General features: G+C 73.5%; 216 protein-coding genes, 1 tRNA gene, 1 pseudogene and 1 riboswitch (2 of these 219 running past the window's edge). Of the genes and pseudogenes, 98 read left to right on the forward strand and 120 right to left on the reverse strand.

All coding sequences use genetic code 11. The annotated features are described in order from the left end of the window. Nucleotides 1–375 carry the 3' portion of a DinB family protein gene (locus E4623_RS07620; RefSeq protein ID WP_134765921.1) on the forward strand. The gene continues 222 nt to the left of window position 1, outside the view, so the window shows 375 of its 597 coding nt (coding positions 223–597); the start codon falls outside the window, past its left edge; the stop codon is at nt 373–375. A 28-nt stretch (nt 376–403) separates the two neighbouring features. Here the strand turns inward: E4623_RS07620 and E4623_RS23315 are convergent, their stop codons facing one another. The 3 genes from E4623_RS23315 to map all read right to left on the reverse strand — a co-directional run bounded on the left by E4623_RS23315 (nt 404) and on the right by map (nt 1,799). Then, nucleotides 404–529 carry a hypothetical protein gene (locus E4623_RS23315; RefSeq protein ID WP_280633642.1) on the reverse strand — a complete coding sequence of 42 codons (126 nt, stop codon included), beginning with the start codon at nt 527–529 and terminating at the stop codon, nt 404–406. A gap of 80 nt (nt 530–609) precedes the next feature. Next, nucleotides 610–954, reverse strand: coding sequence for a hypothetical protein (locus E4623_RS07625; RefSeq protein ID WP_134766429.1), 345 nt, complete (start codon nt 952–954; stop codon nt 610–612). Between the two features lie 77 nt (nt 955–1,031). After that, complete coding sequence (map, locus tag E4623_RS07630; RefSeq protein WP_134765922.1) at nt 1,032–1,799, reverse strand: type I methionyl aminopeptidase; 768 nt, start codon at nt 1,797–1,799, stop codon at nt 1,032–1,034. Nucleotides 1,800–1,900: 101 nt separating this feature from the next. Between map and E4623_RS07635 the strand changes: the two genes are divergently transcribed. The 3 genes from E4623_RS07635 to E4623_RS07645 are packed head-to-tail and all read left to right on the forward strand — an operon-like array spanning nt 1,901 to nt 3,911. Then, the gene (locus E4623_RS07635) at nt 1,901–2,506 is read left to right on the forward strand and encodes an ATP-dependent Clp protease proteolytic subunit (RefSeq protein ID WP_134765923.1); all 606 of its coding nucleotides are present in this window, start codon (nt 1,901–1,903) and stop codon (nt 2,504–2,506) included. Next, nucleotides 2,503–3,135, forward strand: a complete 633-nt coding sequence (locus E4623_RS07640) for an ATP-dependent Clp protease proteolytic subunit (protein WP_134765924.1) — start codon at nt 2,503–2,505, stop codon at nt 3,133–3,135. The genes E4623_RS07635 and E4623_RS07640 overlap by 4 nt, the downstream gene beginning before the upstream one ends. Then, complete coding sequence (locus E4623_RS07645; RefSeq protein WP_134765925.1) at nt 3,132–3,911, forward strand: maleylpyruvate isomerase family mycothiol-dependent enzyme; 780 nt, start codon at nt 3,132–3,134, stop codon at nt 3,909–3,911. Before E4623_RS07640 ends, E4623_RS07645 begins: the two co-directional genes overlap by 4 nt. A gap of 4 nt (nt 3,912–3,915) precedes the next feature. Here the strand turns inward: E4623_RS07645 and E4623_RS07650 are convergent, their stop codons facing one another. Then, on the reverse strand, nt 3,916–4,239 hold the full coding sequence (locus tag E4623_RS07650) for a helix-turn-helix transcriptional regulator (RefSeq protein ID WP_134765926.1): 324 nt from the start codon (nt 4,237–4,239) through the stop codon (nt 3,916–3,918). 75 nt (nt 4,240–4,314) lie between these two features. On the opposite strand from E4623_RS07650, the gene E4623_RS07655 reads away from it, so the two are divergent. The 3 genes from E4623_RS07655 to E4623_RS23320 all read left to right on the forward strand — a co-directional run bounded on the left by E4623_RS07655 (nt 4,315) and on the right by E4623_RS23320 (nt 6,098). Next, nucleotides 4,315–4,722: a VOC family protein gene (locus E4623_RS07655; protein ID WP_134765927.1), complete on the forward strand. Its 408-nt coding sequence runs from the start codon at nt 4,315–4,317 to the stop codon at nt 4,720–4,722. A 36-nt stretch (nt 4,723–4,758) separates the two neighbouring features. Continuing rightward, complete coding sequence (locus E4623_RS07660; protein WP_134765928.1) at nt 4,759–5,802, forward strand: LLM class F420-dependent oxidoreductase; 1,044 nt, start codon at nt 4,759–4,761, stop codon at nt 5,800–5,802. Between the two features lie 164 nt (nt 5,803–5,966). Beyond that, the gene (locus tag E4623_RS23320) at nt 5,967–6,098 is read left to right on the forward strand and encodes a hypothetical protein (protein ID WP_280633643.1); all 132 of its coding nucleotides are present in this window, start codon (nt 5,967–5,969) and stop codon (nt 6,096–6,098) included. A 7-nt stretch (nt 6,099–6,105) separates the two neighbouring features. Here E4623_RS23320 and E4623_RS07665 read toward each other — a convergent pair whose 3' ends face one another. From E4623_RS07665 to E4623_RS07680, 4 genes are all read right to left on the reverse strand, one after another. Further along, nucleotides 6,106–6,843: a BTAD domain-containing putative transcriptional regulator gene (locus E4623_RS07665; protein ID WP_134765929.1), complete on the reverse strand. Its 738-nt coding sequence runs from the start codon at nt 6,841–6,843 to the stop codon at nt 6,106–6,108. 319 nt (nt 6,844–7,162) lie between these two features. Continuing rightward, nucleotides 7,163–7,858 (reverse strand): response regulator transcription factor, encoded by a 696-nt coding sequence (locus E4623_RS07670; protein WP_134765930.1) that lies wholly within the window; start codon nt 7,856–7,858, stop codon nt 7,163–7,165. Beyond that, nucleotides 7,837–8,877: a HAMP domain-containing sensor histidine kinase gene (locus E4623_RS07675; RefSeq protein WP_134765931.1), complete on the reverse strand. Its 1,041-nt coding sequence runs from the start codon at nt 8,875–8,877 to the stop codon at nt 7,837–7,839. Before E4623_RS07675 ends, E4623_RS07670 begins: the two co-directional genes overlap by 22 nt. Before the next feature lie 104 nt (nt 8,878–8,981). Then, nucleotides 8,982–9,650, reverse strand: coding sequence for an acyltransferase (locus E4623_RS07680; RefSeq protein ID WP_134765932.1), 669 nt, complete (start codon nt 9,648–9,650; stop codon nt 8,982–8,984). 165 nt (nt 9,651–9,815) lie between these two features. Between E4623_RS07680 and E4623_RS07685 the strand changes: the two genes are divergently transcribed. The 10 genes from E4623_RS07685 to E4623_RS07730 are packed head-to-tail and all read left to right on the forward strand — an operon-like array spanning nt 9,816 to nt 26,471. Beyond that, nucleotides 9,816–10,706, forward strand: a complete 891-nt coding sequence (locus tag E4623_RS07685; protein WP_134765933.1) for a glycosyltransferase — start codon at nt 9,816–9,818, stop codon at nt 10,704–10,706. Continuing rightward, the gene (locus tag E4623_RS07690; protein ID WP_245154961.1) at nt 10,699–15,726 is read left to right on the forward strand and encodes a DUF4082 domain-containing protein; all 5,028 of its coding nucleotides are present in this window, start codon (nt 10,699–10,701) and stop codon (nt 15,724–15,726) included. Before E4623_RS07685 ends, E4623_RS07690 begins: the two co-directional genes overlap by 8 nt. Then, the gene (locus E4623_RS07695; protein ID WP_245154962.1) at nt 15,611–16,636 is read left to right on the forward strand and encodes a Gfo/Idh/MocA family oxidoreductase; all 1,026 of its coding nucleotides are present in this window, start codon (nt 15,611–15,613) and stop codon (nt 16,634–16,636) included. Before E4623_RS07690 ends, E4623_RS07695 begins: the two co-directional genes overlap by 116 nt. Further along, nucleotides 16,633–17,649 (forward strand): NAD-dependent epimerase/dehydratase family protein, encoded by a 1,017-nt coding sequence (locus tag E4623_RS07700; RefSeq protein WP_134765935.1) that lies wholly within the window; start codon nt 16,633–16,635, stop codon nt 17,647–17,649. The genes E4623_RS07695 and E4623_RS07700 overlap by 4 nt, the downstream gene beginning before the upstream one ends. After that, on the forward strand, nt 17,646–18,824 hold the full coding sequence (locus tag E4623_RS07705; RefSeq protein WP_245154963.1) for a DegT/DnrJ/EryC1/StrS family aminotransferase: 1,179 nt from the start codon (nt 17,646–17,648) through the stop codon (nt 18,822–18,824). The genes E4623_RS07700 and E4623_RS07705 overlap by 4 nt, the downstream gene beginning before the upstream one ends. Continuing rightward, on the forward strand, nt 18,821–19,498 hold the full coding sequence (locus tag E4623_RS07710; protein ID WP_134765936.1) for an acetyltransferase: 678 nt from the start codon (nt 18,821–18,823) through the stop codon (nt 19,496–19,498). The genes E4623_RS07705 and E4623_RS07710 overlap by 4 nt, the downstream gene beginning before the upstream one ends. Beyond that, entirely contained in the window at nt 19,495–20,637 is a 1,143-nt protein-coding gene (locus tag E4623_RS07715) for a DegT/DnrJ/EryC1/StrS family aminotransferase (RefSeq protein WP_134765937.1), read from the forward strand. Before E4623_RS07710 ends, E4623_RS07715 begins: the two co-directional genes overlap by 4 nt. Then, the gene (locus E4623_RS07720; protein ID WP_209020566.1) at nt 20,634–22,154 is read left to right on the forward strand and encodes a lipopolysaccharide biosynthesis protein; all 1,521 of its coding nucleotides are present in this window, start codon (nt 20,634–20,636) and stop codon (nt 22,152–22,154) included. The genes E4623_RS07715 and E4623_RS07720 overlap by 4 nt, the downstream gene beginning before the upstream one ends. A gap of 1 nt (nt 22,155) precedes the next feature. Continuing rightward, the gene (locus E4623_RS07725) at nt 22,156–24,576 is read left to right on the forward strand and encodes a glycosyltransferase (RefSeq protein WP_134765938.1); all 2,421 of its coding nucleotides are present in this window, start codon (nt 22,156–22,158) and stop codon (nt 24,574–24,576) included. Continuing rightward, nucleotides 24,573–26,471 carry an asparagine synthase-related protein gene (locus tag E4623_RS07730; protein ID WP_134765939.1) on the forward strand — a complete coding sequence of 633 codons (1,899 nt, stop codon included), beginning with the start codon at nt 24,573–24,575 and terminating at the stop codon, nt 26,469–26,471. The genes E4623_RS07725 and E4623_RS07730 overlap by 4 nt, the downstream gene beginning before the upstream one ends. On the opposite strand, the gene E4623_RS07735 is transcribed toward E4623_RS07730, so the two are convergent. Next, nucleotides 26,384–27,283, reverse strand: a complete 900-nt coding sequence (locus E4623_RS07735; protein WP_134765940.1) for a glycosyltransferase family 2 protein — start codon at nt 27,281–27,283, stop codon at nt 26,384–26,386. The two genes, E4623_RS07730 and E4623_RS07735, sit on opposite strands and share 88 nt — an antisense overlap. A 74-nt stretch (nt 27,284–27,357) precedes the next feature. Between E4623_RS07735 and E4623_RS07740 the strand changes: the two genes are divergently transcribed. The 5 genes from E4623_RS07740 to E4623_RS07760 all read left to right on the forward strand — a co-directional run bounded on the left by E4623_RS07740 (nt 27,358) and on the right by E4623_RS07760 (nt 32,530). After that, nucleotides 27,358–28,581 (forward strand): glycosyltransferase family 4 protein, encoded by a 1,224-nt coding sequence (locus E4623_RS07740; protein WP_134765941.1) that lies wholly within the window; start codon nt 27,358–27,360, stop codon nt 28,579–28,581. Further along, a complete protein-coding gene (locus E4623_RS07745) occupies nt 28,568–29,368 on the forward strand; it encodes a hypothetical protein (RefSeq protein ID WP_134765942.1) in 801 nt (266 codons plus the stop codon). The genes E4623_RS07740 and E4623_RS07745 overlap by 14 nt, the downstream gene beginning before the upstream one ends. Then, nucleotides 29,365–30,675 carry an O-antigen ligase family protein gene (locus E4623_RS07750; protein ID WP_134765943.1) on the forward strand — a complete coding sequence of 437 codons (1,311 nt, stop codon included), beginning with the start codon at nt 29,365–29,367 and terminating at the stop codon, nt 30,673–30,675. Before E4623_RS07745 ends, E4623_RS07750 begins: the two co-directional genes overlap by 4 nt. Nucleotides 30,676–30,770: 95 nt before the next feature. Then, nucleotides 30,771–31,769, forward strand: coding sequence for a hypothetical protein (locus E4623_RS07755; RefSeq protein WP_134765944.1), 999 nt, complete (start codon nt 30,771–30,773; stop codon nt 31,767–31,769). A gap of 11 nt (nt 31,770–31,780) precedes the next feature. Beyond that, nucleotides 31,781–32,530 (forward strand): hypothetical protein, encoded by a 750-nt coding sequence (locus E4623_RS07760; RefSeq protein ID WP_134765945.1) that lies wholly within the window; start codon nt 31,781–31,783, stop codon nt 32,528–32,530. A 42-nt stretch (nt 32,531–32,572) separates the two neighbouring features. Here E4623_RS07760 and wecB read toward each other — a convergent pair whose 3' ends face one another. The 8 genes from wecB to E4623_RS07795 all read right to left on the reverse strand — a co-directional run bounded on the left by wecB (nt 32,573) and on the right by E4623_RS07795 (nt 41,521). Continuing rightward, the gene (gene wecB, locus E4623_RS07765) at nt 32,573–33,850 is read right to left on the reverse strand and encodes a UDP-N-acetylglucosamine 2-epimerase (non-hydrolyzing) (RefSeq protein WP_280633644.1); all 1,278 of its coding nucleotides are present in this window, start codon (nt 33,848–33,850) and stop codon (nt 32,573–32,575) included. After that, nucleotides 33,847–35,103 carry a UDP-N-acetyl-D-mannosamine dehydrogenase gene (wecC, locus tag E4623_RS07770; protein ID WP_134765946.1) on the reverse strand — a complete coding sequence of 419 codons (1,257 nt, stop codon included), beginning with the start codon at nt 35,101–35,103 and terminating at the stop codon, nt 33,847–33,849. Before wecC ends, wecB begins: the two co-directional genes overlap by 4 nt. Continuing rightward, nucleotides 35,096–36,025 carry a WecB/TagA/CpsF family glycosyltransferase gene (locus tag E4623_RS07775; RefSeq protein ID WP_209020567.1) on the reverse strand — a complete coding sequence of 310 codons (930 nt, stop codon included), beginning with the start codon at nt 36,023–36,025 and terminating at the stop codon, nt 35,096–35,098. The genes wecC and E4623_RS07775 overlap by 8 nt, the downstream gene beginning before the upstream one ends. Then, entirely contained in the window at nt 36,022–37,179 is a 1,158-nt protein-coding gene (locus E4623_RS07780) for a hypothetical protein (protein WP_134765947.1), read from the reverse strand. Before E4623_RS07780 ends, E4623_RS07775 begins: the two co-directional genes overlap by 4 nt. After that, nucleotides 37,176–38,204: a hypothetical protein gene (locus tag E4623_RS07785; protein ID WP_134765948.1), complete on the reverse strand. Its 1,029-nt coding sequence runs from the start codon at nt 38,202–38,204 to the stop codon at nt 37,176–37,178. Before E4623_RS07785 ends, E4623_RS07780 begins: the two co-directional genes overlap by 4 nt. Beyond that, a complete protein-coding gene (locus E4623_RS07790) occupies nt 38,201–39,514 on the reverse strand; it encodes an MFS transporter (RefSeq protein WP_245154964.1) in 1,314 nt (437 codons plus the stop codon). The genes E4623_RS07785 and E4623_RS07790 overlap by 4 nt, the downstream gene beginning before the upstream one ends. A gap of 195 nt (nt 39,515–39,709) precedes the next feature. Continuing rightward, complete coding sequence (locus E4623_RS22540) at nt 39,710–39,850, reverse strand: hypothetical protein (protein WP_167736523.1); 141 nt, start codon at nt 39,848–39,850, stop codon at nt 39,710–39,712. Nucleotides 39,851–39,883: 33 nt separating this feature from the next. Continuing rightward, nucleotides 39,884–41,521 carry an ABC-F family ATP-binding cassette domain-containing protein gene (locus tag E4623_RS07795; RefSeq protein WP_134765949.1) on the reverse strand — a complete coding sequence of 546 codons (1,638 nt, stop codon included), beginning with the start codon at nt 41,519–41,521 and terminating at the stop codon, nt 39,884–39,886. A gap of 41 nt (nt 41,522–41,562) precedes the next feature. Between E4623_RS07795 and E4623_RS07800 the strand changes: the two genes are divergently transcribed. Continuing rightward, nucleotides 41,563–42,384 carry a CPBP family intramembrane glutamic endopeptidase gene (locus tag E4623_RS07800; RefSeq protein WP_209020568.1) on the forward strand — a complete coding sequence of 274 codons (822 nt, stop codon included), beginning with the start codon at nt 41,563–41,565 and terminating at the stop codon, nt 42,382–42,384. A gap of 7 nt (nt 42,385–42,391) precedes the next feature. Here E4623_RS07800 and E4623_RS07805 read toward each other — a convergent pair whose 3' ends face one another. The 4 genes from E4623_RS07805 to E4623_RS07820 all read right to left on the reverse strand — a co-directional run bounded on the left by E4623_RS07805 (nt 42,392) and on the right by E4623_RS07820 (nt 47,250). Continuing rightward, nucleotides 42,392–44,068, reverse strand: a complete 1,677-nt coding sequence (locus E4623_RS07805) for a hypothetical protein (RefSeq protein ID WP_134765950.1) — start codon at nt 44,066–44,068, stop codon at nt 42,392–42,394. Between the two features lie 67 nt (nt 44,069–44,135). Next, complete coding sequence (locus tag E4623_RS07810) at nt 44,136–46,064, reverse strand: N-acetylmuramoyl-L-alanine amidase (protein ID WP_134765951.1); 1,929 nt, start codon at nt 46,062–46,064, stop codon at nt 44,136–44,138. A 110-nt stretch (nt 46,065–46,174) separates the two neighbouring features. Then, the gene (locus E4623_RS07815; protein ID WP_134765952.1) at nt 46,175–46,939 is read right to left on the reverse strand and encodes an enoyl-CoA hydratase; all 765 of its coding nucleotides are present in this window, start codon (nt 46,937–46,939) and stop codon (nt 46,175–46,177) included. Next, on the reverse strand, nt 46,936–47,250 hold the full coding sequence (locus tag E4623_RS07820; RefSeq protein ID WP_134765953.1) for a DUF1330 domain-containing protein: 315 nt from the start codon (nt 47,248–47,250) through the stop codon (nt 46,936–46,938). Before E4623_RS07820 ends, E4623_RS07815 begins: the two co-directional genes overlap by 4 nt. 39 nt (nt 47,251–47,289) lie before the next feature. Between E4623_RS07820 and E4623_RS07825 the strand changes: the two genes are divergently transcribed. Continuing rightward, nucleotides 47,290–48,060 carry a fused MFS/spermidine synthase gene (locus tag E4623_RS07825; protein ID WP_134765954.1) on the forward strand — a complete coding sequence of 257 codons (771 nt, stop codon included), beginning with the start codon at nt 47,290–47,292 and terminating at the stop codon, nt 48,058–48,060. On the opposite strand, the gene E4623_RS22545 is transcribed toward E4623_RS07825, so the two are convergent. Continuing rightward, complete coding sequence (locus E4623_RS22545) at nt 48,041–48,193, reverse strand: hypothetical protein (RefSeq protein ID WP_167736524.1); 153 nt, start codon at nt 48,191–48,193, stop codon at nt 48,041–48,043. The two genes, E4623_RS07825 and E4623_RS22545, sit on opposite strands and share 20 nt — an antisense overlap. Before the next feature lie 203 nt (nt 48,194–48,396). Between E4623_RS22545 and E4623_RS07830 the strand changes: the two genes are divergently transcribed. The 14 genes from E4623_RS07830 (at nt 48,397) to E4623_RS07895 (ending at nt 62,922) form a co-directional block, all read left to right on the forward strand. Beyond that, on the forward strand, nt 48,397–49,812 hold the full coding sequence (locus E4623_RS07830; protein WP_134765955.1) for a hemolysin family protein: 1,416 nt from the start codon (nt 48,397–48,399) through the stop codon (nt 49,810–49,812). Then, a complete protein-coding gene (locus E4623_RS07835) occupies nt 49,809–50,858 on the forward strand; it encodes a hemolysin family protein (protein ID WP_134765956.1) in 1,050 nt (349 codons plus the stop codon). The genes E4623_RS07830 and E4623_RS07835 overlap by 4 nt, the downstream gene beginning before the upstream one ends. Before the next feature lie 35 nt (nt 50,859–50,893). Next, nucleotides 50,894–51,511, forward strand: a complete 618-nt coding sequence (locus tag E4623_RS07840) for a CDP-alcohol phosphatidyltransferase family protein (protein WP_167736525.1) — start codon at nt 50,894–50,896, stop codon at nt 51,509–51,511. After that, complete coding sequence (locus E4623_RS07845) at nt 51,504–52,436, forward strand: DUF881 domain-containing protein (RefSeq protein ID WP_134765957.1); 933 nt, start codon at nt 51,504–51,506, stop codon at nt 52,434–52,436. Before E4623_RS07840 ends, E4623_RS07845 begins: the two co-directional genes overlap by 8 nt. Then, nucleotides 52,433–52,765, forward strand: coding sequence for a small basic family protein (locus E4623_RS07850; RefSeq protein ID WP_134765958.1), 333 nt, complete (start codon nt 52,433–52,435; stop codon nt 52,763–52,765). The genes E4623_RS07845 and E4623_RS07850 overlap by 4 nt, the downstream gene beginning before the upstream one ends. 5 nt (nt 52,766–52,770) lie before the next feature. After that, nucleotides 52,771–53,565: a DUF881 domain-containing protein gene (locus E4623_RS07855; protein WP_245155003.1), complete on the forward strand. Its 795-nt coding sequence runs from the start codon at nt 52,771–52,773 to the stop codon at nt 53,563–53,565. Between the two features lie 71 nt (nt 53,566–53,636). Further along, nucleotides 53,637–54,023, forward strand: coding sequence for a glycine cleavage system protein GcvH (gcvH, locus tag E4623_RS07860; RefSeq protein ID WP_134765959.1), 387 nt, complete (start codon nt 53,637–53,639; stop codon nt 54,021–54,023). Nucleotides 54,024–54,141: 118 nt separating this feature from the next. After that, the gene (locus E4623_RS07865) at nt 54,142–54,678 is read left to right on the forward strand and encodes an FHA domain-containing protein (RefSeq protein WP_134765960.1); all 537 of its coding nucleotides are present in this window, start codon (nt 54,142–54,144) and stop codon (nt 54,676–54,678) included. A gap of 7 nt (nt 54,679–54,685) precedes the next feature. Beyond that, entirely contained in the window at nt 54,686–55,453 is a 768-nt protein-coding gene (locus E4623_RS07870) for a MerR family transcriptional regulator (protein WP_167736526.1), read from the forward strand. A 77-nt stretch (nt 55,454–55,530) separates the two neighbouring features. After that, a complete protein-coding gene (locus tag E4623_RS07875; protein WP_134765961.1) occupies nt 55,531–56,001 on the forward strand; it encodes a bifunctional nuclease family protein in 471 nt (156 codons plus the stop codon). 239 nt (nt 56,002–56,240) lie between these two features. Beyond that, entirely contained in the window at nt 56,241–56,798 is a 558-nt protein-coding gene (locus E4623_RS07880; RefSeq protein WP_280633648.1) for a MerR family transcriptional regulator, read from the forward strand. 190 nt (nt 56,799–56,988) lie between these two features. Then, a riboswitch (glycine riboswitch) is annotated at nt 56,989–57,096 on the forward strand. Between the two features lie 79 nt (nt 57,097–57,175). Then, nucleotides 57,176–60,100: an aminomethyl-transferring glycine dehydrogenase gene (gene gcvP / locus E4623_RS07885; protein ID WP_134765963.1), complete on the forward strand. Its 2,925-nt coding sequence runs from the start codon at nt 57,176–57,178 to the stop codon at nt 60,098–60,100. Next, entirely contained in the window at nt 60,097–61,356 is a 1,260-nt protein-coding gene (locus tag E4623_RS07890) for a serine hydrolase domain-containing protein (protein WP_134765964.1), read from the forward strand. The genes gcvP and E4623_RS07890 overlap by 4 nt, the downstream gene beginning before the upstream one ends. Nucleotides 61,357–61,392: 36 nt before the next feature. After that, nucleotides 61,393–62,922 carry a CYTH and CHAD domain-containing protein gene (locus tag E4623_RS07895; protein ID WP_134765965.1) on the forward strand — a complete coding sequence of 510 codons (1,530 nt, stop codon included), beginning with the start codon at nt 61,393–61,395 and terminating at the stop codon, nt 62,920–62,922. Nucleotides 62,923–62,949: 27 nt separating this feature from the next. On the opposite strand, the gene E4623_RS07900 is transcribed toward E4623_RS07895, so the two are convergent. The 3 genes from E4623_RS07900 to E4623_RS07910 are packed head-to-tail and all read right to left on the reverse strand — an operon-like array spanning nt 62,950 to nt 66,646. Beyond that, on the reverse strand, nt 62,950–63,663 hold the full coding sequence (locus E4623_RS07900; protein WP_134765966.1) for an Ig-like domain-containing protein: 714 nt from the start codon (nt 63,661–63,663) through the stop codon (nt 62,950–62,952). Between the two features lie 47 nt (nt 63,664–63,710). Next, a complete protein-coding gene (locus tag E4623_RS07905) occupies nt 63,711–65,105 on the reverse strand; it encodes a metallopeptidase TldD-related protein (RefSeq protein WP_134765967.1) in 1,395 nt (464 codons plus the stop codon). Beyond that, nucleotides 65,105–66,646 carry a TldD/PmbA family protein gene (locus E4623_RS07910; RefSeq protein WP_134765968.1) on the reverse strand — a complete coding sequence of 514 codons (1,542 nt, stop codon included), beginning with the start codon at nt 66,644–66,646 and terminating at the stop codon, nt 65,105–65,107. The genes E4623_RS07905 and E4623_RS07910 overlap by 1 nt, the downstream gene beginning before the upstream one ends. A 37-nt stretch (nt 66,647–66,683) precedes the next feature. On the opposite strand from E4623_RS07910, the gene E4623_RS07915 reads away from it, so the two are divergent. Both E4623_RS07915 and E4623_RS07920 read left to right on the forward strand, forming a co-directional pair. Continuing rightward, nucleotides 66,684–67,376 carry a sulfotransferase gene (locus tag E4623_RS07915; RefSeq protein WP_167736527.1) on the forward strand — a complete coding sequence of 231 codons (693 nt, stop codon included), beginning with the start codon at nt 66,684–66,686 and terminating at the stop codon, nt 67,374–67,376. Nucleotides 67,377–67,524: 148 nt separating this feature from the next. Next, nucleotides 67,525–68,082 carry a type 1 glutamine amidotransferase domain-containing protein gene (locus E4623_RS07920; RefSeq protein ID WP_134765970.1) on the forward strand — a complete coding sequence of 186 codons (558 nt, stop codon included), beginning with the start codon at nt 67,525–67,527 and terminating at the stop codon, nt 68,080–68,082. 32 nt (nt 68,083–68,114) lie between these two features. Here E4623_RS07920 and E4623_RS07925 read toward each other — a convergent pair whose 3' ends face one another. The 5 genes from E4623_RS07925 to E4623_RS07945 all read right to left on the reverse strand — a co-directional run bounded on the left by E4623_RS07925 (nt 68,115) and on the right by E4623_RS07945 (nt 76,288). Continuing rightward, nucleotides 68,115–71,096, reverse strand: a complete 2,982-nt coding sequence (locus E4623_RS07925; RefSeq protein ID WP_134765971.1) for an SMC family ATPase — start codon at nt 71,094–71,096, stop codon at nt 68,115–68,117. Continuing rightward, a complete protein-coding gene (locus E4623_RS07930; protein WP_134765972.1) occupies nt 71,093–72,268 on the reverse strand; it encodes an exonuclease SbcCD subunit D in 1,176 nt (391 codons plus the stop codon). Before E4623_RS07930 ends, E4623_RS07925 begins: the two co-directional genes overlap by 4 nt. Before the next feature lie 89 nt (nt 72,269–72,357). Beyond that, the gene (locus E4623_RS07935) at nt 72,358–73,179 is read right to left on the reverse strand and encodes a formate dehydrogenase accessory sulfurtransferase FdhD (RefSeq protein ID WP_134765973.1); all 822 of its coding nucleotides are present in this window, start codon (nt 73,177–73,179) and stop codon (nt 72,358–72,360) included. Nucleotides 73,180–73,189: 10 nt separating this feature from the next. After that, nucleotides 73,190–75,658 carry an aminopeptidase N gene (gene pepN / locus E4623_RS07940; RefSeq protein WP_134765974.1) on the reverse strand — a complete coding sequence of 823 codons (2,469 nt, stop codon included), beginning with the start codon at nt 75,656–75,658 and terminating at the stop codon, nt 73,190–73,192. Nucleotides 75,659–75,685: 27 nt separating this feature from the next. After that, nucleotides 75,686–76,288 (reverse strand): CAP domain-containing protein, encoded by a 603-nt coding sequence (locus E4623_RS07945; RefSeq protein WP_134765975.1) that lies wholly within the window; start codon nt 76,286–76,288, stop codon nt 75,686–75,688. Nucleotides 76,289–76,445: 157 nt separating this feature from the next. Here E4623_RS07945 and E4623_RS07950 point away from each other — a divergent pair, with 157 nt between their 5' ends. After that, nucleotides 76,446–76,886, forward strand: coding sequence for an OsmC family protein (locus E4623_RS07950; protein WP_134765976.1), 441 nt, complete (start codon nt 76,446–76,448; stop codon nt 76,884–76,886). Nucleotides 76,887–76,891: 5 nt separating this feature from the next. On the opposite strand, the gene E4623_RS23325 is transcribed toward E4623_RS07950, so the two are convergent. After that, the gene (locus tag E4623_RS23325) at nt 76,892–78,217 is read right to left on the reverse strand and encodes a peptidylprolyl isomerase (RefSeq protein WP_167736528.1); all 1,326 of its coding nucleotides are present in this window, start codon (nt 78,215–78,217) and stop codon (nt 76,892–76,894) included. Nucleotides 78,218–78,248: 31 nt separating this feature from the next. Further along, nucleotides 78,249–78,704 carry a hypothetical protein gene (locus E4623_RS07960; protein WP_134765977.1) on the reverse strand — a complete coding sequence of 152 codons (456 nt, stop codon included), beginning with the start codon at nt 78,702–78,704 and terminating at the stop codon, nt 78,249–78,251. A gap of 47 nt (nt 78,705–78,751) precedes the next feature. On the opposite strand from E4623_RS07960, the gene E4623_RS07965 reads away from it, so the two are divergent. Together E4623_RS07965 and E4623_RS23120 are read left to right on the forward strand one after the other, a co-directional pair. Then, nucleotides 78,752–79,621 carry an LLM class F420-dependent oxidoreductase gene (locus E4623_RS07965; protein ID WP_134765978.1) on the forward strand — a complete coding sequence of 290 codons (870 nt, stop codon included), beginning with the start codon at nt 78,752–78,754 and terminating at the stop codon, nt 79,619–79,621. After that, complete coding sequence (locus E4623_RS23120) at nt 79,608–80,402, forward strand: sortase (RefSeq protein ID WP_245154965.1); 795 nt, start codon at nt 79,608–79,610, stop codon at nt 80,400–80,402. Before E4623_RS07965 ends, E4623_RS23120 begins: the two co-directional genes overlap by 14 nt. Nucleotides 80,403–80,411: 9 nt before the next feature. Here E4623_RS23120 and E4623_RS07980 read toward each other — a convergent pair whose 3' ends face one another. Then, entirely contained in the window at nt 80,412–82,214 is a 1,803-nt protein-coding gene (locus E4623_RS07980; protein WP_134765980.1) for a CocE/NonD family hydrolase, read from the reverse strand. A 132-nt stretch (nt 82,215–82,346) separates the two neighbouring features. Here E4623_RS07980 and E4623_RS07985 point away from each other — a divergent pair, with 132 nt between their 5' ends. Further along, entirely contained in the window at nt 82,347–82,553 is a 207-nt protein-coding gene (locus tag E4623_RS07985; RefSeq protein WP_134765981.1) for a hypothetical protein, read from the forward strand. Nucleotides 82,554–82,630: 77 nt separating this feature from the next. After that, on the forward strand, nt 82,631–82,837 hold the full coding sequence (locus E4623_RS07990) for a hypothetical protein (protein ID WP_134765982.1): 207 nt from the start codon (nt 82,631–82,633) through the stop codon (nt 82,835–82,837). 144 nt (nt 82,838–82,981) lie between these two features. On the opposite strand, the gene E4623_RS07995 is transcribed toward E4623_RS07990, so the two are convergent. The 3 genes from E4623_RS07995 to E4623_RS08005 all read right to left on the reverse strand — a co-directional run bounded on the left by E4623_RS07995 (nt 82,982) and on the right by E4623_RS08005 (nt 85,844). Next, a complete protein-coding gene (locus tag E4623_RS07995; RefSeq protein ID WP_167736529.1) occupies nt 82,982–84,238 on the reverse strand; it encodes a M1 family metallopeptidase in 1,257 nt (418 codons plus the stop codon). A gap of 320 nt (nt 84,239–84,558) precedes the next feature. Then, nucleotides 84,559–85,368 (reverse strand): hypothetical protein, encoded by an 810-nt coding sequence (locus tag E4623_RS08000; RefSeq protein ID WP_134765984.1) that lies wholly within the window; start codon nt 85,366–85,368, stop codon nt 84,559–84,561. Next, nucleotides 85,365–85,844, reverse strand: a complete 480-nt coding sequence (locus E4623_RS08005; RefSeq protein WP_209020569.1) for a sigma-70 family RNA polymerase sigma factor — start codon at nt 85,842–85,844, stop codon at nt 85,365–85,367. The genes E4623_RS08000 and E4623_RS08005 overlap by 4 nt, the downstream gene beginning before the upstream one ends. Before the next feature lie 456 nt (nt 85,845–86,300). On the opposite strand from E4623_RS08005, the gene E4623_RS08010 reads away from it, so the two are divergent. Together E4623_RS08010 and E4623_RS08015 are read left to right on the forward strand one after the other, a co-directional pair. Then, on the forward strand, nt 86,301–86,909 hold the full coding sequence (locus E4623_RS08010) for a hypothetical protein (protein ID WP_134765986.1): 609 nt from the start codon (nt 86,301–86,303) through the stop codon (nt 86,907–86,909). 58 nt (nt 86,910–86,967) lie between these two features. Further along, nucleotides 86,968–88,491 carry a LamG-like jellyroll fold domain-containing protein gene (locus E4623_RS08015; protein WP_134765987.1) on the forward strand — a complete coding sequence of 508 codons (1,524 nt, stop codon included), beginning with the start codon at nt 86,968–86,970 and terminating at the stop codon, nt 88,489–88,491. Nucleotides 88,492–88,584: 93 nt separating this feature from the next. Here the strand turns inward: E4623_RS08015 and E4623_RS08020 are convergent, their stop codons facing one another. From E4623_RS08020 to E4623_RS08040, 4 genes and pseudogenes are all read right to left on the reverse strand, one after another. Next, nucleotides 88,585–91,332, reverse strand: a complete 2,748-nt coding sequence (locus E4623_RS08020; RefSeq protein ID WP_134765988.1) for a hypothetical protein — start codon at nt 91,330–91,332, stop codon at nt 88,585–88,587. A 394-nt stretch (nt 91,333–91,726) separates the two neighbouring features. After that, nucleotides 91,727–91,858: pseudogene (locus E4623_RS23125) on the reverse strand (ClpX C4-type zinc finger protein); the annotation flags it as partial. Nucleotides 91,859–92,131: 273 nt separating this feature from the next. Then, nucleotides 92,132–92,845 (reverse strand): hypothetical protein, encoded by a 714-nt coding sequence (locus E4623_RS08035; protein WP_134765990.1) that lies wholly within the window; start codon nt 92,843–92,845, stop codon nt 92,132–92,134. Continuing rightward, nucleotides 92,842–93,408 carry a SigE family RNA polymerase sigma factor gene (locus tag E4623_RS08040; protein WP_134765991.1) on the reverse strand — a complete coding sequence of 189 codons (567 nt, stop codon included), beginning with the start codon at nt 93,406–93,408 and terminating at the stop codon, nt 92,842–92,844. Before E4623_RS08040 ends, E4623_RS08035 begins: the two co-directional genes overlap by 4 nt. Nucleotides 93,409–93,671: 263 nt before the next feature. Between E4623_RS08040 and E4623_RS08045 the strand changes: the two genes are divergently transcribed. Together E4623_RS08045 and E4623_RS08050 are read left to right on the forward strand one after the other, a co-directional pair. Continuing rightward, nucleotides 93,672–94,067 carry a hypothetical protein gene (locus E4623_RS08045; protein WP_134765992.1) on the forward strand — a complete coding sequence of 132 codons (396 nt, stop codon included), beginning with the start codon at nt 93,672–93,674 and terminating at the stop codon, nt 94,065–94,067. 268 nt (nt 94,068–94,335) lie between these two features. Beyond that, entirely contained in the window at nt 94,336–94,590 is a 255-nt protein-coding gene (locus tag E4623_RS08050; RefSeq protein WP_134765993.1) for a hypothetical protein, read from the forward strand. 135 nt (nt 94,591–94,725) lie between these two features. Here E4623_RS08050 and E4623_RS08055 read toward each other — a convergent pair whose 3' ends face one another. The 3 genes from E4623_RS08055 to E4623_RS08065 all read right to left on the reverse strand — a co-directional run bounded on the left by E4623_RS08055 (nt 94,726) and on the right by E4623_RS08065 (nt 98,109). After that, a complete protein-coding gene (locus tag E4623_RS08055) occupies nt 94,726–95,289 on the reverse strand; it encodes a dihydrofolate reductase family protein (RefSeq protein ID WP_134765994.1) in 564 nt (187 codons plus the stop codon). A gap of 147 nt (nt 95,290–95,436) precedes the next feature. Then, complete coding sequence (locus tag E4623_RS08060; protein WP_209020570.1) at nt 95,437–95,913, reverse strand: group II truncated hemoglobin; 477 nt, start codon at nt 95,911–95,913, stop codon at nt 95,437–95,439. A 258-nt stretch (nt 95,914–96,171) separates the two neighbouring features. Further along, on the reverse strand, nt 96,172–98,109 hold the full coding sequence (locus E4623_RS08065; protein WP_134765995.1) for a hypothetical protein: 1,938 nt from the start codon (nt 98,107–98,109) through the stop codon (nt 96,172–96,174). Between the two features lie 183 nt (nt 98,110–98,292). Between E4623_RS08065 and E4623_RS08070 the strand changes: the two genes are divergently transcribed. Beyond that, on the forward strand, nt 98,293–99,282 hold the full coding sequence (locus E4623_RS08070; protein ID WP_134765996.1) for a phosphotransferase: 990 nt from the start codon (nt 98,293–98,295) through the stop codon (nt 99,280–99,282). A gap of 56 nt (nt 99,283–99,338) precedes the next feature. On the opposite strand, the gene E4623_RS08075 is transcribed toward E4623_RS08070, so the two are convergent. Genes E4623_RS08075 through E4623_RS08085 form a run of 3 tightly spaced genes read right to left on the reverse strand, consistent with a single transcriptional unit; the run spans nt 99,339 to nt 102,590 of the window. Then, a complete protein-coding gene (locus tag E4623_RS08075) occupies nt 99,339–99,833 on the reverse strand; it encodes a GNAT family N-acetyltransferase (RefSeq protein WP_167736530.1) in 495 nt (164 codons plus the stop codon). A 10-nt stretch (nt 99,834–99,843) separates the two neighbouring features. Further along, nucleotides 99,844–100,497 (reverse strand): hypothetical protein, encoded by a 654-nt coding sequence (locus E4623_RS08080; RefSeq protein ID WP_134765998.1) that lies wholly within the window; start codon nt 100,495–100,497, stop codon nt 99,844–99,846. An 11-nt stretch (nt 100,498–100,508) separates the two neighbouring features. Beyond that, nucleotides 100,509–102,590 carry an AAA family ATPase gene (locus tag E4623_RS08085; protein WP_245154966.1) on the reverse strand — a complete coding sequence of 694 codons (2,082 nt, stop codon included), beginning with the start codon at nt 102,588–102,590 and terminating at the stop codon, nt 100,509–100,511. Between the two features lie 103 nt (nt 102,591–102,693). Here E4623_RS08085 and E4623_RS08090 point away from each other — a divergent pair, with 103 nt between their 5' ends. Further along, on the forward strand, nt 102,694–103,419 hold the full coding sequence (locus E4623_RS08090) for a VOC family protein (protein ID WP_134765999.1): 726 nt from the start codon (nt 102,694–102,696) through the stop codon (nt 103,417–103,419). 12 nt (nt 103,420–103,431) lie between these two features. On the opposite strand, the gene E4623_RS08095 is transcribed toward E4623_RS08090, so the two are convergent. The 3 genes from E4623_RS08095 to E4623_RS08105 form a co-directional block, all read right to left on the reverse strand. Further along, the gene (locus E4623_RS08095; RefSeq protein ID WP_209020571.1) at nt 103,432–104,061 is read right to left on the reverse strand and encodes a GrpB family protein; all 630 of its coding nucleotides are present in this window, start codon (nt 104,059–104,061) and stop codon (nt 103,432–103,434) included. Between the two features lie 37 nt (nt 104,062–104,098). Further along, on the reverse strand, nt 104,099–104,905 hold the full coding sequence (locus tag E4623_RS08100; RefSeq protein WP_134766000.1) for an alpha/beta fold hydrolase: 807 nt from the start codon (nt 104,903–104,905) through the stop codon (nt 104,099–104,101). 64 nt (nt 104,906–104,969) lie between these two features. Further along, nucleotides 104,970–106,001, reverse strand: coding sequence for an ABC transporter substrate-binding protein (locus E4623_RS08105; protein WP_134766001.1), 1,032 nt, complete (start codon nt 105,999–106,001; stop codon nt 104,970–104,972). Between the two features lie 74 nt (nt 106,002–106,075). Here E4623_RS08105 and E4623_RS08110 point away from each other — a divergent pair, with 74 nt between their 5' ends. The 4 genes from E4623_RS08110 to E4623_RS08125 are packed head-to-tail and all read left to right on the forward strand — an operon-like array spanning nt 106,076 to nt 110,121. Beyond that, nucleotides 106,076–107,167, forward strand: a complete 1,092-nt coding sequence (locus tag E4623_RS08110; protein ID WP_134766002.1) for an iron chelate uptake ABC transporter family permease subunit — start codon at nt 106,076–106,078, stop codon at nt 107,165–107,167. Then, nucleotides 107,164–108,222: an iron chelate uptake ABC transporter family permease subunit gene (locus E4623_RS08115; protein ID WP_134766003.1), complete on the forward strand. Its 1,059-nt coding sequence runs from the start codon at nt 107,164–107,166 to the stop codon at nt 108,220–108,222. The genes E4623_RS08110 and E4623_RS08115 overlap by 4 nt, the downstream gene beginning before the upstream one ends. Next, nucleotides 108,219–109,058, forward strand: coding sequence for an ABC transporter ATP-binding protein (locus E4623_RS08120; protein WP_134766004.1), 840 nt, complete (start codon nt 108,219–108,221; stop codon nt 109,056–109,058). Before E4623_RS08115 ends, E4623_RS08120 begins: the two co-directional genes overlap by 4 nt. Nucleotides 109,059–109,113: 55 nt before the next feature. After that, nucleotides 109,114–110,121 (forward strand): hypothetical protein, encoded by a 1,008-nt coding sequence (locus E4623_RS08125; RefSeq protein WP_134766005.1) that lies wholly within the window; start codon nt 109,114–109,116, stop codon nt 110,119–110,121. A 7-nt stretch (nt 110,122–110,128) separates the two neighbouring features. Here the strand turns inward: E4623_RS08125 and E4623_RS08130 are convergent, their stop codons facing one another. Then, the gene (locus E4623_RS08130) at nt 110,129–111,103 is read right to left on the reverse strand and encodes a WYL domain-containing protein (RefSeq protein WP_245154967.1); all 975 of its coding nucleotides are present in this window, start codon (nt 111,101–111,103) and stop codon (nt 110,129–110,131) included. 166 nt (nt 111,104–111,269) lie between these two features. On the opposite strand from E4623_RS08130, the gene E4623_RS22555 reads away from it, so the two are divergent. Then, nucleotides 111,270–111,416 (forward strand): hypothetical protein, encoded by a 147-nt coding sequence (locus E4623_RS22555; RefSeq protein WP_167736531.1) that lies wholly within the window; start codon nt 111,270–111,272, stop codon nt 111,414–111,416. A gap of 45 nt (nt 111,417–111,461) precedes the next feature. Here the strand turns inward: E4623_RS22555 and E4623_RS08135 are convergent, their stop codons facing one another. Continuing rightward, nucleotides 111,462–112,478 carry a zinc-dependent alcohol dehydrogenase family protein gene (locus tag E4623_RS08135; RefSeq protein WP_134766006.1) on the reverse strand — a complete coding sequence of 339 codons (1,017 nt, stop codon included), beginning with the start codon at nt 112,476–112,478 and terminating at the stop codon, nt 111,462–111,464. A 100-nt stretch (nt 112,479–112,578) separates the two neighbouring features. Here E4623_RS08135 and E4623_RS08140 point away from each other — a divergent pair, with 100 nt between their 5' ends. The 4 genes from E4623_RS08140 to E4623_RS08155 all read left to right on the forward strand — a co-directional run bounded on the left by E4623_RS08140 (nt 112,579) and on the right by E4623_RS08155 (nt 116,926). Further along, entirely contained in the window at nt 112,579–114,099 is a 1,521-nt protein-coding gene (locus E4623_RS08140; protein WP_134766007.1) for a UDP-N-acetylglucosamine 1-carboxyvinyltransferase, read from the forward strand. Nucleotides 114,100–114,198: 99 nt separating this feature from the next. Continuing rightward, complete coding sequence (locus tag E4623_RS08145) at nt 114,199–115,002, forward strand: glycerophosphodiester phosphodiesterase (RefSeq protein WP_134766008.1); 804 nt, start codon at nt 114,199–114,201, stop codon at nt 115,000–115,002. Beyond that, nucleotides 114,999–116,375, forward strand: a complete 1,377-nt coding sequence (locus E4623_RS08150; RefSeq protein ID WP_134766009.1) for an MFS transporter — start codon at nt 114,999–115,001, stop codon at nt 116,373–116,375. The genes E4623_RS08145 and E4623_RS08150 overlap by 4 nt, the downstream gene beginning before the upstream one ends. Before the next feature lie 164 nt (nt 116,376–116,539). After that, nucleotides 116,540–116,926: an RNA polymerase-binding protein RbpA gene (locus tag E4623_RS08155; RefSeq protein ID WP_134766010.1), complete on the forward strand. Its 387-nt coding sequence runs from the start codon at nt 116,540–116,542 to the stop codon at nt 116,924–116,926. Nucleotides 116,927–116,956: 30 nt separating this feature from the next. On the opposite strand, the gene E4623_RS08160 is transcribed toward E4623_RS08155, so the two are convergent. The 8 genes from E4623_RS08160 to E4623_RS08195 form a co-directional block, all read right to left on the reverse strand. Then, nucleotides 116,957–117,436 carry an FxsA family protein gene (locus tag E4623_RS08160; protein ID WP_134766011.1) on the reverse strand — a complete coding sequence of 160 codons (480 nt, stop codon included), beginning with the start codon at nt 117,434–117,436 and terminating at the stop codon, nt 116,957–116,959. Between the two features lie 50 nt (nt 117,437–117,486). Continuing rightward, nucleotides 117,487–118,236 (reverse strand): polyprenol monophosphomannose synthase, encoded by a 750-nt coding sequence (locus tag E4623_RS08165; RefSeq protein WP_209020572.1) that lies wholly within the window; start codon nt 118,234–118,236, stop codon nt 117,487–117,489. Between the two features lies 1 nt (nt 118,237). Beyond that, entirely contained in the window at nt 118,238–119,791 is a 1,554-nt protein-coding gene (lnt, locus tag E4623_RS08170; RefSeq protein ID WP_245154968.1) for an apolipoprotein N-acyltransferase, read from the reverse strand. Between the two features lie 413 nt (nt 119,792–120,204). After that, complete coding sequence (locus E4623_RS08175) at nt 120,205–120,666, reverse strand: hotdog domain-containing protein (protein WP_134766013.1); 462 nt, start codon at nt 120,664–120,666, stop codon at nt 120,205–120,207. Then, nucleotides 120,666–121,418, reverse strand: a complete 753-nt coding sequence (locus E4623_RS08180) for an OAM dimerization domain-containing protein (RefSeq protein ID WP_245154969.1) — start codon at nt 121,416–121,418, stop codon at nt 120,666–120,668. The genes E4623_RS08175 and E4623_RS08180 overlap by 1 nt, the downstream gene beginning before the upstream one ends. Then, complete coding sequence (locus tag E4623_RS08185) at nt 121,415–123,007, reverse strand: lysine 5,6-aminomutase subunit alpha (protein ID WP_134766014.1); 1,593 nt, start codon at nt 123,005–123,007, stop codon at nt 121,415–121,417. The genes E4623_RS08180 and E4623_RS08185 overlap by 4 nt, the downstream gene beginning before the upstream one ends. After that, nucleotides 123,007–124,428, reverse strand: coding sequence for an amidohydrolase family protein (locus tag E4623_RS08190; protein WP_134766015.1), 1,422 nt, complete (start codon nt 124,426–124,428; stop codon nt 123,007–123,009). The genes E4623_RS08185 and E4623_RS08190 overlap by 1 nt, the downstream gene beginning before the upstream one ends. Then, nucleotides 124,421–125,509, reverse strand: a complete 1,089-nt coding sequence (locus E4623_RS08195) for an L-erythro-3,5-diaminohexanoate dehydrogenase (RefSeq protein ID WP_134766016.1) — start codon at nt 125,507–125,509, stop codon at nt 124,421–124,423. Before E4623_RS08195 ends, E4623_RS08190 begins: the two co-directional genes overlap by 8 nt. A 157-nt stretch (nt 125,510–125,666) precedes the next feature. Between E4623_RS08195 and E4623_RS08200 the strand changes: the two genes are divergently transcribed. Continuing rightward, nucleotides 125,667–127,130 (forward strand): lysine 2,3-aminomutase, encoded by a 1,464-nt coding sequence (locus E4623_RS08200; protein WP_134766017.1) that lies wholly within the window; start codon nt 125,667–125,669, stop codon nt 127,128–127,130. Between the two features lie 222 nt (nt 127,131–127,352). Beyond that, the gene (locus E4623_RS08205; RefSeq protein WP_134766018.1) at nt 127,353–128,303 is read left to right on the forward strand and encodes a type IV toxin-antitoxin system AbiEi family antitoxin domain-containing protein; all 951 of its coding nucleotides are present in this window, start codon (nt 127,353–127,355) and stop codon (nt 128,301–128,303) included. 124 nt (nt 128,304–128,427) lie between these two features. On the opposite strand, the gene E4623_RS08210 is transcribed toward E4623_RS08205, so the two are convergent. Continuing rightward, nucleotides 128,428–128,883, reverse strand: coding sequence for an Lrp/AsnC family transcriptional regulator (locus tag E4623_RS08210; RefSeq protein ID WP_167736532.1), 456 nt, complete (start codon nt 128,881–128,883; stop codon nt 128,428–128,430). 111 nt (nt 128,884–128,994) lie between these two features. Between E4623_RS08210 and E4623_RS08215 the strand changes: the two genes are divergently transcribed. After that, nucleotides 128,995–129,927, forward strand: a complete 933-nt coding sequence (locus E4623_RS08215; RefSeq protein WP_245154970.1) for a 5'-3' exonuclease — start codon at nt 128,995–128,997, stop codon at nt 129,925–129,927. Nucleotides 129,928–129,934: 7 nt separating this feature from the next. Further along, nucleotides 129,935–131,137, forward strand: coding sequence for an NAD(P)H-binding protein (locus E4623_RS08220; protein ID WP_134766019.1), 1,203 nt, complete (start codon nt 129,935–129,937; stop codon nt 131,135–131,137). Between the two features lie 60 nt (nt 131,138–131,197). On the opposite strand, the gene E4623_RS08225 is transcribed toward E4623_RS08220, so the two are convergent. From E4623_RS08225 to E4623_RS08290, 14 genes are all read right to left on the reverse strand, one after another. Further along, nucleotides 131,198–134,044, reverse strand: coding sequence for a DEAD/DEAH box helicase (locus E4623_RS08225; protein ID WP_134766020.1), 2,847 nt, complete (start codon nt 134,042–134,044; stop codon nt 131,198–131,200). Then, entirely contained in the window at nt 134,044–134,934 is an 891-nt protein-coding gene (locus E4623_RS08230; protein WP_134766021.1) for a YegS/Rv2252/BmrU family lipid kinase, read from the reverse strand. Before E4623_RS08230 ends, E4623_RS08225 begins: the two co-directional genes overlap by 1 nt. 71 nt (nt 134,935–135,005) lie before the next feature. After that, complete coding sequence (locus tag E4623_RS08235) at nt 135,006–135,404, reverse strand: hypothetical protein (protein ID WP_134766022.1); 399 nt, start codon at nt 135,402–135,404, stop codon at nt 135,006–135,008. 4 nt (nt 135,405–135,408) lie between these two features. After that, nucleotides 135,409–136,257, reverse strand: coding sequence for a twin-arginine translocase subunit TatC (tatC, locus tag E4623_RS08240; RefSeq protein WP_134766023.1), 849 nt, complete (start codon nt 136,255–136,257; stop codon nt 135,409–135,411). A 26-nt stretch (nt 136,258–136,283) separates the two neighbouring features. Further along, entirely contained in the window at nt 136,284–136,559 is a 276-nt protein-coding gene (gene tatA, locus E4623_RS08245) for a twin-arginine translocase TatA/TatE family subunit (protein WP_134766024.1), read from the reverse strand. Nucleotides 136,560–136,610: 51 nt separating this feature from the next. Next, a complete protein-coding gene (locus tag E4623_RS08250; RefSeq protein ID WP_134766025.1) occupies nt 136,611–137,636 on the reverse strand; it encodes a WYL domain-containing protein in 1,026 nt (341 codons plus the stop codon). Next, complete coding sequence (locus E4623_RS08255) at nt 137,633–138,598, reverse strand: WYL domain-containing protein (protein WP_134766026.1); 966 nt, start codon at nt 138,596–138,598, stop codon at nt 137,633–137,635. The genes E4623_RS08250 and E4623_RS08255 overlap by 4 nt, the downstream gene beginning before the upstream one ends. Nucleotides 138,599–138,656: 58 nt before the next feature. After that, nucleotides 138,657–139,625: an FKBP-type peptidyl-prolyl cis-trans isomerase gene (locus E4623_RS08260; protein ID WP_134766027.1), complete on the reverse strand. Its 969-nt coding sequence runs from the start codon at nt 139,623–139,625 to the stop codon at nt 138,657–138,659. Nucleotides 139,626–139,741: 116 nt separating this feature from the next. Further along, on the reverse strand, nt 139,742–141,103 hold the full coding sequence (gene pafA, locus E4623_RS08265) for a Pup--protein ligase (protein WP_134766028.1): 1,362 nt from the start codon (nt 141,101–141,103) through the stop codon (nt 139,742–139,744). Between the two features lie 85 nt (nt 141,104–141,188). Next, nucleotides 141,189–142,073 carry a proteasome subunit alpha gene (gene prcA, locus E4623_RS08270; RefSeq protein ID WP_134766029.1) on the reverse strand — a complete coding sequence of 295 codons (885 nt, stop codon included), beginning with the start codon at nt 142,071–142,073 and terminating at the stop codon, nt 141,189–141,191. Continuing rightward, the gene (gene prcB / locus E4623_RS08275; RefSeq protein ID WP_134766030.1) at nt 142,070–142,927 is read right to left on the reverse strand and encodes a proteasome subunit beta; all 858 of its coding nucleotides are present in this window, start codon (nt 142,925–142,927) and stop codon (nt 142,070–142,072) included. The genes prcA and prcB overlap by 4 nt, the downstream gene beginning before the upstream one ends. 7 nt (nt 142,928–142,934) lie before the next feature. Then, nucleotides 142,935–143,132 (reverse strand): ubiquitin-like protein Pup, encoded by a 198-nt coding sequence (locus tag E4623_RS08280; protein ID WP_134766031.1) that lies wholly within the window; start codon nt 143,130–143,132, stop codon nt 142,935–142,937. A 97-nt stretch (nt 143,133–143,229) separates the two neighbouring features. After that, a complete protein-coding gene (dop, locus tag E4623_RS08285) occupies nt 143,230–144,741 on the reverse strand; it encodes a depupylase/deamidase Dop (RefSeq protein ID WP_134766032.1) in 1,512 nt (503 codons plus the stop codon). A 10-nt stretch (nt 144,742–144,751) separates the two neighbouring features. Further along, nucleotides 144,752–145,339: a 1-acyl-sn-glycerol-3-phosphate acyltransferase gene (locus tag E4623_RS08290; protein ID WP_134766033.1), complete on the reverse strand. Its 588-nt coding sequence runs from the start codon at nt 145,337–145,339 to the stop codon at nt 144,752–144,754. Between the two features lie 57 nt (nt 145,340–145,396). Here E4623_RS08290 and E4623_RS08295 point away from each other — a divergent pair, with 57 nt between their 5' ends. Next, nucleotides 145,397–146,011, forward strand: a complete 615-nt coding sequence (locus E4623_RS08295) for a class I SAM-dependent methyltransferase (protein ID WP_134766034.1) — start codon at nt 145,397–145,399, stop codon at nt 146,009–146,011. 7 nt (nt 146,012–146,018) lie between these two features. On the opposite strand, the gene arc is transcribed toward E4623_RS08295, so the two are convergent. The 4 genes from arc to E4623_RS08315 form a co-directional block, all read right to left on the reverse strand. Continuing rightward, a complete protein-coding gene (gene arc, locus E4623_RS08300; protein ID WP_245155005.1) occupies nt 146,019–147,770 on the reverse strand; it encodes a proteasome ATPase in 1,752 nt (583 codons plus the stop codon). Between the two features lie 148 nt (nt 147,771–147,918). Beyond that, nucleotides 147,919–148,647 (reverse strand): glutamine amidotransferase, encoded by a 729-nt coding sequence (locus E4623_RS08305; RefSeq protein WP_134766036.1) that lies wholly within the window; start codon nt 148,645–148,647, stop codon nt 147,919–147,921. Then, entirely contained in the window at nt 148,644–149,648 is a 1,005-nt protein-coding gene (locus E4623_RS08310; protein WP_134766037.1) for a tRNA (adenine-N1)-methyltransferase, read from the reverse strand. The genes E4623_RS08305 and E4623_RS08310 overlap by 4 nt, the downstream gene beginning before the upstream one ends. Before the next feature lie 72 nt (nt 149,649–149,720). Further along, the gene (locus E4623_RS08315) at nt 149,721–150,881 is read right to left on the reverse strand and encodes a site-2 protease family protein (protein WP_134766038.1); all 1,161 of its coding nucleotides are present in this window, start codon (nt 150,879–150,881) and stop codon (nt 149,721–149,723) included. Nucleotides 150,882–151,913: 1,032 nt separating this feature from the next. Between E4623_RS08315 and E4623_RS08320 the strand changes: the two genes are divergently transcribed. Next, nucleotides 151,914–152,858: a PD-(D/E)XK nuclease family protein gene (locus tag E4623_RS08320; protein WP_134766039.1), complete on the forward strand. Its 945-nt coding sequence runs from the start codon at nt 151,914–151,916 to the stop codon at nt 152,856–152,858. On the opposite strand, the gene E4623_RS08325 is transcribed toward E4623_RS08320, so the two are convergent. The 7 genes from E4623_RS08325 to metH form a co-directional block, all read right to left on the reverse strand. After that, on the reverse strand, nt 152,816–154,168 hold the full coding sequence (locus tag E4623_RS08325) for an ABC transporter ATP-binding protein (protein WP_134766040.1): 1,353 nt from the start codon (nt 154,166–154,168) through the stop codon (nt 152,816–152,818). The genes E4623_RS08320 and E4623_RS08325 overlap by 43 nt on opposite strands. Next, nucleotides 154,152–155,219, reverse strand: coding sequence for an ABC transporter ATP-binding protein (locus tag E4623_RS08330; RefSeq protein ID WP_134766041.1), 1,068 nt, complete (start codon nt 155,217–155,219; stop codon nt 154,152–154,154). The genes E4623_RS08325 and E4623_RS08330 overlap by 17 nt, the downstream gene beginning before the upstream one ends. Next, nucleotides 155,216–156,157: an ABC transporter permease gene (locus tag E4623_RS08335; RefSeq protein WP_134766042.1), complete on the reverse strand. Its 942-nt coding sequence runs from the start codon at nt 156,155–156,157 to the stop codon at nt 155,216–155,218. Before E4623_RS08335 ends, E4623_RS08330 begins: the two co-directional genes overlap by 4 nt. Next, on the reverse strand, nt 156,157–157,185 hold the full coding sequence (locus E4623_RS08340; RefSeq protein ID WP_134766043.1) for an ABC transporter permease: 1,029 nt from the start codon (nt 157,183–157,185) through the stop codon (nt 156,157–156,159). Before E4623_RS08340 ends, E4623_RS08335 begins: the two co-directional genes overlap by 1 nt. A gap of 133 nt (nt 157,186–157,318) precedes the next feature. After that, nucleotides 157,319–158,980, reverse strand: a complete 1,662-nt coding sequence (locus tag E4623_RS08345; RefSeq protein WP_134766044.1) for an ABC transporter substrate-binding protein — start codon at nt 158,978–158,980, stop codon at nt 157,319–157,321. A gap of 157 nt (nt 158,981–159,137) precedes the next feature. Beyond that, nucleotides 159,138–159,797: an HAD family phosphatase gene (locus E4623_RS08350; RefSeq protein WP_245154971.1), complete on the reverse strand. Its 660-nt coding sequence runs from the start codon at nt 159,795–159,797 to the stop codon at nt 159,138–159,140. Nucleotides 159,798–159,799: 2 nt separating this feature from the next. Continuing rightward, nucleotides 159,800–163,546: a methionine synthase gene (gene metH / locus E4623_RS08355; RefSeq protein ID WP_134766045.1), complete on the reverse strand. Its 3,747-nt coding sequence runs from the start codon at nt 163,544–163,546 to the stop codon at nt 159,800–159,802. A 163-nt stretch (nt 163,547–163,709) separates the two neighbouring features. On the opposite strand from metH, the gene E4623_RS08360 reads away from it, so the two are divergent. Next, entirely contained in the window at nt 163,710–164,579 is an 870-nt protein-coding gene (locus tag E4623_RS08360; protein WP_134766046.1) for a PAC2 family protein, read from the forward strand. A 167-nt stretch (nt 164,580–164,746) separates the two neighbouring features. On the opposite strand, the gene mshC is transcribed toward E4623_RS08360, so the two are convergent. From mshC to E4623_RS08380, 4 genes are all read right to left on the reverse strand, one after another. Next, a complete protein-coding gene (gene mshC, locus E4623_RS08365) occupies nt 164,747–165,991 on the reverse strand; it encodes a cysteine--1-D-myo-inosityl 2-amino-2-deoxy-alpha-D-glucopyranoside ligase (protein ID WP_134766047.1) in 1,245 nt (414 codons plus the stop codon). A 156-nt stretch (nt 165,992–166,147) separates the two neighbouring features. Then, on the reverse strand, nt 166,148–166,891 hold the full coding sequence (locus E4623_RS08370) for an SCO1664 family protein (RefSeq protein WP_245154972.1): 744 nt from the start codon (nt 166,889–166,891) through the stop codon (nt 166,148–166,150). Nucleotides 166,892–166,908: 17 nt separating this feature from the next. Next, entirely contained in the window at nt 166,909–167,490 is a 582-nt protein-coding gene (locus tag E4623_RS08375) for a DUF3090 domain-containing protein (RefSeq protein WP_134766048.1), read from the reverse strand. A 10-nt stretch (nt 167,491–167,500) separates the two neighbouring features. Continuing rightward, the gene (locus tag E4623_RS08380; RefSeq protein WP_134766049.1) at nt 167,501–168,232 is read right to left on the reverse strand and encodes a histidine phosphatase family protein; all 732 of its coding nucleotides are present in this window, start codon (nt 168,230–168,232) and stop codon (nt 167,501–167,503) included. Between the two features lie 32 nt (nt 168,233–168,264). Here E4623_RS08380 and corA point away from each other — a divergent pair, with 32 nt between their 5' ends. Then, complete coding sequence (corA, locus tag E4623_RS08385; RefSeq protein WP_134766050.1) at nt 168,265–169,248, forward strand: magnesium/cobalt transporter CorA; 984 nt, start codon at nt 168,265–168,267, stop codon at nt 169,246–169,248. 17 nt (nt 169,249–169,265) lie between these two features. Here corA and E4623_RS08390 read toward each other — a convergent pair whose 3' ends face one another. Then, nucleotides 169,266–170,090 carry an undecaprenyl-diphosphate phosphatase gene (locus E4623_RS08390; protein ID WP_134766051.1) on the reverse strand — a complete coding sequence of 275 codons (825 nt, stop codon included), beginning with the start codon at nt 170,088–170,090 and terminating at the stop codon, nt 169,266–169,268. Nucleotides 170,091–170,162: 72 nt separating this feature from the next. Between E4623_RS08390 and E4623_RS08395 the strand changes: the two genes are divergently transcribed. Both E4623_RS08395 and E4623_RS08400 read left to right on the forward strand, forming a co-directional pair. After that, complete coding sequence (locus E4623_RS08395) at nt 170,163–171,119, forward strand: aldo/keto reductase (RefSeq protein ID WP_134766052.1); 957 nt, start codon at nt 170,163–170,165, stop codon at nt 171,117–171,119. Further along, on the forward strand, nt 171,116–171,334 hold the full coding sequence (locus tag E4623_RS08400; protein ID WP_134766053.1) for a DUF5703 family protein: 219 nt from the start codon (nt 171,116–171,118) through the stop codon (nt 171,332–171,334). The genes E4623_RS08395 and E4623_RS08400 overlap by 4 nt, the downstream gene beginning before the upstream one ends. Nucleotides 171,335–171,400: 66 nt before the next feature. Here the strand turns inward: E4623_RS08400 and E4623_RS08405 are convergent, their stop codons facing one another. Beyond that, entirely contained in the window at nt 171,401–172,750 is a 1,350-nt protein-coding gene (locus E4623_RS08405; protein WP_134766054.1) for a M20/M25/M40 family metallo-hydrolase, read from the reverse strand. 89 nt (nt 172,751–172,839) lie between these two features. On the opposite strand from E4623_RS08405, the gene E4623_RS08410 reads away from it, so the two are divergent. From E4623_RS08410 to katG, 4 genes are all read left to right on the forward strand, one after another. Further along, nucleotides 172,840–172,925: transfer RNA gene (locus E4623_RS08410), tRNA-Leu, on the forward strand. Nucleotides 172,926–173,043: 118 nt separating this feature from the next. Then, entirely contained in the window at nt 173,044–175,392 is a 2,349-nt protein-coding gene (locus E4623_RS08415; RefSeq protein WP_134766055.1) for a PQQ-binding-like beta-propeller repeat protein, read from the forward strand. Nucleotides 175,393–175,458: 66 nt separating this feature from the next. Then, on the forward strand, nt 175,459–175,902 hold the full coding sequence (locus tag E4623_RS08420) for a Fur family transcriptional regulator (protein WP_134766056.1): 444 nt from the start codon (nt 175,459–175,461) through the stop codon (nt 175,900–175,902). Between the two features lie 24 nt (nt 175,903–175,926). After that, on the forward strand, nt 175,927–178,170 hold the full coding sequence (katG, locus tag E4623_RS08425; RefSeq protein WP_209020573.1) for a catalase/peroxidase HPI: 2,244 nt from the start codon (nt 175,927–175,929) through the stop codon (nt 178,168–178,170). 129 nt (nt 178,171–178,299) lie between these two features. On the opposite strand, the gene E4623_RS22560 is transcribed toward katG, so the two are convergent. After that, the gene (locus E4623_RS22560) at nt 178,300–179,001 is read right to left on the reverse strand and encodes a hypothetical protein (RefSeq protein ID WP_167736534.1); all 702 of its coding nucleotides are present in this window, start codon (nt 178,999–179,001) and stop codon (nt 178,300–178,302) included. Between the two features lie 125 nt (nt 179,002–179,126). Here E4623_RS22560 and E4623_RS22565 point away from each other — a divergent pair, with 125 nt between their 5' ends. After that, the gene (locus E4623_RS22565) at nt 179,127–179,270 is read left to right on the forward strand and encodes a hypothetical protein (protein ID WP_167736535.1); all 144 of its coding nucleotides are present in this window, start codon (nt 179,127–179,129) and stop codon (nt 179,268–179,270) included. Nucleotide 179,271: 1 nt separating this feature from the next. Here E4623_RS22565 and E4623_RS08430 read toward each other — a convergent pair whose 3' ends face one another. Further along, nucleotides 179,272–180,660, reverse strand: coding sequence for a tetratricopeptide repeat protein (locus E4623_RS08430; RefSeq protein ID WP_167736536.1), 1,389 nt, complete (start codon nt 180,658–180,660; stop codon nt 179,272–179,274). Nucleotides 180,661–180,806: 146 nt separating this feature from the next. After that, nucleotides 180,807–181,781 carry an NAD(P)H-binding protein gene (locus E4623_RS08435; protein WP_134766058.1) on the reverse strand — a complete coding sequence of 325 codons (975 nt, stop codon included), beginning with the start codon at nt 181,779–181,781 and terminating at the stop codon, nt 180,807–180,809. Nucleotides 181,782–181,808: 27 nt separating this feature from the next. On the opposite strand from E4623_RS08435, the gene E4623_RS08440 reads away from it, so the two are divergent. After that, on the forward strand, nt 181,809–182,411 hold the full coding sequence (locus E4623_RS08440) for a LysR family substrate-binding domain-containing protein (RefSeq protein WP_134766059.1): 603 nt from the start codon (nt 181,809–181,811) through the stop codon (nt 182,409–182,411). Between the two features lie 17 nt (nt 182,412–182,428). On the opposite strand, the gene E4623_RS08445 is transcribed toward E4623_RS08440, so the two are convergent. Together E4623_RS08445 and E4623_RS08450 are read right to left on the reverse strand one after the other, a co-directional pair. Further along, the gene (locus E4623_RS08445; protein WP_134766060.1) at nt 182,429–183,865 is read right to left on the reverse strand and encodes a GuaB1 family IMP dehydrogenase-related protein; all 1,437 of its coding nucleotides are present in this window, start codon (nt 183,863–183,865) and stop codon (nt 182,429–182,431) included. A gap of 19 nt (nt 183,866–183,884) precedes the next feature. Further along, a complete protein-coding gene (locus E4623_RS08450) occupies nt 183,885–184,250 on the reverse strand; it encodes an ankyrin repeat domain-containing protein (RefSeq protein ID WP_134766061.1) in 366 nt (121 codons plus the stop codon). 18 nt (nt 184,251–184,268) lie between these two features. Between E4623_RS08450 and galK the strand changes: the two genes are divergently transcribed. Next, nucleotides 184,269–185,387, forward strand: a complete 1,119-nt coding sequence (galK, locus tag E4623_RS08455) for a galactokinase (protein WP_245154973.1) — start codon at nt 184,269–184,271, stop codon at nt 185,385–185,387. Between the two features lie 65 nt (nt 185,388–185,452). Here the strand turns inward: galK and E4623_RS08460 are convergent, their stop codons facing one another. Continuing rightward, nucleotides 185,453–186,808, reverse strand: coding sequence for a DUF2252 domain-containing protein (locus E4623_RS08460; protein WP_134766062.1), 1,356 nt, complete (start codon nt 186,806–186,808; stop codon nt 185,453–185,455). Nucleotides 186,809–186,914: 106 nt separating this feature from the next. Here E4623_RS08460 and E4623_RS08465 point away from each other — a divergent pair, with 106 nt between their 5' ends. The 3 genes from E4623_RS08465 to E4623_RS08475 all read left to right on the forward strand — a co-directional run bounded on the left by E4623_RS08465 (nt 186,915) and on the right by E4623_RS08475 (nt 188,261). Continuing rightward, nucleotides 186,915–187,202 carry a YiaA/YiaB family inner membrane protein gene (locus tag E4623_RS08465; protein ID WP_134766063.1) on the forward strand — a complete coding sequence of 96 codons (288 nt, stop codon included), beginning with the start codon at nt 186,915–186,917 and terminating at the stop codon, nt 187,200–187,202. A gap of 111 nt (nt 187,203–187,313) precedes the next feature. Next, nucleotides 187,314–187,712, forward strand: coding sequence for a hypothetical protein (locus E4623_RS08470; protein WP_134766064.1), 399 nt, complete (start codon nt 187,314–187,316; stop codon nt 187,710–187,712). A gap of 66 nt (nt 187,713–187,778) precedes the next feature. Further along, nucleotides 187,779–188,261: a hypothetical protein gene (locus E4623_RS08475; protein ID WP_134766065.1), complete on the forward strand. Its 483-nt coding sequence runs from the start codon at nt 187,779–187,781 to the stop codon at nt 188,259–188,261. Between the two features lies 1 nt (nt 188,262). On the opposite strand, the gene E4623_RS08480 is transcribed toward E4623_RS08475, so the two are convergent. Beyond that, entirely contained in the window at nt 188,263–189,480 is a 1,218-nt protein-coding gene (locus E4623_RS08480) for an acyl-CoA dehydrogenase family protein (RefSeq protein ID WP_209020574.1), read from the reverse strand. Next, nucleotides 189,480–190,841: an acyl-CoA dehydrogenase family protein gene (locus E4623_RS08485; protein ID WP_134766066.1), complete on the reverse strand. Its 1,362-nt coding sequence runs from the start codon at nt 190,839–190,841 to the stop codon at nt 189,480–189,482. Before E4623_RS08485 ends, E4623_RS08480 begins: the two co-directional genes overlap by 1 nt. Before the next feature lie 86 nt (nt 190,842–190,927). Here E4623_RS08485 and def point away from each other — a divergent pair, with 86 nt between their 5' ends. Further along, entirely contained in the window at nt 190,928–191,521 is a 594-nt protein-coding gene (gene def, locus E4623_RS08490; protein ID WP_134766067.1) for a peptide deformylase, read from the forward strand. 22 nt (nt 191,522–191,543) lie between these two features. Here the strand turns inward: def and E4623_RS08495 are convergent, their stop codons facing one another. Further along, complete coding sequence (locus E4623_RS08495) at nt 191,544–192,347, reverse strand: RNA methyltransferase (RefSeq protein ID WP_134766068.1); 804 nt, start codon at nt 192,345–192,347, stop codon at nt 191,544–191,546. Beyond that, entirely contained in the window at nt 192,340–193,590 is a 1,251-nt protein-coding gene (gene cobA / locus E4623_RS08500) for a uroporphyrinogen-III C-methyltransferase (protein ID WP_134766069.1), read from the reverse strand. Before cobA ends, E4623_RS08495 begins: the two co-directional genes overlap by 8 nt. Before the next feature lie 28 nt (nt 193,591–193,618). On the opposite strand from cobA, the gene E4623_RS08505 reads away from it, so the two are divergent. Next, nucleotides 193,619–194,143 (forward strand): YbhB/YbcL family Raf kinase inhibitor-like protein, encoded by a 525-nt coding sequence (locus E4623_RS08505; RefSeq protein WP_134766070.1) that lies wholly within the window; start codon nt 193,619–193,621, stop codon nt 194,141–194,143. A 94-nt stretch (nt 194,144–194,237) separates the two neighbouring features. Here E4623_RS08505 and E4623_RS08510 read toward each other — a convergent pair whose 3' ends face one another. From E4623_RS08510 to E4623_RS08520, 3 genes are all read right to left on the reverse strand, one after another. Further along, entirely contained in the window at nt 194,238–194,843 is a 606-nt protein-coding gene (locus tag E4623_RS08510; protein ID WP_134766071.1) for a CE1759 family FMN reductase, read from the reverse strand. Continuing rightward, nucleotides 194,840–195,949: an LLM class flavin-dependent oxidoreductase gene (locus E4623_RS08515; RefSeq protein ID WP_134766072.1), complete on the reverse strand. Its 1,110-nt coding sequence runs from the start codon at nt 195,947–195,949 to the stop codon at nt 194,840–194,842. Before E4623_RS08515 ends, E4623_RS08510 begins: the two co-directional genes overlap by 4 nt. Nucleotides 195,950–196,056: 107 nt before the next feature. Next, the gene (locus E4623_RS08520; protein ID WP_134766073.1) at nt 196,057–197,136 is read right to left on the reverse strand and encodes a PP2C family protein-serine/threonine phosphatase; all 1,080 of its coding nucleotides are present in this window, start codon (nt 197,134–197,136) and stop codon (nt 196,057–196,059) included. 118 nt (nt 197,137–197,254) lie between these two features. On the opposite strand from E4623_RS08520, the gene E4623_RS08525 reads away from it, so the two are divergent. After that, a complete protein-coding gene (locus E4623_RS08525) occupies nt 197,255–198,769 on the forward strand; it encodes a catalase (protein ID WP_134766074.1) in 1,515 nt (504 codons plus the stop codon). Between the two features lie 86 nt (nt 198,770–198,855). Here the strand turns inward: E4623_RS08525 and E4623_RS08530 are convergent, their stop codons facing one another. From E4623_RS08530 to E4623_RS08540, 3 genes are read right to left on the reverse strand one after another with little or no spacing between them, the layout of a single operon-like run. Next, nucleotides 198,856–201,267 carry an FAD-dependent oxidoreductase gene (locus E4623_RS08530; RefSeq protein ID WP_134766075.1) on the reverse strand — a complete coding sequence of 804 codons (2,412 nt, stop codon included), beginning with the start codon at nt 201,265–201,267 and terminating at the stop codon, nt 198,856–198,858. Continuing rightward, the gene (locus E4623_RS08535; RefSeq protein WP_134766076.1) at nt 201,260–202,192 is read right to left on the reverse strand and encodes a phosphotransferase; all 933 of its coding nucleotides are present in this window, start codon (nt 202,190–202,192) and stop codon (nt 201,260–201,262) included. Before E4623_RS08535 ends, E4623_RS08530 begins: the two co-directional genes overlap by 8 nt. Then, nucleotides 202,193–203,749, reverse strand: a complete 1,557-nt coding sequence (locus tag E4623_RS08540; protein WP_134766077.1) for an amino acid permease — start codon at nt 203,747–203,749, stop codon at nt 202,193–202,195. It lies immediately after the preceding gene. Nucleotides 203,750–203,887: 138 nt separating this feature from the next. Between E4623_RS08540 and E4623_RS08545 the strand changes: the two genes are divergently transcribed. The 5 genes from E4623_RS08545 to E4623_RS08565 all read left to right on the forward strand — a co-directional run bounded on the left by E4623_RS08545 (nt 203,888) and on the right by E4623_RS08565 (nt 208,968). After that, nucleotides 203,888–204,637, forward strand: a complete 750-nt coding sequence (locus E4623_RS08545) for an FCD domain-containing protein (RefSeq protein WP_134766078.1) — start codon at nt 203,888–203,890, stop codon at nt 204,635–204,637. An 8-nt stretch (nt 204,638–204,645) separates the two neighbouring features. Continuing rightward, entirely contained in the window at nt 204,646–206,013 is a 1,368-nt protein-coding gene (locus E4623_RS08550; protein ID WP_134766079.1) for a glutamine synthetase family protein, read from the forward strand. After that, a complete protein-coding gene (locus E4623_RS08555; protein ID WP_134766080.1) occupies nt 206,013–207,371 on the forward strand; it encodes an aldehyde dehydrogenase family protein in 1,359 nt (452 codons plus the stop codon). The genes E4623_RS08550 and E4623_RS08555 overlap by 1 nt, the downstream gene beginning before the upstream one ends. 86 nt (nt 207,372–207,457) lie before the next feature. Then, nucleotides 207,458–208,237, forward strand: coding sequence for a 3-oxoacyl-ACP reductase (locus E4623_RS08560; protein WP_134766081.1), 780 nt, complete (start codon nt 207,458–207,460; stop codon nt 208,235–208,237). A gap of 17 nt (nt 208,238–208,254) precedes the next feature. Then, complete coding sequence (locus tag E4623_RS08565) at nt 208,255–208,968, forward strand: gamma-glutamyl-gamma-aminobutyrate hydrolase family protein (RefSeq protein WP_245154974.1); 714 nt, start codon at nt 208,255–208,257, stop codon at nt 208,966–208,968. A 46-nt stretch (nt 208,969–209,014) separates the two neighbouring features. Here the strand turns inward: E4623_RS08565 and E4623_RS08570 are convergent, their stop codons facing one another. Further along, entirely contained in the window at nt 209,015–209,494 is a 480-nt protein-coding gene (locus E4623_RS08570; protein WP_134766083.1) for an NUDIX domain-containing protein, read from the reverse strand. 38 nt (nt 209,495–209,532) lie between these two features. Between E4623_RS08570 and E4623_RS08575 the strand changes: the two genes are divergently transcribed. Further along, nucleotides 209,533–210,489 (forward strand): alpha/beta hydrolase, encoded by a 957-nt coding sequence (locus tag E4623_RS08575; RefSeq protein WP_134766084.1) that lies wholly within the window; start codon nt 209,533–209,535, stop codon nt 210,487–210,489. A 51-nt stretch (nt 210,490–210,540) separates the two neighbouring features. On the opposite strand, the gene E4623_RS08580 is transcribed toward E4623_RS08575, so the two are convergent. Continuing rightward, nucleotides 210,541–211,203, reverse strand: coding sequence for a nitroreductase family protein (locus E4623_RS08580; protein ID WP_209020575.1), 663 nt, complete (start codon nt 211,201–211,203; stop codon nt 210,541–210,543). Nucleotides 211,204–211,265: 62 nt separating this feature from the next. Here E4623_RS08580 and E4623_RS08585 point away from each other — a divergent pair, with 62 nt between their 5' ends. Together E4623_RS08585 and E4623_RS08590 are read left to right on the forward strand one after the other, a co-directional pair. Next, the gene (locus E4623_RS08585; RefSeq protein ID WP_134766085.1) at nt 211,266–211,910 is read left to right on the forward strand and encodes a hypothetical protein; all 645 of its coding nucleotides are present in this window, start codon (nt 211,266–211,268) and stop codon (nt 211,908–211,910) included. A 10-nt stretch (nt 211,911–211,920) separates the two neighbouring features. Beyond that, nucleotides 211,921–212,304, forward strand: a complete 384-nt coding sequence (locus E4623_RS08590; RefSeq protein ID WP_134766086.1) for a DUF4267 domain-containing protein — start codon at nt 211,921–211,923, stop codon at nt 212,302–212,304. A gap of 155 nt (nt 212,305–212,459) precedes the next feature. Here E4623_RS08590 and E4623_RS08595 read toward each other — a convergent pair whose 3' ends face one another. From E4623_RS08595 to E4623_RS08610, 4 genes are read right to left on the reverse strand one after another with little or no spacing between them, the layout of a single operon-like run. Continuing rightward, nucleotides 212,460–213,224 (reverse strand): sulfite exporter TauE/SafE family protein, encoded by a 765-nt coding sequence (locus E4623_RS08595; RefSeq protein WP_134766087.1) that lies wholly within the window; start codon nt 213,222–213,224, stop codon nt 212,460–212,462. Next, nucleotides 213,221–214,378 (reverse strand): SPFH domain-containing protein, encoded by a 1,158-nt coding sequence (locus tag E4623_RS08600; protein WP_134766088.1) that lies wholly within the window; start codon nt 214,376–214,378, stop codon nt 213,221–213,223. Before E4623_RS08600 ends, E4623_RS08595 begins: the two co-directional genes overlap by 4 nt. Before the next feature lies 1 nt (nt 214,379). Continuing rightward, nucleotides 214,380–214,847, reverse strand: a complete 468-nt coding sequence (locus E4623_RS08605; RefSeq protein ID WP_134766089.1) for an NfeD family protein — start codon at nt 214,845–214,847, stop codon at nt 214,380–214,382. A gap of 30 nt (nt 214,848–214,877) precedes the next feature. Beyond that, on the reverse strand, nt 214,878–215,672 hold the full coding sequence (locus E4623_RS08610; protein WP_134766090.1) for an ABC transporter ATP-binding protein: 795 nt from the start codon (nt 215,670–215,672) through the stop codon (nt 214,878–214,880). Nucleotides 215,673–215,717: 45 nt separating this feature from the next. Between E4623_RS08610 and E4623_RS08615 the strand changes: the two genes are divergently transcribed. Beyond that, nucleotides 215,718–216,455, forward strand: a complete 738-nt coding sequence (locus tag E4623_RS08615; RefSeq protein WP_134766091.1) for a hypothetical protein — start codon at nt 215,718–215,720, stop codon at nt 216,453–216,455. A gap of 34 nt (nt 216,456–216,489) precedes the next feature. Here the strand turns inward: E4623_RS08615 and E4623_RS08620 are convergent, their stop codons facing one another. Next, on the reverse strand, nt 216,490–216,849 hold the full coding sequence (locus E4623_RS08620) for a VOC family protein (RefSeq protein WP_134766092.1): 360 nt from the start codon (nt 216,847–216,849) through the stop codon (nt 216,490–216,492). Then, on the reverse strand, nt 216,849–217,253 hold the full coding sequence (locus tag E4623_RS08625) for a nuclear transport factor 2 family protein (RefSeq protein WP_134766093.1): 405 nt from the start codon (nt 217,251–217,253) through the stop codon (nt 216,849–216,851). The genes E4623_RS08620 and E4623_RS08625 overlap by 1 nt, the downstream gene beginning before the upstream one ends. An 84-nt stretch (nt 217,254–217,337) precedes the next feature. Here E4623_RS08625 and serB point away from each other — a divergent pair, with 84 nt between their 5' ends. Then, the gene (gene serB, locus E4623_RS08630; protein ID WP_134766094.1) at nt 217,338–218,558 is read left to right on the forward strand and encodes a phosphoserine phosphatase SerB; all 1,221 of its coding nucleotides are present in this window, start codon (nt 217,338–217,340) and stop codon (nt 218,556–218,558) included. On the opposite strand, the gene E4623_RS08635 is transcribed toward serB, so the two are convergent. Genes E4623_RS08635 through E4623_RS08645 form a run of 3 tightly spaced genes read right to left on the reverse strand, consistent with a single transcriptional unit; the run spans nt 218,536 to nt 222,031 of the window. Beyond that, a complete protein-coding gene (locus tag E4623_RS08635; RefSeq protein WP_134766095.1) occupies nt 218,536–219,162 on the reverse strand; it encodes a VTT domain-containing protein in 627 nt (208 codons plus the stop codon). The genes serB and E4623_RS08635 overlap by 23 nt on opposite strands. After that, nucleotides 219,159–219,953: an MBL fold metallo-hydrolase gene (locus E4623_RS08640; protein ID WP_348537285.1), complete on the reverse strand. Its 795-nt coding sequence runs from the start codon at nt 219,951–219,953 to the stop codon at nt 219,159–219,161. Before E4623_RS08640 ends, E4623_RS08635 begins: the two co-directional genes overlap by 4 nt. Next, a complete protein-coding gene (locus E4623_RS08645) occupies nt 219,950–222,031 on the reverse strand; it encodes an alkaline phosphatase family protein (protein WP_134766097.1) in 2,082 nt (693 codons plus the stop codon). The genes E4623_RS08640 and E4623_RS08645 overlap by 4 nt, the downstream gene beginning before the upstream one ends. Nucleotides 222,032–222,083: 52 nt before the next feature. On the opposite strand from E4623_RS08645, the gene E4623_RS08650 reads away from it, so the two are divergent. Then, nucleotides 222,084–222,878, forward strand: a complete 795-nt coding sequence (locus tag E4623_RS08650) for an SDR family oxidoreductase (protein WP_134766098.1) — start codon at nt 222,084–222,086, stop codon at nt 222,876–222,878. Nucleotides 222,879–222,903: 25 nt separating this feature from the next. On the opposite strand, the gene E4623_RS08655 is transcribed toward E4623_RS08650, so the two are convergent. Then, nucleotides 222,904–223,422 carry a histidine phosphatase family protein gene (locus tag E4623_RS08655; RefSeq protein WP_134766099.1) on the reverse strand — a complete coding sequence of 173 codons (519 nt, stop codon included), beginning with the start codon at nt 223,420–223,422 and terminating at the stop codon, nt 222,904–222,906. Nucleotides 223,423–223,466: 44 nt separating this feature from the next. Here E4623_RS08655 and E4623_RS08660 point away from each other — a divergent pair, with 44 nt between their 5' ends. The 4 genes from E4623_RS08660 to E4623_RS08675 are packed head-to-tail and all read left to right on the forward strand — an operon-like array spanning nt 223,467 to nt 228,420. Next, nucleotides 223,467–224,546 (forward strand): cyanophycinase, encoded by a 1,080-nt coding sequence (locus tag E4623_RS08660; RefSeq protein WP_134766100.1) that lies wholly within the window; start codon nt 223,467–223,469, stop codon nt 224,544–224,546. Then, complete coding sequence (gene cphA / locus E4623_RS08665) at nt 224,543–227,314, forward strand: cyanophycin synthetase (protein WP_134766101.1); 2,772 nt, start codon at nt 224,543–224,545, stop codon at nt 227,312–227,314. The genes E4623_RS08660 and cphA overlap by 4 nt, the downstream gene beginning before the upstream one ends. A 10-nt stretch (nt 227,315–227,324) precedes the next feature. Continuing rightward, nucleotides 227,325–227,690 carry a cupin domain-containing protein gene (locus E4623_RS08670; protein WP_167736538.1) on the forward strand — a complete coding sequence of 122 codons (366 nt, stop codon included), beginning with the start codon at nt 227,325–227,327 and terminating at the stop codon, nt 227,688–227,690. A 22-nt stretch (nt 227,691–227,712) separates the two neighbouring features. After that, on the forward strand, nt 227,713–228,420 hold the full coding sequence (locus E4623_RS08675) for a TIGR02206 family membrane protein (protein WP_209020576.1): 708 nt from the start codon (nt 227,713–227,715) through the stop codon (nt 228,418–228,420). A 76-nt stretch (nt 228,421–228,496) separates the two neighbouring features. On the opposite strand, the gene E4623_RS08680 is transcribed toward E4623_RS08675, so the two are convergent. Continuing rightward, nucleotides 228,497–228,509 carry the end of a Mur ligase family protein gene (locus E4623_RS08680; RefSeq protein WP_134766103.1) on the reverse strand. 1,721 nt of this gene lie beyond the right edge of the window, so 13 of the gene's 1,734 nt are visible here — the last part of the coding sequence; its start codon lies off the right edge, out of view; the stop codon is at nt 228,497–228,499.

Consider the following 228,509-nt stretch of genomic DNA (forward strand, 5'->3'; position numbering starts at 1 on the left):
GCCGACGACGCCGACCCGAACGAGGACCTCTGGGTCCCCGCCTCGGAGTCCCGGGACTTCGTCGTCGGGCTCTACCGCACGGCCTGGGCGCACGCCGCCGAGACGTTCGCGAGCCACGACCTCGCGTCGGTGGGGCGGGTGCCGTGGTGGCCGGCCGAGGACGCCGCCGTCACGCTGCACCAGGTGCTGGTGCACACGACGACCGAGACCTACCGTCATGCCGGGCACGCCGACATCCTGCGCGAGCTCATCGACGGCAGTGCCGGGCGGCGGGCCGGCGACCCCAACCTGGACGACGGGTACGACTGGCCCGGCCACGTCGCCCGGGTGGCGGCGGCGGCCCGGGACGCAGCAGACCCGCAGCTGCGGCACTGAGGCCGCCCACGGGTCGGGGCGCGCGGCGTCAGACGACGCGCGTGCGCGTCGGGCTGGCGACGCTCCCGACGGGGTAGTCGTCGAGCTCGGCGGCGGCCGTGCCGATCCCGTCGGAGTGGTCGTTTGGGGCCTGGGCGTCGTCGGTGCCGATCATGGCTCCAGCCTAGGCAGCCGCGGCGGGCGCGGGCGCGAGATCGGCGATCTGGCCGTGTCTCGTCAGTCACACGCCGTCCTTCAGCGCAGGACGACGACCAGCCCGACGACCGTGGGCACGAACCCGAGCAGCAGCCACGGGCTGAGCACCGGCCGGCGGTGGATGACGAAGGCGGCCGCGAAGGCCACCACGCCGAAGCCGCCGCCGAGGATGCACAGGCCGACCTGCGCGACCCGCTCGGAGTCGTCGATGAAGACCGCCGCGAGCACCAGCCCGATCGCGAGGTGGAAGATCGTCGTCCCGACCAGGACCGACAGCACCGTCCGCTGCACCCGCTCCAGCCGCGCCACCTCCTCCGGCGTCGCCCGCTTGCGGGGCACCGACGGGTCGATGAGGTGCTTCGACCGTCGCTCGGGCTGCTGCATGCTCACGGCACGAGCCTAGAGGCCGGGCCTCGAGGGCGGGCCCGGAGGCCGGGCCGTGGAGGTCGGACCCGCCCGGGTCAGCCGCGGGCGGTGAGGACCAGCGGCCCGTCGGCGGTGATCGCCACCGTGTGCTCCATGTGGGCGCCTCGCGAGCCGTCGGCGCTGCGGAGGGTCCAGCCGTCGGGGTCGGTGTAGATCGCGTCGGTGGTGTGCATGAACCAGGGCTCGATCGCGATGACCAGGCCCTCCTTGAGCTTGAACCCGCGGCCGGGCCGGCCGTCGTTGGCCACGTGCGGGTCGCCGTGCATCGTGCGCCCGACGCCGTGCCCGCCGAACTGCAGGTTGACGCCGAGTCCGGCGGCGCGCGCGACCTCGCCGATGGCGTGCGAGATGTCACCCATCCGGGCGCCGGGGCGGGCCCACTCGATGCCGGCGTCCAGGGCGCGGCCGGTGACCTCGATCAGTCGGAGGTCCTCCTCGCGCGGCGTGCCCACGACGACGGAGACGGCGGAGTCGGAGACCCAGCCGTCGACGGAGGCGGCGAAGTCGACGGAGAGCAGGTCGCCGTCCTTCAGGACGTAGTCGTGGGGGAGCCCGTGCAGGACGGCGTCGTTGACCGAGGTGCACAGCACCTTGCCGAACGGGGAGGCGCCGAAGCTGGGGTGGTAGTCGATGTAGCAGGACTCGGCGCCGGCCTCACGGATCATCTCGTGTGCGATCGCGTCGAGCTCGAGGAGGTTCATGCCGACGTCGGCCCGCTCCGCGAGCGCGGAGATCACCGAGGCGACGAAGCGGCCGGCGGGGCGCATCTCCTCGATCTGGGCAGGGGTCCTGAGCTCGATCACGCGGCTACGGTAGTCGGTCGGCCGGCGGGGTTCCGCCGCGGGCGGATCCGCTCCGAGCAGATTCCCTGGGCGGGGCGACCCACGGCTCGCAGGCTGGAGCCATGACCACCACCGCGACCGGCCTCAGCGCCGCCGACCGACTGCTGCACCAGCGGATCATCGTCCTCGGCCAGGAGGTCGACGACGAGATCGCCAACAAGATCTGCGCCGAGCTGCTGCTGCTCTCCGCGGAGGACCCGCACCGCGACATCAGCCTCTACGTGAACTCGCCGGGCGGCTCGGTCTCGGCCGGCCTGGCCGTCTACGACACGATGCGGCTGATCCCGAACGACGTCGCGACCCTGGCGATGGGCCTGGCCGCGAGCATGGGGCAGTTCCTCCTCACCGCCGGCACTCCGGGCAAGAGGTTCGCGCTCCCGAACAGCCGGATCCTCCTGCACCAGGGCTCGGCCGGGATCGGCGGCACCGCCGTCGACATCGAGATCCAGGCCGAGAACCTCGAGCACATGAAGAACGTGATGATGGCGATCACCGCCGAGCACACCGGCCAGCCGGTCGAGAGGGTGGAGCGCGACGCGCTGCGCGACCGCTGGTTCACCGCCGAGGAGGCGCGCGACTACGGGTTCGTCGACCACGTGCTCACCGAGGTCGCCTCGGTGGTGCCGTCGCGGGCGGGCATCGCGTTCGGGATGGAGCGCTCGGCATGAGCAGCTACACCATTCCCAGCGTCGTCGAGCGGACGGTGCGCGGCGAGCGCGCCGTCGACGTCTACAGCCGCCTCCTGGGTGACCGGATCGTCTACCTCGGCACCGAGGTCGACGACGGCGTCGCGAACGTCGTCATCGCCCAGCTGCTGCACCTGGAGTCCGAGAGCCCCGACCAGCCGATCAGCCTGTACCTCAACTCGCCGGGCGGCAGCGTCACCGCGGTGCTGGCGATCTACGACACCCTGCAGTTCATCCGGTCCCCGGTGGCGACCACGTGCGTGGGCCAGGTCGGGTCGTCGTCCGCCCTGCTGCTCGCGGCGGGGGAGCCGGGACGGCGCACGCTGCTGCCGCACGCGCGCGTCGTGCTCGACCAGCCGGCCGGCGGCGGGCGCGGCACGCTGCCCGACCTCGCCGTGCAGGCCAAGGAGATCGTCCGGCTGCGCGGGGAGATGGAGGGCCTGCTGAGCCGGCACACCGGCGTCGACGTCGGCCGGCTGCGTCTCGACACCGACCGCGACCTGGTGCTGACCGCACCGGCCGCCGTCGCGTACGGGATGGCGGACGCCGTCCTCGACAGCCGCAAGGGCGCGCCGTCGGTTGCCGCCCGCTCGCTACCCTCGCCAGCATGACCCTCGCCGATCGCGTCATCAGCTCGCTCCGCTCGCGCCACGACGACCTCGCCGGCCTGGTGGCGACCCTCGACGACGCGGCGCTCACCGCCCCGAGCGGCGCGTCGGAGTGGCGGGTCTGCGACGTGCTGTCCCACCTCGGCAGCGGCGCCGAGATCACCCTGCGGCCCGTGGCCATGGCTGCGACGGGCGCCGAGGTGCCCTCGGACGGACCGCAGGCCGTGTGGGACCGCTGGAACGCGCTGTCGCCGCGTGAGCAGGCGACGGGGTTCATCGAGCACGACGAGGTGCTGGTCGCGACGCTCGAGGGCCTCGACGACGAGCAGCGCCGGTTGCTGCAGGTCGACCTGGGCTTCCTGCCGGCCCCGGTGCCACTGGTGCTGGCGGCCGGGATGCGGCTCAGCGAGGTGGCGCACCACGACTGGGACGTCCGTGTCGGGTTCGACCCGGAGGCCGGCCTCGACGAGGAGGCGGCAGGGACGCTGCTCGAGCTGCACGCCGGACCGATGGCGATGATGCTCGGCTTCTCGAGCCGCCCGGACGCCGTCGCCGAGCCGGTGGTCCTCGCGGTGGCCGGGCACGGCCTGTCGATCGGCGACGGCGTCGAGCTGGTCGCGGAGCCCCCGGTCGCGCCGACGGCGACCTTCAACGGACCGGTGGAGGCGTTCGTCCGGCTGCTGGCCGGCCGACTCGGTCCGGAGCACACGCCCGGCGACGTCGAGGTGGCGGGCAACGTCACCCTCGACGGGCTCCGCGCCGTCTTCCCGGGGTACTGACCGGTCAGGCCGCGAGGGCGACCGGGCCGGTGGGCCCGAGGGCCCGGCTGACCCGGCTGGTGAGCTCGACGAGCCGCAGCCCGAGCGCACCGTGCACGGCACCGAGGATCTCCGAGCTCGGCTCCTTCAGCCCGCGCTCGACCTCGGAGAGGTACTGCACCGAGATGCCCGCCTCGCCGGCGACGTCGGCGAGCGTGCGGTCCTGGCGCCGGCGCTCGGCCCGCAGCTCGTGGCCGACGACCTCGCGCCAGAGGGGCTCGGGCTGCCGGCGCCCGGGCTCGTGGTGCGGGGGGTGCGGGGGGTGCGGAAGTGCGAGGAGGTCACCCATGTCCGGAGGCTAGGCGCCCGGGCGCCGGGCCGGAAGGTCTGTTCGCGACGGGTGAACGCGCACTAGGTTCGCGACGTGCGAGGACGCGACGCGGGCGAGGAGAGCACCGAGCGGTGGGAGCGCACGGACTGGTGGGGCGTGCAGGTCGAGGCGCCGGACCCGCGGGCGGTCGGCCGCTTCTACAGCGAGCTGCTGGGCTGGCGGATCCACCACGAGGACGACGACGAGGTGGTCCTCGACGCCGGTCAGGGCGTCGCCTACCTGGGGTTCCAGCGGGCCGGGGCCGCCTACGAGCCGCCGGTGTGGCCCGCGGAGCCGGGGCGCCCGCGACAGATGCTGCACCTCGACTTCGAGGTGGGCGACCTGGACGCCGCCGTCCAGCACGCCGTCGAGCTCGGTGGCCGGCTCGTCGAGCACCAGCCGCAGGACGACGTGCGGGTGCTCCTCGACCCGGCCGGCCACCCGTTCTGCCTGTACACGTGAGCGGCGACCCGCGCCGCGTCGTGCCAGAGTGAGCCCATGAAGCTGGGACTGCAGCTGGGGTACTGGGGCGCGCGACCGCCCGAGGGCGTCGCCGAGCTCGTCGCCGCCGCGGAGGAGTCGGGGTTCGACGCGATCTTCACCGCCGAGGCCTGGGGCTCGGACGCGTTCACGCCGCTGGCGTGGTGGGGCCGGGAGACCACGCGGGTCCGGCTGGGCACCTCGATCGTGCAGATGTCGGGGCGGGCACCGACCTCGATCGCCATGCACGCCCTGACGCTCGACCACCTCAGCGGCGGTCGGGTGGTGCTGGGCATGGGCGTGAGCGGGCCGCAGGTCGTCGAGGGCTGGTACGGCGAGCCGTTCGCCAAGCCGCTGGCCCGCACCCGTGAGGTCGTCGACATCGTCCGCCTGGTGCTGGCGAGGGAGGCACCGGTCACCAGCCCCGGGCCGCACCACCCGCTGCCGTACGCCGGCCCCGGCGCCGTCGGCCTGGGGCGCGCGCTGAAGCCGATCGTGCACCCGCTGCGTCCCGACATCCCGATCTGGCTGGGCGCCGAGGGGCCGAGGAACGTCGCCCAGACCGCCGAGATCGCCGACGGCTGGATCCCGCTGTTCTACACACCCGGCTCGGCCCACCTGTACCAGCCGTGGCTCGACGAGGGGTTCGCGCGGCCGGGCGCCCGGCGCACGCGGGAGACCTTCGAGATCGCCGCGACCTGCCACCTCCAGGTGGTCGACTCGGCTGCGGGCAAGCAGCAGGTGCTCGACTCCCTCAAGCCGATGGTCGCGCTCTACATGGGCGGGATGGGCGCCGCCGAGGCGAACTTCCACAACCAGGTCTTCGTGCGGATGGGCTACGAGAGCCTGGCCGCCGAGGTCCAGACCCACTACCTCGCCGGGCGCCGCGACGAGGCGACCGCGCTGATCCCCGACGAGCTCGTCGACGACATGCACATCGTCGGCACGCCGTCCGAGGTCGTCGAGCGGGTCGCGCACTGGGAGTCGACCGGTGTCACGACGCTGCTGCTCAGCATCACCGACCCCGCCGAGGTGCGCCGGGTGGCCGAGCTGCTGGCCTGAGGTCGTCGGCACGAGCCGCGACCCGACCCGCGCTCGACCAGCGGGACGACGCACCGGGCCCCGCTCGCCGCGGGCGGACAACCCGGCGGGAGGTGGTGCCGCAGGCGCGGAGCACCTGTACTGGGGGCACGCCTACGGAACGGAGGAGCGAGATGTCGGGACGCATGATTGCCGGAGGAGTGCTGGTGCTGGTCGTGGTGGTCGGGGCCATCCTGGTCCTGGTCGGCAGCCGCGCGGGCGGCGACGCCGAGACGCGGGGCGCGGACCGGCCCGTGGTGCAGCTGCGCGCCGTCTGAGGCGGCGTCAGCCGGTCCGGCCACGCAGCAGGCTCAGGTGCAACGCACGGGTCTGCTCCGACGGGTCGGCGCCGAGCTCGTCGGCGAGGTGCCGCCGGAAGGTCTCGAAGACCCGGAGGGCGGCGCCGATCTCGCCGAGGTCGGCGTGGGCCCGCATCAGGGCCCGGTGCGCGGTCTCCGAGGACGGGGCGACCCGGGCCGCCGTGCTCGCGAACTCCAGGGCGTCACGGGGTCGCTCGAGGGCGAGGGCGGCGTCGGCGGCGTCGCACAACATCTCGTGCCGGCGCAGCGCCAGCCGCTCACGCTCGGCGACCGCCCACGCCGCGTGGTCGTCGTGGGCGTGGAAGTCGCCGCGGTAGTGCCGTTCCGCGATCCGGGTCAGGGCCATCACCCGCTCCACGTCGCCGGCACGGGACGCCGCCGCGGCGTCGGCGCCGTTGCGGTGGTAGTGCCCGACGTCGACCCAGGCGCCCTGCAGCACCAGCGAGTCCGGCTGGCGGACGACGCAGTGCGTGCCGATCACCCGCCGGATCTGGCTGCTGGCCGTGCGCAGGCTGCCCTGGGCCCGCGCGACCGGAGCGTCGGGCCACAGCGTCGCCAGCAGGCTGTCGACCCGGACCGGCCGGTCGTTCTCGAGCGCGAGCAGCCGCAGGAGGTCCGCGGTCTTGCCCGTGCGCCACGCTCGCGGCTCGACCAGCGTGCCGTCGGGGCGCAGCACCTCGAGACCACCGAGCATGCGGATCATGATCAGGTGCACGATGCCTTTCCCCGGCCGTTGCCGCCCGCGCGGCCCCGTTCCGACGGCCTGCCGATCGTAGACGACGGGGGCGCCGCGGTGGCGTCGAAAGTCGGCAAGGGGCCCCGGAGGTCTGGACCGGGGGCCTGCCGTCCCGCCGCCGTGGGTGACTTCGGAGAGGCAGGCCCCGGCGCACCACGGACGAAGGCCGGTTCCTGGGGGATCGGACCGACCACCGCGTGCATGCTCCACGCTGGCGGGTCGGGACCGGCCGGCGCATCCCCAAACCGAGTGACACCGGGGCCGGCGCCGCGGGCGCGGTGCGGCCTCACAGCCGGTCACGCATGGCCGGGGGCCGCCACCGCGCCTTCATCGCGGCGCCGACGGCGGCGATCTGCGACGACACCTCGAGCTTCGACAGGATCGACTTCACCTGGGTCCGGACCGTCGCCTCGGAGACGAACGACTCCCGGGCGATCTCGCGCACCGTCCGTCCGGCCATCAGCCGCGCGAGCACCTCGCGCTCGCGGGTCGTGAGCGACTCGAGGCGCTCCCGGGTGTGCTGCAGCCAGCGGTTCTCGTCGTGGAAGGCCGCGACGAGGAGGTCGCGCTCCTCGCGCGGCATCACCCGCTGACCCTCGCCGATGCGCCGGATCGTCGCGAGGATCGTGTTCAACGGCGTCGACTTGGGGAGCACGGTGCGGGCGCCCTGCCGCACGCAGTCGCCCCAGCGTGCGCGGTCGGTCGACGCGGTGACCACGACGACCGCCACGGAGGCGTCGACGAGCGGCGTGATCAGCCGGACGCCGTCGCCGGCCGGGCCGAGGTCGAGGTCGAGGAGGGCGATCCGTGGCCGGCTCCGGAGCGCAGCGGTGACCAGGTGCGCGGTCGTCATCGGCGCCGACGTCGGGGACACGCGGTGCACCTGGTGGCCCTCGAGCGTGAGCGCCACGTCGAGCGCCTCGGCGAACAGCGCGTGGTCCTCGATGAGGACGATGCGGGTCAGGCCGAGAGAGCGGGGCACAGGCTGGTCCGGTCGTCGGCCACGAGGTCGATCACGAAGGTCGCCCCGGAACCCGGCGGGGTCGGCTCGAGGGACAGGCGGCCGCCGGCCTCGGCGGCGAGCCGGTGCGCGATGTGCAGTCCGAGACCGTGACCTCGGGAGCGCTCTCCGCGGGCGCCACGCTCGAAGAGGTGTCCGGCGAGCGCGGGCGGCACGCCGGGGCCACGGTCGCTCACGACGATGCGGACCAGCTCGGGGCCGCCGGCGTCCGCACGGTGCCCTGCGCCGCCGTCGGCGACGACCTCGACGCCGACCTCCCGGCCGGCGCCGTGCGCCACGGCGTTCTCGAGGAGCACGTGCACCATCTCGGCGACGTCGTCGGCGCGGGCGAGGACCCGCCGCGTCGTCCCGGCCCAGCGGACCGCGTGACCGCGGACCTCCAGGCTGGTCACGAGCGGGTCGATGACGTCGTGCAGGTCGACGGTGGTCACCTCGCCCTCCTCACGAGCCGGGGAGACGAGCCGCTCGAGGCGACCGATCTCGCTGTCGTACATCCGGGCGAGCCGGGCCTGGATCCCGGCCGGGAGCGCGATGGCGCCGTCGTGCAGCAGCCGGTGCGAGAGCGCGATCCCCGTGACGGTCGCGCGGAGCTCGTGCAGCCGCTCCTGCTCACGACCGAGGGCGGCCTCGGCGGCCAGCACCCGACGCGCGGCGTCACCGAGGTCGTCGAGGTCGCCCACGTCGTCGAGGTCGCCCACGTCGTCGAGGTCGCCCGGGTCGCCCCCGCCGCCGTCGGGCTCGCCGTCGCTGCGGCGCCGGCGCAGGCGCAGGACCAGCAGGACGGCGGCGCCGAGCAGCAGCTCGGTCTGGCCCCAGCGCACCAGCAGCTCGGAGCCGGCGCTCGACGGTCGGGCCAGGAAGCTGGCCGCCAGCGCGGCGGCCGTGACGACCGCGACCGCGACGGCCGTCGTCCGCGGCGGGTCGAGGTACCGGCCCCGCCGTCTCGAACCTGGTGCGATGAATGCTTGATCGATGCTCATGTGCGTCCCCCCGGATGCTTGGGAGGATCTAACGACGGCGCTGCGAACCAAACGTCAAGGAAACGTGAAACCCGGTCTCAGGAAGACGGTGCGGGAGGTGGCACCTACGGCGCACCCGGCGGAGCGGCCTCGTCGAGCAGGCCGTCCACCTCGGCGTAGCGCCGGCCCGTGGCGGGGCAGCGGAACCCGCCGTCGCCCTCAGGGACCAGGGGGACGCCGGCGTGGCCCACCCAGCGACGGAACCGCGCGGGAGTCCCCGCGACGAGCGCGAAGTCCGGGACGTCGTCGACGACGACCGCGCCCGCCGCGACCAGCGCCCACCGGCCGACCGTGACCGGGGCGACGCAGACCGCACGCGCACCCAGGCTCGCCCCCTCCCGCAGCCGGACGCCGACGGCGGACCAGTCGTCGGCGTCCTTGAGCCGACCGTCCGGCGTCACCGCGCGCGGGTAGGCGTCGTTGGTGAGGACGACGGCCGGCCCGACGAAGACGCCGTCCTCGAGTACGGCGGGCTCGTAGACGAGCGCGTGGTTCTGGATCTTGCAGCGATCGCCGACGACGGCACCCGGTCCGACGTAGACCCCCCGCCCGATCACGCAGTCGCGCCCGACCCTGGCCCCGGACCGCACCTGGGCCAGGTGCCAGACCCGGGTGCCCGGCCCGACCTCGGCCCCGTCCTCCACCTCGGCCGACGACGCGACGCGCGGCGCGTCCTCGACGTCCGCCCCCGGTGGAACCACGGCGGGGAGGACGGCGGGCTGCTCGGCAGGCATGGCGCCATCTCACGGCACGCGGGGTCGGCGCGGTCGCGACCGGGCGGAGCACTCCCCAAATTCGGCGACCCCGGTCGCACCCGGGCCAGGGCGCACCGCAACGAGGGGAGGCTGCGGGCCTCGGGAGACGAGGGACGGCCGAGGACACCGAGGGGCACACGCGACATGGACATCCACGAGGCCGGCACGGCGCGCGAGGCGGCAGTGGCCGGGCACCCGCGGGTCGGCGTGGTCGTCCCGGCGCACGACGAGGGCCGCGGGATCGCGGCCACCCTCGGCGCGCTGCGGGCCGGCGTCCCGCCGGGCCTGCTCGACGTCGTCGTGGTCTGCAACGGCTGCACCGACGACACCGCGGCGCGGGCGGCGCAGGCCTACCCGGAGGCCCGGGTGATCGAGCTCGCGACGCCGTCGAAGGCGGCCGCGGTCCGGGCCGGCAACGCCGCCTGTGATGTCTTCCCCCGGGTCCACCTCGACGCCGACGTGCGGCTGACCGGCGCCGACCTGCTGCTGCTGGTGGCGCCGCTCCTCGACGGCGACGTGCTGGCCACCGCGCCGCGCCGGGTGCTCCGGCACGACGGGACACCCGCTCTGGTGCGGTGGTACTACGACGTCTGGGAGCAGCTCCCGCAGGTCCGCAGCGGGTTGTTCGGCCGCGGTGCGTTCGCACTGAGCGCGGCCGGCCAGGCACGGGTCGACGCCCTGCCGGAGCTGATGAGTGACGACCTCGTCGTCTCCGACGCCTTCGCGGACGCCGAGCGCCGCGTCGTCGAGGACTCCGTGGTCGAGGTGCGGACGCCGGGCTCGGTGGCCGACCTGGTGCGCCGGCGCACCCGCGTCGCCACGGGCGTCACCCAGGCGAGTGCCGCCGGCGCCAGGCGGGCCGACTCCGCGACGACGCCGGCGACGCTGCTGGCCCTCGCCGTCCGCCACCCGTGGCTGGCTCCGCGGCTGCCGGTCTTCCTCGGGGTCACGCTCCTGGCGCGCCGATCCAGTCGCCGCGCGGTCCGCGCCGGCGACTACACCACGTGGTTGAGAGACGAGAGCTCCCGTGCCTGACCGACCGACCCGCTCGACGACCCCCCGGCTCCTGGCCGGGCTGGTCGCGGCCGCCCTCGTCGCGGTCGGCCTCGTCTCGCCCGTGGTGGCCCCGCCGGCCTCCGCCGTCGCCGCGCCGTGCGGTCCCGGCGGGAACCCCGTCGCCTGCGAGAACACCCTGCCGGGCACGCCCGCGAGCGTCTGGGACGTCGAGGGCGCCGGCGACGAGTCGATCCAGGGCTTCGCCACCGAGATCAGCGTCGACCTCGGCGACCGGGTCGACTTCAAGATCGACACCGACGCGACGGCGTACGGCATCACGATCTACCGCACCGGCTACTACGGCGGCGACGGCGCCCGCGAGGTCGCGAGGGTCGTGCCGTCCGCGGCGCTGCCGCAGGTGCAGCCGGCCTGCATCACCGACGTCGACACCGAGCTCTACGACTGCGGCAACTGGGGCGTCTCGGCGTCCTGGACCGTGCCGACGACGGCCGTCTCGGGCGTCTACGTCGCCCGCCTCGAGCGGCCCGACAACCGCGACGCCAGCCACATCACCTTCATCGTCCGCGACGACGCGAGCGACGCCGACGTCGTCTTCCAGACCTCGGACCCCACGTGGCAGGCCTACAACACCTACGGCGGCTCGAACTTCTACCGCGGCGCCGGCAACGGCCGCGCCTACAAGATCAGCTACAACCGGCCGGTGCTGACCCGCGACGGGCCCGGCGGCCGCGACTTCTACTTCGCCAACGAGTACCCGATGGTCCGGTTCCTCGAGAAGAACGGCTACGACGTCAGCTACATCGCCGGGGTCGACACCGACCGGTCCGGCGCGCGTCTGCTGAACCACGACGTGTTCCTCTCCGTCGGCCACGACGAGTACTGGAGCAAGGCGCAGCGGGCCAACGTCGAGGCGGCCCGCGACGCCGGCGTGGACCTGCAGTTCCTCAGCGGCAACGAGGTCTACTGGAAGACGCGCTACGAGCCGTCGGCCGACGCGAGCCACACGCCGTACCGGACGCTGGTGTCGTACAAGGAGACCTGGGACCGCGCGAAGAGCGACCCGTCGCCGGAGTGGACGGGCACCTGGCGCGACCCGCGGTACGCGCCGCAGAGCGCGGGCGCCGGCGTGCCGGAGAACGCGCTCACCGGAACCGCCTACATGGTCAACTACAGCGACCTGCCGCTCACCGTCTCCGCGGCCGAGGGCAGGAACCGGCTCTGGCGCGGCACGTCGGTGGCCAACCAGACCAGCGGCAGCGTCGCCCTCGCGCCGCACACCGTCGGCTACGAGTCCGACGAGGACGTCGACAACGGGTTCCGTCCGCCCGGGCTGGTGCGGTTGTCGACGACGACCGGGCCGGTGACCGAGTACCTCCAGGACTTCGGCAACTCCGTCGCGCCCGGCACGACGACCCACCACCTGACGCTCTACCGCGCGCCGAGCGGGGCACTGGTCTTCGGCGCCGGCACCGTGCAGTGGACCTGGGGCCTGGACGCGGTGCACGACTCGCCGTTCGCGCCGGAGCCGGCCGACGCGCGGATGCAGCAGGCGCAGGTGAACCTCTTCGCCGACATGGGCGTGCAGCCAGCCACGCTGGGCTCGCCGCTGGTCGCCGCCTCGGCGTCGACCGACACGACGGGTCCGACGGTCGTCATCACCTCGCCCGCCGAGGGCGCGGCCCGGGCCAACGGCGTCCAGGTGACCGTGAGCGGCACCGCGTCCGACGCCGGCGGCGGCCGGGTGGCCGGCGTGGAGTACTCCACCGACAACGGCGCGTCGTGGCACCCGGCCACCGGGACGACGTCCTGGTCGGCGACCTACCGCCAGCACGGCCAGGGGTCCACGCCGGTGCGGGTCCGCGCCGTCGACGACAGCGCCAACATCGGCGTCTCGGCCGTCCGGTCGCTCACGGTGAGCTGTCCGTGCTCGCTGCTCGGCGACGCCGTGCCGAGGACGCCGGCCGCCTCCGACACCGACCCGCTCGAGCTCGGCATCCGGTTCCGGCCGACGGTGGACGGCTTCGTGCCCGGGGTCCGCTTCTACAAGGGCTCCGGCAACGGCGGCACCCACGTCGGGTCGCTGTGGACGGCGTCCGGCACCCGGCTCGCGACCGCCACCTTCGGCGACGAGACGGCGACCGGGTGGCAGCAGGTGTCCTTCTCGAGCTCGGTGCCGGTGGCTGCGGGGGAGACCTACGTCGCGTCGTACACCGCGCCCCAGGGCCGGTTCGCCGTGGAGACCGGTGCGTTCTGGTCCGCCGGCATCGAGGCACCGCCGCTGCGCGTCGAGGGCGGGTTCGGCACCCAGCCCGCGGGCGTCTTCGCCGACGCGGGCAAGTTCCCCGACAACAGCTTCCAGCGCTCGTCGTACGGCGTCGACGTGCTGTTCACGACCACCGACACCTCGCCGCTGGTGCTGACCGACCGCACCCCGCTCGCCGAGTCGACCTCGGTTCCGACCGGCACGACGATCACCGCGAGGCTGTCGCGGGCCCCGGCGAGCGGACCGACGGTCGTCGTGCGGGACGCCGGCGGCACCGCGCTCGCCGGCACCACGTCGTACGCCGCCGCGACCCGGACGGTCACCTTCACCCCGACGGTCGCGCTGGCGCCGTCCACCCGCCACACGGTGACGATCACCGCCACCGACGCGCTCGGCAACCCGGTCCAGAGCGGCGGCACCTGGTCGTTCACGACCGCGCGGCCGCCGTCGACGCCGGGGGTCTGCCCGTGCAGCCTCTTCGAGGACAGCACGCAGCCGACCTCGCTGGAGGACCGGGACGCCGTCGCGGTCACGCTCGGCGTGCGCTTCGTGCCGACCGTCGCCGGAACCGTCACCGCGATCCGGTTCTACAAGGGCCCGAACAACACCGGCACCCACACCGGCGTGCTCTGGTCGACGTCGGGCACCCGGCTCGCGCAGGGCACCTTCACCGGCGAGTCGGTGGCCGGGTGGCAGACCCTGACCCTCGCCCAGCCGGTGGCGGTGAGCGCCGGCACGGAGTACGTCGCGTCGTACCGCACGACGGCCGGGAGGTACTCGGCGACGCCGGGCCAGCTCTCCTCGGAGTACCAGCGCCCGCCGCTGCGGGTGCCGCGCAACGGCGGCGCCTACTCCTACGCCGACGCCTACCCGGGCAACACCTCGGGGGCGAGCTACCTGGTCGACGTGGTGTTCGAGCGAGCGCCCGCGCAGATCTCGGTGGTCGCCCAGGACCCGGCGCCCGGTGCCGGAGCCGTGCCGCGCTGGTCGCCGGTGCGGATCCAGCTCTCGGCGCCCCTGGCGGGCGGGTGGAGCCTCGCGGTGACCCGGCAGTCCGACGGCAGCGCGCTGCCCGGCTCGACGGTGCTCGACGCCGCGGGCACGACGGTCACGTTCACGCCGTCCGCGGCGCTGCCCGCCGATGTCGACGTCCGCGCGCAGCTGAGCGGCGCGGTGTCGACGGACGGGGCGGTGCTGCCCACCCAGACGTGGGGCTTCCGCACCCGCGCGGCCGACCCGGTCACCGCGCAGACCCTCTTCAGCGACCACGTGCCGCGCAACCTCGCGACCACCGACGCGGCGGCGGTCGAGGTCGGGTCGGCGTTCCGGGTGACCAAGCCCGGCAGCGTCACCGCGATCCGGTTCTACAAGGGGCCGGGCAACACCGGCACCCACACGGGCTCGCTCTGGACGTCGACCGGGACCCGCCTGGCCACCGTCACGTTCACCGACGAGTCGGCCACCGGGTGGCAGGGTGCCGCCCTGACCACCCCGGTACAGCTCACCCCGGGCGAGCTGTACGTCGTGTCGTACCTCGCCCCGAACGGGCACTACTCCTCGACCCCCGGCTTCTTCTCCGGCCCGTACACCAACGGCGACCTGACGGCGCCGGCCCAGCAGAACGGGCGGTTCCGCTACGGCGCGGGGGGCGGCTTCCCGACCAACGACTACGGGGCGGCCAACTACTTCGTCGACGTCGTGTTCGCCCCGACGCCGGTCACGGTGTCGGTCACCGGCCGCACCCCGCCGCCCGCGGCCACCGGGGTCTCGCGGGGCGCGAGGCCGACGATCACCCTGTCGGCGCCGGTCGCCGACGGCTACGCGATGAGCATCCGGCAGGGCAGCACCGGCCTGCCGGCGACCCTCACCCGCTCGGCCGACGGGCGCACGCTGACCCTCGCGCCGTCGTCGCTGCTGCCGGGGAACGCCGACCTCACGGTGTCGGTGACCGGCGTCGTCTCCGCCGAGGGCGCCGTCCTGCCGGAGCAGACCTGGACCTTCCGGACCGAGGAGGCGACCCCGGACGGCGCGTCGATGTTCGCGGGCCTGGTGCCGCCGGTGCCCGCGGCGTCCGACAGCGGGTCGGTCGAGGTCGGCACCGTCTTCACGCCGGCCGTGGACGGCGCGGTGACGCAGGTGCGGTTCTACAAGGGGACGGGCAACGGCGGCACCCACGTCGGCTCGCTCTGGACGTCGTCCGGGACCCGCCTGGGGTCGGTCACCTTCACCGGCGAGAGCGCGACCGGGTGGCAGACCGCGACCTTCACGACGCCGGTGCCCGTCAGCGCGGGTCAGTCCTACGTCGTGTCGTACCTGGCGCCCCAGGGCCGCTACCCGGTGGGCGCGGGGTTCTTCGCGACCGCGTGGACCGCCGGCCAGCTCACCGCGCCGGCCGGCCAGAACGGCCGCTACCTGTACGGCGCCGCCGGCGGCTTCCCGACCGGCTCCCACAACTCGTCGAGCTACTACGTCGACGTCACCTTCCGGGCGGCCACGTCATCAACGTCGGGTATCGCGGCGCCGACCTCCCGCGCGTCCGCGGCGGGTCGAGTCGAATACGTGCAGGGACCCGACGCCGGGTCCGACAGGGGGACACGAGATGACGACGAGCGCGCCACCACCAGGCCGGCAGGCTCCGGGGCGACCGCTGCGGGCAGCAGTGGTCGGGGCCGGGTACTGGGGGCCGAACCTGGCCCGCAACTTCCGGTCCAGCGACGCGTGGGAGCTGGCCGCCGTGTGCGACCTGGACCTCGCCCGCGCCGCGGCCATCGCTGAGCCGACCGCCACCGCGACCGACGACCTGGCGCTCGTCCTGGACCGCGCGGACGTCGACGTCGTCGCCATCGCCACCCCGGCGCACACCCACCAGGCGATCGCCGAGGCCGCCCTGCGCGCCGGCAAGCACGTCCTGGTCGAGAAGCCGCTGGCGCACACCCGCGCTGCGGGGGAGTCGATGGTGCGGCTGGCGGCTGAGCGCGACCTGGTGCTGATGGCCGACCACACCTACTGCTACACCCCGGCCGTCCTGGCGATCCGCGACATGGTGGCCGCCGGCGACCTCGGGGAGGTCCTCTTCGTCGACTCGGTGCGCATCAACCTGGGCCTGGTGCAGCCCGACGTCGACGTCTTCTGGGACCTCGCCCCGCACGACCTGTCGATCCTCGACTTCGTGCTCCCCGGTGGGCTGCGCCCGGAGTCGGTCTCCGCGCACGGCGCCGACCCGCTCGGGGCGGGACGCTCCTGCGTCGGCTACCTCGCGCTGCCGCTGCCCGGGGGAGCGATGGCGCACGTGCACGTCAACTGGCTCAGCCCGACCAAGATCCGCCGGATGGTCGTCGGCGGCACCCGTCGCACGCTCGTCTGGGACGACCTCAACCCGCAGCAGCGGCTCAGCGTCTACGACCGCGGGGTCGACCTGACCCAGCAGTCGGTCGACGCGGTCGACCGCACCACGAGCCAGATCTCCTACCGGCTCGGTGACACCTGGGCGCCGGCGCTGCCCGAGCACGAGCCGCTGCGCGCGATGATCACCGAGCTGGCCGACAGCATCCACGCCCGACGCGACCCGCGCACCGGCGGCGCCGCCGGGCTGCGGGTGCTCGGCGTGCTCGAGGCGGCCAGCGCCAGCCTCGCGGCCGGGGGCGCGCCCGTGCCGGTCGGCGAGCGCTCCCTGGAGTCGGTGTGAGCCGGCCGGCGGGCGGGCCGCTCGACGGCGCCGACGTCCTGGTCACCGGCGGGGCCGGCACGATCGGGTCCACCCTGGTCGACCAGCTGCTCGAGGCCGGGGTCCGGCACGTCGACGTGCTCGACAGCCTGGTGCGCGGACGCCGCGCCAACCTCGCCGAGGCGCAGGCGTCGGGACGCACCACGCTCGTCGAGGGCGACATCTGCGACCGCGACCTCGTGCACGACCTGACCCGGGGCAAGGACCTGGTCTTCCACCAGGCGGCGCTGCGGATCACCCAGTGCGCCGAGGAGCCGAGGCTCGCGCTCGAGGTGCTCGTCGACGGCACCTTCAACGTCGTCGAGGCCGCCGCCGAGGCCCGGGTCGAGCGGCTGGTCGCGGCGTCGTCGGCATCGGTCTACGGGATGGCCGAGGAGTTCCCGACCGGCGAGCGGCACCACCACCACCACGCCGACACCTTCTACGGGGCCGCGAAGTCCTTCAACGAGGGGATGCTGCGGGCCTTCGGCTCCACCCACGGACTGCGCCACGTGGCGCTGCGCTACTTCAACGTCTACGGCCCGCGGATGGACGTGCACGGTCTCTACACCGAGGTCCTCGTGCGCTGGATGGAGCGGATCGCCGACGGCGTGCCGCCGCTCGTCTTCGGCGACGGCACCCAGACCATGGACATGGTCTGCGTCCGCGACATCGCCCGCGCGAACGTGCTCGCCGCGACCGGGGGAGGCGTGGTCGACGGCGGCGTCTACAACATCGCCAGCGGCGAGGAGACCAGCCTGGCCGGTCTCGCCCACACCCTGCTGCGGGTGATGGGCTCCGACCTCGAGCTCGAGCACGGTCCCGAGCGCGCCGTGAACGGCGTCGTCCGGCGCCTCGCGGACACCACCGCCGCCACCCGCGACCTCGGGTTCACCGCCGAGGTCGACCTCGAGACCGGGCTGCGCGAGCTGGTGGCCTGGTGGGCCCCGCTGCGCGAGGAGATCGCCGCCTCCCGTCCGGTGGCCGTCTCGTGAGCGCGCCGGCGCTGCACGTCATGCGTCCCTGGCTCGGCGCGGCCGAGGCCGAGGCGGTCGCCGAGGTGCTCGCCTCCGGCTGGGTGGCGCAGGGACCGCGGGTGGCCGAGTTCGAGCGGCGCTTCGCCGTCGCGCAGCAGGCCGACCACGCGGTCGCCACGTCGAGCTGCACCAGCGCGCTCCACCTGGCCCTCCTGGTCGCCGGGGTCCGGCCCGGCGACGACGTCCTGGTGCCGTCGTTCTCCTTCGTCGCGACGGCCAACGCGCCGACCTACGTCGGGGCACGGCCGGTCTTCGTCGACGTCGACCCGGTGACCGGCAACCTCACCGCCGCGGGCGTGCGGGCCGCGCTGACCCCGCGCACCACCGCGGTGGTCGCCGTCGACCAGGGCGGGGTGCCGGTCGACCTCACGGCGATCCGGGCCGTGTGCGACGACGTCGGCGGCCGGCACGTCGTGGTGGTCGAGGACGCCGCCTGCGGCGCCGGCTCGACCCTGCGTGGTCGACCCGTCGGGGCGGACGCCGAGGTCGCCGCCTGGTCGTTCCACCCGCGCAAGCTGCTCACCACCGGCGAGGGCGGCATGCTCACCACGGCGCACGCCGACTGGGCCCGGCGCGCCCGTCGCCTGCGCGAGCACGGCATGAGCGTCTCGGCCGCCGAGCGGCACGCGAGCGTGCTGGCGCCGCCCGAGGCCTACGACGAGGTCGGCTTCAACTACCGGATGACCGACCTGCAGGCCGCGGTCGGCCTCGTGCAGCTGGCCAAGCTGCCCGCGATGGTCGCGCGCCGCCGGGAGCTCGCCGCCGCCTACACGGCCGCCGTCGCGGGGACTCCGGGGCTGCGCGCCGTCGCCGACCCGGCCTGGGGCACCTCGAACTTCCAGTCGTTCTGGGTCGAGGTCCTCGAGTCCCACGACACCGACCGCGACGGCCTCCTCGTCCGGCTCGCGGACGCCGGCGTCTCGGCCCGGCGCGGCATCATGGCCGCCCACCGCCAGCCGGCCCACGCGGACGCCGCGGTCGCGCCCGGGGGGCTGCCGGTGACCGAGCGGCTGACCGACCGGACCCTGGTGCTGCCGCTCTTCCACGAGATGACCGAGGCCGAGCAGGCCCGGGTGGTCGACGTGCTCGTGACGCCCGACCGCACCCGGCAGAAGGTGGACGCGACGCGATGAGAGAGCTGCTGCTCGTGGGGGCGGGCGGCCTGGCACGTGAGGCCCTGGCGGTCGTCCGGCGACTCGACCGGCACGACGAGGTCTCGGTGCTGGACGACGACCCCCGCACGTGGGGGAGAAGGATCGGTGCCGGTGCCGGTGCCGGTATGGGTGCGGTCGTCGTGGGCGGGATCGAGGAGGTCGTCGACCGCCCGGACGCCGACCTCGTGATCTGCATCGGCAGCGGCACCGGCCGGCGCCGGGTCGCCGACCGGCTCGCCGACCTCGGCGTCACCGACGACCGCTACGCCACGATCCTCCACCCGTCCGTCGACGTGCCGCCCGGGTGCACGGTGGGCCCCGGCAGCATCCTGCTCGCGCAGGTGGTGCTCACCGCCGACGTCCTCGTCCGGCGCCACGTCGTGCTGATGCCGCACGTCACCCTCACCCACGACTGCCGGGTCGGCGACCTCGCGACCCTGTGCGCCGGCGTCACCCTCGGTGGCTCCGTGCTGGTCGGCGACGGCGCCTACCTCGGCATGGGCGCGACGGTCCGCGAGCGCCTCGTCGTCGGCGCCGGGGCGACGGTCGGCATGGGTGCCGTCGTCCTCGGCGACGTCCCGGCCGGCGAGGTGTGGGCCGGCGTCCCGGCCCGCCGTCTCGAGGTCCCCACACTCACAGGAGCGCACCGATGAACCAGCAGACGACCACCCCGATCCCGCTGGTCGACCTGGTCAGCCAGCAGGCCGAGGTCGCCGCCGAGGTGCGCGCCGGCCTCGACGACGTCCTCGCCGACTGCGCGTTCGTCGGTGGCCCGGTCGTCGGCGCGTTCGAGCGCGAGTACGCCGCCTACGTCGGCGCCGAGCACTGCGTCGGGGTCGCCAACGGCACCGACGCCCTCGAGCTGGCGCTGCGCGCCGTCGGGGTCGGGCGCGACGACGAGGTCGTGCTGCCCGCCAACACCTTCGTCGCGACGGCCGAGGCCGTCTCCCGGCTGGGCGCGGTGCCGGTGCCGGTCGACGTCGACGACGAGCACCTGCTGATCGACCCGGCTGCGGTCCGACGTGCGGTCACGTCCCGGACCCGCGCCCTGGTGCCGGTGCACCTGTTCGGTCAGTGCGCGCCGGTCGAGGAGCTCCTCGAGATCGGGCGCGACCTCGGCGTGCCGGTCGTGGAGGACGCCGCGCAGGCCCAGGGTGCGCGACGGCACGGCCGGCCCGCCGGGTCGCTCGGCGCCGCCGCGGCGACCAGCTTCTACCCGGGCAAGAACCTCGGGGCCGCCGGCGACGCCGGCGCGGTGACCACCGACGACGCCGAGGTCGCCCGGCTGGTGCGGATGGTCGCGGCCCACGGGTCGGAGCAGAAGTACGTCCACGCCGAGATCGGGGTGAACTCGCGGCTCGACGCGGTGCAGGCCGTCGTCCTGCGCGCCAAGCTCGCCCGCCTCGAGGCCTGGAACGGCCGGCGCCGGCGGGCCGCGCTCCGCTACGACGCCCTGCTCGAGGGCGTCGCCGGCGTCCGGCGTCCCGCCGAGGCGCCGGGCAACCACCACGTCTGGCACCTCTACGTCGTCCGCGTCGCCGACCGCGACCGGGTGCTGTCGCAGCTGCAGGCGGCCGGGATCGGCGCCGGGATCCACTACCCGACACCCGTGCACCGGACCGGGGCCTACGCCGGGCTGGGCCTGCCCGCCGGCAGCTTCCCGGTGACCGAGCGCGCCGCCGGGGAGATCCTGTCGCTGCCGATGTACCCGCACCTCACCGCCGAGGACCAGGAGCGGGTGGTCTCGGTGCTGGCCGCCGCCGTCCGGGCACCCGTCGGAGCCCACCGGTGACGTCACCCTCGACCGGGCCCACGACCGGACCCACGACGGGCGGCCCACCGCAGCCGCAGCCGGAGCCGGCGGCGGCCGCCGGCCGCGCGCTCGCGTGGAGCCTCGCCAACACCGTCGTCGCCCGGGTCGGGACGATGGCGGTCGGCGTGGTCCTGGCGCGGCTCCTCGGGCCCGCCGAGTTCGGCACCTACGCGGTCGCGTTCGTGGCCCTGGTCGCGCTGCTGAGCTTCAACGAGCTCGGCGTCAGTCTCGCCATCGTCCGCTGGCCCGACGACCCGGTCGCCATCGCACCGACGGTCACCGCCGTCTCGGTCCTCACCAGCCTCGCCCTCACCGGAGCCGCCTGGGTGGCCGCGCCGTGGTTCGCGGAGGCGATGGGAGACCCCGGTGCCACCGGCGTGGTCCGGCTGCTGAGCCTGTGCGTGCTCGTCAACGGCGTGGTCGCGACACCGGCCGCCCTGCTGCAGCGCGCCTTCCGGCAGGACCAGCGGATGGTCGCCGACCAGGTCAACGTGTGGGTCGGCGCCGGCGTCTCGGTCGGCCTCGCGGTCGCCGGGTGCGGCGCTTGGTCGCTCGCCTACGGGCGGCTGGCCGGGTCGCTGCTGTCCGCGGTGCTGCTGGTGCGCTACTCGCCGCTCCCGCTCCGTGTGGGGCTCGACCGCGACCACCTGCGCGGGCTGCTGGCCTTCGGGCTGCCGCTGGCCGGGGCGAGCGTCGTCGTCTTCGTGGTCGGGTTCGTCGACCAGCTCGTCGTCGGGATGGTGCTCGGCCCGGTGCTGCTCGGCTACTACGTCCTGGCCGTCAACCTCGCCGGCTGGCCGGTCTCGATGTTCTCCCAGCCGCTGCGCAGCGTGGCGCCGGCGCTGTTCTCGCGGCTGCGGCACGACCCCGACCGGATGCGGGGCGACCTGCAGCGCGTGCTCCGCCCGCTCGCGGTGGTGTCGGTGCCGCTGTGCGGGCTGCTGGCCGTGGCCGCCGAGCCGGTCGTCCGGTTCGTCTACGGTGCCCCGTGGGCGCCCGCCGCCGAGGCGCTGCGGTGGCTCGCGGTGCTCGCCGCGGTCAGGATCCTGACCGAGCTCGCCTACGACTACCTCGTCGTCCTCGGCCGCTCCCGTGCCCTGCTGGCGCTGCAGTGCGCCTGGATCGTCGCGCTGGTGCCGGCGGTGTGGCTCGGCGTCCGGCTCGACGGGATCGGGGGCGCGGCGCTCGCGCTCGCGGCGGTCGGCGTCCTGGTCGGGCTGCCCCTCTACCTCCGCGAGCTGCACCGGGCCGGCGTCGAGGTGACCGGGCTGGGTCGCGCGGTGCGGCCGGCGTTGCTGCTGACGGCCGCGGTGGCCTCCGCGGCCGCGCTGGTCGTCGGGCTCGGGGCCGGCGACCTCGTCACCCTCGCCGGGTGCGGCACCGGTGCGGCCGTGGCCGTCGCGGCGGTCCTCTGGCGCCACCGCGGCGACCTCGACGTCGTCCGCGGACCCCGCGTCCCGCGGACCCACCGGCTCAGCACCGCCGGACGTGGTTGACGTGCGCGTCCTCGTCTACCCCCACGACCTGTCCGTCGGCGGCAGCCAGCTCAACGCGGTCGAGCTTGCCGCGGCCGTCCGCGACCGCGGGCACGACGTCCTGGTGCACGGCGTGCCCGGCCCCCTGGTCGAGCGGGTGCACGAGCTCGGCCTGGAGTTCGTCGCCTCGGCGCCGGTCGGACGCCGCCCCACGCACGGCGTCGTGGCCTCGCTGGCCCGGCTGGCGGTGGAGCGGGAGATCGACGTCCTGCACGGCTACGAGTGGCCGCCCGGGCTCGAGTGCCACCTGGCCGCCCTCCGCAGCCCGGCCGTGGCCGTGACCACCGTGATGTCGATGGCGGTGGCGCCGTTCCTGCCGCGCACGTCGCACCTGGTGGTCGGGACCGAGCAGATCGCCGCCCACGAGCGCGCCCGCGGCCGGCGCCGGACCTCGCTCCTGGAGCCGCCGGTCGACCTGGCGGTCAACGGTCCCGGCGTCCCGCTCGACCTCGCCGGCTTCCGGGCCCGGTGGGGGCTCGACGACGGCCGTCCGACGGTCGTCCTGGTGACCCGGCTCGCCCGGCAGCTCAAGCGCGAGGGGGTGGTCCTGGCCCTCGAGGCGATCTCCCGGGTCGCGCGCACGACGCCGGCCCGGCTCCTCCTCGTCGGCGACGGCGAGTGCCGGGCCGAGGTCCAGGCCATCGCCGACGGCGTCGATCGGGTCCACGGGCCGGGCACCGTCGTCCTCACCGGCGAGCTCGCCGACCCCCGCCCGGCGTACGCCGTGGCCGACGTGGCGCTCGGCATGGGCGGCTCGGCACTGCGCGCCATGGCGTTCGGGGCGCCGCTGGTGGTGCTCGGCGAGGGCGGCTACGTCGCGCCCCTGACCGAGCAGACCCTGCCCGGGTTCCTCTGGCGCGGCTGGTACGGGTACGGCCCCGGCGGCACCGCGACCCCGGCCGAGGTGCTCGCCGACCTCCTGACCGGCCTGCTCACCGACCCCGCTCGCCGGGCCACGGCGGGTGCGCTCGGCCGCCGCGTCGTCGAGGACCGCTTCTCCCTGGTCGCCGCAGCCCGTCGCCAGGAGGCGGTCTACGAGGCGGCGCTGGCCGACCGGCCGTCGTCACCGGCGACGGTGGGTGCCTCGGTCCGGGCGACCGGCGAGTACGCCGCCCACCACCTGCGGCGTCGCGCGCGCCGGATCGCCGGGGGCCGCGCCACCGAGGACTTCAACGCCAGCCCCCTGGCCCGCGACGGTCGGGCGCCGGCGGGTGGCGGCGCCGTCCTCTGGTTCGCCGGCGCCTCCTGGGACGCGGTCGCCGGCACGGACCGGCACCTCGCGACCGCCGTGGCCCGGGACCGGACGGTCGTCTGGGTCGACCCGCCGATGTCGTTCGTCGCCCGGCGCCGCCGGGGCGTCGACGTCGCCCCGGTGACCGAGCCGTGGCCGGGCGTCGTCCGGGTCAACACCGTCGTGGTGCCGGGGGTGAGCCGCCCCGGGCTGCGTCGGGTCACCCGGTCGCTCGCGGCGCGGCACGCCGCGCACGTCGTCCGACGGCGCGGGCTCGACGTCGACGTGGTCGTGGCCAGCGACCCCGAGCAGACGCTGCCCCGGCGCGCCGGCCGCGCCGTCCGGGTCTACTTCGAGACCGACGACTTCGTGGCGGGGGCCGCGCTGCTGGGCACCGACGCCGGGCACGCCGAGCGCCGCCGCCGGACCAACGTGCGGCGCAGCGACGTCGTCCTCGCGGTGACCGCGGAGCTGGCCGAGCACCTCGCCGCTCTGGGGGCGCGGGTCCGGGTGCTGCCCAACGGCGCGGACGCCGAGCACTACCGCGACGTCGACGGCATCGCGGTGGCCGACGAGGTGACCCTGGACCGTCCGGTGGCCGGCGTCGTCGGCCAGCTCAACGACCGGCTCGACCTGGACGCGCTCGACGCGGTCGCCGGCACCGGGTCCCGGTTGCTGCTCCTCGGGCCGCGCTACGAGCAGGACCCCGTCACCCGCCGCCGGCTCGACGCCCTCATCGCCCACCCCAACGTGCAGTGGGTCGACCGCCAGCCCTTCGCGCGGCTGCCGGCGTTCATGTCCGCGATCGACGTCGGGCTGACGCCGTACGCCGTGACCGAGTTCAACCGCGGCAGCCACCCCCTCAAGACCTTGGAGTACCTCGCCGCCGGACGCAGCGTCGTGTCGACCGACCTGCCGGCGTCGCGCGCCCTCGGCGAGGAGCTCGTCACCGTGGCGACGTCCCCGGCCGGCTTCGCCGCGGCCACGGTGCGCCAGCTCGCCGAGGCGGGGCCCGGACGTGGCGGGCCGGCGGCGTCGGGGCGCCGGGCCTTCGCGATGCAGCACTCCTGGACCGCGCGGGCCGGCGAGCTGCTCGCCATCTGTCACGACGTGCGGTGCGGCCGCGCCGGAGCCCGCGGGACGACGTCATGACCCACACCGTGGCCCGGGGTGCCGGCTTCGCCGTGGTGAGCGCGGCCGACCAGGCGCACGCGGCCGAGCTGGCGGCCCTCGTGCGCGGCCGGCGCGACGGCGTCGTGTCGGTCCTCGCGCCCGCGACGTACCTGGTGCGGTGGGGAGCGCTCGCTGCCGACCGGCGCGACGACGACGGTCCCCTCGTGACCGTGCGGGGCGCGCGTGGCCGGGCCCGGGACCTCGGGCCGGACGACGTCCGCGACCTGCTCGCCGAGCCGTGCCAGGGCCAGGTCGACGAGGCCGGCGACACGGCCCGGCTGAGCGAGGTGCTGCCGCCGTTCGCCGCCGTGGGCGTCGTGGGCGGGGAGGTCGTCGTCCGGGTCGACTGGCTGGGGTTCCGCCACGTCCACGTGACCCGCGGCGCCGGTTGGGCAGCGGCGTCGTCCTCGGCCGGCGTGCTCGGCGCGCTGCGTGGCGAGGGCCTCGACCGGGAGGCCCTGGCGTCCCAGGCCCAGCTCGGCTGGCAGACGGGGTCGCGCACCTGGCAGGCGGGCGTCCGGCGGCTCGGCCCGGGGGAGCGCGCGGCACTCGCGGGCGGCCGGCTGCGCTGTCGCGGGCCGCGCGACCCGAGGGGTGTGACGACGACGTCGAGCACGGGGACGGCGCCGGAGAGGGTCGCGGCCGGCCTGCTGCGCGCGTCGGTGGCGTCGTTCCTCGACGAGCACCCGGACGCGATCCTCCAGCTGACCGGCGGCCTCGACTCCCGCATCCTGCTGGCGGCGGTGCCGCCGCGACGGCGCCCGGAGCTGGAGGCGCTCACCCTCGTCGTCCCCGGGTCGCCGGACGCCGCGATCGCGGGCCGGATCGCCCGCGAGCAGGGCATGCGACACCAGCTCCTCCATCTCGACGGCCTCGACGCGCTGACACCGGCCGAGGCGTGGGCCCAGGTCCGCGAGGCGGCCCAGCGGGTCGACGGCGCCGCCGACCCGCTGGGCCTCGCCGTGCTGCTCTGGGCCGAGCGTGGCCTGCCGGCGCGACCGCGGTTGGCGGGACTGGGCGGCGAGGTGGCCCGGGGGTTCTACTACGTCGGCCCGCCGCTCCCGCTGCGGGTGACGCCGGCTCTCGCGGGCGCCCTGACCCGCTGGCGTCTGACGCCCAACGAGCGGGTCGATCCCGGGGCGTTCGTGCCCGGGCTCGCCGAGGCTGCCGCCGCGCAGGTCGCCGACGACGTCCACGCCGCCCTCGCCGCGACCGGCCGGCCGTGGTGGCCGGCGACCGACGAGCTCTACCTGTGGGAGCGGATGGGCCGGTGGGCCGGGGTGCTCGCCTCCGCGACCTGCGCCGACCGCACGACCGTGAACCCGATGCTCGACCGCGCCTTCGTCGACCTGGCCCGCTCGGTGGCTCCGTCGGCGAAGCAGAACATGCGTCTGCTGAGCCGCATCCTGGTCGAGCTCGACCCCGCTCTCGCCCTCATCGGGCTCGACCACCGACCGCCCCCCGTCGCGTACGCGACCCGCACGTGGCGCGGCTCGGCCGCCCTGGCGGCCACCCAGGCCCGGCGGGTGACCGGCAAGGTGGCGCAGCGGGTGCACGGCAGCACCCGCCCGCCGGCCGGTGGTGAGGCGCTCAGGGCGTTGGTGCTGGAGCACTGGCGCGCGGAGCCCGGCCTGCTCGACCCCGCCCGCTCGCTCGGCGTCCTGCGGGAGGAGTGGCTCGACGCGGTCGCGGCCGGGCAGGTCCGCCCCGCCGCCACGACGGTGTCGTTCCTGGTGAACCTGCTCAGCGCGCTCGAGGAGCAGGCGGGCGGCTCGGGCCGGCCGGGTCAGAGCGGGACGAGCCGGGTGCCGCAGCCGAGCACGGCGGGCCGCGACGAGGGGCGCAGCAGCGCCCGGACGGAGGCCCGGGACTGATGATGACCGCGCGCCACCCACGTGAGCTCCGAGAGCACCGTGAGCCCGAAGTAGGCGGCGCCGGCCGCCGGGCCGGAGCGCCGTCGGAAGAGACGGACCCGGTTGATGATCTGCGCGGTGTGGGTCAGGTCGTTGCGGCCCGACGCGCCACCGACGTGGACGGCGGTCGACCCGGGCGCGAACCAGGTCGCCCAGCCGGCGTCGCGGGCCCGCAGGCAGAAGTCGGTCTCCTCGGAGTAGAGGAAGAAGGACTCGTCCCAGTCGCCGACCGCGTCGGCGCAGGCCGCGGAGACCGCGAGGACGGCGCCGAGCGCCCAGTCCACCGGGCCCGGCCGCTCGTAGGCATCGGCCTCCTGCACGTACTCCGACAGCGCCGGGACTCCGAGCCGGCTCAGCCCGAGGGCCCGCAGCACGGTCGGCTCGCGGCGCAGCGAGTGGTGCAGGTCGCCGGTGTCGGTGCGGACCCGGGGCGCGGCGATGCCCACGCCGGGCCGGTCGAGCGCCGCCAGCAGCGGTCGCACGGCGTCCGGGTCGAGCCGCACGTCGGGGTTCAGCACGAGGTACGCCGGGGCGGCGGCCGCCGCGCGGAGACCGCGGTTGATGCCGCCGGCGTACCCGGTGTTGGTGGACTCCACGACCCGGCAGTCGTCGCGGGCCCGCAGCACCGCGACCGTGTCGTCGGCGGAGCCGTTGTCGACCACCACGACGTCCGCGACGAGGCCGCCGAGGGCCGCCGGCAGCGAGTCGAGCAGGTCGCCGACGACGTCGGCGCTGTTGTAGGCCACCACGACCACGGCCACGTCGCAGGTCATCGGGCCACCGTAGGAGCGCCGGCCGCGCCCACCACGCGACCGGGCGGCCACATCGCCCAGATCGGGGAGACACGATGAGGGTGCTGCTGGTCGCGCCGACCACCGACCCGACCGACGTGGGCGAGGCGTGGGTCGCCGCCCAGTGGGCCGAGCGGCTCGGCCACCGCCACGACGTCACGCTGCTGACCTACCGCAAGCGGTCGCGGCCCAGCGCCGTCGCCGCGCTGCCGCACGTGCGGGTCGTCGAGTGGGTCGAACCGCCGCTGCTCGGCCGCGCCGAGCGGCTCAACAGCCTCATGAAGCCGGCGTACCTGCCCTTCCACGCCCGCGCGCGCCGGTGGATCCGTGACGCGACCGCCCGCGGGGAGCGCTTCGACGTGGCCCACCAGCCGCTGCCCGTCGCGATGCGCTACCCGACGCCGTTGTGCGGCCAGGGCATCCCCTACGTCCTGGGCCCGGTCGGCGGCAGCCTGGTCGCGCCCCCGGCGTTCGACGCCGAGGACACCGCCCCGTGGTGGACCGGCCTGCGCCGCGTCGACGGCTGGCGGATGCGCCACGACCGCGCGCTACGCGCCGGGTACGCCGGGGCGGCGTGCGTGCTGGGCATCGCCCCGTACGTCGCCGAGGCGCTCGCGCCGGTGCCGCTGCGCCGCTTCGAGGTGCTCTCGGAGACGGCTCTGCGCGTGCTGCCGCCCGCCACCCCGCGGCCCGCGCCGCAGCCGGGCGAGCCGCTGCGGCTGCTCTTCGTCGGCCGGCTGGTCCGCACCAAGGGCGCCCGCGACGCCATCGCCGCGCTCGCGCACCTGCGCGACGTGCCCGTCGTCCTCGACGTCGTCGGCGACGGCTTCGACCGCGCTGCGTGCGAGCGGCTCGCGGTCGACCTCGGCGTCGCCGACCGGGTGCGCTTCCACGGCACCCAGCCGCGCGAGCAGGTCGACCGGTTCTACGCGCAGGCCGACGTCTTCGTCTTCCCGAGCTACCGCGAGCCGGGCGGCAACGTCGCCTACGAGGCGATGGGCCACGGGCTGCCCGCCGTCGTCGTCGACCGGGGTGGCCCCGGTGAGGCCGTCACCGACGCGTGCGGAATCCGGGTCGCCGCGCACACGCCGGCGCAGCTGGCGCGCGACCTCGCCGCCGCCGTCCGACGGCTCGCCGACGACCCGCCCGCCCGGACGGCCATGGGGCGCGCCGCGCGGGAGCGGGTCGCGACGACCGGGCTCTGGGACCACAAGATCGACTGGGTGAGCGGGCTGTACGAGCAGCTGGCTCGAGAGGAGGCCGCACGTGTTCGTCCGTGACGTGTTCAAGGCGCTGCTGCGGCGGTGGTACCTCGTGCCGCTCGTCCTGGCCATGACGGCCGGGGGAGTCGCCGCCGCCCTCAGCCAGGTCGGTCCGACCTACCGGGCCACCGCCAGCGTCGTCCTGGTGCCGCCGGAGACCACGCTCGGCGTGACCGGCAACCCCTACCTCTTCCTCGGTGGCCTCGAGCAGAGCGTCGACGTCCTCAGCCGCACGCTGTCGGCGCAGGAGGTGCGCGAGCAGGTGCGCGACGCCGCCGGCACCGACCGGGACTACGAGGTGGTCGGCGACGTCGCCACCAGCGCTCCCATCGTGCTGGCCACCGCGGAGGGCGGGTCGGCGGCGGAGGCCGACCGCCTGCTCGACGCCGTCCTGGACGCCGTTCCCGAGGTGCTGGCCAACCTGCAGGACGACCTGGGCGTCGAGCCGGACGCCCAGATCGCCACCCAGGTGATCGCCCGCACCGACGACCCGGAGGTGGTCCAGAAGACCCGGCTCCGCCTCGCCGTCCTCGCCGCCGGCGCGGGTGGGGTGCTCGGGCTGCTCGCCGTGCTCGTGCTCGACGGGCTCCTCCTGCGTCACCGCCTGCACCGCGACGCCCGCCGCCCGTCGTCCGCGCCGCCCGAGCGCCTCGGCCCGCCCGAGCCGGCCGAGCCGCCCGGGTTGGCCGGGCCGCCCGGGTTGGCCGGGCCGGACGGGCCGGACGGGCCGGACGAGCCGGACCGGCCCGTCGGCGGGTCGACGGACCGTGTGCCGATCCCGCTCCCCGGTCCCCGGAAGTCGTGACGGTGCTCCAGGCGCGCCCCGCGGCGCCGTCACCCCTCTCCCCGGCGTCCGCGTTCGGCCGGCTCGACGCGACCTCGGTGCTCACCGGGTACGCCGTCCTGCTGATGGCCGTGCCGAACCGGCTGGTGATCGGGCCGCTGGGCGGGGCCGGCTCGCCGGCCGGCGTCCTCGCCCTGGCCTGCCTGCTCTGGTGGACGGCCCACCAGCTCGGACGCTCGGCGCCCGGGGCTCCCGCCCCGGCACCCGTGCGCTCGGCGCTGGTCGCGTTCGCGTTCGCGGTCGGGGCGAGCTTCGTCGCCGCGACCGTCCGCCCGATCGACCCGCAGGAGTTCAGCACCGCGACCCTCGGGCTCGTGCTGCTGGCGGGCTGGGGCGGCGTCCTCCTCGTCGGCAACGACGGCATCGCGTCCCGCGAGCGCCTGGTCGTGCTCGTGCGGCGGCTGGTCGCGCTGAGCGCCGGGATGGCGACCCTCGGCATCGTCCAGTTCCTGACCGGGGAGACCCTGGTCGACAAGATCTCGGTGCCGGGTCTCGCGGTGAACCACACCCAGACGTCGCTCACCCTGCGCGAGGGGTTCAGCCGGCCGTCGGCGACCGCGACCCACCCGATCGAGTACGGCGCCGTCATCACCATGATGCTGCCGCTCGCCCTGGCCCTCGCGTACGGCGACCGGGAGCGCTCCGCGCTGCGCCGGTGGGTCCCGGTGGCCGCGATCGGGATCTGCATCCCGCTGTCGATCTCGCGCTCGGCGCTGGTCGCCGGGGCGGTCGCGCTGGTCGTCGTCCTCGTGAGCTGGCCGCGCGCGGCGCGGGCGGTCGCCGGGGTCGCGCTCCTGGTCGGCAGCGTGCTGATGTACCTCCTGGTGCCGGGGATGCTGGGCAGCCTGCTCGGCCTGTTCACCCGGATCGGCTCCGACAGCAGCGCGTTGTCGCGCACCGGGTCCTACGACATCGCCGGCGAGTTCGTGGCGACGTCGCCGGTGGTCGGCCGCGGGTTCGGGACCTTCCTGCCGGCGTACCGGATCCTCGACAACCAGTACCTCGGCCTGGCCATCGAGATCGGGCTGGTCGGCCTGACGGCGTTCCTCGCGGTGCTCGTCGCCGCCCTGTGGTGCGCCTTCCGCGCCCGTCGGGCGGCGCGCGACCTGCTCGGCGCGCAGCTGGCCACCGGCCTGCTGGCCGCGGTGGCCGCCGGGGCCGTCAACCTCGCGCTCTTCGACGGATTGAGCTTCTCGATGTCGGCCGGCGTGCTGTTCTTAGTGCTCGGCCTCGCCGGGGCCTCTCGACGACTGGAGGAACGTCCATGACCCGAACGGAGATGTCGGCGCGCGTCGCGGGCACGGTAACGTCGCGACCGCGCTCCACCCGGGGCGGCCGCCGCTGTGGGAGCAAGGGATCCTCCATGTTCCAGCGTGCCCTCACACGCCTGTGCCTCGTGCTCGTCGGGGTGCTGGTCACCGTGGCCTGCGCCGACGGTCCACCCGACCCGGGCGGTGCCGCCCCCGCGGCCGCCGTCCCCGTCGTCGCCCCGGCCGACGCCTCGGCCGACGCTGCCGGCCGTGCCCGCCCCGCGACGAGCCGCGACGCCGTCCCCCGCGCGCAACGGCGCAACTGTGCCGCCCGGCCCAGCCGGTGCGGCTATCCCGACGCCACCAACACCGGCGTGCCGGGTGGCACCACGTTGCGCAGCTCGGGCCCCATCGACGCCGACCGCAACGGCATGGTGATCGACGGCCGCGACGTGCGCGGCGAGATCAACGTGACCGCCTCCAACGTCACCATCAAGAACACCCGCGTCACCGGTGGCCGGGGGATCGGACCCGCCGACTGGGTGATCATCATCCGGCCCGGGGCCGACAACCTCCGGATCATCGACAGCACCATCCTGACCCCGGCCGGGACGCCGCAGGACATCGCCTGCATCTTCAACATCGGGGAGAGCAAGCCGTGGATCCAGCGGGTCGACATCAGCGGCTGCAGCGCTGGCGTGTCGACCGGCGGCGGCACCGTCCGTGACTCCTACATCCACGACATGGCCGAGGTCGAGGGCCTCTCGCACGACGTCGGGATCGCCTCCAACGGAGGGGGCGGCCTCCAGGTGCGGCACAACACGATCTTCAACCAGCTCGACCAGACCGCCGCGGTGGCGATGTACCAGGACTTCGGCGGCCAGCGCGACAACGTGGTCCGGCGCAACCTGCTCGCCGGCGGTGGCTACTGCGTGTACGGCGGCGCGGGCGACACTGCGACCCGCAACATCAAGTTCATCCGCAACCGGTTCAGCCGCAGGTACCACTCCCGCTGCGGCTACTACGGGGTCGTGGCGTCGTTCGACCGCAACGACCCGGGCAACGTGTGGCGCGAGAACTTCTGGGACGACACCCTGCGACCGGCCCGGTAGGCGGGGCGACGATGACGACCTGGGACGCGGTCGCTGCCTGCCGCCGGCGCTGGTACGTCCTGCTGGCGGGGCTGCTGGTCACGCTCGGCCTGGTGGCCGGGCTGGCCCGCGTCGACGGCGTGTACGCCGCCCGGGTCGACGTCGTCTTCCTCGCCCCGGCGACCGCGGCGGCGCCGAACCGGATCGCGTCGGCGTCGTCCAGCGTCATCGCGATCGCCGGTCAGGTGCAGCGGATGGTCGCTCCCGGTCCGCACGGTGGCATCAACCGGGCGGCGACCAGCGACGCCGTCGGCCTGCTCGGCACCGGCGTCGACGACGGCGCCGCGATCGTCCTGCCCGACTCGGGGGGTCAGTGGGCGCACGGCTTCGACCGTCCGGTGCTGAGCATCGAGGTCACCGGGGCGTCGCCGGCCGACGTCCTCGCCCGCACGCGGCAGCTCGTCGCTCGCGTGGAGGCGGCGACCCTCGGCCTCCAGGACGACCCGCGGATCGCGGCCGACAACCGGATCACCACCAGCCTGTCGCCGGCCGTCCCCCAGGTCAGCTACCACGAGGGCCGCCGCTCGCTCTCGATGCTGGCCGCCCTCCTCCTGGGCCTCGCGCTCTCGCTCGTCCTCGCCGTCGCCTCCGACCGCCGGTTGCGCGCCTTCCGAGACCTCCGCCTCCGGAGGCGCGCCAGGCTGCCCACCCGATCACCCCACCCCCGACTGCTCGCCGACCCGTCACCTATAGCTGACGGGTCACCGCGAGATCGTCGCTGACCCGTCACCTATAGGTGACGGGTCAGCGTCGGTCGGTCGGGTTCAGGCGAGGGCGCTGAGCAGGGTCGGGGCCGGCTCGGTCGTGGGCTCGGTCGTGGTCGTGGTCGTGGGCTCGGTCGTGGTCGTGGGCTCGGGCGTGGAGTCGGGCGCCCACTCGGGGAGCCGGTCACCGACGCCGAGGTGCTGCTCCACGGCGGCCCGGACCCGGGCGGCGGCGTGGCCGTCGCCGTACGGGTTGACGGCCTGCGCCATCTCGGCGTGGGCGACGGGGTCGAGCAGCAGCCGGGAGGCGGCGTCGACGATGGTGTCCTCGTCGGTGCCGACCAGGCGCACCGTGCCGGCCACGACGGCCTCGGGCCGCTCGGTCGTGTCGCGCAGCACGAGCACCGGCTTGCCGAGGCTCGGAGCCTCCTCCTGGACGCCGCCGCTGTCGGTGAGCACGAGCGTGCTGGCGTCCATCGCGCGGGCGAAGTCGGCGTACGACAGGGGCTCGGTGACCGTGACGTTGGCGAAGCCGGTCAGCGGAGGCAGCAGGACGTCGCGGACGACGGGGTTCTTGTGCGCGGGCAGCAGGAAGTGGACGTCGGGGAAGCGGGTCGCGAGCCGGGCGACCGCCGCCGCGGTCCGCCCCATCGGGGCACCCCACGACTCGCGCCGGTGCGAGGTGACCAGCACGCTGCGCGAGCGGCCGGTCGCGTCGAGGACGGCGAGCGCGGGGTCCTCCAGGGGCAGGCGCCGCCCGACGACGTCGATCAACGCGTCGATGACGGTGTTGCCGGTGACGACGACGTCGGAGGCCGGCACGCCCTCGGCGAGCAGGTTGTCGCGGGAGACGGGGGTCGGGGCCAGGTGCAGCGAGGCCAGCTGGCCGACCATCTTGCGGTTGAGCTCCTCGGGGAACGGGTCGTACCGCTCGCCCGTGCGCAGCCCGGCCTCCACGTGCACCACCGGCACCTGCTCGTAGAACGCCGCCAGCGCGCCGACGAACGCCGTCGTCGTGTCACCCTGCACCACCACGGCGTCCGGGCGCACGGCCCGGACCACCTCGGTGAGGCCGGTCAGCACCCGCCCGGTGAGCTCGTGCAGCTGCTGGCCGGTGCGCATCATCGCGAGGTCGTGGTCGGGGACGATGTCGAAGAGCGTGTTGACCTGGTCGAGCATCTCGCGGTGCTGACCGGTCACGCACACCACGACGCGCAGCACCGGCGACCCCCGGAGCGCCTGGACGACGGGCGCGAGCTTGATCGCCTCCGGCCGGGTCCCGTAGACCACCATGACCGTGCGCGGACCCGGTGCCCCCATGGCAGGTCCGGCGGTCATCGCCAGAGCCCCCGGGTGTCGTAGACGACCTTGCCGGCCAGTCGGGAGCGGCTCATCGAGCGGAAGTGGTCGTGGTCGACCAGGAGGACGACGATGTCGGCCGCCGCCACCGCGTCCGGCGCGCCCTGCAGCTGCACGTTGCCGAACGTCTCCAGCTCGAGCGGCAGCCGCCTGACGAGGGGCTCGGCCACCCGGATGTCGAGGTCCGGCCGGGACGCCGCCAGCTCGGCCACGATGTCGACCGCCGGACTCTCGCGCAGGTCGTCGATGTTGGCCTTGTAGGACAGCCCGAGGCAGGCGACGGTCGGCTCGCGGAAGCGGCCGCACGTGCGCATCACCTGCTCGACGACGTGGTGGGGCTTGGCGTCGTTGACACCCCGGGCCGCCCGGATCAGGCGGGAGCTGTCCGGCGCGACGCCGACGATGAACCACGGGTCCACCGCGATGCAGTGCCCGCCGACGCCCGGGCCGGGCGTCAGCACGTTGACGCGCGGGTGGTGGTTGGCGAGCCGGATGACCTCCCAGACGTCGAGGCCGATCTCCTCGCTGATGGTGGACAGCTCGTTGGCGAAGGCGATGTTGACGTCGCGGTAGGCGTTCTCGACGAGCTTGGCCATCTCGGCGCTCGCGGCGTCGGTCATCAAGATGGTGCCCTGGCAGAAGACCCGGTAGAGCGCGGCGGCCCGGGCGGCGCAGCGGGGCGACAGCCCGCCGACGACGCGGTCGTTGGTGACCATCTCGATCATGATCCGGCCGGGCAGCACCCGCTCGGGGCAGTGCGCGACGTGGACGTCGGCGACGCCCTCGGAGCTGTGCGGGAGCACCAGGTCGGGCCGCAGCTCGGCCAGCCAGCGGCTGACCTGCTCGGTGGTGCCGGGCGGTGACGTCGACTCGAGGACGACGACGTTGCCGCGCTCGAGCACGGGTGCGATCTGCGCGGTCGCTGCATGCACGTGGCGCAGGTCGGCCTGGTGGTCCTCCGCGAACGGCGTCGGGACGGCGATGATGAACGCGTCGGCCCGCGGTGTCGTGGTGCTCGCGGTCAGGTTGCCCATGGCGACGGCGCCGCTCACGGCCGTCGCGAGGTCCGGCTCGACGAAGGGCACCTCGCCGTTCGCGACGGCCTTGACGGTGGCCTCGTTGACGTCGACCCCGACGACCTCGATGCCGCGGGTGGCCAGGACGGCGGCGGTCGGCAGCCCGATGTAGCCGAGGCCGAGGATCGCGACGCGTCCGGTGAACTTCTCATCCATCGTGCTTCTCCCTGCGGTGGTCCGGGCGGTCGCCCGAGAGGTGGTCCGAGATGGGGTCCGAGAGGTCGTCCCGGAGGTCGTCCGGGAGGTCGTCCGAGAGGTCGACGGGGGTGTCGGTCGGCACGGGTGCGGGTGGGACCGGCCGCGGGTAGGCGCTGCGGCGGTGCACCAGCTCGGCCGCGGTGAGCCCGACGAAGACCGTGTTGGTGACCAGGTAGCGCCGCCAGAGCCGGCGCGGCTCCTGCCGCACGCGGTAGGCCCACTCCAGGCCGGCGCGCTGCCACGCCTCGGGTGCCCGCTGGGTGACGCCGGCGAGGATGTCGAAGGAGCCGCCGACGCCGTGCACGACCGGGACGCCGAGGGTGCCGCCGTACGCCGCGACGAAGTTCTCCTTGCGGGGGGTCGTCATGCCCAGGAAGAGCAGGTCGGCGTGGCTGGCGGCGATCCGCTCGGCGACCTCGTCGGCGTCCTCGGGGCGGTAGTAGCCGTCGGCCGACCCGGCCAGGACGGCGCCGGGCCAGCGCTCGGCGACCGCGAGCCGGAGCCGGTCGAGGACCTCCGGTGTCGCGCCGAGCAGGTAGACGCGGAGGTGGCGCTCGTCGGCGAGGCCGAGCAGCGCCTCGAAGAGGTCGATGCCGGCGACCCGCTCGGGCAGCGGACGGCGCAGCAGCCGGCTCGCCCACACCACCGACTGGCCGTCGGCGAGCAGGACGTCGGCGGTGAGGAGCGAGTCGCGCAGCACCGGGTCGACGCGCAGCTTGGCGATCTTGGCGGCGTTGACGACGCCGACGAGGAGCCGGCCGTGCTCCTCGATGGTGCGCGCGGCGATCTCGACGACCTCGGGGAGCCGGAGCGCGTCGACGTCGAGCCCGTAGAGGACCTGGTGCGGGTGCGCGGCGGAGAGGGAGGGCGTGGCGGTCACGACGTCGGCTCCGTCGGCGCGAGCCATCCGTGCAGGAGCCACGCGGGTTCGTAGGGCCGGCACTCGTGGTCGACGACGCGCGGCAGCAGCCAGCGGTCGACCCCCGGCGCGGTCCAGCCGGGCCGGACGGCGGTCGTGACGGCGCTGAGCCCGCGGGCGGCCTTCGGTGGCTCGCGCCGCCCGACCTTGCGCCACACGAGCCGGTGCCGCTCGTGGACGACGTCCTCGACGACCTCGGGGTGCCGGTCGAGCCAGTGCACGCCGGCGGCGATCTCGGCGCGCCGGTCGGGCCCGCCGGCGTCGGCCAGGTCCATCAGCGTCATCGGCGCCATGCTGTGCTGGTGGACGCTGTAGACGGGGTAGCGCTCCACGACCTCGCCGTCGCGGACGTCGTAGTGCCACCACCACTGGCCGTGCTCGCCCTGCAGCGTGCACAGCCGCGCGGCGGTCCGCTCGGCGAGCCAGAGCGCGGGCCGGTCACCGGTCAGCGCGGCGGCCCGGGCCAGCGCCTGGACGGGGTAGATGCTGTCGGCGAAGCTGCCGACGTGGCGCCGCCACCGCGGCTGGCTGCTCGCCGGTACGACGTGCGGGAAGATCCCGGCCTCGCCGGCCTGGGTGCGGAGCCGGGTGACGGCGAGGTCGAGGAGCTCGGCGGTGTCGGCCCGGTCGTGGGCGGCCACGGCGGCGACGACGGTCCAGGCGAGGGCGACCGTGGTGATCGGCGCGTCGGCGTCGAGGGCGGCGCGGCAGCGGCCGAGCAGCTCGGTGTCTGCGTCCCTGCCGACCTCGGCGCTGACCCAGGCGGCGAGGGCGACGGCACCCGGGTCGGTGTCGGTGCGGGCCCGCTCGGTCACGGCCGCGGCCAGGTCACGGGCCGACCGGCCGGCCAGGGTGCGACGCTGGACCGCCTCCGGGACGCGGGCCAGACCGAGCGCCGCCATCGCGGCGTAGCGCAGGTTGGTGCCCTCGGCGCTCAGCTCGACCCCGTCCGGTCCGGGTACGCCGCGTACCGTCTGCGCCATCTCCCCGGTCTCCGGCAGGTAGGCCGCGGCGATGGCGTCGGGCGCGCGGTCGAGCAGGGTCAGCACGCGGCCGGCGGCGGTGGGGTCGACCTCGGCGAGGGCGTCGACACGGGGCGGGAGTCCGGAGATCACGGCCGCACCACCGCCGGGGACCACGCGTCGGCGACGAGCAGGCGCGGCTCGGCGTCGGGGTCGACGTCGAGCGACCAGACGTCGGTGACCCCGGCCTCGTCGGACCGTGGGAGCCCGTAGAGCAGCGTGTCGTCGTCGAGCCACTCGACCTGGTCGTCGATCGTGGCGCGCTGGCCGGTGAGCAGGCGCTCCGTGCCGGTGGCGAGGTCGAGCACGCCGATCGTCCAGTGGGAGTCTGGCCGGCCGCCGGCGCCGGCGACCTTGTAGGCCACCTGCCCGCCGCCCGGGGAGAGCGACGGGCACTCGGCGTTCTCGCGGACGGCGGTGAGGGTGCGCGCACCGAGGTCGCCCCGGACCAGGTAGGTGCGGCCGCCGGTCGCGGCGGTCGCGTAGAACGTGTCGTCGTCCATGAAGGTGACTCCCCAGATGTTGCGGTCGCGGGCGGTGGTCGTCGAACCGTCGACGACCAGGTCGAAACGCTCGAGGTTGCCGAGGCTCTCGCCGCCGACCTCGTGGATCTCGGTCACGGTCGAGAAGCCGGCCTGCAGGTAGGAGTGGCCGGAGACGAAGCTCGTCGACGACACCAGCGACCCGTCCGGGGAGAGCCGGGTGCGGCTCGGGATGCCGCGCAACGGGTGTTGCTCGGTCTCCCCCCAGGCGGCGTCGAGCAGCACCTGGTCGAAGCGCGGCACCAGGCCGCGCTCGGCGCGCAGGCACGACACGACCGGTGCCGGACCGGCGCTCGCGGCCACCCGGTCGCACGCGACGTCGGTGAAGGCGCGCGGTCCTCCTGGGTCGTCGAGCGGCACGACCGCCACCAGCCCGTAGTGGTCGTCGACGCCGGTGTGGCGGAACACCAGGCGCGGCCCGTCGGCGACGTCGGCCAGCGGCGTCGTGGGCAGGTCCGGCGGGGCGGAGAACCGCTCCCCGTGGGTGGCCGCCTGGGTGAGGACGAAACTGCCGACGCTCACCACGACCACGGCCACGACGACCACGAAGACGGCGGCTCGGGCCCGGGCGCTCACGCCGCGCACCTCTCGCCGACGTCGTCGAGGCCGCGCAGGGTCAGGAGGGCGACGGGGAGCGCGACCGCCAGGACGGCGCCGACCGCGACCAGGGCGACCCCGGGGCCGAGGGCGAACCAGAGGAGCCCGAAGAGCGCCGACGACAGCATCCGCGCGACCGCCACCGTGGTCTGCGCCGACGCGATGCCGCTGGCGCGCATCGAGTCCGGCACCAACCGGCCGGCGAGCGCGGCCAGGACGCCGTCGGTGGCGGCGTAGAAGGTCCCGAGCAGCACCAGGGCCGCGATCGTCGCGGGCGCGCCGGGCAGCGGGACGGCGGCGCACGCGTAGCCGCCGACCAGGGCGGCGTGGCCGAGGACGACGACCCGCGCCCGCCCGACCCGGTCGGCCAGCCGGCCCAGCGGCACGGCCAGCGCGAGGTAGGCGACGTTGGTGCCGACGTAGAGCAGCGGGAACCAGTGCGCCGCGAACTCGCCACGGTCCAGCAGCGCGAGGTAGACGAACCCGTCGCCGACGGTGAGCAGGCCGAGCCCGCCGGTGACGAGCAGCAGCCGGCGCAGTCGCGGGTTGGCCAGGGTGCGCCAGCGGAACGGCTCCGGCGTCGCGGACGTCGCGGGCCGTGCGGACGCCGACGCGGGCCGCGGCTCGTCCACGAGGAGGCCCAGCAGGGCCAGGCCGAGGACGGCAGACCCGGCCGACACGGCGAGCACGACGGTGTAGCCGTCCGGGATCCACCACAGCAGGGCGAAGGCGATCAGCGGCCCGAGCACGGCGCCGGTGGTGTCGAGGGCGCGGTGCACCCCGAAGGCGTGGCCGAGGTCCTCGGGCGCCGAGGCTGCCGAGATCATCGCGTCGCGGGGGGCGGTGCGGATCCCCTTCCCGACGCGGTCGACCGCGACGACCGTCGCGACGGTGGCGAGGCCGGAGCTGACGAGCAGGGCGAACCGGGCGGCGCACGAGATCCCGTAGCCCGCGAAGGCGACCCACTTGGGGTGCCCGCCCCGGTCGGCCGCCCAGCCCCCGGCGACCCGGACCAGCGCGCTCACCCCCTGGTAGAGGCCGTCGACCACGCCGTACGCCGCGGGGGAGAGCCCGACGACCGCCGTCAGGTAGAGCGGCAGGACCGCCGCCACCGACTCCGAGGAGATGTCGGTGAGCAGGCTGACGACGCCGAGGGTGACGACGACGGGAGCCACCCGGCCCCGACGTCCCCGGCGACCCCGGCGACGCAGCCGGGCGCGGCCGGCTGCGGCACCGGCGTCGGCGCCGCCGACGGTCGAGGTCGGGCGGTCGCGGACGGAGACGTACACCTCAGCACGACCCGACCCGGGCGCGACCGACGATGCACTGCGCTCGTCCCTGCGACATCTGGCCCCCCGGCTGCTCCCGCCCCCGCGCTCAGGGCGGAGTGCCCGCGCGGGTGACGACGCCTAGAACCTAGGAAGACCAGGCGGCCGGTTCGGGACTGACCAGGGGCTATACCCAAGAAAGGGCACGAGGTCGGATCAGGGCGTGCGGCCCTGCTTCTTGCGGTCCTTGACCTTCTGGACCGCGGCCTTGATCTTGGCCTGGTTCTGGGGCTTGCGGGCCTCGTTGACGACCTTGGTGGCGACTCCGGTCGCGGCCAGCTTCTTCAGGATGCTCATGGACCCACGCTACCCGGGCCGGGTGAGACGGGTCTAAGAGCCGGTGACGCGGCCGGCGCTCACCTGCCAGCGCTGGTCGAGACGGACGTTCTGGAGCAGCCGCCGGTCGTGGGAGACGAGCAGCAGCGAGCCGTCGTAGGAGTCGAGGGCCTGCTCGAGCTGCTCGATCGCGGGCAGGTCGAGGTGGTTGGTCGGCTCGTCGAGCACGAGCAGGTTCACCCCGCGGGCCTGCAGCAGCGCCATGGCGGCCCGGGTGCGCTCACCGGGGGAGAGCCGGCCGACGAGGCTGGTCACCTGGTCGGCGCGCAGCCCGAACTTCGCCAGCAGGGTGCGCACCTCGGCCTGGGTCAGCTCGGGGACGGCCGCCTCGAACGCCGTCCCGAGCGGCACGTCGTCGGCCAACCCGGTGCGGGCCTGGTCGATGACCCCGACGGCGACCGACGCGCCGAGGGACGCCGTCCCGGAGTCGGGCCGGTCCTCGCCCAGCAGCAGCCGGAGCAGGGTGGTCTTGCCGGCGCCGTTCGGGCCGGTGATGCCGACCCGGTCGCCGGCCGAGACCTGCAGCGAGACCGGTCCGAGGGTGAAGTCGCCGAGCGTGCGGGTGGCCGCGTTGAGGGTGGCCACGACCGAGCTCGACCGGGGGGCGGCGGCGATGTCGAACTGCAGCACCCACTCCTTGCGCGGCTCCTCGACCTCCTCGAGCCGGGCGATCCGCGACTCCATCTGCCGCACCTTCTGGGCCTGCTTCTCCGAGGACTCGGTCGCCGCGCGGCGCCGGATCTTGTCGTTGTCGGGGCTCTTGCGCATCGCGTTGCGCACGCCCTGCGAGCTCCACTCGCGCTGGGTGCGGGCCCGGGTGACCAGGTCGGCCCGGGTCCCGGCGTACTCCTCGTAGGCCTCACGGGCGTGCCGGCGCGCCACCTCGCGCTCCTCGAGGAACGACTCGTAGCCGCCGTCGTACACCGTGACCTGGTGCTGGGCGAGGTCGAGCTCGACGATCCGGGTGACGCACCGGGCCAGGAACTCACGGTCGTGCGAGACCAGCACGACGCCGCCGCGCAGCCCCTGCACGAACGCCTCCAGCCGGGCGAGGCCGTCGAGGTCGAGGTCGTTGGTCGGCTCGTCGAGCAGGACGACGTCGAACCGGCTCAGCAGCAGCGCCGCGAGCGCCACCCGGGCGGCCTGGCCCCCCGACAGCGACGTCATCAGCGCGTCCGGGCCGACGTCCAGCCCGAGGTCGGCGAGCACCGGGCCGACCCGGTCGTCGAGGTCGGCCGCGCCGCTGCTCATCCACCGGTCGAACGCGACGCTGTAGGCCTCGTCGGCTCCCGGCGCGTCGCTGCCGAGGGCCGCGGCGGTGGCCTCCATGGCGGCGGTGGCCTCGGTGGCGCCGGTGCGACGGGCGAGGTACGTCGCGACCGTCTCACCCGGGACCCGCTCGTGCTCCTGCGGGAGCCAGCCGACGAACGCGTCCTGCGGCGCCGCGGCGACGGTGCCCTCGAACGGCGTCGCCGCGCCGGCCAGGAGCCGGAGGAGCGTCGACTTGCCGGCGCCGTTGGCCCCGACCACGCCGACGACGTCGCCGGGCGCGACGGTGAGGTCGAGCCCCTCGAACAGCACCCGGTGCCCGTGTCCGCCGGAGAGGTCCTTGGCGACGAGGGTGGCACTCACCGGGCGATCCTAGTGCGGCCGGCTTGGCGCCCCGCGCGAGGATGGCGGGCGTGACCTCGGCGATCGCACCCCAGCCGGACGGCGGGCCGCTCAGCCCCGGCCGCGGACCGATGCCGGGCCGCGGGCTGCTGGTGGCCGAGCTGGTGATCGTGCTCGCGCTGTCGCTCGGCAAGTCCGGCCTCTACGCCGCCGTCCGGCTGGTCGCGGCCGCGACGGCGCCGGGCGGGATCGCCGGGCAGACGACGACGATGAACTCCTCGTACGCCCCCGACCGGCCGTGGCTCGACCTGACCTACCAGCTGATGGCCATCGCGTTCGCGGTCGTCCCCGTGGCCCTCGCCGGCTACCTGCTGGTGCGCTCGGGGACCAGCCTGCGCGACGTCTGGTTCCGCGGCGCGGGGTGGGGCGACCTGCCCCGGGGCGCGGCGATCGCGGCCGGCGTGGGCTCGGTCGGGCTCGCCTTCTACCTCGTCATGCACGCCCTCGGGCTCAACCTCACCGTCGTCGCCGCCGGGCTCGACACCTCGGTGTGGTGGCACGTCCCGGTGCTGGTGCTCTCGGCGCTCGAGAACGCCGTCCTCGAGGAGTTCGTCGTCCTCGGCTACGTGCTGGTCCGGCTGCGCCAGCTCGGCCTCGGCGCCACCGGCGCGATCGTGCTGGCGGCGGTGCTGCGCGGCAGCTACCACCTGTACCAGGGCGTCGGCGGGTTCGTCGGCAACCTGGTGATGGGCCTGCTGTTCGGCTGGCTGTACCAGCGCTGGGGTCGGGTGACGCCGCTGGTCGTGGCCCACACGCTGCTCGACATCGGCGCGTTCGTCGGGTACGCCGTCCTGGCCGGCCACGTCTCCTGGCTGCCGACCTGACGGTCGGTCAGTCGGTCGGCGGTGCTCCGACGTCGACCCGCGGCTCGACCGTCACGGTGCCGTCGGTGTCGAAGCGGTACAGCTGGTAGCCGGTGACGAGCCGGGTGTCCTCGTCGAGGAACAGCACCGGGAAGGTCGCGACCTGCTGGGGGCTCGACCACGGCGTCGAGAAGTTGTTGATCGTGGGGGTGTCGACGGCGCCGCCGCTGGTGTTGAGCTCAATCACCAGCGTCCAGGTCCCGTCGTCGTTCCAGACGACCCGGGGCTCGCGGTCGTTGTGCCAGTGGCCGTAGAAGACGGCGGAGGCCGGGACGTCGTCGACGTCGTCCTCGACGGGGGTGGTCAGCTCGCCGGGCGCCTCGTCGAGGAACCGGCTCACGGAGTCGATGCCGAGGAAGGCCTGCGCGGCGTACCCCTCGTGCACCACCAGCAGGTCGGGCCGGTCGTCGGCGCCCCCGGCCACGGCGCGCAGCCGTTCGCCCTGGTCGGCCTGGGTCTCGTCGCCGCGCTGACGGGTCGCGCCGAACAGCTCGGAGCGGGCGGGGTCGCCGTCGCCGAGCAGCCGGAAGCCGCCGAGCTCGACGACGGAGCCGTCGAGCACGCTCATGCCGGCGTCGGCCATCTGCTCCTCGCTGACGTCGGACTCGTGGTTGCCGGAGATCGCCGCGACCGGTGCGTCACCGGAGATCTCGGCCTCGGTGCGGATGCAGACGCCCTCGGCGGCGGTGCCGTTGGTGGTCAGGTCGCCGGCGATCGCGAGCAGCGACGGGACGGGCTGCTCGTCGGTGCCGAAGGCCTCGGAGAGCATCGAGAAAACACGGCCCTGGAGCCGGATCATGGTGGTGTTGCAGTGCATGTCGGACTGCATCATCACCGCCAGCTCGCCCTCGGCCGGTCCGACCATGAGGGCCTGCTGCTCGTCCAGGCCGGCCTCGGCGTTCGCCCGGTAGGACCTCTCGGCGGCCTCCTGCCGGTCGACCAGCACCTGGGCGCGGGAGATCGCGCCGCCCAGGAGGGCCCGCAGCACGGGGCTGTCGGTGGTCGACCCGGCCGCCGGCGTGCCGTCGAGGGCGGACAGGGCGTAGACGCCGGTGGTGGGGCCGCGCCCGCCGTCCGACCCGCGCAGCTGCACCACGGCCAGGCCCGACGTCATCGCGAGCACCAGGGCCCCGGACAGCCCGATCCGGACGGCGTCGCGGCGGGTGCCGCGCGTCAGGCGCAGGGGGAGCAGCTCGTGCAGGGCGAAGAGCGCCAGGCCCCCGAGCCCGGCCACGAACACCGTCGCCTTGACCAGCTGCCAGCGCAGCTCGTCCTCGACGAGCGAGACGTACTCGTCGACGGCGGCCTCGGGGTCGTGGAACAGGCCGGTGTAGAGCTCGAGCATCTCGGGGCGCACGTACGCCGCCAGGTCGCCGTCGCCGGCTCCGGGATCGCCCGGCCCGTCGACGGTCGCGACCACCCCGACCGGGCCCGAGGAGATCGGCAGGTAGACGGTGCCCGCGATCCCGAGCCGGACCTCGCTGTGCCCCTGGGTCGACAGGGTGAACGTCGTCGGCGACGTCCCGATCTGCTGGGTGACCTGGGTGTGCGTGACCGCCCACGACACGGCCAGGGGGAGGCCGAGGAGGCCGGCGACCACCACGCAGACGGCGAGCCGGCGCGCGATGGTCAGGGCCCGGCGCATGGGCGCAAGGGTAGGTGAAGGCCGTCCGCGCCCCGCGACCAGCGCCCCGCGACCAGCGCCCCCGCGATCAGCGCAGGACGTCGACCTCCGCGCGGCGCACGAACGCGATCCGGTGGCCGATGTTGATCTGGACGTACCTGTCGCGCCCGACGATGTTGACGTGGTCGCCCGGGGTGTCGGGCGAGAAGGTCTTGGCCTTGTAGTAGTCGGTGACCGGGTCGAGGTCCCCGACGGCGTACATCTGGCCCTCGCCGAGCACGTAGCCCAGCGGTGAGACGGGCTGGACGTCGGCGGGGTTGGCGTACGCCGCCGCCTCCGGGTAGGCGCGGCCGTACACCTTCGCGGTGGTGCCGCGCTTGGGGCGGACCCGTCCGACCGGGTGCTGCACGACCCGCGCCGTCGGGTGCCGCCGCGGGTTGAGGAACCAGCCGACGGTGCCGAGGAACCAGATCGCCGTCCAGTCGCCGTCGACGTCGGCGACGACGTACTCGGTGCCGGCGGTGGCCCGGGCGCTGATGTCGGAGACCTCGGTGGTCGCGGGCTGGCCGGTCTGGTGCAGGCCGAGGTCGTTGACGAGCGCGGCGTCCGGTGCCGGGGCGACGCGCAGGGTGACGAAGTTGGTGTCACGGGGCCCGCTGGGGGTGGCGCCGGTGACCGGCTGCTGGTTGCCCACGAAGCCGGGCAGGATCCGCACGACGTCGCCCCGCTTCGCACGGCGCCGGGAGGTGCCGCGGTACAGGGGCGCGCGGAGCAGGTCGAAGTAGTGCTCCCAGTCCCAGAACGGGCCCGGGTCCCAGTGCATGCCGGGGATGGTCGCCGTGGTCGTGCCGGGCACCTGGTCGTGGCCGATCACGTGGGCGCGGTCGAGCGGGATGTCGTGCTTCCTGGCCAGGTGGCGCACCAGCGCGGCCGAGGTCCGGTACATCGCCTCGGAGTACCAGGGCGCGCCCTGGGCGGCGAAGCCCTCGTGCTCGAGCCCGATCGAGTGCATGTTCATGTACCAGTTGCCGGCGTGCCAGCAGACGTCCTTGGCCAGCGCGTGCTGGGCGATGTGACCGTCGGCCGAGCGCAGGGAGTACTGCCACGAGACGTACGTCGGGTCGGTGACGAGGTCGAGCACGCCCTCCCACTCGCCCTCGGTGTCGTGGACGACGAGGTGGGTGATCTTCGGCGAGCGCGGCCGGTCGGCGAGGTCGTGGTTGCCGTAGTCGCCCGGCCCCTCGCCGTACTGCTCGTACGGCGCGGGGATCCACTCGATGTCGAGCCCGCGCGGCGACTCGGTGCCGTCGCGGTCGCGCTCGCGACGGGCGAGGGTCGCGCGCCTGCGCAGCGGCGCCCGCTGCCGCTCCGGGACGGCGGTCCGCCGGCTCGCCGGGAGGAAGAGGCGGGACCCGCCGGCCATCTCGACCCGGCCGCCGGTGCGGAGGGTGGCGACGACGGTGTCGGCGACGTCGAGCTGGCCGGCCGCGGTCGCGAACCCGCTGGTCGCGGCGACGGTGGCGAACCACTGCGCCGGGTCGGTGTCGACGCCCACCGGGCGGCCGGCCCGGCGCTGGTGGTCGGCGAGGAGGGCCGCCGTGGCGCGGATGTTGGCCGCGGGGTCGGAGCGGACCGCCTCGGCGCCGATCCCGGAGACCCGGACGGCGTCGCCGAGGGTGTCGAGCACGGCCGGCGTCGCCCCGGCGTCCTTGCCGACCCGGCTGCGGGCCTCGGCCGCGGCGGCGCCGTCGACGAGGTGCATCGGTCCGTAGCCGAGCGACGAGCTCGGCCGGCCGTCGTGGTCCTGCCACCGGGTCTGGGCGTGGCTCAGCGCGGCGAGCAGGGCGGGCGGGACGCCGTGCGCGCGGCCGGCCCGGTCGAAGACCGGGTGGGTGTCGACCCGCACGCGCGGCGCCGCGGCGGCGAGCGCCGGGCCGGCGGTGCCGGCCAGCGGGACGGCCGCCGCGGCGACGCCCGAGGAGAGCAGAAAATGACGACGAGTGAGGTGGGTGCCCACGTGATCCTCCTGAGATCCGAGCCCGAGACGGCTGCTCCCACCCAAGCCCCTGTCGGCGGTCCGTGTCCACCTCGGCCCGGCGGAGGCCGCCGTTCCGGGACCCGGGGCGCTCAGCGGCCGGTGAAGACCGGCGGCCGCTTCTCGGCCCGCGCCGCGGCGCCCTCGCGGACGTCGTGGCTGGCCCAGCACGCGGCGAAGCCGGCCGCGACGACGTCGTCGTCGGCCCCGTTGAGGACCGCCTTGTTGTGGGCGATCGCCAGCGGTGCCAGGTCGGCGAGCTCGTGGGCCCACGCGACGGCGTCCTCGACCTCGCCGGCCCGGTCGGCGAGCCCGCAGGCCAGTGCCTGGTCGCGGTCGACCGCCTCCGCGGCCACCAGCAGGCGGCGCGCGACCCCTCCACCGGCGAGCGAGGCGAGGGTGCGGATGGTCCAGGCGTCGACGGCCATCGCGTTGCGCGGGGTCGGGACGGCGAAGCGGGCGGTCGTGCCGGCGACCCGGAGGTCGCACGCCATCGCGAGCTGGGTGCCACCCCCGATGGCGGGACCGTTCACCGCCGCGACGACCGGCACGGGCAGCGCGGTCAGCCCGTCGGGGCCGTGGAGCATGCCGTAGAGCGCGTCGAGGAACTCCTCGCCGTACACCCCGCTCAGGTCGGCGCCGGCGCAGAACGACGAGCCCTCGCCGGTGACGACGAGGGCCCGGGCGCCGGCAGCGACCTCGGCCCCGGAGGCCGCGGTGACGGCGCGGCACAGCGTCAGGTCGAGGGCGTTGCGGCGCTCGGGCCGGCGCAGGGTGAGCACGGAGACCGGCCCGTCGCGGCGCACGCCGAGGACCCCGTCGACGTCGGTCTCGTCCGTCGCGGGGCGCTCGGTCACGGGCGGTCGACCGGCGCGGCGGGCTCGACGCCCTCGACGATCCGCAGGTCACGCACGGCACCGTCGCCCAGCGCCACGAGCGCCTCCTGGTACGCCGGGCTGTCGTGGGCGGCCCGGGCCGCGTCGAGGTTGGCGAACTCGATGAGCACCGAGCGCTCGAGCCGGCCGGCCTCGTAGGCCTCGGCCGCCGTCGAGCGTGCGAGGAACGTCGCGCCCGCGGCCTGCAGGGCCGGGCCGGCGAGCTCGGCGTAGGCGCGGAGCTTCTCCTCGTCGTTGACCTCGAGGTAGGTGCTGATCCAGTAGGCAGTCATGGGTCCCAGCCTGGCACGCGGACCCGGCAGGATGACCACGTGATCCAGCGGGCGGTCGTCGCCACCGAGCACCCCGACGCGTTCCGCGTCGTCGTCGACGGGCGTGACCAGTCGCACGTCGACCTGGCCGACCCGACCCGGCTCGCCTTCGACTACGTGCGCCGGATGGGCGACGTCCTCGACGCCGTGGCGCCGGCCGGCACGCCGGTGCGGGTGGTCCACGTCGGCGGCGCCGGGCTGACCCTGCCGCGCTACGTCGCCGCCACCCGCCCGGGCTCGCCGCAGGTCGTGCTGGAGCCGGACGAGGAGCTCACCGCGCTCGTCCGCGCGGAGCTGCCGCTGCCCCGCCGCAGCGGCATCAAGGTGCGCCCGGTCGACGGGCTCGCCGGCGTCGCCGCCCTGCGCGACGGGTACGCCGGGGCCGTGGTCGTCGACGCGTACGCCGACGGGGTCGTGCCCGAGGAGCTCACCGCGGCACCGTTCCTGCACGACCTCGCCCGGGTCCTGGCGCCCGGGGGAGTGGTGCTGCTCAACCTGGCCGACCGGGCGCCGTTCGCCCGCGGCCGGGAGGCCGTCGCCGGGCTGCGCGCCACGGTCGGCCGGGTGCTGCTGAGCGCCGAGCCCGCGACCCTGCGCGGGCGACGCGCGGGCAACCTGCTGCTCGTCGCGGGTGCCGGTCCCGCCCTCGACGGGCTGCTCGCGACGCTGCAGCGCAGCGCGGCGACGTCGGCGGCGCCGTACCGGGTGCTCGACGAGCGTCAGGTCAGCGACGGCTTCGGCGGCGGACGGGTCAGGACCGGACCCGGCTGATCCGGAAGAGCAGCCAGACGGAGGCGTCGGCGGCGGCCTGGACGGCCTGCTCGGCGGCCTGCTCGGCGGCCCGGACGAAGGGGCGCGCGGCGGGACCGGAGGTGCCGGACGGAGCGAGATCCTGCTGGGCCATGGCGACCTCCCGGTGCGTCCTCGGGGCCGAGGGTGCCTCGGCCGTGCCGACAGGCTTCCGCGGCGACGCGCCCGCGAAACGTCGTGGACGCACCGGCGTCGTAGGCTGTGCTCCTCCCGTACCGCGACGTGAAGGATCTGCACCGCCCACATGGACGGCTCCCCCAGTACGCAGCGCCCGCCGCTCCCCGGTGAGGCCTCTCGATGACCCCCCTGATCCTGCTCGGCGTCGCGCTCCTGCTGATCGTCATGTGCGGCGTGTTCGTCGCGGCGGAGTTCGCGTTCGTGACCGTCGACCGCGCGGCGGTCGACCGGGCCGCGGCAGCCGGCGACGCCTCCGCGAACGGGGTGCAGTCGGCACTGCGCTCGCTGTCGACGCAGCTCTCCGGCGCCCAGGTGGGCATCACGGTCACCAACCTGGGCATCGGCTACCTCGCCGAGCCGGCGATCTCCGAGCTGATCCGCGAACCGCTCGGCGCCCTCGGGATCCCCGACGGCGGCGTCGGGCCGACCGCGGTCGCGCTCGGGTTCGTCGTCAGCACGGTCCTGACGATGGTCTTCGGCGAGCTGGTCCCGAAGAACCTCGCGATCGCGCTCCCGATGGCGACCGCGCGCGCCACCCAGCTGCCGATGCGGACCTTCACCGCGTTCATGCGCGGTCCGATCAAGGTCCTCAACGGCTCCGCGAACGCCATCGTGCGCCGGCTCGGCATCGAGCCGCAGGAGGAGCTGCGCTCCGCGCGGAGCTCGACCGAGCTCGCCTCGCTGATCCAGCGCTCGGCCCACGAGGGCACCCTCGACGCCGACACCGCCGAGCTGATGGAGCGCTCGGTCGAGTTCGGGTCGCGCTCGGCCGGCGAGATCATGACGCCCCGGGTGCGCACCCACTCCCTCGAGGCCAACGACCGCGCGAGCGCCGTCCTCGAGCTGGCCCGCAGCACCGGCCACTCCCGCTTCCCGGTGCTCGACGACGACGACGTCGTGGTCGGCACCGTGCACGTGAAGAACGCCGTCGCCCTGCCGCTGCACGAGCGGGCGACCACCAAGGTCAAGCACCTCATGGTCCGCCCGATCGTCGTGCCCGACTCGCTGCGCCTCGACCCCCTGATGGCGCTGCTCAAGGCCGACGGGTTCCAGATGGCCGTCGTCCTCGACGAGTACGGCGGCCACGCGGGCATCGTCACGCTCGAGGACGTCATCGAGGAGATCGTCGGCGACATCGCCGACGAGCACGACCGGCTCGGCGCCCGGGCGCGGCAGCGTCGCGACGGCACCTGGTCGCTGTCGGGTCTGCTCCGTCCCGACGAGGTCGAGGACGTCACCGGCGTCGCGCTGCCCGAGAGCGAGGACTACGACACCATCGCCGGGCTCGTGCTCCAGGTGCTCGGTCGGATCCCGTCGGCCGGCGACGTCGCCGAGATCGCCGTGCCCGACACCTCCGAGGGTGCGCAGCAGGGGCCGCCCCGCGAGCGGCTCGCCGTCCTCACCGTCGAGCACATGGACGGGCTGCGGGTCGACCGCCTCGCCCTGCTCCTGCACGACGCGCCGGTCGACGGTGACGACGCCGGGGCCGTCGCGGCGTCCCACGGCGGCCGGTCGCACGGGGGGAGTGGCTCGTGAGCGACTACGCCGCCCTGTTCGTCGCCGTCCTCCTGCTGGCCTTCAACGCCTTCTTCGTCGGCGCCGAGTTCGCGCTGATCTCCGCGCGCCGCAGCCAGATCGAGCCCCGCGCCCAGGCCGGGTCGCGGATGGCCCGCACGACGCTGCACGCCATGGAGCGGGTCTCGCTGATGATGGCCGGGGCCCAGCTCGGCATCACGATCTGCTCGGTCGGTCTCGGCGCCGTCGGTGAGCCCGCGCTGGCCCACCTCATCGAGCCGCTCTTCGAGACGGCCGGCGTCCCGGAGGGCTTCGTGCACCCGGTCGCGTTCGTGCTCGCGCTCGTCGTGGTGGTCTCCGCGCACGTCGTCCTCGGCGAGATGGTCCCGAAGAACATCGCGATCGCCGGGCCCGAGCGCGCCGCGCTGGTCCTGGCCCCGGCCCTGGTCGGCGTGGTCACGGTCCTGCGCCCGATCATCGTCACCCTGAACGCCGTCGCCAACGCCACCCTCCGCCTGATCCGGGTCGAGCCGCGCGACGAGGTCAGCTCGACCTACACCCGCGAGGAGGTCGCCGCGCTCGTGGAGGAGTCGCGTGGCGAGGGCCTCATCGAGGCCGACGAGTACGACCGGCTCGCCGGTGCGCTCGGCTTCACCGAGAAGTCGGTCGACCTGGTCTGCCTCCCGTCCTCGACCCTGACGACGGTCGCGCCCGGGTCCAGCCCGGCCGACGTCGAGGCACTGTGCGCGAGCACCGGCTACAGCCGGTTCCCCGTCGCCGACCACGACGGCGACCTGGTCGGCTACCTCCACATCAAGGACGTGCTCGAGCCCGACGAGGCCCTCCGGCTGCGCCCGATCGACGACAAGTGGGTCCGGCCGTTCGCGACCGTCGTCCACGACTCCCCGCTGCACGAGGCGCTCGAGGTGCTCCGTCGCCGCGGGGCGCACCTGGCCCGGGTGGTCGACGGCAACGGCGCCACGCTCGGGGTCGCCGCGCTCGAGGACGTCATCGAGGAGCTGGTCGGGGAGATCCGCGACGCGGCACACCACGAGGACAGCCTCTGAGGACCGGCGGCACGCCCCCACTAGGATCGGGCAGCGTGGCGGGCGAAGCGGACACCGACGGGCCGCGCGCGCTCGTGTGGACGATCCCCAACGCGCTGAGCGCGTTGCGGCTGCTCGGCATCCCGTTGTTCCTCTGGCTGGTGCTCGTGCCCGAGGCCGACGCCTGGGCCCTCGCCGTCCTGATGGTCTCCGGCGTGACCGACTACCTCGACGGCTGGCTGGCCCGCAAGCTCGACCAGCAGTCGGTGATCGGTCAGATCCTCGATCCCGTCGCCGACCGGCTCTACATCCTGGCCGTCGTCGTCGGCCTCGCCCTGCGCGACATCATCCCGTGGTGGATGGCGGTCTCGTTGCCGCTGCGCGACCTCCTGATGTGGGGCCTGGTGCCGCTGCTGCGCACCCGCGGGTTCAGCGCGCTGCCGGTCCACTTCCTCGGCAAGGCCGCCACCGCCAACCTCCTCTACGCGTTCCCGCTCCTCCTGCTCGGTGACGGCGACGGCACGGTCGCGACGCTGGCGGAGGTCTTCGGCTGGGCGTTCGCCTTCTGGGGGATCGGCCTGTACTGGTGGGCCGGCGTCCTCTACACCTGGCAGGTCCACCGCCTCATGCAGACCACCGAACGTCGCCCGGCCCGGCCCCGGTCCGATGGCTGAGCGACCGCCCCCCGACGCCCCGGTGCCGCCCCGGTCGCCCGGGTCCACCGGGTCCGCCGGCACGCCGCCGGACGACCTGCCCGACCGGGTGCGGCTGCCCCTGCTCACCCTGATCACGCAGCAGTCGCTCGACGAGGACTACCTGCACGCCGCGGAGCGCAAGGCCGCCGGGGCGCCGCGCCCGCCCAGCGGACGCCCCCCTCGCACCGCGGCCGTGGTGGTCGCGGTGTTCGGCCTGCTGGCGTCCACCGCGTTCGTGCAGACCACCCGCAACGCCGACGTCGACGACGCCAGCCGGGAGAGCCTGATCGGCCGGATCGAGGCCCAGCGCGACCGACGGGCCGCGCAGCAGGAGCGGGTCGCGGCGCTCCGCGAGGACAACCTCGCCCTCGAGGACGCCGTCAACGGGCTGGCCGACGTCGGCCAGGAGGTCGCGGTCAGCGAGCGGCGCCTGGCGGTCCGCACCGGCTTCAGCGCCGTCACCGGCGAGGGCGTCCGGGTCGTGGTGACCGAGGCCCCGGACGCCGACGAGAACAACGAGGTGCACGACAGCGACCTCGACCTCCTGGTCAACGGGCTCTGGCAGGCCGGCGCGGAGGCGATCGCCGTCAACGGGCAACGGCTGACCGCCGTGACCGCCATCCGCACCAGCGGTGCGGCGATCCGGGTCAACGGTGTCGGGATCCAGGCGCCCTACACGGTCGAGGCGATCGGCGACACCCGCACCCTGTCGGCGCGGCTGTTCGACACCACGACCGGACTCAAGTTCGTGTCGACCTCCCAGGTGTACGGGTTCGACTACACCGTCGACGACAATGTCGAGGAGCTGTCGCTGCCGGCCGCACCGGACTCCGCCCTGGTGCTCCGGTCGGCGGAGTCGGGATCCGCGCGGACCACGAAGGAGAAGGAGGAGCCCCTGTCATGATCGCCGCTCTCGGACTGCTGCTCGGCGTCGTGCTCGGGCTCGTCTTCCGCCCCGAGGTCCCGCTCGGGCTCGAGCCCTACCTGCCGATCGCGGTGGTGGCGGCGCTGGACGCCGTCTTCGGTGGACTGCGCGCCTACCTCGACGGCATCTTCGACGACAAGGTCTTCGTCGTCTCGTTCGTCAGCAACGTGGTGATCGCGGCCGGGATCGTCTACCTCGGCGACCGGCTCGGCGTCGGCGGCCAGCTGTCGACCGGCGTCATCGTGGTGCTCGGGATCCGGATCTTCTCCAACGTCGCGGCGATCCGGCGCCACCTCTTCCACGCGTGAGCACGATGGACGACGACCAGCCCACCCTGCAGCCGGGCGAGCAGACCGGCGAGCAGACCGGCGACGGGTCCGACGTGCCGGCGCCGCGGCTCACCGGCCGCGCCCGCCTCGGGCGCGCCCTGCTGCGTCCCTCGCAGACCCAGCTGATCGTGGCCGTGCTGCTGGCCCTCGTCGGGTTCGCCGCGGTCACCCAGATCCGCACGACCGAGCAGGACTCCACCTACGCGGGGCTCCGCGAGCAGGACCTCATCGACGTCCTGAACGGCCTGGCCGGCACGACGCAGCGCACGCGCGCCGAGATCGACCGGCTCACCAGCGACCGCGAGGACCTCCAGTCGGAGTCCACGCAGCGCCAGGCCGCGCTCGACCGGGCCCGCGACGAGGTCGACAACCTCCAGGTCCTCGCCGGGCTGGTGCCGGTCACCGGCCCCGGGATCCGGGCGACCATCACCGAGGAGACCGGCTCCATCTCGGTCTCGAGCATGCTCGACGTGATCCAGGAGCTGCGCTCGGTCGGCGCCGAGGCGATCCAGATCAACGGCGAGGTCCGGGTGATCGCCCAGACGTCGTTCGAGGAGGGCGTCGGGGGCATCGAGGTCGACGGCACGCTGCTCGAGGCGCCGTACGTCGTCGACGCGATCGGCGACGCGAGCACCCTGGCCGGCTCGATCTCGTTCGCCCTCGGTCCGCGTGCCGAGGTCCGCAAGGACGGCGGCGAGATCGAGGTCGAGGAGCTCGACTCGCTCGACATCGACGCCGTGCGCGAACCGGAGCAGCCGGAGTACGCCCAACCCGACTGACCACCACCCGGTCGGTGGACCGGAGGCGCTAGCCTTCTCGTGCCCGTTCGGACCCGCCACGAGGAGCGCCTGTGTACCCCGAGGACCTGAAGTACACCGTCGAGCACGAGTGGGTGCGCAGCCCCGGCGAGCACGAGGGATCGGTGCGCGTCGGCATCACCGACTACGCCCAGGACGCCCTGGGCGACATCGTCTACGTCTCCCTGCCCGAGGTCGGCGACAGCGTCGAGGCCGGCAGCACCTGCGGCGAGCTCGAGTCGACGAAGTCCGTCAGCGACGTCTACGCACCGCTGACCGGCGAGGTGGTCGCCCGCAACGAGACCCTCGACGCGACGCCCGAGCTCGTCAACAGCGACCCGTACGGCGGTGGCTGGCTCTTCGAGCTGGTCCCGGCGTCCCCCGACGACGTGGACGCGCTGCTCGCGCCGGACGCCTACGTGGCCACGCTCGACGGCTGAGTGCACGCGGCTCCGCGAAGCCCTCTCACCGCCCAGGCCCACCTGGTACGTTCGCCCGAACCATCAACCTCAGCATGGCGTTGAGGGTTCAGGGACCACGCACACGAAGGAACAACCGATGCCGTTCTGCACCAACTGTGGCAGGCAGAATCCCGACGACGCTCGGTTCTGCGCCCAGTGCGGCACCCGTCTGCTCGCCCTCGACCCGAACCTCCCGTCCGCGCCGAGCGGCGAGCCGGTCGGGGAGTCCACCGCGACGATCCAGATCGGCGGCGCGGGCGTCGAGAAGTCCGAGACCTCCGACCGTGCGCTGAACCCGGTCGACGCCGCCGCGGTCGACGCGCTCCCGGTCGGGCACGCCCTGCTCGTCGTCCAGAAGGGCCCCGGTGCCGGCAGCCGGTTCCTGCTCGACTCCGACGTCGTGCACGCCGGCCGGCACCCCGACAGCGAGATCTTCCTCGACGACGTCACGGTGTCGCGCCACCACGCGGTCTTCGACCGCGAGGGCGACTCGTTCACCGTGGCCGACGGCGGGAGCCTGAACGGCACCTACGTCAACCGCGACCGCATCGAGAAGGTCCTGCTCTCGGACGGCGACGAGGTCCAGATCGGCAAGTACCGACTGGTCTTCTTCTCCGGCCACGAGGCGCTCTGAGCGATCGGTGCCCAGCGCGTTCTCGGGAAGCGACCCGGCCGGGGAGCCCCGCAACGACCCGCGGTCCTCGGGCCGGCTGAACATCGGCCAGGTCCTCGACCTGCTGCGCGCGGACTTCCCGACGATCACGATCCCGAAGATCCGCTTCCTGGAGTCCGAGGGGCACATCAAGCCCGAACGCACGCCGTCGGGCTACCGCAAGTTCAGCGAGGACGACGTCGCCCGGCTGCGCTACGTGCTCACGATGCAGCGCGACCACTACCTGCCCCACAAGGTGATCCGCGAGCACCTCGACGCCATCGACCGGGGCATGGAGCCGCCGCCGATCGACCCGGTCGTCCCGACCGTCCCGACGGTCGCGCTGTCGAGCGACGGGACGCCGTCGGCGGAGTCCTTCGCCCGGCGCGACCAGCTGCGGCTCTCGCGGCGCGAGCTGGTCAAGGTCGCCGAGATCGACGAGTCGATGCTCGACGAGCTCGAGCAGTTCGGCCTGGTCGCCCCGCGCACCGGCACCCACCACTACGACACCGACGCGCTCGTGATCGCCCGCACCGCGCGCGAGCTGGCGGCGTTCGGGCTCGAGCCGCGGCACCTGCGGGCCTTCCGCGCCGCCGCCGACCGCGAGGTCGGCATGGTCCAGCAGGTCGTCGCGCCGATCCGCGGGGGCCGCGACGCCGGCGCCCGCGACCGGGCCGACGCCGCCGTGAACGAGATCGCGGCGCTCTCGGTGCGCCTGCACGCCACCCTGGTCAAGGCCGGGCTCAAGCGCTCCTGACCTCCGCCGGCCCGGTCCCGTCCGCGCTGGCGCCGCTCGCCCGTGGGTCGCGTGGAGGGGGAGCGTAGGGTTGGCACGTGCGCGAGGTCGATGTCATGGGAGTCCGGGTCGAGATGCCCTCGAACCAACCGATCGTCCTGCTCCGGGAGGTGACCGGCGAGCGCTACCTGCCCATCTGGATCGGCGCCGTCGAGGCGACTGCGATCGCGTTCGCGCAGCAGGGCGTCGTCCCGCCGCGGCCCCTCACCCACGACCTGTTCAAGGACGTGCTGGAGGCGACGGGCAACGCCCTGGCCGAGGTCCGGATCACCGACGTCAAGGACGGCGTCTTCTTCGCCACCCTGGTCTTCGGCTCCGGCGTCGAGGTCAGTGCCCGGCCCTCCGACTCGATCGCCCTCGCCCTGCGCACGGGCACCAAGATCATGTGCGCCGAGGACGTCCTCGACGAGGCGGGGCTGGCGGTTCCGGCCGAGCAGGAGGACGAGGTCGAGAAGTTCCGCGAGTTCCTCGACCACGTGACGCCCGAGGACTTCGAGGCCGACCGCTGACGCCCACGGCCGGCCGCCGGGCGGGGCAGAGGGTCACCCTCAGCCTGAGAATGAGGGTTCGACACGCCGCGCACCTCTTTGACCGACCACGCCGACCGTCGTACCTTGAACTGTCTTCGTTGTAACTCCACCGATGTCATCACGGCGTCCTTCCCTCGAGTTGCTACCTGCGAAGTAGACCTGCGGAGGACCGTGTGAACGAGCAGAACCCCCGGACCGGATCAGATCCGGCCACCGATCTGGCGCTCGAATCGGCCGACGAGCAGGGCCTCCTGTTCACCGACGACGTGTCGCCGCTGCCGAGCGACGTCGGCTACCGCGGCCCGACCGCGTGCAACGCGGCCGGCATCACCTACCGCCAGCTCGACTACTGGGCCCGCACCGGGCTGATCGAGCCGACCGTGCGGGGCGCCAAGGGCTCCGGCTCCCAGCGGCTCTACTCGTTCCGCGACATCCTCATCCTCAAGGTGATCAAGCGTCTCCTCGACGCCGGGATCTCCCTGCAGCAGATCCGCACCGCCGTCTCCCACCTGCGTGAGCGCGGCACCGACGACCTGACCCGCGTGACGCTGATGAGCGACGGCGCCTCGGTCTACGAGTGCACCTCCAACGACGAGGTCATCGACCTGCTCCAGGGCGGCCAGGGCGTCTTCGGCATCGCCATCGGTGGCGTCTGGCGCGAGATCGAGGGCACCCTCGCCGCGCTCCCCAGCGAGCGCGCCAACGACACCGCCGCCGAGACGCCCTCCGCCAGCGACGAGCTCGCCGCCCGCCGCCAGGCCCGCCGGATCGGCTGACGCACCGCCGCACCCCGCTCCACCCGGACAGCACGGTTGTCCGTCCGCCTCGTGGCTGTTCGTGGGCCGCGGGGCGGACGTCATTTTCCGTCCCGGTCCTCCGGACCATCGCCGGGGTGGGATGCCTGGGGTGGGTGGGACCGCCGTTGCGCAGGGGTGAGCCCGGGTCCGGTAGCGTGGGCACCGCTGTCGATCCCGCGCGGGAGAGACTTCGTCCCGGCCGAGGCTGGTCGTGGGCAAGCGCCGAAGGGGCAATTCCTCCCCGGAACCTCTCAGGCACCCGGACCGCGCGGAGCAGGCACCTGTGGAGCACCCGTCGGACCCGGCGGGAGTGACAGAGGGGGAGGGCCGCCGGTCTGTCGATCCGAGGAGCCTCCGTGTCCGAGCACCCCACCCTGTCCGACCTCGATGGTGCGTCGCCGTTCGTCGATCGGCACATCGGCCTCGACGCCGACGCCGTCGCCACGATGCTGGCCACGCTGGGCTTCGACTCCCTCGACGCGCTGATGGCCGCGGCCGTCCCGGGCGGCATCCGCAGCGCGGAGGCCCTCGACCTCCCGGCCCCGCTGACCGAGGAGGCCGCCGCCCGCGAGCTGCGGGCGATCGCGGCGTCCAACCGGCCGGGGGAGCCGATGATCGGCCTGGGCTACCACGCGACGATCACGCCGCCGGTGATCCGGCGCAACGTCCTCGAGGACCCCAGCTGGTACACCGCCTACACGCCGTACCAGCCCGAGATCAGCCAGGGCCGGCTCGAGGCGCTGCTCAACTTCCAGACCGTCGTCGGCGACCTCACCGGCCTGCCGACCGCCAACGCGAGCCTGCTCGACGAGGGGACCGCCGTGGCGGAGGCGATGACCCTCGTGCGCCGGGCCAACCGGAAGGCGAGCGGACCGTTCGTCGTGGACGCCGACGCGCTCCCGCAGACCATCGACGTCGTCCGCACCCGGGCCGAGGCGATGGGCATCGACGTCCTCGTCGCCGACCTCACCGACGGGCTGCCCGGCGACCTGCCGGACGGCGCCCTGTCGGGCGTCCTGGTCCAGTACCCGGGAGCGTCGGGCCGCATCCTCGACCCGCGCCCGCTCATCGAGGCCACCCACGAGCGCGGTGCGCTCGCGGTCGTCGCCGCCGACCTGCTGGCCCTCACCCTGCTCGAGGCCCCTGGTGCGCTGGGGGCCGACGTCGTCGTCGGCTCGAGCCAGCGCTTCGGCGTTCCGCTGTTCTACGGCGGCCCGCACGCCGGCTTCATGTCGGTCGCCGCCGGCCTCGAGCGCCACCTGCCCGGCCGCCTGGTCGGCGTCTCCGTGGATGCCGAGGGCCGCCCGGCGTACCGGCTCGCGCTCCAGACCCGGGAGCAGCACATCCGCCGCGACAAGGCGACGTCCAACATCTGCACCGCCCAGGTGCTGCTCGCCGTCGTCGCCTCGATGTACGCCGTATACCACGGCCCAGACGGGCTCCGGTCCATCGCGACCCGCACCCACCGGTACGCCGCCGTCCTGGCCCGCGCCCTCGCCGACGCCGGTCTCGCCCCCGCCCACGAGCAGTTCTTCGACACCCTCACCGTCGCCGTGCCCGGCCGCGCCGACGACATCGTGTCGGCGGCCCGCGCCCTCGGCCTCCACCTGCGGCGCGTCGACGACGACACGATCGGGATCTCGACGTCCGAGCTGACCACGCGCTCCACCGTCGAGGCCGTGCTCCGGGCCTTCGGGGTCCCGCGCGGCCAGGCAGACCTCGACGCCGTCGACCGGGCCACCGAGGACGCGCTCCCCGACGGACTGCGCCGCGCGACGCCGTACCTCACCCACGAGGTCTTCCAGACCCACCGCAGCGAGACCCAGATGCTGCGCTACCTGCGCCGGCTCTCGGCCCGCGACTACGCGCTCGACCGCGGCATGATCCCGCTGGGCTCCTGCACGATGAAGCTCAACGCGACGACCGAGATGGAGCCGGTGAGCCTGCCCGGCTTCGCCGACCTGCACCCGTTCGCGCCGGCCGAGGACGCCGCGGGCTACCGCCGGCTCGTCGACGAGCTCGAGGGCTGGCTGGCCGAGGTCACCGGCTACGACCGGGTCTCGATCCAGCCGAACGCCGGCTCGCAGGGCGAGCTCGCCGGGTTGCTCGCGATCCGCGGCTACCACCGCTCGCGCGGCGACCTGACGCGTGACGTCTGCCTGATCCCCAGCTCGGCGCACGGCACCAACGCCGCCTCGGCCGTGATGGCCGGCATGAAGGTCGTCGTCGTCAAGGCGGGCGACGACGGGACCGTCGACCTCGCCGACCTCGAGGCCCAGTGCGCCAAGCACGCCGACACGCTCGCCGCGATCATGGTGACCTACCCCTCGACGCACGGCGCCTACGAGGACACCATCAGCGCGCTCTGCGAGGTCGTGCACGCCCACGGCGGCCAGGTCTACGTCGACGGCGCCAACCTGAACGCCCTGCTCGGCTACGCCAAGCCCGGGGAGTTCGGCGGCGACGTGTCGCACCTCAACCTGCACAAGACCTTCTGCATCCCGCACGGCGGTGGCGGCCCGGGTGTCGGGCCGGTCGCCGTCCGCGAGCACCTCGCGCCGTTCCTGCCCTCCCACGCGATGCACCCCGAGGAGGCCAAGCGCGAGGGCATCGGCCCGATCAGCGCGGCGCCGTACGGCTCGGCGGGCATCCTGCCGATCTCGTGGGCCTACATCCGGCTGATGGGCGCCGAGGGGCTGACCCGCGCGACCGCGAGCGCCGTGCTCGCCGCCAACTACGTCGCCAAGCGGCTCGCCGAGCACTTCCCGGTGCTCTACACCGGCCACGGAGGCCTGGTCGCGCACGAGTGCATCCTGGACGTCCGTGGCCTCACGAAGGAGACCGGCGTCAGCGTCGACGACGTCGCCAAGCGGCTGGTCGACTACGGCTTCCACGCCCCGACGATGTCGTTCCCGGTGGCCGGCACGCTGATGGTCGAGCCGACCGAGTCCGAGGACCTCGCCGAGATCGACCGGTTCTGCGACGCGATGATCGCCATCCGGGGCGAGATCGACCGGGTCGGCGCGGGCGAGTGGACCCCGGAGGGCTCGCCGCTGCGCGGCGCCCCCCACACCGCGCGCGTGCTGGTCGGCGAGTGGGACCGCTCCTACTCCCGCGAGCTGGCGGTGTTCCCCACCGGCCCCACGGGACCGAACGGCGCGGCTGACAAGTACTGGCCGCCCGTCGCCCGCGTCGACCAGGCCTACGGCGACCGCAACCTGGTCTGCTCCTGCCCCCCGCCGGAGGCGTTCGCCGAGCCCGAGCCGGCCGGCCGGGAGTGAGCCTGCAGGTCCGCCTCGGCGCCCTCCAGCGGCGGGGCCGCCTGCCCTCGGTGGTCGGCGGCGTGCTGCGCGACGGCGTGCTCGTGGAGTCGGCCGGCGTCCACGCCGACCCGTCGACGGCCTACCGGATCGGCTCGATCACCAAGACGATGACGGCGGCGCTGGTCCTCCAGCTGCGCGACGACGACGTCCTCTCGCTCGACGACCCGGTCGGACGGTTCCTGCCCGGCGTCGGGTACGGCGACCTGACGGTCGCCGACCTGCTCGGCCACACCGGCGGCATGCAGAGCGAGCCGGCCGGGTCGTGGTGGGAGCGCTCGACCGGCGGCGACTTCGACGCCCTCGCCGCCGCCAACGACGGCGCCGGCGCCGTGGCCGGCCCGGGGGAGTGGTTCCACTACTCGAACCTCGGCTACGGGCTGCTCGGCGAGGTCGTGGCCCGGCTGCGCGGCGCGCCGTGGTGGGACGTCGTGGTGGCCCGGCTCCTCGAACCGCTCGAGATGACGCGGACCACCTACGGCCCCGACGCCGCGCGGGGACGGCACGCGCAGGGGCACAGCGTCGAGCACTTCACCGGGCGGCTCGCCACCGAGCCGCACACCGACACCGGGGCGATGGCGCCGGCTGGACAGGCCTGGAGCACCGTGGCCGACCTCGCGGTGTGGGCGGCGTTCCTGGCCGGCCGGCGACCCGACGTCCTCGCGACCGCGACGCTCACCGAGATGGGGACGCCGCGCCTCGACCCCTCGTACGGTCTCGGCCTGCGGGTGCTCGGCCTGGGCCCGGACGCCGCCCGGCGGTTCGTCGGTCACACCGGCTCGATGCCCGGCTTCCTGGCCAGCCTGTTCGTCGAGCCGGCCACCGGCGACGGTGCCGTCGTGCTGGCGAACGCGACGACCGGCCTCGACGCCGACGGCGTCCCGCACGAGCTGCTGCTCGCCGAGGACCCGGCCCCGGTCACCCCCTGGGTGCCGACCACCTCGGTGCCGCCGGTGGTCGAGCCGCTGCTCGGCGTCTGGTTCTGGGGCAACTCCGCGGTCGAGCTGCGCTGGTCCGACGAGCGTCTCGAGGTCCGGTCGCTCCAGAGCGGGTCGCTCGCCCACACCTTCGAGGTCCGCGACGACGACACGATCCTCGGCGCCTCGGGCTACCACCGCGGCGAGACGCTGCACGTGCACCCCACCCACCTCGAGTGCGCGACGTTCGTCTACACGCGAGTCCCCTACGACGCCGCGGCTCCGATCCCCGGTCCCTGAGAGCACCGTTCACCTCGGTCGGCTACTACTTGCCTCGTGAAGGACCACCACGAGATCGAGCGCGCCTACGCCGTCGACACCGAGACCGAGCTGCCCGACCTGACCGACCTGCCGGGCGTCGTCCGGGTCACCGAGCCGACGACGGCGACCCTGGTCGCCACCTACGTCGACACCGCCGACCTGGCGCTGGTGCGCCACGGCGTCACGCTGCGGCGGCGCACCGGAGGCGCCGACGCGGGGTGGCACCTCAAGGTGCCGGCCGGGCTCGGGCGCGACGAGCTGCACCGGCCGCTGGGCCGCTCCGAGACGGTCCCGGCCGTGCTCGCCCGGCAGGTGCTCGGCTGGACCCGGGGCCGGGACCTGCGCCCGGTCGCCGACATCGAGACCGTCCGCACGACGCGGCTCCTGCTCGGCGCCGAGGACGCCGTCCTGGCCGAGGTGGCCGACGACCGGGTCACCGGCCGGGCGGTCGGGCGGCTCGCCGCGGACGCCGTGGCCTGGCGCGAGGTCGAGATCGAGCTGGTCACGGCGCCCCCGGCGTTCCTCGACGACGCCGACGGCCCGCTCGCCGCGGCCGGGATCGTGCCGCGGACGGTGCAGCGCAAGATCGGCTCGGTGCTGGCCCACCGGCTGCCCGAGCCGGCCGCGGCGGCCACCGGGCTGACGCTCGACGGGCCGGCCTCCGCCGTCCTGCTGGCCCGGCTCGCGGAGCAGGTCGACGCGCTGCTCCGTGCGGACTGCGACGTCCGGCGCGGCGTCGACGACGGCGTCCACCAGCTGCGGGTCGCGTGCCGACGGCTCCGCGCCGCGCTCGCGACCTACCGCCCGCTGCTCGACCGCGACCGCACCGACCCGCTCCGCAACGAGCTCCGCTGGGTCGCGCGGACCCTCGGCGCCGGCCGCGACGCCGAGGTCGTCCAGGAGCGACTGCGCGGCCTGGTCGCCGAGGTCCCGCGTCGCCACGTCGTGGGCCCGGTCCGCCGGCGGATCGACCGCACCTACGCCGACCGGCGCCGCGCGACGGGCACGCACGCCGCCGACGTCCTGGCGTCCCGGCGCTACCTGCGGCTGCTGGGGCGGCTCGACCGGCTCGTCACCTCACCGCCGTGGGCCGAGCGCGCCGAACGGCCGGCCGCGGAGGTCCTTCCGCAGCGCGTCCGCAAGGACCTCCGGCGGCTGCAGGACGCCGTCGCACTCGCCGAGGCGGTCGCCGAGACCGACGGTGCGGGCCCGGCGCACGACGAGGCGCTGCACGACGTGCGCAAGTCGGCGAAGCGGCTGCGCTACGCCTGCGAGGTGCTCGAGCCCCTGTGGGGCGCGGACGCCAAGCGGCTGCGCAAGGCCGCCCAGGAGGTCACCCGGGTCCTCGGCGAGCGCCAGGACACCGCCGTGACGCGCGCCGGCCTGCGCCGGATCGCCGCACGGGCCGCCGCCGACGGCGAGAGCGCCTTCACCTACGGCGTCCTGCACGAGCGCGAGGAGGCGCGGGCGGCCGCGCTGGAGGACGAGTTCGCCGAGGCGTGGCGTCGCGTCGACGGCAAGAAGCTGCGGCGCTGGCTGGGCTGAGCGACGCGTGGTCGTCGGCCACCGCCGCTACGAGGTGCGGTGCCAGCGCTCCAGGTCGCGCGGCGTGGCGACGTACGGCACGCCGCGGTGGGCGCCGGCGCGACCGAGGTCGATGCCGCGCACGGTGCCGTGCCCCGCGTCCGACCCGGTCCGGGGGTAGTAGGCGACGTAGTCGATCCTCGGACGCTCCACGCGGATGCGCTTGGCCGCGCGGGCAGGGACCGAGACGCGACCGTCGGGCTCTCCCTCGCGGAACGATCCGTAGTAGACGACGACGCGGCGCGAGCCGGGGTTGGCGATCCGCAGCGTTCCGGGGCGTCCTGGCACCTTGGTCACCTTGACCTCCTTCACCTTGACGACCACCACGGTGAGCGTGCCCGGCCGGAGGTAGCCCTCGTCGCAGGCCCAGTAGGTGATCTCGTAGGTCCCCGGCCGGTTGCGTGTCGGGAAGATCGCGAGCGCCTCCCCGTCGACACCGATCTCCTCTCCGGAGAGCTCGGAGACGTCGAGCGGCGCACGGCTCGGCACGCGCACCCGACAGATCTCGAGGACGTCGCCGTTCGGGTCGGTGTCGTTGGCGAGCACGTCGACGAACGCGGCCCCCGAGCCCTCCACGCGGACCCGGTCGTTCTCGACGACCGGGGCGTCGGTGGACTCGTCGGCGTGAGCCGGGACGACGGACGTGACGAGGACCAGCGCGGTGGCGGCGGCGGTCAGGGCAGCGGTGAGACGACGGTGCACGTGGGCTCCTGGATCGAAGGGGTCCGCGCACCCTACGGTCTCGCTGCTCAGACCGCCTGGGAAACGCTCGACATGTTGAAGTCGGGCACCCGCAGCGCCGGCGTCGCGGTGCGCGAGAAGTAGTCGTCGCCCCACTCGCGGCTGAAGCTCGGGACGGTCCCCGAGGCGTGCGTGAAGCGGCGGAGGAGGTCGACCGGGCTCTCGTTGAACCGGAAGTTGTTCACCGAGCCGGTGACCTCGCCGTCCTCGACGAGGTAGACGCCGTCGCGGGTCAGCCCGGTGAGCAGCAACGACTGCGGGTCGACCTCGCGGATGTACCAGAGGCAGGTGAGCAGGAGACCGCGCTCGGTGCCGGCGACGACGTCGGCGAGGCTGCCCTGCCCGCTGTCGACGTCGAGCACGAGGTTGTCGACGGCCGGCGTGACCGGCTGCGAGGTCATCGTCGCCGAGTGCCGCGTCTGCAGGAGCGAGGTGAGCTCGCCGTCGCGGATCCAGTCGGTGCGCCCCAGCGGGAGACCGTTGTCGAAGACCGAGGAGGTGTTGCCCGACGACGTCGCGACGTTGAACGGCGCGCACCGGAGCCGGTCGTGGGCCGGGTCGCTGTAGAGGTGCACGCCGCGGGCGGCGATCGTCTCGCCGATCCGGGTGCCGGTGGGGCGGCGGCTGTAGACCGACTGCCCCTCCCAGGCGTCGCGCGCACCGGCGGACCAGTAGGCGTCGATCATCAGGTCGGCGACCGCGGTGGGCGGCAGGATCGTGTCGTAGCGGCCCGCGGGCAGGTCGACGCGACGGTCGCCCCAGGCCAGCCGGCGCGCGACCTCGGACTCGATCGCGAGGGCGTCGACGTCGGCGAAGTCGCGGGTGGCGCCGCCCACCCAGGCGCTCTCGGTGCGTCCCTCGGGTGTGGTCGTCTTGCCGGTGCAGCCGTAGTGGCCGGTGGGCTGCACGTGGCGCAGCCGCAGCCCGGTGGACGAGCCGAGGTACGTCGTCGTCATCTCGTGGTTGACGAACCCGTAGAGCACCCGGCGACCGGCGTCGGCGACCCGGAAGGCCTCCCCGAGGGCAGGGGCGAAGGCGTCGTAGACGTGGATGTCGGTCGTCTCCGGGGCGGCGTCCCAGTCGGTGCTCGCCGGGACGTCGCGGACCAGCGGGTTCGCGTCCTCGGCCGGTGAGGCGGCCCGGGCGGCGGCGTCCGCGGCGGTGACCAGCGCGGTGACCTGCGCCTGGGTCGTCGCGCTGCCGGTGACCGACCCGGTCGCCGTACCGACGAACGAGACGACGGTGACCGAGACGCCGTGCATGACGCCGTTGGTGGTGAGGGTGTTGTTGGCCCAGCGCAGGTTGGCGCTGGTGTGGTCGCGGACGATCACGACGCAGTCGTCGGCGACCGAGGCGGCCAGCGCCTGCTCGACGAGGCTCTGGGGGTGCAGGGGAGTGCTCATCAGTTGCCGCCCTCCTCGAGGGTGTTGAGGATCCGGACGTCGCGGAAGAGCGACGTCGGGCAGCCGTGGCTGACCGCCGCGACCTGTCCGGGTTGGGCCTTGCCGCAGTTGAACGCGCCGCCGAGGACCCAGGTGTCCTCACCGCCGACGGCCTCCATCGAGTTCCAGAAGTCGGTCGTCGTGGCCTGGTAGGCCACGTCGCGCACCTGGCCGACGAGCTCGCCGTCCCGGATGGTGAAGAAGCGCTGGCCGGTGAACTGGAAGTTGAACCGCTGCATGTCGATCGACCACGACTTGTCGCCGACGACGTACAGGCCGCGCTCGACGCGGCCGATCAGGTCGGCGGTGCTCGGGGCGTCGGGCGTGGGGTCCGGCTGGAGGGAGACGTTGGCCATCCGCTGGATCGGGATGTGGCCCGACGAGTCGGCGTAGGCGCACCCGTTGGAGCGGCCGCGGCCGTCGGGTCCGGGGTTGAGCTGGGGGAGCATCACCCCCATCGGCCGGTCGAGCTGGTAGCCGACCAGGACGCCGTCCTTGACGATGTCCCAGTTCTGGGTCTGCACGCCCTCGTCGTCGTAGCCGATGGTGGCCAGGCCGTGGTCGACGGTGCGGTCGCCGGTGACGTTCATGACCGGCGTGCCGTACTGGAGGTTGTTGAGCTTGTCGGTCGTGGCGAACGACGTGCCGGCGTAGTTGGCCTCGTAGCCGAGGGCGCGGTCGAGCTCGGTGGCGTGCCCGATCGACTCGTGGATGGTCAGCCACAGGTTGCTCGGGTGGATGACGAGGTCGTAGGTGCCGGCCTCGACGCTGGGTGCCGCGAGCTTCTCGGCGAGCAGCTCGGGGACCTCGTCGATCTCGGCGTCCCAGTCCCACGCGCCCTGGGCCCGGCCGCCGACGACGTACTCCCAGCCGCGACCGGCCGGGGGAGCGATGCTGGCCATCGAGTCGAAGATGTCGGCGCCGGCGCCCATCGCCTCGAACCCGGGCATCAGCCGGACGCGCTGCTGGGTCGTGCGGGTGCCGGCCAGGTCGGCGTAGTACTTGTTCTCCTGGACCTGCTGCACGAAGGCGGTGGCGTGGTCGACGGCGGCGCCGGCGCGCAGCCGCTCGGTCCAGTCGACGAGCAGCGCGGCCTTCTCGGCGACCGGGACGTCGAGGGGGTTGATCTCGTAGGCGCTGACCCAGGTGACGTCGTCGTAGACCGGCTCGTCGGCGATCTCGACCGGGCGGCTGGTCATCCCCGCGGCGACGTTCGCGACGGCGACGGCGGTCTCGGCCACCCGCACGGCCTCGTCGGTGGTCAGGACGACGCCCGCGGCGAACCCCCAGGAGCCGCGGTGGATCACCCGCACCGCGAACCCGAGGTCCTCGGCGTCGCTGGCGCCCTGCAGGACGCCGTCGCGCACCGACAGGTCCTGGTAGCGCACCCGCTCGAACCGGAAGTCGGCGTGGGTGACGCCGAGCTCGCGGGCCCGGGACAGGGCCGCGTCGCCCAGCGAGCGGTGGGGGAGGTCGGCGAACGTGGGATCGAGTCCACTCATGGGAGCGAACCTAGCCCCTCCCACTAGGGTGCTGCTCGTGCACATCGGACCGTCGTGGCTCGGCATCGGCGCCCAGCGCAGCGGCACCACCTGGTTGACGGACCTCCTCGTGCAGCACCCGCTGGTCGGTCTCGGCACCAACGGCAAGAAGGAGCAGCACCTGCTCCACAAGGTCGGCGACGGCGTCGTCCCCGAGGCCGAGTACCTCGGGCTGTTCCCCGACGACGGCGTGCGCCGCGGCGACTGGACCCCGCAGTACCTCCGTCACGCCTCGACGCCGGCCGTCGCGGCGCGGCTGCTGCCCGACGTACCGGTGCTGGTGGTGCTGCGCGACCCGGTCGAGCGCTACCGCTCCGCGATGCGGTTGGCCGCCACCCGCGGCAGGTCGTGGCCCTACCCGGTGCCGATCACCGTGCAGACCTGGACCGGCTGCTACGCCGACCAGCTCGACATGTGGGCTGCTGCGGTCGGACGCGAGCGGATCCACGTGCTGGTCTACGAGCAGGTCCGCACCGACGCCCAGGGCACCGTCGACCGGTTGTGGTCCGCGCTCGGCCTGGACCCGGTGCCGCTCTCCGCGGTCGAGGAGGAGTCCAGCTCGTCGTCGCGAGCCGAGTGGGACTGGACCCCCGGCCTCCGCGAGACCCTGCAGACCCTCTACCGCCCCCAGGCCGACCGCCTCGAGCGCGACTGGGGCCTCGACCTCGCCACCTGGACCTCCCTCCGCTGACCCCTCCCGACTGCCGAGTCGGCGTTCGTGCTCAGTCCTTGCGCCGACTCGACCCGATCCGACTTGAAGTTCACGCCGACTCGGCGACTGGTGCGGGTCACCCGCTGGGGCGGTGGGTGGGGGAGGCGGGTCTGCCTACCGTCGAGGCATGGCTACTGACACGAGCAAGAAGGTTGCGTTCCTGACCTCCAACGAGGGCATCGAGAAGGCCGAGCTGGTCGAGCCTTGGCAGGCGGTCGTGGACGCCGGGTACGAGCCGGTGCTCTTGGCGCCCGAGGCCGGTGAGGCCGACCTGTACGAGCACCTCGACAAGGCCGGCTCGCAGAAGGTCGACGCGACGGTAGGCGGTGCCGACGCCGACGAGTACGCCGCCCTGGTGCTGCCCGGCGGGGTGGCGAACCCCGACGCCCTGCGTCTCGACGCCGACGCCGTGAGCTTCGTCCGCGACTTCGTGGCGTCCGGCAAGCCGGTCGCCGCGATCTGCCACGCGGCCTGGGTCCTCGTCGAGGCCGACGTCGTGCGGGGGCGCACCGTCGCGTCCTGGCCGAGCCTGCAGACCGACATCCGCAACGCCGGGGGCGAGTGGCGCGACGAGGAGGTCGTCACCGACGGCAACCTCGTCACCAGCCGCAACCCGGGCGACATCCCGGCGTTCAACAACGCGCTGCTCGAGGCGATCGCGCACGGAGCCGCCGGCACGTCGTGACCAGCGGCTCGTGACCCACACCTCGTGACCGGCTACCGGCGCAGGCTCACCGTCGAGCCGCGCCGGTGCTTGGCCACGTGCAGCTGCGTGGGGATCCGGTCGCGCATCTCGGCCACGTGGCTGACCACGCCCACGACCCGGCCGCCGTCGCGCAGCGAGTCGAGGGTGTCCATCACGTCGTCGAGGGTGTCGGCGTCGAGCGACCCGAAACCCTCGTCGACGAAGAGCGTGTCGAGGGTCGCTCCGCCCGCCTCGTGGGAGATGACGTCGGCCAGGCCGAGCGCGAGGGCGAGGGAGACCACGAACGTCTCGCCGCCCGAGAGCGTGGCGGGGTCGCGCGACTCGCCGGACCAGTCGTCGCGCACGAGCAGGCTGAGTCCGCCGCGGGACTCGCCCGCGCCGCGCTGGCCGGTGTGCTCGAGGGAGTAGCGCTGGTCGCTCATCCGGGCGAGGCGCTCGTTGGCTGCCGCGACGACCTGCGAGAGGCGGTAGGCCAGGACGTAGGCCGAGAGCCGCATCTTGAGCAGGTTGTCGGCCGACTTGCCCTCGACGAACGCCGAGAGCCGGGCCACGACGCCGTGGTCGCGTCGGACCGGGGCCCAGGCCGCCAGCTCGGCGTCGAGGGTCGCGAGCAGGCCCGCGAGCCGCTCGGTGCGCGCGGAGTAGCGGCTCACGTCGGACGCCGCGGTCCGGACCCGCGCGAGGACCTCGACGTGCCGCCGCTCCAGGAGGTCGACGTCGGGCAGCGGGACGGCGTCGTCGGGACCGGCGTCGCGGAGCACCTCGGTCACGGCCTCCAGGCGGCGCTCGTGGCGCGTGACGGCCTCGTCGAGGGCACGGAGCGCCCCGGCCTCGAGCGTCGCGGCCTGCGCGTCGGCGACGTGCTCGAACCCGGCGTCGGCGACCGCTGCGGCGACGGCCCGGTCAGCCGCGACCTGGGTGCCGGCGGCGGTGCGCGCCTCCTCTGCCGCGCGGGCCGCGGCCCGGCACAGCTCGGCGGTGCGGCGGTGTGCGTCGTGGACGGCGTCGAGGTCGGGGTGGTCGCCGAGGACGGCGGCGAGCTCGGCGCCGAGGGTCGCCTCCTCCTGGGTCAGCCCGCCGCGCTCGCCCACGAGCCGGAAGTCGGCGGCGAGGAGCTCGTCGCACCGGTGCTCGAGGTCGACCAGGGCACGCTCGTCGGTGCTCAGCCTGGCCTCGAGCTCGGGCAGCCGGCCGGCCGAGCGCAGGGCCGCCCCGAGCGAGTCCTGCAGGGTGGCGAGCCGTGCGGCGAGGTCGGCGACCGGGTCGTCGCCGACCCGCGCCTCGGCCGCGGCCAGGGACTGCTCCAGCTCCCGCACCTGCTGGTCGAGCGCGTGCTCGACGACCTCGGCGTCGGCGACGGCGTTGAGCGCGGTCTTCTCGGTCGCCGCGTCGGGCGCGCCGGGTGCCGGACGCGCCTTCGCGGGGTGGTCGCCGGACCCGCAGACCGGGCAGCAGCCCCCGACGACCAGCGCCACGGCGAGCTCGGCGGCCATGCCGTCGAGACGCAGCCGCTGGACGGCGAGGAGCTCGTCCTTGAGCACGAAGGTCTGCTCGCGGGTCTGCAGCCACCGCTCGCGGACCTCCTGGAGGCGCGCGCGCAGCACGACGACCTGCTCGTGGGCGTCGAGGCGTGACCGGGCGTCCTGCGCGGACGCCGTGAGGACGTCGACCCGGCGGGCGTCGTCGCGGGCGTGGGCGACCTCGGCGCGCAGCGCCGCGACCCGGTCGGGACGCACGGCACGCTCGTGCTGCACCCGGCCGAGCTCGTCGGCGAGCTGGGTGCGCCGGTCGGCGTTGTCGCGCAGCGCCCGCCGGACGGCGGCGAGCCGGTCGGCGTGCGGCCGCTGGGCCCGGGCCTCGGCGGCGGCCGCGAGGGACCGGTCGGCGAGCGCGGACAGCCGGTCGGGGTCGGGGACCTCGCCGAGCCGGTCGGCCACGGCGGCCAGGGCGGCGTCGGCCGCGGCGCCGGCGCGGGTCGCGGCGGCCCCGGCGGCCTGGGCCTGGTGGCGCCACGGGACCACGACGGCAGCGCGCCGCGCCGCGTCGAGCCGGGCCCGGTCGGCGCGGTGGGCGGCGGTCCGGCCGAGGAGCACGTCGCGCTCCTGACGCGCGGCGACGAGCCGCTCGCGGCGGGCGACGTCGGCGCGGGCGGCCTCGAGCGCGGCCCGCGCGGTCTGCTCCTCGACGCCGGCCGCGGTGAGCCGGGCCTGCGACTCCTCCCGCCCGGACACCGCGTCGGCCAGGCACGCCTCGACCCAGGCGCGCAGCGTGTCGTCGTCGACGGCCGGGGCGAGGTCGTGGACGTCGACGTGGTCGGGCAGCGGCGTCGCGGCGGCCTCGCTGACCCGGCTGACGACGTCGGCGACCCGCTGGTGCCCCGCGGCGGACTCGTGACCGAGGGCGATCCGGCGCTCGCGCAACCAGCGCTCGACCGCCTCGAACCGACCGGTGCGGAACAGCTGCTGCAGCAGCCGGTGCCGCTCGTCGGACCGGGCGCGCAGGAAGGCCTGGAAGCGGCCCTGCGGGAGCATCGCGACCTGGGTGAACTGGGTGAGGTCGAGGCCGAGCAGCCGGACGACGAGGTCGCCGGTCTCGTCGAGCCGGCTCGACAGGGGCTGCCAGTCGGGCCCGACCCGCTCCGACACCGTGACCTTGGCCGGCTCGGTGGTGGTGCCGGCACCGCGCTTCTTGGGGCGTTCCCACGCGGGGGAGCGCACGATGCGGAAGCGCCGGCCGGCGAGCGTCGCCTCGAGCGTGACCCGCGGCGGCGTGGTGGGGTCGGCCTGGTCCGAGCGCAGCCGCTTGGCCTGGCTGCGGTCGCCCGGCACGTCGCCGTACAGCGCGAAGCAGACGGCGTCGAGGACGCTCGTCTTGCCGGCGCCGGTGGCTCCGGAGAGCAGGAAGAGCCCGGCCTCGGACAGGTCGTCGAAGTCGATGGTCGCGGCGCCCGCGAACGGGCCGAACGCCTGGATCTCCAGGCGGTGCAGCCTCACGCCTCGACCTCCGTGGCCGGACGCAGGAGGGTGTCGGTGTCGGGGTCGTCGCAGCACGCGTCGACGGCGCGGAAGAGCTCGCGGAGCTCGTCGGCGCCGGGAGCGGCGCCACGCAGCTCGACCATGAACTCCCGGGCGACGTCGTGGTCGCGCCGGGCGTCGGCGGCCGACGCCCCCGGCGCGCCGAGCGTGGTGCGGGTGGCGGCGAAGGCGAGCACCATCGTGTGGGGGAAGCGGCGGCGCAGGCGCTCCATCGCCTGGAGCGGCCGGGCCGGGTCGGTGAGCGTGGCCTCGACCCACGAGGCCTCGTGCTCGGCCAGGGCGGGGTCGGCGAGCAGCTCCTCCACCGTGCCGCGCAGCCGTGCCAGCGGCCGCGGCACCGGCGCCTCGACGAGCTCGGCGTGGGTGGAGCCGTCGGCGGCGAGGTCGACCAGCCAGGAGCCCTTGCGGTGCCCGGCCTCCGAGAACGAGTACGCCAGCGGGGACCCGCTGTAGCGGATCCGGTCGCCCAGGACGTGCGAGCCGTGCAGGTGGCCGAGCGCGACGTAGTCGACGCCGTCGAAGACCGACGTGGGGACCCGCGCGACCCCGCCGACGCTGATGTCGCGCTCGGAGTCGGAGGGCTGCGCGCCGGCGACGAAGGCGTGGGCCAGCACGACCGACCGGGTGCCGCGGCGCCCGGCCAGGTCGAGCCGCACCCGGCGCATCGCCTCGCCGAGCGCGGCCTGGTGCGAGCGCTGGTCGAGGCCCCACGGGTCGGCGACGGCGTGCGGGTCGAGGTAGGGGATGCCGTGGACGGCGACCGGGCCGTGGTCGTCGGCGAGCAGCACCGGGGTGCCGACGGCCCCGATGTCGGTGCGCAGGTGGACGCCGGCGGCGTCGATGAGCCGCGAGGAGAAGCCGAGCCGCTGCGCGGAGTCGTGGTTGCCGCTCGTGAGGACGACGGCGGCCCGCGACCGCGCGAGCCGCACGAGCGTCTCGTCGGCCAGCCGCACCGCGTCGACCGGCGGCAGCGCGCGGTCGTAGACGTCGCCGGCGACGACGACCAGGTCGACCCGCTCGGACTCGACGACCGCGAGCAGGTGGTCGACGAAGCGCTCCTGGTGCGCGAGCATCCCCTCCCGGTGGAACGACCGGCCCAGGTGCCAGTCGGAGGTGTGCAGGATGCGCATGTCGACCACGCTAGGGGTGGGCACCGACAGCAGCCCGGAGCACGCGCCGACCGGGCCCGGCGGGTCCCGCGGGAGGTCCCCGGAGTGCCTCAGGAGTAGCGCACCACGCGACCGGGACGGGTGAACCCGTACAGGACGAGCCCGGCACGCCGCGCCAGGTCGACGGCGAGGCTGGTCGGGGCGCCGACCGCGACCAGCGACCCGGTGCCGACGGCGACCGCCTTCTGCACCAGCTCGAAACCGGCCCGCGCGCTGACCACCAGGCACGCCTCGGCCGGCGGCAGCCCGGCGAGCAGCCGGGCGCCGCTGACCTTGTCGACGGCGTTGTGCCGCCCGACGTCCTCCCGGACGACGAGCAGCTCGCCGGCGGCGGTGAACAGCGCCGCCGCGTGGGAACCCCCGGTGCGGTCGAAGACGCGCTGGTGCGTGCGCATGACGTCGGGGAGCCCGCGGACCACGTCGTCGCCGGGCAGGTCGCCGTCCCACCGGAGGATCTCGCCGGCCAACGCGCTCGTCACGCTGTCGGTGCCGCACACCCCGCAGGCCGAGGAGCCGGCGGACTGCGCGGCGTGCTGGTGGGGGAGCGCGGCCGGCTCGGTGTCGAGGCTCACGGTGACGACGTTGAACTCCTGCTCGGGGCGCAGCGTGACGTCGGTGCAGTAGGCGACGCGGTCGACGCGCGGCGCCAGGCCCTCGTGCAGCACCCAGCCGGCGGCGAGGTCGAAGTCGTTGCCGGGCGTGCGCATCGTCACCCAGACCCGGCGCGCCGGTGCGCCCGGCCACTGGAGCCGGATCTCGAGCGGCTCCTCGGTGATCACCCGGTCCTCGCGCTCGCGCCTGACCCCCTCCTCGCCACTGGTGATCTCGATGACCCGGAGGCGGACCGAGGGGCCGGGACGGCGCTCTCTCACGGCCTCGACCTCAGGCGACCGGGTAGGCGGCACGGATGGCGAGCTGGCGCTCGAGGTCGTCGACCGCGTCGGCGACCCGACGCGCGACGGCGGGCTCGAGGACGCCGGGAGCGAGCAGGGTGCGCACCCGGTCGAGCGTCGCGCCGTCGACGTGCGAGCCCGGGAAGAACGCCGTCGCCGCGACCGCCAGCACCCACCCGCTCCGCACCGCACCGGTGCCGGGCAGGTCGGCGACGTAGCGGTCGACGTACTCGGTCGTCAGGTGCTCCTGGCCGCCGCGCCACATGCCGGCCCCGGCGGCCTCCAGCTCGTAGTTCGAGACGCCGACGGCGCCGGTGAAGCGCTCCCAGGCCCAGGCCTTCGCCTCGGGAGTCGGCAGGGACGCCGTCGCCCCGGCGTGGTGGACCCGGTTGGCCGAGCTCTCGGACGTCGCGAGCGCGGCGTCGAGCTCGGCCCGGTCGGTGCCGCCGAGGACGGCCAGGCGGGTGAGCAGCCGCCACCGCAGGTCGTCGTCGAGCGTGATCCCGTCGGGGCTCGCGGCGAGCCAGGCGCGCAGCGTGGCCGGGGCGGTCGCGGTCCGGATGCCTGCGCGGTACGCCGAGAGCTGCAGCTCGGACCCGGGCTGCTGGATCGCCAGCGAGTCGACCGCGGCGCGGTGCACGCGCTCGAGCGAGCCGGCCGCGGCGGCGGGGACGACCTCGCCGAGGAGCCACGGCACCGTGTGCCGGCCGGTGTCCTCGGTGTCCTCGGCCGGGAACGCCGCGACGACCAGGTCGACGACCCGGTCGGGGGCGATCGCACCCTCGGCGTACCCGCTCTTGACGTTGTTCCAGATCCCGGCCCGCAGCCGGTGGTCGGTGACACCGGGCAGGACGTCGACCAGCGCGGAGACCGTCTCCCCGTCGGGCACGTAGACCGCCCAGCTCTCCTCGCGCGGGTCGAGGACGACGGCAGCACCCGGCGCGACCGGCGGCACCGTCGTCTCGTCGGCGGTCAGCGTCACCGGGGTCGTCGTGGCCCCGCCCGTCGTGAGCTCGACGACGTCGAGCAGGTGGGACCGGTCGGCGGGGGCAGAGGCGGGCGAGCGCCGCAGGACCACCCCACGCTGCCGGTCGTGGTGGACGACGTCCGGCCCGGCCTTGCGCAGCCACTCCTGGACGACGGGGGAGAGTCCGCCCGCACCGGCCCGCTCCCAGCTCTCGAACAGGTCGTGCATGGTCGCGTTGCCGAAGCGGTGCCGGTCGAGGTGGTCGACGACGCCGGCGAGGAACACGTCGCCGCCGAGCCGCGTGCAGAGCTGGCGCAGGATGCTGGAGCCCTTGGCGTAGGAGATGCCGTCGAAGTTCTGGAGCGCGGTCAGCGCGTCCTCGGCCCCGTTGCCGGCGACGGGGTGGGTGCTGGGGCGCTGGTCGGCGCGCAGGCCCCACTGCCGCCGCGACCACGACACGTGGGTCCACGCGTCGTCGTACTCGGTGACGTCGGCGGTGACCCGGTTGCCCATGTACTCGGCGAACGACTCGTTGAGCCAGAGGTCGTCCCACCAGCTCGGGGTGGTGATGTTGCCGAACCACTGGTGCGCAATCTCGTGCGCGACCGTCGTGGCGCGCAGGATCCGCTTGCCGCGGGTCACGCGGGTGTCGAAGACCAGCTGGTCGCGGAAGGTGACGCAGCCGGGGTTCTCCATCGCGCCGGCGTTGAACTCGGGCACGAACGCCTGGTGGTAGTCGCCGAACGGGTAGCGGATGCCGAACAGCCGGTGGAACTCGTCGAAGCACTGCCGGGTCATGGTGAGGAGCTCGTCGGCGTCCTTGTCGAGGTGCCTGGCCAGGCTCTGCCGGCTGCTGAGGCCGAGCGGGATGCCGTCGTGCTGGTCGCGCACGACGTGGTACGGCCCGGCGACCAGGGTGACGAAGTACGTCGAGAGCGGCTGCGTCGGTCCGATCTCCCAGGAGCCGGGCTGCTGCCCGCCGCCGTCGACGCGGGTGGCCGGGGCGTTGCCGACGACGACCCAGTCGTGCGGCGCCCGGACGTGCAGGGTGTACGGCGCCTTCAGGTCCGGCTGGTCGAAGCACGCGAAGACCGTCGGGGCGGCGTCCATGAACGACATGCCGTAGACGTAGTGCCGGCCGTCGGCGGGGTCGACGCTGCGGTGCAGGCCCTCGCCGTCGTTGCGGAACGGCATCACGGCGTCGACGACGAGCACGTGGGTGCCGCGGGTCGTGTCGAGCGGCAGACGGCCGCCGGTGAGGAGGCCCGCGTCGAGGGGACGGTCGTCGAGCCGGATCCCGTTCACGCGCACCGGCTTGAGGTCGACGAACGTCGGGCCGCCGCGGCTCTCGAAGGTGATCGTCGTGACGGAGCGGAAGGTCGCCTCGTCCGCCGCGAGGTCCAGGTCGACGTCGTAGCTCGTGACGTCGAGCAGCTCGCGGCGGGCGAGGGCTTCGGTGTGCAGCAGGCTCCGGGCGGACGCGACGCTCATGGGGCCGACCCTAACCGGGCGTCCTGCTCAGGGCCGGACGCGGCGGGAGGCGAGGTCGAGCACCCAGTAGCGCTGGTAGGTGGCCTCGGCCCGGTAGCCGTAGCCGATCCCGATCTCGTGGAAGCGGCTCATGATGACCGCGCAGTGGCCGGGGCTCCCGAGCCACGCCCGGACCACCGAGGCCGGGGTCGCCTGGCCGGCGGCGATGTTCTCGCCGTAGGACGTCCACCGGTAGCCCTCGCGCCGGATGCGGTCGCCGGCGTCGCTCCCGTCCGGCGACTGGTGGGAGAAGAAGTCGCGCCGCGCCATCAGCCGGGCGAACCGCCCGGCTGCCCGGTCGAGGCGCACGTCGCGCGCGAGCGGGGGGACGGCGCCGTGCCGCACGCGGCCGCACCTGCGGGCCTCCGAGCGCGCCTCGTTGACCAGCGCGAGCACCCGGCCCAGACGGGCGGCCGGTCGGGCCGCGCGACCGACGGCGGGTCCGGGGGTCGCGGCGAGGCCGGCGCCGGAGGTCGGGCCGGTGGCGGGGCCGTCCGGTGCCGCCCCGGCGGTCGGGGTCACCAGGGCCAGCAGGGCCACCAGGAGCAGGGGGGAGAGGAGCAGCACCAGGGCCGCAGGGGGTCGGCTCATGACGTCATCCTCCCCCAGACGGAGCTCACGGTCGCACGGCAGCCCCGCGGCCGGTCGCACGCGCTCGTGGTCCCGGGCGTGTCGGTCCCGGGCGTGCCGGGCCGAGGTGTGCCGGTCCGTCGTGGGTCGGCCCGGGGTGGCGTGCCACGCTGGCACCATGAGCGACCCCACCCCTGACACGCACCGCGCGGTCTCCCTGACCCGCCTCGACCGCGGCGCGTTCCGGATCACCAACGCCGCCGGCGGCAGCATCGACGTCGGGGTCTCCGACACCGACTTCACCCCCGTCGAGCTGCTGCTCGCCGCGCTGGCCGGCTGCGCCGCGATCAACGTCGAGGAGCTGACCTCGCGTCGCGCCGAGCCGACGTCGTTCGACGTCCTCTCCGAGGGCCACAAGGTCCGCGACGAGACCGGCGGCCGGATGACCGACCTCCGGCTGCTGTTCGACGCGGTCTTCCCCGAGGGCGAGGCCGGGGACGCCGCCCGCGCGATCCTGCCGCGGGTGGTCGCCCAGACCCACGACCGGATCTGCACGGTCTCGCGGACCGTCGGCCTCGGCTCCGACGTCGCCTATGAGATCGCCCCGGACGCGCCCTAGCCGGCTCAGCCGACCGTGACCTTCTGCAGGGTGACGGCGGTCTTGGGCGCTCCGTCGGGGCCACCGCCCTGGACGCCGGCGTCCGCGACCCTCGTGACGGCCTTGAGCGTCGCGGGGGAGACGGTGCCGAACACCGTGTAGCTCGGCGGCAGCTCGCTGTCGCCGTAGACGATGAAGAACTGCGAGCCGTTCGTGTCGGGTCCGGCGTTGGCCATCGCCAGCGTGCCGGCCGGGTAGGTCTCGGAGCCGGTCAGCTCGTCGGCGAAGGAGTACCCGGGGCCACCGCTGCCGGTGCCGGTCGGGTCGCCGCACTGGAGCACGAAGATGCCCTCCGTGGTGAGCCGGTGGCACGACGTGCCGTCGAAGTACCCCTGCTCGGCCAGGGCGGTGAACGAGTTCACCGTGCACGGCGCTGCGGTCGCGTCGAGGGTGGCCTTGAGCCTGCCGACGGTGGAGGCGACGGTGACCGCGACCTCGCCGTCGGCGACCGGCTCGGCCGGCGGCGGCTGGACCTCCGACGAGCTGCCGTCGGAGGGGTAGGTGCAGGAGCCGGTGGGCACGGCGGCGGACGGGCCGTCGACGGCGTCCCCGACCGCGACGAAGTCGAGCGTGACCGCCTCGGCCGGGGCGCCGTCGCCCGAGCCGTCGTCGGTGCCCTTGGCGGCGATGGACTGCACGACCGCGAGCCCGTCCGCGCCGATCGTGCCGAAGACGGTGTACGACGGCGGGAGCGGAGTCTCGTCGTACACGATGAAGAACTGCGAGCCGTTCGTGTTGGGTCCGGCGTTGGCCATCGCGAGGGTGCCGGCCGGGTAGGTCTCGGAGCCGCTCAGCTCGTCGGCGAAGGAGTACCCGGGACCGCCGGAGCCGGTGCCGGTCGGGTCGCCGCACTGGAGCACGTAGATGCCCTCCGTGGTGAGCCGGTGGCAGGGCGTGCCGTCGTAGTAGCCCTGGCTGGCCAGCGAGGTGAACGAGCTCACCGTGCACGGCGTGGTCTCGGCGTCGAGGGTGGCGTCGACGTCGCCCGCGGCCGTCTCCAGGACGACGTCCACGGTGCCGGTGTAGGCCGCGGTGGCGGACGGCGGCTCGACGTCGCGGGCCGCCTCGCTGCCGGTGGTGTAGGTGCAGGGCGCGCCATCGGCGTTCTCGGGCTGGGGCTCGTGGGTCCGCGCCTCGGTGGTCGACCCGCCGTCGGCTCCCTCGGAGCTGGACCCGGACGGCGAGGGGTCGTCGTCGGAGGAGCCGGTCTCGTCGCCGCAGCCGGCGAGGCCGAGCACCAGGACGACGGCCGCGAGCAGGGATCCGGAGCGGGCCAGGGAGCGCTTCACCATGCCGTGGATCGTAGGGGAGCCTCCTGTGTGCTCAGCTCCCGCTCTCCGGAGTCGCGGCGTGCCCGGGTCGTCCGCGGGTCCGGCGCAGCTCCTTCATCTCGGCCTCGAACAGGTGCCGCTTGCCCTCGACCAGGTCCGTCAGGGCTTGCTCCTGGAGCCCCTTCGCGGTCGCGTAGTAGCCGTCGTCGTAGCCCTCGACCATCTGGAAGGACCACATGCCGGGCAGCACGTTGCGCCCGAGGAGGTCGCGGTGGAGGGCGTCGGCGAGGTCGTCGTGACCGGCTGCGCGGATCAGCTCGGTCGCCTCCTCCAGCGTCGACTCGGCGCTGCCGCAGAGCCGGTGGAAGGCGTAGAGGTGCCCGCGGGCGTCCTCCACGTGGTCCAGCGCGGCCGAGAGCTTGCCGAGCGCCTCGACGGTGGCGTCGGTGACACCGTCCGGGCGCCGGTGCTCCTCGGAGGGCCGATCGTTCCCGCGCTCGTCGTCCACGCCCAGACCGTGGCACGGATCACCGGGGGCTCACTACGCTCGAAGGCATGAAGCTGGGAGTGCACTACGCGAACTTCAGCCACCCCGACTGGGCGACGACGCTGGAGGACCGGCTCACCGAGACCGCCCGCGTGGCCGACCAGGGTGGTGTCTCGCTGCTCACGCTCATGGACCACTGGTTCCAGATGGAGGACCTCGGCGGCCCGGCCGAGCCGATGCTCGAGGGCTACACCACGCTCGGCTACCTCGCCGGCGTCACCGAGCGGGTCCGCCTGAGCCTCCTCGTCACGGGCGTGACCTACCGCCACCCGGGTCTGCTCGCCAAGACCGTGACCACCCTCGACCGGCTCTCGCGCGGGCGCGCCATGCTCGGCATCGGCGCCGCCTGGTACGACCGCGAGCACCGCGGCCTCGGCGTCCCGTTCCCGCCCACCGCCGAGCGGTTCGAGCGGCTGGAGGAGACCCTCCAGGTGTGCCTGCAGATGTGGGGCGACGACGACGGCCCCTACGACGGCAGGCACTACCAGCTGACGGAGACCGTCAACGTGCCGGCGCCGTACCAGCGGCCGCACCCGGCGGTCCTCGTCGGCGGGTCGGGGGAGCGCAAGACGCTGCGGCTGGTGGCGCAGTACGCCCAGATGTGCAACCTGTTCGCCGAGGGCCACGACGTCGTGCGCCACAAGCTCGAGGTGCTCCGCGGGCACTGCGACACCCTCGGCACCGACTACGACGCCATCGAGAAGAGCATCGTGCTCGCCGCCGACCCGCAGGGCGACCCCGACGGCTTCCTCGCCGACATGGCCGGGTACGCCGCGCTCGGGATCGACACCGTCACGGTCGCACCGGCCACCGACGACCCGGTCGGGTGGACCACCGACGTCGTCGAGAAGGTGCTGCCGCGCCTTGCCGACCTCTGACCCGCGCCGTCTCGTCGCGATCGCCCTGACGGCGATCGTGGCCCTGGCGGCCTGCGCGACGGACGGCTCGACGGGCGGCTCGACCGGCGGCTCCGCGGGGGCCGGCCCGGATTCCGACCGGCCGTCGGAGGTCGCCCCGTCGACGGCCCCGTCGACGGCCTCGTCGACGGCCCCGTCGACGGCCCCGTCGACGGCCCCGTCGCCGGCGCCGGTCGAGGAGGTCGACGAGACACCCGCGACGCCCCCGGCTTACGTCGTCAGCGACGGCAGGCCGCGCGACGCCCGGATGTCGATCCCGGCGCTCGACATCGAGGACCTGCGGGTCGAAGCCTACCGTGGCCGCACCGACGACGCCGCGGGTCACGCCATCCAGAACACCGGGATCGCCGCCAGCCCCTTCGGACCCCGCGGTGGTGTCGGCCCCGGGGGCGTCGGGAACTACCAGGTCACCGGCCACCGGACGTCGTCCACGCGCATCCTGGAGTTCCTGCCCGACCTGCGCCGCGGTGACCGCGTCGTCGTCCGGGCGGCCGGCGTCGAGTACGTCTACGAGATCCGCACGACGCGGATCACCTCGTTCCGCTCGGCCCGGTCGCTGGCCGAGCAGCGCGCCGCCGTCCCCGGCCGGCCCGGTGCCACGCCGGTCCGCGCCATGATCACGATCTCGACCTGCCGCACGCAGGAGGACCACGCCGAGGGCAACTACTGGGCCGACGAGTTCGACAACCCCGAGCACCGCATCGACAAGGTCGGCGTCCTGGTGCGCAGCCGGTCGACCTGACCGGTGCCCTCAGCGCACCACCGGGAGCCGCAACGAGCTGGGGGCCGCGGCGAGCGTGACCCTGGTGCCGGCCGGCGGGCGGAGGGTGAAGTCGTGGTCGCTCGACATCACGACGAGCGCGATCCTGGCCCCCGGCGGCAGGGTCCGGTCGAGCGGCTGGAGGTCGACGCGGACGTCGACGCCGCGTCCGGGCACGAGAGGGGTGCTCCGGGTGAGGGAGTCCACGTTCTGGGGGTCGGCGAAGCCCTGCGTGAGCAGGGAGCGGCGTCCGGTCGGGTCGAGCAGGCAGAGCGCGACCGTCACGTTGGCGGCGGTGGCGTCGAAGGCCAGTCGTACGTCGGCGCGCGGGGTGCCGCTGAGGTCGAGGCCGCGGCGCAGGACCGCGGAGCGGAAGATCGCGGCGTGGTCGCGGTCCCCGGTCCTGCAGACGTCGGCGGCGCTGACCGACGCGTCGTCGGTGAAGGTGCGCCGCACCGCGGAGGACCGGCCGCCGGGCGCGAGCACGCCACCGGTGCGGAGGGTCCAGGTGCGCGGCCGCGACCCCGGCCGGGGCCAGGAGCGGTACCAGCGGGTCGTCCCGCCGTCGTTCACCGCGGCCCGCTTCCCGCCTGCGACACCGTTGCGGACGCCGTACAGGAAGTGGTCGAACCACCGGTCGACCAGGCGCTGGGGGACCGGGGTGCCGTGGCTGCCCTGGTTCCACCAGATCTTGGTCGGGACGCCGGCGCGACGCAGCGCGGCGTACCACCGCGCGGCCTGGTCGGGCTTGACGTTGGTGTCGTTGAACCCGTGCCCGATCAGGACGCCGGCCCGCACGTCGCCCGCCCTCGCCACCAGGTCCCGGGCCGCCCAGAAGTCGTTGTGGTCACCGGTGGCGCGGTCCTGGTCGCGCCTCAGGTCGGCGATCACCGGCCGGCAGACCGACCGGTTGCGGCGGGTGTAGTCGAAGCGGGCCAGCACGTCGGCGTCCTCGCCCTGGTAGCCGCCGGGGGCGACCACCAGGCCGGCCTGGCGGTAGTAGTCGTACCAGCTCGAGATCGCCGACAGCGGCACGATGGCGCGCAGCCCCTCCACGCCGGTCGCGGCGGCCATGTTGGGCAGCGTCCCGTCGTACGACGTCCCGGTCATCCCCACGTTGCCGGTCGACCAGCCGCCGGCGCGCACCACGCGACCGGACGCCGTCCGGGCGGTGGTGCGGCCGTTGAGCCAGTCGACGAGCGCGACGGCGCCGGCCGCCTCCAGGTCGTCGCCGATCGTCGGGCAGCCGGTCGAGCCGTTCGTGCCGAGGGAGGCGACCCGCGCGTAGGCGTACCCCTTGCGCGCCCAGGCGGCTCCGTCGGTGCGGATGCCGGTGAGGAGGTAGTCCTTGATGTCGGCCCGTGCTCCGGGCTGGCGGGCCTGGCCGAGCGGGACGTCGACGTCGTGGTTGGGTGCGCCCGCGCAGCAGGAGAAGTAGGGCGACACCTGCGCGACGGTCGCCAGGCGGCGCCCGCCGACGAGGCCGGGCCTGGGCCGGGTGACCACCGCACGCACGACGTCCGGCCGGCCGTCGCGGTCGGAGTCCACCGAGGTCGTCACGAACACCCGGGTGACGACGAGGTCCTCCTGGTTCGCGCCGTTGCGGGGCGGCCGCGACGGGGCGAGCGGGGCCGGCCGCTCGGCCGGGGCCTCCGCCGCGACGGGGAGGGCGGTCGCGGCTCGGCCGGGGGCGGCGGGGGAGGGCGCGGCCGGGCGGGCCGCCGCGGGGCTCACCCCGGCGAGCACCAGCGCGAGCGCGGTGAGCAGGGCCGGGGTCCGAGAACGAGACGTCACGAGCCTGACACCAGCACGGACGTCGTCCGAGTGCAAGGGTCGGGTCCGGGATCGGGTCCGGCCCGAGGGCGTGGGGGAGGCGGGTGCCGCCGGGCTACGGTGGTGCCCACGTCCCGTCCCAGGAGGTGCCCGGTGCCGTCGACAGCCGTGTGGATCTGCGTGCTCGGAGTCGTCGTGCCCCTCGTCGGCGTCCTCGTCGGGCGCAGCGGGATCCTGTACCGGTGGCCCCGGTTCCTGCGGTGGCGGCGCGCGAAGTCGCGACGCGACCGCGGCAGGGTGCGGGCCGGTGGGCCCAGCGACGGCGGAGGGGTCGACCACACCGCGGGGGCGTCCTTCTAGGCCCGGTCGCTCCAGGCGCGGCGGGCCACCCACGTGTCGCTCCGTCGAGGGGGAAGCCCGTCCGTAGGGTGGCGGGCATGACAGCTCGGTCTTCGTCGGGTCCCGGCACGTTCGCGCTGTTCTGGGTCGGGGTGGCCACCGTGGTGTTCGCCGTGGTCGGCGTCGTCGCGGGCCTCGTGCGCGACGACGTCCCCGGCACGCTCGGCGTCGTCCTGGCCGCGGGACTGGGCGTGAGCGCCGTCGCCATCGTCGCAGCCCTGGTCGTGCGCGACCGTCGCGCCTGATCGGAGGCCGTCACCGCCGCGTCGAACCCGGGTGGGGACCGCCTCGTCACCGCCGGCCCTCGACCGCAGTCCGGCTACCTGCTCCCGCGCGACTCCGCCGCAGGGCACCGCACGCCGGGGCGGGGCGGGGCGGAGCGGATCGGCTCAGGGCCCGAGTCCCAGGTCGGCCGAGCTCGGCGGCCGGACACGGTCGAGCAGCCAGGCGCGGAAGAACTCGTCGAGGTCGCGGTCGCTGAGGCGCGAGGCCAGTCGTCGGAAGTCCGAGATGGAGGCACTGCCTCCGCGGTGCAGGCTGCTCCAGCGACGCAGGATCTGCCAGAAGGTGTCCTCGCCGACGACGTTGCGCAGCGCCTGCAGGGTCATCGCCCCGCGGTCGTAGACCTGCCGCGCGAACACGTCCTCGCGTCCGGGTCGGCCGATGCTGAACCGCCACTGGCCACGCATGCCGGTCCGGTACATCTGGCGCAGCCACGCGTCGGCCGACCGGCCGCCGTGGGTCTCGGCGTAGCGGAGCGCCATGAACTCCGCGAATCCCTCGCGGAGCCAGATGTCGCTCCACGAGCTGACCGAGACAGAGTCGCCGAACCACTGGTGCGCCAGCTCGTGGACGACGAGGTCGTAGGTGTCGGAGCCGGTGCGCGGGAAGGTGGGGCGCGTCTGGTTCTCCAGGGCCATCGGGATCCGCAGTCCGCTGACGACCCCGCCCGTCGAGCCGAAGGGGTAGGGACCCAGCTGGGTCTGCAGCCACGAGGTGAGGACGGGTGTGCTCCGCATGAGTGTGAGGGCGTCGCGGTGGTCCCGAGGGTCGAGCCCGCGGGAGACCCCGGTGATCCAGGGGATCCCGTCCGTCACCCCGCGCCGCACCGTGAACTGCCCGGCCGTGAAGAAGGCGAGGTAGGGAGCCATGGGCTCACGCGCGCGCCAGCGGTGGGTGACGAGGGTGCCGCTCCTCGAGGTGCCGCTCGGCCACCCGTTGGCGATCACCTGGTTGCCCCGGGGCACGGTGACCGCGATCGTCATCCGTGCCTTGTCCCGGGGGTGGTCGTTGGACGGGAACCACCAGGGAGCCATGTGGGGCTGCCCCTGGACGAGGACCTCCCGACTGGTGGCACGCCACCCGGGCGCGTCGGCGTACTCGTGGCGGCCCGGCCGGCCGGCGTAGGTCACGGCCACCGTGACCCGGCGTCCCGCGGGCAGCGTCTGCGGGGGATCGACGGTCAGCTCGTGACCACGGTGCACGAAGGGGACGGGCCGACCCGCCACGCGGACACTGCTGACGGGGAGCAGGAAGTCGAGGTTCAAGGAGGTCAGGTCGCGGTCCGGGACGAGGGTCACCGCGGTCGACCCGCTCAGGCGTCGGCGCTGGAACCGGTACCGCACGTCGATGTCGTACGTCCGCACGTCGTAGCCCTCGTTGCCGTCCTGGGGCCAATAGGGATCTCCGATCCCGGACCCGCCCGGCCCCGGCCCCGGCCCCGGGCGCGGTGGCGACGGTGGTGACGTCCGGAGCACGGCGTTCGAGGGGAGGGGCCCGTCGGAGACCGACGGACCCGCTCCCTGGGTGAGCGTCGTGGCCGACAGCACTGCCACCAGGAGGAGCGCGCGCGGAGCCGCGCGGCGGCGACGGTGCCGCCGCCACGGAGGGTTGGTCGTCATGTCAGGCACACCCATCGGGTTCGTGGTGGGATCCCGGAGGCTCCTGGACGCAGGGTCCGGGCGCGCTACCAGAGCTCGCCCGGGCCGGAGCGGTGCAGGACGGCACCGTCCGCGTCTAGGGCGGTGACGGTCGCGCCCGCCAGGTCGGCCTCGGTCAGCTCCCCGTCGGGGAGCCAGAAGAAGCCGAGTCCGTCGGCGGTGCTGGAGTAGGTCCGACCAGCTGCGGTGAGCTCGAGCCTGGTGACGTCGGGCGACGTCCGGACGACGGCGTAGATGCGAGCGAGGTTGCCGCCCAGGGGTCCGGGATCGCCCGCACCCGACGTCACGAGCTCGACGTGGCGCCCCGCCGGGAGCGCCTTCTCGACACCGGCGGACCGCGCCACCACCTGGAGACCGCCCGCGGCGGTCGTCTGCAGGACGCAGGTCGCGTAGTCGCGTCGCTGCCCGTAGTAGGCCAGGACGACGTCGTCGCGCAGCTCCGCGGCCCTTGGGGGGATCGACCCGGGCAAGCGCCAACCCGGCTCGGTGAGGCCGCCCGGGCCGCCGTCGGAGGCGGCACAGGTGGCCCCGACGTCGGCAAGCTGGTCGCCGGACAGGTTGGTGTCCGGGCCGGTCCAGGCGGCCACCTGGATGGTCGAGGGCCGGCCGGTGTCGACCGGGTCGACGGCGTCGGCCGGTTCGCGGTCCCGGGACTGACCACCGACGACCGCGGTGACGGTCGCAGCCGCCGCGACGACACCCGACGCCCCGAGAGCGAGACCGCGGCGCCGCGAGCGCCGCAGCCGGTCGCCCCGGGCGAGGACGTCGGCGGCGGGGGTGTCGAGGGTGAGGTCGGTGGCGGCGTTGCGCAGCGCGCGTTCCAGCTCGGTGCTCATGACGGTGTCCCTTCGGAGATGGTGAGGTGCTCGCGCAGAGACGCGAGCGCACGGTGCAGGTGAGCACTGACGGTCCCGGGCGCGACGCCCATCGACCGGGCGGTCGCGTGGGTGTCGAGGTCCAGCAGGTAGCGCAGGACGACCACCTCGCGCTGGCGGGGCGGCAGTCGACGGATGGCCGCGACCAGGTCGACCTGGCCCGGCCCGTCGGCGACCGGCAGGTCCGCGGCGGACTCGGAGGGCACCTCGCGCCGGCGCTGGCGCCACCACGAGACGTTCTGGTTGATCGCCGTCCGCACCACCCAGGCCGCCGGGGACTCCATGACGCGCACGGTGCGCCACCGCGACCAGGCGCGGGCGAACGCCTCCGCCACCGCCTCCTCGGCGCGATCGGGATCCATCCCGCTGGCCACCGCGGCACGCAGGCAGCGGCCCTTCTGCGCCGTGTAGAACTCGACGAACTCTGCAGTGCTCACATCTTCACAACGCATCGGGGCCATCATCGCTTTACCTCTGACCCCGACGAGCCACCTGAACTGACGTCCGCACGCGGCGCGACGTCCCTCCGAGGTCGTCCGGCAGAGGCCTGGGTCCTTCCCGTCCTGCCGCCATCTCGAGGGTCGAGAATGACCGACCGGCCGATCGGCCCCCAGGTGGGCTAGTCCTTTCGGGCACTTGTGCCCGAAAGCGGGGGTCCTAGGTCACCTCCGTGCGTGTTCGGGTGCGCGCGAGGCGCAGGACCACGCACAGTGGGGGCAGCAGAGAGCCACCGTCCGGTGCGGCCGAAGCCCAGTTCTTGGGGTGCTCGCCAGGCGGCACGGCCCCTGGCGACGAGCCCGGGCCAACGAGTGCTCTCGTCGGTTCTCCGGCGCGTGCGTCTCTGTCCCCCCCACAGCGCTGAACCGGCGCACCACCGAAGGAACACGGCACCCATGAAGACCCCCAGCACCCGCACCGCCAAGATCGCCGGGATCATCTCGACCCCGGTCGCACTGCTCGTCGTCGGACTCATGGTCTGGCAGTCCTCCTACGCCGCCTTCACCGGCACCACGCGCAACTCGGGCAACTCCTGGGCGACCGGCTCGGTCGCGCTGACCGACGACGACGCGGGCTCGGCCCGGTTCCAGGTCGCCGACATGCAGCCCGGCGACACCAACAACGCCTGCATCAAGGTCACCGCGAACGCCTCGGTGCCCGGTACCGTCCGCGGCTACGCCGTGAACCCGGTCCCCTCCGGCAAGGGCCTCGAGGACCGCGTCTTCGTGACCGTCCAGGCCGGCACCGGTGGCACGTTCGCCAGCTGCACCGGGTTCGTGGCCGAGGGCACCATCATCCCCCGCATGACGCTGTCGACCCTGGCCGGCTACGACGACTACAGCGACGGCGTCGGCGGCTGGGACGTCGTCAAGGGCACCCAGGCCAAGACCTACAAGGTCACCTGGGACTTCGACGCCACCGGCATGACCCAGACGCAGGTCGACGCGCTCCAGGGTGCGCAGACCGGCATCGACTTCCAGTGGGAGCTCCAGAGCCACAGCTGAGCTCCTGACGGAGCGACGCGCACCACTCCACCCACCCGACTCGACTGAGGGGTCATCCATGACTTCGGCCACCGCGGTGGCCCCCGGTCGAGTCGACGGGGGAGGACCCACCGCTGCCACCCGTCCCCACCCGTGGTGGGCCTGGGCCAGGCTGACCACCATCTGCCTGGCGCGGGCCTACCGCGGCGGTGTCCTCACGCTGATCGCCATCGCGGTGGTCCCGTGCGTGCTGAGCATGTCCTCGCACGTCATCCGCAGCGGCTCGATGGAGCCCAGCATCGAGGTCGGCGACGTCGTCGTCGCCCAGCCCCTGCCCGAGACCGGCCCGTTGCCGGTGGGCCGGGTCATGATCTTCACCAACCCCGCCACCGGGGCGGACGAGCAGCTGGTCCACCGCATCAACGAGCGACTCGACGACGGCCGCTACATCACTGCCGGTGACGCCAACGAGGTCACCGACGCCACGCCGGTCGAGCGCTCCATGTTCCACGACCGCGCCATCCTCCTCGTGCCCTACATCGGCTTGCCCGTGACCTGGGTCGCCGAGCGCGACGTGGCGCCGTTGCTGTTCTGGCTCTCCTTGACGATGCTCGCCTTCGGGGTGGCCTCGCTGCGGGTGGTGCCGCGCCCCAGGAGCGCGCCCGACGACGAGGACGACGAGGACGCCGCCGACGGCACCGGCTCGCAGCCGACCGGCCCGGCGCCCCCGCCTCGACACAGGTCGAGGCGCTCCCACGCCGCGAAGCCGTTGCTCTCGCTGGCGACCGCCCCTCTGGTGCTCCTGGTCGTCGTCGCGTCGACGACGGTGGCCTCGGCCGGCTTCACCGACACCACGAAGACCGGCCCCAACCGCTGGAAGGCGTCGACCACGCTGTACCAGCGCTACACCGCGGCGGTCATGGCCGACTCGCCCCAGTCCTTCTACCTCCTCGACGAGGCCAGCGGCGCGCTGGCCGCGGACCGCTCCGGTGCGTCGCGCACGGGCACCTTCACCGGTCTGAGCGCCTATCGCGTCCCCGGAGCACTCCCCAACAACCCCGGCACCGCGGTGAGCATCAACGGCGGCACCGACCGGATGGTCACCGGCGGGGCGGTCACCGGCGGTCCGGTGACGTTTAGCATGGAGCTGTGGTTCCGGACCGCCACCACCTCCGGCGGCAAGATGGTCGGCTTCGAGTCGACGCGGGAGAGCACGTCGAGCCAGTACGACCGGCACGTCTACATGCGCACCAACGGGCGCATCACCTACGGGCGGTGGGGCTTCCTCGGGGGGTCGGTCGTGGAGTCCTCGGCGGCCTACAACGACAACCAGTGGCACCACCTGGTCGTCTCCGTGACCGGCAACGGGACCGGCCTGTTCTCGTCCTCACGCGCGGTCATGTACCTCGACGGGGTCGCTGTCGACTCGGGCTCGACCAGCGTGCCCGGCGCGTTCTCCGGCTGGTGGCGCGTCGGGTACGGCTCGTTGCCCATCGGCGTCGGGGCTCCGGCTGCGTCGTGGACGGCCAGCGTGGACCAGTTCGCGATCTATCCCACGGCGCTGAGCGCCCAGCGGGTCGCCGCGCACTGGAACGCTCGCTGACCCGGCGCCGAGAGACCGGGGGAGAGGACCACGGGGCCCGGCCCACCAGAGGCTGCGCGACATCCGCGCGACGTAGCGGCCCCGGCCCCCGGGTCAGCGCGTGTCCAGCACCGAGATCGTCCGGGTCCGTCGCTCGTCGTCCATGTACAGCCGGATGGTGAGCTTCTCCACGCCCTCGCGGACGCGGTCGGCTCGGGTCGGGAGCCTGAGGTCGAACGTGCGGGTACCTGCCTCGAGGCGGCCGTCGGGCTGGACGTAGAGCGTGTGGAGGGGCGCCGTCAGGTCGATGTCCGTCCCGACGTGCCTGCGCATCCAGGCGGCCCGGATGTCGGTCCCACGCAGGTCGGTCCCGGGGCCGTTGACGACCGTGCCGCCGACGTAGATGTCGTAGCCCGTCGCAGCCGAGGTGGTGACCCGGAAGATGATCGGTTGCCCCTCGCGCACGGTGCGCTTGACCGGCTTGAAGGTGACGATCGCGTCGGGGTCGTCGTCGAGCACCGTCAGGCCGCCCAGGTAGTCGTCGGTGGCGATGCCGCGGGTCGGCCAGGCCCGGACCTGGGTGATGAGGTCGTGGTCGTCGACCCTGTTGCCGACGTACGTGACCGGAATCGTCCCTGCGGTCTGACCCGGGGCGATGTCGACGACGGTGCGGCGCGCCGAGCCGTGCTGGCCGACGGTGGCGACGACGACGCGAGCCGGGCTGGTGGTCGTGCCGGTGATCGTGAACGGCACGCGCGCGACCTTGCGGGCCTTGGAGCTGCCCTCGGCGACGACGAGCCGGCCCAGGTCGAGCTGCGGCAGCCGGCGCGCGGGCACGGGCGCGAGCGTCGACGGCGCGGCGGCGAGGTCGGCGACCCAGACCCGGCCCCGCGTGCTGGCCGAGACCAGCTCGACCGAGCGGATGTCGGCGAGGTCGACCCCGGCGAGCCCCGTGGCGTCGACGAGGAGCGCTTGTGCCCAGAGCTTGGTGAGGGACGGCGCCTCGAGCAACGCGTCGAGCCGGGTGCCGCCGACGGGCTCGACGACGGCGCTGTCGCCGTTGCCGTCGGTGAGCCGCACCCGCAGCCCGACGTTGGTGAACCGCGAGTCGACGATCGTGCGCAGCTCGAGCCGGTCGGTGCTGAGGTCGAGTGGGTCCGCGAAGGTGAGGCCGCCGGTGGCTCCGCGGTTGGTCCAGGACATCTCGAAGAACTTGCGGCTCGGGGTGGCCTCACCTGCGGGGGTCCAGTGCGGTGTGATCAGGTTGCCGGTGCCGCGGCCGCACAGGGCGGAGGCCGACGTGGCGGACGTCGACGAGCCCTTGCAGACCTGCGTCCTGGCGCCCGACCGCGGCGTGGTCGCAGTGGCCTCCCCACCGGGTCGACGCTCGTCGCGACCGCCGCCGATGGCGTGGCTGCGCACGTCGGCGTCGCCGATCGACGGCACGGTCACGGGGGACCCGTCGAAGAGCGGCAGGTAGGCGTCGTCGCCGGCGAAGAGCTTGACGGCCCCGGCGATGTAGGCCGTGCCCACGTCGCGCTGCTCGCCGGCCTTGAGCCGGCCGGGATCGCGCCTCCCGCAGGGTCCGTCCCGGTCGCCGTACCAGTCGTCGCTGGCGGGTGCGGCGGCGATGCCGGGTGTCCACTCGGTGTTGAAGAAGTTGTGGTTGGCGCCCATCACCAGCACCGAGCTCTTGAGCGAGGTGTCGTCGGTGGCGAGGTCGCGTCCGGTGTCGGTGAACCTCTGGCCCTGGATGTCGGACACGTCGCCGTCGCAGTAGGGCAGCACCGTCACGGTGGGCACGTACGGCGCGGTGTGGGAGGCGAAGTTCGTCGGCGCGACCAGCACCTGACCGGCGATCGTGTACGGCGCGCTCAGCGGGATCCCGATGGAAGCGCGATCGACGCCCTCGCCGCCACGACTGTGCCCGACGAGCACGACCTGGCCGAGGTCGACCTGGTGCCCGGCGGCGACGTCGACCCAGTGGTCGAGGTGGGCCTCCACGATCGTGGCCCGCGCTGCGGCGCCGCCGTCGTCGAGGCGGTCGTCCTGGGCGTTGATGCCGTTGACCCGCACCGAGACGGTCGCATAGCCCTGCGAGGCCAGCACCCGTTGCACGTAGTCGTAACCGAGGTGGCTCGGGATCTCGGCGAACGGTGCGCGGCACGGCCACCGCTCGCTGTAGTTGTCGGGGTCGCCAGGGTCGTAGCAGAAGTCGTGGCGGCCGTGCATGAAGAGGACCAGGGGACGCGGTCCGGTCAGCTGGTCGGCCGCCGGCTCCACGACGTGACCCACCATCTCGATCGGCTGACGCATGCCGGCCACCTTCACCGGCTCGAGGGTGTAGTCGCTGGTCGCCGTGGAGAACGTCCCGGGCTCGCCCGGGTCGGTCGCCGCCAGCGGAGCCCTGCCCGGGGCCGGGCTGGCCGTCTCGCCCACGGTGTCGGCGGGGTCGAGGCCACGCTCGTCGACCCGGTCACCGGACAGGACGACGTCCAGCTCGACCGGGTCGGGGCGCTCGGCCGAGGTCACCACGGCGGTGACCGTGCGGCCGTCGTCCTCGATGGTCGGCGCTCCGAACGCGAGCCCGGCGCCGCCGATGGTGGGGCGGTCGGAGGTCGTCGGGAAGGCGTCGGGTGACGTCCACGACACCTCGTAGGTGTCGCCGCCGATCGCGACGACCCTCCACGTCCCCGTCGGGCTGACCCCGGTCGGCCCGGGACCGGTAGTGGGTGCTGCCGGTGGGCCGCTCGGATCGGGGGCGGCCGCAGCCTGCGCCGGGGTCGTCGGTAGCAGGCCCGCCAGGAGAGCGGCAGCGGCCACGGCGGCGAGACGGGCTGGGACGCGTGGGTAGATCGGCACCAGCCGACGATTCATCTGCACACTTCACTGACGGGAGGAGGAGCCGAAAACGTTGCGCGCACGCCCCAGGCTCATCGCGCCACGCGTGGCCGTCGCGGCGCGGAGCAGGGGAGGGACCCGGAGCTCGACGCGGCATGGTCGGGTCTGCGCGCCGGCCCGTGGCGGAAGATCAGTCGGAGTCGGTGGAGAAGCGCTCCCACGCCGACTGACGACTCATCCCCAGGTTCTCGCCGATCCGGGCCCAGGTCACGCCGCGGGACCGCAGCCGTTGGGCGCGGTCGATGACTGCCTCCTCCACCTGGTCGCGGGACGCTGCGATCTGGACCATGTCGAGGAGGAGCTCGTCGTCACTCTTGTCGTCGAGCGGAGGAAAGGACGGCGTGGGTTTGCTGGCCAGGATGTTCACGCAGATCTCGACGCACCCGTTGCAGATGTACACGCCGGGGCCGGCGATGAGCTTCTCAGCTTCGGTCCCGAGCTTGCCGCAGAACGAGCAGTGATGGTTGTCCGGGCTGGTGGTGGTCATGGTGTCACTCTCCGATTGCTGTCAGGCGCATCCTGACACAATTGTCAGGGTAGGCCTGACGTGGTTCGAATGACAAGGGCTTTCCCCGCGAGTCGCCAACCGTCATCGACGATCAGCCTGGCCAGGCGTAGACGGTGTCGCGGGCTCAGCGCGGCGTTTGCATGACTAGCGTGAGACATGAAGGCCTCCTGGCGGCGAAGCGGTTCTTAGACGCTCCACTCCACCGCGGGAGGCCTTCACCCTTCTACGGACGCGCCGTACCCGTAGTCATGGTCAGCGGCCTGGGGCCTGGCCGGGGCGGCGCTGTCCCTCGGTGAGCTCCTCGAGAGGGATGCCGGCGGGGTCGTCGCCCGCCTCGTCCGTCTCGGCGGCTCCGGGGCCGACCTCCACCGACGCGAGCAGTGCGATCATGTCGGGCACCGGGAAGGCGCCGTCGGGGAACTGCACGATCACCCTGCCCTGCGGCTCGCCGGCCTGCGTAGCGGTGACGACCATCGTGTGACCGCTGTCGCCGCGGACGACGTAGTCACGACCCTCGAAGGTCTCGTGGCGGCCGGGGCCGGGGTCATTGGGCTCGTAGAGGATGACGAGCTTGCCCTCGAACGCCTCGGGGAAGCGGTCGGGGGCGCCGGAGAGCGGCACCATCGTCACGAAGTCCCCTCGGCCGCCCTGGACCTCCCAGCCCTCCGGCACGGCGTCGAAGGAGAAAGGGCCCACGACCACGCGGTCGTCGACGGTGCTCGGCGCAGCAGCGACGCCCGGGTCGTCGGTCGAGCGCCCACCGTCGGAGGCGCGCCCGTCAAGGGCGGTGGCCGCGCCGACGCCGACCACGGCGAGCGCGGCGAGGCCGGCCACGCTCACCGCACCTCGGCGGCGCCAGGTGCGGCGCAGAGCCTCGCGGCCGCGGGTCAGGTCGTCGGTGGGCGTGGCGGTCGGTGCGTCGTGCGCACTGGCGGCGGTGTCGAGCAGGCTGCGCAGGTCGTTCATCGGATCTCCTCAGGGACGGGATGGGCGGGGAACTTGTGCTCGCCGAGGGCGGCTCGCAGGTGTGCGAGAGCTTTGGCGTTCTGGGACTTGACGGTGCCTTCGGTGCAGTCGAGCAACCGGGCGGTCTCGGCGACGTCGAGGTCGAGCCAGTGGCGCAGCACCACCACGGCCCGCTGCCGCGGGGCGAGCCCGGCCAGGGCTGCCAGGACGTCGCGGCGCAGTTCGACGTCGGGCGCACTGTCGGAGGCGCGCGCGGTGCGAGAGCCACCCTCGGTGATGAACGCGTCGTCGCCGGCGCCGCCGGCGGCGATCTCGCGACGCCGGTAGGCCCGGCGGGTCTCGTCGACGAAGGCGTGGGTCAGCGTGGTGCGGGCGTAGCCGACCGGGTTGCCGGCGCGCCGCACCCGCGACCACGACACGTAGAGCTTGGTGAGGGTCGTCTGGACGAGGTCCTCGGCCCACGCCTGGTCACCGGCCGTGAGCAGTCGTCCCATCGACACCAGGGCGCCGCGGTGAGCACTCACGAACTCCGCGAACTCGTCGTCGCGCTCGGCGCGTCTCATGTGCGTGCGTCTCCTCGGTGCCGTCGGTCACTGTCACCTCCTTGACGGGGGTGGCGCCACCCGCGGTTGCCCCGGGCGACGACGAGCTTGTCGGCTCCACCGCGCGCCCGGCAGGACGACATGGGTGTCGGTCAGTCCTGGTGGCGCCCCAACCTCGGCCAGGACCCTCTCCAAGACCGAGATCGAGAAGGCCCGTGGCGCAGAGCGGCCCCGCCGAGGGCAGGAGCCCGCCGTGTGTCGGTGGTCACGCCTATCGTCCAGCCATGCGCACCCTGACGTTGAGCGACATCGAGCAAGCACTGCGCGCGTCGTGGGACGCGAAGACGCAGTTCGCGACAGCCGACTACCTGGCGCGGGGAGCCGGACGGGCGTCGCGTGGGCAGTGCGGCACGACCGCGTTGGTGGTCCAGGAGCTCCTCGGCGGTGACCTGATGGTCGCCGACCTCGAGCACGCTGGTCAGGTCGTGGGCGTCCACTACTGGAACGTGACGTCGGGCGGCGTCGAGGTCGACCTGACCCGCGACCAGCTTCTGGACGACGAGTCGCTCGTCGATGTGCGCCGGGTCGTCATGCCACGCAGCGCATCTGCGGGGGAGCGTCCGTTCCAGGTCCTGCGGGAGCGGGTTCGAGAACGACTCGATCTCCACAACCTGACATAATGTCACTTATCGGCGAACCAAACCCACGCGCAGGGACCGGTCTCGGAGCCACCCAACCCACAGGCGCGTGGACAGCCAGGTGACGCCGTAGGCGGAGCCGTCGAGCTGCGAGACGTCGACGCCGGACAGCCAGGCCTCGTGCCGTCGCACAGACGAGCGTGACCAGCCGTTGACCGCGCCGCGTTTCCCGCCGGTTGGTGCGTTGTCTCTGCTGAAGTGCGCGTACTGACCGTCGTTGTGGCTCGGCGAATGGTGGCAGACTCCGAGCATGGACGGTGGGACAGGCGACGAGGCTCTGCTCGTCGGTCGCGGGGTGATGTTGATCGACGAGTTCTCGCAAGCGACCGGGCTGGACCGGCCCACGGCCGACGCTCTGGTGAAGGACCGCGAGGTTGAGGGCTTGTGCCGCCCCGACGGACAGGTGTGGGGCATCTTCGACGACGTGCTGCCCACGAAGGAGGAGTTGCGTTCTCTGGGGTTGCGGGTCCGAGACGACTACGACCCTGCACGTCACCGTTCCTAGGTCGGCACCGATGACGACGAGGACGCCTCCGGTGCCGAGGAGGCAGCGAACGGCTGGACTCCGTCCTGAGATGGCGCCCAGACGATCTGCAACCGAGGGTGTTGCCCGACTCCACCACGCTCGAGGACGGATCCGTTAGCGCCGGGTCTCGTACCTGGTCACGACGACGCCACCAGGAAACGTCCGGGTCTCCAGGAGGTTGAGGTCGACCCAGCTGTCCAGGACGGTGAAGAACGGCGTGCCGCCGCCCACCAGGACGGGCGCGGTCGCCAGCACGTACTCGTCGATCAGCCCGGCCCGCATGGCGGCGGCGGCGAGGGTGGCGCCGGCGATGTCCATGGGAGCACCGTCCTCGCCCTTGAGGCGGGTGATCTCGGTGACCGCGTCGCCGGTGACGAGGCGGGTGTTCCAGTCGACCGTGCTGGTCGTCGAGGAGAACACCACCTTGGGCATGTCCCGCCAGCGACGGGCGAACTCGGCCTCCGCCGGAGTGACGCCCGGCTGTTGGTCGGCGGTCGGCCAGTGAGAGCTCATCGTCTCCCACAGCTTGCGCCCGTACAGCGCCACGCCCGTCGCACCCACCCGGTCGGACCACCACTGGAACAGCTCGTCGCTCGGCGCGCCCCAGCCGATGTCGTCGCCGGGCGCGGCGATGTAGCCGTCGAGGCTCACGTTCATCCCGAAGGTCAGTCTCCGCACAGCGTCATCCTCCTGTGAAGTCGGTCCCCGACATCGGCAGACCGCCACGGTGCGGACGACTCATCGGTCCGGCGCGATCGGCGGTCGGTCGACCTGCACTCAGGTCCACAGGTCCACGCCGGTCCCGTCCTTCCGAGCGCTCGCGGATCACCCCTGGTACGGCGGCGCGACGCCCCAGCCCCAGCGCGGGACAGGTGCGTGCTCGGCGACGGTGGCACCGCGCACGGAGTTGCCCATCGCCAGGCGGGTCCCCCACTCGACGTAGCCGATGATCGCGGCCCGGAACTCCGGGTCGTCGGGCAGCCCCGCGTCGTCCGCCGCCAGGCTCATCGTGGCCACGAAGCGGTGGCGCTGCTCGGGCGTGATGCCCAGGTCGCGGTGGTGGGCCAGCATCGTCTCGTAGCCGCCGTGCTCGTCGGTGTAGACCGTCGGACCGCCGAGCACCTCGGCCCACCAGGCGGCGACGTGGGACCGGTGGCGCTCGTCGACACCTCCCGGGAAGAACGCCGCCAGCAGGTCGTCCGCCTCGACCCGGTCGTAGAACGCGTCGATGAGCGCGCGGACGGCAGCGCTGCCGCCGGCCCAGTCGTACAGCGTCGGCAGGTCGGGTTCGTCCACTCCCATGGAGCCAGGATCCCAGACGACGGCACGTGCGGACGACCCCGAATCGGTCGATTCCTCCCGCCGGAAGCCACCCTCCGTGCTGGGCACCTGGCCCACCATCCACGCGCCGTCGTCGCTGACGAGCCAGGCGATGGGGCGTGCAGGGTCGTCGGGCTCCCCCAGGCGGTGTTGTCGCGGGAACAGCTCGACCATCGGGTGCCACGCCGTCCGGGTAGCCGGTGTTCACCGGGCCGGGATCGACGGTGTTCAGTGCGGCGGTCAGGCGCGGGAGGCTCCCACCGCATCGACCTGGACGAGACGCCCCCGTGTCAGGACCCGGATCTCGAGCGTCCCTCGCGCCTCGGACTGACCTGCCGCGAGCAGGACGTGCGTGACCAGTCCGGCCCGGCCGGCCAGGTCGATGGTCCCGAGACGCCTGTCACCCACCGTCACCGCGATCTTCCCGCAGGTGCGGCACCGGCGGACGGTGAGCGCGAGACGGCGGGCCAGCACCGGTACCGAGAGAGTGGCGCCCCGGCGCGTCGAAGCGGACAGGCCGTTGCCGTAGGCAGCGCGATCCCGGGTGGACTCCCACCTCCCCCGGCGCCGCAGGTCGCGGTCGTCGAGCGGGACGGCGTCGCACCGCTCGGCGGAGACCGGGCCGACGTTGCCGCTGCCGTCGGTCGCGCGGACCGCGAAGCAGTAGGTGGTGCCGCGGGTGCCTGCGACCGTCGCGCGCGTGCTGGTGGTCCGCGTCTGCCAGTTCCGCGCCGGGCCGAAAGCGCCGTCGGCCGTCGCCGAGCGCAGGAGGACGTCGTACGACGCGATGCCGCTGGCATCCGTGCCGCCCCACGCGACGGCCATCGGGCGCTGCCGGGCCATCCGTACCGTCGTCGGGCTGGTGATGGTGGCGACGGGCGGGGTCCGGTCCAGTCGGGCGTGGTAGAGGTAGTCGAAGGTCGGGTACAGGTCGCCCTCGATGTTCTCCATGCTCCACACCACGTCGCCATCGACGCGGTCCGGAGCCTGGTAGACGCGCCACCCAGCGAGGGACGTGGACCACGTCGAGTCCGATCGCAGCGTTTCGCGGGTCGGCCCCCACGTCGTGGCGCCTCCCACCCACAGCTCTCGTGACTGGACGGCGCCTCGTTCCAGCCAGACGGCGAGGTACCCGCCGGCACCGCGCGGGCTGAGGACCGACGCCCCCAGCGTCGATGCTGGGTCGGATCCCTCGGCGCGAGCGACCACCTGGCCGTCCGACCACCCGTCCTCCGTGCGCCGGCTCGCCAGCGAGCGGACGACCGACGGTCCACCGTCGACCTCCTGCTCCTCGGTCCACGTGATGGCCGGCTCTTCGTGGTTCGCGTGCGCGCCGAGGGCGATGACGTCGAGCGCGGCGCTCTCGGTGGCGACGACGCGGGGAGCCGTGAGCAGACCGGTGGCGTCGCGGGACAGCGAACGGACGGTGCTCACGCCGTCGTGCTCCTGCTCCCACAGGACCACCACCTCGCCGGTCTCGGTGACAGCCGTGTCGACCGCGCCGACGCCGTCGAGGGGGTCGGTCAGGTCGACGACCTCGGGCTCCGAGGACGTACCGAACGGCGTCGCCATGCGGAGCCACTCGCGCGACGTGTAGGTGCCGGTTCCAGAGACCGGCCAGGTGATCGTCACCGCACCCCCTGGGTCGACGGTCACCTTCGGCGCCCGGGTCGCACCGCCGGTCGGGACGCCGGGCATGGTGCGCGTGTACGTCCTCGGCTCGCCCCAGTCCTGGCCAGGCAACCGCCGCACGACCTGGACGCTGACGTCGGCTGCGCTCCGCACCGCAACCACGACGACGCCGTCCTCGTTCACCTCGAGCGAGGGTGCCGAGATGGAGGTAGCGGGGGCGATCAGCCCACCGGCGTCCCAGACGCCGTCTCTCATGGTCTCCGCCCAGAGCCCGTCGGGCACGTTGCGGACGACGGTGACGACCCCCGCCTCGTCCATGACGAGCGACGCCGCCCCGCGCGCGAGCACGTGCGGGGTCGACCAGTCACCGTTCGGACCGCGGCGGGTGCGGACGGTCAGGACGAAGTCGTCGTCGCGGGCGAGCAGCGCCAGGTCGCCACGCGAGTTGCCGACCAGCTGGACGGGAACACCCTGTCCCAGGGTGGGCCGAGCGGCTCGCGGTGCCGTGGGCCGCACCGGCTCCGCGCCCGCCTCCACCACGCTCAAGCCAGTCAGGGCCAGCGACGTGAACAGCAACGCCACAGCGGCGGTCCGCGTCGTGCCAACCATCGGCAGTGTCCCCTCGTCGTCCTCGATGTCGCCGGACCCTAACCCGAGAACCTCCTGCGGTGGGCGACATCGCGACACCGGTGTGGCCGCGGCTCCCCGTCGACGTGCTGGGATGGCCGCGTGGTCGACGTGCACGTGCCGGTGGAGATGCTCTGGGAGACGTGCGACCCGCGGGCCGCGTTGACCGAGCGGTTCGGGTTCGCGGACGCCGTCGCGGCGGCGCGCTGGGTGACGGCGACGCTGGGCGAGCGGTGGGGCCTGCGGGTCGCCTCGGTCGAGCGGGTGGTGATCAGCGACGTGAACGCGATCGCGTGGGTCGCGACGCCGACCGGGCCGATGCTCGTGAAGTGGTCGGCGGCGCCTGAGCGGTTCGCGCGCCTCGCCGAGGTCGCCCGGCTCACCCGGTGGCTCGACGACCGCGGGTTGCCGGTGTCGGCGCCGGTCCCCTCGCTGGGCGGCGACCCGCAGGTCCGCGTCGACGCGGTCTCGATGGGCGTCCAGCACGTGGTCCCCGGCGAGCTCCTCGACGTCGACCGTCCCGACCAGGTGCGGGCCGCCGGTGCCGTCCTGGCCAGGCTGCACCACGCGCTGGCGACGTACCCCGGGGCGGACCGGTTCGACTCCCCCGGGCCCGACGCGGTCCAGCCGGCCGCCCGCGTCGCCGCTTGGCTCGACGGGACGCACCCCGAGGTCCTGCCGGCAGCACGCGAGGCGCTTCGAGCGCTGGCCGCCGGTGCCCCGATCGACGTGCTGCCGGCCCAGCTCGTCCACGGCGACGTGCGCGCCGCGAACATCCTGTGCGACGGCCCCACGGTCTCCGCGGTGCTCGACCTCGAGGAGACCCGTGTCGATCACGCCGTCGTCGAGCTGGCGCGCTCGGCGGTGCTGCTCGGGACCAGGTTCCGGGACTGGGGTCCGGTCTCGGCCGACGTGCGGGCGACGTTCCTGTCGGGCTACGAGTCCGTGCGTCCGCTGACTCGGGTCGAGTCCGCCTGGTGGGAGGCCCTGGTCCTCTGGCAGGCCCTGGCCGTCGTCCCGGCCGGCGACGACCCGACCGGGTGGGGCGCCTCGGCGTGGAGCCAGGTGGCGGCACCGAGCCACCGACGGTGAGCGCGGTCGGCAGGGATGGCCGGCCAGGGGTGGTCGCCAGCGGTGGTCGGCCGACGTCAGTCCGGAGGTCGCGCCACCGTGTCGTCGTGCCACATCCGACGCTCGGCGGGCTCAGCGGCGGGCCAGTCCTCGGGCACGCCGTGGTCGACGAACCCGGCGCGGGTGTAGGCGCGGATCGCGCCCAGGTTGTCGTCGCGCACCATGAGACCAGTGCGCCGGCCGCTGCTGCGGGCCCAGTCGACCACCAGGTCGATCAGCCTCCCGGCCAGACCGGTGCCGCGCTCGCCGGGGGCCACCCACATCGAGATCAGCTCCACCGACTCCCCCGACTCCGTGCCCGAGACCACGCCGACCGGCCCCAGGTCGCCCCTGGCGACCACCGTGAGCGGGACGTCGGTCAGCCGGCGGCGCCAACGGTCCTCCGTCGCGTCGACCCAGTCGGCGTGCCGGGACCCGAAGGCGCCCGGCGAGTCGGCCAGCGCCGCGAGGCGCACGGCGCGGAACTCCCGCCAGTCGTCCGGGCCGAGCCGGACCAGGTCGAGGTCGCTCACGCCCAGCAGGCTAGTCGGACCACGGGTGCCGCGGGTCGAGGAGGGCCACGGTGTCCCGCAGCCAACGGCGAGCCCGCGCGTCGAGCATCGGCAGGGCGACGTCGGCGTCGCGTCGGTCCTTCTCGCGCACCTGTGCCGCCTTGTACATCAAGGTGACCTCGGGGCGGGCGTAGCGGAGTCCGTCCGGCGCGACCCAGGTCACGGCGTCGAGGTCCTCGGTGTGCGCCGGGTGGCGCTTGTTGGACCAGCGCCCGTCCGTGGACGGGGTGAACGGGACGTCGAGGACCCAGGGCGACCGGGCGTCCCGGCGCACCCAGACCTGGCTGTCCGGGCGGACGTCGGTGAACCGGTCGTCGAACGGACGGAACCAGCCGTCGTCGACGTTCCACGGGGTCCACCTCTCCCCCAGGAACAGCCGGAACGCCTCGGCGTCGGCGGACAGGATCGAGATGTCCATGTCCTCGTGGTGCCGCGGCACGCCGGTGAAGACCTCGATGCTCCAGCCGCCGATGATCCACCACGGCCGGTCGAAGCCGTCCATGAACGCCGAGATGGTCGTCGGGTCGAGCGGGTCCCAGCCGCCGTACCAGCGGTCGAACCCCGCGGGCTCGAGGTGCCCCGCTCCGGGCGGGGTGGGGGCGGGCGGTCCGAGGGGTGGTGTCACGCCCGGCGACGCTACCGGCCCACGGCGTCCGGCGGGCCGAGCTCGGCCGGCAGGTCGCCGTCCGGGAGGAGGGTCAACGACGTGACGGCGCGGGTCAGGCAGACGTAGAGACGCCGCAGCCCCGTCACCCGGTCGGGCTCGCCGTCGACGATCCCCTCCGGGTCGAGCAGGACGACGTGGTCGAACTCCAGGCCCTTGGCCAGGCTCGCCGGCACCAGGTCGAGGTGGGCGTCGAACTCCGAGGCCTCGTCGCCCCGGTCCTCGCCGAGGCGGGCGAAGGGCACCCCGGCGTCGTGGAGCGCCACGGCCACGGGTTCGACCCTGGCGTCGGGCACGATCACGGCGACCGACCCGACCCGCTCGCCGACCCGCAGCGCCACGTCGACGACCGGGTCGGACGTCACGTCCAGCTCACCCCGGGAGCGGCGCACCGACGTCGGCGGCTCGAGGTCGGGAGCGATGTGCGGCAGGAGCCGCGCGGCGTACTCGATCACCTCGCCGGGCACCCGGAAGCCGCGGGTGAGCTGCTCGACGTGCGCGTCCGGCTTGCCCAGGTGGCCCAGCGCCTCCGCCCACGACCGCGTCGCCCAGGGCGTCGTCGCCTGGGCGAGGTCACCGAGCACCGTCAGGGAGCCCGTCGACGCACGTCGCGCCAGCGCGCGCAGCATCATCGGTGACAGGTCCTGCGCCTCGTCGACCACGATGTGGGCCAGTGAGGGCGTCCGGTTCAGCAGGTCGCGCGCCTCGTCGAGCAGGACGACGTCGGCCAGCGACCACCGCGCCGAGCCCGGCGCCCGCGACGGCTCGGCCCACCCCAGGACCTCCCGCTCGGCCGGGTCGAGCACTCCCCCGGCCGCCGCCTCGAGCGCCGCGGGGTCGGACAGCAGCGCCCAGACGAGGCGGGCGGGATCCACCGGCGGCCACAGCTGCTTGACGTAGTCGCGCACCGGCCGGGACCGGGCCACCGCGTCCTGGACCCGGTCGTCGGGCGACTCACCGCCGTCGGCCATGGCGGCCAGCACGCGGTGGGCCAGCGCCTGCGGCAGCATCGCCCGGCCGGCGTCGTACCGCACGCCGCGGGCGCGCAGCCCGGCGAGGACGGCGGCCACGTCGTCGGCCGTCACGCGCCAGCGCCGTGCTCCCCACGGCACGACCAGCGACTCCGCCGGGGTCGCGACACGACCCCACAGCGCCCGCTCGAGGACGACGGCCATCCGGGCGTCGCCCTTGAGCACCGCGACGGCGGCCGGGTCGGTGGCGCGCACCTCGACCGTCCGCTTGCCGGACGCCCCGGCCACCACCAGCTCGTCGATGGTCGACTGCGTCGCCTCGATCTCCCCGAGCGCCGGGAGCACGTCGCGGATGTAGCGCAGGAAGCTCGCGTTCGGCCCGACCACCAGGACGCCCTGACGGCGCAGCTGGTCGCGGTGGGCGTAGAGCAGGTAGGCGGCGCGGTGCAGGCCGACCGCGGTCTTCCCGGTGCCGGGCGCCCCCTGCACGCAGATCGTCCGCGCCAGCTCGGCCCGCACGATCACGTCCTGCTCGGGCTGGATGGTGGCGACGATGTCACGCATCGGGCCGACGCGGGGACGCTCGATCTCCGACTCCAGGATCTCGGAGAAGCCGGCCTCGTCGCCGCTGCCGAGGTCCTCGTCCTCGAACGCCGTGAGCCGGCCCAGCTGGAAGCCGTAGCGGCGGCGGACCCTGACCCCCATCGGTTCGCGGGCGCTGGCCCGGTAGAACGGCAGGCTGACCGGCGCGCGCCAGTCGACGACGAGCGGGTCGCCGAGCTCGTCGGAGACGTGGCGCCGTCCGATGTGCAGCGACTCCGCCTCGGTACCGGGGCCGGCGCCCGTCTCGAGCCGGCCGAAGAACAGCGGGACGGTCGGGTCGTCGGCCAGCTGCTCCATCCTGAGCGCCAGCGACGCCGTGAGGACCTCCTGGCTCACCCAGTCGCCCGCGGCCCCGGCGTCCAGCGAGGCCGTACGACGGCGCATCCGGGCCAGCTGCCGGCGGGACTCGGCCAGGTGCTCGACCTCGGCGGCCAGCTCGGCGTCGTCCGGACCGGCGTCGGCGGTGCGGTCGCGGGACACGGCGGGACCTCCGGGCGGGTGGACGGGAGCAGCCACCGACCGTACCAACCCGGGCGGTCCAAACTGCGTTGACCGCCCCGGGGTCGCTCCCTACGGTCGGGTCATGTCGCTCCGACTCGACGCCCTGGTGATCGACGCGCTCGACCCCGGCGGCCTCGCCGCCTTCTGGTCCGGCGTCCTCGGGTGGACGCCGACCGGCGACGGCCTCACCCTCGAGCCTGCCGACGACACCGGCTTCCGGATCAGGTTCATGCCGACGCAGGCACCGAAGACCGGACCGAACCAGATGCACACCGACCTGACCAGCGCGTCGCTCGAGGCCCAGCAGCAGACCGTGGCCAGGGTGCTGGAGCTCGGCGGTCGTCACCTCGACGTCGGCCAGCGACCCGACGAGGGTCACGTCGTGCTCGCCGACCCGGAGGGCAACGAGCTCTGCGTCATCGGGCCCGGCAACGCCTTCCTCGCAGGCTGTCCCTTCATCGGGGCGCTGTCGAGCGACGGCACCCAGGCCGTCGGCCACTTCTGGAGCGCCGCGCTGGGCTGGCCCCTCGTCTGGGACCAGGACGAGGAGACGGCCGTCCAGGCGCCGCACGGTGGCCCGAAGATCAGCTGGGGTGGTCCGCCGCTCAACCCCAGGACGGGCAAGAACCGCTGGCACCTCGACCTCGCCCCGGAGGCCGGCGGCGACCAGGCCACGGAGGTCGCGCGGCTGGTCGCGCGCGGCGCGTCGCCCGTCGACATCGGGCAGGGCGACGTCAGGCCGGGCGTCGACCCGGTCGTGCTGGCCGACCCGGACGGCAACGAGCTCTGCGTGCTGGCCGCCCCGTGACGCCCTCCGGGGTCAGTGACCCGGACGCGGGTGCGGGTCGTGCGGGTGCTCGGGGTCGGCGGCGAAGATCTTCTCGTACAGGTCGTAGATGACCCAGGCCTTCTCGTTGTTGTAGAGCATCGCGTCGGTGAACCCCCGGCCCGCGACCTCCTGCTTGACCGAGGCGTACAGCTCCCGGTCCTCGGGGTGGGCCCGCAGCCAGGCACCGAACATCCGGTGCCGCCGCGACTCGCGGGAGTCCGGCGCGAAGACGTGGAGGTTGCACGCCGGTTCGGTGCCGCGCAGGCAGCGGTGCTCCTCCCACTCCGGCTCGCGCACCCGCAGCTCGAAGCCGGCGGCCTCGAGGTCGGGCAGCCAGGAGTCCTCGTCGGCGGGATCGGGCACGAGGAGGTCGACGTCGACGACCGGCTTGGCCGGCAGCCCCGGCACGGACGTCGACCCGACGTGCGCGATCGAGACGACCCGCTCCCCCAGCGCCGCGACCACGCGGTCCCGGACGACGTCGTACCACTGCGCCCAGGCCGGGTCGGCCGGCACCACCACGACCGGCTCGGGGACGCGGGCGGACTCCGCGACCCGGGCCGCGTCGATCTCCTCGGCGGAGGGGACCTCGTAGGGGTTCCAGAGGGGGTGGACGGGCACGGTCCCAACCTAGGGCGTGGGGAGGGACCGCGAGCGGTCAGGGCTGGCCGTGTCCGGCGCGCAGGAAGACCCGCAGCGCGGAGACGAACGCCTCGGGTCGCTCGCTGTGCACCCAGTGCCCGGCGCCCTTGATCGTCACCTGGGTGGTGCGGGGGAAGAGCCGGCGCATCGGGGCCTCGTGGTCGGGACGGACGTACGTCGACCGCTCGCCGGCCACCCAGAGCACCGGGTGGTCGAAGGCCGCGCCGTCGCCCAGCCGGTCCGCGTCGGGGAAACCGCCGATGGTGGGCAGACCGGCGCGGAGCAGCGCCAGGTTGGCGCGCCAGGCGAAGCCGCCGTCGTCGCTCGCGCGGAGGTTCTGGAGCAGGAACCCGCGGACCCGGTCGTCCGGGACCGGGTCGGCGAGCGCCGTGTCGGCGTCGGCGCGTCGTACGACGGAGGTCAGGTCGAGCGCGGCGAGGCTGTCGAGGAGGTGCTCGAACTCCCCCGCCCCGTCGCTGTCGGCCGGGGAGATGTCGACGACGACGAGCCGGTCGACGAGGTCGGGGTGGCGCAGGGCGAGCACCATGGCGACCTTCCCGCCCATCGAGTGCCCGACGACGTGCACCGCCCCGTCGGCCGCGAACCCGTCGCGGAGGTCGGCCGCGACGGCGTCCGCGACGTCGACGTAGTCGACCGAGTCGGTCCAGGCGGAGCGTCCGTGGTTGGGGAGGTCGACCAGCAGCGAGCGCAGGTCGGGCTCGAGCGCGCGGGCGATCGGGACGAAGTTGCGGCCCTGGCCGAACAGCCCGTGCAGGAAGACGACCCGGTCGCCAGTCGAGCCGATCTCGGTCGTGTGCAGCACCCCAGGAGCCTAGTGGCCCACGGTCCGACCGGGCGTGCCGATCCCCCCGTCGGCGGGGCGGGGGCTACTTGGCCGCGGCCGCGGCGAGCAGCGGCACGATCTCGTCGATCGCGTACTGGATGCTCAGCGGGGTGGCGGCCGAGAAGGCGTTCGCCAGGACGGGGTCGTCGATGAGGATCGAGCGCCCGTCCTGGACGGCAGGGAGCGCGTTGTAGAGCTCGTCGCCGGTGATCTGGGAGGTCTCGATGAAGATCGGGAAGCTCACCACGACGTCGGCGTCGAGCAGCTCGAGCTGGTCGCCCGCGACCGGCACGGAGAACGACTCGGTGCCCAGCTCGGCGACCTCGGGCTTCTCGGTGAAGCCGAGCTCGGTCATGAACTGCTGACGGGCGTCGACGGCGGTGTAGACCCCCCAGCCCTCACTGGTCTTGGCCGAGACCGTGGCGGTCCTGCCCGCGAACTCGGGGTGGGCCTCGACGGCGTCGGCGAAGGCGGCGTCGACGTCGGCGAGCAGCTTCTCGCCGTCCTCGGCGAGCCCGAGCGCCTGCGAGATCATGGTGACCTGGTCCTCGGTGGTCGTCGTCCACCCGTCGCCGCCCTCGGGGATGCTGATGACGTTCGGGGTGATCTCGGTCAGGGCGTCGTGCCGCTCCTGCGTGCCCTCGCTGCGGACGTCGAGGATCAGGTCGGGCTCGAGGGCACCGACGGCCTGGGTGTCGAGCTCGGTGGTGCCGAAGAACTCCGGCACCTCGTCGTAGAGGTCGGTGGCCCAGGGACCGACGCCGTTGGCGTCCTCGCCGAAGCCGAGCCAGTCCGACGCCCCGATCGGCTGGACGCCGAGCGCGAGCGCGACCTCGGCGTCACCCCAGCCGAGGGCGACGACCCTCTCGGGCTTCTCGGTGATCTCGATCGACCCGAACTTCGTCTCCACCGTGACCGGGAACGCGCTGTCGGCGCCGTCCGCCGCGTCCTCCGAGGCGCTGTCGGTGCCCTGGTCGTCGGACCCCGTGCTCGAGTCGGTGCACGCGGAGAGGGCCAGCGCGACGACGCTGACGGTGGCGACGGCGAGGCCGCGCCGCAGGGTGGTGAACGACATCGAGGAACCCTTCGAGGACGGGGAATGCCCACGCCGCGGTGCGCGTGGGGTTTAGGACAGCCTAACCTGCTCTCATGACGACCACCCAGACGCCGCCAGGGGGTCCGCCCCCTGCCGACGCGGGCGCGGGTCCCGGCGCCGACGTCGGCCCGGACTCGCCCGACCGGTCGCTCCCGGTCCGCGTCGTGGGTCTGCTCGGGTGCGTCCTGGTGCTGGTCGCGGCCTGCGCCCTCAGCCTGGTGGTCGGCGCGAAGGCGATCCCGCTCTCGGTCGTGTGGGACGCCCTGCTGCACGGCTCCGACGGGACGTTCGACTCCATCGCCGTCACCTCCGACCGGATCCCCCGCACCGTGGCCGGCGTGGTCGCCGGCGCCGGCCTGGGCGTGGCCGGTGCGCTCATCCAGGCGGTCACCCGCAACCCGCTCGCCGATCCGGGCATCCTCGGTGTCACCGCCGGCTCCGCGTTCGCGATCGCGATGGGGATCGCCGTGGCCGGCGCGGTGGCCCCCTCGACCTACCTGTGGCTGGCGTTCCTGGGCGCCCTGGTCGCCACCGTCGTGGTGTACCTGATCGGGGCGGTCCACCGCGGCTCGGTGAGCATCGCCCGGCTCACCCTGGCCGGTGTCGCGCTCGCCGCCCTGCTCAACGGCGTCACGTCGGGGCTGGTCCTCACCGACCCGCGGGCCTTCGACGCGCTGCGCTCGTGGCAGGCCGGGTCGTTGAAGACCCGCGGCTGGGAGGTGATCTCACCGGCGGCGCCGTGGGTGCTGGTCGGGATCGTGCTCGCGCTCCTGCTGGGTCGGGCGCTGAACGCGGTGGCGCTCGGCGACGACCTCGCGGCGAGCCTGGGCGCCCACGTGCTGCGCACCCGCGTGCTGGCCGTCGTCGGCGTGACCCTGCTCGCCGGCGGCGCGACCGCGATCGCCGGTCCGGTCGCGTTCGTCGGGCTGATGGTGCCCCACGTCGCCCGACGCATCTCCGGGCCCGACCAGCGGTGGATCCTGGCGTTCACGGTCGTCCTCGCGCCGGTGCTGCTGGTGTGTGCCGACGTCGTGGGACGCCTCCTCCTCCCGGTCGGCGAGATCCCGGCCGGGATCGTCACCGCCGTGATCGGCGCACCCGTCCTGATCATCCTGGCCCGTCGCTACCGGGTGGCTGCGCTGTGAGCGCCGCGCCCGGCCTCCCCGACGCACCCGCCTCGGTCGAGCGCTCCCGCGCCGGTGCGGTGCGCTCGACCCGCACCCGCGCCGGCGTCGTGTCGCTCGCGCTGGCCCTCGCGTGCGGCGTCCTCGGCCTGGTCGCGCTCGGCACCGGCAGCCTCGAGCTGTCCCCGGTGGAGGTGGTCGAGGCGATCCGCGACCTCGGGGCCGGCTACCGGCGCTACGTCGTCCTCGAGGAGCGACTCCCCCGGATCGTCGCGGCGCTGGTCTTCGGCGCGGCGCTCGGGGTCGGGGGCGCAGTGTTCCAGAGCCTGACCCGCAACCCGCTCGGCTCCCCCGACGTCATCGGCTTCTCCACCGGGGCCTACACCGGCGCACTGGTCGTGATCACCACGGTCGGTTCGTCGGCGACGGCGGTGGCCGGCGGCGCGCTCGCGGGCGGCATCGGCACCGCGCTGCTCGTCTACGCCCTCGCCTGGCGCGGCGGCGTCATCGGGTTCCGGCTGGTCATCGTCGGCATCGCGGTCACGGCGCTGCTGGCCTCGGTGAACACCTACCTGCTGCTCCGCGCCAAGCTCGAGGTCGCCGTCGCCGCGGCCACCTGGGGCGCGGGCTCGCTCAGCCTGCTGACGTGGCAGCAGGCGTTGCCGGCGCTCCTGCTGGTCGCGGCGCTCCTGCCCGTGATCGCGCTCCTGAGCGGCGGCCTCCGCCAGCTCGAGCTCGGGGACGACGCCGCCCGCGCCCACGGCCTCGCGGTCGAGCCGGTCCGTCTCTCGCTCGTCGTGGCAGCCGTGGCGCTCACGGCGGCGGTGACCGCCGTCGCCGGACCGATCGCGTTCGTCGCGCTGTCGGCGCCCCAGATCGCCCACCGGCTCTGTCGTTCGGCTGGCCTGCCGCTCCTCGCCTCCGCGCTGACCGGTGCGTTCCTGCTGCTGCTGGCCGACTTCGCGGCCCAGCACTGGTTCCCGCAGGACCTGCCGGTCGGCGTCGTCACGGTCGTCGTCGGCGGCCTCTACCTGCTCTGGCTCCTCGCCTCCGAAGCCCGGAAGAAGGTCACATGACCAGCACCCCGCACCCGCCGACGTCCGCGGTCACCAGCCGTCTCGGTACCGAGGGCGTCACCCTGGCCTACGACCGTCGGGTGGTCTCGACCGACCTGAGCGTCGCCGTCCCCGACGGCTCGTTCACCGTCATCATCGGGCCGAACGGGTGCGGCAAGTCGACCCTGCTGCGCTCCCTGGCACGGCTGCTGAAGCCGAAGGCGGGTCGCGTCGTCCTCGACGGCAAGGCCGTCTCGAGCTACCACGGCAAGGAGGCCGCCCGGATCGTCGGGCTGCTCCCGCAGACGTCGTTGGCGCCCGACGGCATCACGGTGGCCGACCTGGTCGCCCGCGGCCGCTACCCGCACCAGGGTCTGATCCGAGGCTTCTCGGCGGCGGACAAGCTGGCCGTGGACCGGGCGATGGCGGCCACGGGCGTCGCCGACCTCGCCTCCCGCCCGGTCGACGAGCTCTCCGGTGGCCAGCGGCAGCGGGTCTGGGTCGCCATGGCGCTGGCCCAGGAGACCCCGCTGCTGCTGCTCGACGAGCCGACGACGTACCTCGACATCGCCCACCAGATCGACCTGCTCGACCTGTTCGCGGGACTGCACCGCGGCGGCAGCACCCTGGTCGCCGTCCTGCACGACCTCAACCAGGCCACCCGCTACGCCACCCACCTCATCGTGATGAAGGACGGCGCCGTCGCGGCGGAGGGACCCCCGCGCGAGATCTTCACCGCCGACCTGGTGCGCGAGGTGTTCGGCCTGCCCTGCGTGGTCATCGAGGACCCCGTCTCGGGCACCCCGCTCGTCGTCCCGACCAGCCTGGGGCACGTGCAGGACCAGACGAAAGTCTGACGGGCGACGACCCGCGGCCGATCCGCGGCGGTGCCGGGCGCCGTTGACTGAGGGCGTGACCACCAGTCCCCGCCCCAGGGCCGCCCCGCGGGCGCGCGTCGTCGGGGTCGTCACCGCCCTGCTGCTGGCGCCGGTCTCGGCCGAGCTCCTGCAGGTCTACCTCGGCGACCTGGGTGGTCCGGCCGGGCTCGCGTTCCTCGTGCTCTTCCTCGCGCCCGTGTACGGCGGGGCCGTGCTCCTCGTGCGGGAGGTCTCGGTCCGCACGCACCGCGGCTGGACCGGTCGGCTGCTGCTCGCCGCCGCGTTCGGGGTGGCGATGCCGACCGTCGTCGACCTCTCGGTCTTCACCCGCACCCGCGACGACATCGACGGCTGGAGCGACATCGTCGGCGCCGCCACGCTCGGTGGCATCGGGTGGAGCGCCGTCGTCGTGTGGGTGGTCGGGCACGTGCTCACGAGCGTGGCCGCACCGCTCGTCGTCGCCGAGACGCTGGCCCGGGACCCGCGACCGTGGCTGGGCCGCACCGGCCTGGGCGTGGTCGTCGCCGGCTTCGTGCTGGTCGCCGTCGCCCTCAACCGCGACCACGTCGCGCAGCACGACCCGACGGTCGACGCGGCCCGGTACGCCGGGGCGACGGCCGTCGTCGTCGCGCTGGTCGCCCTCGCCCTGAGCCCCCTCGGCCGCCCGCTGCCTCCGCTCGAGCGGACGGGCCCGTCGGTGCGCACCTGCCTGGTCGCCGGGTTCGTCGGGCTGGCCGCCTTCGACCTCACCCCGATGTCGTGGGCCGGGCTCGGGTTCCACCTGGTGCTGCTGGTCGCGGTCGGGTGGCTCCTGTCCCGGTGGGCGCGGTCGACCGGGTGGACGCCGCGCCACCTCGCGGCGGTGGCCTCCGGGGGCCTGCTCGCCCGGACCGTCATCGGGTTCCTCGCGCCGCTCCCCCAGGACACCACCTGGGCCGAGAAGATCGGCCAGCACGTCGCCTACCTCGCCCTGGTCCTGGTCCTCGCGGTCCTGACGGTGCGTCGGCGGGCGCCGCGGCCGGCCGCCCACCCGGGCCGCTGACGCCGCGTCAGGACCCCGCTGCCAGGAACCGCTCGCCGATCCGCCGGCACGCGGCCCTCAGCTCGACCGGGTGCTCGACCACGAACGGCGTCGCCAGCCGGACGAGCTGGAGCGCGAACCACTCCGGGTCGTCCATGCTGCCGATCAGTCGCGTGCGGCCGTCCTCGACCGCCTCGAGCCGGCCGAGGTGCCGCGGGAGCCGGCGGGCGACGTCCTCGACGCAGGCCTCGACCAGGACCGACACGGCGGCGCCCCAGCCCTCGGCCATGTGCTCGTCGACGACGGCGGCGACGTCGAGCCCGGTGGGAGCGGCGAACGTCTCCGGGAGGGGCGCGCAGGCCTCGATCCGGTCGACGCGGAGCACCCGCTTCGCGGCGACGGTCCGCTCCTCGACGGAGTGCGACCAGCACAGCAGGTACCAGCGGTCGTGGCGCAGGTTGACGCCCCACGGGTCGACGTCCATCGAGCGCGGGTCGGCGTCGGGCCGGCTGCGGTAGCGCAGCCGCACCCGGACGCCGTCCTGGGCGGCTCGCGCGAGCGCGCTGGCCAGGTGCGGGTCGGGCCCGCCGACCCCGGAGTCGGTCGTCCCGACCCGCCGCAACGCCTCGGCCGGCTCGGCGAGGGCGGTCGGCAGCACCCGGATGATCTTGTCGAGCGCCTCCTCGACCGCGCCGGCTCCCCCGACGGCACTGCGACCGCGGACGGCGGCCATCACCAGCGCCAGCGCCTGGTCGGTGGAGAACATCAGCGGCGGCACCCGGAAGCCGCGGCCGATCCGGTAGCCGCCGTACCGGCCGGGGGTCGACTCGACCGGGATCCCGGCCTCGCGCAGGATGCCGACGTAGCGCCGCGCCGCCCGGGTCGAGACGCCGAGCCGCCGGGCCAGGTGCTCCCCCGAGACGCCAGGGCGGTCGTGGATCAGCTCGAGCGCGACCAGGGCTCGCGCGGTCGGTCCGACGTCGTCCAGGAGGGGGTCCGGCACCCGAGGAACGATAGCGTCCGCATAGGACTCGCGCTGCGAGTCGGCCGGTGTCCGTCCGGGTGGTCGGCCTGGTCCTTCGTGACCAGATCCGGCGTGGTCGTATCACTGCGGCCGGCCGGGGCTCCTACCGTCGAGCGACGACAGCATTCTCGACGGGGGAACCACCATGTTCGACACCGCACCGGACGCCGGGACGCACATCTCGCACGACCGGCCGTGCCAGCAGTGCGGCCACGCGCTGCACACCTACCTGGCCTGCTCCGACACGTGCGCCTGCCAGCCGGCCGGCCTGCGCCTGCCGGCCTACGCCTGACCCGGCCCGGGTGCCCGACCCTGGTGGGCCGGCACGGGACCGGGCTCAGGGCTGCAGCAGCACCTTGATCGCCGTGCGCTCGTCCATCGCCCGGTAGCCGTCGGCGACCTGGTCGAGCGGCAGGGTGAGGTCGAAGACCAGGCCCGGGTCGATCTCGCGGCGCAGCACCCGGTCGAGCAGGTCGGGCAGGTAGCGACGCACCGGGGCCATCCCGCCGGCCAGGCCGACGTTCTTGGAGAACATCACCCGCAGCGGCGCCTCGGCACCGTGCGGGACGCCGACCATGCCGACCGTGGCGCCGGGGCGGGCGACCCGGAAGGCCTGCTCGAACGCCGGACCGTTGCCGACGCACTCCAGGACGGCGTCGCCTCCGACGCCCCCGAGGATGTCCTTGACCGCGGCCACGCCCTCCTTGCCGCGCTCGGCGACGACGTGCGTGGCGCCGAAGCGGCGGGCGATCTCCTGGCGCGGCTCGTGCCGCGACATCGCGATGACGGTCTCGGCCCCCATCTGCGAGGCCGCGAGGACGCCGCAGAGCCCGACCGCGCCGTCGCCCACGACGACGGCCGTGCCGCCCTGGCGGACGCCGGCCGCGACGGCGGCGTGCCACCCGGTGGCCATCACGTCGGAGAGCGTCATCAGCGACGGGACGAGGTCGGCGTCCGGCACGCCGTCGGTCTTGACCAGGCTGCCGTCGGCCTGGGTGACCCGGGCGTACTCGGCCTGGCCGCTGCGGGTCATGCCGAGGTTCTCGCAGGCCGAGTGCGCGCCGTTGCGGCAGGCCGAGCACGTGTTGTCGCAGTGGTCGAACGGCACGATGACGAAGTCGCCTGGGCGGACGTCGCGGACGTCGGCGCCGACCTCCTCGACGATGCCGAGGCACTCGTGGCCGATCGTGTGCGGCTCGCTGGTCTCGTCGTCGCCGCGGTAGGGCCACAGGTCGGAGCCGCAGATGCACGAGGTGTGGACCTTGACGATGGCGTCGGTCGGGAGCTCGATCCTCGGGTCGGGGACCTCCTCGAAGCGGATGTCGCGGGGTCCATGGATGACGGTGGCCTTCATGTCCTGATCCTGACAGCCGGGGGCGCACTCGCCGGAAGGGTGGTGCACCACACGCCGGTCGGTTCTTGCCGTATCTCACATGTGAGTTACCGTGAGTGACATGTCGATCGACTACAAGAGCCGTATCGGGACGCTCATCCGCGACGCCCGGATGCACCGCGGCCTGACCCAGAGCCAGCTCGCCGACCTGCTCAGCACGAGTCAGAGTGCGATCAACCGGATGGAGAAGGGGCACCAGAACCTCTCCCTCGAGATGCTCGCCCGGGTGGGCGAGGCGCTCGACTCGGAGATCGTCGAGCTCGGCCCCACGCACCTGCGCGTCCAGGGCCCGACCACCCTGACCGGCGCCATCGACGTCAAGACGTCGAAGAACGCCGGCGTCGCGCTGCTGTGCGCCTCGCTGCTCAACCGCGGCCGGACCACGCTCCGCAAGGTGGCGCGGATCGAGGAGGTCAACCGGCTGCTCGAGGTGCTCAACAGCCTCGGCGTGAAGACCCGCTGGCTCAACAGCGACAACGACCTCGAGATCGTGCCGCCCAAGGACCTCGACCTCAGCCAGATCGACGAGACCGCCGCGCGTCGTACCCGCTCGGTGATCATGTTCCTCGGTCCGCTGCTGCACCGTGCGGAGTCCTTCGACCTCCCGTACGCCGGCGGCTGCAACCTCGGCACCCGCACCGTCGAGCCGCACATGACCGCGCTGCGCCCCTTCGGCCTCGAGGTCAAGGCGACCGACGGCAGCTACCACGCGCAGGTCAACCGGGCGATCGAGCCCGAGCGACCGATCGTCCTCACCGAGCGCGGCGACACCGTCACCGAGAACGCCCTGATGGCCGCCGCCCTGCACCCCGGCACCACCGTGATCCGCAACGCCTCGTCCAACTACATGGTCCAGGACCTCTGCTTCTACCTGCAGAAGCTCGGCGTCGGCGTCGAGGGCATCGGCACCACCACGCTGCGCATCACCGGCGTCGCCTCCATCGACGTCGACGTCGACTACGCCCCCAGCGAGGACCCGATCGAGGCGATGTCGCTGCTCGCCGCCGCGATCGTCACGAAGTCCGAGATCACCATCCAGCGGGTGCCGATCGAGTTCCTCGAGATCGAGCTCGCCGTGCTCGAGGAGATGGGCTTCCAGTACAGCCGCACCGAGGAGTACGTCGCGCGCAACGGCCACACCCGGCTGGTCGACCTCACCACCAAGCCCTCGCAGCTGCGCGCCCCGCTCGACAAGATCCACCCGATGCCCTTCCCGGGCCTCAACATCGACAACCTGCCGTTCTTCGCCGTCATCGCGGCCGTTGCCGAGGGCCAGACCTTCCTGCACGACTGGGTCTACGAGAACCGGGCGATCTACCTCACCGAGCTCACCAAGCTCGGCGGCCAGGTCAAGCTCCTCGACCCGCACCGCGTGATGATCGAGGGCCCGACGTCGTTCTCCGGCGCCGAGCTCGTCTGCCCGCCAGCGCTGCGGCCGGCGGTGGTGATCCTGCTCGCGATGCTCGCCAGCAAGGGCACGTCGGTGCTGCGCAGCACCTACGTCATCCACCGCGGCTACGAGGACCTCGCCGAGCGTCTGAACCTCCTCGGCGCCACGATCGAGACCTTCCGCGACTTCTGAGACACGCAGCCGTGCGCGAGGGACGAGCGAGCGACCGGGCGACCGTCTGAGTAGGCGTGCTCTGCTCGCCGGACGTCCCGGACCGCCATACTCACCCCCGTGCCACGAACGACCCCGACCCCGCGGACCGGGCGGCCCTACCTCGACGAGGTGCTCGACGGGCCCGCGCCCGTCCTGGCGATGGCGCACCGCGGCGGCGCCTACCACCCCGAGCTCGAGGGACTCGAGAACACCCTCGAGGCCTTCCGGCACGCCGCCGACCTCGGCTACCGCTACCTCGAGACCGACGTCCACGCCACCGCCGACGGCGTCCTGCTGGCCTTCCACGACGACGTGCTCGACCGCGTCACCGACCAGCAGGGGCCGATCGGCGGGCTGACGTACGCCGAGGTGCGGCGCGCGCGGATCGGCGGCCACGCCGAGGTGCCGACCCTGGCGTCGCTGCTCGACGAGCTGCCCGGCACCCGGTTCAACGTCGACCTGAAGTCCGACGGCGCCGTCCGGCCGCTCGCCGACCTGGTCGCGGCGCGCGGCATCGAGGACGACGTCCTGGTCGGCTCGTTCTCCGCGGCCCGGCTGCGGGAGTTCCGCCGCCTCACCGAGGGCCGGGTGGCGACGTCCGCGGCGCCGGTCGAGGTCGTCACGTTCCTCGCCCGCCCCCGGCGGCGGGCGGCGTTCGACGCCCTGCAGGTGCCGCACCGCCGGGGACGCCTCGTGGTCGCGTCGGCGCGTCTGGTCCGCACGGCGCACGCCGCAGGCAAGCATGTGCACGTCTGGACGATCGACGAGGCCGACGAGATGCGCGTGCTGCTCGACCGGGGCGTGGACGGCCTGTTCACCGACCGGACGGACGTGTTGAGGGACGTGCTCGCCGAGCGCGGCCACTGGAGGGAGACCCGATGACCGGTATCGCCGACCTCGCGCCGCTGGAGCGCGCCCAGGAGCAGAAGGCCTGGTACTGGTACGACTGGGCCAACAGCGCGTTCTACACGACCGTGCTCAGCGTCATGTTCGCGCCGTACATGATCGAGGTCGCGGGCAAGGCGGCCGGCTGCCCCGACGACCTCGACGACGCTGCGACCTGCGGCAACACCGTCAGCGTCCTCGGCCTCGACCTCGCCGCGGGGTCCCTCCCGTTCTACCTGACCAGCTTCGCGACGATCTTCAGCGCGTTCCTGCTGCCGATCGTCGGCGCGATGGTCGACCGGTCGGCCCACAAGAAGCGGCACATGGCCGGCTTCGCCTGGGCCGGCGCCGCGTGTGGCTCGCTGCTGTTCTTCATGAAGGACGACCAGTGGCAGATCGGGGCGGTCGCGATCGTCCTGGCCAGCGTCCTGGCCGGCTGCTCGGTGATCAGCTACTCCGCGATCCTGGTCGACATCTCCACCGAGGAGGAGCGCGACCGGGTCTCCTCGCGCGGCTGGGCGTTCGGCTACCTCGGCGGCGGCCTGCTCCTCGCGGTGAACCTCGGCATGTTCCTGGGCCACGACGCGATCGGGCTGTCGAGCGGGATGGCCGTCCGGCTGTCGCTGCTGTCGGCGGTCATCTGGTGGGCGACGTTCACGATCATCCCGTTCGTGCGGCTCAAGGACCGCCCGCCGGTCGAGCGCCTGGAGATCAGGGGCAACGTGTTCGACCGCAGCTTCGGTCAGCTGTGGCGGACGCTGAAGGACCTGCGCAACTACCCGATGACGCTGACCTTCCTGGCGGCCTACCTCTTCTTCAACGACGGCATCCAGACCGTCATCTACGCCGCGTCGACCTACGGCTCGAAGCAGCTCGGGTTCGGCGACAGCGTGCTGATCGGCACGATCCTGCTCATCCAGTTCGTCGCCTTCGGCGGCGCGCTGCTGTTCGGGCGGTTCGCGCAGAAGCACGGCAGCTACAAGCCGATCCTCTACGGCACCTACGCCTGGGTCGTCATCGTCGTCCTGGCGTTCTTCCTCCCGGAGGGGAACGTGCCGCTGTTCATGGCGATCGCCGTCGCCATCGGGCTGGTCCTCGGCGGCACCCAGGCACTGTCGCGCTCGTTCTTCAGCCTGCTGATCCCCCGCGGCCGCGAGGGCGAGTACTTCGCCCTCTACAACGCCTGCGAGCGAGGGACGTCGTGGTTCGGCACGTTCGTCTTCGCGATCATGTTCCAGCTCACCGACTCCTACCGGCCGGCCCTGCTCGCCCTGATCGTCTTCTTCGTGATCGGCGCCTTCTTCCTGCTGCGCCTCGACCCGGAGCGCGGCATCCGGGAGGCGGGCAACACGGTCCCCTCGACCGTCTGAACCGCCGCTGGAGCACTGAGCGCCGCTGTGCGCCCGCTGTGGGAGGCCCGCGTCACGAACAGGAATGGAATCTTTGCCCGCTGGGTACGGTTGGACCAGCAACGGGCGCACCCGCCCGACGCAACACGACGACGCGGACTACACGCAGTTGGGAGGTGTGCACCATGGCAGAGCGAACCTTGCGTGGCGCACGACTCGGGGGACAGAGCTTCGAGGACGAGCGAGGCATCGAGTTCGCCGCCCGTCAGCAGGTCGGCTACCGCTGCACCCACGGGCACGATTTCGAGATCACGATGTCGGTCGAGGCCGACGTCCCGGCCGTCTGGGAGTGCCCCCGGTGCGGCGCCGAAGGACTGAGCACGTCCGGCATCGAGCGCGTGGAGAAGGCCGAGAAGCCGGTCCGCACCCACTGGGACATGCTGCTCGAGCGGCGCTCGGAGAAGGAGCTCGAGGACATCCTCAAGGAGCGGCTCGACCTGCTCCGCGGTGGCGAGATCGGTCCGGCGCACCTGCACCGACCGACCAAGAAGCGCAGCCGCACGACCGTCTGACCTCGACGGATCGCGGCGGCACCCGCGCCGCTACTCCTCGACGACCTCGCCTCGGACCACCGGTCCGGGGCGATTCGTCTGTCCGGGACCGCGCTGCGCGCCACCCGTCGGCCCCAGCGGTCCCACCACCGTGAGTCGCCGGGCCACGACACCGGTGAGCACCCGCCGGAACAGCGGCCGGGTGAGGGGCAGGATGAGCAGGATGCCGAGGAGGTCGGTGACGAAACCGGGGCTGAGCATCAGGAGGCCGCCGGCGAGGAGCAGGGCGCCGTCGGCGAGCTCGGCGGCGGGCATCCTCCCGGTCTCCAGCGCGGTGCGCAGGGCCTGCCACGCCCGGCCCCCCTCCCGCCTGACCAGCCAGCTGCCGAGGATGCTGTCGGCCACGAGCAGCACGACGGTCCACCACGCGCCGATGACCTGGCCGACCTGGATCAGCACGTAGATCTCGGCGATCGGGACGACCACGAAGGCGACCAGCAGGAACCACGAGAGACGACGACGCCGGGCCATGGCGCCAGTCTACGGACCGGCCGAGGGCGGCCCGGCGAGGTGGACGGGCCTCAGCGGTGGACGCGGCCCCAGAGCCGGCGGGCCTGGGCGCGTCGCTCCCGCAGCCCCCAGGCGGTGATCCGTCGCAACGACTCCGCCGCCACCGCGCCGCTCATCTTGGAGTCGCCGCGCACCCGCTCGACGAACTCGATGGGGACCTCCCGCACGGTCAGGCCGGCGCGGAGGGTCCGGCTGACCAGGTCGGTCTGGAAGACGTAGCCGGTCGAGCGGACCCGGTCGAGCTCGATCGCCTCGAGCGTCGTGCGTCGGTAGAGCCGGAAGCCGGCCGTGGCGTCCCTGACCTCGATGCCCAGGAGCAGGCGCACGTAGAGGTTCCCGCCGCGGCTGAGCACCTCACGGCGCAGCGGCCAGTTGACCACGCTGCCGCCGGGCACCCAGCGCGACCCGATCACCAGGTCGGCGTCGCCGAGGGCCGCGACCAGGCGGTGCAGCTGCTCGGGCTGGTGGGAGCCGTCGGCGTCCATCTCGCCCACGACGTCGTAGCCGCGTTCCAGCGCCCACGCGAAGCCGTGCAGGTACGCCGCCCCGAGTCCGCCCTTGGCGGTGCGGTGCAGCACGTGCACCCGGTCGTCGTCGGCGGCCAGCCGGTCCGCGATGTCACCGGTGCCGTCGGGCGACTGGTCGTCGACGACGAGGACGTCGACCTCGGGCTGGGCGGCGCGAAGGCGTCCGACGATCCAGGCGAGGTTCTCGGCCTCGTCGTAGGTCGGCAGCACCATCACCGTGGTCGGGGTGGACATCTCAGGAATCCTTCCCGACGCCGCGCTCCGGCGCGGCATCGACACCCGTGCGGGACCGCCGTCCGACCAGGAGGCCCCACCCGGCCCCGACGATCGTCGTCAGGTACGACAGCAGCCTCAGGAGCTCCCCGACGGCGATCGCCGGCGTCGCACCGCGGTAGAGCGTCACGGTCTCCACGACGACGTCCTGGGTACGCCGCTCGGTGCGGTCCACCACGCTGCCGTCGGGTGCGATGACGCCCGAGACCCCGTTCGTGGCCGCGACGACGACGTAGCGGCCGGTCTCGATCGCCCGGGCCCGGGTGATCGCGAACTGCTGCTCGATCTGGTCGGTGAAGATGAAGCTGGCGTTGCTGGTCTGGACGGCGAGCAGCTCGGCGCCGTTCTCGATCTGGACGGCGAGACCGTCGTCGTAGGCGATGTCGAAGCAGATCGCGTCGGCCAGCGGCACGCCGGCGACGACCAGCGGCTCGGAGCGCTGGCCGCTGACCATGTCGCGCGGGATCCGGGCCAGCTGGCCCTTCTCGGTGATCCCGGTCCGGGCGAGCAGGCCGCGCAGCGGGATGTACTCGCCGTAGGCGACCGGGTGCCGCTTGGTGTAGCGCTCCCCCGCGCCGGTGACGGGGTCCCACACGATGCCCTGGTTGAGCACGTGGTCCGCGCCGTCGTCGACGATGGCGCCGACCAGCACCGGCACCCCGATGGTGGCCGCCGCGGTCTCGATCCCGGCGCGGATCGAGGTGTCGCGGAACGGGTCGCGGGCCGTGGAGTTCTCCGGCCACACGACGAAGTCCGGCTGTGGCGCCTCGCCGGCGGCGACCCGGGCCGCGAGGTCCACGGTCGCGTCGACGTGGTTCTGGGTCAGGCCCTCGACGTCGGCGAGGACGTCGTCCCCGCGACCGGGCACGTTGCCCTGGACGGCGGCCACGGTCGTCTCCCCCACCTCGGCGAGGCGCCACGGCGCCACCGCCGGGACGAGCGCGACGGCGGTGACCACGACGAGGGCCGCGGCGGCGAACAGGCGCTCGTCGCGGCGCTCACGGTCCCGGGCGGCGAGCAGCAGCCGGGCCAGCAGGAACCCGAGGAAGGCGACGAGCAGGCTGACCCCGTTGGTGCCGACGTAGGCCAGGGCGGGAGCCAGCGGCGTGTCGACGACGCCGAAGCCCAGCCGGCCCCACGGCATCCCGCTGAAGGGCCAGGTGGACCGGATCGTCTCCATCGCCACCCACGCCAGGGCCAGCCACGCGGGCCAGGACGACAACCGGTGCAGGAGGGTCGCCACCGCGCCCAGCAACCCGTAGAAGAGCGCCTCGATGCCGGCCAGGGCCAGCCAGGCGGGCGCGCCGATCGAGGGGCTCATCCAGTAGATGTGGACGAAGTAGAACCCGACCCCGAACGCCAGTCCGACGACGAAGCCGGCCCGGGCCCGCACCCCGCGGGTGGTCAGGGCGTAGGCCGCCAGGCAGAACGGCATGAGGTAGGCGACGGCCACCGGTTCGTAGGCGAAGGACAGCGCGACCCCGGCGAGCGACGCGACGAGGGTCCGGCGCAGCACGGGTGGAACGGTACCGGCCACGTCGTCGAGATCGCCCATGCAGGGCTCCGGGAGGACCCTGCGCCCTTCGGGCCGTCCACACGCACGACGGGCTGCCGTGGCGGGGTCGTTGTCTAGGGACGCAGGATCCTCCCGGGTCGCTCTCGTGGAGCGGACCGGCCTCCGCGGGCCAGGGACGTCGCGCTGCTGGCTGTGACACCGGACGTTCCAGGCCTCTCGGACCCCGGTCCGCCTCACACGACCTACATGAGCGGACGGCCCAGACTGCGTCGATCGTGTCCGGCCTGTCAACACGGCGCTGACCTGCAAGAACGCGGAAACGTGCAGGTCAGCGCCGTGCCCCTGGTCCGAAACTCGACCCCGAAATTGTTCTTCCGGACGGCGTGTCTCCGACGACGCGCCGCAGCGTTGCGCTATCCGCGCGCCGGCCGGGGCGGGACGACGACGGTGCCGGTCGCCGAGGTCGCCAGCACCGGTGGGTCGAGCAGCGTCGCGGCACCGGGGGCGTCGTCGGTCGAGGCGCCACGGGCGACGACGTGCACCGCGAAGTCCATGACCCGCGAGCGGGTGCCGGCGCGGACCAGCTCGGCCGTCACCTCCAGGACGTCACCGGCGCGGACGGGTGCGGTGAACTGGACGTCGGAGTACGACGCGAACAGCCCCTCGTCGCCGTCGGTGACGATGCACATCTCGGTGGCGACGTCGCCGAACAGGCCCAGGCTGTAGGCGCCGTCGACGAGGTTGCCGGCGTAGTGGGCGTGGGAGTAGGGCACGTAGCGGCGGTGCACGACGCGGGTCCCGACGGTCGGGCCCCCAGTCGGCCCGACGGTCGGCCCCACGGTCGGCGCGGCGGTGGAGGCGGGGTTCTCGGTCATCAGGCGGCCTTTCCGGCGGCGAGCTTGTGGGCGATGAAGGAGGCGACCTCGCCGGGCGTGGTGCCGCGGCCGAAGACCCGGTCGACCCCGAGCTCGGCGGCCATCTTCTCGTCGAAGCGCGGACCGCCGACGATGAGCAGCGGCCGCTTGTCCGACGGGTAGGACTCGCGGAACGCCGCCGACATCTCGCGGGTGTTCAGCAGGTGGGCGTCGCGCTGGGTCACGACCTGCGAGACCAGGACGGCGTCCGCCTTCTCGGTGCGGGCCCGCTCGACGAGCTCGGGCACCGAGACCTGGGCGCCGAGGTTCACGACCTTGAGCTCGCGGTAGTACTCGAGGCCCTTCTCCCCCGCGAAGCCCTTGATGTTGAGGATCGCGTCGATGCCGACGGTGTGGGCGTCGGTGCCGATGCAGGCACCGACGACGGTCAGCCGGCGCCGCAGGGACCGCTTGACGGCGGCGTTGACCTCCTTGGGCGTCAGCAACGGGTAGTCGCGCTCGACGACGGTCACCTGGCTGGGGTCGACGAGGTGGTTGACGCGTCCGTAGACGACGAAGAAGGTGAAGTCGGGGCCCATGGGCTTGCTGTGCACCACCAGGGCGGGGTCCATGCCCATCTTGTTGGCCAGCTGCACGGCGGAGCCGTCGGCCACCTTGGAGTGCGGCATCGGCAGCGTGAAGCTCAGCTGCACCATCCCGTCGCCGGTGGTGTCGCCGTAGGGCCGGATCGGGCTGGTCGACTCGGTGGTCACAGCGCCTCCTTGGCGTCGAGGATCTCGGTGGCGGGGTTGTAGTAGGTGCTTGACTTCACCGCGACGCCGTCGAGCCCTCGGCCGGCGTCGGCCGGTCGCTTCATCAGGCCGAAGGTGCCGTCGGCGATGGCGTCGAGCAGGCCCCGCCCGTGCTCGGTGTCGACGATCCGGTCGAGGAGCTCGATCGACTCGGCGAGCACCTGGTTGGCGCGCGAGACGATGAAGCCGCCCGGGGCCGGGTGGAAGTCCTCGTGGAGGCGCCCGGCGGCCTCCATGACGTAGCGGACGTTCTGCAGGGCGATGTCGCGGTCGGAGATCCACGGCGTCACCACGGCCTCGGTCATCATCCCCACGAGCAGGATGCCCTGGCCGGTGAGCGCCCCGGCGAGGTTGAAGAAGCCGTCGAGCAGGTTGCCCTTGAAGACGTCGCCGGTCATGTGCCGCGTCGGCGGCATCCACTTCAGCGGCGCCTTCGGGAAGATCTCGCGGGCCAGCAGCGCGTGGGCGAGCTCCATCCGGAAGGAGTCGGGCACGGCGGGGTCGATCTCGAAGGCGTGACCGAGGCCGAGCTGCCAGTCCTCGAGACCGGCCTCCTTGGCGAAGTACTCGTTGAGGAGCTGGCTGGTGGTGACGGTGTGCGCGGCCTCGACGGCGTCGGCGGTGGTGAGGTAGTTGTCCTCGCCGGTGTTGATGATGATGCCGGCACGGGCGTGGACCTGGCGGCTGAAGCGCTGGTCGACGAAGGTGCGCACCGGGTTGATGTCGCGGAAGAGGATCCCGTACATCGAGTCGTTGAGCATCATGTCGAGCCGCTCGAGGCCGGCGAGCGCCGCGATCTCCGGCATGCAGAGGCCGCTGGCGTAGTTGGTGAGGCGGACGTAGCGACCGAGCTCCTTCGACGACTGGTCGAGGGCGGCACGCATCAGGCGGAAGTTCTCCTGCGTGGCGTAGGTGCCGGCGTACCCCTCGCGGGTCGCGCCCTCCGGCACGAAGTCGAGCAGGCTCTGGCCGGTCGAGCGGATGACGGCGATGACGTCGGCGCCCTCGCGCGCGGCCTGCTGGGCCTGCGGGATGTCCTCGTAGATGTCGCCGGTGGCGACGATCAGGTAGATCCACGGCTGCCGCGGGGCGTCGCCGTGCCGCTTGACGAGCCGCTCACGCTCGATCCGCCGCTTGTCGACGGTCTTGATGCCGCGCGCGACCTGGCGCCGGCTCGCGGTGCGCGCACGGGCGGCGTCCCTGCCCTCGGGCAGCCGGAACCGCACCGAGCCGGCGGCCGCCTTCTGCGCCAGCGCCGTCAGGTCGTCGGCCTCGCCGCGCAGCAGCGCGTCCCAGACCGGGAGGGAGACGCCGTGCTCGAGGCCGACGTCGGCGCGCACGGTGTCCATGAGCCGGTTGACCCAGGGCGTGCCCTCCTCGTCGGCGCCGCCGAGGCCGGCCAGACGCAGCGTCGCGCGCTCGACCGCGACCGTGGTGTGCTTCTTGGCCATGGTGACGATCGGCCTGCCGGCCTTGCGGGCCAGGCTGCGCGCGTGCTTGACGGTGGCCGGGTCGAGGTCGAGCTTGGTGGTGCGGGCGGGGGTGGGCATCAGGCGGCGCCTTCGTGGAGGGTGCGTCCGCCGACGAGCAGGCGGACGAGGGTGGGCTGCTCGGCGTCGAGGTCGTGCCACACCGCGAGGTCGGCGGGCTCGCCGACCGCGAGGGTGGCGCCGCCGGTGTGGGCGGCGAGGGCCACGTCGTACGGCACGCGGTGGTCGGGGTGGTGGTGCTCCACCGCGGCTCGGATCGCGGCCCAGGGTCCGAGCGCGGTGACCGGGGAGTCGGACCCGAACGCCAGCCGCACGCCGGCCCCGTGCAGGCGCGCGAAGGGGTTGCTCTCGGCCCAGCGGCCGCCCAGGCGGGCGGCGTACATGCCGTCGGGTCCGCCCCACAGGGCGTCGAAGACCGGCTGGACGCTGGCGGTGATGCGGAGGCGGGCCATCACGTCGACCACGTGGTCCGAGGGCAGCTCGACGTGCTCGAGGCGGTGGCCGGGACGCACCGGTCGCACGGCGTCGGCGAGCTCGAAGCCCGCGGCGACCTCGTCGAGGGCGGCGTCGCCGATGACGTGGAAGCCGGCCTGGATCCCGGCCTCGTCGCAGGCCAGGACGTGGTCGCGGACCTGCTCGGCGGTGAGGTAGCCGTGGCCGCAGGTGTGGGGTGCGTCGTCGTAGGGCGAGGTGAGCGCGGCGGTGCGCGAGCCGAAGGCGCCGTCGGCGATCAGGTCACCGGCCAGGCCCGCGACGCCCAGGCGGCGGGCGGTGTCGACGGCCATGAGCTCGCCCCAGTAGACGACCGCGCGCAGCCCGACCTCGTCGGCGGCCCGGCGCACCAGGGCGATCTCGGTCTCGGGACCGATGTGGGGTGCGGCGTTCTCGTGCAGCGTGGCGATGCCGTGGGCGGCCATGGCACGGCAGGCGGCGCGCGCGGCGTCGAGGCGGTCGGCGTCGGTGATCAGGGTCTCGAGCACCGCGCGGACGGCGTGGTGGGCGTCGCGTTCGACGCGCCCGTCGGGCGTCCAGCCGTCGAGGTCCTCCACGCCGGGGACCAGCGCGGCCAGTGCCGGCGAGACCACCGAGGAGTGCCCGTCGACGCGGGTGAGGTAGCTCCGGCGACCGGGGGCGGCGCGCTCGAGCTCGTCGCCGGTGGGCGGGCGGCTCTCTGCCCAGCCGGTCTCGTCCCAGCCCTGCCCGACGAGCACGCCCGCCTGGGGGCTGGCCACGGCGTGCGCGGCGAGCGCGTCGAGCGCCGAGGTCAGGGTGGGGCTGCCCGTCAGGTCGAGGCCGGTGAGGGCGAAGCCGGTGCGCACGGTGTGCACGTGGTGGTCGACGAACGCCGGGAGCACCGTCGCGCCGTCGAGCTCGACGACGGTGGAGCCGTCGAGATCGGGGCCGACCGCCGCGATGACGCCGTCCTCGACCGCCAGGTCGGTGCCGTCGGCGGACCCGCGCAGGACCAGTCGCTCAGCCATGGAGGCGGCCCTCGAAGAGGCGGCGCACGCCGTCGTGGCCGCGGAGCAGCTCGAGCGCGTACGCCGCGTGGCCGGGCACGTAGCCGTTGCCGACGAGCATCCGGACGTCGGCGGCGAGCCCCTCGGCACCGAGCGCCGCGGCCGAGAACGACGTGGCCATCGAGAAGAAGATGACGGTGCCGCGGTCGGCGGTCGCCAGGACGGCGCCGCCCTCGCAGCCGGGCACGTCGACGCACACGACGGTCACGTCGGCCGGACCGCCGGCCTTCTCGACGGCGTCGCGCAGCGCGACGGGGTCGCGGGCGTCGGCGATCGCGACCTCGTCGGCCAGGCCCGTGGGCGCCAGCAGGTCGGCCTCACCCTGGTGCGGGACGACGCCGATCGTGCGGCCCGCGCCCGCGGCGCGTGCGGCGGCGAGGCTGAGCGAGCCGGACTTGCCCGCGGCCCCGACGACGGCGACGACCGGCGCCCGTCCGGTGCCCGGTCCTCCCGGTCCCTCCCCCGCCGCGACGTACTCCCCCACCACCCGGGCGGTCAGCGCGGGCGCCCCGCACACGTCCATCACCGACAGGCTCAGCGCGGTCGGCAGGTCGTCGGGCAGGACCGCGGCGATCGACCGGCCGAACAGGACGGCGTACCCGTCACAGGGGACCTGCTCCCCCAGGCCGTCCCAGCCGGCGAGGCCGTCCTCGAGGACCAGCGGGGTCAGGGTGAGCGAGACGAGGGTGGCGACGCGGTCACCGACGGCGAGCCCGAGCGGCGAGCGCGGCCCGACCTCCTCGACGGTGCCGACCAGCATGCCGCCGGAGCCCGTCTCGGGGTTCTGCATCTTGCCGCGCTCGGCCACGATCGCGAGCACCTCGGCGCGGACGGCGTCACCGTCGACCCGGCCGTCGGTCGTGTGGGTGCGCTCGAGCTGGCGGTACGACGCCGCGTCGAGGTTGAGCCGCTCGACGCGGATCCGCACCTCGTCGTCCCAGAGCTCCGGGCGGGTGTCGAGACGGCGAGCGGCCTGGGCCAGGACGGCGGGCCGGTCCAGCACGCGGTGCAGTCCGGTCGGGTCGCTCTCAGAGAGGGTCACAGCAGCGGGTCCTTCGTCGCGTTCGTGGTGCTACGGGAAATCGTCCGGCATGTTGATGTGCAGGCAGGATGATCTCCACGTAGTCTAGAGCCGAGCGTGGTGCGCGCCACAACCGACGCGCCCGCACCCGTACCGCAGCCGATCCGCAGGAGATGCCATGACCGTCGAGACCTCGCTCAGCCTCTCTGGCCTCGAGGACGGCCAGCCCTACCCCTACCGCGCCGTCGAGCTCGTCGAGCCCGACTGGACCCGGTTCCCGGGCTGGAAGGACGTCACCGCCGAGGACTGGGCCTCGGTGCAGTGGCAGCGGTCGCACTGCGTCAAGAACGTGAGGCAGCTGCGCGAGCTGCTGGGCGACCTCGTCGACGAGCGGTTCTACGCCGACCTCGAGCGCGACCAGGCCGAGCGGGCCACGATGTCGATGCTGGTGCCGCCGCAGATGATGAACACGATGGCGCCGCACGCCCCGGTCGGCGGCCCCGGCTCGCTCACCGACGCGTTCTACGCCGACCCGGTGCGGCACTACATGATCCCGGTGTTCAGCGACCGTCGCACCGACTGGTCCTCGCACCCGCACGCGACCCGCGACTCGCTGCACGAGCACGACATGTGGGTCGCCGAGGGCCTCACCCACCGCTACCCCACCAAGGTGCTCGCCGAGCTGCTGCCGACCTGCCCGCAGTACTGCGGGCACTGCACCCGGATGGACCTCGTCGGCAACTCGACGCCCATGGTCGACAAGCTGAAGTTCGTGGCGAAGCCGACCGCTCGGATCGACTCCATGATCGACTACCTGCGCCGGACCCCGTCGGTGCGCGACGTCGTCGTGTCCGGCGGCGACGTCGCCAACATGCCGTGGCCGCGGCTCGAGGACTTCCTCACCCGCGTGCTCGAGGTCGACAACATCCGCGACATCCGGCTCGCCACGAAGGCGCTCATCGGTCTGCCGCAGCACTGGCTGCAGCCCGAGGTGCGCGAGGGCGTCGCCCGTGTGGCCGCCATCGCCCGCTCGCGGGGCGTCTCGATCGCGATCCACACCCACGCCAACCACGCGAACTCGATCACGCCGATCGTCGCCGAGGCGTCCCGCGCGATGCTGGACGCCGGCGTCCGCGACGTCCGCAACCAGGGCGTGCTCCTCAACGGCGTCAACGCCGACCCGCACGCCCTGCTCGACCTGTGCTTCCGGCTGCTCGACGGCGCGCAGATCATGCCCTACTACTTCTACATGTGCGACATGATCCCGTACTCGGAGCACTGGCGGGTCTCGGTCGGTGACGCCCAGCGGCTGCAGCACCACATCATGGGCTACCTGCCGGGCTTCGCGACGCCGCGCATCGTGTGCGACGTCCCGTTCGTCGGCAAGCGCTGGGTGCACCAGCTCGCGTCCTACGACGAGGTCCGCGGCATCTCCCACTGGACGAAGAACTATCGCACGTCCATCGAGATGGAGCAGTCCGACGCACTCGACCGCACCTACGAGTACTACGACCCGATCCACACCCTCCCCGCCGAGGGCCAGGCCTGGTGGGCCACCCACGGCGACCTCGACACCTCCGCGCTCAAGGCCGCCGAGATCGCCGAGGCCTCGCGTCGCACGGCCGCGCTGCAGGCGTACTGAGCCCGGCTGGGCTCGGTGGGGCCCTGGCCGGGATTTCCCCGGTCGACCGGGGAAATCTGAACTTGGGGGGCGACATCCCGGCCTCCCAGTTCAGACTTGGGCCGCCCAGTCCGTCTCCGCTCCGGGCGGTTCCCACGTCGGGCGGCAGCCGGCTCAGACGGTTCTCCACAGTCCAGGCAATCGCCCGTGCGCGCAGGCGCCCGGCTGGGTCACCCTGGCTCCATGGATCCGGTCCTCCTGCAGATCTGCGACAGGCACGGCGTTTTCCTGCGCCGCGAGGCCGAGGAGCTCGGTTACCACGACCACGCCATCAGCAGCCTGGTCAAGGAGAAGGTGTGGAAGCGGGTCCGCCACGGCGCCTACACGTCGGGTGAGCGCTGGCGCGGCATGACCGATGCCGAGCGCTACGGCCTGCTGTCGCGCGCGGCGTACCGCCAGTCCCAGACGAAGGTGATGCTCAGCCACACCAGCGCCATCAACGAGTGGGCCGCGCCGCTCCGAGGTTTCGACCTCACCGAGGCCCACCTGACCCGTCGCGACGGCAGGACCGGCCGGCGTCAGGCCGGCGTCGTACAGCATCGGGGGCGCCTCATCGAGGGCGACACGGTCTGCCACGACGGCGTGTTCGTGACGAGCCCGACCCGGGCCGCGCTCGAGATCACCACGCTGGTCGGGATCGAGGGGGCGATGGTGGTGATCGACGACCTCCTCCACCGCGGCCTCACGGACGTCGAGCGGCTCGCCGGCCGGTTCGAGCTGATGAACCACTGGCCCGACACCCTGCGTACGGACCTGGTCCTCCGGCTCGTCGACGGCCGCTCCGAGTCGGTCGGCGAGACCCGGCTCCGCTACCTCTGCTGGGCCCAGCACCTGCCGGCACCGCAGGTGAACTTCGAGATCAAGGACGCGCACGGCCGGGTGCTCCACCGGGTCGACCTCGCGTGGCCGGAGCTCGGCGTGTTCGCGGAGTTCGACGGCAAGATCAAGTACGGCAAGCTCCTCGCCGACGACGAGACGGCGAAGGACGTCATCGTCCGCGAACAACGGCGGGAGGAGGCCATCTGCCGCCTCACCGGCTGGCGGTGCGTGCGCGTGGTCTGGGCCGACCTCGACCGGCCGGTCGAGACCGCGAACCGCATCCGGGCGCAGTTCCGCTCGGTTGCGGTCGCCTGACGCCGAGGAACCGGCATCGGCCTTCCTCGGGTCTGGGCGGCCCTTCCCTGAACTTGTCGACCGGGATCCCGGCCTCCCAGTTCAGATTTCCCCGGTCGACCGGGGAAATCCCGGGCGAGTCAGCTCAGGCGCCGACGACAGGCCGGTTCTCGTACGGCGTCGACAGCACGATCGTCGTGCGGGTCGAGACGTTCGCGGCGGCGCGGACCCGGGCCAGCAGGTTCTCGAGGGCAGCGGGCGTCGGGACGCGGATCTTCAGGATGTAGGACTCCTCGCCGGCGACCGACCAGCAGGACTCGATCTCGGCGATGCCGCGCAGCCGCTCCGGGGAGTCGTCGGGCTGCGAGGGGTCGATCGGGCGGATCGAGATGAACGCCGTGAGTGGCAGCCCGATCCCGTCGTGGTTGACGGTGGCGCCGTAGCCGAGGATCAGGCCGCGCTGCTCGAGCCGCTTGACGCGCTGGTGCACCGCGGACGTCGAGAGCCCGGTCGCCTTGCCGAGGTCGGTGAACGACATCCGGCCGTCGTCGGCGAGCAGCTCGAGGATCCGACGGTCGGTGGACTCGAGCTCGGTGGTCACGGGCGCCAGGCTAGTGGCAAGAGACACCGTGCGTGGCGATCCTCCGACGGGTGGCCGGGTCGGCGATCCGGTCGGCCCGGCCCCGCCCCGACCCGTGGCAGGATGCGCGGGGTGAACAGCCCGACCGATCCCGGCCGTCTCCTGCTGCTCGACTCCGCGTCGATGTACTTCCGTGCGTTCTTCGGGATGCCGGAGTACGCCGCCCCCGACGGCACCAACGTCAACGCCGTCCGCGGGATGCTCGACTACATCAGCCGGCTCGTCGACCAGTACCGCCCGACCCACCTGGTCTGCTGCTGGGACGACGACTGGCGCCCGCAGTGGCGCGTCGACCTGATCCCGTCCTACAAGGCGCACCGCGTGGTCGAGGAGGTCGCGTCCGCGCCCGACGTCGAGGAGGTGCCCGACCCGCTGGAGCTCCAGGTCCCGATCCTGCGCGAGGTGCTCGAAGCCTTCGGCATCACCGTCATCGGCGCCCCCGGCTACGAGGCCGACGACGTCATCGGCACCCTCGCCACCGGCGCCGGGCAGCCGGTCGACATCGTCACCGGCGACCGCGACCTCTTCCAGCTGGTCGACGACGCCGCCGAGGTCCGCGTCCTCTACATCGGCAAGGGCGTCGGGCGGCACGAGAAGGTCGACAACGCGTGGGTCCGCGAGAAGTACGCCATCGACGCCCATCAGTACGCCGACTTCGCCACCATGCGCGGCGACGCCTCCGACGGCCTCCCCGGCGTCCCCGGCGTCGGGGAGAAGACCGCCGCCACCCTGCTGCAGCGGCACGGCGACATGGCCGGCATCATCGCCGCCGCCCTCGACCCCGACTCCGGGATGGGCCCCGGTCCGCGCGGCAAGATCAAGGCCGCCGCCGACTACCTCGAGGTCGCCCCGACGGTCGTCGCCGTCGCCCGCGACATCGACCTCGACCGCAGCGGGCTCGCGCTGCCCTCGACCCCGGCCGACCCCGACCGCCTGCTCGCGCTCGCCGAGCAGTGGGGCCTCGAGTCGCCGACGACGCGCCTGCTCGGCGTCCTCGGCGGCTGAGTCGCCCGTGGAACCGCTCGAGGTCGCCCCGGCCCCCGGGACCGGCCTGCGCTGGCTCACCGGCATGGCGATCGCGTTCACCGCGTTCATGGTGTTCCTCGCCGTCGGCTGCTTCGGTGCCCTCCTCGCCCGGGACCTCGACGGCCCGCAGGTGATGAGCGCCCTGGTGGTCGGTGTCGTCGGCGTGCTCGGGACGACGGCCGGGCTGCGCGGCGTCCGAGCCCTGCGCGCGGCCGCCCACCCGGTGGTCGCGCTCCGGCTCGACGCCGACGGCGTGCACCTGCACGAGGGCGCCGGCATCCCGGACCTGTCCGACGCCATCGCCTGGACGACGCTGCCGTGGCCCTGGATCGCCTCGGTCACCCACACGTCGTTCGACCTGGCCGCGAGCAAGCGGCTGGGCGCCGACATGGCCGTCGACTGCCTCCGCTTCGCCCTGGTCGACGACGACCTGCTCGACCAGGCCCGGTTCGAGTCGCCGACGTCGGCGATCCTGGCCGAGTGGCTCGGGCTGACGCCGCGGCAGGTCCGCGCGACGCTTCTCGGCGAGAAGGGCGCCGTCGAGCACCAGGAGGTGCTCGCCTGGCTGCGCCGCCACCGCCCCGGCCTGGCCGTGCTGACCGGCGCGACGGTGCCGTGGAGCACGAGGGCGTCCACCGACCGCTGGCCCGGCAGCCCGCGGGTCGCCGTCGTCGGGGCCCACGGCAGGCTCGGTCGGCGCGTCGTCGAGGCGCTGGCCCGCCGTGAGCCGACCCCGCCGGTCGCGATCGTGCGCAACGAGGCGCACCGTGCGCCGCTCGAGCGGCTCGGTGCCGAGGTGCGGATGCTCGACGTGGAGGAGCAGGGTGCGGGCGCGGTCGCCTCGGCCTTGCGCGGCTGCGCCGCCGTCGTGCACGTCGCGACCCCCTCGCCCGCGCACGTCGTCGAGGGTGCGCTCCGCGCCGGCGTCCAGCGCCTCGTCGTGGTGCCGCGCGTCTGGGACGGCGACGAGCAGGTCGCGGTCGCTGCCCGCAGCGGGCTCGCCTGGACGGCGTTCCGGCCCTCCGCGCTGACCGACCTGCCGGCGTCCGGCGAGGTCGACCTCGGCCTCGACGTCGTCCCGGGGCCGGTCTCGCGCGCCGACCTCGCCGAGGTCGTCGCCGCCTCGATCCGCGACGAGGACTCCGTCGGCGAGGCCTGGCCGATCACCGGCGTCGCGTCGCCGCGCTGAGCCGACCGCGCGTCACCACCGGCGGCGGGACGGTCGCCTCCGAGGTGCCGCACCCGTAGGTCAGTCGGCGAGGCCGGAGTACGCGACGACGCCCCGCTTGACCAGCCGCGTCAGCTCGCGCGCGTTGGTGCGCAGCGTCGAGCTGCCGGCGGCGTCGGCGACCTGACCCGCGAGGTCGAGCAGCTGCTTGGTCCAGCGGACGAAGTCGCCGGCGGACAGGTCGGAGGAGCCGAGCAGGTCGTCCAGGTCGTCGCCCTCGGCCCAGCGGTAGGACAGCCAGGCGAAGCCGACGTCCGGGGGACGCAGGAAGTCGAGCTTGTGCTCGCGCTCCAGCGCGTCGAGGCCGACCCACAGTCGCTGCGTCTCGTCGAGGGCGGTCCCGATGGCTCCCCCGGGCACCCGCGGCGCGCCGCCGTCGTCGGCGCGACGGGTCTCGAAGACGAGCGCCGAGAGCGCCGAGGCGAGCCCGGACGGCGTCAGCGAGTCCCAGACCCCGAGCCGGACCGCCTCGGCGGCGACCAGGTCCATCTCGCCGTACAGCCGCATCAGGTGCCGGCCGCGGTCGGTGACCTCGTCGCCGTCGAGGTACTCCAGGGCGGTCAGCACCTCGCAGACGCGGTCGAACTGTCGCGCGACCGTGTTGGTCCGCTGCTCGATGCGCCGCCGCAGGGTGGCGGAGTCGCGGTCGAGCTTGAACCACCGCTCGGCCCACCGGGCGTGGTCCTCGCGCTCGGCGCAGCCGTGGCACGGGTGGGCCTTGAGCCGGCCGCGCAGGTCGGTGATCTCCTGCTCGACCTCCGGCGGGCGGGACCGCCGCGACGGCCCGGACGACGTCGCGCCACCGGCGCCGGGCGGCGGCGGCACCAGCCCGTGCGTCCGGTCGCGCAGCGCCGAGGCGAGGTCGCGGCGCATCTGGGGGTTGCGGCCGTTGAAGTTCTTCGGGACCTTGACCCGGTTGACCGCCGCGACCGGGGTCGGGAAGTCGATCAGCGCGAGCCGCCGTGCCTGGCGGTCGGCGGTCACGACGGAGGGCCGCGGGTTGTCGGGCGACCAGCCGGGGTCGACGACGACGGCGTACCCGGCGAACTTGCCGACCGGCACCTGGATCACGTCACCGACCTTGAGCAGGCGCAGCGACTCGATCGTCTCGGCGCGACGGTCGTTGCGGTTGCTGCGGCTGGCGGTCTTCTCGAGCTCGCCGATGCGGTGCCGCAGCCCGGCGTACTCCATGAAGTCGCCGAGGTGGCAGGTCGCGGCCTCGGCGTAGCCGGCGAGCGCGTCCTCGCCCTTCGCGAGCTGGCGGGCCAGCCCGACCACGGCCTTGTCGGCCTGGAACTGCGCGAAGGACTGCTCGAGCAGCTCGCGGGAGCGCTCCCGGCCGAACTGGTGCACCAGGTTGACCGCCATGTTGTACGACGGCCGGAACGACGACCGCAACGGGTACGTGCGCGTCGAGGCCAGGCCCGCGACCTCGCGCGGGTTCATGCCGGGCTGCCACAGCACGACCCCGTGGCCCTCGACGTCCAGCCCGCGGCGTCCGGCGCGCCCGGTGAGCTGGGTGTACTCCCCCGGCGTCATGTCGGCGTGCATCTCGCCGTTCCACTTCGACAGCTTCTCGATGACGACGGTGCGGGCGGGCATGTTGATGCCGAGCGCCAGCGTCTCGGTGGCGAAGACGACCTTGCACAGCCCGCGCAGGTAGAGGTCCTCCACGACCTGCTTGAACGCCGGCAGCATCCCGGCGTGGTGGGCGGCCACGCCGCGCGAGAGCCCGTCGAGGAAGTCGTGGTAGCCGAGGACGTGGAGGTCCTCGGGCGGGAGGTCGCGGCACGCCGAGTCGACGTGGGCGACGATCTCGTCACGCTCCTCCGGCGTCGTCAGCCGCAGTCCGGCGCTGAGGCACTGGCTGACCGCCGCGTCGCAGCCGACCCGGCTGAAGATGAAGTAGATGGCCGGGAGCAGGCCCTCCTTCTCGAGCCGGTCGACGACGTCGTACCGGCTCGGGATCCAGACCCGGCGCCCGTTGCCGACCTGCTTCGGGCCGCCGCTCCCGGACCCGCCGCGGTGGTGGCGCTGCCCCTTGGGCGTGCGGCGGTCCTTCAGCCGGGACGACGCCCAGTCGTCGCGGGCGATCTTCATCAGCTCGTCGTTGACCGGGGCGCCCTCCTTGACGAAGCCGGCGGCCGCGTCGACGTCGGAGGAGGCGAAGAGGTCGAGCAGCCGTCGTCCGACCATCACGTGCTGGTAGAGCGGGACCGGGCGACGTTCCTCGACGATCGTGGTCGTCTCGCCGCGCACGGTCGCCAGCCACTCGCCGAACTCCTCGGCGTTGGAGACCGTCGCCGACAGCGACACCAGCGTCACCGAGTCGGGCAGGTGGATGATCACCTCCTCCCACACCGCACCGCGGGAGCGGTCGGCGAGGTAGTGCACCTCGTCCATCACGACGAAGCCGAGGCCGATCAGCGTGCGCGAGCCGGCGTAGAGCATGTTGCGCAGCACCTCGGTGGTCATCACCACGATCGGCGCCTCGCCGTTGACGACGTTGTCGCCGGTGAGCAGGCCGACGTTCTCGGGGCCGTAGCGGTCGACGAGGTCGTGGTACTTCTGGTTGGAGAGGGCCTTGATCGGCGTCGTGTAGAACGCCTTGCGGCCGGTCGCCATCGCGAGGTGGATCGCGAACTCGCCGACGATCGTCTTGCCCGAGCCGGTCGGGGCCGCGACGAGGACCCCCCGGCCCTCCTCGATCTCGATGCAGGCCCGCTCCTGGAAGTCGTCGAGCGGGAAGTCGTAGTGGGCGGCGAAGTCGCGGACGACGGGGTGCCGCGCCTGCTTGCGGTACGACGCGTACCGCTCGGCGGGGGTCTGGCCGGTGTCGCTGCTGTCGCTCGTGTCGTGCGGGGGCATCAGGCAAGCACTCCTAGGGCGTCGGGGACGCACTCGATGGTCAGCGGCAGGGGGCCGAAGCGCTCCCCGTCGGCGTACCCGACGATGCCGGGTGCGGCGACGGTGACGCGGCGGGCGCGGAACCGCTCGTACTGCGGGTGGGTGGTGTGGGTGCCCCGGAAGAGCTTCGGGTAGGTGCGCACGAGCCCGAGGCGCGACATCGGCTTGATGACGACGACGTCGAGCAGGCCGTCGTCGAGCAGCGCGCCCTCGGCGATCCGCAGGCCGCCACCGAACGACGGACCGTTGCCGATCGCGACCAGCATCGCGTCGAGACGGACCTCGGTGCCGTCGAGGTCGAGGACGTAGGGCAGCGGGGTGAACGTCCGCAGCTCGGCCAGGGTGGCCAGGTTGTAGCGCATCTGGCCGCGGGGCCAGGTCATCGTGTTGGCCCGCTCGTTGACCACGGCGTCGAACCCGGCCGCCATCACGGTGGCGTAGTAGCGCCCGCCGGTGCGGGCCAGGTCGATCCGCCGCCGCTCCCCCGTCGCGAGGGCCCGCACGATGCGGTCGGCGGCCGCCATCGGGTCCTTGCGGGTCAGCCCGACGCAGCGCGCGACGTCGTTGCCGGTGCCGGCCGGGACGATGCCGAGTGCGGTGGACGTCGTCGCGGTCGCCTGGACGCCGAGGTTGACCATCCCGTCGCCACCGACGATCACGACCGCCTCGACGCCGTCGGCCACCGAGGCGCGCGCGAGGTCGAGCGCCTCGTCGGCGTCGCGGCCGACGAGGGAGCGCACCGTCCACCCGGCCGACCGCAACCGGGGCAGCACGCCGTCGCGCACCCGCAGCCCGGCACCCTTGCCGGCGGCGGGGTTCGTGAGGAGCGCGATCTCGCGCGACGACGACACGTGCCGAGCCTAGGACCTGGCGTGTGAGCCCCTCGGCACCCGCCCGGCGACCGGGTGGTGCGTGGTCGGTCTCAGGGTCCGACGCGCAACCGCACGGCGTACCGCGAGGGGGACGCGCCCAGCGCCTTGGCGAGGCGCCGCACCGACTCGAGCACCGTCTCGGCCGTGAAGGTCCGGCCCGGCACCAGGATGGTCAGTCGCCCGCCGCAGGTGGCGAGACCGACCTGGCCGTGCTGCCAGGCCTGGTGGGTGCGCAACCGGGTGGCGTCGTCGGCGACCGCGGCCGGGTAGGCCTGGTCGACGGCGAGCAGGTCGCACGCGACGGGGTCGCCGCCGTCCGGCTGCAGGTGGCCGCGGACCAGGTGACCGTCGAGCCCGTCGTCGGCGGACCACGTGACGACAGCGGTGCCCAGCACCTCGGGCAGGTCGAACGGGTCGGCCGGGTCGATCGCTGGCGGGGCGGGCCTCATGCCGTCACAGGTCGGACACCGCGTCGTCGTCCCAGCGGTCCGTGCCGGTGGCGGGTCGGCGCTTGCCGCGAGCCCGGTCGACCCAGCGGGCGATGACCTCGGCGACGAGGAAGAGCACCAGCATCGGCAGGGCCAGCATGATCATCGAGAACGGGTCCGTCGACGGCGTCGCCACGGCCGCGAAGATGAAGGTCCCGAGGATGATCCAGGCACGGTAGCGGCCGAGCTGCTTGCCGGTGACGACCCCCGCCAGGTTGAGCATGATCACGAAGAGCGGGATCTCGAACGAGATGCCGAAGACCAGCAGCATGCGGGTCAGGAAGCTGAAGTACTCGCCGAACTCGACGAGGTTCTCCAGGCCGTCGGGGGTGAAGCCGATCAGGACCTCAAGGCCCTTGGGCAGCACGTAGTAGCCGGTGGCGACCCCGACGAAGAAGAGCGGACCCGCGATGGCCGCGAACAGCCGGGTCCACTTCTTCTCGCTGTCGTGCAGCCCGGGCATGATGAACGCCCAGAGCTGGTAGAGCCAGAACGGGCTGGCGACGACCAGGGCCGCGACGCCGCACAGCTTCAGCTGGAGCAGCAGCGGGCCGGTCGCGCCCTTGACGTAGGCCTGGGTCTCGGTGGACTCACCGAGCGCCTCCCGGGCGTCGTTGTAGGGCGCCAGGACGACGTCGAGCAGCGCCTCGTAGAAGAAGAGCGAGACCGCGAACAGCACCACCAGCACGGTGACGCAGCGCACCAGCCGCCCGCGGAACTCGCGGAGGTGGTCGCCCAGGGCCATGCGGCCGTCGTCGCCGACGGGGTTGAGCGGACGGACCGAGAAGAAGCCGAGGACGCCGGAGAAGGACACCGCTGAGGTTGCCTACGAGGGCCCGGTCAGAGCGGGTCGGAGCGGCGCGCGCTGTCCGACTCGGTCGAGGGCTTCTCGACCGGCTCGATGTCCGTGGGACGCTCGATGGGCCTCGGGCGCGACGTCGTGGTGTCGTCCTCGTCGTCGTCCATCAGGCCCTTGGTCTCGGCCTTGAAGATCCGCAGCGCCCGGCCGCTCCCGCGAGCGAGCTCGGGCAGCTTGGCTGCGCCGAAGAGGAGGATGATGACGCCGAAGATGATCAGGAGCTCGGTGGTGCCCAGTCCTGCGATGAGCGGGGTCATGGCTGTCCTCACGTGTGGGTGTCGGTCGATTTCATCGTACGCGCACCCACCTCAGTAGAGAGCGAGGGCTGCCTGTGCGGCCGCGGTGAGCCCGGCGCCGTACGACGCGGGTGCGGTCACGGAGGCATTCGGAGCCAACCGCAGCAGCAGCCTGGTCAGCCACCGCTCGTCGGCGACCAGCAAGTCGACCTCGACGGTCCCGTCGCCCAGCGGACGGACCGCCTCGACCGGGTAGTACTCGGTGACCCAGCGCGCCGCCGCCTCCAGGCGCAGCGTGACCAGCGTGGTCTCGTCGGAGCGCGCGAACATCCCGTCGGACAGGTCGCGCGGTGCGGCGGGCCCGGTGACCACGGGCTCGTCGAGCACGCGGGCCCCGGCGACCCGGTCGAGCCGGAACAGCCGCGGCGCCTCGGCCGAGTGGCACCAGGCGTCGAGGTAGGTGAACCCGTCGTGACGGGCCATCCCGCGCGGGTCGACCACGCGGTGGGAGAGCTCGTCGCGGGCCGGCACGTAGTAGTCGAGCTCGACCTGCACCTGCCGCGCGACGGCGTCCTCGAGCCGCGCCGCGAGCGCCACGGCGGCGCCGTCGCTGGTGCTGTCGGGTGCGGCGTGCACCAGCCCGCCGGCGACCTGGCCGGCCGGACCGGACGCCGCGGCCGTCTCGAGCTTGGCCAGGGCTCGGTCGACGATCTCGGCGGTGTCGGGGGCCGAGCCCTCGCGCAGCGCGCGCAGCGCCACGATGACGGCGGAGGCCTCGATCGGGGTCAGCCGCAGCGGGCGCGAGAGGTAGTCGGCGTTGCTGACCCGGATGACGCCGTCGGCGAGCGCGGTGCCGCGCGCGTCCTGGAGGGCGTCGATGTCGACGTCGATCAGCTCGTCGGGGTAGCCGCCGGGCAGCCCGCACATGAAGAGGACCTTGAGGTCCCGCAGCAGCAGCTCGGGTGTGCTGCCGAGCGCCGCGGCCGCCTCGGCGAGCCGCACCGAGCCGCGGGCGTGCAGGTAGGGCACCAGGGTGAGCAGCCGGGCGACCTGCTCCTTCGCGCCGAGCCCGGACGGCGTCGAGCCCCGGTCGCTCATCGGGCCAGCGCCGCGGTCAGTCGTGCGACGACCTGCTCGCGCAGCGAGGCCGGTGCCTCGACGTACACGGCGTCGCCGAAGCCGAGCACCTCGTCGGCGACGCCGACGGAGGCCCGCAGCAGCGTCAGCCGGTCCCACCCGGTGCGGGTGTCGGGGCCCTCGACGTCGGTCTCGACGGTGCCGGCCGCCCGCCGCAGCGGCAGCGCCGCGCCGGTGCGGGCGAGGACGACGACCGGCTCGGTGGACAGGTCGGGCGCCAGCCGGCGGGTGGCCGCGGCGATGTCGGTGCCCTCGGGGATGGTGTAGGCGCCGGGCTTGCCCACCTTGCGGGCCTCGCCCTGCACCCGCGAGAGCCGGAACACGCGCTCGGCGTCGCGGTCGAGGTCGAGGCCGAGCACGTACCAGCGCCCGGAGTAGCGGGTCACGCCCCACGGCTGCAGCCGGCGCACGGCGGGCACGGCGGCGCCGGTGCGCCAGTAGTCGAACTCGACGACCGTGCGCGCCACGATCGCCTCGAAGAACACGTCGAACGCCGGCTCGTCGGCCGGCAGCCGCGGCTGGGCGATCTGGAGGGCGTCGAGGTCGATCTCCGCGCCGGCAGCGGTCAGCTTGCGGACCGCCTCGGTGGTGGCCCGGGCGAGCTTCTGGTGCTCCCAGACGCGGGTCGCCAGGCCGACGACGGCGGCCTCGTCGGCGGTGAGGTCGATCTCGGGGAGCGCGAACTCGTCCGGGCTGATCCGGTAGCCGGGCTCGTCGTCGAAGAAGGCGTCGAGCTGGCCGACCTCGACCGGGACGCCGAGGCTGCGCAGCTCCTCCTTGTCGCGCTCGAACATCTTGTCGAACGCCTCGTCGGACATGCCCGGGTAGAGGATGTCGCGGATCCGGTTCTTAGGCACCAGCCGCTTCTGCACGAGCAGCATGATGAGCAGGTTCATCAGCCGCTCGGTCTTGGCTGCGCTCATCGTGGCCGTCTCGTTCCTGGTCCTGGTGGTGCCGGTCGCCGGGTCCGTCCGGCCGGTCTCAGACGGTGGCGAGGATGTCGACGACGAAGTACAGCGTCGACTTGGCCGGGATGCCGTTCTGCTCCTGGTCGCCGTAGCCGTCGGCCGGCGGGATCTTCAGCATCACCCGGCTGCCGACCTTCTGGCCGACGAGGAGCTTGTCCCAGCCGGCGACCACGGTGCCGAGGCCGATGCCGGTCGCGAACGGCTCCTTGCTGAAGCTCTCGTCGAAGGGCTTCTTGCCGTCGTAGGCCTGGCCGAGGTAGTCGACGACGATCAGGTCGCCCTTCTCGACGACGTCGCCGTCACCCTCCACGACGACGTCGGCGGCCGACTTGTCGTCCTTGGCCGGGGCCGTCGCGCGCTCGAAGTCGAGCGACGTCGGGACGCCCTTGGTGTAGGTGATCGTCGGCATCCACTTCTTGGCCGGCTGGTCGGTGCTCTCGATCCCGGGCAGCGCCTCGACGTCGAGGACGTCGGCCACGAGCAGCAGGCCGTCCTCGTTGCCGATGTTCTCCTCGGCCAGGGCCGGGGAGAGCGCCAGGTCGCCGAAGATGGCGTTGGTGTCGCCGGTGACGACGATGCGGCTCCCGCGCGTGACGTCGGTGCCGATCTGCTCGGACAGGAACCCGGACACGACGTCGCCGAGCGACTGCGGCTCGGCCGCCGGACCGGCACCGACCTTCATCTCGACGGCCGGGGCCTCCTCGCCGAAGGTGTCGACGGCGGTCTCGCGGGTGAACCCGTCGGCGAGCGCGAAGTTGACGAAGACCTTGTCACCGTCGGCGAGCGCCTCGCCGTCACCCTCGACGAGGGTCTCGGTCTCGATCGCGCCGGCCGACATGCGGTTCTTCCACTCGATGGTCGGCGCGTCACCGACGTCGCCCTCGATGGTGACCGCGTCGAGGCGGTCGGCGAACTCGATGCCGTTGCCGGGCACGTCGGACCCGCACGCGGCCAACAGGCCGGAGACGGCGATGAGTGGCACGACAACACGTACCGGGAGAGCTGCGGGGCGACGGAGGCGTCGGAGCACGTTTCAACCTTCGGGGTGGCGGACGCTGAGCGACCGAAGCCTACCTGGGCGGTGTCGGCCGTCCGCACTCACATGCCGTCGATGAGCCGTTGGACCCGTTCGTCGGTGGCCCGGAAGGGGTCCTTGCACAGCACGGTGCGCTGCGCCTGGTCGTTGAGCTTGAGGTGCACCCAGTCGACGGTGAAGTCGCGGCGCTTCTCCTGGGCCTTACGGATGAACTCGCCGCGCAGCCGGGCGCGGGTGGTCTGCGGGGGCACCGACTTGGCCTCGAAGATCTTGAGGTCGGTGGTGACCCGGGCGACCTTGCCGCGCTTCTCGAGAAGGTAGTACAGGCCGCGGTTGCGGTGGATGTCGTGGTAGGCGAGGTCGAGCTGGGCCACGCGGGCGTGGCCCATCGGCAGGCCGTGCTTGGCCCGGTAGGCCTCGATCAGCTTCAGCTTGATGACCCAGTCGATCTCGGTGTCGACCAGCCCGAGGTCGTCGGACTCGACCGCCTTCAGCCCGCGCTCCCACAGGTCGAGCGAGCGCTCGATGAGCGGCGTGCTGATCTGGCGCCGGTCGACGAAGTCGCGAGCCTTGGCGAGGTACTCGCCCTGGATGTCCAGCGCGCTGGCCTCCCGGCCGTTGGCGAGGCGGACCTTGCGGCGTCCGGTGACGTCGTGGGAGATCTCGCGGATGGCGCGGATCGGGTTCTCCATGGTGAGGTCGCGCATCACCACGCCCTCCTCGATCATCCGCAGCACCAGGTCGCAGCTGGCCACCTTGAGCATCGTGGTGGTCTCGCTCATGTTGGAGTCACCGACGATGACGTGCAGGCGGCGGTACTTCTCGGCGTCCGCGTGCGGCTCGTCGCGGGTGTTGATGATCGGCCGCGACCGGGTGGTGGCGCTGCTGACGCCCTCCCAGATGTGCTCGGCGCGCTGGCTGACGCTGTAGCCGGCGCCCCGTGGCGTCTGGGTGACCTTGCCGGCGCCGACGACGATCTGCCGGGTCACCAGGAACGGGATCAGGACGTCGGCGAGCCGGCTGAACTCCCCCGCGCGGCCGACGAGGTAGTTCTCGTGGCAGCCGTAGGAGTTGCCCGCGGAGTCGGTGTTGTTCTTGAACAGGTAGATCTCGCCGGCGATGCCCTCGTCGTGCAGCCGCTGCTCGGCGTCCAGGAGCAGCCCCTCGAGGACCCGCTCCCCGGCCTTGTCGTGGGTGACGAGCTCGGCGATGTCGTCGCACTCCGGTGTGGCGTACTCCGGGTGGCTGCCGACGTCGAGGTAGAGCCGGGCGCCGTTGCGCAGGAAGACGTTGCTGCTGCGTCCCCAGCTGACGACCTTGCGGAACAGGTAGCGCGCCACCTCGTCCGGGCTCAGCCGCCGCTGGCCCTTGAACGTGCACGTCACGCCGTACTCGTTCTCGATCCCGAAGATCCGCCGGTCCATGACCAGACCCTACGACCCCGACCCTGGGTCGGGTGGGGAAGTCCGGACCGGTCTCGGCGGCGCGTCGGTGGGTCCGGGTCCGGGCTCAGCCGCCGGGCGGCGCGATCGGCGGCGCGGTCGGCGGGTCGAGGTCGGGAGTGGGGTCCTCGAGCGGAGGGACACCACCGCTGACCTGGTCGGTCGGGTCGGTGGGGTCGTCGACCCCCGGCACCGAGGTGCCGCCGCCCTCGCGACGTCCGTCCTCGCTGGCGGGCTCGCCCGGCGTCGAGGGGCCACGCTCCCCGAGCAGCACGTCGAGCCGCGCCGGGGACAGCCGGACGAACTTGCGGGTGCGCGTGCGGGTGCGGTCGAGGACGGCGACCTCGAGGTCGCCGGTCGGGATCACCCGGTCGCCGGAGTCGCTGTGACCGAGCGCGACGACGGCGGCGCGCAGCGCCTGCTCCAACGACGCCGCGCCGGCGTAGCTGGACTCGAGAGCGGTCGCCACGACCTCGGTCTGGCCACCCATGACCGCGAATCCGTGCTCGTCGGCGACCTGGCCGTCGTAGGTGAGCCGGAAGAGCTGGTCGTCGGCGGCGGTCTCCCCCACCTCGGCGACGAAGATCTCGACCTCGTAGGGCTTCTCGCCGCCGCTGGAGAAGATCGTGCCGAGCGTCTGCGCGTAGGCGTTGGCGAGCCCGCGGCCGGTGACGTCGCGACGGTCGTAGGCGTAGCCGCGCATGTCGGCGAGCCGGACGCCGGCGATGCGGAGGTTCTCGAACTCGTTGTAGCGACCGACCGCGGCGAACGCGATCCGGTCGTAGATCTCGGAGACCTTGTGCAGCGCCTGCGACGGGTTCTCGGAGACGAAGAGGATGCCGTCGGCGTACTGGACGGCGACCACGGACCGGCCGCGGGCGATGCCCTTGCGGGCGAAGTCGGCCCGGTCCTTCATCAGCTGCTCGGGCGAGACGTAGAACGGGGTGCTCATGCGGGGAGACCTCCTCCGAGTGCGGCGGCGGGTCCGTCGGGACGGATCATCCGCCCGGTGATGATCCGGTCGGCGATCGCGGCGACCTCGGCGTCGGGCATCCGGTGCCCGCCCTCGGCGGTGATGACCTGCACGACGGGGAAGATCCGGCGGGTCAGGTCGGGACCGCCGGTCGCGGAGTCGTCGTCGGCGGCGTCGTAGAGCGCCTGGACGACGACCTCGACGCAGGTGGTGACGTCGAGGTCGTCGCGGTAGAGCTTCTTCAGCGAGCCGCGGGCGAACAGCGACCCGGAGCCGACCGAGTGGAACGCGGTCTCCTCGTAGCGACCGCCGGTGACGTCGTAGCTGAAGATCCGGCCCTGGTCGACCCGCAGGTCGTAGCCGGCGAACAGCGGGACGACCGCGAGGCCCTGCATCGCCATGCCCAGGTTGTTGCGGATCAGCGCCGAGAGCCGGTTGGCCTTGCCGTCCATCGACAGCGTGGAGCCCTCGATCTTCTCGTAGTGCTCGAGCTCGGTCTGGAACAGGCGCACCATCTCGACGGCCAGGCCCGCCGCGCCGGCGATGCCGACCGCGGAGTACTCGTCGGCCGGGAACACCTTCTCGATGTCGCGCTGGGCGATGACGTTGCCCATCGTGGCGCGACGGTCGCCGGCCAGGACGACGCCGCCGGGGAAGGTCGCCGCGACGATCGTGGTGCCGTGCGGGGCGAGGTCGCCGGCGTGGCGGCCCTCCGAGCCCTGCGGGAGCACACGTCGTCCGGGGAGCAGGTCGGGTGCCTGGTCGGCCAGGAAGTCGCTGAAGCTGGACATGCCGGGCTGCAGGTAGGCGGCCGGGAGACGGGGATCGCTCATGGAGTGGCTACTGCCCGCCCTTCTGGATGAACGACTTCACGAAGTCCTCGGCGTTGGACTCGAGCACCTCGTCGATCTCGTCGAGGATGTCGTCGACGTCGCTGTCGAGGGCGTCCTTGCGCTCGGCGACGTCGGTCTCGGGAGCCACCTCGGTGGTCTCCTCGGTCTCCTGCGACCTGCGCGGCTGCTTCTGCTCCTGGGCCATGCACCGACCCTACTCAGTGGGTGCGACAGTTTCGACGCGCGTCCGGCCCCGACCGTCCGCGGACCACCGCGGGCTCGACCGGCAGGGGCCCGGCGGCTCAGCGGCGGGTGAGGGCGGTGAAGAGCTGCTCGGCGGTGTCGCAGCGGTCGAGCAGGTCGCCGACGTGGGTCCGGCTGCCGCGCAGCGGGTCGATCGTCGGGACACGCTGCAGCGACTCGCGACCGGGGAGGTCGAAGATCACCGAGTCCCACGACGCCGCGGCGACGTGCTCGGCGTACTTCTCCAGGCACCGGCCCCGGAAGTAGGCGCGGGTGTCGGTCGGCGGGTCGTGCATCGCGTCGTCGACGAGGTCCGAGGTGAGCAGCCGCTCCATCCGGCCACCGGCCACGAGCCGGTGGTAGAGGCCCTTCTCCGGGCGGATGTCGGAGTACTGGAGGTCGATGAGCTGCAGCTTGGCGTCGTCCCAGTCGAGTCCGTCGCGCGAGCGGTACTGCTCGAGGAGCTTCAGCTTGGCGACCCAGTCGAGCTCGCGGGCGCACGACATCGGGTCGCGCTCGAGCCGGTCGAGGACCGACTCCCAGCGGGCCAGGACGTCGACGGTCTGGGCGTCGGCGTCGGCTCCGTAGCGGTCCTCGACGAACTTGCGGGCCAGGTCGAGGTACTCCAGCTGCAGCTGTACGCCGGTGAGCCGGCGTCCGTCCTGGAGGGTGACGGTCCGGCGCAGCGTGGGGTCGTGCGAGATCGCCCGGAGCCCCGCGACCGGGCCCTCGATGCTCAGGTCACCGGGGATGAACCGCTCCTCGATCATCGCCAGCACCAGGGCCGTCGTGCCGACCTTGAGGTAGGTCGACACCTCCGAGAGGTTCGCGTCACCGATGATGACGTGCAGCCGGCGGTACTTCTCGGGGTCGGCGTGCGGCTCGTCGCGGGTGTTGATGATCGGGCGCTTGAGCGTCGTCTCGAGCCCGACCTCGACCTCGAAGAAGTCGGCGCGCTGGCTGATCTGGAAGCCGTGCCGGCGTCCGTCCTGACCGATGCCGACGCGGCCGGCCCCGGCGACGACCTGGCGGCTGACGAAGAACGGCGTCAGGTGCCGCACGATGTCGCCGAACGGGGTCGAGCGGCGCATCAGGTAGTTCTCGTGCGTGCCGTACGAGGCGCCCTTGTTGTCGGTGTTGTTCTTGTAGAGCAGGATCTGCGGCGCTCCGGGCAGCTGGGCGGCGCGCCGTGTGGCGTCGAGCATCACCTGCTCCCCGGCCTTCTCCCAGCGCACGGCGTCGAGCGGCGTCGTCACCTCGGGCGTGGCGTACTCGGGGTGGGCGTGGTCGACGTAGAGCCGGGCGCCGTTGGTGAGGATGACGTTGGCCAGCCCGAGGTCCTCGTCGGTGAGCTGGCTGGCGTCGGCGACGGCACGCGACATGTCGAAGCCGCGGGCGTCGCGCAGCGGCGACTCCTCCTCGAAGTCCCAGCGGGCCCGCCGGGCGCGCACCGTGGCCGAGGCGTAGGCGTTGACGACCTGCGAGGAGGCGACCATCGGGTTCGCGGTGGGCTGCCCGACGACCGAGATGCCGTACTCGACCTCGGTGCCCATGACCCTGCGGACGCTCATGCCGTCGAGCCTACGGGGTGGTCCGGTCCTCCTCGCGCAGCCGCGGCTCGGTGGTGAGCTCGGGCCGGAAGCCGGTCTTGTCGGCGTAGAACGCCCGGATCCTGTCCATGTCGGCGCCGACGTCGCCGGTGAGGTCGAACGTCGGGCCCCAGCCGACCGTCCGCGACGGTCGGTCGAGGAAGGCCAGGGTGACGGGGATGCCGGTCTGCTGCGAGATCCGGTAGAAGCCGGACTTCCAGTAGTCGCTCCGGCTGCGGGTGCCCTCGGCGGCGATGCCCAGCAGGAACGTCTCGTCGCTGCCGGCGTCCGCGAGCAGCGCCCGGATCGTGGCCCCGGGGTTCTTGCGGTCGAGCTCGACGGCGCCGGTGGCCCGCATGAAGACCCCGAGCGGGCCCTTGAAGAAGGAGTGCTTGACCAGCAGGCGGATCTGCACCGAGCTGTCCCAGGCGAGCAGCATGGTGAGGACCCAGTCCCAGTTCGACGTGTGCGGTGCGCCGACGAGGATGCCGCGCTGCGGCACCTGCCCCGTCGTCTGCCACCGGACGAGCCTGAGGACGCCGCGGGCGAAGGTACGGCGGACGAGGAAGGGGCGGGCCATGCGGTGAAGGTACCGGCCGGTCGCCCCCGAGCGGCACCCACCCGTAGGGTCACCCGGGTGTGGACCGAGCGGGTCGTGCCCCGGCTCGTCGACCGCTCGCTGCGCGGTCGCGAGATCGGCGAGCTGCGGGCCGAGGTGTGTGCCGGCCTGCGCGGCGAGGTGCTCGAGCTGGGCTTCGGGGGCGGGTTGAACCTGCGCCACCTCCCGGCCGCGGTCGCCCGGGTCGACGCGGTCGAGCCCTCCGACCGGGGCTGGGCGATCTCGGAGCGACGACGGCTCCGCCACGACGTCGAGGTCCGCCGGGTCGGGCTCGACGGCCAGCGGCTCGCCGCCCGGTCGGGCGCCTACGACCACGTCCTGTGCACCTTCACGCTCTGCACCATCGCCGACCCGGCCCTCGCGCTGTCCGAGGTGCGCCGCGTGCTGCGGCCGGGCGGCACGCTCGCCGTCCTCGAGCACGGACTGGCACCGACGCCGGGCACGGCCCGCTGGCAGCGCCGGCTCGACCCCGTGCAGCGCCGGGTGGCCGGCGGGTGCCACCTGTCGCGCGACGTCGCGGGCCTGCTGGGCGAGGCCGGGTTCTACACCGGCCCGCTCGTGGCGGCGTACCTGCCCGGCGCGCGGTCCCCGTGGACCTACGGGTACCGCGGCCGGGTGGGCGTCGCGTCGTGAGGGGTCCCTACAGGTACTGACCGGTGTTGGCGACCGTGTCGATCGACCGGCCCGGCTCGGTGCCCTGCTTGCCGGTGACGAGCGTGCGGATGAAGACGATCCGCTCGCCCTTCTTGCCCGAGATCCGCGCCCAGTCGTCGGGGTTGGTCGTGTTGGGCAGGTCCTCGTTCTCCTTGAACTCGTCGACGCAGGCCTGCAGCAGGTGCGAGACCCGCAGGCCGCGCTGCTGGTGGTCGAGGAGGTCCTTGATCGCCATCTTCTTGGCCCGGTCGACGATGTTCTGGATCATCGCGCCGGAGTTGAAGTCCTTGAAGTACAGGACCTCCTTGTCACCGTTGGCGTAGGTGACCTCGAGGAAGCGGTTCTCCTCGGTCTCGGTGTACATCCGCTCGACCGTCGCCCGGATCATCCCCGCGACGGTGGCGTCGCGGTCGCCGCCGAACTCGGCGAGGTCGTCGGCGTGCAGCGGCAGCGAGGCGGTGAGGTACTTGCTGAAGATGTCGCGCGCACCCTCGGCGTCGGGCCGCTCGATCTTGATCTTCACGTCGAGCCGGCCGGGGCGCAGGATGGCCGGGTCGATCATGTCCTCGCGGTTGGAGGCGCCGATGACCAGCACGTTCTCGAGCAGCTCGACGCCGTCGATCTCGCTGAGCAGCTGCGGGACGATCGTGTTCTCGACGTCGGAGGAGACGCCGGAGCCGCGGGTGCGGAAGAGCGAGTCCATCTCGTCGAAGAACACGATGACCGGCGTGCCCTCGCTGGCCTTCTCACGCGCCCGCTGGAAGACGAGCCGGATGTGCCGCTCGGTCTCGCCGACGTACTTGTTGAGGAGCTCGGGCCCCTTGATGTTGAGGAAGTAGGACTTGCCCTCCTGACCCGTCTTGGCCGCGACCTTCTTCGCCAGGCTGTTGGCGACGGCCTTGGCGATCAGGGTCTTGCCGCACCCGGGAGGGCCGTAGAGCAGCACGCCCTTGGGCGGCTTGAGCTCGTGCTCGACGAACAGCTCGGGGTGCAGGTAGGGCAGCTCGACGGCGTCGCGGATGGTCTCGATCTGGCCGAAGAGGCCGCCGATGTCGCTGTAGTCGATGTCGGGCACCTCCTCCAGCACGAGCTCCTCGACCTCGGACTTGGGCACCCGCTCGTAGACGTAGCCGGAGCGCGAGTCGAGCAGCAGCGAGTCGCCGGCGCGCAGCTTGACCGCACGCAGCGGCTCCGCGATGCGGACGACGCGCTCCTCGTCGGCGTTGGCGATGACCAGGACGCGGTCGCCGTCGGCGAGCACCTCCTTGAACATGACGACCTCGCCGACCTGCTCGAAGTCCATCGCGGCGACGACGTTGAGGGCCTCGTTGAGCATGACCTCCTGGCCGCGGCGCAGCCCGTCGAGCTCGACGCCGGGGCTGACGTTCACCCGCAGCTTGCGGCCACCGGTGAAGACGTCGACCGAGTCGTCGTCGTTGCGCGCCAGGAAGGTGCCGAAACCGGCCGGCGGCTGCGCCAGGCGGTCGACCTCCTCCTTGAGCTTGGTGATCTGGTCGCGGGCCTCGCGCAGGGTCTGGGCGAGGCGCTCGTTCTGCGACGTCACCGCGGCCAGGGACCGCTGCGTGTCGCCGAGACGGAGCTCGAGACCGCGTGACCCGATCGGCCCGTCGGCGAGCCTGCGTCGCAGGTCGGACACCTCGGACTCGAGGAACCGCACCTGCGCGATCAGCTCGTCGGCGTTCTTGTCGCTACCGCTCCTGCTGGAACCGTCACCCATGCTCGACATGCGGCTCACCTCCTGTGCTGGCGACCCTACCCGCGCCTCCGCACCACGAAGGGTGACGACCGGCCGGGGAAGATCACATTTGGGTCACCGGTCGGCCAGGCGTGGGTCCGAGGGCCACGGCGGGCCCGCGGCAACCACCTCAGCGCGCGTAGCGACGCGCGAAGTTGCCGAGCAGCCTCATCGGGTGCCGGACGTCGACGGCCCGGCCGGCGGCACGCAGCGTGCCGGCCTCGGCGGGGTCGAAGTAGCCGTAGGTCGCGTAGGTGTCGATCCGGGTCTCGAGCCCGACCAGGTCGAGCTCGGGATGGAACTGGGTCGCGTAGACGTGCTGGCCGACGCGGAAGGCCTGCACGGGACACGACGGCGACGTCGCGAGCAGGACGGCGTGCCCGGGCAGCCGGCTCAGCGCCTCCTTGTGACCGCCGTAGGCCGCGAAGTCGCGCGGGACCCCGGCCATCAGCGGGTCGGCGAGGCCCTCGTCGGTGAGCGTCACCGCGAGGGGGCCGACCGGTTCGGGGTGGGAGCGGTCGACCAGCCCGCCCTGGTGGTGCCCGAGGGTGCCGATGCCGTAGCAGGCGCCGAGGAACGGGAAGTCCGCCGAGACGACCTGGTCGAGGAGCAGCCACAGGTCGGCCTCGGCGCGCAGCTGGGCCGGTGACTTGGCCGCCGGCTCGTCGGACCACGTGAACGAGCCTCCGCCGAGCAGGATGCCGGACCAGTCGTCGAGGGTGACGTCGACCGGGTCGACGCCGAGCTGGAGGCGCGGGAGGTCCGCCTGGTCGACGCCGAGGAACCGCGCGAAGGCGGCGTGCTCGTCGGCGGCCGCCGCCGGCTCCGCCCGGATCGACAGCAGCAGGAACGGCCTCACTCGGCCGACTCCTCCGCGGGCGGTTGGTCGACGGGCTGGTCGGCGGGCTGGTTGACGGGCGGCTGGTCGACGGGGACCTCGAGCGGGATGCCGTCGGGGCGCGGGCCGGTGTAGTCGACGCCGTAGGCACCGGGGGCGGGGCGCCGCTTCTTCATCGGCGCCTTCTGGCCCGGTGCCATCCGGCGCGCCGTGACGAGGAACGCCGTGTGGCCGATCATCTTGTGGCCGGGACGCACCGCGAGTCCCTCGACGTGCCAGTCGCGCACCAGCGACTCCCACGCCTGCGGCTCGGTGAACCCGCCGTGCACGCGCACCGTCTCGGTGAAGCGCGACAGCTGGGTGGTGGTGGCCACGTAGGCGCACACGATGCCGCCGGGACGCAGGGCGCCGGCCGCGGCGTCCAGGCACTCCCACGGCGCGAGCATGTCGAGGATGACCCGGTCGCACTGCTCGCCGGACGCCGGCAGCGCCTCCGCGAGGTCGCCGAGGGTCAGGCTCCAGGCGGGGTGGTCGCCGCCGAAGAACTGGGTGACGTTGCGGCGCGCGACGTCGGCGAACTCCTCGCGGCGCTCGAACGAGCGGACCCGGCCGTGCGGCCCGACGGCACGCAGCAGGGAGCAGGTCAGCGCGCCCGAGCCGACCCCGGCCTCGACGACGTCGGCGCCGGGGAAGATGTCGACCATCGCGACGATCTGGGCGGCGTCCTTGGGGTAGACCACGGCCGCGCCGCGCGGCATCGACACCACGAACTCCGACAGCAGCGGCCGGAAGACGAGGTACTCGCCGCCGGTGGAGGCGGTCACGGTGAACCCCTCCTCGCGGCCGATCATCTCGTCGTGCTCGACGTGGCCCCGGTTGGAGAAGAACCGCTTGCCGGGCTCGAGGCAGAAGTTGTGGCGCCGGCCCTTCGCGTCGACGAGCCGCACCCACTCCCCCACGCGCAGGGGGCCGCGGTGGACTCCGGACCAGGCTTCCTCGGGGACGTCGGGGGTGGTGGACACCGCGGAACCGTATCCGGTCCGGCCGCCCTGGGCGCAGTCGGACGGTCCGGGCGGTCCGCCCGGGTCGGTCCGTCAGCCCAGGGCGTCCGGGCGCCCGGGCGACCCGGGCGACCCGGGCCGGACCAGCCGGTCGAGGTCGCGCAGCGCCAGGACCCCACGGAGCGCGCCGCCGGCGTCCACCAGCAGGTACGCCGCCGCGGGCCGATGCCGGACCGCCGAGAGCAGCGCGTCGCCGCTCACGTCGACCGCGAGGCAGAGCCCGTCGTCGAGTGGCTCGGCGAGGGAGGCCGTCGCGACCCAGGGCCGTCGCTCGGCCGGGGTGGACTCGACGCCGGCGTCCGGCACCAGTCCGAGCGGTCGGCCGGTGGCGTCGACGGTGACGATGCCCCCGGCGTGGATCTCGGCGGCCCGGCGCAGGGCCTCCGCGAGCGGCAGGTCGGGGGGCACGGTGAGCGCGGGGCGGGCCAGGTCGGCGAGGACGACGTCGCCGAGGCGCAGCCGCATCCGGTTCACCGCGATCTCGTTCGTGGCCACCGTCCACAGCAGCAGGGCGAGGGCGCCGCAGACGAGGAAGTCCGACAGCCCCGGCGGGGTCCCGAGGACTGGTTGACGCAGCGCCGGGGCGAGCAGCAGCAGCACCGCGGTGACCCGGCCGCCCCACGCGGCGGCGAGGGCGCCGCGGCGCGGTGACCCGACGATTCGCCAGGCGACGGCCTTGACCATCCGGCCACCGTCGAGGGGCGGGGCGGGGACGAGGTCGAGCAGGCCGAGGACGAGGTTGGCGACGACGAGGGCCTCCAGCGCGAGGGCGAGCACGCCGTCGTCGACGACCACGCGGCAGCCCAGTGCGGCCAGGCCGAGGGCGAGCGACGCCAGCGGCCCGACGACGGCCGTCGCGAACTCCTCGCCCGGCGTGCGCGCCTCCCCCTCGACCGCGGTGCGGCCGCCGGTCACGCTCAGCGCGACCGACGACACCCGGTGGCCGTAGCGGCGCGCGACGGCCGCGTGCGCGCCCTCGTGCACCAAGGCGGCGGCGTACACCAGGACGCCGACCAGCGCTCCGGTCGCGTAGGCCCACGCCCCCAGCCCGGGGACGACGTCCTCGGCACGGGGTGCGAACGCGACGGCCAGCAACCCGACGACGATCAGGCAGGACGCCGACACCAGCACCGGCACGCCGCCCACGACGGCGAGCCGCACGCTCCCGCGAGGTCGTGCACCACCGTCCGACATACTCGAACCGTAGTGCGGCGCCCCACCGGCACCCCGCTGGCGGCCGGACCGAGTCGAGACCCCCGCACCCCACCAGGTCTCGACTCGCGGTGACTCCGTCCCCGCGGCTCGACCACCGGAACCCGCCACACCGCTGGTCGGAGCGCGCCGCCCGTTGGTCGAGCCGGCGAGCACCAGCGAGCCGAGTCGAGACCACCCCACCCCGCGAGGGTCTCGACTCGCGGTGACTCCGTCCCCGCGGCTCGACCACCGGAACACCCCGTTGGTCGGAGCGCCCCCGTCGGTCGGAGCCCCCGTTGGTCGAGCCGGCGAGCGTCAGCGAGCCGAGTCGAGACCACCCCACCCACCAGGTCTCGACTCGCGGTGACTCCGTCCCCGCGGCTCGACCACCGGAACGCCCCACACCGCTGGTCGAGCCGGCGAGCGCCAGCGAGCCGAGTCGAGACCACCCCACCCCGCGAGGTCTCGACTCGCGGTGACTCCGTCCCCGCGGCTCGACCACCGGAACGCCCCACACCGCTGGTCGAGCCGGCGAGCGCCAGCGAGCCGAGTCGAGACCACCCCACTTGCGAGGGTCTCGACTCGCGGTGACTCCGTCCCCGCGGCTCGACCACCGGAACGCGCCCCTCGTTGGTCGAGCCGGCGAGCGTCAGCGAGCCGAGTCGAGACCACCCCACCCTGCGAGAGTCTCGACTCGCGGTGACTCCGTCCCCGCGGCTCGACCACCGGAACCCGCCACACCGTTGGTCGAGCCGGCGAGCGCCAGCGAGCCGAGTCGAGACCACCCCACCCGCGAGGTCTCGACTCGCGGTGACTCCGTCCCCGCGGCTCGACCACCGGAACGCGCCACACCGCTGGTCGAGCCGGCGAGCGCCAGCGAGCCGAGTCGAGACCACCCCACCCGCGAGGTCTCGACTCGCGGTGACTCCGTCCCCGCGGCTCGACCAACGGAGCGAGACCACCCCACCCCGCGAGGTGTCGGCTCGTGGCGACTCCCGACCGGCTGTCCGTGCCGCCGCCTACGCTGGCGTCATGGGCATCACGGCGACCGGCACCGGCGCGGTCGACCGAGCGTCGCCGGCCGAGCGCCTCTCGACCAAGGTCGACGGCGTCGACGTCCTCGGTGCGCTGTCGCCGAGCCGGGCGGCGGACTTCCTCAGCTGTCCGCTGCTCTACCGGTTCCGCACCGTCGACCGGCTCCCGGAGCCGCCGTCGGTCGACGCGATGCGGGGCACCGTGGTGCACCAGGTCCTCGAGGACATCTTCGACCTGCCCGCCGTCGAGCGGACGCCCGAGCGGGCGCAGGAGATGGTGGCGCAGGTGTGGGAGCAGATCCTGCTCGACCACCCGGAGGCCGCCCTGATGTTCGCCGGCCCCGCCCCCGACGCCGCCCAGTGGCTGGTGAGCTGCCGCGACTCCGTGCGCCGCTGGTACGACCTCGAGGACCCGCGCCGCCTCGAGCCCGCCGAGCGTGAGCTGTACGTCGAGGCGCTGCTCGAGTCCAAGCTGCTGCTGCGCGGGTTCATCGACCGGGTCGACGAGGCCCCCGACGGTGCACTGCGACTCAACGACTACAAGACGGGCAAGGCCCCGCGCGAGGGATTCGAGAGCCGCCCGCTCTTCCAGCTCCGGTTCTACGCGCTGGCGCTGTGGCGCAGCCGCGGCGTCGTGCCCCGGATGCTCCAGCTGGTCTACCTCGGCAGCGGCGAGGTGATCACCTACGAGCCCGACGAGCACGACCTGCTCGCGACCGAGCGCAAGGTCGAGGCCGTCTGGCGCGCGATCACCCACGCCCAGCAGACCGGCGACTGGCAGCCGCAGCGCGGTCCCCTGTGCGGTTGGTGCGCCCACCGGGCGATCTGCCCGGCCTGGGGCGGCACTCCCCCGCCCCTGCCCGAGCCGACCGTCGGCGAGGCCGGCTCCCCCGGGGTGCCTCAGTCCGAGGCTGCGGTGTCCGAGCCGGCGCCGTCCGGGTAGAGCACGCACGCCACGTCGACGCCGCCGGCGCGGCGCAACGCCGGGTCGACACCCTCCTCGAACTCCACGACGACCTTCGAGCCGTCGGACTCCATCGACCGGACGCCGTTCCAGAGCGGCTCGTCGGGGTTCTCGGCGCGCACGCCCTCCATCAGCGCCAGGACGGCGGCGGGGTCGCCCTTGCCGAGGGTCGCCCTCTTCGACGGCGCGTCGAGGTGGTCGAGGTCGCCGACGAGTCGTCGCTCGGTGTCGAAGTCGGCGCCGCGCTCGGTCCAGTGCTGGTCCAGGACGACGCGCAGGTCGCGCGACTCCCAGCCGCACGCCGCCACCGCCTCGGGGCAGCGGGGGTGGAACGAGCAGCCCAGCGGCGGCTCGGCGGCGTCCGGGATCTCGCCGCGCGGGAGGTCGCGCGGCAGCATCCGCTCGGGGTCGGGGTCGGGGATCGCCTTGAGCAGCGCCTTCGTGTACGGGTGGCGGGGGTTCGCGAAGATCTCCTCGGTCGGCCCGATCTCGACGACCCGCCCCAGGTACATGATCGCGATCCGGTCGCAGAAGTACTTCGCGCTCGCCAGGTCGTGGGTGATGTAGACGTAGCTGAGCCCGAGGTCGCGCTTCAGGTCGAGCATCAGCTGCAGGATCTTGGCCCGCACGCTCATGTCGAGCATCGAGATCGGCTCGTCGGCCACGAGCACCTCCGGGTCGAGGATGATCGCCCGGGCGATGACCGCGCGCTGCTTCTGCCCCCCCGACAGGTCGGAGGGGTACTTCGAGGCGAACCGCTCGACCGGCGCGAGCCCGACCCGCTCGAGGGCCTCGTGGACCCGGCGTCGGAGCTCGGCGCCGCGGGCGATCTTGTGGACGACGAGCGGGTGCCCGACGGCCTGCTCGATCGTCATCGACGGGTTGAGCGCCGCGCTGGGGTCCTGGAAGACCATCTGGACGTCGGTGCGGAGCCGGCGGAGCTCGGCGCCCTTCATGTGCGACACCAGCCGCTCGCCGTCGCGTCCGCGGTAGGTGATCGAGCCCTGGGTCGACGGTGCCAGGCCGAGCAGCGCCCGCCCGAGGGTCGTCTTGCCGCTCCCGGACTCGCCGACGACGCCGAGGACCTCGCCGCGGTGCAGCTGCACGGTGACGCCGTCGAGCGCCTTGACGGTGCGGGTGCGGAGCCCGAGCACGCGGGCCAGGGCACCACCCTGCAGCCGGTAGTGGACCTCGAGTCCGTCGGTCTCGATGACGGGGCCGGGCGGCACGTCGTCGCCGGGTCCGGCGTCCTCCTGGGACAGGTCGGGTGACTCAGGCTTCGTCGGCAACGGAGATCGCCTCTCTCGGGAGCGGGCGGCGGGCGTCCTCGTCGAGGGTGCGCCCGTGGGCGACCTCGGCAGCCCAGCACGCCGCCCGGACGCCGCCGGGCAGGTCCCGGACCGGCGGCTCGGTGGTCGCACAGATCTGCATGGCGTCGGGGCACCGGGGGTGGAAGTGGCACCCGCTCGGCGGGTCGGTCAGGTCGGGAGGAGCGCCGTCGATGAAGTTCAGCCCGGTCGTGGACAGGGAGATCGTCGAGCGCAGCAGCTCCCGGGTGTAGGAGTGCTGCGGGTTCGAGAAGACCTCCCGCGCCGGGCCGATCTCCACGACCTTGCCGGCGTACATCACCGCGACGCGGTCGCACGCCTCGGCGACGATCCCGAGGTTGTGGGTGATCAGCAGCATCGAGGTGTCGTAGGTCGCGCGCAGGTTGTGCAGGATCCGGATGATCTGGGCCTCGACGAGCACGTCGAGCGCGGTGGTCGGCTCGTCGGCGACGACGAACGCCGGGCGCAGCACCAGCGCCAGCGCGATCATGATCCGCTGCCGCATGCCGCCGGAGAACTCGTGCGGGTAGGCCCGGAACCGGGTGGGCGGGATCCCCATGACCCGCAGCGCCTCGAGGGAGCGCTGCTCCACGTCGGCCTTGCTGATCCGGCGCTCGTGGGCGCGCAGGGTCTCGGCGAAGTGGTCGCTGATCCGCATCATCGGGTTCAGTCGCGTCAGCGGCTCCTGGAAGATCATCCCGAGCTCGCTGCCGCGCATCCGGTACTGCTCCCTGCGGCGCAGGGTCAGCATGTCCTTGCCGCGGAAGCGCAGCTCGCCGTCGCGGGCGGCACCCTCGGGCAGCAGGCCGAGGAGGCCGCGTCCCAGCGTCGACTTGCCGCAGCCGGACTCCCCGACCAGCCCGAGGATCTCGCCGGGTCGCAGGTCGAAGGTGACGCCGTCGACGGCGCGGACGGGTCCGCGGTCGGTGCCGTACCAGACCCGCAGGTCGCGCACCTCGAGCACCGGGCCGCCCGGCCTCGCCGGGGTCTGGTCCTTGGTCAGGCTCGTCATCGGACGACCTCCGGGTCGGTGGTGTCGCGGGGCGGGAGGGTCACCTTCTGGAGCCGGCGACGACGCAGCGCCGGGTTGAGGGTCTCGTTGAGGCCCTCCCCCACGAGCGTGAGGCCGGTGACGAGCAGGATGATCGCCAGCCCGGGCCACAGCGCGGGGGCGAAGTTGCCGGCCGAGACGTCGTCGAGGGCGCGGCTGAGGTCGTAGCCCCAGTCGGAGGCCTCGTTGGGGGCGATCCCGAGCCCCAGGAACCCGAGGGCGGCCAGCGTGCCGAGGGCATCGGCGGCGTTCAGGGTGCCGATCACGGGGACCGACTGCACGACGTTGCCGAACAGGTACTTCCGCATGATCGTGGCCGGCTTCGCACCGATCGCCTTGGCGGCCTCGACGTAGGTGGCCTCGCGCGCGGCGACCGTGGTGTTGCGCACCACGCGGTAGTACTGCGGGATGTAGATGGCCGTCAGCGACAGTGCCGCCGCGACGATGCCACCGCCGATCCGCTCGCGCAGCATGAACGAGAAGACGATCGCGAGCAGCAGGGACGGGAACGAGTACAGCGCGTCCATCAGGAACAGCGTGATCCGGTCGAACCAGCCGCCGACGTAGCCGGAGACCAGGCCGAGCAGCACGCCGACGATGGCCGACAGCACGATCGACAGCAGGACGACGAGCACCGCCGTCCGGGCGCCCCAGACGACACGCGAGTAGATGTCGTAGAACTGGTCGTTGGTCCCGAGCCAGTGGTCGCCGGACGGCGACGCGAGCTTGGGGAACTTCACCCCGTCGACCTTGGTCTGGTTGAAGTCGTAGGGCGCGATCCACGGCGCGCACAGGGCGAACAGCAGGAAGACCGCGGTGATCAGGACGCCGACGAGCAGGATCCACCGGGCCATGCCCTTGGTGTTCCAGATCGTGGAGACGAAGCGGGGAGCGCGCATCAGTACCTCACTCGCGGGTCGACGAGGGCGTTGAGGATGTCGACGAGCAGGCTGACCACCACGATCGCCAGGGCGAAGAAGGTGACCAGCCCCTGGATCGCGATGTAGTCGCGCGCGGTGATGTAGTCGACGAGGGTGTCGCCCAGGCCCGGCCAGTTGAACGTCCGCTCGGTGAGGATCGCTCCGGAGAGCGTGAGCGCGAACTGGAGGCCGATGACGGTGATCACCGGGACCAGCGCGTTGCGGAACGCGTGCTTGCGGATGACCTGGCGCTCGGGGATGCCGCGGGCGCGCGCGGCCTCGACGTAGTCGTCGCCGAGGGTGCGGATCAGGTTGACCCGGACGAGCCGGATGATCACGCCCGAGAGCAGCAGGCCGAGCGTGAAGCACGGCAGCACGTGGTGCTGGAGGATGTCGACGATCGAGATCCGGTCGTTGGCGATGATCGCGTCGAGCAGCAGGATGCCGGTCTTGTCCGGCACGTAGAAGATGGTCTCCGGGTCGGCGATGCCGAACGTCGGCCACCCCGGCACGTACTTGACGACGAGTCCGACCAGCATCAGCCCGACCCAGAACACCGGAGCGGCGTAGGAGACGACGCCGAAGAGCCGGATGCCTGCGTCCAGCGGGGTGTCGCGGCGCCGGCCGGCGACCCGACCGAGCGGGATGCCGATCAGGCAGGCGAAGAGGAACGCGCCCACGGTGAGCGTCAGGGTCGCGCCGCCCTGGGCCTGGATGATCTCCAGGACCGGACGGCGGTCGCTGATGGTGGTGCCGAAGTCGAACCGGGCCGCGTCGCCGAGGTACTCGAGGTACTGCACGATCATCGGGCGGTCGAGGCCGAGCGCGGCGCGCCGGGCGTCGAGCTCCTCGGGGCCGAGCTTGTCGCCGACGGCAGCGGTGACCGGGTCACCGGGCGCCACCCGCAGCAGCAGGAAGACGAGGGTCAGCAGCACCCACATCATCGGGATGACCAGCAGCAGCCGGACGAGGATGTAGCGGGGCAGTGACCCGGACGCGGCGCTCATGGGCCTCCTGTCGGGACCGGGACCGGTTTCGGTCGCGGTGGGTGGGTGGGACAGCCGCCGGACGACGTGCGGCCGGGGGCGTCAGCGATGCAGGCTGCCGACGCCCCCGACCGGTCCGGACCGGCGAGCGGGGTCACTCGCCCTTGCTGATCCCCCAGAAGCGGAAGATGTAGGTCGGGTCGAGGGTCTCCTCGACGCCGCTCATCTTGCTCGTCGCCACGGCGACGTTCTGACCGTTCCACGACGGGATCAGCGGGACGTCGTTGGCGGTGATGTCCTGCAGCTGGGCGATCTGCTCGTCGCGGGTCGCGGTGTCGGTCTCACCGAGCTCCTGGTCGAGCAGCGAGTTGACCTCGGGGTTCGAGTAGCCGTTCTCGAAGAACCCACCGTCGCGGATGAACGGCGTCAGGTAGTTGTCGGCGTCCAGGATGTCGGGGTACCAGCCGAGGATGAAGAGGTCGTAGGCGCCCTCCTTGTAGAGCGTCTGGTACTCCTCCCACTCGGCGTCGGCGAGCTCGACCTCGAACAGGCCGCTCTCGTTGAGCTGGTCGGCGAACTCGGTGGCCTCGTCGACGGCGTTGGGGCCGTAGTGGGTCGGGGTGTAGCCGAGGGTGATCTTCACCGGGGTGGTCACGCCGGCCTCGTCGAGGATGGCCTTGGCCGCCTCGACGTCGGGAGCGTCGCCGTAGACCTCGCTGAAGGAGTCCTTCTGACCGGCGAAGCCGGGCGGGACGATCGACAGCGACGGCGTGACGGTGCCGTCGTAGGCGTTGTCGGCGATGGCCTGGCGGTCGATCAGCTGCGCCGAGGCCTGGCGGACGGCGACGTCCTTGCCCGGACCGCCCTTGCCGGTCTGCCACACCCAGTAGCGGAACTCGGATCCCTCGCCGCGCAGCACGTCGACCGTGCCCTCCTCCTCGAGGGAGTTCAGGTCGGTCGGGCTGAGCGTGCGCCACGCGATGTCGACCTGCTCGGAGGCGATCGCGGTGCGCAGGGCGGCCGGGTCGCTGAAGTAGGTGACGAAGATCTGCGGCGCCGCACCGGCCCGCTCGCCTTCGTAGCTCTCGTTGGCGACGAGCACGGCCTGCTCGCCCTTCTTGAAGGACTCGAGCGCGTAGGGACCGGAGCCGATCACGGCGTCGTCGGCGGCCAGGGCGTCGGCCGGGAACGACTCCTCGTCGACGATGGACGTCGTCGCGGTCGACAGCAGCTTGAGGAAGGTGGTGTCGGGCTGGTTGAGGTGGAAGACCACCGTCAGGTCGTCGGGCGTCTCGATCGCACCGTCGGCCAGCGCCTGGTTCTCGGCGTCGCCGTTGCTGATCGAGCCGAGCAGGACCGAGGACCCGTTGGGGTCGTTGATCTCGAGGTTGCGCTGGAGCGAGAAGAGGACGTCGGACGACGTCAGCTCGTTGCCGTTGGAGAACGTCAGGCCCTCGCGCAGGGTGCAGGTGATGGTCTCCGGGTCGTCGTAGTCGCACGACTCGGCGGCGTCACCGACGGGCTCGTCGGCGCCGGCGGGGATCGTGAGGAGCTGCTCGAAGATGTTGTACTGCATGTTCCAGGAGCCGAAGTCGTAGGAGCCGGCCGGGTCCATGGCGGTGACGGACTCGGTGGTGCCGAGCGTCCACGGTGCGCTGGAGCCGGCGTCGCCGGACCCGCCCCCGCTGTCTCCGCTGTTGCCGCTGTTGCCGCTGTTGCCGCTGTCGGTCTCCCGCTCGCCGTCACCGCACGCGGCGAGGGTGACGATCAGGGCACTGGCACCGGCGAGTGCCAGGAGCTTGCGTGGGCGATTCACGTTGCGTCGACCTCCAGGGGGTGTGAGCAGAACCCCGGCAACGTACTCCCCCCGCGTCACCCGCGTCACCCTCGCCGACGCCTCACCGGGTCGCGAATTGACAACAATCCGTCTTGCCGGCGCCGGGAGGGGCCGCAGCATCTCCGGTCGGGCGCGCTCAGACCGGCAGGAGGTACGCCGCCAGGTCGGTCACGGCGAGGTCGGCGAGGGTGTCGGCGAAGACTCTCCGCTCCCCCGGTCCGACCGGCACGTGGTGGGGGACGACGAGCACGGTGCACCCGGCGGCCTCGGCCGAGCGGGCGCCGGTCGGCGAGTCCTCGATGGCCAGGCAGTCGCCGGCGTCCACGCCGAGCAGCCGGGCCGCGGTGAGGTAGGGCTCGGGGTCGGGCTTGCCGCGGCTGACCTGGTCGCCGGTGACGACGACCTGGAAGGAGCCGGCCGGCAGGTGCTCGAGGATCGGGACGACGAAGCGCTCGTAGGACATCGTCACCAGCGCGCACGGCACACCGTCGGCGCGCAGCGACGCGAGGAGCTCGCGCCCGCCCGGGCGCCACGGCACCTCCTGCGCGACCAGCCGGACGACGCCGTCGAGCATCATCTCAACGATCTCCTCGGCCGGCAGGTCGAGCGGCATGTGCTCGCGGATGAAGCGACCCGAGGCGAGCAGGTCGCTGCCGACCAGCTCGAGGGCGAGCTCGTGGCTCCACGTGCCGCCGTGCCGCTCGGCCATCTCGAACTGGGTCCGGATCCAGTAGGGCTCGGTGTCGACCAGGGTGCCGTCCATGTCCCACAGCACGGCCGCGGGTCGCGTCGTCACGCTCAGTCCTCCGGCTCGTAGCCCAGGTTGGGTGAGAGCCAGCGCTCGGCCTCGGCCACCGTCCATCCCTTGCGGGCGGCGTAGTCGGCGACCTGGTCGCGGCCGAGGCGGCCGACGACGAAGTACTGCGACTGCGGGTGGCTGAAGTACCAGCCCGACACCGAGGCGCCCGGCCACATCGCCATCGACTCGGTGAGGGTGATGCCGGTCGCGGCCTCGACGTCGAGGAGGTCCCACAGGGTGAGCTTCTCGGTGTGGTCGGGGCAGGCGGGGTAGCCCGGCGCGGGGCGGATGCCGTCGTACTTCTCGGCGATCAGGTCGGCGTTGCTGAGCTGCTCGTCGGGCACGTGGCCCCAGAACTCGGTGCGGACCCGCTGGTGCAGCCGCTCCGCGAACGCCTCCGCGAGCCGGTCGGCCAGCGACTCCAGCAGGATCGCGCTGTAGTCGTCGAGGTCGTCCTTGAACGCCTGGACGCGCGCCGGCAGGCCGATGCCGGTCGTCACGGCGAAGCCACCGACGTGGTCGGCCACCCCGGCGTCCGCGGGCGCGACGAAGTCGCCGAGCGACTTGTGCGGGATGCCCTGGCGGTGCTCGCCCTGCTGACGCAGGTGGTGCAGGACGGCGCGCACCTCGGTGCGGTCGTCGTCGGCGTACACGAGGGTGTCGTCACGGCAGTCGGGGTCGGCGGCCGCGGGCAGGAAGCCGTAGACGCCGCGGGCGGTGACCCACTTCTCGGCGATCATCCGGTCGAGCATGACCTGCGCGTCGTCGTAGAGCCTGCGTGCCGCCTCGCCCGCACTGGGGCTGTTGAGGATGTCGGGGAACTTGCCCTTCATCTCCCAGGCGTTGAAGAACGGCTGCCAGTCGATGTAGTCGCGCAGCTCGGCGATGTCGTAGTCGTCGAGCACGTGGATGCCGGGCTGCTTCGGGCTGGGCGGCACGTACGTCGTCCAGTCGACCGGCGTCGCGTCGGCCCTGGCCGCGTCGAAGGAGATCAGCTTGCGGTCGCCCTTGTTGGCGTGCCGGGCGCGCAGCGCGTCGTAGTCGGTCTTCACGTCGGCCATCAGCGTCACGCGCTTGGTCTCGTGGAGCAGCGCGGCCGCGGTCGGGACGGAGCGCGAGGCGTCCTTGACCCAGACGACCGGGCCGTCGTAGCGCGGGTCGACCTTGACGGCCGTGTGGGCGCGCGACGTCGTCGCGCCGCCGATCAGGAGCGGGATCGTCAGGCCCTGGCGCTGCATCTCGGTGGCCAGGTTGACCATCTCGTCGAGCGAGGGGGTGATCAGGCCGGAGAGCCCGATGATGTCGGCCTGCACCTCCGCGGCGGTGTCGAGGATCTTCTGCGCCGGCACCATCACGCCGAGGTCGATGACCTCGTAGTTGTTGCACTGCAGCACCACGCCGACGATGTTCTTGCCGATGTCGTGGACGTCGCCCTTGACGGTCGCCATCACGATGGTGCCGTTGGTCTCCTTGTCGCTGGTCGCGACCCCGCCGGCCGCGACGAAGTCGGCCTTCTCCTGCTCGATGAACGGGATCAGGTAGGCGACGGCCTTCTTCATCACCCGCGCGGACTTCACGACCTGCGGCAGGAACATCTTGCCGGCGCCGAACAGGTCGCCGACGACGTTCATGCCGTCCATCAGCGGGCCCTCGATGACCTCGATCGGCCGGCCACCGCGCTCGGCGATCTCCCGGCGCAGCTGCTCGGTGTCGGACTCGACGTGGGCGTCGAGGCCCTTCACCAGGGCGTGGGTGATCCGCTCGCCGACGGGCAGCTCGCGCCACTCCTCGGTGGCCGCCTCGACGACCTGGCCCACCTTGTTGTGGGCCTCGGCGATCTCGAGGAGCCGCTCGGCGGCGTCGGGGCGACGGTTGAGGACGACGTCCTCGATCCGCTCGCGCAGCTCGGGCTCGACCTGGTCGTAGACGACCAGCGCCCCGGCGTTGACGATGCCCATGTCGAGGCCGGCCTCGATCGCGTGGAACAGGAAGACGGCGTGGATCGCCTCGCGCACCGGGTTGTTGCCCCGGAACGAGAAGCTCACGTTGGAGATGCCGCCGGACACCTTCGCGCCGGGCAGGTTCTGCTTGATCCAGCGGGTGGCCTCGATGAAGTCCAGGCCGTAGGAGGCGTGCTCCTCGATGCCGGTCGCGACGGCGAAGACGTTCGGGTCGAAGATGATGTCCTCGGCCGGGAAGCCGACCTCGTCGACCAGGATCCGGTAGGCCCGCTCGCAGATGGCCTTGCGGCGCTCGAGGTTGTCGGCCTGGCCGTCCTCGTCGAAGGCCATCACGACCGCGGCGGCGCCGTACTTCCGGACCAGCTGCGCCTGCTCGCGGAACTTCTCCTCGCCCTCCTTCATGGAGATCGAGTTGACGATGGCCTTGCCCTGGACGTTCTTCAGGCCGGCCTCGATGACCTCCCACTTGGAGGAGTCGACCATCACCGGGACCCGGCTGATGTCGGGCTCGCTGGCGATCAGCTTGGTGAAGCGGTCCATGGCCGCGACGCCGTCGATCATGCCCTCGTCCATGTTGACGTCGATGACCTGCGCGCCGTTCTCGACCTGCTGGGAGGCCACCGCGAGGGCGGCGTCGTAGTCGCCGTCCTTGATGAGGTTGCGGAACTTCGCCGAGCCGGTGATGTTGGTGCGCTCGCCGACGTTCACGAACAGGCTGGACTCGTCGATGGTGAACGGCTCGAGCCCCGACAGGCGCATGGCCGGCTGGACGACGGCGCGCTCGCGGCGGGTCTTGCCCTCGACCGCGCCCGCGATCGCGGCGATGTGGTCGGGCGTGGTGCCGCAGCAGCCGCCGGCCAGGTTGACGAACCCGGCGTCCGCGAACTCGGCGAGCATCGCCGCGGTCTCCTCGGGCGACTCGTCGTACTCACCGAAGGCGTTGGGCAGCCCGGCGTTCGGGTAGCAGGACACGAAGGTGTCGGCCAGCCGGCTCATCTCGGCGATGTAGGGGCGCATGTCCTTGGCCCCGAGCGCGCAGTTGAGGCCCACGGCGAGCGGCCGGGCGTGGCGCACGGAGTCCCAGAAGGCCTCGGTCACCTGGCCCGACAGGGTGCGGCCGGACGCGTCGGTGATGGTGCCGGAGATCACGACCGGCCAGCGACGCCCCTGCTCCTCGAAGAGGGTCTCGACGGCGAAGATCGCGGCCTTGGCGTTGAGGGTGTCGAAGATGGTCTCGATGAAGATCAGGTCGGACCCGCCGTCGACCAGTCCGCGCGCCGCCTCCAGGTACGCCGCCACCAGGTCGTCCCACGAGACGTTGCGGGCGCCGGGGTCGTTGACGTCGGGGCTGATCGAGGCGGTGCGCGTCGTCGGGCCGAGCGCGCCGGCGACGTAGCGCGGCCGGCCGGTCTCCTCGGCGACCTCGTCGGCGACCCGGCGCGCCAGGCGCGCGGCCTCGACGTTCAGCTCGCGGGCCAGGTCCTGCATGCCGTAGTCGGCCAGCGAGACCCGGTTCGCGTTGAAGGTGTTGGTCTCGATCATGTCGGCGCCGGCCTCGAGGTACTCGCGGTGGATGCCGGCGATGATGTCGGGCTGGGTGAGCGTCAGGAGGTCGTTGTTGCCCTGCAGGTCGCTCGGCCAGTCGGCGAACCGGTCGCCGCGGTAGCCGGCCTCGGAGGGGCGGTCGCGCTGGATCGCCGTCCCCATGGCGCCGTCGAGCACCACGATCCGTTCCTGCAGCAGCGCAGTCAGCTCGTCGGTGGCGTCGGGACGCAGGTCGGACAACGGCTCTCCTCGTGATGGCTCGGACTACGAGCATGCGGTGCGCCGTCCGGGTCGTGGACAGCCTGCCCAAATCGTGACACCGGCGCCGAACACCGCGAAATCCCCGCGACGTCTCCACGGTCGGTCTCCAGGACAACGCCGCTCCCCCTTATAGGCTTCCCGGGTGATCGAGATCGACGAGACGTCCGACCTGGTGGCACCCCTGGTGATCGCCGCCTTCGAGGGCTGGAACGACGCCGCGGACGCGGCCTCGTCGGTCATCGACCACCTGGTCGAGGTCTGGAACGCGCGCGTGGTCGGCACCGTCGACCCCGAGGACTTCTACGACTTCCAGGTGAACCGGCCCGCGGTGACCATCGACGACAACGGGCACCGCAAGATCATCTGGCCCACGACGCAGATCGCGATCGCCTCCCCGCCCGACCTCGACCGCGACGTCATCCTGATTCGCGGCATCGAGCCGAGCATGCGGTGGCGCCAGTTCTGCGCCGAGCTGCTCGCGGTGTGCGACGAGCTCGGCGGCGAGCTCGTCGTCACCCTGGGCGCGCTGCTCGCCGACACCCCGCACACCCGGCCGATCCCGGTCTCCGGGACCGCCACCGAGCCCGAGCTGGTCGACCGGCTCAAGCTCGAGCCGTCGACGTACGAGGGGCCGACCGGGATCGTCGGCGTCTTCCAGGACGCGTGCGTGCGGCTCGACGTCCCGGCGGTGTCCTACTGGGCGGCCGTCCCCCACTACGTGGCGCAGCCGCCGTGCCCGAAGGCGACGCTGGCGCTGCTGGGTCAGCTCGAGAACCTCCTCGAGGTCTCGATCCCCCTCCTCGACCTCCCCGACGACGCCCGCGCCTGGGAGCGCGGCGTCGACGAGCTCGCCGAGGAGGACGAGGACATCGCCGAGTACGTCCGCTCCCTCGAGGAGACCCGCGACACCGCCGACCTCCCGGAGGCCTCCGGCGAGGCGATCGCCCGCGAGTTCGAGCGCTACCTCAAGCGGCGCGGCGACGAGCCCGACGTCGGGCCCGGCCCGGCCTGACGGGGGCGGCCGAACGGGGGCGGCCGAACGGGGGCGGCCGGACGGGGGCGGGATTTCCCCGGTCGACCGGGGAAATCTGAACTGGGCGGCCGATATCCCGGCCCCCAAGTTCAGGGATCCCCGGTCGACCGGGGAAATCCCGGGCCGGGGACCGCCGGCGGAGGCGCCTAGAGCAGGACGCCGAGCGCCGCGTCGACGACCGCGACGATCGCGAGGGCGGCGTCGGGGTCGGAGTTGTCGGCGAGACCGTCGGTGCCGAGGGTGGCGGCCACCCAGCCGTCGACGGCGGCCAGGGCGCGCGGGGCGTCCAGGTCGTCGGCCAGGGCGGCGAGCACCTCGGTGACCACCGGCGCGGCCGGGGCGCCGGCGCCGAGGGCGACGGCCTTGCGCCACAGCGCCAGGGCGTCGACGGCGTCGAAGAGCTCGGCGTCGGTCCACTCCCAGTCGCTGCGGACGTGGTGGCGCAGCAGCGCCAGCCGGATCGCCATCGGGTCGATGTCGCTGTTGCGCAGGGCGGAGACGAAGACGAGGTTGCCGCGGGACTTCGACATCTTCTCGCCGTCGTAGCCGACCATGCCGGAGTGGCTGTAGACCTGCGCGAACGGCGTGCCGGGCGTCAGCGTCTGGGCGTGGCCGGCACACATCTCGTGGTGCGGGAAGATCAGGTCGCTGCCGCCGGCCTGGACCTCGAAGCCGGCGCCGAGGTGGTGGCGCGCGATGGCGGCGCACTCGATGTGCCACCCCGGGCGGCCGGGGCCGAACGGGCTGTCCCACGACGGCTCGCCCTCGCGCTCGCCGCGCCAGACGACGCAGTCGAGCGGGTCGCGCTTGCCGGGGGTGTCGGGGTCGCCGCCGCGCTCGCCGAAGAAGCGGAGCATCGTCTCGCGGTCGTAGCCGGACTCCTGACCGAACGCCGGGTCGGCCGCGACCTCGTAGTACAGGTCCTGCCCGACGCGGTAGACCGCACCCGCCGCCTCGAGCTCCTGGATCATCGCCACGGCGAGCGGGATCGACTCGACCGCGCCGACGTAGTGGGCCGGCGGCAGGACACGCAGCGCCTGCATGTCCTGGCGGAACAGCTCGGTCTCCCGCTCGGCCAGCTCGACCCAGTCGATCCGCACCTTCGCGGCCCGCTCGAGCAGCGGGTCGTCGACGTCGGTGACGTTCTGCACGTAGCTGACCTCGTGGCCGGCGTTGCGCCAGGCCCGCAGCAGCAGGTCGTAGCCGACGTAGGTGGCCGCGTGGCCGAGGTGGGTGGCGTCGTAGGGGGTGATGCCGCAGACGTAGAGGCGGGCGACCCCGGTCTCACCCGGACCCACGGTGACGCGGCCCTGGCTGGCGGTGTCGTGCAGGACGACCGCCGGGGCGGTGACGGCGAGGGGCGGGACCTCCGGGGCGGGCCAGGAACGCATGGGGCGAACTCTAGTGACCCGGGAGCCGTCCGCCGCGCGGTGGTGGGTCGTGGCGACCCCGCGCCGGCCCCGGCCGCGGCACGCCGGCCGGTGGTGCCGCGCTCCGCCCCGCCTCGCGCGGCGGCGCGTCCGACGGTTCCCCGCCGTGCGGTGCCCTCAGAAGGGTGGCCACGGGATCGCGGGGTACTCGCCCCGGGGCACCGGCATCACGCCGCGGTCGAGCAGCCGACGGCAGCGGCGGACCAGGGTGTCGATCTCCAGGTCGGTCAGGTGGTCGGCCAGGACGTCGCCCAGCTCGGCACCGACGGCCGCGACCACCCGCGCGACGCCGTCGACGTGCTCGTCGTCCAGGGGACGGCCGTGCCAGCCCCACAGCACGGTGCGCAGCTTGGGCTCGTGGTGGAAGGTCAGCCCGTGGTCGACGCCGTAGCGGTGCCCGGAGGTCATCTCGAGCACGTGGCCGCCCTTGCGGTCGGCGTTGTTGGTGATGACGTCGAGCACGGCCATCCGGCGCAGCGCCGCACCGTCCTCGTGCACCAGCGTGACCTCGCGGTCGTGCTCGTCGAGCCCGTCGAAGACCGCCAGGAACCCCTCCGGCACCGCCGCGCCGCGCACGAGCGTCACCGCGTCCTGCTCGGGATCCGGCTCCTGCCACTCCTGGAGCATCCCGGTGCCGTGCGGCCCCTCGCCGAGCCAGGTGCGCGGGATCACGTCCCAGCCGGTCGCCTGCGAGACGGCGTACGCCGCCACCTCGCGGTCGGCGAGGGTGCCGTCGGGGAAGTCCCACAGGGGCCGCTCCCCCGCGATCGGCTTGTAGACGACCTTGGTGCCGTCGAGGTCACCCAGGAACGTCGCGTTCGACGCGGGCATGATCCGCCCACGCAGCTCCAGCTCGGCCACCTCGTGCCCGCCGGACCTCAGGGTGCCTGCGGGTCGCGACGCCGGAACCCGTTGGCGCGCACGCACAGGTGGCCCTCGGGGTCGATCGGCTCGCCGCAGAACGGGCAGGTCGGCCGGCCCGCCTCGAGGACCTGCTCGGCGCGCTGCACGAACGAGCGCGCGGCGGCCGGCGTGATCCGCACGAGGAAGACCTCCTCGGGCTCGGGCTCCTCGACCTCCTCGTCGGCCTCGTCGGGCGTGATTGCCGCGACCTCGCTGAAGGGGAAGACCTCGATGACCACGCGCTCGTCGTTCGGGTCCCACGACAGCGTCATCGTGCCGGCGCGGAACTCCTCCTCGATGGGTTGCTCGAGCGGCGCGGAGTCCTCGAGCCCGAGGGGGGCGACGGCGGGGACGACCTGGGACGTCGACGTCGTCATCACCTCGTCGAGCAGCTCGTCGACGCGCTCGGCGAGCGCGGCCACCTGCTGCTTCTCCAGGGAGACCGACGTGACGCGGACACCGGTGCGGGCCTGCAGGAAGAAGGTGCGGGCGCCGGGCTCACCGACGGTCCCGGTGACGAAGCGCTCCGGCGGGTCGAAGCGATGGACGATCGGCATGCTGACCAGCCTAGGAGACGGTGCCTGGCGGCGTGCCGGGGCCCGCGCCGCCGCCCACCGGGGCGTCGGCGCTCGCGCGGCGGCGGCGTCCCTTCCTGGCCGGCGGCGGGTTGAGCCAGGCCAGGTCGCCGGCGTGGGTGTTGGTGGCCAGCACGTAGGGCCGCGACGCGGTGTAGCGGATGATGGAGAGCGACGCCGGGTCGACGTTGATCCGCTGGAAGAGGTCGAGGTGCATGCCGAGGGCGTCGGCGAGCACCGACTTGATGATGTCGCCGTGGCTGACCGCGACCCAGACGGCGCCCGCACCGTGCTCGGCCTCGATCGCGGCGTCGTGACGACGGATCGCGGCGACCGACCGGGCCTGCATCGTCGCCATCGACTCCCCTCCCGGGAAGACCGCCGCCGAGGGCTGGCTCTGCACGGTCCGCCACAGCGGCTCCTTGGCGAGGTCCTTGAGCTGGCGGCCCTGCCACTCGCCGTAGTCGCACTCCGAGATCCCCTTGTCGGTGAGGACCTTCAGCTCGTCGTCGCGACCGGCGAGGAGCGCCTTGGCCGTCTGCCGGCAACGCTCGAGCGGGCTGCTCAGGACCCCGGCCAGCCGGACCGGTGCGATCCGCTCCCCCGCCCGGGTGGCCTGCTCGGCGCCGACGTCGTCGAGGCGGACGCCGGCGAGCCGGCCGGCGAGCATGCCCGACGCGTTGGCCGTCGTCCGGCCGTGTCGGACGAGGATCACGGTTGCCATGCTCTGGACTCTAGAAGGTCTACCGTGAGCGCGTGATCGTCGACAGCGCCGTCTACCGGCACGGCGTCCGGCTCCCCGTCGACTGTGCGTCGCACGACTACCCGGCCCTGCGTGCCGCGGCGGCGTCCGAGGACGGCTTCGTGTGGCTCGGCCTCTACCAGCCCAGCGAGATCGAGCTCGGCGAGGTCGCGGAGGCGTTCGGGCTGCACCGCCTCGCCGTCGAGGACGCCGTCAAGGCCCACCAGCGGCCCAAGCTCGAGCAGTACGGCGACGACCTGTTCCTCGTGCTCAAGACGCTCTGGTACGTCGACGAGGACGACGCCGTGGAGACCGGTGAGATCAACATGTTCGTGGGCCACGACTTCGTGATCACCGTCCGGCACGGGAAGGGATCGCAACTGCAGACCGCGCGCCGGTTCCTCGAGCACACCGAGCGCGTCCTCACCAAGGGTCCGGTCTCGGTCGTCTACGCCGTGTGCGACACCGTCGTCGACGCGTACCTCGACGTCGTCGAGGACCTCCAGGAGGACGTCGACGAGGTCGAGGAGTCGGTCTTCTCCGACGAGCGCACCAAGGACTCGGCGCGCATCTACACGCTCAAGCGCGAGATCGCGGAGGTCCGGCGGGCGGTGATGCCGCTGCGCGAGCCGATGCGCCGGTTCGCCTCCGGCACGGTGCCGGGCGCGGAGAACGAGGAGGCCGCGCCGTTCTTCCGCGACGTCGTCGACCACCTGACCCAGGCCGCCGAGGCCGTCGACACCCTCGACCAGCTCCTCTCGACCGCCTTCGACGCCCACGTCGCCGCGATCTCGGTGCAGCAGAACGACGACATGCGCCGCATCTCGGCCGGGGCCGCGCTGGTCGTGGTGCCGACGCTCATCGCCGGCGTCTACGGGATGAACTTCGAGCACATGCCCGAGCTGAGGTGGACCTTCGGCTACCCGTTCGCCCTGCTGCTGATGGGCGGCGTCGCCGCGATGCTGTTCTGGTTCTTCAAGCGCTCCGGCTGGCTGTAGGACCCCGGAGGACCGGCTCAGGCCACGAGGACGCCGGTGGCCAGCAGCGCCAGGGTCGCGATGCCGAGCGCGACGCGGTAGAGCACGAACGGCGTGTAGGACCGGGTCGAGACGTAGCGCAGCAGCCACGCGATGGCGGCGTACCCGACGACGAAGGACACGACCGTGCCGACCAGGGTGGGACCCCAGCCGTAGGGGTTGTCGCCGCCGGGGATCTCCTTGAGCTCGAACAGCCCCGCGCCGACGACGGCCGGGATGGCGAGCAGGAACGCGTAGCGGGTGGCGGCCTCGCGGTCGTAGCCGAGGGCCCGGCCCATCGACAGCGTGGCGCCCGAGCGGGACACCCCGGGCACCAGCGCCATCGCCTGCGCCGCACCCATCAGGACGGCGTCGCGCAGCGTCATCTGCTTGATCGCCTTCTCGGTGCGCCCGAACCGGTCCGCGAGGCCGAGCACGACGCCCATCACGATCAGGGTCGTGGCGATGATCCACAGGTTGCGGAAGTCGCGCTCGATGAGGTCCTTGAGGAGGATCCCGAGGACGACGATCGGCAGCGACCCGATGATGATGAACCAGCCCATCCGGGCGTCGATGTGCCCGCGCAGCTCGGGCTTGAGGAGCGAGCGCACCCACATCGAGGCGATCCGCCAGATGTCCTCGCGGAAGTAGATCAGCACGGCCAGCTCGGTGCCGATCTGGATGACAGCGGTGAACGCCGCGCCCGGGTCGCCCCACCCGAACACCTCCGGGTAGATGCGCAGGTGGGCGCTGCTGGAGATCGGCAGGAACTCCGTCAGACCTTGGATGACCCCGAGCACGACGGCCTGCAGCAGCTCCAACACCCGCACAACGGTAGTGGTCGTGCCCGCGAGCCACCGCGCCGAGCCCTGGCGTGTTCGTCTAGGTTTTCAGTCATGCAGCAGCGCTCCCTGGGCTCCACCGGTCTGCGGGTCTCCCGCCTGGGGCTCGGCACGATGACGTGGGGTCGTGACACCGACGAGCACGAGGCCCGCGACCAGCTCATCGCCTTCGCCGAGGCCGGCGGCACGCTCGTCGACACCGCCGCGGGCTACACCGACGGCGACTCCGAGCGCCTGGTCGGCTCGTTCATCGGCGACGTCGTCGCCCGCGACGAGATCGTCCTCGCGACCAAGGCGGGCATCTCCCGACGCTCCGGCGAACGGCGTACCGACACCTCGCGCGGCCACCTGCTCACCACGCTCGACGCCTCGCTGGCCCGGTTGGGGGTCGACCACGTCGACCTGTGGCAGGTGCACGTCTGGAGCGACGAGACACCGCTGGAGGAGACCCTCACCGCGCTCGACCTCGCCCAGTCCTCCGGCCGGGCGTCCTACGTCGGCGTCTCGAACTACAGCGGGTGGCAGACCGCCCAGTCCGCCACCTGGCAGCGCGCCGTCCCCGGCCGCGCCACGCTGGCCTCGACCCAGGTCGAGTACTCCCTGCTCAACCGCGGGGTCGAGCGCGAGGTGCTGCCCGCCTGCGCCGCGCTCGGTCTCGGGGTGCTGCCGTGGTCGCCGCTGGGTCGCGGCGTGCTGACCGGCAAGTACCGCACCGGCACGCCGTCCGACTCCCGCGGCGCCTCCCCGACCTTCGCCGGCTTCGTCGGCGCCTACCTCGACGACGAGAGCGCCCGGATCGTCGAGGCCGTCGTCCGGGCCGCCGAGGGGCTCGGCTGGACGCCGCTCGAGGTCGCCCTCGTCTGGGTCCGCGACCGGCCGGGCATCACCGCCCCGATCGTCGGGGCCCGCACCGCACAGCAGGTCCGCGGTGCGCTCGGCACCGACGACAAGGTCCTGCCCGACGAGATCGTCGCTGCCCTCGACGACGTCTCGAGGGGAGCGGTGGCATGACGAGGTCCGACCGCCGGGCGCCGCGGCCGGGGGTGGTGTGGGAGTTCGACAAGGTCTCCTACTCCCGCGAGTTCTCGCGCAACGTCGTCACCAAGCTCCTCGTCGAGCGCGCCGAGCACGGTGGCTGGGAGCTCGACCGCGTACGCATCGGTGCCGACGGCACCCGTCGCGTGGTCCTGCGACGCAAGATCATCCGCGCCGTCCGCACCGCCTGAGCTCCCCGTCCGCCGCCACCTCAGCGGTCGGGTGGACGGTCTCGGGACCCCGGGCCGGGCGGGGACTCAGACGTCGCCGAGGAACCGGTCGAAGACCCGGGCTCCGAACTCGAGGGCGTCGACCGGCACCCGCTCGTCGACGCCGTGGAAGAGCGCGGTGAAGTCGAGGTCGGCGGGCAGCCGGAGCGGCGCGAAGCCGTAGGAGCGCAGGCCGAGGTTGCGGAAGTGCTTGGCGTCGGTGCCGCCGCTCATCGTGTACGGCGCGACGATGCCCTCGGGGTCCTCGGCGAGGATCGAGCGGGTCATGGCGCCGACCAGGTCGCCGTCGTACGGCGTCTCCCAAGGCTGCTGGTGGGAGAGGAAGTCCCACTCGACGCCGTCGCCGCAGAGCTCGCGCAGGGTCTGGAAGAACTCGTCCTCGTAGCCCGGCAGGAACCGGCCGTCGAGGTGGGCGGTCGCCTCGGTCGGGATGACGTTGACCTTGTAGCCGGCCGCGAGCTGCGTCGGGTTGACGGTGTTGCGGATCACCGCGCCGAGCATCCGGGCGGCGCCGCCGAACTCCTCGATCAGCGCCGGCGCGGTCTCCGGGGTCGCCTCGGCGCCGGCGAGGTCGGCGACGGTCGCCAGCAGCACCTCCATGGTCGGGGTGAGCCGCACCGGCCACTCGTGGGCCCCGATCCGCGCCACCGCACCGGCCAGCCGGGTCACGGCGTTCTCGTCGTTGATCATCGAGCCGTGCCCGGCCCGGCCGCGGGCGGTGAGCCGCATCCAGGCCATCCCCTTCTCGGCCGCCTCGATGAGGTACAGCCGACGTCCGCGCACGGTCGTGCTGAAGCCGCCGACCTCGCCGACCGCCTCCGTGCACCCCTCGAGCTCCTCGCGGTGCTGCTCGACGAGCACCTGGGCGCCGTGGTGGCCGCCGGCCTCCTCGTCGGCGGTGAAGCAGAGGACGACGGGCCGGTCCGGCACGTCGCCGGCCCGCTGGCGCGCGCGCACGACGGAGAGCAGCATCGCGTCGAAGTCCTTCATGTCGACCGCGCCGCGACCCCAGACGTAGCCGTCCTGGACCTCACCGCTGAACGGGTCGACCTGCCAGTCCTCGGCGGCCGCCGGGACGACGTCCAGGTGGCCGTGCAGCAGGAGCCCGTCGGTGCGGGTGGAGTCCGCGCCGCCCCAGTGTGCGACGACCGACGTGCGGCCCGGCGTGGCCTCGAGGAGCCGGGACTCGATGCCGACCTCGTCGAGCAGCGCGGCGACGTACTCGGCGGCCTTGCGCTCCCCCGGACCGCCGGTGCCGTCGGGCTCGCCGTAGTTGCTGGTATCGATCCGGATCAGCTCACGGCACAGCTCGACCACCTCGCCCGCGGGGTCGTGGGCGGGGTCACCGGCGGGCGTCGTGCGGGGCTCCGAGTCCATGCGCCCATCCTGGCACCGACGCGAAGCAACCGCCGCGTCCCCCGATGCGGAACCCCACGAGCCCCTTTGCTACTGTTCCGATCGCACTCGTCCGGGTGGCGGAATTGGCAGACGCGCTAGCTTGAGGTGCTAGTGCCCGTATTAGGGCGTGGGGGTTCAAGTCCCCCCTCGGACACAGAACCACCGGAACGGCGGCCCACGGGTCGCCGTTCTCGTGCTTTTCCCACCCCTCGCCCGACCTCGGCCGCCGCGGCTCGGGTGTGGCCCGCTGCCGCCGGGGGTAGGACCGGCGCATGCCCCGGCCCCGCCTCCTGAGCGTCGCTCTCGCGCTCGTCCTCGTCGCTGCGACCGCCTGCTCGGGCGACGGCGAGGACGCCGAGAGGGAACCGGCCGGCACGGACGCTCCCCAGGTCGCGCCGCTCGATCCGGCCTGGTCGATCTCCTCGATCGGTCAGCACGACGTCACGGCCGTGGTGGCGACCGGGGACGGCCTCGCGGCGGCCCTCGACGACGAGGTGGTCGGCATCGACCCCGCCACCGGCGACCGGGCCTGGGCGGTGCCGGTCCAGGGCGTCTGCGCCGCCCGTCCGGCACCCGACGGGTCGATCGTCGTCACCTACACCGGGCGCGGACCGAACGCCCCGTGCCGGTCGGTGGGCGTCGTCGACCCGGCCACCGGCGCCTGGCGCTGGCACCGCCGGATGCCGAAGCCGATGGACGACATCCCGGAGCGGGCCGAAGAGGCACTCCAGGCCGGCGACTCGACGGTCACGGTGATCACCGCGTGCTGCTACAGCGTCGCCCTGCGGTTCGACCTCCGCACCGGCCGCGAGCTGCGCACGGTCGACCCGGACCTGACCGGGTGGGGGGCCTCGGTCGTCTCCGACGGCCAGCTGATCGCGACGTCGTCCGCGCTCGACCGGCACTCCCGCGTGCGCCTGACCATGCGCGACGCCGACAGCGGCAGGGAGCTCTGGTCGCGCACCGTGGTCGAGCTCGTGGAGGAGAACGTCGCCGGCGCCATCGTCAGCGCCGACCCGCTCGTCCTCTCGACCTCCGAGCGCGGGCACCAGCTGATGTGGCGCCTCGACGAGCGGACCGGCGAGCCGCTGACCCCGATCGGACCGCAGTCCATCGACCACTCGCTGTCCGGCACGAGGTCCCTCGGCGTGCACGACGGGGCCGTCGTGGTCGCCCGCGGGTTCCAGTCGCCGCTGGCCACCGGCTCCGGCGGGCTCGCCGCCTACGACCTGGACACCGGTGCCGAACGCTGGTCGGGCTTCCCTGCCGGCGGTGGCTTCGTCGGGTTCGACCCCGAGGACCGGCCGGTGGTGCTGAGCACGGCCGGTCCCTTCGGCACCGGGGTGGTGGTCACCCGCCACTCGATGGCCGACGTGGACGACGTCGACGTGCTCGGGTCCGTCGAGGCGTCGGCGTTCGCCTACGCGACGCTCGCCAGCGACACCCTCGTCGTCGCCGGCAGCGAGGGGCTCCTCGCCTACCGGCTCCCGGAGGCCGGGCAGGACGTCGACCTCGAGCTGCCCTCGGCGACCTGGGACCAGCTCGACACCGGTGCGCAGGTCGACGAGACCCGGTGGGAGGACGACGACGTCCGCCCCGGCGCCATCGACACCTGCCACCCGTCGGTGCAGACCCTCGCGGACTTCGGGCTGCACCGCCTCGACCTCCCCGCCCAGGCCGGGTGCCGGTGGTACGAGCGGCAGGAGCCGCTGGGCGTCACCCGCGACCTGGAGGTCGGCTACGAGGTCTTCCAACCGACCGCCGATCCGGGCGCGAGCGCGGTCGAGGCGGCCGAGGCGAGCATCCGGTCGGCACGGCGGGAGCGACCCTACGGCTCCGGGCCGGTCGACCCGCCCCGCTACCGCGAGGTGCAGGGGCTGGGCGACGAGGCGTACGCGTCCGTGCTCACCGGCCCGGGCGCCTACGGCGAGGTCCACCTGGTGGTGCGCGTGCGCAACGTCGTCGTCCAGGTCTCGGTGCAGGGCGTGGCCGACGCGACCGACGTGCGGGGCGGCACCGTGCCCGGCTACGTGCTCGAGGACACCGCCGTCGCCGCCGCGGCCGACGTGCTCGCGCAGGCCGACCTCGACCTCGCCACCCTGCCCGCGCCGGGCGCCGGGGCCGTGACCCGGGCGCGCCCGGTGTGCCGAGCGCTCGCGGCCGCCGCCACGGCCTTCGTCGGCCCGAGCCGTGGCCTCGACCAGCGCGCGGCCGTCGACCCCGAGCGGCGCACGGCCGGTTGCTACTGGGGCGTGGGTGACGGAGCGATCGTCATCGACGACGGCGAGTCCCAGTACTCGAAGTACGTCAAGGTCGGCGTGCACGCGGTTCGCGGCAGCGCGCTGCTGCGACGCACCGGCGCGCAGCTCGCCCGGGCCACGTTCACCGACCTGCTGGCGCGCCGCTCGGTCTACTACGAGAAGCCGCGACCGGTGGCGGGCCTCGGCGACCAGGCCCTCCTCTTCCCGGCCGCCTCCTGGTCGGAGGACGCGACGGTGGTGGCCCGGGTCGGGAACGTCGTGCTCGAGGTGGCGGTCAACGACCAGGCCGACGAGGACCTCGACACCAGGGACGACGCCGCGATCGCCCTCGCGCGCGAGGCCGTGGCGGCGTACCGCTGAGGTCACGGTCCCGGCCACGTCGTCCGTTTTCTTGATTGATTCAAGAAAATGCGTGAGACTCGACCCATGGCCACCCCACCGGACGTCGAGAACATGCTGCGTGCCACCGCGCTCCGCGTCACGAAGCCGCGGGTGGCCGTGCTGGCGGCCGTGCACGAGCACCCGCACGCCGACACCGACACGGTGATCGGCGTCGTCCGGGCCCAGCTCGGCGAGGTCTCGCACCAAGCCGTGTACGACGTCCTGCGTGCCCTGACGACGGCGGGCCTGGTGCGTCGCATCCAGCCGTCCGGGTCGGTGAGCCGCTACGAGGCCCGCGTCGGTGACAACCACCACCACGTGGTGTGCCGCGCGTGCGGCGCGATCGCCGACGTCGACTGCGCGGTCGGGCACGCCCCGTGCCTCGACCCGGCCGACGACCACGGCTTCGCGGTCGACGAGGCCGAGGTCATCTACTGGGGCACGTGCGCGTCCTGCCGTGCCCCGGTCACCACTGTCCCGAGTACCTGAACCGACCAGCACCACCACGAGGAGATGCCTGTGTCCCAGCACGATCACGAGACCGTCGAAGCTGACATGAACACCGAGGCCGCCGGCGGCTGCCCGGTGCACGCCGGACGGATGGGTCATCCCACCGAGAGCGCGAGCAACACCGACTGGTGGCCCAACCAGCTCAACCTCAAGATCCTGCGCAAGCACCCCGGCGTCGCCAACCCGATGGGCGACGACTTCGACTACCGGAGCGCGTTCGAGAGCCTCGACCTCGACGAGCTGGCCCGCGACGTCGACGCCCTGATGACCGACTCGCAGGACTGGTGGCCCGCCGACTTCGGCCACTACGGCGGCCTGATGGTCCGCATGGCCTGGCACAGCGCCGGCACCTACCGGGTCAGCGACGGGCGCGGCGGTGCCGGAGCCGGCATGCAGCGCTTCGCGCCGCTCAACAGCTGGCCCGACAACGGCAACCTCGACAAGGCCCGTCGCCTGCTGTGGCCGGTGAAGAAGAAGTACGGCTCGCGTCTCTCCTGGGCCGACCTGATGGTCTTCGCGGGCAACCGCGCCCTGGAGACCATGGGGTTCACGACCTTCGGCTTCGCCGGCGGTCGCGCCGACGTGTGGGAGCCCGACGAGGACGTCTACTGGGGCCCCGAGCGTACCTGGCTCGGCGACGAGCGCTACACGGGTGACCGCGAGCTCGAGCGTCCTCTCGGCGCGGTCCAGATGGGCCTGATCTACGTCAACCCCGAGGGCCCGAACGCCAACCCGGACCCGCTCGCCTCGGCCCGCGACATCCGCGAGACGTTCGGCCGGATGGCGATGAACGACGAGGAGACCGTCGCGCTGATCGCCGGTGGTCACACCTTCGGCAAGACCCACGGTGCCGCCGATCCCGAGCAGCACGTGGGTCCCGAGCCGGAGGGCGCCTCGATCCTCGAGCAGGGCCTCGGCTGGAAGCAGGGCTTCGGCTCCGGCAAGGGCCGCGACACCATCACCAGCGGCCTCGAGGTCACCTGGACCTCGACGCCCGTGCAGTGGGGCAACGGCTTCTTCGACAACCTCTTCGGCCACGAGTGGGAGCTCACCAAGAGCCCCGCCGGTGCGTGGCAGTGGCAGGCGGTCGGTGACGACGCCGCCGACACCATCCCCGACCCGGAGACCGGCGAGCTCAACCGCCGCCCCACGATGCTCACCACCGACCTCGCGCTGCGCGAGGACCCGGTCTACGCGGAGATCTCGCGCCGCTTCCACCAGAACCCCGACGAGTTCGCCGACGCGTTCGCCCGCGCCTGGTACAAGCTCACCCACCGCGACATGGGCCCGAAGCAGCGCTACCTCGGTCCCTGGGTGCCCCAGGAGGAGCTGCTCTGGCAGGACCCCGTGCCGGCCCTCGACCACCCGGTCGTCGACGCCGACGCGATCGCCGCGCTCAAGGCGACGATCCTGGCCACCGACCTGACGGTCCCCCAGCTGGTCAAGGCCGCCTGGGCCGCGGCGTCGTCCCACCGCGTCAGCGACAGGCGCGGCGGCGCCAACGGCGGTCGCATCCGCCTCGAGCCGCAGCGTGGCTGGCCGGTCAACGACCCCGACGAGCTCGCCCAGGTGCTGCGCGTCCTCGAGGGCGTCCAGGCCGACTTCAACGCTGCTGCGACCGGCGGCGTGCAGGTCTCGCTGGCCGACCTCGTGGTCCTGGGCGGCGCGGCAGCCGTCGAGCAGGCCGCCAAGGACGGCGGCCACGACGTCCAGGTGCCGTTCACGCCGGGCCGCACCGACGCGACGCAGGAGCAGACGGACGTCGAGTCCTTCAGCCACCTGGAGCCCACCAGCGACGGCTTCCGCAACGTCCTCGGCAAGGAGGGTCGCCTGCCCGGCGAGTACCGTCTCGTCGACCGCGCCAACCTGCTCGGCCTCTCGGCGCCCGAGATGACCGTGCTCGTCGGCGGCCTGCGGGTGCTCGGTGCCAACACCGGTGACAACGCCAAGGGCGTGCTCACCGACCGGGTCGGCGCCCTGAGCAACGACTTCTTCCTCAACCTCCTGTCCACCGACGTCGACTGGACGGGCATCGACGGGGACGACGACGGCTTCAGCGCCGTCGACCGCGCCAGCGGTGAGCAGCGGTGGACCGGCAGCCGGGTGGACCTGGTGTTCGGGTCCAACTCCGAGCTCCGCGCGCTCGCCGAGGTCTACGCCAGCGACGACGCCGCCGAGAAGTTCACGCACGACTTCGTCGCCGCCTGGGTCAAGGTCATGGACCTCGACCGCTACGACCTGGTCTGATCCCAGCCCTGCGGGCGTCCAGCGAGACGAGCCCGGGTCGGTCCTGTCGAGGACCGGCCCGGGCTCCCGTGCGTGGTGGGCGGGTGCGGGGCACGCCCGGTGCCGGGTGCGCCGAGGCAGGTCACTGCGTCAGGGCAGCCAGACCGGGTCCTCCGCGATCGCTGTCCGGCCCGCCTCGTCGAGGCCGGCAGGGTCCCGGTCGCCGGACAGCCGCACCGTGACGAGGACGTCGTCGAGCCGGTAGGCGCGCGTCCACGACGCACCGGAGATCGTGCACGGCGCAGCGCACGGGGGTGCCGGCGGCGTCGTACCGACCTCGACCCGGACCGTGCTGGTGCCGGTGCCGTCGTCGACCTCGACGCGGCCGACCCGCACGACCACCGGGGCGCCGCCGGCGCCCGCGGTGGCGTCGACGCGGGTGCCGCCCGAGACCGGCGAGACGCGCGCCTGCTCCCTGACGCGGGCGGGCAGGACGGCGGCGAGGGTCTGGCTCATCCGGTCCGGGGAGACCGCGGGAGCGGCGGACGCCGGCGGTGGCTGGTCGAGCCGGACCCCCGGGACCGGCACGGGCACGTCCCCGTCGCGCCACCAGGTGACACCGGTAGCGGAGGCCCAGACGGTGGCGCCGATGAGCAGCACGGTGCCGGTCTCACGCAGGCGTTGCTGGCGCGCCTGGACCCGGGTCCGACGCACGACCGGAATCTCGTAGCGCCCGCTCTTGTCGAGCCGGACGGCATCGGTGATGCTCGTCGTCTCCGACGTCGCTCGCGAGGCGCGGCCGGCCGCGTGGAGGGAGATCTCACGCGGGCGTGACGGGGATGTGCGTGCCATCGCCAAACCCCCCTCGAAAATTTGTTCACCAAGACGCAGACGTTTGCCACATTCTTTGACAAAATGTAACCAGCATCCAGGCGCGACCGTACCGGTCGCGCCCCTTTTACCTAGGAGACAACCCCATGTCGAAGTTCCGCGCCCTCGTCGTCACCGCCCTGCTCGCCGGCTCGCTCACGGTCGGCTCGGTGGCCGCCACGACCGCCGACGCCAAGGCGCCCGGCAAGAACGGCCCGGTGCAGCGCGAGGGCTCCAGCTGGTGCTGCTGACCTATCCCGTTCCGACCGCCGTCCTCGACGACACGGTCGCCGGCTGGGTGAGACCCGTCGACGCTCCGGCCCGTCGGAACGCATCGAGTGCGTCGTCCATCGCTCCGTGCTGCTGGAGCAGGGTGCCGAGCTCGAACCACATCTGAGCGGACTCACGTCCGGCTCCCACACCATCGAGAATCACGATCGCGTGGCGGAAGAACTCGACCGCCTGCTCGACGTGCCCTCGATGGATCGCGATCTGACCGAGCACGAGTCGTGCCTCCGAGGCCAGCATCAGGCTGGTGTCACGCGTCTTCTCGAAGCAGTCCTCGGCCAGGCGCTCCGCCTCCTCGGCATCTCCGATGAGCAGTCGCGCCTTGGCGAGCCCGAGCTGGACGCGACCGCGGTCGACGACGCTGGCGTCGGTGAAGGCCATCTCGTCGCTCGACTGGGTCAGGTTCAGGAACGCACCGTCGACCTCGGGCGGGTCCATCTTGAGCTGGAGCAACCCCAGCTGGAGCCGGAGCCGCGCCATGTTGCGGGCGTCGTGACTCTGGTCGAGCAGCGCGACCGCCTTCTGGGCGAGGGGTAGCGCAGCCGAGATGTTGCCCTGGCGCTGGTGGACGATGCTGCTGTTCCAGTACGCCGAGGCACGCGCGGTCGGCGACTCGAGCAGCTCGGCGCTCTCGACGGCGCGCTCGCACAGCCGCAGTGCGTAGTTGATGTCGCCCCGCTCGAAGTGCGCCGCAGCGACGGTGACCGCCAGCTGGATGCCCTCGGCACTGCCCCGGAGCTCGGTCGAGTCGACGAGCTGCTCGGCACGCTCGCCGACCTCGCAGGCCCGGGCGAGGTCGCCCTCCTCGCGGTAGCAGCGGCTCAGGGCGATCAGGGCCTGGATGAGGGGCAGTCCGTCGGTGACGGCGCCGACGACGTCCTCGAGGGCGAGGATCGCATCGGCGAGCCGGCCGCTCGCCTCCAGCGCGAGGGCACGCTGGTAGCGCGCCCGGACCGCGACCTCGTCGGGGACGTCGTCCTCGGCGAGCAGGCGGTCGACGCGACTCAGCGCCGATCCCGACTGCCCGGTGCGCAGGTCGAGCTCGACGTAGTCGACCTCGAGGCTCAGGCGGGCCAGCAGCTCGGCAGCGGCGGCATCCTCGTCGGGGGCCAGCAGCTCGTCGGGGTCGCAGCCCAGCCGATCGGCCAGCAGGACCAGGAGCTCGGCGCTCGCACGCCGCTGGCCACCCTCGATGCGGGAGATGTAGGCCGTCGACATGTGGTCGCCGGCGGCCTCACCCTGCGTGAGCCCGGCGCGCTGCCGGGCGTACTTGATGCGCGACCCCACGAGGGCCGCGTCGATGTTCTTCGCCCGCACCCGGAGGTCGGGCGTGACGCGCTCAGACGGATGCACGGGCCCATTGTGCCCGAATGTGCCAACAAATATGCGGGAAGTTGCCTGAATGTGGGGATTTCGTGGATTTGCAACAGCGAGCAAGCGACCGTCAGGCAACGTGTACCCGGCTCAGGCGCATCCAGAACCTGTTCGGCGAGATTGGTTCACACGCTCGTGCGTGTCGAGCCGGCCCAGTCCGGGTCGCTGTCGGCGCCACCCTGCAGGTCCCCGCCGGGCGAGGTCGCGTCCGTCCTGCCGGCGAGGGCACGAAGGACCGCCTCGTCGAGCGACAGGTAGGACACGCCGGGAGACAGGTCGCGGCGGGCGTCGTCGTCGCGCACCAGCATGTCGTGCGACAGGCTGTGCACGAGGGCGCGCACGGTCGAGCGCGGGATGCCGGTGATCGCCGCGACGGCCTCCCCCACCAGCGACACCGGCGCGAGCAGCACCGGCACCTGCGGTCGCTCGAGACCCGCGAGGCTCGCGAACCGCGCGAGCAGGTCGGCGTAGGCGAGCACCTCGTCGCCGCCCACGTCGTAGGAGCGGTTGCGCGGGGAGCCGTCGAGCGCCGCGACCAGCAGGCGGACGACGTCCTCCGCGGCGATCGGCTGGATCCGGCCCGACATCCACGTCGGCAGCGCCGTCAGCGGGAGCCGCTCGGTGGTGCGACGCATCACCTCGAACGACATCGAGCCGGCGCCGAGGACCATCGAGGCGCGCAGCACCGTCGCCGGCACCTCGCCGTCAAGGAGGATCTGCTCGACCTCGTGCCGGGACCGGAGGTGGTCGGAGAGGTCGCCGTCGGGGAACAGCCCGGACAGGTAGACGATCCGCTCGACCCCGGCGCGGGCGCACGAGTCGACGACGTACTCGGCGGCCTCGCGGTCGCGGCGCACGAACTCCCCCGCGCCCATCGAGTGCACCAGGTAGACGAGGGCGTCGACCCCGCGCACGGCGAGGTGCACCGAGACGGTGTCCTCGACGTCGAGGTGACGGCGCTCGACGTCGTCGGACCAGGCGAAGCGGTCGATGGCGTCGAGGTCGCGCGCGCCGACCACCACGTCGTGGCCGGCGGCGACCAGGACGGGCACCAGCCGGGAGCCGATGTAGCCGGTGGCACCGGCGACGAGGACGCGCATTGCTCGAACGTACGGGAGACTGCGGCGGTGACCACCACCCCCACGGCCCGCCCAGCGCCGTTCCGTGTCGGCTTCGTCACCGGCGCCACGCCCGACAAGTGGGGGCGCACCTGGCGTGAGCGGCGGCGCGAGCCGCTCGAGCTGGTGCCGGTGACCGAGGAGGAGCAGGAGACGCGGCTGCGCGACCGGTCCCTCGACATGGTCCTGGCGCGCCTGCCCGTCGACCGCGACGGCGTCCACTGCGTGCCGCTGTACGACGAGGTGGCGGTCGTCGTCGCCGGCGTCGACCACTTCGTCGCGGGTGCCGACGAGGTCGAGCTGGCGGACCTGGCCGGCGAGCAGCTGGTGCTGCCGCACCCCTCGGGCTGGACACCGGACGCCGACCAGCTCGCCTGGCCGGCCATGTCGCAGCGCGACGCGGTCGAGACGGTGGCGGCCGGCACCGGCGTGGCGATCGTCCCGATGTCGGTGGCGAGGCTCTTCAACCGCAAGGACGTCGTGACCCGTCCGGTCGTCGACGTCGCGCCGACGACGATCGGTCTCACCTGGCTCGTCGAGCACGACGACGAGCGCTGCCAGGCGTTCGTCGGCGTCGTGCGGGGGCGCTCGGCCCGCTCCAGCCGGGGCTGACCGCGGTCCGGCCCCGCCTACCAGCTCGTGGCGAGCGGACGACCCTCGTGGAAGCCGGCCGCCGACTGCACACCGACGACCGCCCGCTCGTGCAGCTCGGCGAGGCTGGCGGCTCCGGCGTACGTGCAGGCCGAGCGGACGCCCGAGCAGATCTGGTCGATCAGGTCCTCCACGCCCGGGCGCGCCGGGTCGAGGTACATCCGCGAGGAGCTGATCCCCTCCTCGTAGAGACCCTTGCGGGCCCGGTCGTACGCCGACTCGGTCGACGTGCGGTTCGCGACGGCGCGGGCCGAGGCCATGCCGAAGGACACCTTGTAGGCGCGCCCGTCGGCGTCCTCGGTGAGGTCGCCGGGCGACTCGTGGGTACCCGCGAACCACGAGCCGATCATCACCGACGAGGCGCCCGCGGCGAGGGCGAGCGCGACGTCGCGCGGGTGCCGGACGCCGCCGTCGGCCCACACGTGGGCGCCGAGCTCGCGGGCGGCAGCGGCGCACTCGAGGACGGCGGAGAACTGGGGTCGCCCGACGCCGGTCATCATCCGGGTCGTGCACATCGCCCCGGGGCCGACGCCGACCTTGACGATGTCGGCGCCCGCCTCGACGAGCGCGCGGGTGCTGCCCGCGGAGACCACGTTGCCGGCCACGACCGGGACGGCCGGGTCGAGCGCCCGGACGGCGCGCAGCGCCTCGAGCATCCGGTCCTGGTGGCCGTGCGCGGTGTCGACGACCAGGCAGTCGACACCGGCGGCGAGGAGCTCGGCGGCCTTGGTGGCGACGTCGCCGTTCACGCCGATGGCGGCCGCGACCCGCAGTCCGCCTTCGGCGTCGGTGGCGGGCTGGTAGAGCGTGGCGCGCAGCGCGCCGAGCCGGTTCAGGACGCCGAGCAGCCTGCCCTCGGCGTCGACGGCGACCGCCAGGGCGGCCCGGGTGGAGTCCAGGCGGTCGAACGCGTCGCGCGGGTCGGTGCCGGCCCCGATGACCACGCTCGCGGGCCGCATCACCTGACCGGCCTGGGTGAACCGGTCGACCTCGCGGCAGTCGGCCTCGCTCACGACCCCGACCGGACGTCCGTCGACGACGACCACCGCGGCGCCGTGAGCCCGCTTGGGCATCAGCGAGAGCGCCTCCGCGACCGTCTGGTCGGGGCGGAGCACGATGGGGGTGTCGAAGACCAGGTGCCGCGACTTCACGAAGCCGACGACCTCGGCGACCACGGGGGTCGGGATGTCCTGCGGGATGACGGTGATGCCGCCGCGCCGCGCCACGGTCTCGGCCATCCGCTTGCCGGCGATCGCCGTCATGTTGGCGACGACGAGCGGGAGCGTGGCCCCGGTGCCGTCGGTGGTGGCCAGGTCGACGTCGTACCGGCTGGCGATCGAGCTCGCGCCCGGCACCATGAAGACGTCGTCGTAGGTGAGGTCGTGGGCCGGGGGCACGTCGCTGAGGAACTGCACGTGCCGGGACTCTAATCCGTCACAGCGGGCGGCCGAACATCTCCGCGGTCGCGCGGGCGGTCGGCGTCCCGAGGTCGGGGTCGGCACCGGCGCTCAGCAGGGCGGCGACGACGGCGTCCTCACCCTTGAACAGGGCTCCCGCCAGCGGCGACTGACCACGGTCGTTGAGGGCGTCGACGTCGGCGCCGCGCTCCGCGAGGCCGCTCACCGCCGCGGCGTGCCCGTGGTAGGACGCCAGCATGAGCAGCGTGTTGCCGCCGGCGTCGGTCAGGTCGACCGGCACCCCGGCGTCGACGTAGCCCAGCAGCCGCTCGACCTCCCCGTGCCTGGCCAGGTCGAGGACCTGGTGCGCCAGCTCGACCAGCTCGGGACTCGGTTCGCTCACGCTCCTAGAGTGGCAGCCGTGGTGACCACGGCGACCGCCCCGGGGCGGGTGAACCTGATCGGTGAGCACACCGACTACAACGACGGGCTCTGCCTGCCGATCGCGATCCCCTACGTCACGACGGCGCGCGCGACGCGGCGCGACGACGGTCGGCTCCGGATCGTCAGCGCGCAGCAGGACGGGTCCGCGGGCGCGTGGGAGGGCACCCTCGAGGACGCGGGGCCGGGACGGGTCGACGGCTGGGCGGCGTACGCCGCGGGCACGCTGTGGGCGCTGGACCAGGCCGGGTACGACGTCCCCGGGCTCGACCTGGAGGTCGACAGCACGGTGCCGGTGGGCGCCGGCCTGTCGAGCTCGGCCGCCCTCGAGGCGGCGGTCGCCGCGGCCGTCGTCGGGCTGGCCGGCCGCGACCTGGACGACGCCGTCCGCCGCGACCTCGTCGCCGTCTGCCGGCGGGCCGAGTCGGAGGTCGTCGGGGCACCGACCGGAGGTCTCGACCAGAGCGCCGTGCTGCTCACCCGGACCGACAGCGCGCTGCTGCTCGACTTCGACGGCGCGGACCCGCGCGTGGTGCCGTTCGCCCTGGCGGCCGACGGGCTGGCGCTGGTCGTCGTCGACACCCGGGTCTCGCACGCCCTGACCGACGGCGGCTACGGCTCGCGGCGCGACGAGTGCGAGCAGGCGGCCCGGGCCCTCGACGTCCGGTCGCTGCGTCACGCCACGCTCGACGCCGTCGAGGGGCTGGACGACGACGTCCTGCGCCGGCGGGCCCGCCACGTCGTCACCGAGAACGCCCGCGTCGAGGAGGCCGTCGCCGCGATCGGCGAGCGCGACTGGGCCCGTCTCGGCGTGCTGTTCGCCGCGTCGCACGTCTCCATGCGCGACGACTTCGAGATCTCCTGCGCCGAGCTCGACCTCGTCGTCGACACCGCCGTCCAGGCCGGCGCCCTCGGGGCCCGGATGACCGGCGGCGGGTTCGGCGGTTCCGCGATCGCCCTCGTGCCGGTCGAGCGCGTCGAGGCCTGCCGGCGCGCGATCGACACCGCCTTCGCCCTCGCCGGCCACCGTCCGCCCGCCCACCTCGACGGGACGCCGTCCGGCCCGGCCACCGTGGTCCGACCCCCGCGTCGGGGGTAGTCCCGGACGATCGGCCCCAGTTCTCGCCGAGAACCGGGGCCGATCGTCCGGGACTACCCCGGCGGTCAGGTCGCGGAGACGCCGATCCGACCTCCGCGGAAGGCCGCGACGAAGGTGGCGTGGTCGGCGCGGACCCGCTCGGCGTAGGTGCGCCCGAAGTCGACGACCCAGGCGACGAGGTCGTCGTCGCGGCCGTCGACGCTCGCCACGATCGCCTCCTCCACCTGGAACTCGACCAGGTCCTGGTCGCTGTCCTCGTCGGAGGCGCAGTGGATCTTGGCGGTGGCGCGACCGAGGAGGTCCACGACCTGCTCGATGTCGGCGGGCTCGGTGAGGTCCTTCCAGTCGAGGTCGACCTCGTAGGGCGAGACCTCGGAGACGACGTACCCGACGCCGTCGAGGTCGGTGTAGCCGAGCATCGGGTCGGTGTGCACCTGCAGGGCGCGCTGGCTCACCACGGTGCGGTGCCCCTCGTGGTCGAAGTAGCGCCCGACGGCGGCGGCGTCCACGAACCGGCTGATGGCCGGCACGTTGGCCTGCTTCATCGACAGCAGGACGTCGTTGTCGAGGGCCTGGCTGTAGCCCTCCACGAGCAGGCTGTACGCCGGCAGCCCGGCGCTCCCGATCCCGAACCCGGACTTCCCGGCCACGTCACGCAGGTCGTAGAACAGGTCCCTCTCCGCGCGACGACGCGGCGGGATCGTGTCGAGGTAGCGCTGGAACGCCTCGACGACGGCGGCCCGTTCGCCGTCGTCGAGCCGGCGGATCGTCGGGTCGTCGTCGCGGAACCGGCGGGTGCCGTCGACCTCGCGGGTGTTGGCGTCGAGCAGGTCGGCGCGACGGCGGCGCCGCGCCGTGATGAGGGCGTCGCGCACGGGACCCTCGGTGTTGTCGAGGTGGAGCGAGAAGTCGTCGTCGGTGGGGCTCTCGACGTACGCCGCGACCTGGGCGAGGTAGGCCCGGACGTAGCGCTCGGTCAGCGAGGCGACGTCCTCCTCGGGCAGTGCCTTCTGCCAGCCGACGAGCGCCAGCGACGCCGCGAAGCGACGCAGGTCCCAGGTGTAGCTGCCCAGGAAGGCCTCGTCGAAGTCGTTCACGTCGAACACCAGGCGGCCGTCGGAGTTGAGGTAGGTGCCGAAGTTCTCCACGTGCAGGTCGCCGTGCACCCAGATCCGGGCCGCGTCACCCGTGGCGAACGGGTCGTCGTCGCCGCCGGCGATGACGTCGTGGAAGAACAGGCACGCCGTGCCGCGGTAGAAGGCGTGCGGGTCGCGGGCCATCGTCCGGTACTTCGCGCGGAACGCCGCCGGGTCGGCCTCCATCAACGGGGCGAAGGCGTCACCGAGCACGGAGACGATCACCTCGGTCCGCTCGTCGGTGCCGCTGCCGGCGTCTTCGCTCGTTTCGCTCGTGTCGCTCATGTCGCCCACCGTGCCAGATGCTCCCGAGCGGGTGGGTGCACGTACTCAGGCGGGTCGAGTACCTCGGCACGCTTCCCGGGGCTCGATCCGCAGCAGTCTTCTGGTCATGACGAACCAGACGCCCACCAAGAACACCAACGCCTTCTTCGCCATGGCCGGCATCTCCTTCGCCGTGTCCCTGCTGGCCCTGATGTTCGCGATCCTCTACCTGGACGCCGACCCGTGGGCCAAGGCCTTCCTCGCGATCGGGACGCTGTTCCTCACGACCTCGGCCTTCACCCTGGCCAAGTGCGTGCGTGACAACCAGGAGAGCCAGTCCGTGGTCCACCGTCTCGACCAGGCCCGCGTCGACCGCCTCCTCGCCGAGCACGACCCCTTCCGCGCCGTCTCCTGACGTCGGCCCGCCCCACCCGCCGCCGGTGGGTCCGCACCCCTGCGGGCCCACCGGCGCTGTGCTTTGATCGACGGATCCCTCCCCCCGCACCACGAACAGAGGAGCCGCCCCGTGCCCAACCCCGCGTTCGCGAAGCTCAGGCAGGCCGCCACCACCGCGTTCCACGTCGGTGACCGGGCCGTGCGCACGGCCACCCCGATGGTGCTGAGGGCGGCGGACGACGTCCGCGACCGGCTGCGCAAGGCCGGCGCACCGACCGCCGCGCCGACGCCCACGAGGACCGGCGCGACGGCTGAGCCGGCGGTGGCTCCGCCCGGCAGGACCGAGCCGGAGACCCGACCGACGCACAAGGCGGGGAACGAGCAGACGGGCGGGCCGACGGGCGACGTGCCGACGCCGGCGTCGATCGCCAAGAACGTCCCCCACCAGCGCCCGGTCGCCAAGCCCGCACCGGCCGCGACCCGGAAGCCGTCGGACGCCCCCGGCGGGAAGCTGCCGCCGCGCCGCTGACCTCGCGGCGCCCCGCTCACCCGGTGGGACGGACCCCCGCGCCCGGTGACGTGCGACGGTGGGGGCATGGCCCTCCTCAGCACCGTCGGTTCCCTCGTGCGACTCCCCCTGCGTCTCCTCGGCGGGGCCGTCGGCCTCGTCAAGGCCACGATCGGCGGACAGCGCCCCGACGAGCCCGCGCCGTTCCCGACCAAGGCCCAGCCGGCGCCCGACCCGAGGCCGGCCACCCGCGCCACGCCGACGCGGAAGGCGCCCGCGAAGGGCCCCGTCGGCGTCCCGGCGGCTGCGCCCGACCCGCGGCCCACGGCCCGCGCCACGCCGGCGCGGAAGGCCCCCGCGAAGGCCCCCGCGAAGGCCCCCGCTGATACCCCGGTGAAGGCCTCGACGAAGGCCCCCGCTGATAGCCCCGCCAAGGACCCCGTCGACGTCCCGGCCCCGGTGACCGACATCGACGCCGCCGCGAGCGCCGACGAGGTCGAGGTGACCCCGTCCGACGTCGCCGACGCGATGGGCAGCCAGCTCGACGACCGCCCGCCCAGCCCGTCCTGAGCTACCTCAGCTCGGCGCTGGAGAGCCCCAGGACCCGTCGGGCGACGATGAGCTGCTGGATCTGCTGGGTGCCCTCGAAGATGTCGAGGATCTTGGAGTCACGCGCCCACTTCTCCAGCAGCTCGGTCTCGCTGTAGCCGATCGTCCCGGCCAGCTCGACACAGCCCAGGGTGATGTCGGAGCCCACCCGGCCGGCCTTCGCCTTGGCCATCGACGCCTCCAGGGAGTTCGGCCTCCGGTTGTCGGCCATCCAGGCGGCCTGGAGCATCAGCAGTCGGGCACCCTCCCAGTCCGACTCCATCCGCAGCAGCCGCGCCGCCGCGGCCGACTGCAGGGTCGCCGCGCGGTCGTGGTCGACCACGACGCCGGCGTCCGCGAGGAGCTGGCGGGTCAGGTCGAGCGCCGCTCGCGCGCACCCGACGGCCATCGCCGCGACCAGCGGCCGGGTGTTGTCGAACGTCGCCATCGCCCCGGCGAAACCGCCACCGCTCGTGTCCACGTCGGGCGAGCCGAGCAGGTTCGCACGAGGGACGCGGCAGTCCTCGAAGATGATCGTCGCGGTGTCGGAGGCCCGGATGCCCAGCTTGTGCTCCAGGCGGTCCACGCGCATGCCCGGCGTCCCCCTCGGCACGACGAACGACTTGATCGCTGCGCGTCCCAGGTCGCGGTCGAGGGTGGCCCAGACCACGACGTGGTCGGCGCGCTCGCCCGAGGTGACGTAGATCTTCTCGCCGTTGAGGACGTACTCGTCGCCGTCGAGGGTCGCGGTGGTGCGGATGTTGGCCGAGTCGGAGCCGACCCCGGGCTCGGTGATCGCCATCGCGGCCCAGACGCCGGCGAAGCGCTCGAGCTGCTCGTCGTCGGCGACCGAGGCGATCGCGGAGTTGCCGAGGCCCTGGCGCGGCATCGACAGCAGCAACCCGACGTCGCCCCAGCACATCTCGGCGATCGACATCACCGAGGCCAGGTTCGCGCCGTTCCTGGTCGCGCCGGTGGCGTCGTCGTCCTCGCGGCGGACGCCGGCGGCACCCGCGCCCTCACCGGCCCCGGACTCCGAGAGCCCGTCGATCATCGCGGCGAGCATGTCGAGCTCCCGGGGGTACTCGTGCTCGGCGCGGTCGTACTTGCGCGAGATCGGTCGCAACATGTTCATCGCGACCTGGTGGGCCTGGCCCACCAGCGGACGGAACTTCCGCGGGTCGTCGAGGTTGATGGCCACTACACGATCACCGTGCCTTCCATGACGGCGACGGCACGCAGGTCGCGGTACCACCGCTCGACGGGGTGTTCCTTGACGAAGCCGTGGCCGCCGAGCAGCTGGACGCCGTCGAGGCCGATCCGCATCCCCCGGTCGGCGCACGCCGTGCGGGCGAGCGACACCTCGCGGGAGAAGTCCTCGCCGGCCGCGGCCCGGGCGGCCGCCTTGTAGGTGAGCAGCCGCATCGCCTGGAGCTCGATCGCGATGTCGGCCACCATGAAGGCCACCGACTGACGGTGCGCGATCGGCTCACCGAAGGCGTGGCGCTCCTTGACGTAGGGCGTCACGTGGTCGAGCACGGCCTGCGCGGTGCCGACGGCCAGGGCGCACCAGGCCAGGCGCGACAGCCGCACGCACTCGGTGTAGGTGGACCCGTCGGTCTCCCCCAGCACCGCGTCGGCGCCGACCCGGACGCCGTCGAGGGTGAGCCGGGCCAGCGACGCGGCGCGGACCCCCATCGCCGGGTCGCCCTCGACGGCGAGGCCGGGGGTCGACGACTCGACCAGGAACAGCGTCGGCCGCCCCTCGAGGGAGGCACCGACCACGAGGAGCTCGGCCTCGGCACCGCGGGGCACCAGCGTCTTGACGCCGTCGAGCCGGTACCCGTCGCCGTCGCGGACCGCGGTCGTCGCCGGGGCGAGGACGTCGAGGAGCACCCTCGGCTCGGTGAGCGCGAGCGCGGCGCACGGGACGTCGTCGCCGGTGAACGCCGGGAGGTAGGTCCGCTGCTGGGCGTCGGTGCCCCACAGGCCGAGCGCGGTGGCGACCGAGCCGGGTGCGAGGTTGGCGACGGCGAGCCCGAGGTCGCCGTGCGCGAGGGCCTCGGCGACGAGCGTGCCCGCCATGGCCGACCGCTCCTCGGAGATCCCGCCGAGCGACTCGGGCAGGCCGAGGATCGGCAACCTGATCTCGAGGCCGGCCCTGAGCGCCGCCTCGGGCGCGGCACAGGCGTCGTTCGCCTCGGCCGCCGCGGGGCGGAGCACCTCGGCGGCGTACTCGGTGACGACGTCGACGAGCAGCTGCTCGTCCTCGGTCGGCGTCAGGTCGAAGACCCCCGAGCCCCTGGCCGGTGCCGGGCGGGCGCCCGGCACCCGGTCGCCGGCGCGGGCGAAGGTCCGGCTGGCCGCCGTCACGGTGCGGAACCCGCTCCGGGTGACGGTGAGGACCGCCTGCTCGGCGGGCCTGCGCAGGCCGACCCGGTCGAGGAGGTCGCTCTGGGCGAGCCGGCTGAGACCGGCCACCAGGTAGCCGACGGGGTCGCGGGCCTCCGAGGTCGGGACGCCGTGGCGGCCGCCGGGTCGCAGGCTGGAGATCAGGGACATGCGAGTTACTGTAACGCCGAGTTACACACAAGGCCACGGGCGGCCGGGTGGCCCTGGTCACCGGGCTCGTCCCTAGGATCTGCGCCATGCCCGACGACGCACCACTCGCTCCCCACGGCCCCTTGCCCACCGGCGGCACCGTCCGGCCGATGACCCGCTGGGGCACCCCGGTCATGCACCGCCCGCAGGCCCCCGTGACGGCGTACGACGACGAGCTGCGCACCCTCGTCGCCGACATGGTCGCGACGATGTACGCCGCCGACGGCGTCGGGCTGGCGGCCTGCCAGATCGGCGTCGACCGCGCGGTCTTCGTCTTCGACTGCCCCGACGACGACGGCGTGCGCACCGTCGGCGTCGTCTGCAACCCGGTGCTCACCCTGCCCGAGGGCAAGGACCGGCACCTCGAGGTCGCCGACGAGGGGTGCCTCTCGTTCCCGGGCGCCTTCGTCGACTGCGGCCGCCCGGACTTCGCCTCGGTCACCGGCACGGGCGTCGACGGCTCGCCGGTGGAGTTCTCCGGCGACGGGCTGCTCGCCCGGTGCCTGCAGCACGAGACCGACCACACCCTCGGCACCGTCTTCGGCGACCGGATCCCGACCCGCGCCCGCAAGAAGCTCCAGAAGCAGCACGACGCGGCCGCCGAGGACTACCCGCCCGGGTGGCCGGTCGACGCGGAGTGACCGCGCTCGGGCCGACGGTCCGTCACCGCCGGGCGGTCACGTAGCACGCGACGGCCGAGGCGGCGCCGACGTTGAGGGAGTCGACCCCGGCGGCCATCGGGATGATCGCGCGGCGGTCCGCGGCGCGCTCCCAGCGGGGCGAGAGCCCGTGGCCCTCGGAGCCGAGCACCAGCGCGACGCGGTCGAGTCCGGCGACGGCGTCCTCGACCGGGACGGAGTCGGCGGCGAGGGTGAGCGCGACCGTGGTGAAGCCGGCGCGGGAGAGCGAGGGCAGGGCGTCGTCCCAGTCGGGGAAGCGGGTCCACGGGACCGAGAAGACCGCGCCCATCGCCACCTTGATCGACCGGCGGTAGAGCGGGTCGGCGGCGCGTGGCGCGAGCAGCACGGCGTCGAAGCCGAGCGCGGCACCGGAGCGGAAGATCGCGCCGACGTTGGTGTGGTCGACGACGTCCTCGAGCACCAGGATCGAGCGCGCGCCGTCGATGACGTCGGCGACCGACCGGAGCGGACGGCGTTCGAGGCTGGCCAGGGCGCCGCGGTGCACGTGGAAGCCGGTGACCTGCTCGGCCAGCGCCTCCGAGAGCACGAAGCACGGCGCGTCGGTGGTGGCCAGGACGTCGCCGAGGCCGTCGAGCCACCGCGGCGCCATGAGGAAGGACCGGGGCGTGTGACCGTGCTCGACCGCGCGCCGCACGACCTTCTCCCCCTCCGCGAGGAACAACCCGTGCTCGGCCTCGAGCGTCTTGCGGAGCTGGACGTCGCGCAGGTCGCGGTAGTCGGCCAGGCGCCGGTCCGCGGGATCCTCGATCTCGACGAGCTCAGCCACCGGCGTACCGCTCCGGGTGCGCGACGGCGACGACCTCGCCCACGACGATGATCGCCGGCGGCTTGACCTGCTGGCTGGCCAGGTCGTGGGTGAGCTCGCCGAGCGTCGAGAGGACGGTGCGCTCCCCCGGCATCGTGCCGTCGCTGACGACCGCGACCGGGGTGGACGCCGGCCGCCCGCCGGCGAGCAGCGCGGCCGCGATCTGGGGACCGTGCTCCACGGCCATCATCAGCAGCAGGGTCCCGCGCAGCCGCGCGACGGCGTCCCAGTCGGTGAGGGAGCGCTCGTGCCCGGGTGGCAGGTGGCCCGAGATGACGGTGAACTCGTGGGCGACCCCCCGGTGGGTCACCGGGATCCCGGCGATCGCGGGGACGGCGACCGGGCTGGTCAGCCCCGGGACGACCGTCACCGGGACGCCTGCCGCGCGGCAGGCGAGGACCTCCTCGTAGCCGCGGCCGAAGACGAAGTTGTCGCCGCCCTTGAACCGCACCACGCGGTGCCCGGCGAGTGCCTTCTCGACGATGATCCGGTTGATCTCCTCCTGCTGCGCGGAGCGGCCCCGGGGCAGCTTGGCGACGTCGATCAGCTCGACGTCGCTCGGCAGCTCACCGAGCAGCTCGCGCGGCGCGAGCCGGTCGGCCACGACGACGTCGGCCTCCATGAGCGCGCGGCGTCCGGCCAGCGAGATCAGCTGCGGGTCGCCCGGACCGCCGCCGACCAACGTGACGCCCGGGGTGTGGGCGCCCTCGACCCCGCGGTGCCGGGCCGCGACGATCGTGCCCTCCCGCAGCCCGTCGAGCACCTGGTCGCGCACCGCCACCGAACGGCGGGGGTCGCGACCGCCGTGCACCGCGACCGTGACGCCGGCGGCCCGGCCCACGGCCGGGGTCCAGGCGGTCGCCTGCGTGGCGTCGTCGGAGCGGACGCAGAAGACCCGGCGCTCCTCGGCCGCGACCGAGACCGCGTCGTTGACCGCCACGTGGTCGGTCGCCGCGACGACGTACCAGGCGCCGTCGAGGTCGCCGGCCTCGAAGCCCCGGCGCACCCAGGTGGCCTCACCGGCGCCCACCAGGCCCTCGATCGCGGGCGTCACGTCGGGCGAGACGACCAGGACGTCGGCACCGGCCGCGATCAGCTGCGGCACGCGGCGCTGGGCGACGTGCCCGCCGCCGACCACGACCACCCGCCGGCCGGCGAGGCGGAGGCCGGTGGGGTACAGCTGGTCGTCGTCCACGGGCTCCATGGCTGGCATCATCCCGTACGTTGGCGGCATGGTCCTCGAACGCCCCGTCACACCGAATCCCTACGACCTGCTGGCACCGGTGCCGTCCTTCGCGGTGAGCAGCGCCGACGTCACCGACGGTGCCCCGCTGAAGGACGACCAGGTCGCCGACGCGGGCAACACCTCGCCCCAGCTCACCTGGGACGCCGTCGAGGGCGCCCGGAGCTACACCGTCACCTGCTTCGACCCCGACGCCCCCACGCCGAGCGGATTCTGGCACTGGGTCCTCGTCGACCTCCCGGCCGACGTCACCTCGCTCGACACCGGCGCCGGTGCCGAGGGAGCGAGCCTGCCCGGGGCGGCGTTCATGTGCCGCAACGACGGCGGCTCGAAGGCCTTCATGGGGGCCGCGCCGCCCGAGGGCGACCAGGTGCACCGCTACTTCTTCGTCGTGCACGCGGTCACCGAGCCCGCCCTCGGCGTCGACTCCGACGCCTCGCCGGCCGTCGTGTCGTTCAACCTCGCGTTCAAGACCGCGGCCCGCGCGATCCTGCACGGCACCTACCAGCACTGACCTCGGAACGACGTCGACCCGTCACCTGTAGGTGACGGGTCGGGCCGGGTTGCGCACTGACCCGTCACCCATGGGTGACGGGTCAGCGTGATGATCAGCCGCCGGCGCGGCGGATGAGCTCCTCGAACGGCGTCGGGTCGGCCAGCTCGTCCTCGACCGACCGGGGCCGGTTGACCGCGGGCCGGCGGCCGAGCAGGGCGGCCAGCTCGCGCGCGGCCCGGGTGATCCGGCCGGAGAGGTCGGCGTCGCTCCCGAAGTCGTCGGTCGCGGCGAACACGGCGGTCGGGACGACGAGGGCCCGCAGGTAGGAGAAGAGCGGACGCATCGCGTGGTCGACGACCAGCGAGTGCCGCGCCGAGCCGGCCGTGGCGCCGAGCAGCACCGGCGTCCCGATGAGGACGTCACGTGGCAGCAGGTCGAAGAACATCTTGAACAGGCCGCTGTAGGACGCCGCGAACACCGGGCTCACCACGACGAGGGCGTCGGCCGCCGCGACGGCGTCCTGCGCGGCCTGCAGCTCGGGTCCGGGGAAGCCGGTGAGGAGGTGGTCGGCCAGCGGCCGGGCCAGCGGCCGCAGCTCGACGACCTCCAGCTCGACCGGCCCCAGCTCCCGCACGACGGCCTCGGTGAGGCGGTCGGCGAGCAGCCGGGTCGACGACGGGACGCCGAGGCCGGCGCTGATCACGACGAGGCGAGTCATGCCGGCACCCTCTCAGCCGTCTCCACGGGAGCGCCGGCGGGCGTGGCCGCGACGCGTGCCGCGTGGGTGGGTGCGTCCGGCACGTGCGCCGGTCGGCCCTCGGCGAACCCGGCCCGCAGGTCGGGCAGCACCTCGCCGAGCAGGTCGAGCTGCTCGAGGACGGTCTTGAGCGGCAGCCCCGCGTGGTCGACGAGGAACAGCTGGCGCTGGTAGTCGCCGACGTAGTCGCGGAAGCCGAGCGTGCGCTCCACGAGCTCCTGCGGCGAGCCGACGGTCAGGGGCGTCTGCTGGGTGAAGTCCTCGAGCGAGGGCCCGTGACCGTAGACCGGCGCGTTGTCGAAGTACGGACGGAACTCGCGGACGGCGTCCTGGCTGTTGCGGCGGATGAAGAACTGCCCGCCCAGGCCGACGACGGCCTGGTCGGCGGTGCCGTGACCGTAGTGCTCGAAGCGCTTGCGGTAGAACGCGACCATCTGCTGGGTGTGGCTCGCCGGCCAGAAGATGTGGTTGTGGAAGAAGCCGTCGCCGTAGTAGGCCGCCTGCTCGGCGATCTCCGGGGTCCTGATCGAGCCGTGCCACACGAACGGCGCCACGCCGTCGAGCGGGCGCGGGGTGGCGGTGAAGCCCTGGAGCGGGGTGCGGAACCGGCCCTCCCAGTCGACGACGTCCTCGGTCCAGAGCCGGCGCAGCAGGGCGTAGTTCTCGAGCGCCAGGTTGACGCCCTCGCGGATGTCCTTGCCGAACCAGGGGTAGACCGGGCCGGTGTTGCCGCGGCCGAGCATGAGGTCCATCCGACCGTCGGTCAGGTGCTGGAGGGTGCCGTAGTCCTCGGCGATCCGCACCGGGTCGGTGGTCGTGATCAGCGTCGTGGACGTCGACAGGATGATCCGCTCGGTCTGCGCCGCGATCCACGCCATGGTCGTCGTCGGGGACGACGCGACGAAGGGCGGGTTGTGGTGCTGGCCGACCGCGACGACGTCGAGCCCGATGTCCTCGGCCTTCTTGGCGATGGTGACCTGCGCCTTGATGCGCTCGTGCTCGGTCGGCGTCCGACCCGTCGTGGGGTCCGTGGTGACGTCACCGACGCTGAAGATGCCGAACTGCATGACCGCTCCTGGTGTCCGGGGTAGTTGAAAGGTTGATCACCTCGACAACGTCGACCCGGTCCGCCCTATTCCACGGCCAACCGGGGACGGACGGGGAGGGACGTGGCTCAGCGGGCGGTGCGGCTGAGGATCAGCACCGCCCGGTCGTCGTCGCCGCGGGGCACCTGGTGCACGATACGTCGGGCCGCGCCGGCCGCGCCTCGGCCGAACGCCCGGGCCGCGGTCTCCTGGAGCCAGCGGATGCCGTCGTCGATGTCGCCGCCGCGCTCCTCCACGACGCCGTCGGTGTAGAAGAGCAGCGCGTGGCCCGGCCCGAGGACGCCGTGCGCGGCCTCCAGCCCCGGGTCGTCGAGGATGCCGAGCGCGGTCCCGCGCGCGCTGTCGACGGTCCACGCCCCGACGCCGTCCGCCCCGGGGTGCCAGCGCAGCGCCGGCGGGTGCCCGGCGCTGAGCACGGTGTACTCGCCCGAGGTGAGGTCGACGCTCACGTGGACGGCGGTCGCGAACGTCTCGGCCGAGTGCTGGCGCAGCAGGAACGCGTTGGCGGCCTCGAAGAGTCGCGGTCCGCGCAGCGCGCCGACCATCCCGCCGATCGCGCCGGCCAGCAGCAACGCCGAGGGGGCCGCCTTGACGCCCTTGCCGACGACGTCCACGAGCACCAGGTCGAGCAGCTGCTCCTCCTCGTCGAGGTCGGCGACCATGAAGTCGCCGGCGTACCCGACGCCGTGGGCGGCGACCATCGCGGTCTCGCACGACCACCCGTCGGGCAGCTCCGGGACGCGTCCCTGGGCGTTCAACCGGTCGCGGAGGTCGGCGAGGAGCGCCTCGCTGAGCGGCGTCGGGAGGCCGCTGCGCTGGCGGCTCGACACGTACAGGACCAGCGCGACGAAGAGGACCAGGATCACCAGCCCGGCGCCACGGCTGCCGGCGCTCTCGGCGACCGTCAGCCGGGCGGTGATGGCGGCGGCCGAGGTGGCGAGGGCCAGCACGACCAACGGGCCGAACCGCAGGAGGAGCGTGCCGGCGAGCAGCCACAGGAAGAAGCCCGACAGCGGGAACCAGTCGTAGGCCAGCATCGAGACCACGAACGACACCAGGACGCCGACCAGCAGCGCGGTCAGGGCGACCAGCTGGCTCTGCTGGGTGCCCGACCGCCACTGGTCGATCATGTCGCGCACCCAGGTCACCCGCGAACGGTAGTGGCCGCGCGCGGCCCGCGTCGGCGGACGCACCGATCCGACACAGGTTCGTGACTCACCCTTCTGCTCGGTTGACGGGTCGCGGCGAACCGACCACGGTCGAACGATGACCCAGACGGAACCGACAGCGACCACGGGATCCACCACCGGATCGGGTGCTCCCGCCCCGAGCGACCGCAACAGCCTCACCATCGGGCCCGACGGGCCGATCCTCCTGCACGACCACCACTTCATCGAGCAGATGGCCCACTTCAACCGCGAGCGGGTGCCGGAGCGCAACGTGCACGCCAAGGGCTCCGGCGCGTTCGGGACCCTGACGATCACCGGCGACGTCGAGCGGTACACGAAGGCCGCGGTCTTCAGGAAGGGCACGACCACCGACATGCTGGCGCGGTTCTCGACCGTCGCCGGCGAGATGGGCTCCCCGGACACCTGGCGCGACCCGCGCGGGTTCTCGCTGAAGTTCTACACCTCCGAGGGCAACTGGGACCTCGTCGGCAACAACACCCCCGTCTTCTTCGTCCGCGACACGATGAAGTTCCCGCACTTCATCCGCTCGCAGAAGCGGCGGGGCGGCTCCGGGCTGCGCGACAACGACATGCAGTGGGACTTCTGGACCCTCAACCCGGAGTCCGCGCACCAGGTCACCTGGCTGATGGGCGACCGCGGGATCCCGCGGTCGTGGCGCCACATGCAGGGCTACGGCAGCCACACCTACCTGTGGTTCAACGAGGCCGGCGAGAAGTCCTGGGTGAAGTTCCACTTCCACAGCGACCAGGGCGTCGAGTGCCTCACGCAGGAGGAGGCGAACCGGATCGCCGGCGAGGACTCCGACCACCACCGCCGCGACCTCTACGAGTCCATCGAGGCCGGTGACCACCCGAGCTGGACCCTCAAGGTGCAGGTGATACCGTACGACGAGGCGCGGACCTACCGGTTCAACCCGTTCGACCTCACCAAGGTCTGGCCGCACGCCGACTACCCGCTCATCGAGGTCGGCACGATGACGCTCGACCGCAACCCCGAGAACCACTTCGCCCAGATCGAGCAGGCGGCGTTCGAGCCGTCCGCGATCGTGCCCGGGATCGGCTTCTCCCCCGACAAGATGCTGCTCGGCCGGGTCTTCGCCTACGCCGACACCCACCGCTACCGGATCGGCCCGAACTACCAGCAGCTGCCGGTCAACCGGCACCGCGTCGAGGGCGCCTACACCTACCAGTTCGACGGGCCGATGGCCTACGACCACGCCGGGGACCGCTCGAAGTACGCCCCCAACACCTACGGCGACCCGTACTCCGACCTGACCGGCCCCGTCGAGGACGGCTGGGAGACCGACGGCGCCTTCGTCCGGGAGGCCTACACCCTGCGCGAGGAGGACGACGACTTCGGCCAGGCGCGCACGATGGTCAACGACGTCTGGGACGACGCCGCCCGCGAGCGGTTCGTCGGCAACGTCGCCGGCCACCTGCTCGGCGGCGTCAGCGAGCCGGTGCTGGAGCGGGCCTTCGAGTACTGGAGGAACGTCGACCCCGAGATCGGCAAGCGCATCGAGGAGGCGGTCCGCGCCGACGCCGGCAACGACGTCGCCCCCGGCCCGACGGAGGTCGAGGACCCCGTCTGAGCCCGGACCGAGGCCGAGTCGGCGTTCGCACTCACTGCGAACGCCGACTCGGCGCCGTCTGACTTCACCTCCACGCCGACTCGCCGTCAGAGGGGGGCGCGCAGGCTGACGTGGGCGCGGTGCCGGACGCCGGCGACGTCGACCTCGAAGCCGCCGCGCGCCAGGTCGGCGGCGCTGACGGGCGCCGCGACCGGTCCGCCGAGGCGCAGCGAGGCCAGGCCGACCGCTGCGCCGACGGTGGCGCCCCAGGCGGCGCTGGTGACCTGTCCGCACGGGACGCCGTCGCGCAGCAGCAGCTCGCCACCCCACACCATCGGGTCGGGGTCGTCGAGGACGACGGAGACGACCCGGCGGTCGGGGGCCGCCGCCTCGAGCGCGGCGCGGCCGACGAACTCCTTGTCGCCCTTGAGGGCGGTCGCGAAGACCAGGCCGGCCTCGCGCGGGGTCACGGTCGGGCCGAGCTCACGACCGAAGGCGCGGTAGCCCTTCTCCAGGCGCAGCGCCTCGATCGCCAGGTAGCCGGCGTCGGTGGCACCGCCCGCGCGCAGGGCGGCGAGGACGACGGGCGCGGCGGCCGCCGGCACCAGCAGCTCCCAGCCGACCTCGCCGACGTACGTCATCCGGGTGGCGCGCAGCGCGACGCCGGCCCAGGTCACCTCGCGGCTGGTGGCGTGGGCGAAGTCGTGCTCGTCGAGGCCCAGCAGCGCGGGCGAGCGCGGGCCCATCACACCGAGGACGGCGTGGTCCTCGGTGACGTCGCGGGCCGCGACGCCGTGCCGGGCCAGCCAGTCGAGGTCGCGGACCGTCGTGGCCGAGCTCGAGACCAGCAGGAACGCGTCGTCGGCGGTGCGGGTGACGGTGAGGTCGGCCTCGTAGCCGCCCCGCTCGTTGAGGAACGGCGTGTAGACGCACGCGCCGACCGCGACGTCGACGTCGGCGGCGCAGACGCGCTGCAGCCCGGCGAGCGCACCGGGCCCCGCCACGACGTACTTCGAGAACGACGTCTGGTCGAAGACCGCGACGTCGGTGCGGCAGGCCAGCTGCTCGGCGACGCAGGCCTCGAGCCAGGCCGGCCGGCCCCACGTGTGGTCGAGGTCGGCCGGCCCGAACACGAGGGGTCGCTCCCAGCCCATCCGGGTGCCGAAGACCGCGCCGGCGGCGACGTTCTGCTCGTGCAGGGACGACGTGCGCTGCGGCCGGCCCGACGTCATCTCCCGCAGCGGCCACGGGACGGCGTAGTGCAGGCCGAGCACCTCCGCGACGCGGGAGCGCAGCCAGTCCTCGTCGCCGTGGAACGGCGCGAAGCGGCGGATGTCGACGGCGACCAGGTCGTCCTGCGGCTCCCCCGCCACGATCCACTCGGCGAGCGCGCGCCCGGCCCCGCCGGCCGAGGCGATGCCGACGGAGTTGAAGCCGGCGCCCACGAAGTAGCCGGCGAGCCCGGGTGCCTCCCCCATGACGAACTGGTTGTCGGGCGTGAACGACTCCGGCCCGTTGTAGAACTTGCGGATCCCGGTCTCGGCCAGCGCGGGGATCCGGTGCACGGCCTGGTCCATCAGCACCGAGAAGTGCTCCCAGTCCTCCTCGAGGAGCTGGAACTCGAACGGGTGCGGCAGGTCCGACGGCGAGCGCCACGGCTTGGCGTCGGGCTCGAACCCGCCGACGACGAGGCCGCCGGTCTCCTCCTTGAAGTAGGTCCACCCGTCGGGGTCGCGCATGATCGGCAGGTCGGGGTGGCAGCCCGCGACCGGCTCGGTGACGACGTAGAAGTGCTCGGCGGAGTGCAGCGGCACCGTGACGCCGAGCGGGTCGGCCAGCGCCTTGGCCCACTGACCGCCGCAGTTGACGACGACCTCGGCCTCGACGACGCCGTGCTCGGTCTCGACGCCGGTCACCCGCCGCCCGACGCCACCGCCGCGGCCCTCGCCGCCCTCGCCGGCGACGGTGAAGCCCGTGACCCGCACGCCCTCGACCACCCGGGCACCGCGCCGGCGCGCGCCCCTGGCGAGCGACTGGGTGAGGTCGGTGGGGTTGACCTTGCCGTCGCCGGGCAGCCAGATCGCGCCGAGGACGTCGTCGACCTGCATCGCCGGCCACAGCTCCTGGGCCCGCGCGGGACTCACCAGCTCGCACGGCATGTCGTACGCCGTCGCGTTGGCGGCGGTCCGGCGCAGCTGGACCATCCGCTCCTCGGTGCGCGCGACGATGACGCCGCCGACGTTGCGGTAGCCGGTGGCGAGGCCGGTCTCGGCCTCGAGGGCGTCGTAGAGCTCGGCCGAGTACTGCACCAGCCGGGTGCCGGACTCCGAGGCGCGCAACGGCCCGACCAGCCCGGCCGCGTGCCAGGTCGTGCCGCCGGAGAGGTGTCCCTGCTCGAGGAGCAGCACGTCGGTCCAGCCCAGGCGGGTCAGGTGGTAGGCGACCGAGCAGCCGATGACGCCGCCGCCGACGATCACCACCCGGGCGCGGGTCGGCAGCGGGTCGGCGAGGTCAGGCACCGGTGGCCTCCTGGAGGAGTCGGGCGAGGGCGGGGCTGCGGAACGTCGCCTCGGCCTTGTCGAGGCGTTCGCGGCCCCAGGCGTCGAAGTCGTGGTCGAGCGGGCTGGTCGCGGCCTGGATGAAGCCCCACAGCGACCAGCCGTACTCGCTGCAGAGCATCTGGAGCCGGACCCGTGCCAGGTCCGCGCGGGTCGGCCCACCCACCGGCCGCAGGTAGGCCTCGACCCACGCGTCGGTCTGGTCGTCGGTGAAGCCGCACTCGGTCGCGGTGTTGCCCAGCTCGAAGGACGCGTCGTTGTCGCCGGAGTACTCGTAGTCGATCAGCCAGACCCGGTCGCCGTCGTCGATGAAGTTGGCGGCGAGCAGGTCGTTGTTGCAGGGCACGAGCGGGCCGGCGCCGACGGCGAGGGCACGGCGGACGTCGTCCCAGGCGGCGGCGTGGTCGTCGTACGTCGGCGGGAGGGCGAAGCCGCGCTCGCGCACGGTCGCCCGGTAGGTCGCCTGGCGCGCGAACATGTCGAACCGGCCGACGAACGGCGCCCCCGCGTGCAGCCGCCGGACGGCGTCCGCGGCGCGGGCCAGCACCGCCGGGTCGCCGAGGTCGGGGTCCGCGAGGGTGCGACCGCCGAGGTAGCCGATCACCAGCATGCCGAGGTCGGGTCGGTACTCGACCACCTCGGCACCGACGCCGGCCGCACCCGCCGCGGTGGTGTTGGCGTGCTCGGCGTCGCGGTCGATGCCCAGCAGCCCGGCGTCGCTCTGGGTGCAGCGGACGACGAGGTCGAGCGGCTCGCCGGCGTCGGGTCCGTCGGTCGTGGTGACCCGCACGTTGTGGTTGGTCAGGCCGCCGGGCAGGTCGGCGACGCGCCAGGACCGCCCCGCCAGGCAGGCGAGGCGGCCCAGGTGCGAGGCGTCCGTGTTCACTCAGTTGTCGAAGGCGTCCACGACGGCCTGGTCGATCGTCTTGACCGGGCCGGTGAACCAGCGGCGTGCCGACACCAGCCACCAGACCGTCAGCAGGAGAAGCACCCCGATCAGCATCAACGGGGCGTAGTTGACGCTCGCCCAGGTGAACTCGTCACGCCACGGCGCGCCGAACGGCGACGTCGGGAGCATGAGCATGATGCCGACCACGACGATCTCGATCACAGCGACCAGGTTCATCCACTTGTACTTCTTGCCGTTGTTCCAGCTGCCGACCTCGAAGCTGTCGCCGGCGCGCCAGCGCAGGAAGATCGGGATCGCGAAGGAGAAGTAGAGGCCGATCACCGACACCGAGGTGACGGCGTAGAAGGCGGTCGGGATGCCGTTGACCGACTTCAGCGCCGGCAGGGTGATCAGGCCGCCGACCACGGCGGCGCAGATGACGGCGTTGGCCGGGGTCCGGCTCGCGTTGACCTTCGACCACAGTCGCGAGCCCGGGACGGCGCGGTCGCGGCTGAACGCGAACATCATCCGCGAGGTGGACGTCAGGCAGGCCGTCGCGCAGAACAGCTGGGCGCAGGCGGAGACGAAGAGGAGGGTGCCGGCCCAGTTGGCCCCGAGGGAGGCGTCGAAGATGTAGGCCACGCCGCCGGCCGGGATGCCCGCGTAGTCGGGCTGGCCGTCGACCTGCGGGATCGCGAAGGTGACCGCGAGGAGCAGGACGTAGCCGCCGATCGCGGAGTAGAAGATCGAGCGCCAGATGGCCTTCGCCGCGGTCTTCGCCGCGCCCTGGGTCTCCTCCGAGAGGTGGACCGAGGCGTCGAACCCGGTGATCGTGTACTGGGTCAGGATGAAGCCGAACGGGATGATCACGAACCAGAAGACCGAGGTGCTGGTCGACCCGTCGGACCAGCCCGAGCCGTTGAACTTGTCGGTGAAGACCTGGGAGACGCTGAGGTGCTGCTCCGGGACGATGAGCAGGACACCGATGAGGAACGCCGCGCCGGCGACGTGCCACCACACCGAGACGTTGTTGATCAGCGCCAGCAGGTGGCTGGAGAAGATGTTGATCACCGTGATCAGGGCCAGGATCACCACGAAGAACAGGAACACCCGGTTGAGCGAGAATGCGTCGAAGAGACCCCACTCGAGGAACGTCAGCTCGAAGAACGTGGCGCAACCGTAGGCGACCGACGCGGTCACCGCGATCAGGCCGATCAGGTTCAGCCAGCCGGTGAAGAAGCCGGCTCCTGGGCCGCCCATCTTGGAGGCCCAGTAGTAGATCCCGCCCGAGGTGGGCATGGCCGAGACGAGTTCCGACATCGTGAACCCGATGATCAGGATCATGACCGAGATGATCGGCCAGGACCACGAGATCGAGACCGGTCCACCGTTCGCGATGCCGGCGCCGTACGTCGTCAGGCAGCCGGCCAGGATCGAGATGATCGAGAAGGAGATGGCGAAGTTGGAGAACCCGGACCAGGTCCGGCTCAGCTCCTGCTTGTACCCGAGTCTCGCGAGGTGCGCTTCGTCGTCGTTGTGAATCGTGTCGGTCATGGAGAACCTTCCAGGGACGATCGTGCGTTCGTGAACCGGAACCTAGACCCGGGTCTCGGAGGCTGTAAACACTCCGGCGTAAAATTGGTATGAACTCAGACCATTGCGCTCTGGTACCCAGGTGCTTGAATACCGCTCATGGACGCCGCCGCAGGAATCGGACCCCTCGGGCGAGGACTGCCCGACGCGGTCCTGCGGCCGGTGCGGGGCCACCACGCCTTCGAGGCGTGCGTCGAGCAGCTCGCCACCGCGATCCGGCTCGGGGTCTACCCCCTCGGCTCGACGCTGCCGCCGGAGCGCGAGCTCGCCGAGCGGCTCGGGGTCTCGCGGGCGACGCTCCGCGAGGCGATGGCCGCGCTGCGCCAGGCGGGCCTGGTCGAGACCACCCGTGGCCGCGGCGGCGGCACCGTCGTCACCCTCCGGCCGCGGACGCCGTCCGCGCGCAAGGCGCTGCGCACCAGTCCCGCGACCCGCGCCGACTGGCTCGACTCGCTCGCCTACCGCCGCGTCGTCGAGCCCGGGGCGGCCGCGCTGGCCGCCGAGCAGGACCTGACGACGGCGCAGGTCGCGCAGCTCGAGGCGGCGCACGACGCGGTGGCGTCGTCCGGGCGGCCGGCGCCGCACCGGCAGGCCGACTCGCGCTTCCACCTGACCGTGGCGGCGCTGTCCGGCTCGCCGCGGCTGATCGAGGCCGTCACCTCGGTCCAGTCGACCCTGCACGAGATGCTGCTGGCGATCCCGGTCCTCGACGCCAACATCGCCCACTCGGACCGACAGCACGCCACCGTCGTCCGCGCGATCCTCGCCGGCCGACCCGACCAGGCCCGCCGGGCCATGGAGCACCACTGCGACGACACGGCCGCGCTGCTGCGCGGCCTGGTCGGATAGGAGCACGGATGAGCCTGCGCAACGAACGGCACCTCTCGATGGGCGACCTCGTCGGCCGCATCGAGGCCGGCGAGATCGACACCGTGGTCGTCGCCTTCACCGACATGCAGGGCCGGCTGCAGGGCAAGCGCCTGCACGGGCGCTACTTCGTCGAGCACGTCGTCGGGCACGGCACCGAGGGCTGCAACTACCTGCTCGCCGTCGACGTCGACATGAACACCGTCGACGGCTACGCGATCTCCTCGTGGGAGCGCGGGTACGGCGACATGGAGTTCGTGCTCGACGAGCGCACCATCCGGGTGCTCACCCACCTGCCCGCGACGGCGATGGTGCAGTGCGACCTGGTCTGGCCCGACCACTCCCCCGTCGTGCAGTCGCCGCGCTCGATCCTCGCCGCCCAGCTCGACCGCTGCGCCGAGCGCGACTGGACCGCGCTGGCCGGCACCGAGCTCGAGTTCATCGCCTTCGACGACACCTACGAGGCAGCGGCCCGGGCGAGCTGGCACGACCTGACGCCGGTCAACCAGTACAACGTCGACTACTCGATCCTCGGCACCAGCCGCGTCGAGCCGCTGCTCCGCGCGATCCGCAACCACATGTACGACGCCGGCCTCGACGTCGAGGGCGCCAAGGGCGAGTGCAACTTCGGCCAGCACGAGATCGGCTTCCTGTACGCCGACGCCCTCACGACCGCCGACAACCACGTCGTCTACAAGAACGCCGCCAAGGAGATCGCCGCCCAGCAGGGCCGGTCGCTGACCTTCATGGCCAAGTACGACCAGCGCGAGGGCAGCTCGTGCCACATCCACCTGTCGCTGCGGGGCACCGACGGCTCGCTGGTGTTCTGGGACGACGAGAGCGGCGCCCGCACGCCGCTGTACGACCACTTCGTCGCCGGCGTCCTGGCCACCGTGCGGGACTTCACGCTGCTCTACGCACCCAACATCAACTCCTACAAGCGGTTCGCCGACGGCTCGTTCGCGCCGACGGCGATCGCCTGGGGCCTCGACAACCGCACCTGCGCCGTCCGGCTGGTCGGGCGCGGGGCGGGCGCACGGATGGAGAACCGGGTGCCCGGCGCCGACGTCAACCCCTACCTCGCGACCGCGGCGATGCTGGCCGGCGGCCTGCACGGCATCGAGCACGAGCTGGCCCTCGGCGACGAGCTCGTCGGCAACGCCTACACCTCCGACGCGCCGCGGGTGCCGGGCACGATGACCGAGGCCCGCGAGGCGTTCGCGACGTCGGACGTCGCCCGGGCGGCGTTCGGCGACGCCGTCGTCGACCACTACGTGAACATGGCCGACGTCGAGCTGGCGGCGTACCAGTCGACGGTGACCGACTGGGAGCGGCGCCGCGGATTCGAGAGGCTCTGATGCCGTCCACCTTCACCCTGGTCGACCCGTCGACCGGCGCGCCGTTCGACGAGGTCGAGCTGGCCGACGAGGCCCGCACCGATGCCGCCGTCGAGCGGGCGCACGAGGCCTTCGCGCCGTGGCGCGACCTGGCTCCGGGCGAGCGGGCGAGCCTGCTGCGACGCTTCGCCGCCGTGGTCGACGAGCACGTCGAGGAGCTCGCCGCGATCGAGGTCCGCAACGCCGGGCACACCTGGGGCAACGCACGGTGGGAGGCCGGCAACGTCCGTGACTGCCTGAACTACTACGCAGGCGCGCCGGAGCGGCTGCACGGCCGGCAGATCCCGGTGGCCGGCGGCACCGACCTCACCTTCCGCGAGCCCTACGGCGTGGTCGGCATCATCGTGCCCTGGAACTTCCCGATGCCGATCGCCGCGTGGGGCTTCGCGCCGGCCCTGGCCGCCGGCAACACCGTCGTCCTCAAGCCGGCCGAGGTGACCCCGCTGACCGCGCTGCGGCTCGCCGAGCTCGCCCTCGAGGCCGGGCTCCCGGAGGGCGTCCTGACCGTGGTCCCGGGCGCCGGCACCGTCGTGGGCCAGCGCTTCGTGACCCACCCGCTGGTGCGCAAGGTCTGCTTCACCGGCTCCACCGCGGTCGGCAAGCAGGTGATGGCCGGCTGCGCCGAGCAGGTCAAGAACGTCACGCTCGAGCTCGGTGGCAAGAGCAGCAACATCATCTTCGCCGACGCCGACATCGCCGCCGCGGCCGCCGCGGCGCCCGGCGCGGTCTTCGACAACGCCGGCCAGGACTGCTGCGCCCGCTCGCGCCTGCTGGTCGAGCGCTCGGCGTACGACGAGTTCGTCGCCCTGCTGGAGCCCGCCGTCCGCTCGGTCAGGGTGCTCGACCCGTCCGACGAGGCCTCCGAGATGGGCCCGCTCATCACCGGACGCCAGCGCGACCGCGTCACCGGCTTCCTCGACGAGGTCGAGGTCGCCTTCGCCGGCACCACGCCGGGCGGGGACGGGTTCTGGGTCCCGCCCACCGTGGTCGCGGTCGAGGACCCGGCGGCGCGGATCTGGCGCGAGGAGGTCTTCGGGCCGGTCGTCGCGGTGATGCCCTTCGACGACGAGGAGCACGCCGTCGCGCTCGCCAACGACACCGAGTACGGCCTGTCCGGGTCCATCTACACCCGCGACCTCGGCCGCGGCCTGCGCGTCGCGCGCGCGGTCGAGGCGGGCAACCTCAGCGTCAACTCCCACTCCTCGGTGCGCTACTGGACGCCGTTCGGCGGCTACAAGCAGTCCGGCATCGGCCGCGAGCTCGGCCCCGACGCCGCGCATGCGTTCACCGAGGAGAAGAACGTCTTCATCGCCCACTGACCGAGCTCGGACCCACCACACCCGGAGATCGAGCAGCGAGCGCCAGCGGGCGTCGAGGAGATCCCGGAACCAGAGAGGAACCACCCATGGCAGGACGCATCCAGGACCGGGTCGCGGTCGTCACCGGCGGCTGCTCGGGCATCGGCCTGGCGACGGTGCAGCGCTTCGTCGAGGAGGGGGCGAAGGTCGTCGTCGGCGACATCGACGACCAGCGCGGCAACGAGCTCGTCGGCCAGCTCGGCGGCACCGACCTCGTGACGTACGTGCACGTCGACGTCACCGACAAGGAGCAGGTCGACGCGCTGTTCCGCACCGCGAAGGACACCTACGGCTCCGTCGACATCGCGTTCAACAACGCGGGGATCAGCCCGCCGGAGGACGACTCGATCCTCGACACCGACCTCGACGCCTGGCGCAAGGTGCAGGAGGTCAACCTGACCAGCGTCTACCTGTGCTGCAAGGCCGCCCTCCCCTACATGCTCGAGCAGGGCAGGGGCTCGATCATCAACACCGCCTCCTTCGTGGCCGTGATGGGGGCGGCGACGTCGCAGATCTCCTACTCGGCGTCCAAGGGCGGGGTGCTGTCGATGACGCGCGAGCTCGGCGTCCAGTTCGCGCGCCGGGGGGTCCGCGTCAACGCGCTGTGCCCGGGGCCGGTCAACACGCCGCTGCTGCAGGAGCTCTTCGCCGCGGACGCCGAGCGCGCCGCCCGTCGTCTCGTGCACGTGCCGATGGGGCGCTTCGGCGAGCCCTCGGAGATGGCGGCCGCCGTGCTGTTCCTGGCCTCGGACGACTCGTCGTTCATGACGGCGAACACGTTCCTCGTCGACGGCGGCATCTCCGGTGCCTACGTCACGCCGCTCTGACCCGGGCGGTTGACGTGGTGCTCCCGGTGATCGGCCTGACCACCTACCGCGAGGTCGCCGCGTACGGCGTCTGGCAGCAGCGGGCCGACCTGCTGCCCAGCGAGTACGCCGGCGCCGTGACCGCGGTCGGCGGCGTCCCCGTCCTGCTCCCGCCGACCGACGCCGACGGGGCCGCCGCCGCCGTGGTGGACCGGCTCGACGGCCTGGTGATCAGCGGCGGCGCCGACGTCGACCCGGCCCGCTACGGCGCGGACGCCCACCCGCGCACCGCCGGGTGGCGGCCCGACCGCGACGCCTGGGAGCTGGCGCTCCTCGACGCCGCGGCGGCCGTCGGGCTGCCGGTGCTCGGGGTCTGCCGCGGGATGCAGGTGATGGCCGTGCACGCGGGCGGGGAGCTCGACCAGCACGTCCCCGACCTCGTCGACCACGAGACCCACTCGCCCGGCGGGCCCGAGTACGGCTCGGTGCCGGTCGCGACCGTGCCCGGCTCACGGGTCGCCGCCCTCGTCGGCGACCGGGTCGAGGTCAACTGCCACCACCACCAGTCGGTGCGCACCCATCCGGGCTACCGGCCCGCCGCGCACGCCGCCGACGGCGTCCTCGAGGCGATGGAGGCGCCCGGCGAACGGTTCTGCGTCGCCGTCCAGTGGCACCCGGAGACCGCCGCCGACGTCGGGCTGCTCGCGGGCCTCCTGACCGCCGCCGCGACCCGGGCGTCCGCCGGGTCGTGAGCCCGGTCGTGAGCAGGGTCGATGCCACGGTCGGGCGCCGCGGCGGCTACGCGCGCGGTGCCCGGCGGAACCGGGCCGCCGGCTCCCCCGCGAGGGCCGCGGCGATCCGCTCCAGGAGGGTCGGCCGCATCGGCGGCAGCGCGTCGACCGGCCACCAGCGCACGTCCACCGACTCGTCGTCGGCGACGTGGGCCTCGCCCGAGAGCCAGGTGCACGCGAAGGTGAGGTCGAGGTAGGAGGCGCGGTCGCCGTTCACGTGGACGACGCCGCCCGTGGCCCCCACCGAGACGAGCCGGTCGACCTGGATCTCGACGCCGGTCTCCTCGAGCGCCTCGCGGGCGGCGCCGACGGCCGGCTCCTCGCCGGGGTCGAGGATGCCGGTGATCGGCGACCAGGTGCCGTCGTCCGAGCGCCGCACCAGCAGGACCTCGTCGTCGCGGAGCACGACGGCGGTGACGGCGGAGAGCCACAACGGGGCGTGCCCGACGTGACGGCGCAGCTCGACGACGAACTCGGGGACGGGCACGTCGCGACGCTACGTCATCGGTCGCTTTACTAGGGGGCGTGCACCCCGATCAGAGCGTCGACGTCCTCGGCGAGCCCTGGACGGCCGAGACCATCGGCCTCGCCCCCGACGCCGAGGGGCCGGTCGTCGCGACCCTGGTCAGCCGGAGGGCCGAGAACCCCAACGGCCGCGCGGTCCTCTACGTCCACGGGTTCGCCGACTACTTCTTCCAGACCGAGTACGCCGCGTGGTGGCTCGATCGCGGCTACGACTTCTACGCCCTCGACCTGCGCAAGTACGGCCGCTCGATCCGTCCGCACCAGACGCCGACGTACGTCGACGACGTCCACACCTACTACGCCGAGCTCGACCTCGCCTGGTGGCGGATCACCGAGCGTGACGGCCACGACGCGGTCGTCGTGTCGGCGCACTCCACGGGCGGGCTCATCGTCCCGCTGTGGGCCGACTCGCGCCAGGCGCCCGAGCTGACCGGGATGGTGCTCAACTCCCCGTGGTTCGACCTGCAGGGCGCGCCCTGGATGCGCTCGCCGGTCACCAGCGCCGTCCTGGACCGGGTCGGGCAGCGGCAGCCGATGCGCGTGCTCGGCAAGGACGCCAACGGGATCTACGGCAGGAGCCTGCACCGCGAGCACGGCGGGGAGTGGGACTACGACCTCGAGTGGAAGCCGGTCCTCTCCTACCCGGTGCGCTTCGGGTGGCTGCGCGCGATCCGCCGCGCCCACGCCGAGCTGCACGCCGGCCTCTCGGTCCTCGCGCCCGTGCTGGTGCTCTCCTCGGCCGCCACCGTGCGCCCGCCCGATCTCGACGACGACGTCTACACCCACGACATCGTGCTCGACGTGCCGCAGATCCGGCGCTGGGCGACCTCGGTCGGCCCGCACGTGACGTACGCCGCGATCGACGGCGCCGTGCACGACGTCGTCCTGTCCCGGCCGGCGGTGCGCGCGGTGGTCTACGACCAGCTCGAGCGCTGGGTGGGCGCCTACCTGACCTGAGCCCGGCGGGCGAGGAGGTGCGGCTGGACCGCGCCGGCGGCGCGCCGTGGCTCAGGCGAGCGGCGGACCGTCGTAGCGCTCGAGGGTGACGAACTCCTCCACCGGCTGCCGCCGGAGGCGGGTGAGCTGCCTGACCGGCTTCCCGAGCGGGACGACGGCGGCCAGCGCGTAGGTGTCCGGGACCCCGAGGAGCTCGCGGACGGCGTCCTCCTCGACGACGGCCATCGTGGTGATGGTGCCGCCGAAGCCCTCGTTGCGGGCCGCGAGCAGGATGTTCCAGACCAGCGGGTAGACCGAGGCGCCGCTGATGACGCCGACGCGGTCGAGGTCCTGGTCCATGGAGGCGACGACGCTGAGGTCGACGAGCACCACCAGCACGGCTCCCGCGGTCAGCACGGGCCTCGTGAAGCGCTCCGGCACCTCGGTCGCGGCGATCTCCTCGGGCGACGGGCCGGGCGGGTGCACGCTGTTCCACGGGCTCTCCCCTGCGGCGACCTGCGCGACGTAGCGCTGGGCCGCGGGCTGGTAGAGCGCGGCGAGCCGGCGTCGTGTCTCGTGGTCGCGGACGACGACGACGTGCGCACCCTGCCGGTTGCCGCCGGACGGCGCGAACCGCGCGTGGTCGAGGATGCGCAGGAGCACGTCGTCGGGCAACGGGTCGTCGGTGAACTCGCGCACCGCCGGGGTCGTCCGCATCACGTCGTAGAGGTCCACGTCCGGAACGCTACCGGCGCGGTTCGGCAGCGAACCCGGCGCCGGCCCGGCACACTGTGCCGGTGATCCGACGTCTCGCACTCCTGGCCGCCGCCCTCGTGGCGCTGGCCCCGCTGTCCGCCGTCCCCGCGCACGCCGACCGGTGGTCGGACAACGAGCCGGTCGGCGACGCCATCGTCGTCACCTTCGACCCGGAGCCCGAGCCCTGCGGCACCGTGACCCGGCGCTCCACGCCCGACGGCGACATCCGACGCCTCGCGGTGCGCCACACCAGCACCGACGTCGTGCTCCGGCTCGACGTCATCGGGCTCCCGCGCCCTCGCGACCTCTGGGCCGAGTTCACCGTGCGCACCCCGCGGCACGACTGGTTGGTCAGCGTCGACGCCAGGGGGCCCGGCGGTGGCGTCTTCATCGGCCGGGCGCCCGACCTCACCGCCGTCGAGCCCGACGAGTGCGGGTTCATCACCTACGCCACCGTGTCGTCCGGGTGCGCAGGAGCGCAGGCGCGGATCAGCCGCTCAGCCGGCACGGTGGTCGCCACGGTGCCCCGCCGCTGCTTCCGCGCACCCGAGTGGGTCCGCGTCGGTGCCGAGGTCCAGAACGTCGCAGCGGACGGCAGCTTCGACAGGTGGTCACCGCGCGGCGCCGACAACGGCGACTGGCGCACGCCGGTCCTCGGTCCCCGGGTGCGTGCCGACCGGCGCTAGTCTCGCCGACATGAACCCGGTCACCACCTTGTCCCTCGGCCGCATCGGCGTCGGCATCGCCGCTCTCGTGAGGCCGGACGTCGTGTCCTCGACGATGGGCTCGCCGGCCGCGCCGACGTCCCGCCCCCTGCTGGCGCAGTGGTTCGGGACGCGCGAGATCGCCCTCGGCACCGCCACCCTGCTCGCCTCCGGATCGGCCCGCCGCACGCTGGTGCTGGTCGGGATGGCCGTCGACGCCTCGGACGCCGCCACGGCCTACGCCGCCGTCGGCGAGGAGGAGGTCCCCCGCAACGTCGGGCTGGGTCTCGTCGGGGTCGCCGGCATCGCCGTCGTCTCGGGTCTCCTCGGTCTGCGGGTCCGCAAGCAGACCCGCACCTCCCTCGAGGCCGTCTGACCTGGACCTCCCGCCGCCGGGTCTGCGATCGGGCCGCGAGCGCCCGGCTCCCCGGCCGGGTCGCCTTCTCGACACGCCGACTCACCCCGGACTTCGTTGCCGGGTCGGAGTCTCGACACCCCGACTCACCCGGGACCTCTCCCGGGTCGGCGCTGTCAGCCGGCGAGGATCGCGACGAAGGCGACCAGGCCGACGACGACGATGACCGCGCGCAGCGCGACCGGCGGCAGCCGCTTGCCGACCCGAGCGCCGAGCAGCCCGCCGACGACCGCGCCGCTGCCGATCAGCACGACGACCAGCCAGTCGACGTCGGCGACCACCGCGAAGATCGCACCGGCCACCCCGTTCACGGCGGCGGCGAGCACGTTCTTGACGGCGTTGCTGCGCTGCAGCGACTGGGCGATGCCGATGCCGAGCACACCCATCAGGAGCACGCCCTGGGCGGCGCCGAAGTAGCCGCCGTACACGCCGGTGAGCAGCACGGCGGGCCAGACCCACCAGTGGTCCCCCTCGGTCTCGACCCCGCTCGCCTCCGCGCGCGCCCTGACCCACGCCGACAGCCTGGGTTGGAGGACGACCAGCACGACGCCGAGCATGATGAGGACCGGCACGATCGTCTCGAAGGCGCCCTCCGGCAGCCAGAGCAGCAGCACCGCACCGGTCGCACCGCCGAGCACCGAGGCGCTGAGCAGCCGGAGGACGCGCCCGCGCTGGCCGCCGAGCTCGTCGCGGTAGCCGATCGCGCCGGCGACGGACCCCGGCACGAGGCCGATGTTGTTGGACACGTTCGCGACGACCGGCGGGACGCCGAACGCCAGCAGCGTCGGGAAGGTGATCAGGGTGCCGCTGCCGACGACGGAGTTGATCGTCCCGGCGGCCAGTCCGGCGAGGACGACCGCGACGCACTCGAGCAGGCTCACCCGAGCGGGGCGGGCGGATCCTGGGGCTCGTCGGCCGGGACGTTGGTCGGGTCGATCGCCGGGTCGGTCGTCTCCACGACGACCGGCGGCTCGGCCTCGAGGGACCTGCCCGGGTGGGCGGCCACCTCGGCCTCGGCGATCGCGGCGGCGACGGCGGCGTTCGAGCTGATCTGACCGCCGTCCTCGGGCACCTGCGGCTCGGTCGGGCCCATGTCGACGCGCTTGGCGGGTCCGTCGACCTTCTTCGGGATGCCGGCGACCTCGTGGACGGCGGAGCCGAGCCCCTCGAGGGCCTTGGTGATCTCGGAGGGGATGACCCACACCTTGTTGGCGTCGCCCTCGGCGATCTTCGGCATCATCTGCAGGTACTGGTAGGCCAGCAGCGACTGGTCGGGACGACCGTCGTGGATGGCCTGGAAGACCGTCTGGATCGCCTGGCCCTCACCCTGGGCGCGCAGGATCTGCGACTCGCGGTCGGCCTGGGCCCGCAGGATCTGCGACTCGCGGTCGCCCTCGGCGTTGAGGATCGAGGACTGCTTCGCGCCCTCGGCGGTGAGGATGGCGGCCTGGCGCTGCCCCTCGGCGCTGAGGATGACCGCGCGCTTCTCGCGGTCGGCGCGCATCTGCTTCTCCATCGAGTCCTTGATCGACGGGGGCGGGTCGATGCCCTTGAGCTCGACCCGGTTGACCCGGATGCCCCACTTGCCGGTCGCCTCGTCGAGGACGCCGCGCAGGCCGGAGTTGATGGAGTCGCGGCTGGTGAGCGTCTCCTCGAGGTCCATGCCACCGACGATGTTGCGCAGCGTCGTCGTGGTGAGCTGCTCGACGGCCTGGATGTAGTCGGCGATCTCGTACGTCGCAGCGATGGGGTCGGTGACCTGGAAGTAGATGACGGTGTCGATCGAGACCACGAGGTTGTCCTCGGTGATCACCGGCTGGGGCGGGAAGCTGACGACCTGCTCGCGCAGGTCGATCTGGTAGCGCACCTTGTCGATGAACGGGAGCACCGTGTTGAGGCCGGCGGGCAGGGTCTCCTTGTACTTGCCGAACCGCTCGACGATGCCGGCGCGGGCCTGCGGGATGATCTGGATCGTCTTGGCGAGCAGGACGACCACGAACACCAGCAGCAGTCCGAGGGCGATCAGGAAACCCATGTCAGTCACTCTCCTCGAGCGTGGATACCGGGTGGACCAGGGCTGTCGCACCCTGGATCGCGAAGACCTCGACCCTCTGGCCGGGAGCGATGGTGAGGGTCTCGTCGTACGGGGTGGCCGACCAGATCTCGCCGTCGATGCGCACGCGTCCCGGCTCGTTGGCCGTGATCGCGGCGGTGACCAGACCCTGCCGGCCGACCAGCTTGCCGTGGCCGAGGCTGAGCTCGGGTCCGGTGTGCAGGCGCTTGACGACCGAGGGGCGCACCAGGGCCAGCATCGCGACGGACGCACCGCCCGCGACCAGCACCTGGGCGAGCACCGGGGCACCGAGCAGCGCGGTCACCATCGCGGCGACCGCCCCGACGGCCAGCATGACCAGCACCAGGTCGAGGCTCATCAGCTCGGCCACGCCCAGGAAGACCGCGAGCGCGAGCCACGCGCTCCACAGGTTGTCTCCGAGCCACTCCATGACCCGAGCCTAGTGGGGAGGTCGCGACGATCAGCGGTGGCGAGGACGGCGTCGCGCCGCCCAGCGCTCGTCCTCGTGCTGGAGCTGCAGCGGCATGCCGAACGTCGCCGACAGGTGCGACTCGGTGAGGACGTCGTCGACCGGGCCCTCGGCCACCACCGCGCCGGCACGCAGCAGCAGTGCGTGGGTGAACCCGGGCGGGATCTCCTCCACGTGGTGGGAGACGAGCACGGTCGCCGGGGCGTCGGGGTCGTAGGCGAGGTTGGAGAGGGTGGCCACCAGGTCCTCGCGCCCGCCGAGGTCGAGACCGGCGGCGGGCTCGTCGAGCAGCAGCAGCTCCGGGTCGGTCATCAGGGCGCGGGCGACCAGGACCCGCTTGCGCTCACCCTCGCTGAGGGTGCCGAACGTCCGGTCGACCAGGTGGTCGACGCCGACCTCGCGCAGCAGCTGGAGGGCACGCCCGTGGTCGAGGTCGTCGTACTCCTCGCGCCACCGGCCGACGACGCCGTACGCCGCCGACACGACGACGTCGCGCACGACCTCGTGCCGCGGGACCCGCTCGGACAGCGCCGCGCTGGTGAGGCCGATCCGGGGCCGCAGCTCGAACACGTCGACGGTGCCGATCAGCTCGCCCAGCACGCCCACGGCGCCGTCGGTCGGGTGGACCTGGGCCGAGGCGACCTGGAGCAGGGTGGTCTTGCCCGCGCCGTTGGGGCCGAGGACGACCCAGCGTTCCCCCTCCCGCACGACCCAGGTCACGGCGTCGAGGAGGGTCGTGGTGCCCCGGCGCACCGTCACGTCGGCGAACTCGAGGACCGCAGCCATGCCGCCACCCTAGGCGGTCGGGATCGGTGGCTACGCTCGGCCTCCGTGAGCAGCACGACGACCGAGCAGTTCCCGGTGGCGGGACGCCTCGCCTGGTGGGGCACCGCGTGGCTGCGCGGGCACGTCGGGCCCGACGACCTCCTCGACGGCGTGATCGCCGACGACGTGACCCACGTCGTGCTCGGCTCGGACGCCGGCCCCGGTCTGCTCGGCGCGCTGGCGGCGCTGCGGACGGCGGGCGCGAGCGGCTTCGGCGCGACGTTCCCGGCCGAGGGCGACCTGGTCGGGCTCGGCGGGCCCGTCGTGTTCAACGACGCGGTGCTGGAGGTCGGCGAGGGCGTCGTCGCCGTCGGCACCGAGTCGGGGCTCGTGCCCACCCGCGTGGGGCCGACCGTCGAGTGGCAGGTGCTGCCGGCCCGGCGGCGCCAGCTGCCGGACGTCGGCGAGTCCGACCGCGAGATGCGCGCGGTGCTCCCCGAGACGGCCGAGCGGCTGGCCGTCCTGGACGTCGCCCGGTGGCGACCCGAGGTGGCCGACCGGTTGATGAACCTGCGCCACCGCCCCGCGATCGATGCTCCCCCCGGCGTCCCCGCCCGGTGCGTGGACCTGGCCGCGCGCGGGCTCCAGGCCCTCGGCATCGCCGAGCTGGCGCTGGAGGACGACGGCGGCGCCCTGTCGGTGTGGGAGATGGACCAGCGTCGCGACGCGCTCGCCCCGCTCGCGCGAGCCGGTCGACGCGCGCTCGTCGCCGCCTGCTCGCCCGAGGTGTGGCCGCCGGACTGAGCCGCGCCGGCGGGGCACGGTCGCCGACGTCCTCTCAGGCGCCCCAGACGCCGATCTCGTTGCCGGCGGGGTCGAGCAGGTGGAAGCGCCGGCCGCCGGGGAAGGCGTAGGGGCCCTCGACGATCTCTCCCCCGGCCGCCCGCACCGCCGCGGCGGTGGCGTCGAGGTCGGCGGACCAGAGGAGCACGAGCGCCCCCCGCCGGCCGCGCGGCTCGGCCGGGTTGAGGCCGCCGATCTCGCCCTCGCCGCCGGGCCGCCGGATGCCGACGTAGTCGGGGCCGGGTCCGTAGTCGTTGAACGTCCAGCCCAGGGCGGCGGCGTAGAACGCCTTGGCGGCGACGAGGTCGGGGCAGTCGAGCTCGACGTAGTCGAACGAGTGGTGCAGCTGGGTCATCACGTGCTCCTGTCGGGTGGGGGTTGTTCGGCCTCGGTCCAGACCTCCACGAGCTCGACGAGCGCGCCGGCCGCGACGGTCGCGAAGAGGGCCACGTGGAAGGTCGAGCCGCCGTCGCTCACCCGGGCCCGGCCCGCTGCGCGGTCACCGTCGGCGACGACGTCCTGCAGCGTGACGCGCCAGGCCCCGGGGTAGTCGCGGTTGAAGGCGACCTGGGCGTCGGCGTCGAACCGCTCGCCGGTGTGCACCAGCAGGGCCTCGAAGCCCGGGGCGAGACACGCGGCCAGATCGTGCCAGTCGCGGGCGTCGAGCGCTGCGACGTAGCGGCGCAGCGCCGCGCCCGACGACGGGCCGGGTGGGACGGGCGGCTGCTCGGGGTCCGTGGGGGCAGCCTCGGGGTCCATGGGGACAGCATGGAGGCGACCACCGACACCCGCCACCGGCACCGACCACCGTCGTGGGGCCGACGAGCGATATCCTCGCGCCTGATGAGCGCCCAGAAGGACCCGACCGACACCCTGCTCGTGACCCTCTCCGGGAAGGACCGCCCCGGCGTCACCTCGGCGATCTTCGCGGCCCTGTCCGGCGCCGGCGTCGAGGTGATCGACGTCGAGCAGATCATCCTGCGGCGGCGCCTGATCCTCGGGGTGCTGGTGACCGCGCCGCGTGAGTGGAGGAAGGTCGCTCGCGTCGTGGAGGACACCGCCGCGGCGCTCGGCATGCAGGTCGAGGTCGAGCGCGGCTCCGGCGACAACCGTTCCCGGGGGACCGGGCGCTCCCACGTCACGGTGATCGGCAGCCCGCTGCGCGCCTCCCAGATGGCCGCGATCGCCGGCCGGATCGCCGACAGCGGAGGCAACATCGACCGGATCGAGCGGATGGCGCGCTACCCGGTCACCGCGATCGACCTCGACGTCTCCGGCTCCGACCCCGAGACGCTCCGGTCGCTGCTCGCGCCCGAGGCGGCCCACCAGGGTGTCGACGTCGCCGTCCAGCCGGCCAACCTGCTGCGCCGCGGCGTGCGGCTCATCGTGATGGACGTCGACAGCACGCTCATCCAGGGCGAGGTGATCGAGATGCTCGCCGCCCACGCCGGGCACGAGGAGGAGGTCGCCGGCGTCACGGAGGCCGCGATGCGCGGCGAGCTCGACTTCGAGGAGTCGCTGCGCGCCCGGGTCTCGCTGCTCGCCGGCCTGGACGCCGCCGTGCTCGACGCCGTGTACGACGACATCGTGGTGACCCCCGGCGTCCGCACGATGGTGCGCACGCTGCGTCGCCTCGGCTACCGCTTCGCGATCGTCAGCGGTGGGTTCAGCCAGATCACCGACCGGCTCGCGGCCGACCTCGGCATCCACTTCGCCCGCGCCAACGAGCTCGAGATCGTCGACGGACGGCTCACCGGCCGCATCGTCGGGCCGGTCGTCGACCGGGCCGGCAAGGCGGCCGCGCTGCGCGAGTTCGCCGAGCGGGTCGGCGTGCCGGTCGCCGCGACGATCGCGATCGGCGACGGGGCCAACGACCTCGACATGCTCAACGCCGCCGGTCTCGGGATCGCCTACAACGCGCGGCCGGTCGTGCAGCGCGCGGCCGACACGACGGTGAACGTGCCCTACCTCGACACCATCCTCTACCTGCTCGGCATCTCCCGCGAGGAGATCGAGGCCGCCGACGCCGAGGCCGGCATCGTCACGCCGGCCCCGCCGGTCTGACGTCCGCGCCGTCGTGCGGCACGTCGTCGCGGCGGGAGCGGCGCAGCCGGGGCAGCCGGGGCAGCACCAGGCCGACCACGAGCGCGGCGACGACGACCACCACGACCGCGACCGCGGGGTCGGGGACCAGCGCGTCGCCGGCGAGCCCGATGCCGCCGTACAGGCAGGACCAGAGCAGGGCAGCGGCGACGTCGGCACTCGCGAACCGCACCAGCGGGTAGCCGCCGAGCGCGGCGGCCAGCAGCACCGGGACCCGGCCGCCCGGGACCAGCCGCGAGAGCAGCAGCGAGCGGACCTCGTCGGCCTCGAGCCGGGCCCGCAGGTGCTGCAGGGTGCCGTCGGGGTCGTCGGCGCGGAGCCAGCCGACCCGGTGTGCGAGCGGCGCCCCGGCCGTCCGCAGCGCGGCGTAGGTGACGACGTCGCCGGTGTAGGCGCCCGCGCCTCCCACGAGGAGCACGAGCACGACCTCCCACGGGTGCTCGGCGCGGGCCAGGACGGCGGCGGCGCTGACCGCGGCGCCGGTCGGCACGACCGGGACCACGGCGCCGAACGCCACCACCCCGAACAGCGCGAGCAGGCCGGTGACGCCCAGGTCGCCGCTCACCCGAGCTCCACGCGCTCGCCGAAGCCCGGGGTCAGCGGGACGGCGGTCAGCCCCGAGTCCTGGGCGGCGCGGTGGAAGCGCTGCGGCGGGGTCACGAAGAGCCGGTCGTGGTTGCGCGGGTGCAGCCGGCGCAGGGCCAGCGGCCAGTAGGTCCCGTAGTGGACGGCGAGCGCCCAGCGCGCGCCGACCGCGGCCACCGCGGCGACGGCCTCCTCGGGGTCGAGGTGCTCGTCGCCCAGCGTCGGCCCCCAGCCCCCGATCGGCACGGCGGCCAGGTCGACCGGGGCGACGTCGGCGAAGTCGGCGCGGACGCCGGTGTCGCCGGGGTACCAGACGCTCGTCGTCTGGTCGGTGAAGCGGAACCCGAGGGCCGGCACCTCGTGCGCGCGCCGCGGGAGGTTGTCGCGGCGCCCGTCGTGGGTCGCCGGCAGCACGTCGATCGAGACCCCCGCCACCACGACGGAGTCCCCGGGCGCGACCTCGACGAGCTCGCGGGAGCGCAGCCCCTTGACCGCGGCCGGCGCCCCGCGCGGCACGACGACCGGCACGTCGCGCGCGAACCGGGCCAGCGACGGCAGGTGCAGGTGGTCGTGGTGCAGGTGCGAGACGAGGACGACGTCGGCGCGGCTGGCCGCCTCCGGCGGCTCGGGCACGGCGCGGCGCAGGTGGTAGAGCCGCCGGGTCATGAGCGGGTCGGTGGCGACCGACGCCGTCGGCAGGTCGATCGTCATCGACGAGTGACCCCACCACGTGACGCCGGCGGTCCCCCCGCCGGTCGGCACGCGGGTCACCGCGCGGCCTCCAGGTCGGGGACGACGACCTCGTCCTCGGCGCGGCGCAGGCCGAGGTCGACGAGTCGACGCACCAGCAGCCGGTGCACGTCACCGCCCCGGAGCGGGCCGTCGGGCACCGCCCAGCCGGCCGGGTGCACCAGCAGCGCCTCGGTCTGCCAGCCGCCGAGGCCGCCGTGCGAGCCGACGAGCTCCTCGAAGGCGGCCACCTCCCCGAGGTGGGGGTCGTAGCGACCGAGGACGACGACGTCGCCGACGTGGCTGCGTCCGTCGAGCGCCAGCAGGTCGGCCGCGGCGAGCGGGCCGTACGGCGCCAGCGGGTCCTCGCCCCACGCGTCGGGGCCGGCGCCCGACCCGCCGAGCACCCGGAGGCCGCCGGCGTCCTCGACCACCACGGCGCCGTCGCGGCACCGGGTCAGGACGACGCCGACGTGCTCGAGCGCGCGGAGGCCGGGCAGCAGCGCGGGCAGCGCCTCCTCGACGTCCTCGCGGTGCAGGCGGCCCGGCCGCCCGGTCAGGTAGAGGTGGGCGATGCTGCCCGAGGCGACGACCTGCACCGGTGACTCCGCGACCGGCGCGGGCGCCGCCCGCCGCCGGTTCAGGAGCCGGTGCGGCCGCAGCGCGCCGTGGGTCGGCGTCCCGGTCGCGGCGAGCAGGTTGGCCGGGCCCAGCACCTCGGCGGGTGCCTCCTGCGCGCCGACCTCGACCTCGACGATCTCGCTCACCGCCTCGGCGAGCGTGCGCCCCTCGAGCTGGAGGAAGGTGCTGCCCTGGGTCTGGCCGTGGTCGGAGACGACCGCGATCTCGTAGTCGCGACCGACCTCGCGGGCCAGGTCGGCGAAGAACTGGAGCGCGCGGTCGAGGCTCTCGAAGGTCCGCATCGACTCGGGCCGGGTCGGCCCGGCGTGGTGCGCCACCTCGTCGTAGTCGACGAAGTCGACGTAGACCACCGGGGTGCCGCGGGCCATGTGCTCGGCGACGATCGCGACGCTGAGGTCCTTCAGGACGACGGTCGTCAGGCCGCGCAGGAAGACGAACGAGCCGCCCCGGGGCACGCGCGGGACGACGTCGCGGTAGCGCTGGCGCCGACACTGGTACCACTCGGTGACGACCTGACCCGCGAGGAGCACGACCGAGCGGACGAATCCGGAGCGGGACGCCGCGAACTGCGCCGCCCCCGGCTCGCTGCCGGTCAGCTTGGCGTCGCTCATGGTCAGCGCACGGAACGGGGCGTCGCCGGAGAAGAGGTTGGCCACGCTCGCTCCCCCGTCGGCGAGCAGCCCGCGACCGGTGGTGAAGTCGGCCTCGGCCACCGCGGCGTCGGCCGGCCTGCTGCACTCCAGCACCCGCCCGCGCTCCTTGTCGTACCAGCGGAACGCCGGGATCGCGTGCTCCTCGCCGTGCAGGAGCACGGCCTGACCCGCGGGTGTCGTCGACGGGACGCCGGTGTGCCACCCGCGGAGCACGTGGCTGCCGGAGCGCAGCGTGCGGGTCACGAACGGGATCGCGCCGGCGGCGGCCGCCTGCCGCAGCAGCGGCTCGGCGACGCCGTCGAGCTGGACCACGAGCAGCCCGGGGCCGCTGACGTCGGTCCGGCGCGCCGTCCGGACGGCCCGACCGAGCACCTGGGCGAGGTAGACCTCCCCGCTGGAGGCGTCCACGACCCAGTTGAGGACGGCCGCCACGACCGCGACGCCCCACGCGGCCAGCACCAGCTCGGGGAAGTCGATCGGCTCGATCGAGGGCACCAGCGCCAGGGCGACGCCGAGCACCACGCTCTGCGCGAGGAACCCGACCAGCAGCAGCCCGAGGACGCCGGTGATGACGGTCAGCCGGGTCAGGATCGGCCGGAGGAGCGCACCGACGAGCAGCACCACGAGCACGAGGGTGGCGACCGAGCGGGTGCCGTCCTCGGGCACCTGCTGCCCCGGCACCAGCCACAGCGTGACCGCGACGGCGAGGAAGGAGACGACGAACGAGCGCAGCACGGCGCGCAGCCAGCGCAGCGAGGGCCGCCAGTGGGCGATCTCCCGGCCCGCGAGGGCGGCGCGCCTGCTGAGGGAGCCCCGGCCGGTCACCCGTCGATCCTAGGGAGGCGCGGTCCGGCCGCGCGCTTGGCATGCTGGTGGCATGGAGATCTCACTCGCAGGCAGGACCGCCGTGGTCACCGGTTCCACCCAGGGCATCGGGCTGGCCATCGTCACCGGGCTGGCCCGGGCCGGGGCCCGCGTGGTCGTCAACGGCCGCAGCGACGAGACGTGCGCCCGGGCGGCCGACGAGGTGCGCACGGTCGTCCCCGGCGCGGACGTCGTCCCGGTGGCGGCCGACGTCGCCACGGCGGCCGGCGCGGCGGCCCTCGTCGCCGCCGTCCCGCACGCCGACGTCCTGGTCAACAACCTCGGCATCTTCGGGGCCCGGCCGGTGCTCGAGGTCGACGACGACGAGTGGCGGCGCTACTTCGAGGTCAACGTGCTCTCGGGGGTCCGCCTCACCCGCGCCTACCTGCCCGGGATGACGGAGCGGGGTTGGGGACGGGTGCAGTTCATCTGCAGCGACTCGGCGGTGGTCATCCCCGAGGAGATGGTCCACTACGGGATGACGAAGACCGCGCTGCTCGCGGTCTCGCGCGGCTACGCGAAGGCGGCCGCCGGCACCGGGGTCACCGTGAACGCCGTGATCGCGGGTCCGACGCACACCGCCGGCGTCGAGGACTTCGTGGCCGAGCTGGTCGGCGCCGACCTGCCGTGGGAGGAGGCCCAGCGCGAGTTCATGCGACGCCACCGTCCGCAGTCGCTGATCCAGCGCCTCATCGAGCCGGCCGAGATCGCGAACCTCTGCACCTACCTGGCCTCCGACGCGGCCTCGGCGACCACGGGCGGCGCGCTGCGCGTCGACGGCGGCTACGTCGACGCGATCCTCCCCTGACCCGGCCGGGGGGTCGGACGAGCCGTCAGCCGCGTCCGACGTGGTAGGCGAGGAGCGTCGCCGTGGCGGGGTGCACGTCGGCCCACGGGCCGCGGCAGGTGAAGACGGCGGTCGCGCTGGTCGGGAACGACCCGGTGGCCATCGCGTTGCCGGCCTCGACGTCGCCCTCGCCGTCGTCGAGGAGCTGGGCGAGGGCGGCCATGGTCGGGTTGTGGCCCACCACGACGACCGAGGTCACGGCGTCGTCGAGCGCCCGCACCAGGTCGAGCGCGTTGTCGACGTCGGCGGCGTACAGACCGCGGTCGAGCTCGGGCTCGAGGTCCCAGCCCGCGCCGGCGGCGGTCTCGCGCCACGTCTGCGCCGTGCGCACGGCGGCCGACACGAGGGCGCGCTGCGGGAGCACCCCTGCCGCCGCCAGCCAGCGGCCGCCGGCCGCGGCATCGGCCCGGCCGCGCTCGCTGAGCTCGCGCTCGAAGTCGGTCGTCCCGAGCGACTCGGCCTTGGCGTGCCGCACGACCACCAGGGTGCGAGGGGTGTCGACCATGCCGGTCACTTTAGTGCGACCCGGGTCCCCCTAGGGTGACGCCCATGGCTAGCGGTCCACTCATGATCATCGGAGGGGCGGAGGACAAGCTCCGCAAGCGCACGATCCTCAAGGAGTTCGTCGCCGCGGCAGGCGGCAGCGAGGCGCGGATCGCGGTGGTGCCCACGGCGTCCTCGCTCGGTCCGGAGGTCGTCGAGGTCTACGACGCCCTCTTCCGTCGCGAGGGGGCCGCCGACGTCGTCGCGGTCCGTCCGGAGCACCGTGACGACGCGCACGACCCCGAGGTCGTCGCGCGGGTGGCCGGCGCCACCGGCATCTTCATGACCGGCGGCAACCAGCTGAAGCTGTCGGCGATCATCTGCGGGACGCCGCTCGGCGAGGCGATCGTCGCGGCGCGCGAGCGGGGCGCCGTCGTGGCCGGCACGTCGGCCGGCGCCAGCATCCAGTCCAGCCACATGGTCGCCTTCGGCGGCCCGGGCTCCACCCCGAAGCAGCGGATGACCCAGGTCGCGGCCGGTCTCGGCCTCGTGGAGTCGTCGGTGATCGACCAGCACTTCGACCAGCGCAACCGCTACGGTCGGCTTCTCATGATCGTTGCCCAGTCGCCGCAGCTGCTCGGGATCGGCGTGGACGAGGACACCTGCGCCGTCGTCGAGCGGGTCGGCGCGCACGGCGACGAGCACGAGGTGATGCGGGTGGTCGGACGCGGCGCCGTGACGATCATGGACCCCTCCCGGATCACCACCAACGCCTTCGAGGCCCGCCGCTCGGCGCCCATCCTGGCCAGCGGCGTCGTCCTGCACGTGCTGCCGGAGGGCTCGGCCTTCGACCTGACCACGCGCACCCTGCTGCCGCACGTCGCCGAGGTCGACCCCGGCGAGGCCGCGGAGATGGCCGAGGCCGGCCAGGACCTGCGCGAGATGGCGCGCGACATCGCCGCCGCCGACACCTCCCCCGGCACCTTGAAGCGGCGCCTCGCCCGCAGTCGCGGCGCGACGCCGCGCAGGCCCCCAGCCACCCATCCGGCAGCACAGCCTGCAGCACAGCCGGCAGCGCAGCCGGCAGCGCAGCCGGCAGCGCAGCCGGCAGCCCACCCGGAACCGACGGACGGAGCGACCCCGTGAGCGAGCGACCGACCCCCGACCTCTCGATCGTCGAGACCCGCGTCTACCGCGGCGCCAACATCTGGTCCTACGACAAGGCCATCCACCTCGTCGTCGACCTCGGCGCGCTCGAGGAGTTCCCGACCAACACCATCCCGGGGTTCACCGACAACATCCTGGCGATGCTGCCCGGCCTGAGGGAGCACTCCTGCTCCCGCGGCAAGCGCGGCGGCTTCGTGGAGCGGCTCAACGAGGGCACCTGGCTCGGCCACGTCGCCGAGCACACCGCGCTGGCCCTGCAGCAGGTCGTCGGGCACGACATGCGGCGCGGGAAGACCCGCGGCGTCAAGGGCCACAAGGGCCTCTACAACGTCATCTTCGGCTACGCCGACGAGCAGGTCGGGCTGGCGGCGGGACGGCTCGCCGTCCGGCTGGTCAACCACCTCGTCGAGGCCGACCCCGAGTTCGACTGGGACACCGAGCTCGAGGAGTTCATCCGCCGGGCCCAGCGCACGGCGTTCGGCCCCTCGACGCAGGCGATCCTCGACGAGGCCGTCTCGCGCGACATCCCCTGGATCCGGCTCAACCAGCACTCGCTCGTGCAGCTCGGGCAGGGCGTCCACGCCAAGCGCATCCGCGCCACGATGACCTCCAACACCTCCGCCATCGCCGTCGACATCGCCTCCGACAAGGACCTCACCACCTCGCTGCTCGGCGCGGCCGGGCTCCCGGTGCCCAAGCAGGAGGTGATGCGGACCGTCGACCAGGCGGTCCGCGCCGCCGAGCGGATCGGCTACCCGGTCGTGCTGAAGCCGCTCGACGGCAACCACGGCCGCGGCGTGATCCTCGACAACGAGAACGAGGACGACGTCCGCGCGGCCTTCGAGCTCGCCCAGGCCGAGTCGCGGCGCGGCGTGGTCCTGGTCGAGTCGCAGATCGTCGGCAAGGACTACCGCTGCCTGATCATCGACGGCCGGGTCGCCGCGATCGCCGAGCGGGTGCCGGCGTCGGTCACCGGTGACGGGATCTCCACGGTCGAGCAGCTCGTCGACACCGCGAACGCCGACCCGCGCCGCGGCGTCGGGCACGAGAAGGTGCTGACCCGGATCAAGGTCGACCAGGCCGCGATCGAGCTCGCCCGCGAGCAGGGCTTCGCCATGACCGACGTCCCGCCCGAGGGCACGCCGGTCAAGCTCGCCCTCACCGGCAACATGTCGACCGGTGGCATCTCGATCGACCGCACCTTCGAGGCCCACCCGGAGAACGTCGAGATCGCCGAGGAGGCCGCCCGGATGGTCGGCCTCGACATCGCCGGCATCGACTTCATCTGCCCCGACATCACCGAGCCCGTCCGCGAGACCGGCGGCGCGATCTGCGAGGTCAACGCCGCACCCGGGTTCCGGATGCACACGCACCCGACGATCGGCGAGCCGCAGTTCATCGCCAAGCCCGTCGTCGACATGCTCTTCCCGCCCGGCGCGACCTCGCGGATCCCGATCATCGCGGTCACCGGCACCAACGGGAAGACGACGACCTCCCGGATGATCAGCCACATCTTCAAGGGCATGGGCCGCAAGGTCGGCATGACGTCGACCGACGGCGTCGTCATCGACGAGCGGCTGCTGATCCGCGCCGACGCCTCGGGTCCCCGGTCGGCCCGCATGGTGCTCCAGAACCCGCGCGTCGACATGGCGGTCTTCGAGGTCGCCCGCGGCGGCATCCTGCGCGAGGGCCTCGGCTACGAGCGCAACGACGTCGCCGTCGTCGTCAACGTGCAGCCCGACCACCTCGGCCTGCGCGGCATCGACACCGTCGAGCAGCTCGCCGACGTCAAGGCCGTCCTGGTGGAGGCGGTCCCGCGCGACGGGCACGCCGTCCTCAACGCCGACGACCCGCTGGTGCGGGCGATGCGGCGTCGCTGCTCGGGCCAGGTCGTCTGGTTCTCCATGGAGGAGCCGGGCACCGAGGTCCGCGACATGATCGACGCCCACTGCCGCCGCGGGGGCAAGGCGCTGGTGCTGAACCAGACCGAGCGTGGCGAGATGATCGTGGTCAAGCACGGACCACGCGAGATGCAGATGGCCTTCACGCACCTGCTGCCCGCGACGTTCAACGGCCGGGCCCGGATGAACGTGCAGAACACCCTGGCCGCCGCCGCCGCGGCGTTCGCGGCCGGCGCGCCGCTGCACGACATCCGGCAGGGGCTGCGGACGTTCTCGACCAGCTACTACCTCTCCCCCGGGCGGCTCAACGAGGTCGACGTCAACGGCGTCAACGTCATCGTCGACTACTGCCACAACGCCCCCGGCATGCGGATGCTCGGCGACTTCGTCGACCGCACCGGCGACCTGCTGGAGTCCTCCCACGAGCTGGCGCGCCCGTCGCGGATCGGCGTCATCGCCACCGCCGGCGACCGGCGGGACCAGGACATGCGCGAGCTCGGCGAGATCGCCGCGCAGCACTTCGACGTCGTCATCATCCGCGAGGACGTCGGCCTGCGCGGCCGCGAGCGGGGCGACGTCGCCCGCTTCGTCGACGAGGGCGTGCGGTCGGCGATGGCCGCCGGAGCGCGGTGCAAGCAGGTCGAGACCGTGCTCGACGAGATCGAGGCGGTCCGGCACGGCCTGTCGCGCGCCAACCGGGGCGACCTGCTCGTCATCTGCGTCGACAAGCACGCCGCGGTGATGACCGAGCTCGAGACCTGGTCGTCGATGGCCCAGGCCGGGGCGGGCGCGTCGGAGGACGCACCCGCCGCTGACCCGGACTTCTCGCCGGCGCCCGCCGAGTGACCCGCACCTCGTGAGGATCCTCGACCTCTCCGCGGCCGCCCGCCGCCCGGTCGAGGCCAACGGCAGCGTCGGCTTCAGCATCGGCGCGATCGGCATCACCGCCGAGACGCACCTGGTCACCGTCACGCTGCGACCCGGCGGCGTCGTCGGGCGCCACCCGGCGGCGGGGCGCCAGCTGCTCGTCGTCCTCTCGGGCGACGCGTCGGTGTCCGGGAGCAACGGCGACCCGGTCGAGATCGGCCCCGGGGAGGCCGCGGTCTGGGAGCCGAACGAGCTGCACGAGACGCGGACGACGTCCGGGCTGGTCGCGCTGGTGATCGAGGGCGACCTCGACCTCGGCCGTCCGGGGCACCACGTCGACCCGGGCGACGTCTGACCTCGTCCGGCATCCTGGTCCCGTGGACAACTACGGCACCGCCCACCTGGTCGCCATGGCGCTCTTCATCGTGGGCCTGCCGGTCGCGGTCGCGCTCGGCCGTCGGGAGCGGCGCACCGGCAGCCACGCCGTCAGCCGGGCCGCGGCCGTCGCGATCCCCCTGGTGCACGTGCCGACCCAGGTCGTCGACGTCGTGACCCGTTTCGAGATCGGGGTGTCCCTGCCCCTCCACCTCAGCGACCTGGCCTGGATCGCGGCCGCCGTGGCGCTGTGGACCCACGACCGCCGCGCCGTCGCCCTCACCTACTTCTGGGGCCTGGTCCTCACCACCCAGGCGATCCTCACGCCGTCCCTCGGCGAGGACTTCCCCGACCTGCGCTTCTTCGCCTACTGGTTCATCCACCTGATCATCCCGTGGGCGGCCGTCCTCCTCGTCTGGGGACGCCGGCTCCCGCCCACCTGGCGCGAGTACCGGTTCACGCTGGCGGTCACGGCCGTCTGGGCGGTGTCGGCGTACTGCTTCAACGTCGTCGCCGACACCAACTACGGCTACCTGCAGCGCAAGCCGTCCAACGGCTCGTTCCTCGACCTGCTCGGCCCCTGGCCGGTCTACGTGCTGGCCGAGGTCGCCATCGTCGCGGCGATCTGGGCCCTGATGACCTGGCCCTGGACGCGCCACCCCGCTGACCAGTCACCTATCGGTGACGGGTCGGCGTCGGATGCGCGCTGACCCGTCGCCGATAGGTGACGGGTCAGCCCCGTTCACGCCTTCGCAAGCTCGTGGAGGGTCGCTTGCTCGACCCTCCTCAGGGCGCGGCT

Source organism: Nocardioides sp. 1609 (assembly GCF_004522105.1).
Lineage (GTDB): Bacteria > Actinomycetota > Actinomycetes > Propionibacteriales > Nocardioidaceae > Nocardioides.

Coding starts and splice junctions, on each gene's coding strand:
- E4623_RS08465 (WP_134766063.1), top strand. CDS start 186,915: ATGACGAACCAGACGCCCACCAAGAACACCAACGCCTTCTTCGCCATG.
- E4623_RS07760 (WP_134765945.1), top strand. CDS start 31,781: ATGACGACCTGGGACGCGGTCGCTGCCTGCCGCCGGCGCTGGTACGTC.
- E4623_RS07905 (WP_134765967.1), bottom strand. CDS start 65,105: ATGAGCACTCCCCTGCACCCCCAGAGCCTCGTCGAGCAGGCGCTGGCC.
- E4623_RS07710 (WP_134765936.1), top strand. CDS start 18,821: ATGAGAGAGCTGCTGCTCGTGGGGGCGGGCGGCCTGGCACGTGAGGCC.
- E4623_RS08555 (WP_134766080.1), top strand. CDS start 206,013: ATGCCGTCCACCTTCACCCTGGTCGACCCGTCGACCGGCGCGCCGTTC.
- E4623_RS08405 (WP_134766054.1), bottom strand. CDS start 172,750: ATGGACTCGGAGCCCCGCACGACGCCCGCCGGTGACCCCGCCCACGAC.
- E4623_RS08540 (WP_134766077.1), bottom strand. CDS start 203,749: ATGACCGACACGATTCACAACGACGACGAAGCGCACCTCGCGAGACTC.
- E4623_RS08175 (WP_134766013.1), bottom strand. CDS start 120,666: ATGACCGAGAACCCCGCCTCCACCGCCGCGCCGACCGTGGGGCCGACC.
- prcB (WP_134766030.1), bottom strand. CDS start 142,927: ATGAGCGATCCCCGTCTCCCGGCCGCCTACCTGCAGCCCGGCATGTCC.
- E4623_RS07660 (WP_134765928.1), top strand. CDS start 4,759: ATGAAGCTGGGACTGCAGCTGGGGTACTGGGGCGCGCGACCGCCCGAG.
- E4623_RS08255 (WP_134766026.1), bottom strand. CDS start 138,598: ATGAGCGCAGCCAAGACCGAGCGGCTGATGAACCTGCTCATCATGCTG.
- E4623_RS08185 (WP_134766014.1), bottom strand. CDS start 123,007: ATGCCCACCCCCGCCCGCACCACCAAGCTCGACCTCGACCCGGCCACC.
- E4623_RS08590 (WP_134766086.1), top strand. CDS start 211,921: ATGAACCCGGTCACCACCTTGTCCCTCGGCCGCATCGGCGTCGGCATC.
- E4623_RS08605 (WP_134766089.1), bottom strand. CDS start 214,847: ATGGAGTGGCTCGGAGACAACCTGTGGAGCGCGTGGCTCGCGCTCGCG.
- pafA (WP_134766028.1), bottom strand. CDS start 141,103: ATGGACCGGCGGATCTTCGGGATCGAGAACGAGTACGGCGTGACGTGC.
- arc (WP_245155005.1), bottom strand. CDS start 147,770: ATGGGTGACGGTTCCAGCAGGAGCGGTAGCGACAAGAACGCCGACGAG.
- E4623_RS07740 (WP_134765941.1), top strand. CDS start 27,358: ATGAGGGTGCTGCTGGTCGCGCCGACCACCGACCCGACCGACGTGGGC.
- E4623_RS08155 (WP_134766010.1), top strand. CDS start 116,540: ATGGCAGAGCGAACCTTGCGTGGCGCACGACTCGGGGGACAGAGCTTC.
- E4623_RS22565 (WP_167736535.1), top strand. CDS start 179,127: ATGTCGAAGTTCCGCGCCCTCGTCGTCACCGCCCTGCTCGCCGGCTCG.
- E4623_RS07755 (WP_134765944.1), top strand. CDS start 30,771: ATGTTCCAGCGTGCCCTCACACGCCTGTGCCTCGTGCTCGTCGGGGTG.
- E4623_RS23315 (WP_280633642.1), bottom strand. CDS start 529: ATGATCGGCACCGACGACGCCCAGGCCCCAAACGACCACTCCGACGGG.
- E4623_RS08160 (WP_134766011.1), bottom strand. CDS start 117,436: ATGGCCCGGCGTCGTCGTCTCTCGTGGTTCCTGCTGGTCGCCTTCGTG.
- E4623_RS08320 (WP_134766039.1), top strand. CDS start 151,914: ATGGGCATCACGGCGACCGGCACCGGCGCGGTCGACCGAGCGTCGCCG.
- E4623_RS08460 (WP_134766062.1), bottom strand. CDS start 186,808: ATGAGCGACACGAGCGAAACGAGCGAAGACGCCGGCAGCGGCACCGAC.
- E4623_RS07910 (WP_134765968.1), bottom strand. CDS start 66,646: ATGAGTGGACTCGATCCCACGTTCGCCGACCTCCCCCACCGCTCGCTG.
- E4623_RS08375 (WP_134766048.1), bottom strand. CDS start 167,490: ATGCCGATCGTCCATCGCTTCGACCCGCCGGAGCGCTTCGTCACCGGG.
- E4623_RS08150 (WP_134766009.1), top strand. CDS start 114,999: ATGACCGGTATCGCCGACCTCGCGCCGCTGGAGCGCGCCCAGGAGCAG.
- E4623_RS08250 (WP_134766025.1), bottom strand. CDS start 137,636: ATGAGCGACCGGGGCTCGACGCCGTCCGGGCTCGGCGCGAAGGAGCAG.
- E4623_RS07685 (WP_134765933.1), top strand. CDS start 9,816: ATGGACATCCACGAGGCCGGCACGGCGCGCGAGGCGGCAGTGGCCGGG.
- E4623_RS07650 (WP_134765926.1), bottom strand. CDS start 4,239: ATGGGTGACCTCCTCGCACTTCCGCACCCCCCGCACCCCCCGCACCAC.
- E4623_RS07805 (WP_134765950.1), bottom strand. CDS start 44,068: ATGCGCCGGGCCCTGACCATCGCGCGCCGGCTCGCCGTCTGCGTGGTG.
- E4623_RS08290 (WP_134766033.1), bottom strand. CDS start 145,339: ATGGCCCGCCCCTTCCTCGTCCGCCGTACCTTCGCCCGCGGCGTCCTC.
- E4623_RS08620 (WP_134766092.1), bottom strand. CDS start 216,849: ATGACCCAGCTGCACCACTCGTTCGACTACGTCGAGCTCGACTGCCCC.
- E4623_RS07730 (WP_134765939.1), top strand. CDS start 24,573: ATGACCCACACCGTGGCCCGGGGTGCCGGCTTCGCCGTGGTGAGCGCG.
- E4623_RS07665 (WP_134765929.1), bottom strand. CDS start 6,843: ATGATCCGCATGCTCGGTGGTCTCGAGGTGCTGCGCCCCGACGGCACG.
- E4623_RS08380 (WP_134766049.1), bottom strand. CDS start 168,232: ATGGCAACCGTGATCCTCGTCCGACACGGCCGGACGACGGCCAACGCG.
- E4623_RS08225 (WP_134766020.1), bottom strand. CDS start 134,044: ATGCCCCCGCACGACACGAGCGACAGCAGCGACACCGGCCAGACCCCC.
- E4623_RS08190 (WP_134766015.1), bottom strand. CDS start 124,428: ATGGCTGAGCGACTGGTCCTGCGCGGGTCCGCCGACGGCACCGACCTG.
- E4623_RS22545 (WP_167736524.1), bottom strand. CDS start 48,193: ATGGCCCAGCAGGATCTCGCTCCGTCCGGCACCTCCGGTCCCGCCGCG.
- E4623_RS23320 (WP_280633643.1), top strand. CDS start 5,967: ATGATTGCCGGAGGAGTGCTGGTGCTGGTCGTGGTGGTCGGGGCCATC.
- def (WP_134766067.1), top strand. CDS start 190,928: ATGCCCGACGACGCACCACTCGCTCCCCACGGCCCCTTGCCCACCGGC.
- dop (WP_134766032.1), bottom strand. CDS start 144,741: ATGAGCGTCCGCAGGGTCATGGGCACCGAGGTCGAGTACGGCATCTCG.
- E4623_RS08165 (WP_209020572.1), bottom strand. CDS start 118,236: ATGTCCACCCCGACCACGGTGATGGTGCTGCCGACCTACGACGAGGCC.
- E4623_RS08060 (WP_209020570.1), bottom strand. CDS start 95,913: ATGGGAGTGGACGAACCCGACCTGCCGACGCTGTACGACTGGGCCGGC.
- wecC (WP_134765946.1), bottom strand. CDS start 35,103: ATGGATGAGAAGTTCACCGGACGCGTCGCGATCCTCGGCCTCGGCTAC.
- E4623_RS08650 (WP_134766098.1), top strand. CDS start 222,084: ATGGAGATCTCACTCGCAGGCAGGACCGCCGTGGTCACCGGTTCCACC.
- E4623_RS08625 (WP_134766093.1), bottom strand. CDS start 217,253: ATGGACCCCGAGGCTGCCCCCACGGACCCCGAGCAGCCGCCCGTCCCA.
- E4623_RS08110 (WP_134766002.1), top strand. CDS start 106,076: ATGACGACCACCCAGACGCCGCCAGGGGGTCCGCCCCCTGCCGACGCG.
- E4623_RS07680 (WP_134765932.1), bottom strand. CDS start 9,650: ATGCCTGCCGAGCAGCCCGCCGTCCTCCCCGCCGTGGTTCCACCGGGG.
- E4623_RS08550 (WP_134766079.1), top strand. CDS start 204,646: ATGAGCCTGCGCAACGAACGGCACCTCTCGATGGGCGACCTCGTCGGC.
- E4623_RS08340 (WP_134766043.1), bottom strand. CDS start 157,185: ATGAGCGCCGCGTCCGGGTCACTGCCCCGCTACATCCTCGTCCGGCTG.
- E4623_RS07945 (WP_134765975.1), bottom strand. CDS start 76,288: ATGAGCCGACCCCCTGCGGCCCTGGTGCTGCTCCTCTCCCCCCTGCTC.
- E4623_RS22555 (WP_167736531.1), top strand. CDS start 111,270: ATGTTCGACACCGCACCGGACGCCGGGACGCACATCTCGCACGACCGG.
- E4623_RS08205 (WP_134766018.1), top strand. CDS start 127,353: ATGGATCCGGTCCTCCTGCAGATCTGCGACAGGCACGGCGTTTTCCTG.
- E4623_RS08420 (WP_134766056.1), top strand. CDS start 175,459: ATGGCCACCCCACCGGACGTCGAGAACATGCTGCGTGCCACCGCGCTC.
- E4623_RS07855 (WP_245155003.1), top strand. CDS start 52,771: ATGGACGACGACCAGCCCACCCTGCAGCCGGGCGAGCAGACCGGCGAG.
- E4623_RS08120 (WP_134766004.1), top strand. CDS start 108,219: ATGACCAGCACCCCGCACCCGCCGACGTCCGCGGTCACCAGCCGTCTC.
- mshC (WP_134766047.1), bottom strand. CDS start 165,991: ATGCGTTCCTGGCCCGCCCCGGAGGTCCCGCCCCTCGCCGTCACCGCC.
- E4623_RS08090 (WP_134765999.1), top strand. CDS start 102,694: ATGTCGCTCCGACTCGACGCCCTGGTGATCGACGCGCTCGACCCCGGC.
- E4623_RS08545 (WP_134766078.1), top strand. CDS start 203,888: ATGGACGCCGCCGCAGGAATCGGACCCCTCGGGCGAGGACTGCCCGAC.
- E4623_RS08105 (WP_134766001.1), bottom strand. CDS start 106,001: ATGTCGTTCACCACCCTGCGGCGCGGCCTCGCCGTCGCCACCGTCAGC.
- E4623_RS08045 (WP_134765992.1), top strand. CDS start 93,672: ATGCGCACCCTGACGTTGAGCGACATCGAGCAAGCACTGCGCGCGTCG.
- E4623_RS08655 (WP_134766099.1), bottom strand. CDS start 223,422: ATGGTCGACACCCCTCGCACCCTGGTGGTCGTGCGGCACGCCAAGGCC.
- E4623_RS22540 (WP_167736523.1), bottom strand. CDS start 39,850: ATGAGCATCCTGAAGAAGCTGGCCGCGACCGGAGTCGCCACCAAGGTC.
- E4623_RS07950 (WP_134765976.1), top strand. CDS start 76,446: ATGAGCGACCCCACCCCTGACACGCACCGCGCGGTCTCCCTGACCCGC.
- E4623_RS08505 (WP_134766070.1), top strand. CDS start 193,619: ATGGTCCTCGAACGCCCCGTCACACCGAATCCCTACGACCTGCTGGCA.
- E4623_RS08200 (WP_134766017.1), top strand. CDS start 125,667: ATGACCGTCGAGACCTCGCTCAGCCTCTCTGGCCTCGAGGACGGCCAG.
- E4623_RS08015 (WP_134765987.1), top strand. CDS start 86,968: ATGACTTCGGCCACCGCGGTGGCCCCCGGTCGAGTCGACGGGGGAGGA.
- E4623_RS08050 (WP_134765993.1), top strand. CDS start 94,336: ATGGACGGTGGGACAGGCGACGAGGCTCTGCTCGTCGGTCGCGGGGTG.
- E4623_RS08335 (WP_134766042.1), bottom strand. CDS start 156,157: ATGCGCGCTCCCCGCTTCGTCTCCACGATCTGGAACACCAAGGGCATG.
- E4623_RS07930 (WP_134765972.1), bottom strand. CDS start 72,268: ATGCGCATCCTGCACACCTCCGACTGGCACCTGGGCCGGTCGTTCCAC.
- E4623_RS07920 (WP_134765970.1), top strand. CDS start 67,525: ATGGCTACTGACACGAGCAAGAAGGTTGCGTTCCTGACCTCCAACGAG.
- E4623_RS08315 (WP_134766038.1), bottom strand. CDS start 150,881: ATGTCGGACGGTGGTGCACGACCTCGCGGGAGCGTGCGGCTCGCCGTC.
- E4623_RS08010 (WP_134765986.1), top strand. CDS start 86,301: ATGAAGACCCCCAGCACCCGCACCGCCAAGATCGCCGGGATCATCTCG.
- E4623_RS07735 (WP_134765940.1), bottom strand. CDS start 27,283: ATGACCTGCGACGTGGCCGTGGTCGTGGTGGCCTACAACAGCGCCGAC.
- E4623_RS07865 (WP_134765960.1), top strand. CDS start 54,142: ATGCCGTTCTGCACCAACTGTGGCAGGCAGAATCCCGACGACGCTCGG.
- E4623_RS07990 (WP_134765982.1), top strand. CDS start 82,631: ATGACAGCTCGGTCTTCGTCGGGTCCCGGCACGTTCGCGCTGTTCTGG.
- E4623_RS07635 (WP_134765923.1), top strand. CDS start 1,901: ATGACCACCACCGCGACCGGCCTCAGCGCCGCCGACCGACTGCTGCAC.
- E4623_RS08435 (WP_134766058.1), bottom strand. CDS start 181,781: ATGCGCGTCCTCGTCGCCGGTGCCACCGGCTACATCGGCTCCCGGCTG.
- E4623_RS08040 (WP_134765991.1), bottom strand. CDS start 93,408: ATGAGACGCGCCGAGCGCGACGACGAGTTCGCGGAGTTCGTGAGTGCT.
- prcA (WP_134766029.1), bottom strand. CDS start 142,073: ATGAGCACCCCGTTCTACGTCTCGCCCGAGCAGCTGATGAAGGACCGG.
- E4623_RS08610 (WP_134766090.1), bottom strand. CDS start 215,672: ATGGCTGCGGTCCTCGAGTTCGCCGACGTGACGGTGCGCCGGGGCACC.
- E4623_RS08140 (WP_134766007.1), top strand. CDS start 112,579: ATGTCGATCGACTACAAGAGCCGTATCGGGACGCTCATCCGCGACGCC.
- E4623_RS08515 (WP_134766072.1), bottom strand. CDS start 195,949: ATGCAGTTCGGCATCTTCAGCGTCGGTGACGTCACCACGGACCCCACG.
- E4623_RS22560 (WP_167736534.1), bottom strand. CDS start 179,001: ATGGCACGCACATCCCCGTCACGCCCGCGTGAGATCTCCCTCCACGCG.
- E4623_RS08400 (WP_134766053.1), top strand. CDS start 171,116: ATGACGAGGTCCGACCGCCGGGCGCCGCGGCCGGGGGTGGTGTGGGAG.
- E4623_RS08415 (WP_134766055.1), top strand. CDS start 173,044: ATGCCCCGGCCCCGCCTCCTGAGCGTCGCTCTCGCGCTCGTCCTCGTC.
- E4623_RS08330 (WP_134766041.1), bottom strand. CDS start 155,219: ATGACGAGCCTGACCAAGGACCAGACCCCGGCGAGGCCGGGCGGCCCG.
- E4623_RS08525 (WP_134766074.1), top strand. CDS start 197,255: ATGACCCAGACGGAACCGACAGCGACCACGGGATCCACCACCGGATCG.
- E4623_RS07645 (WP_134765925.1), top strand. CDS start 3,132: ATGACCCTCGCCGATCGCGTCATCAGCTCGCTCCGCTCGCGCCACGAC.
- E4623_RS07800 (WP_209020568.1), top strand. CDS start 41,563: ATGGCGGGCGTGACCTCGGCGATCGCACCCCAGCCGGACGGCGGGCCG.
- E4623_RS08395 (WP_134766052.1), top strand. CDS start 170,163: ATGCAGCAGCGCTCCCTGGGCTCCACCGGTCTGCGGGTCTCCCGCCTG.
- pepN (WP_134765974.1), bottom strand. CDS start 75,658: ATGAGCGTCGCGTCCGCCCGGAGCCTGCTGCACACCGAAGCCCTCGCC.
- E4623_RS07675 (WP_134765931.1), bottom strand. CDS start 8,877: ATGAGCATCGATCAAGCATTCATCGCACCAGGTTCGAGACGGCGGGGC.
- E4623_RS08280 (WP_134766031.1), bottom strand. CDS start 143,132: ATGGCCCAGGAGCAGAAGCAGCCGCGCAGGTCGCAGGAGACCGAGGAG.
- E4623_RS07850 (WP_134765958.1), top strand. CDS start 52,433: ATGATCGCCGCTCTCGGACTGCTGCTCGGCGTCGTGCTCGGGCTCGTC.
- E4623_RS08600 (WP_134766088.1), bottom strand. CDS start 214,378: ATGGGTTTCCTGATCGCCCTCGGACTGCTGCTGGTGTTCGTGGTCGTC.
- E4623_RS07820 (WP_134765953.1), bottom strand. CDS start 47,250: ATGACTGCCTACTGGATCAGCACCTACCTCGAGGTCAACGACGAGGAG.
- tatA (WP_134766024.1), bottom strand. CDS start 136,559: ATGACCCCGCTCATCGCAGGACTGGGCACCACCGAGCTCCTGATCATC.
- E4623_RS08000 (WP_134765984.1), bottom strand. CDS start 85,368: ATGAGCACCGAGCTGGAACGCGCGCTGCGCAACGCCGCCACCGACCTC.
- E4623_RS07830 (WP_134765955.1), top strand. CDS start 48,397: ATGACCCCCCTGATCCTGCTCGGCGTCGCGCTCCTGCTGATCGTCATG.
- katG (WP_209020573.1), top strand. CDS start 175,927: ATGCCTGTGTCCCAGCACGATCACGAGACCGTCGAAGCTGACATGAAC.
- E4623_RS07965 (WP_134765978.1), top strand. CDS start 78,752: ATGAAGCTGGGAGTGCACTACGCGAACTTCAGCCACCCCGACTGGGCG.
- cobA (WP_134766069.1), bottom strand. CDS start 193,590: ATGGAGCCCGTGGACGACGACCAGCTGTACCCCACCGGCCTCCGCCTC.
- wecB (WP_280633644.1), bottom strand. CDS start 33,850: ATGACCGCCGGACCTGCCATGGGGGCACCGGGTCCGCGCACGGTCATG.
- E4623_RS08035 (WP_134765990.1), bottom strand. CDS start 92,845: ATGAACGACCTGCGCAGCCTGCTCGACACCGCCGCCAGTGCGCACGAC.
- E4623_RS08660 (WP_134766100.1), top strand. CDS start 223,467: ATGGCTAGCGGTCCACTCATGATCATCGGAGGGGCGGAGGACAAGCTC.
- E4623_RS07625 (WP_134766429.1), bottom strand. CDS start 954: ATGCAGCAGCCCGAGCGACGGTCGAAGCACCTCATCGACCCGTCGGTG.
- E4623_RS08485 (WP_134766066.1), bottom strand. CDS start 190,841: ATGTCCCTGATCTCCAGCCTGCGACCCGGCGGCCGCCACGGCGTCCCG.
- E4623_RS08560 (WP_134766081.1), top strand. CDS start 207,458: ATGGCAGGACGCATCCAGGACCGGGTCGCGGTCGTCACCGGCGGCTGC.
- E4623_RS08235 (WP_134766022.1), bottom strand. CDS start 135,404: ATGAGGCCCGCCCCGCCAGCGATCGACCCGGCCGACCCGTTCGACCTG.
- E4623_RS07640 (WP_134765924.1), top strand. CDS start 2,503: ATGAGCAGCTACACCATTCCCAGCGTCGTCGAGCGGACGGTGCGCGGC.
- E4623_RS08135 (WP_134766006.1), bottom strand. CDS start 112,478: ATGAAGGCCACCGTCATCCATGGACCCCGCGACATCCGCTTCGAGGAG.
- E4623_RS07845 (WP_134765957.1), top strand. CDS start 51,504: ATGGCTGAGCGACCGCCCCCCGACGCCCCGGTGCCGCCCCGGTCGCCC.
- E4623_RS08475 (WP_134766065.1), top strand. CDS start 187,779: ATGGCCCTCCTCAGCACCGTCGGTTCCCTCGTGCGACTCCCCCTGCGT.
- serB (WP_134766094.1), top strand. CDS start 217,338: ATGAGCGCCCAGAAGGACCCGACCGACACCCTGCTCGTGACCCTCTCC.
- E4623_RS23325 (WP_167736528.1), bottom strand. CDS start 78,217: ATGGTGAAGCGCTCCCTGGCCCGCTCCGGATCCCTGCTCGCGGCCGTC.
- E4623_RS08510 (WP_134766071.1), bottom strand. CDS start 194,843: ATGACTCGCCTCGTCGTGATCAGCGCCGGCCTCGGCGTCCCGTCGTCG.
- E4623_RS07715 (WP_134765937.1), top strand. CDS start 19,495: ATGAACCAGCAGACGACCACCCCGATCCCGCTGGTCGACCTGGTCAGC.